Raw genomic sequence first — 229,413 nt, forward strand, 5'->3', positions numbered from 1 at the left:
ATCAGCCAGTGGGACGATCAGGTGGTCGGCTGGAAGGTGGGCTATATCGCCGCCGAGCGCCGCGACGCGTCAGGCGACGAGCGTCTGCTCGGCCCGATCTTCTCGCACAAGCTCTGGAATGCTACCGGTGGAACAACGCAGTTTCCGATCTATGAGGGCGGCTTCGGCGCGGTCGAGGCCGAGTACGTGTTGCGTCTGGGCGCAGACGCGCCGGCCGAGCAGACCCACTTCACCCCGGACGAGGCGGCGCAGTTGCCGGCCACGCTGTTCATTGGCGTGGAAATCGCCAGCAGCCCGTTGGCCACCATCAACACGCTGGGCCCGCGCGTGGTGATTTCCGACTTCGGCAACAACAATGGCTTGATTCTTGGGCCGGAAGTGACCGATTGGCTGCGGCGTGAGGCGTCCTCGCTGACCGCCCAGACGCTGATCGACGACCAGATCGTCGGCACTGGCGGCGCCAACACGTTGCCGGGCGGATTGCGAGCGGCCTACGCATTTGCGCTCAGTCGTTCGGCTCAGCGCGGACGTCCGCTCAAGCGCGGTGATCTCATCGCCACGGGCAATGCCACCGGTATCCATGACATCGAAGTGGGACAGCGTGCCCTGATTCGCTTTGCTGGCATCGGCGACATTTCCTGTACGGCTGTGTCTGCCAAATCATGGCGGACCCAGTGATTAGAAGCTTGGGAGGGCGCCAATGATCACACGCAGACATTTTCTCGGTGCCGGGCTCGGTGCCGCCGCGGTCGGCCCCTGGCTGGGCGCCGGTGCCACCACGCCGATCCCCGGCAGGCAGTTGTTGACCGCTACCGACGTGCACGTCAGCGACTACCCCACCGTGGAGGCGGTGCGGTGGTTCGGCAAGCAGCTCGAAGCGCGCACCAATGGTCGGCTCACACTGCGCCAATACCACTCCGGCCAGTTGGGTCGCGAGTCGGAGGCGATCGACATGGCGCGCTTCGGCGCCATCGACATCACCCGCGTGTATTCGGGTGCGTTGAACAACGCCTTTTCGCTCACCCAGGCGCTGTGCCTGCCGTACGTGTTCGACTCGGTATCGCATCTGCGCCGCGCCATCGACGGCCACGTCGGCGACAGTGTGTTGCGCAGCTTCGAGCAGCGCGATCTGGTGGGCCTGGCGATCTACGATTCGGGCGCGCGGTGTTTCTACAACACCAAGCATCCGCTGCACCGCCCGGAAGATCTCAATGGCCTGAAACTGCGCGTGGCCTCGTCGGACATCTTCCTCAAGCTGATGCGCATGCTGGGCGCCAACCCCACGCCGATGTCGCTGGGCGAGACGTTCTCGGCGATGGAAACGCACATGATCGACGGTGCGGAAAACAATATGCGCAGCTTTCAGTCGAGCCGGCATTTCGAAGCCGCGCATTACTGGTCGCAGAGCGAGCATTCCTACGCGCCGGACGTCCTGGTGATGTCGCGCAAGAGTTTCCAATACCTGCGCCCGGCCGATCGCGCGCTGGTGGTGGAACTGGCACGCGCCTCGGTGCCGGTGATGCGCGATTTATGGGATGACTCGGAGGTGATCGCGCGCAAGCAGGTGATCGACTACGGCGTAAAGCTCAACCAGGTCGACATGCCGGCATTCCGCGCCGCCGCCGCCCCACTGCTGGCCGAATACCGCAAGCAGCCGCAGATCGAAGCGCTGTACCGCGTTTCCGATATCGCCGTTGGCGTGGCGTCCATCGCGCTGCTGGGCCTGGTGGTCGTGCAGGGCTGGCAGGTAATGACCCGCTACGTGCTCAACGACTCGCCCAGCTGGACCGAGCCGGTGACGCTGCTGTTGCTGAGCACCGCATTGAGCCTGGGCGCCGCCGCCGGCGTGCACACCAACCGCCATTTCGGCTTTTATCTGCTGAGCGAACACGTACCGCCGCTGGTACGCACGGTGTTCGATCTGATCCGCCCGTTGATGATCATGGCCATCGGCGCGGTGCTGGCATGGTGGAGTGCGGCGCTGCTGCTGGATGGGCTGGACATCAAGATGGCTGGCGCGCAGATGCCGCAGAGCATCAACTACCTGCCGCTGTCAATCGGCGGTGCGCTGATGGTGGTGTTCGCCTTGCACAAGCTGTGGCGTGTGCTGCGCCCGATCCACACCGCAGGGGTGCGCTGATGGGCATCGCCATGTTGTTGGGAACCTTTGTGGTGCTGCTGCTGATCGGCGTGCCGGTGGCCTACGCGCTGGGTGCGGCCGCACTGGCCACGTTGCTGTATCTGGATCTGCCCACGGTGGTGCTGGTGCAGCAGATTTCCGCTGGCAGCGGCTCGGCCTCGTTGATCGCCATTCCACTGTTTATCTTCGCCGGCGAGCTGATGCTGTGTGGTGGTATTTCCGAACGCTTGATCGCCCTGGCTTCGTCGCTGGTCGGGCGCGTGCGTGGCGGTCTGGGCCAGGTCAGCGTGTTGTCGTCGCTGTTTTTCGGCGGCGTGTCCGGCTCGGCGATTGCCGACGTCTCGGCGGTCGGCGGCACCATGATTCCGCAGGTGATCAAGCGCGGCTACGACCGCGATTATGCGGTCAATGTGGGCATGACTGCCGCGCTGGTGGCGTTGCTGGTGCCGCCCTCGCATAACTTGATTTTGTTCTCTGCGGCGGCCGGTGGCGGCATCTCGATCGCCGATCTGTTTGCGGCAGGTATCTTCCCCGCGCTATTGATGACTGCGGCGATGATGGTCACCGGCTATGCGGTCGCACGTCATCACGGTTATGGCACCGAGCCGTTCCCGGGTTGGCGCGCGGTGGCGCTGCGTCTATTCGGCGCGTTGCCGGGTCTGGGCTTGGTCGCGTTGATCTTCATCGGTATTCGCGCCGGCATCTTTACTGCGGTGGAAAGCGCCGCGATTGCTGTGGTGTACGCGTTGATCGTCACCGCGGTGCTGTATCGACAACTGCGCTGGGCCGAGTTCTTTGCCGCAGTGACGCATGCCACGCGCACGACCGGTGTGATCCTGTTCGTGATCGCAACGGCGGCGGTGTTCGGCTGGTTGCTGGCTTACCTGCAGGTGCCTGCGGCGGCGGTGAAGTTCCTGCAGGCCATTGCCGACAGCAAGAACACTGTGCTGCTGATGATCGTGGTGATGCTGTTGCTGCTGGGTATGTTCATGGACTTGGCGCCGAAGATCCTGATCTGTACGCCGATCTTTCTGCCGGTGGTCAAAGCCTACGGCATCGACCCGATCCACTTCGGTCTGGTGATGGTGTTGGCCGGCGGTATCGGGTTGATCACCCCGCCGATCGCTCGGTGCTGTTTATCGGTACCTCGATCGGCCAGATCACGATCGCGCAAAGCATGCGCACCATCTGGCCATTCTGGCTGGCCGCGTTGTGCGTGTTGCTGATCGTGGCGTTTTTCCCCGAATTGTCGTTGTGGTTGCCCAGGGCGCTGCGCGCCTGAGCGCAGTTGTCGGCGGAAGTGTCCGCCTTCATTCAAATGGCCGACAGTCCAGGCGTCGGCCGCCGCATCGCGCCGTATTCGGTGGGCAAGGAGAGAGCATGCGCGTGCGTTGTCCTTTCACCCGTGTGCGTTGGCTGTTGGCCAGCGGATTGTTGCTGTGCGCTGGCCTGAGCGCTGCAGCCGATTGGAAGCGCGGCATCGAGCATCAGCGCATTGCCGATCAAGGCAATGGCACCTTTCTCAATCCCGTGCTGGCCGGCGATCACCCCGACCCGTCGGTGCTCAAGGATGGCGAGGACTACTACCTCACGCTGTCCTCGTTCGATGCGTACCCGGGTCTGCCGATCTGGCATTCGCGCGATCTGGTCAACTGGCAGCCGCTGGGTCATGCCATCAGCCAGAACGTCGGCGCAATCTGGGCGCCGGATCTGATCAAGCACGGCAAGCGCTATTACATCTATTCCCCGGCGCGACGCGGCGACCGGGGCGAGCGCAGCAACTTCGTGGTGTGGGCCGACGCCATCAACGGCCCGTGGAGTGCACCGATCGATATCGGCCTGGGCAAGTACATCGATCCCGGCCATGCGGTCGGCGAAGACGGTAAGCGCTAGCTGTTTCTCAGCGGCGGCGATTACGTGCAGCTTTCCGACGATGGCTTCAGGGTGGTCGGCACGCCCAAGCACGTCTACGACGGCTGGAAATACCCAGAACACTGGGACGTGGAAGGCTACTCCCAGGAAGGTCCCAAGATCACCCGCCATAACGGCTGGTACTACATGACCACCGCGGTTGGCGGCACCGCCGGCCCGCCGACCGGGCACACCGCGCCCAACAACCCGATCACCCGCACCAGGAGCGCCGACGAGCCGTGGTGGTCGCGCGGCCACGCCACCCTGGTGGAAGGCACCGACAAACGCTGGTGGATGCTCTATCACGGCTACGAACACGGCTTCTGGACGCTGGGCCGGCAGGCGCTGCTCGACCCGAGCGAGTGGATGCCCGACGGCTGGTTCGTCGCCAGGGGCGGCGACCTGGGAACCCCGTTGAAAAAGCCCAGTGGGCAGGCGTTGCCGCACGGCCTGAGGTTGTCGGACGACTTTCGCGCCAGCACGCTCGGCCCGCAGTGGGCGTTCTTCGACCCGGCCGCCGACGAAGCGAGGCGGCTCACCGTGGGCAATGGCGTGCTGCGCCTGCAGGGCAAGGGCAGCGCCCCGCGCGATGCCTCGCCGCTGACCGTGATTGCGCCCGACCAGGCCTATTGGTTCGAGGTACACATGACCGTCGCTCAGGCGGGCAGGGCGGCGCGCTGCTGTTCTACAGCGACAAGCTCTATGCCGGCGTGGGCAGCAATGGCGAGAACTTCGTCATGCACCGCTATGGCGAAGAACGCCCGGCCAAACTGGCACCCAGCAGCAAGGGCGGCGCGCTGTGGCTGCGCGTCACCAACAACCGCCACATCGTCACCGTTCACAGCAGCACCGACGGCACCATCTGGACCAAGTATCCGGTGCAGATGGAAGTGTCCGGCTACCACCACAACGTAGCCGGCAAGTTCCTGGCACTGAAGCCGGCGTTGTACGCCGCTGGCCCAGGCCAGGTGGAGTTCCGCAATTTCCGCTACCGCGCTCTGGACTGACCGCTCTGCATGGCCGGACATGCCGCGGCGCGGTTGGCTGCGGGGCCCGGCACTGCGGACGCGGGACGTCGGCAAGCCTGCTAGGGCTTGCTGGCCCGCTGGTCGGTAGAATCCACCCAATTTCAACGGTTGACCGCTATGCCCGCCCGCAAGATGCCCGAAGAGGGAATGCCCGGCCTGCCGAAGGGCAAGGTAGCAACGATCAACGACATTGCCCGGATGTCGGGCGTCTCCAAGAAGACCGTCTCGCGGATCATTAACAACTCCCCGTTGGTGCGGCAGGACACCCGCGAGAAGGTCGAAGCGCTGATGCGCGAGGTTGGCTACGCGCCCGACCCGCTCGCGCGCGGGCTGGCGTTCCGGCGCTCGTTCCTGATCGGCATGGTCTACGACAACCCCACCGCGCAGTACATCGTGGACATGCAGTACGGCGCGCTGGACGCGCTGCGTGGCTCCAGCTTCGAGCTGGTGGTGCATCCCTGCGACAGCCGCAGCCCCGGCTACATCGAAGGCGTGCGTCGGTTTGCCCAGGCGCAGAAGCTGCATGGAGTGATCCTGGTGCCGCGTGCCTCCGAGGACCAGGCGCTGGCCGACATGCTGGCCGAGATCGGCTGCCGCTACACCCGCATCGCCTCGGTCGCCCTGGACACCACCTCGCAGACGGTGATCACCCACGACCGCGACGGTGCCGCCGAGGCGGCTGATTATTTGCTCTCGCTGGGCCATCGCGACATCGCCCTGGTCACTGGCCCCAGCGCCTATCGTTCCTCGATCGAACGCACCTCGGGGTTTGCCGACGCACTGACAAGGCGCGGTATCGAACTGCCGCCCGAGCGCATCGTGGAAGCCGGCTACACCTTCGAATCCGGCGTGGCCGCCGCCGAAAAGCTATTGCTGGGCAAAAAGCGCCCCACCGCCATCTTTACCGGCAACGACGAGATGGCCGCCGGCATCTACAAGGTCGCCCTGCGTGCAGGCATCCACATCCCGCGCCAGCTTTCGGTGATCGGCTACGACGACAGCTCGCTGGCCTCGCGGCTGTGGCCACCGCTGACCTCGGTCCGCCGCCACACCCGCGACACCGGCCGCACCGCCGCCGCCATGCTGATCCAACCCGACAACGTGCTCCAACTGCCCACCGCCAGCGTGCGCCCGCATCTGATCGTCAGGGATTCCTGCCAACCGCCGGAGGATTGATCCGAGGGCGGATGCACGCCGCCCCGCCTGCGTGCCGGGCGCCGATTGCCGTTGGCGCATTGGCGAATCGGGCAAGGCCCGCTTTACGCTCCCGGTGGCAGGCTTCGCAAACGCGTGCATGCTGTTGGCGCCGTGGTAGCCGCTGCGTCTACGGTGGACGAGAATGATGGGCAGCAGTGGTCGTAAGGACCATGCAGCCGACCGAATCCCGGCTCTTGTCCGCGACAATAGAGGCACCCCAGCACCGATAGCTGACAGGTTGTGCAGCGGCTGTGCTTGTCAGCGCAGCGCATCCTCACATTGGAGTTCTGCATGTTCCCCAAACTTGATCGCGGCTCGCAGTCCGCTACCCCGACTACGGCGCCCCCCCCCCCCCCCGAGAGGCATCCACGCGGCGATGTCGATGCGCGGCGGCCCGCCGCCGATACCTCCGATTCGAGCCTGCTCGATGAATTGCGCCGGCCTCGTCCAAAACGCGCCAGTTCCGCGTCTGCATCGGTCGCGCCCAACGCGGCGTTATCCAGTAACGATCTTGCTCTTGCCGCGTACTTGCTGGCGCGCGACATCGATGGGCGCCGCGTTCCCCCAGCGGAGGTGGGCCGCCTGCGCAAGGCGAACGACAGCATCAGCAACACGCGGCAGTTGCTCCAGTTCGGGCGCGGAAATGTCGACACCGATCTGCGCAAAACCCGCAACAACAGCGGCTGGCGGACAAAAGCTGCGCGCCAGTTCAAGAATGAGCTGTACGCGCGCGGTGCCGGGCAGTTCATTGACTATGCCCAGCAAATGACCCATTTGGCTGCGGCCGCTGTCGTCTTTGGTTCGGGCAATTGCGGTGAACATGCGAGCGTCACGAGCATCTATCACAGCAGCCGGCTGGATGCTCAGGAAACGGTGCATCACGTCGCCAAACGCAACCATGCCTGGGTAGAGGCGCGCGTGCCGGCCGGCGATGACGCCGACTCAAGCACCATTGTGATGGATGGGTGGGCCAAGGGCCCCGCCATCCTGGCGCCCGATTCGCGGTTCGCAGCCAGGCGCGAGAAGTTGTGTAGCAATGTGCAACTGGATGCAGCCAGTGGACGCGATGCCCGCATCGCGACCAACGATCTTATTCTGGAGATGCGGGCCAAGGGGCCTGCCGAAGTGGAACGGCGGATTCACCAAGGCGTGACCTTGAGTGCACGCTTTGTCGCGTTCATCGATTCATTCCTGCCGTCCGGCATCGGCGATTGGTCCGAACAGCATGTGCTCGACGATGCCTTTGCCGGTCGCGTCCGCGCGCATCTCGACGCATCTGCGGCCAGTGCCGAGCTGCTCGCGCGAGCGGAACGGATCGCCGGGGAGTTCGGTGTCGTTGGCGTTGGCGGCACGGCCCAGGCGCAGCAGATCATTGCGGCAACCCGCGTGCTCGCGGCGCTTCGCTGAGAGCTATCGCTGGGGTCCGCCTGCCGCTTTAGGCTGCACCACGGATGGACAGGCGGACAGGCACGTCCCAGCGCTGCGATGGTGCCCTGCTCAGAACGGTGCGTCCGCGCATTCGTGCACTGCGCAATGACACCGGTTAACCATGGGCACTAGAATGACACGGCGGGGCATTCATTCCCCTCGCTTGCCTCCGGAGATGCACATGTCCCGGTGCTGCAAGACCCACTACGCCACCCATCCCGATGCCATCAAAGGCGCCAGCAACAACGACCTGCGCGAGCTCTATCTGCTCGACGGCCTGTTCGTCGACGAGGCGGTGACGCTCAAATACACCCATTACGAGCGGTTCGTGCTCGGTGGCGCGGCCCCGCTCGGCAAGACGCTGGCGCTGCCCAGGCAGACCGAACCGGCGTCTGCCGCCGGCCACCCATTCCTGGAGCGCCGCGAGCTCGGCATTGTCAACGTCGGCACCGGCAGCGTGACCGTGGATGGCACCGTCTACACCCTCGGGCCGAAGGACGGTCTGTACGTGGCGATGGGCAGTACCGAGGTCAGCTTCGCTTCCGACGACGCTACCAACCCGGCCAGGTTCTATCTTGCCTCCACCCCGGCGCACGCGCGTTTGAAGACCAAGCAGCTCTCGATCAAGGATGCAGTGGCACTGGAGCGCGGCGCGCTGGACACCAGCAACGAGCGCACCATCTACCAGTACATCGTGCCGGCCACCTGCCAGTCCTCGCAGCTGTTGCTCGGGCTGACCGTGCTCAAGCCCGGTAGCGTCTGGAACACCATGCCGCCGCACTTGCACGATCGCCGCAGCGAGGTCTATTTCTATTTCGACCTCGGCGCCAACGATCGCGTCTATCACTTCATGGGCGAGCCCCAGGCGCAGCGCCACATCGTGATCCAGAACAACGAAGCCGTTGTCTCGCCGCCGTGGTCGATCCACATTGGCGCTGGCACCAGCAACTACGCCTTCATCTGGGCGATGGGCGGCGAAAACCTCGATTACACCGACATGCACGTGCTGGACATCTGCCAGCTCAAGTGAGGCCGCTCCAACAAAGCGGTCTTTCTTCAAGCTCGCTCTAATAGCGCTAGCGCTATCCGAACTGGCGCTGGCCAAGCAGCGGCTCGAACGACGCAATCGGCCGTGCACGGCGCGGCTCACTCATCCAACGTGGTACCCCCGGCAGGAGCGATAAGGTAATGCGCAATCCGTTCAGTCTCGAAGGCAAGGTCGCACTGGTCACCGGTGCCAACAGGGGCTTGGGCCAGGGTATCGCGCTGGCGCTGGCGCTGGCTCAGGCCGGCGCCGACATCGCCGGCGCCGGCATCCAGGCGCCCACCGAGACCGAGGAAAAGGTCAAAGCGCTGGGCCGTCGCTTCGTCGCTATCCGAGCCGACCTGATCCGCATCGAGCCGGTGCAGCGCATCCTCGACGAAAGCCTGGCCGGCCTCGGGCGCCTGGATATCCTGGTCAACAACGCCGGCCTGATTCGCCGCACCGACGCGGTGGATTTCAGCAAGCAAGATTGGGACGACGTGCTCAACGTCAACCTGAAGTCGGCCTTCTTCATGGCGCAGGCCGCCGGCCGTCACTTCATTGCCCAGGGCAGCGGCAAGATCATCAACATCGCCTCGATGCTGTCGTTCCAGGGCGGCATTCGGGTGCCTTCATACACCGCCAGCAAGTCGGGCATTGCCCGCATCACCCGCCTGCTCGCCAACGAGTGGGGCAGCAAGGGCGTCACCACCAATGCGATCGCGCCGGGTTACATGGCCACCGACAACACCGCCCAACTGCGCGCCGACCAAGCGCGTAACCAGTCGATCCTGGACCGCATTCCGGCTGGGCGCTGGGGCGTGCCGGCCGATCTCGGCGGCACCGCGGTATTCCTGGCCAGCAGCGCCGCAGATTACGTCAATGGCGCCATCATCCCGGTCGACGGCGGCTGGCTGGCACGCTAAACCAACCAAGGCCGTGGACGTCGTCGTCGCCGGCAGCGGCCTGATCAGCACGCCCCCTCGGCCTTGGGGCGAGACGGCACGGCAGGCATGCCACTGGCGCGCGTGCCTTGGAGCGCCCACGCCGCAGGGCGTAGACCGGCTGCTCGTGCGCTTCGAAAAAACGCAAACGCAGTTTCCTCGCAATCAACCATCTCGCCGCGGCGATCATCGCCCCAGTGCACTCCTCACACGTCGCCGTCGCCACTCCAGCCATCGCCGTTGCCGCGCTGGATCACCTGATCGGTTTCCAGCATATCGCCTGCCGGCAGCTGCGCTTGTTGCGCGAGGTCGGCGTAGATCGGGGTAAAGTCCGGCGCGGTGGCGTTCATCAATTGCGCAAAACTGTCGATGACGAAATAGGTCTTCTGGAAGCTGTCGATGCGGTAGCGCGTGCGCATGATGCGGTGCAGGTCGAAGCCGATCCGGTTGGGCGCCGGCGATTCTAGCGAATGCAGCGATTCGCCCTTGGACGACACGATGCCGGCGCCATAGATACGCAGCCCCTGCGGGGTGTTGATGAGGCCGAATTCCACCGTGTACCAATACAGCCGGGTGAGGTTTTGCAGCGCATCCGGACCGATGCCATGCGCCTTGACCCCGCCACGGCCATAGGCCTGCATGAAGTCGGCAAACAGTGGATTCATCAGCAGCGGCACGTGCCCGAACAGATCATGGAACAGATCCGGTTCGGCGATGTAATCGATCTGATCGGGGCGACGGATCCACCACGTCACCGGGAAGCGTTTGTTGGCCAGATGTTCGAAAAAATCGAGCTCCGGCAGCAGGCCTTGCACACCGACCAGCGTCCAGCCGGTGGCCGCTTGCAGCACGGCGTTGAGCGTGTCGAAGCGCGGAAGTTGGGTGTCCCCCATCCCCATCGCGTCCTGCGCCTGCAGAAATGCATCGCAGGCGCGGCCGACCAGCAACGCGCGCTGGCGGCGATACAACGTGCCCCAAGTGGCGTGATCGTCGGCACTGTAGCCGTCCCAAGGTTGCTCGACCACGGCGGTTGTGTAGACCGGCACATAGCCCTTGTCGGTGAGCTGATTTTCGACGCGTAGCGGCGCAGTGTTCATGCAGCGGCACTTCCCGATGACCAGTGTTCACCTTAGCCGGATGGCTGCGCAACAGGATTGCGAATATTGCGTGGAACACGCTAATTAAGGCAAGATTCGTGCGTCATCCTATGCTGGGGTGCAACTTATGGACCAGCCAATCGCCTTGGACCGCACCGACTTGCGGTTGCTTGCCTTGCTGCAGACGCAGGGGCGCAGCAGCAACGCCGAGCTGGCCATGCAGGTCAATTTGTCGGCGTCCGCCTGCCTGCGTCGCACCCAGCGATTGGAAGCGGCCGGCATCATCGCCGGCTACGGCGCGCGCCTGGATGCACGTGCACTCGGGCTTGGCCTGCAGGCATTTGTGCGCGTGCAGCTGGAGCAGCATGGGCAGGCCGATATCGAACATTTCGCCGAGGGCGTGCGCGGCTGGGACGAGGTGGTCGCGTGCTGGGCACTCACCGGCGACATGGATTATCTGCTGCACGTGCAGGTGCGTGATCTCGAACATTTTTCGCGGTTTCTGCTCGATCGTCTGCTCAATGCAACCGGCGTGTCCGACGTCAATTCCAGCTTCGTCCTGCGCACGGTGAAAGCCGCGGAAGGCCTGCCGTTGTCGCATCTGGCATGACACTTGCGCCAATGTGTGGCGCTTGCTTGGGCGCCTCGCCCGAGTGAGGCATTGGGACCTGACGCGGCATCAACGGCACCGAGCGCGGCACACGCGCGCGGCCGACGATGCCATTTGCCACGACAACGCGATGTCGCGAATGGCAGTGCTGCAAGCCGATCTGACCGACAGCAGCACGCTCACGGTGGGTTCCCAGCGTCAGGACAACAGCCCGGTCGGCTCGACCTGGGGCACGGTGGCCTCTTCGCCGCCGCTGGGTCATTCGCCAACCTCACTGGCTCGACCGATATGGCACCTGCGTGTACACGCAGGCAGCGCGAAATCAGCACGGCGTTCGCCAACCTGGAACAGCCGTCAGCAAAAATCAGCGCAGCCTGATTGGGACACGGCCTCACGCCCCAACCGTGGCCCAGTACCGCTCGCCATCGCGCTGTACCCGCACCGGGACGTCGAACACGGCCGACAGGCTAGCGTCGGTCAGTAGCGCATCGCGCCGACCATCGGCCACCACACGACCGGCGCGCAGCAGAATCACCCGCGCGATTTCGGGCACGATTTCTTCGATGTGATGGGTCACCAGCACCAACGTGATGCCTTGCTGGGCGAGGTGACGCATGGTGTGGAGCAGGTGCTGGCGCGCGACCAGATCCAGCCCGGTGGATGGTTCGTCCAGCAACAGTGCCTGTGGGCGGTTGACCAACGCGCGCGCGATCAGCACCCGGCGCATCTCGCCGGCCGACAACTCGGCAAATTGCCGACCCAGCAGCGGCAATGCGCGTGCCAACGCGAGTGCCTCACGTGCCCTTGTGCGCATGTCGTCGCTGATCTTGCGATGCGGCGGCACCACGTAGCTGCGGAAGAAGCCCGATAGCACCGCACTCTCTACATCCAGCTCCGGCATGTTGGCCAGGTTGACACTCAAGTCGCCGGTGACGATGCCCAGCTGCGAGCACAACCGGCCCACCTGCCAGTGTGGTTGCCCGAGCACTTTCACCGCCGGCTGGCCGTCGGCGCGCACCAGCGGATATAGCTCGCGCGTAATCAATTTGATGAAGGAGGATTTGCCGCAACCATTAGGACCAAGGATGGCGGTGTGTTGCCCTAGCGCGATGCGCAAACTGAGTGCGTGCAACACCCGCACCTGGCCGCGCATTACGCTGGCCTGGTCGAGTTCGATCAACGGGATGGCGTTCGCAACAGCAGAATTGGCAGAAACATCGGCAGCAACAGTCATACGAGTGGCATCAAACGTAGTAGAGAAGTGGGTAAGTGAACCGCATTTAGAAATGTAGGCCTCACCCTACGCATCCGAAGGGTGAGGTTTGCCGCGATCGCTCACATTATGTCTGTATCGACCGAGCGATGGCGCTGCTGTGGAGATGCCGGTGTTGTCCGATCCGATCATCGACTTCCTGGCCTCGGGCATCGCCGGCCTGGGTGTATGGAGCATGCTGGTGGTGCTGCTAGTGGTCACCCACCGCACCTTCTTTGCCGTGATCTTGTACCTGCATCGCCGTCAGGCGCATCGGATCGCCGTGCCCAACGCCGATACGCTGAAAGCGCTGTTGTCGCATTGCTTTCAGGCGTTTGTGTGTGCGCGCAGGTCGAGTGACTTGATCCTGCGCGGCGTGTTGATCGTATGCAGCGCGTGCGTTGCTGTATTCGTCGCGCAGGCCCAGGTGCAGGATAGCCAAGCGTATCTGCAACGCATGGATACCGACGGCGATGGCCGCGTCAGTGGCGACGAATATCTGGTCTGGATGAGTTACGCCTTCGATCAGCGCGATCTGGATCACGACGGTGTGCTGCAGGGCGATGAACTACCAGCTCGCCGGGGCAAACCGATCACCCGTGCTGCGCATCGCGCCACCTTGATCGAGCGCTTCGTACTCCAGGACGCCAACGGCGACGGTTACTTGAGCGCGTGCGAATTGCTGGCGCCGCCGCGCTGATGCGCGCCTTCGCGCGCATCTGATGCCGGGTTGGGCAAGCTTGAGCGCATGTTCACTCTCGACCAGGTCAGCTGCCGCTACGGCCAGGCCATCGCCCTGGATGCGGTTTCGCTTAACTTTGCCAGCGGCATCACCACCGCGTTGATCGGCCCCAGCGGCGCCGGCAAGTCCACCGTGCTGCGCATGCTGGTGGGGCTGGAATGGCCGGATAGCGGCACGGTCGCCTTCGATGGCACGCCACTGCAACGCGCCTGTCTGCAGGCGCAACGCCAACGCATCGGTTACGTGATCCAGGAAGGCGGGCTGTTTCCACATCTGGATGCGCGCAGCAATGCGGCCTTGCTGGCGCAGACGCTGGGCTGGACGCGGCAACGCATCGATGCGCGTCTGGAGACATTGTGCGCGCTGTGCCAATTGCCGCCGGCGTTGCTGGCGCGCTACCCGGCCGAACTGTCTGGCGGCCAACGCCAGCGTGTCGGCCTGATCCGCGCCTTGATGCTGGATCCACCGGCGTTGTTGCTGGATGAACCGCTGGGCGCACTCGACCCCATCGTGCGCTACGACCTGCAGGCGCAAATGCGCGAAATGTTCGCTCAACTCGGCAAGACCGTGGTGCTGGTCACCCACGATGTTGCCGAAGCTGGGTATCTGGCCGATACCTTGGTACTGATGCGCGCCGGCCGCGTGGTGCAGCAGGGCAGTGCACGCAGCTTGCTGGAACAGCCGGCCGATGCGTTCGTGCAGCGCTTTCTCACCGCGCAGCGCAGCATTGGCGACGCCGCATGATCGCGCGCGTGCTGTTCGCAGGTGTTCTGTTGATCTGCAGCATCGGTGTGCAGGCCGCGCACGTGACGCTCGGCTCGAAGAACTTCACCGAAGCAGTGATCCTGGGCGAAATCGCCACTGCCGCCGGGCAGCGCGACGGGGTGGAGGTACAGCATCGCGCGCAGCTCGGAGGCACGCGCATCCTGTGGCGCGCGCTGGAGACCGGGCAGATCGATGCGTATGCCGAATACACTGGCACGCTGGCGCAGGAGTTGGTCCAACTGCCAAATGCCAGCCAGGCCGAACTGCGCGCCGCGTTGGATGCACGTGGACTTGCGATGACCGACTCGCTTGGTTTCCAGGACACCTATGCGTTGGGCATGCGGCGCGACCATGCGCGGGCATTGGGCATTGAATCGCTCTCTGATCTGGCGCGTCACCCAACGCTCAAGATCGGCCTGAGCAATGAGTTCATGCAGCGCGCCGATGGTTGGCCGGGCGTGCGTGCGGCATATGCGCTGCCGCAGACCGCAACCGGGCTGGATCACGATCTGGCGTATCGCGCACTGCAGAGCGGGGCGATCGAGGTCACCGATCTGTACAGCACCGATGCGGAAATTCCGTATTACCAGCTGCAGGTGCTGCGCGACGACCGTCAGTATTTCCCCGAGTACAAGGCCGTGTTTCTGTATCGCAAGGACCTGGCGCAACGCTCGCCGGCGATGTTGCGGGCCTTGCAGGGGCTGCAAGGACGTATCGATGAGGCGACCATGCAGCGGCTCAACGCACAGGTGAAGCTGGAGCGTCAGTCCGAAGCGGCAGTCGCAGCGCAGTGGTTGGGAGTGGCGCCCACATCCGAAGCCGACTCGCGTAGTACCCGTTTGCTGCGACACACGCGCCAACACCTTGCCTTGGTCGGCATCTCGTTGGGTTTTGCTTTGCTGATCGCGTTACCGCTGGGCGTGCTGGCGGCGCGGCGTCCACGCCTCGGGCAGGTGGTGCTGTCGTTGACCGGGGTGCTGCAGACGTTGCCGTCGCTGGCGGTATTCGTCTTCATGATTCCGTTGTTCGGCATTGGCGCCAAACCGGCGATTGCTGCGCTGTTTTTATACAGCCTGTTGCCGATAGTGCGTAACACGCATGCCGGGCTGACCTCGATCCCGCGCGAGTTGCATCAAACCGCTCAGGCGATCGGATTGCCGGCGTGGACGCGCTTGTGGCGCGTGGAATTACCGCTGGCCCGCCGCACGATTGTGGCCGGCATCCAGACCGCAGCGGTGATCAACGTGGGCACCGCCACGCTGGGCGCATTGATCGGCGCAGGTGGGTATGGCCAGCCAATTCTCACCGGTATCCGCCTGGATGACATTGGCTTGATTCTGGAAGGCGCAATTCCCGCGGCCGTTCTTGCACTGCTGGTGCAAGCGGTGTTCGAAGGGCTGGAGCATTGGGTCACGCCGCGCGGGTTGCGGCTCAGTCAGCGTGGTTGAGTTGCGATTGCAGGAGAGTGGCGGGCGCGCTTGGCATTCGACGATCGGCCCGCGCGGCATCACCCACCCGGCAGCGCCGCGATCAACCGCGACAGTACGTGCTCGGTGACGCTCAGATGCGGCGCGATACGTAAACGCCCGTGGCGCCGTGTGCAGATCACACCAAGCGCGCCGAGCGTTGTCGCCACCGCCTCCAACTGGTCTGCTGGCGGCCGCAGCGCGGTCAGATGCGGCGCATGACCAGGCGTGCACCAGCTGCCAAGGCCACGCGCATGCAACGCCGCGTCCCATTGCGTAGTGAGCGCACCAAGTGTCTCGGCGATACGCGCCGGTTCCCACGCAGCGACTTGCTGCAAGGCCATGGTCGCCATCGCGACACGCAAGGAATCGGCAACGCCGCCGGCATCGAATCGCCGCGCACCGCTGCGATACAGTGGCGCAGTGGCGACCGGGAATTCCCAACTGCTGCCGGCATCGCGCCCGATCCAGTGTTCTTCGATCGGCACGCCGTGCGCACGCCACTGCGGTGCTACCCATAGCCAGGCCAATCCCATCGGCCCGAGCAACCATTTGTGCCCGACGCTGACCACGAAATCCGGCCGCCAACACCGCAGGTCGGTCGGCAACACGCCCAGGCTCTGGCTCAAGTCCAGCACCAGCGCTGCCCCGCACGCGTGCACCTGCGCACTGATGCGGTCCAGGTCGAGTGCTCGCCCGTCCAGCCAGTACGCATGCGGCAGCGCCACGATGCGCAGCGCAGGCGTCTGGGCAATCGCTTGCAGCACTGCGTCGGTCAACGTGGCGCCGGCAGTGGTTGGCACAGGGACGATGTGCGCACCGACCTCGGCGCAGCGGCGTTGCCAGATCAACAAGTTGGATGGGAACTGACCTTCCAGGACCAGCACCGCCGCGCCGCGTTGCAGAGGCAAATTGCGCGCGGCAGTGGCCAGACCATGCGCAGCCGAAGGCACCATCGCCACGCCGTCGGCATCGTTGTCGAACAAGCCTGCGGCAAGCGCGCGCAAACGCTCGATCTCGTGCAGCCAGGCATCAAACGGCAGCTGCCACGGCGTGGCCATCGCATCGACCGCCTGATGCGCCACTGCCTGCACCGCACGCAGCAATGGCCCACGCGAAGCGGCATCCAGATAGGTGACCTTGCCAGGCAGCGCAAATGCGTGATGTCGCTCGGCCCACTCGAGGGGTGCGGGAAGCGTGCTGGACAGAGAGTGCGATGACATGCCAACAGCTTACCGCTGGCTGCTACGCCGCCGACACGGCGTGTTAACGGGCGCTCCCTAAGCATACGAAGATGTCTGCACTCTTACCTCTGCCGGGCCACCACCAGCAGCAGTTGACGTGGCTGGAACGCTACGCGCAGACCCGCGCGCTGAGCGATCGTCTCGCCGCACCCTTGAGCGCCGAAGACGCAATGGTACAAAGCATGCCCGATGCCAGCCCCGGTAAATGGCATCTGGCTCACACCACCTGGTTCTTCGAACGCTTCGTGTTACAGGCGGATCCGGCTTACCGCGTGTTCGATCCGGCCTGGGATTTTTTGTTCAACAGCTATTACCTGAGCGTAGGCCCCATGCATGCGCGGGCGCGCCGTGGGGTGTTGTCGCGTCCCTCGTTACAGCAGGTGCGTGATTACCGCGCTGCGGTCGATGTGCAGATGCAACAGCGTCTGCAAGCGGGGCGGCTGGATGCTGAGGCTTGCACAATCGTGCAACTCGGTATTCAGCATGAGCAGCAGCATCAGGAATTGCTGTTGACCGATATCAAGCACGCGTTATGGAGCAATCCGCTGCAGCCGGCGTATCGCAATGCAGCGGCACCGTCTGCGGCCCTCGCCAGCACATTGCGCTGGCATGCGCGCGACGAACAGATCGTTGAAATCGGTGCCGCAGCATGGCCGCAGTCGGACACGTTTGCCTACGACAACGAATCGCCGCGTCATCGCGTGCTGGTCGGCGCTCATGCCCTGGCCAACCGCGTGGTCACCAATGCAGAGTTCCAGGAGTTCATCGATGCCGGTGGTTACCGCGGCGCCGGTACCTGGCTCAGCGATGGTTGGGCGATGGTGCAAGCACAAGGTTGGCAGCATCCGTTGTATTGGGACGTGGATGGACGCGAGTTCACCCTCGACGGTTGGCGTGCGCGCGACCCGCATGCACCGGTCAGCCATTTGAGCATGTTCGAGGCCGATGCGTTTGCGCGCTGGGCCGGCGCACGTCTGCCCACTGAAGCCGAATGGGAACAGGCCGCCACCGGCGTGCCGGTGCAGGGCAATTTCGTGGACACCGACGCGCTGCAACCGCGTGGTGCCGAGGCTGTGGATACCGGCATCCAGCAGCTGTTCGGCGATGTCTGGGAATGGACCGGCAGTGCGTATCTGCCGTATCCGGGGTTCGCGCCGTGGCCCGGGTCGCTGGGCGAATACAACGGCAAATTCATGAATGCGCAATGGGTGCTGCGCGGTGGCAGTTGCGCCACGCCGGCCAGTCATCTACGTGCCAGTTACCGCAATTTTTTCCCGTCCGATGCGCGTTGGCAGTTTGCCGGCGTGCGCCTTGCCAAGGATCTGCCTTGAACGCCGCCGCCCATGCCACGCAACGCGCGCACGCCGCGCTGACCGACCTGCGCCCGCAGCCGGACGACATCACTGCCGACGCACTGGCGGGCTTGTCGCAAACACCCAAGACGTTGCCGTCGAAATATTTCTACGATGCGCACGGCTCGCAGCTGTTCGAAGCCATCACGCAGCAGCCGGAGTACTACCTCACCGGCACCGAACTGGGTTTGCTGGAAGCCAGCATGCCGTCGATTGCGCAGGCGATCGGCGCCGGCGTGCACGTGGTCGAATACGGCAGCGGCAGCGGTCGCAAGACCGAACTGCTGTTGCAGGGCTTGCGCCATGTGGTGGCCTACACGCCGCTGGAAATCTCGCGCACTGCCTTGCTCGACAGCACTGCACGGCTGGCGCAGAAGTTTCCGCAGATCCAGATGCTGCCGGTCTGCACCGACTTCACCAAGCCGCTGCGCCTGCCCGATGCAAAGCGCGTGGCGTGTCGGCATCTGATATTCTTCCCCGGCTCCACGCTGGGCAATTTCACCAACCCGGCTGCCATCGCGTTGATGGATGCGATGCGCCAGACCATGGGTAGCGATGGCTGCGCCTTGATCGGTATCGATCTGGACAAGGACGCCGGTGTGATCGAAGCCGCCTACAACGATGCCGCGGGCGTCACCGCCAAATTCACCTTGAATCTGCTGGCACGGCTCAACCGTGAGATCGGCAGCGATTTCGATCTGGATGGCTTCCGCCACCATGCGGTGTATGCGCGCGAGCGCGGCCGCATCGAAACTTTTTTGATCAGTCAACGCGCGCAGCGCGTGCACGTGGGCGGCAAGGACTTCGACTTTGCCGAAGGCGAAGCGATGCAGGTCGAATACAGCTATAAATACACCGACGCGCACTTCGCCGAACTTGCCGCCGCTGCCGGGTTGAAAGTGACGCACGGTTGGAACGATGCCAAGGATTGGTTCGGGCTGCGCTTGTTGCGCCCTTTTTGACGTCGCGGAGTTGGGCGTGCAACAGGTCGATGACACGCAGATCGCAGCGGTCATGCGCGCACTGCTTGCACACCGGTTGCCGGAGCGCTCGATCTGCCCTTCCGAAGTAGCTCGCGCAATCAACGATGACGCCACTACCTGGCGTGGGTTGATGCCGCAGGTACGCACCGTGGCCACCGACTTGGCACGCAAGGACATCGTGCGGATCACCCAGCAGGGCGACGTGGCCGACCTGGACACCGCGCGTGGTCCGATCCGTTTGATGCGCGGCTCGCATTTCGAATGATGCAGCTGTGATGGCGTGGCGCCGGGCATCCAAAGCCACGCTGCCGCTGAGCGACCGCGCCTGATCCCGTAACGAGCATCAACCACTACCGCCACGCAATCAGACGCGCAACCGCATCAACCGTGCGTAGCCAACAGCACCGTAACGCTGTTACGCCGCCTGCACCACATGCAATACCTTGGGATTACGCCACTGCGCCATCAACGCAGCCTCACGCGCCTTGGCGTCTTGCAGATGCGCATGCTTGATATGGCCGTAACCGCGGATGTGTTCGGGGATGCTGGCGATCTGTGCGGCCAGGCCGACGTTGTCGACATCCAGGCGCTCCAGCAGTGTTTCGACTGTCGCCACGTAATCGGCAATCAGCTGACGCTCGCCACGCCGTTCGGCGCTGTAGCCGAACACGTCGAGCTTGCCGCCGCGCAGGAATTTCAACCGCGCCAGCAGTTTGAAGACACTAAACATCCACGGCCCGTAGTCGCGTTTGATCAGATGGCCGTGCGCATCCTTCTTGGCTAGCAAGGGCGGCGCAAGATGGAAACGCAGCCTGTAGTGGCCCTCGAACTGTTGCTGCAACCGGCGTTGGAAATCGCCGCGCGTGTACAGCCGCGCCACTTCATATTCGTCCTTATAGGCCATCAGTTTGAAGGCATAGCGTGCGACGGCCTGCGTCAATGCGCTGCTGCCGGGCACGCGTCGCACCTCCTGCAACCGCACGCGCTCGACCAGGGCGAGATACCGCTGTGCATAGGCAGCATCTTGATATTCGGTCAGAAACGCGACGCGACGCACGATGGCTTCATCCAACGACTGCGCCAGCTGCTCGTCGTCGAGCGGATGCGCCGGCGCATTGACATCGCCATGCAGCGTGCTGCCATCGGTTTGCGCCAAGGCACGTGGCGCACCTTGGCCACTGAGATCATGCGCGTCCCAACTGCCGGGTGCATGCGCTCGCGGTGTGTGGCCATGCGCACGTGCAGACCCGCCAACGTTCGGCAGACCCGCAGCGCGCCGCACTGCAGGCAGATCGATTGCGGCCAGGCGGCCCCACGCAAATGCCTGCTGATTCATCGCCACGGCCGCGCCGTTGAGTTCGATAGCGCGCATCAGCGCCGCGTGCGACAACGGCACCAGCCCGTGCTGCCAGGCATAGCCGAGTACGAACAGATTGCTGGCGATCGCATCGCCCAGCAGCGCCGTCGCCAGTTGCGTGGCATCCAGTAACAAAGGCTCCCGGCCGCCCAATGCGGTGCGCACGCCGGCAATGATCTCGGCGGCGGGAAACTGCAGATCAGGCTGGGTGGTGAAGCTGCCCGGCATCGCTTCGTAGGTGTTGAGCACCACCTGGGTGCGGCCATCGCGCACCTTGGACAACGCCCAGTAATCGTTGACCACCACCATGTCGCAGCCCAGCACCAGATCCGCTTCGCCAGCGGCAATGCGCACCGCGTGGATATCGGCTGGTTGGCGTGCGATACGGATATGGGTGGTCACCGCGCCGCCTTTTTGCGCAAGGCCGGTCTGATCCAGCACCGTGGCGCCTTTGCCTTCCAGGTGTCCGGCCATGCCGAGCAGGGCGCCGATGGTCACCACGCCAGTGCCGCCGACGCCGGTGATCAGGATGTTCCAGGGCTGTGCCAGTGTGGTGCGCTGCGGCGGGAGGGGCAGGTTGTCCAACAACGCGCTCGCATCGCGTTGTTTACTTTTGCGCGGTGCACCGCCATGCACGGTGACAAAGCTCGGGCAAAAGCCCGACACGCAGGAATAATCCTTGTTGCAATTGGACTGATCGATCTCGCGCTTGCGCCCGAACTCGGTCTCTTTGGGCAGCACCGACACACAGAAACTCTTCCCGCCGCAATCGCCGCAGCCTTCGCACACCAGCGAATTGATCATGACGCGCTTGGGCGGGTCGATCAGTTTGCCGCGCTTGCGACGGCGGCGTTTTTCGGTGGCGCAGGTCTGATCGAAGATCAAGATCGATACGCCCTTGACTGTGCGCAGACGCTGCTGCACCGCATCCAGCTCGCTGCGATCGTAGAAGGTCACCTCGCTGGGAAAGCGCTCGCGCCTGCGCGTCCATTTTTCGATGTCGTCGCTGACGACCGCTATTTCGTGGATGCCTTCGGCACGTAGTTGATGCGCGATGTCCGGCACGGTAAGTGTGCCGTCCACTGGCTGCCCGCCGGTCATTGCCACCGCATCGTTGTAGAGAACCTTGTAGGTGATATTGACGCCGGTGGCGATCGACTGCCGAATCGCCAGCGAACCGCTATGAAAGTAGGTGCCATCGCCCAGGTTCTGGAATACGTGGGGCGTGTCGGTAAATGGCGCCTGCCCAGACCACGTCACGCCTTCGCCGCCCATGTGGGTGAAGGTGTCGGTGGCGCGATTCATCCAGGTCACCATGTAGTGGCAACCGATCCCGCCGAGTGCTCGCGAGCCTTCCGGTACCACCGTGGAGGTGTTGTGCGGGCAGCCGGAGCAGTAGTGCGGCACCCGCGGAAACAACACGCGCGGCAAGGCCATTTCCGCTTCTTTGGTGTCCATCCAACGCAGTCGCTGCTCGATCGAGTCAGTCGTGAAAAAGCGCTGGATGCGCTTGCCGATCACCGCCGCGATCGTGGCCGGGGTCAGTTCGCCGGTGGACGGCAGAATCCACGCGCCGTGCTCGTCGTACTTGCCGACGATGCTCGGTCGCGCCCCGGCGCTGGCCGGCCAGTTGTAGAACAGCTCCTTCATCTGGCGCTCGATGAAGGCTTTCTTTTCTTCCACCACCACGATGTCTTCGAGCCCCTGCGCGAAGGCGCTGATGCCCACCGGCTCCAGCGGCCAGGTCATGCCGACCTTGTACACGCGGATGCCGATGTCGCGGCACGCCTGCGCATCCAGGCCCAGATATTCCAGCGCCTGCAGTACGTCCAGATAGCTCTTGCCGGTGGTCACGATGCCCAGCCGCGCATGCGGCGACTCCAGCACCACCCGGTCGATCCGGTTGGCCCGCGCGAATGCTTGCGCGGCGGCGATCGCGTAGCGGTGCAGGCGCATCTCCTGGTCCACTGGCGGATCCGGCCAGCGGATGCTCAAGCCACCCGGCGGCAGCGCGAAGTCGTCCGGCAGCACGATGGTGCGGGCGAATGGATCCACGTCCACCGAGGCGGACGATTCGACCGTCTCGGCAATGGTCTTGAAGCCGATCCAGCGCCCTGTGTAGCGGCTCATTGCCCAACCGAGCAGGCCCATATCCAGGATGTCCTGCACCCCGGCCGGGTTGAGAATGGGCATCATCGCGCTGACGAATTCGTCTTCCGAGCCGTGCGGCAGGGTCGAGCTGCGGCAGGCATGGTCGTCGGCTGCCAGCGCCAGCACGCCGCCATGCGGCGAGGTGCCGGCGGCGTTGCCGTGTTTGAACACGTCGCCACTGCGGTCCACGCCCGGGCCTTTGCCATACCACATGCCGTACACGCCCTGTACCTTGGCGCCGGGGAACAGATTGGTCTGCTGGGTGCCCCAGACCATGGTCGCGGCCAAGTCCTCGTTGAGGCCGGGGGTAAAGGTCACCCTGGCCGCTTCCAGATGCTGGCGCGCACGCCATAGTTCCAGATCCAGCCCGCCCAGTGGGCTGCCACGGTAACCGCTGATGAAGCCGGCGGTGTCCAGGCCGGCGGCGTTGTCGCGCAGGCGTTGCATCAACGGCAGCCGCACCAGCGCCTGCACCCCGGATAAGTAGATGCGCCCATCGGCGCGCGTGTACTTGTGCTCCAGTGTGTAGTGCGCATCCACCTGGCCGAGCTCCGGCGTGTTGGCAGAGTCGGTAGAAGAGAGTGCAGCGGTACTGGTCATGGCATGCCCGGAAAGGGTGGCTGGAACAAGGGGCTCCAAAACGGCCTGACGATTGTAGCAGCCGCTATTTACATGCCCGGTGCAGCGCATGTGCGTCGCAGCGATACTGTGCTTAGGATGGAACCGGGTTAGGGTTTGCCGTGTGTCGCAGTGGGAGAAACCTCCTATAACGAAATTCGCATGGGCCACTGCGTTGGTCCTGCTCGGTTAGGTATGGCCGTTAGCGCAGCGCCTGCCCAGGCCCGAAGAGTCCAATTTCGACGAAGATCGCGGCACCACCAAGGGGGCGCCGTACAGGGCGATGGCGATGCCGTGGTCGACCGGCTCGCCGCAACGGTGCAGCGTGCCGCGCCGCCGCGCCGTGCACACAGCTGACCTCGCTGGCGTACGCCGGTATGCGCCGAGCTCTACCAGGGCGCTTTGGGGGCTGGTTTCCAACGGTAGCCGGCAATAGCGTTCCATCATCGGGAGCGACGGCTGGGGCCTGCTGCGTGCCGACCCGGCGGACAAAGCGTTGCAGCAGTGGGCCAAGCTGGCCAACGGCCGTCCGGCCGCGCCGGCATGGTTGCCGACCACGGCGGCGTTGGCGCTGTGGCGTGCCGGGCGCAAGCAGGAGGCGGTCGAGGTAGTACGCCGCCGCCGTGCGTACCTGGCCGGACTGCTGGAGCAGCCTCGCCCACTACGCCGGCCTGCGCCCGACTGGCGCGAGGCAGAGCGCGCCAGTCGGGCCGAGGTCTTTGCGGCTTGGCAGGCCAACCCACTGGCGTTTCCGTAAGTCGGCATCGCGCTGCCTGAAAACCGCCGCAGCGCGATGCCGTGCATCAGCCAATTCTGCGACGGCCATCTGCAGAGGTGGCTGCGTTTGCATGGACACGGCCTGCGCAAAGTGCGCGGGGCTTCATAAGCCAGCACTACAGGCGTTGTTCGTGGCCGATCGCTTCATATCGCGCGCGCGTCGCCACGCGCGCCGCGTTTCAACAAGGACCGCTGCGCGGCATGGCGTGCCGACGCCCTCGCCCGTGCACCAACACGGAACACGCCGCAAGCACGTTCCTGCAGGCTTTTTGGCAGCGTCCGTGCTGCCAAAGGTGTCGCGACGGTGGGCGGACAAGGATCTTGGAAATGGTCGGTGTGCAGGGGTGCGACATCGGCATGCGTCTATCCGGCTGCAGACGCACCATGCCGCGGCATGCGCTCAGGCACGCTCGTCAGGCCAGCGCGCCGGGGATACGGTATGCGATCCTGCGCATTGCTTTCCGACAGACATGACCACACCATGGCGGTGGATGCCTTTTCGTTGATTCTGGCGATGTTGGGATTGGGCCTGCTGTTCGCCCGCCTGCGGTTATTGCCGGACAACAGCGCCGACGTGCTTAACCGCGTCGTGTTGTACATCTGCTTACCGGCCTCGGTGCTGACCTATGTGCCGCGCCTGCACCTGGAAGCCTCGCTGGGTGGGGTCATCGCCACACCCTGGCTGCTCACCGCGATCATCGTGCCCTTGCTGTGGGGCTGCAGCCGCCTGTTCGGCTTCCGGCGCGAGGAATACGCCGCGTTATTGATGTGCGTGGTGTTTACCAACTCCAGCTTTATCGGTTTTCCGATGGTACGTGCGCTGATCGGCGACCAGGCCCTGCCGTATGCGGTGGTCTACGACCAGTTCGGCACCTTCGTGCTGTTGTCCACCTTCGGGTTGTATGTGCTGGCCCGTTACAGCGGCGACACCCCACCGACCGCCAGGCTGATCCTGCTGCGGGTGCTGCGTTTCCCGCCGCTCTGGGCGCTGCTGTTCGCACTGACCCTGATGCCGGAGCGGCCGCCGGTCTGGATCGGCTCCGGGCTCAAGAGCCTGGCCGATGCGATGCTGCCGCTGGTGATGCTGGCGGTAGGTTTCTCGCTGCAACTGCGCCTGCCTGCGGACGAGCTCAAGCCGCTGGCGGTGGGCTTGGTGTTCAAGCTGATGGTAATGCCGATCCTGGCATTGCCGCTGTCTTGGGCGCTCGGCCTGCACGGACAGATGCTGCAGACCAACGTGCTCGAATCGGCCATGCCCACCATGATCACCGCCGCGGCGCTGGCCATTTCGCATCGTCTGGCACCGCGCCTTGCTGCAGCCATGGTGGGCTACAGCATCCTGCTATCGTTGCTGACCTTGCCCGCGTGGACCTGGTTGCTTGCATGGCTGGTGGCGTAACGCGTTGTTGTTGACGCAGTTGTTGACGCACGCGCTGCGGTATCGACTTAGCGCATCGGCACCGCGATCGAGCCGCATCCTGATCTGCATGCAGAACGCCAGCCGATTGCAGTTGCAATGGTGCACTCCGATGACAACAACGGCGATGCAACACTTGGCAACCACACATACGCCGCACAAGGATCTTCGGGCATCGACCACACGCGCCCGATGCTCGCGCCAGCGCTCTGCCAGCGCTCTGCCATCGCGTTTAACGCGTTTCGACTACTTCCTCACCTGGTCGCGGTGTACGCTGCCGGCTTGCTCCCGGAAGCGAGGCGTGCATGAAGACAGTCCTGGTGGCCGCCTCCAAAGGCGGCGTCGGCAAGACCACGATCGCCACCAATCTGGCCGCACACGCGGCATTGCAAGGCCGGCGCACCGTGCTGGCAGATGCAGATCCGCAAGGCTCGTCCACGCGTTGGGCACAACGCCGCGCCAGCCTGGAAAGTGCGGTGCTAACGATCGACGCCACCCGTCGCCGCAACTGGCAAGCCGCTGTGCCCGATGGCACCGACCAACTGATCATCGACGCCCCGGCCGGGGCGATGGCCGACGACCTGAGCGGATTTCTGGACCATGTTGATGCCATCGTGGTGCCGGTGCTGTCCTCGGCGCTGGATATCGAAGCGGTGGTCGGCTTCCTCAATACGTTGGCCAAGGTGGCGCGCGTGCACCAGCGCAAATTGCCGGTGGGCCTGGTGCTCAACCGCACCCGTTCCTGGACCCAGACCTCGCAGCAGGCGGCCGAGATGATCGGCGCCTGGCCGTACCCGCTGGTGACCCAACTGCGCGACACCCAAGCCTATGTGGTCATGGCCGGGCTGGGGCGCAGTTTGTTCGACTACCGCTCGGCGCAGGTGCGCGACCATCAACAGGACTGGGAGCCGCTGTTCAAGTGGCTCAAGAAGGCCTAACCGGAACGTTTCTATGCGCGAATTGATCCTGTTGCGACACGCCCATGCCGAGCCGGCCGATACCGGTCAGGCCGATTTCGATCGCCCGCTGTCCCCGCATGGCATTGCCGAGGCCGAAGCGGCCGGGCGTTGGCTATGCGAGCAGCGTCTGGTGCCCGACCGCGTCCTGTGCTCGCCGGCCAGGCGCGCTCGCGAGACGCTGGAAGCGGTGCTCGAGCTCACCGGCTACATCGAACAAAAACTGGACGAACGCATTTACGAAGCCACTCCCGGCGCCCTGGCCAGCCTGGTGGACGAACACCGCGAGGCCGAGCGCCTGCTGCTGGTCGGCCACAACCCGGGCCTGGAGAGGCTGGCGGCATTGATGCACAGCGGCCAGACCGGCGATTACCGCGGCATGCCGACTGCGTCGATCGCCTTGCTGGCACTGCCGCTGGACGCGACCATCGAGCCGGGTATCGCCCGCCTGACCGCCTTCTGGTGGCCTTGATCCGTGTCAACGTCGCTGCGCTGGTACGCCTGGCTCGCGCTCTGGGTCGTATTCCCGTGCATGGCGCAGCAAAAGGTGCATTCCATCGACCCAGTGCAATCGTGCTTCGGGTTCGAGATCAGGACGCGCTTCGGCATGAAGATCGAGGGGTTCTTTCCGCGTTTTCGCGGTGACGTGTTGGAATTGCCCGACGGACGCCAGCAGGTGCGCTTCCGCCTGGATGCCACGCAGGTGGAAATCCCCGGCAAGGACCGCTACACGAGTTGGATGCGTGGCGAGGATTTTTTCGACGTTGCCCAGTACCCGGTGGTGGAATTCGACTCGCTTCCCTATACCGATGAGGTGGCCAAGCATGGCGGCGACATCACCGGCAACCTGACCATTCGCGGAATCACCCATGTCGAGACCTTGCATGTGGTGCCAGCTGAATGCGCGCGGCCGGGCTATGATTGCGATGTGATCAGCCGAGGTACGGTCCTGCGTGGACGTTACGGAATGAATGCGTGGGAGATGGCCCTGGGCGACAGGGTGACGTTCACTCTGCGCGGGCGGCTGCAGGAGGCGCGGCGCCCGTGAGGTTTCTGTTGAGGATTCTTGTGCTGGCAACGCTGTTGCTCGGCACCGGATGCGCCGGCCTGTCGCGAATCGAACGCAACCGCGCTGCCGGCGTTGCCGCTGCGGCGCGCAGCACCGCGGTCAGCTGCACCCAGGCCAATCGCTGCGCGCAGCCGTCACCATTGCGCGCGCTGGGCGGCGAAGCCATCACTGCCTCCACGCCGGCTGCGCCGCGGCACTACGCCACCATCGTCGACCACGGAGAGGAATCGCTGGTCGCCCGGCTCAATCTGATCCGCAGCGCCACCCGCAGCGTCGATCTGCAGACCTACATATTCGACAAGGACGACAGCGCGCGCATGGTGCTGGACGCGCTCATCAATGCAGCGCAGCGCGGGGTCAAGGTGCGCATCCTGATCGACCAGCTGTCGGCGATCGCCGATCTGCAGATTCTTGGTGCGCTCTCCAGCACCCACGAAAACCTGCAACTGCGTATCTATAACCCCACCTTCGGCAAGGTCAAACTCAATTACTTCGACTACGCCAGCAGCGTGGTGTGCTGTTTCCGTCGTTTCAACCAGCGCATGCACAACAAGCTGTTGGTGGTGGACGACGTGCTCGGCATGGTCGGTGGGCGCAATTACCAAGATGACTATTTCGACTGGGACAGCGAATACAACTTCCGCGACCGCGACGTGATTCTGGCCGGCCCGGAAGTGCGCGCGATGGCGGCCAATTTCGACGCGTTCTGGCGCGCCAAGCGCAGCGTACCGGCTGAGCGTCTGAACGATGTGGGGCGTCTGCTGTTGGAGCAGGGAGCACCGAAGATGCCGCCGGCCAACTTCCGCCGGCCCGACCGGGTGGCGCGGGTGGACCGCGAAGCACACGATCCGCAATTCGTGCGCGATGCCTTTGTGACCCCGGCCATGCCGGTGCAACGCGTACTGTATGCGGCCGATCTGCCGCAAAAACACCGCAAGGAACACGCGGCCAGGGCGGTGTCCACGGCGCCGGAACTGGATAGCCTGATCGCCGGCGCGCAGCAGGAAGTGCTGCTGCAAACACCCTACCTGGTGTTGTCCGATGAGGCGCAGGCAATCTTCCGCGATCTGCGCCGGCACCCGCAGCCGCCACGCATCGTGGTGTCGACCAATAGCCTGGCTGCCACCGATAACCCGATCGTGTATGCGCTGTCGTACAAGTTCAAACGCCGCAACATGCGCCAGTTGGGCTTCAACGTGTACGAGTTCAAGCCGTTCCCGCTGGATGCCCCGGTGGACTACGCCAACCTGGTGCCGGATCCGCTCAATCCGGAGCCAGAACCTGCCAGCGACGACAGTCGCGCCAATCGCGTGATCGGCGGCAGCGCGGCCGGCAATGCGATGCGTGGCAGCAGCGGTGGCGGCGATGGCGATGGAATAACCGGCAATGCGATTCGCGGCAGCGGCGCTGGCCGTGCGCCCGGCGGGAGCAGGGTCGAGCGACGTGTGCTGCGGACCGAAACGCGGCCCTCGTTCCTGGGCACGCGCGCAGTCAACAAACCGCTGCCGGTGACACGCGCCGGTGCACGTATGGGCTTGCACGCCAAATCGCTGGTGGTGGATCGCCGCATCGGCGTGATCGGTACGCACAACTTCGACCCGCGCAGCGAAAACTACAACACCGAGGCGGCGGTGGTGATCGACGATGCACGCTTTGCGCAGGCGCTGGCCGCCAGCATCGAGCGCGACATCTCCCCGGAAAACGCCTGGACGGTGGCCTCACGCGAAAAATCGCAGGTGCTGAGCGGATTGAACGACAGCGTCGGCAAAATGTCCGAAGCCTTGCCAGTGCTGGATGTCTGGCCCTGGCGCTACGCCACAAATTACCAGTTCCAGCCCGGCCCCAATTGCCCGTTCCCGCTCAAGCGTCAGGACCCGCAATTTCGGCAATGCTACGTGGCGGTGGGCGACTTCCCGGAGGTCAACGTCGGCCCGAAATGGTTGCTGGTAAGGATGCTGACCGCCTTCGGCGCCGGGTTGGTGCCAATTCTTTGATTGAAGTGGTCGTTCGGTAGTTGGACGGTTGGCCGAGCTGCGAGCGTGGTCTGGTGCACGTAGTGATAGCTGTACTGTCACACCTGCTGTGCAATGACATGCCCCACCAGCACACAGCCCATCAGCACTGGCTGTCGCAGTAAGTCGGATCAACCAAAAGCAGTTAGCAGCAGTTGAACCGGCCCCCCTCGGCCGCAGACGTTGTTGCGATTCCCAATCCCAATCCCAATCCCAATCCCAATCCCAATCCCAATCCCAATCCCAATCCCAATCCCAGCCTATGACCTTCCGCGAACCCGTCGATCTAGCAGCCCTCACCGCCTCCAGCCGCGACACCTTGATCGAACATCTGGGGATCGTGTTCACCGAGGCCGGTGACGATTGGCTGCGCGCCACCATGCCGGTGGATGCGCGCACCAGACAGCCGTATGGCCTGCTGCACGGCGGTGCCTCGGTGGTGCTGGCCGAAACCCTGGGCAGCAGCGCTGGCAACCTGTGCGTGGACATGACCACCCACATGTGCGTCGGGCTGGAGATCAACGCCAACCATTTGCGCGCCGCCTACCAGGACTTGGTCACCGGCACTGCGCGGGCGGTGCATGTGGGGCGCAGCACCCAGGTCTGGGACATCACCATCGAAAACCCGGCCGGCAAGCGTGTCTGCATCTCGCGGCTGACCCTGGCGGTGGTTCCGCGCACCAATGGCTGAGCCCGCCCGGCAACCGCATGCGTGGAACAGCGCCATCCGCTGCCGGCACTGCGCAGCGGCCGAGCTGCTGTCAAAATAGTTGCGCCTCTTTCCCCTGTTACCGGTCCCGTTCGTCGAATGAGCGAATCATCCCTTGACGCTACGCGTGACGCTGGCGGTGCGTGGCGTTGGTTCCGGTACCTGTATCGGGTGCCGTTGCTACTGTTGCACTTAAGTATCTGCCTGCCGATCACCATGCTGTGCGTGGCGGCGCCGGCGCTGGCGCGCATCCGCACCGGGCGCGACGACACCTTGGACGAGCGCATGACCCGCTGGTGGCAGGGTAACCTGATGCGCATCTTCGGATTCCGCCTACGTCGCCTCGGCACCCCACTGCCGGGCGCGGTTCTATTCGTGGCCAACCACGTCAGCTGGGTGGACATCTCGATGCTGCACAGCCAGCGCGTGATGGGCTTTGTAGCCAAGCGCGAAATCGCCGCTTGGCCGCTGATAGGCTGGCTGGCGACCAAGGGCCAGACCATCTTCCATCAGCGCGGCAATACCGAATCGCTAGGCGGTGTGCTGCACCAAATGCTGCAACGTCTGCAAAGCGGCAAGCCGGTAGGTGTGTTTCCGGAAGGGCGCACCTACGGCGGTACGGAAGTCGGCCCGTTCCATGCGCGCCTCTTCCAGGCCGCGGTCGAGTCCGGCGTACCGGTGCAGCCGGTGGCGCTGCGTTATGGCGTGCGTGGCAATGCGCAGGCGGTGGTCGCGTTCGGTGAATGCGAGAGTTTCTTCGCCAATATCGTGCGCGTGCTCGGCGAGCCGTCGCGGCTGGCCGAAGTGCATTTTCTGGAGCCTATCCGCGGGTTCGATATCGAAGGACGTCGCCGCCTGGCCGACACTTCGCGTCAGCGCATCATCGCTGCGATGGCGTCCTGAGCCGACGATGCAAACGTGCACCACTGCTGCGGCCAGCACCACCTTCTCTGGTCCGATGAGCGCATGAACGCCTCCGACTACCTGCCGCCGCGCTGGCTGCGCAACCCGCATGTGCAATCGATGCTGGGCAGCAGCGCGTTGCGCCGGATCCGCAGCCGCCAGTTGCTGGCTGCCAGCGGTGCGACCACCAGCGAACATATTCTCGATGGCGGCGACGGTGTGCGCCTGCAGGGCTGGATGAGCGTTCCACCTGGCGAGGCACCCCTGCGCGGCACCGTGTTGTTGCTGCACGGCTGGGAAGGCAGCGCCGATTCCAATTACATGCGCCTGACCGCCGCGTGCCTGCTCGGCCTGGGCTATCAGGTGTTCCGACTGAATTTTCGCGATCACGGCGGCACCCATCACCTCAACGTGGACCTGTTCCACTCCGATCGTATCGAAGAAGTGGTCAACGCCGCGGGCGATCTGTGGCGGCGTTTTCGCGCGCCGCAGTTGCTGGCCGCGGGCTACTCGCTAGGTGGCAATTTCGCGTTGCGGCTTGCGCTGCGCGCGCCGGCCGCCGGCTTGCCATTGGCGCGCGTGGCAGCGGTGTGCCCGCTGCTGGATCCGGCGGCGACGATGCTGCAACTGGAAAAGGGCCCGCAGTTTTACGACTGGTATTTCCGTCGTAAATGGCGCGAATCGTTGCTGCGCAAGCGCAAGCTGTTCCCCGATCAACATGGCTACGATGACGCTACCCTGGCGCTGGACCTGCGCGGGCTGATGGCCTGGCTGGCCGAACAGCACACCGGTCATGGCTCGCTGGAAGCGTATTTCGACAGCTATTCGATTACCGGCGAACGCCTGGCCAACTTGCAGGTACCGGTCGACATCCTGATGGCCGAAGACGACCCAGTGATTCCGTTCGCCGATTTCGCCGCCTGGCATTTGCCCGCGCACGCACAGCTGGAAATCGCGCGCTGGGGTGGTCATTGCGGCTTTCTGGAAAACGCCCGCGGCGACGGCTTCGCCGAGCGTTGGGTGGCTGAGCGACTGACGGCACACAGCTTGAGAGTGGCTGACAATACGTAGCGATCAGTCACCAGGTGCGCGCGGACGGCGCGGAGCAACCGCAGTGTACGAATGAGACATGCCGTTCCGGGCACCGGCCGCGCCCGCCAGGCGGAGCGCGCGGTCGTTTTGTCAGCCGTGCTAAGCCGGCGCCGCGCCTCGTTACAATAGGCGTTTGTCCTGGATACGCCGCCGTCATGCAAGACGCCATTCTTCAAGCCCTGCGCCGCAATGCGGCCGACGATGCGGTGGCGCTGGCACGCGAATGGGCGATGACTGCGCCGGACACCGCCGCCGCGCATCGCTGGCTCGGGCTTGCCCTGCAGCAGCAAGGTCAGCCGAGACTGGCGCTGGCCAGCCTCGACACCGCACTGACGCTGACGCCTGAAGATGCCGACCTGCATCTGCTGCGCGCCGGCGTGTTGCTGGACACGCGCGATCTGTCCGCCGCCGATGCCGCGCTGTTGCGCACCACCGCGCTGGACCCCAACCAGTTCAACGCCTACGTGATGCAGGCGCATCTGGCGGTGGCGCGCGGTGATCTGGACGAGGCCGAACGGCTGAGCCGCACCGCCGCGCGCCTGGCGCCGGAGCATCCGCAGTTGCTGGCCGTCGATGGCGTTGTGGAAATGCGCCGCGGGCAAAGCGACCGCGCGCTGTCGCTGCTCACGCGCGCCGCCGAGCAGTTGCCGGACGATGCGCAGGTGTTGTTTTCGCTGGGCTTTGCGTATCTGCAGAAAGAACACCTTGCATTTGCCGAGCGCGCTTTCGAGCGGGTGATCGAACTCACTCCGCCCGGTACCGCACTGCGCGCCTTCATTGCGCAGCTCGCCCAGCGCCAAGGGCGTCTGGACGATGCGCTGTCTGCGATGCATGGCGTGCTCGCTCAGCCCGACGGCGACATTCCAGCCATGCGCCGGCTCGCCGGCGAGATGGAATTGCAGGCCGGGCGTCCTGATCAGGCCGCCGCGCATTTGCGTCTGGCGCTGGCCCATTGGCCGGCCGACCGGCGCACGTTGCACGCCTTGCTCACCGCCTGGGAGCGTTTGGGCGCGCTGGACGACGCGCGCGACACCCTGGACGCGGCGCTGGCCACGTCGGCCAATGCACACGACCTATGGCTTGCGCGCCTGGCGGTGGAGCCGGTCGGCGGGCCGCAGGCACAGGTGGTGATCGAGCGCTGGCTGCTGGCCATGCCTGAGCATCTACCGGCGCTGGAAGCGCTGATGCGCGTGCACGATATGCAAGGTCACGCCGACGCAGCAGAGATGGTGGCGCGTCAGATCGTGGCGGTGGAACCGGGCCACATCAGCGGGGAGCAGCGCATCGTCGAAGCCTTGCTGGAACGCGACCCGGCGGCGGCGATCGCCTGCGTGCAATCCATGATCGACTCGCTGCCTGAGCCTCAGCAGACCGTGTTGCGGCCGTGGCTGGGCAATGTGCAGGATCGCGCCGACCAGCCCGATGCTGCATTGGCGACTTGGATGCAGTTCCAGCGCGAACAGGCCCAGCACCGTCTGCTGTTGCCGCCGCAGGCCGCCAAGCAACCGATGCAATGGCCGGCGTTGGGCACCATTCCCGACACCGTCACTGCCCGTCCGCTGTTCGTCTGGGGCACGCCCGGCTCGCATGTCGAACGCCTGATCGCAGTGATGGGCGCAGCCACCCCGCTGGTGCGCGGCGACCGCTACGGCACCACGCCGCCGTCCGACGCACTGCAGAGCTATCGCACCGTCGAGCAACTGGCGTCGGGCCAATTGGCACCGATGGCGTTGGTGGAAGGCTGGAAGGCGCAGCTGCCGCGGCGCGGCATCGACGACGGCAACGTCATCGACTGGCTGCTGTGGTGGGACAACACCTTGCTCACCGCGCTGCGCCCGCATCTGCCCGAAGGCCGGCTGGCGATTGCGCTGCGCGACCCGCGCGACATGCTGCTGGACTGGCTGTCGGCCGGCGCGCCCGCGCCGCTGGCCGTCCAGTCGCCGCAGCAGGCCACCGACTGGTTGCTGGCTGCGCTGGAACAACTTGCCGTGTTGCACGAACGCGATCTGTATTCCCACCGCATCATCCGGCTGGATGGCATCGAGAGCGACCCGCAGGGGATTTCCACCGCGCTGGAGCAGGCCTTCGGCCTGAGCTTTCCGTTGGTCGAACCGCGCGGCCCGGCGCGGTTGGCCCCGGGCCGGTGGCGCAACTACCGCGGTGTGCTGGGCGCGCAGTTCGATCTGCTCACCTCGATGGCGGTGCGCTTCGGTTACCCGCAGAAGTGAGCCGGCAGCAATAAACCCGGCCGCGCGTACCAGAGGGTTGCATTGCGATGGCGTCCTCGCCGCTAACGCAATGCACACAACGATCTGCACCACATCACACTTGCGATCGAAGTGCTATTTCCCAGACATGCTCGAACCACCAGCAGTCATGCTTTTGCATCATCCAGCAACGACCCAACTGCTATTCACTGATCATGCCGACGCCCACTTACAGAAGCTGATCACAGCACGCGAGGTGTTCGATCGCTAACCGTTGGCTTCAATCATCTGGTCAAGCACATACACCGGCGCGCCGTCTGCACCCGCAGTGAAACGTCGCGTTCGACCATGGCGGTGAATTGCAGCGCGTGGCCGGGCCGACCTTCGTGCGCGCGGAGCGTCCAGGCGGCCGAGTCGACGTTGAAGTCGTCGTATCGCTCCTTGTGGAGCGCCGCTTAGAGCGTCTAACAAAAACCCCTTGAATCTTGTCTCGCCGGTGGCAGAATTGCGGACATGACACGTCGCAAAGAGATCCCCATTGCGCTGTGGAAGCGCATCGAGCCGCTGATTCCGCAAGTGAAGCGTTCGCCCAAAGGTGGACGGCCGCGTATCAGTGATCAGCAAGCCCTCAACGGCATCGTCTATGTCCTGCGCACGGGCGTGCCGTGGGAAGACCTGCCTATGGAGCTGGGCTACGGCAGCGGCATGACCTGCTGGCGCCGGTTGCGTGATTGGCAGGCCGCCGGTGTGTGGCATCGTCTGCATCAGGTGTTGCTGGCCGAGCGACGTCGCGCTCAGACGCTGGACCTGAGCCGAGCTGGTCTGGACGCCGCTAGCGTAGCCTCCCCCCGGGGGGCCCATATACCGGGCCGAACCCGACCGATCGCGGCAAACTCGGCAGCAAACGGAATCTGATCGTCGATCGCAACGGCATCCCCTTGGCGGTGTGCGTCACCGGCGCCAATCGGCACGACTCGGTCGTGTTCGAGGAGTTGATCGACGCCTTGCCGCCAATTGGTGGCAAACCAGGGCGCCCGCGACGTTGGCCAGCCTCAAGCAGCGCGGCATCATTGCGCGGATCGCACGCAAGGGGATCGCGCGCAACGACCGGTTGGGCCGTCATCGCTGGGGCGTCGAGCGCACCCATGCCTGGTTCGCAGGCATGGGCAAACTGCGCATCCGCTTTGAACGCCGCATCGATCTCCACTTGGCGTTGCTCTCGCTTGCTTGCTCCATCATCTGCTTACGGCTTCTTCCTGGGTTTTGTTAGCCGCTCTTAATTGGTTCGGTTCAAGTGCCTACTTTGTTGCAGCCTGCGCGTTGTCGGTGGTGATCACACCGCACGCCAGACGGCCGCCGGCGTTGCCGGTGGGCTGGGTTTTGTAGTCGTCCGCATTGGCGTGCACGATTACTGCGTGGCCGGCGATATCGAACTGGTCTGCCTTGCCCAGATTGACGTTGCTCGACACCGGGCCATCGATGCGGGCATTGCCCTGCGCATCGGCTTTGATGTTCGGCATATCGCCGCCGTGGTGCGGGTCGGCGGTGACATTACCGTGATCGGATTGGGCCGGATTGAGGTGCCCTCCGGCGCTGCTGCCGTCCGGTGCGCTGCAATCGCCCTTTTCGTGGATATGGAAGCCGTGTTCGGTGTTGGGCTTGAGGCCGCTCAGCTGACCGGTCACGCGCAGTGCGCCGTCGACGGTCTTGAATCTCACCGTGCCCTTGACCTCATTGCCCTTGGTCGGCTGGAGCTCGGCGGTTGCGGTGGTGGTGGCCGCCGCCTCGGTGACCATGGAGGCGGCATGCTCGCCAACATGCGCCGCTTCGGCCGGCGTGCTGGCCTGCGGTGCAGGTGCAGGTGCAGGTGCAGGGTCGGCCGGTGCGGGCTCCTCGCGCTTGCACGAGGTCAGCACCAGCGCGGTGGCCAGGAATAAGGTCGTCGGGAGAATGCGCATGGAAAAACTCCTTTAGAGAGGCCGCAGCTGCGGCCATTGATGCCCAATTCAGGGCTGCGAAGGGGAAGTGCGCGATTTGGCGACGCGAATGACGCCGCAGGCCAGACGTGCGCCGGCATTGCCGCTGGGTTGGCTTCGATAGTCGTCTGAATCGGCGTGCACGATCAGCGACTTGCCGATCACATCGGTCGGTGCCGCATCGCCAAGACTGATGCCGGAAACGATCATGTCCAGATGTGCGACGCCTTCGGCGTCCGCGCGCAGATTGTCCATGTCGCCCAGGTGATGCGCGCCGTCGCCGCTCCGCCCGTGCGGCGCACCGGTCGGATTGAAATGCGCGCCGGCACTGCTGGCATCGGCGGCGCTGCAATCGCCACGTTCGTGCACGTGGAAGCCGGCCACGCCGCCCGGGCGCAGCCCACCGACGGTGCCGGTGATGCGGATGCCCCGTAACGCAGGCACCAGCACCACACGACCACTGACCAAGCTGCCCGAAGCCGATGCCAGCGCCGCTTCGGCCTGCTGCACCGGGCGGGTGGGCACGACCCGCATCGCTTGGGGCGGCGGCGGCGGAGTTGGTGGCGTGCTGCTGCAGGCAGCCAGCGCCAGAGCGGTGAAACCAATAATCGTGGACGACCGGTGGGGCATCGAGCTGTTCTCCTGATCAGGCTGGAAACCTATGCGGGCGCATGTTCACGTGTCATGAAATGCGCGTGCCGGCAGCTCGAGTGTTGACGGGGTTGGTGTGGTGGTCGGATTGTTTAGGGATGTGGGTTGATGGGGTGCGGTGCGAGGTACGAGATGGCGTCGACGCCTCTTCAAAAGGCAGCGCTTTTATCGGTGCAGGCACCTCACCCCAACCTCTTATTGTCTCGGCGATCTGCCACAAGAGGTGTCGAGAGCCGGCGTGGCCGACCGATGATCCACTGGTCCGAGCGCACCCCGCGAAAACGAGCTCACGGGGGGCGCGGGGCTTGCAACCGAGAGGCCGGGTTAGCGGCGTTTGCGGCCTGGGCCGAGTTTGCGGGTGACGGTGTTGCGGCCCAGGCCCAAGCGTGCGGCGGCTTCGGCGCGGCGGCCTTGGGTGAGTTGCAGGGCAGTTTCCAGTAAGGTCTTGTCCAGGCGTTCGCGGGCTTCTGCGTGCAGGCCTTGAGCGCCTTCGCTCAGGCGTTGTGCGGCCCAGCTGGAGAGCATTTGGTCCCACTGCCCGTCGCTGCGGCCGCCACGGTGACGACGGCCGCCACGCGCCAGTGCGGCTTCCACATCGATCACATCGATGATGTCGGCAGTAGCCAGCGCGGCCAAGCGCCAGCACACGTTTTCCAGCTCGCGCACGTTGCCGGGCCAGTCGTATTGTCGCAGGTCTTCCAACGCGGCCGAAGACAATCGCTTGGGCAACATATCGAGTTTGCGGCCGGCCATAGCGAGAAAGTTTTCCGCCAGTTGCGCGATGTCGCCGCGGCGTTCGCGCAGTGGTGGCAATTGCAGACGCACAACATCCAGACGATGCAGCAGGTCGGCACGGAAGCGGCCTTGTTCAACCAATGCTTCCAGATCCTGGTGAGTGGCAGCGATCACGCGCACATCGACGCGGATTAACTCGCGCCCGCCGACGCGGAAGAATTCGTTCTCCGCCAACACGCGCAGCAAGCGGGTCTGCAGCGGCAGCGGCATGTCGCCAATTTCGTCAAGAAACAACGTGCCGCCATCGGCTTGTTCGAAGCGGCCGATATGGCGTTTGGTGGCGCCGGTGAAGGCGCCGGTTTCGTGGCCGAACAACTCGCTTTCCAGCAATTCGGCAGGAATTGCGGCGGTATTGAGCGCGACGAAAGGTTTACGTGAGCGTGGCGATTCGTTGTGCAGCGCGCGTGCGACCAGTTCCTTGCCGGTGCCGGTTTCACCGTTGATCAACACCGATAGCGGTGCCTGCGCGAGCCGGCCGATGGCACGGAACAGCGCCTGCATGGCGGGCGTGTCGCCGATCAATGATGCAGAGCCTTCGGCCAGCCGCGTGCCGACGATTTCGTCGACACCGGCATCGGCATCCGGCAGCGCGCGCGCGGCTAGTGCTACTGCGTCATCCAGATCGAATGGCTTGGATAGAAACTCGTGCGCGCCGCCGCGGAACGCGCCGGCCGTGCTGGTGACATCGGTGTAGGCCGACATGACGATCACCGGCAATTGCGGGTGCTTGGATTTGAGCTTGTCGAGCAGGATCAGGCCGTCTTCGCCAGGCATGCGCACGTCGGTGAACAGCAGATCCGGAGTGGGCCGCATCGCCAGCGCCTGCAGCGCGGCGGCGGCGCTGTCGAAGCCGTCCACCGCGTAGCCGGCATCGCGCAAGGCGGTTGACAGCACGAAGCGGACCGAGCGGTCGTCATCGACCACCCAGATACGGTGAGATGCCGCGGCGGCCTCAGCCATGCAGATGCTCCTTGTGGTGATCGCCGGCCAGTTCGGGCAACAGCAGAGTGAAAACGGTATGGCCCGGACGCGAGCGATAGGTCAGAGTGCCGTGGTGTTCGCGCGAGACCTGCTGGGCCAGCGCCAGCCCCAACCCGCTGCCTTCGGCGCGTCCGCTGACCAGCGGCAGGAATAGATGCTCGGCCAGCTCGTCCGGCACGCCGCCGCCGTCGTCGATGATTTCCAGCCGCAGCGACATCGCGTGCACGCGGTCGCGGATGCGCTGGCCATGCTCGACGCGCGTGCGCAGCGTCACCCGCATGGCTCCGGCCTGGAACGCGTTGCGCACTAGATTCCACACCGCCTGGGTCAGGCGGTCGCCGTCGCCAAGGATGTCGGGAATGCTGGGGTCGTAATCGCGCCGCACCTGCACCGACCAGACGCCCTCGGCTTCAGCCAGACGTAGCACCCGCTCAAGCACGACGTGGATGTTGAGGCGGTCGTGCGGGCGCGCCGGTGTGGGCGAGAGCAGGCGGTCGAGCAGGGTGTTCAGGCGTTCGATTTCGGTGCCGATCAACTCGATCAGCTCGCGCTCGTCTTCGTCGCGCCCCGCCGAGCGACGTGCCAGCAGCTGGGCGGCGCCTTTGAGCCCGGCCAGCGGATTGCGCAGTTCATGCGCCAGGCCCTTGAGCGCGGCGCTCAAGGCGTTGGGCAGCGCGTGGGTGGGATCCAGCGCGGGAAATTCGTCGACCGGATGGGTTTCCAGCAGCCAACCGCCGTCGTCCAGCCGCGACAACCAGCCTTCGGCAAAGCGGGGCGCGTCGTTGGGCAGGCCCAGGGCAAGCCGATGTAGGCGCAGCACGTCGCGCTCGTCGTTGAGCAGAAATCGGGCCAACGCGTCGCCCTGTACTTCCAGTCTGGCCAGTGGTTGGTCCAACAAACGCCGCGCGCTGACCCCAAGCCAGCGCGCGAAAGCCGGGTTGACCCCTAGCACGCGGCCCTGGCGGTCGGCCCAGGCCACCGGGGTGCCCAGACTATCCAGCGACGGCATCGGAGCCGAAATCACCATTGCACCACTTTAGTGCGAACAGCATCGGCTTGCACGGATGTCGCGCAAAACGAAGCATGCATGGAAACAAGTCGGAGCCGGATGGCGGCGGATCGCACCTGTCCACTACGCATCCGCGCCGAAAGTCACAGGCGTGCGACTGTTCATGCAGGCACCTCGGCAGTTGATCCGCACTCATCAGGGCGGCGGGGAAAACGGACCCGGCAAGCAGCTCCGGCCGGGGTCGTTGCGTCACCCGCGGCAGCATGGCCGCGGGTGTGCATGCTCAGGACTCGTATGCGGCTTCGCCGTGCGAAGTGATGTCCAGGCCCTCGCGCTCGGCTTCTTCGGTGACGCGCAGGCCGAACACCAGCTTGGCGACTAGGAAACCCACGACCGACACGACGCCGATCCACACCAGGGTGATACCCACACCCAGTGTTTGGATGCCGACCTGATGCACGATGTCGTAATCGCCACCCTTCTGGCCGCCCAGCGAGGCTGCCGAGAACACGCCGGTCAGGATGGCGCCGATGATGCCGCCCAGACCATGCACACCGAACACGTCCAGGCTGTCGTCGGCACCGAGCATGCGCTTGAGACCGGTGACGCCCCACACGCACAGCACGCCGGCCGCAAGACCAATCACGATCGCACCGAACGGACCCACCGTGCCGCAGGCCGGAGTGATGCCGACCAGACCGGCGACCATGCCCGAGGCCACACCCAGGGCGGAGGACTTGCCCTTGATGATCTTCTCGGTCAGCGACCAGCCCAGGATGGCAGCGGCGGTGGCCAGCAGGGTGTTGAGGAAGGCCAACGCCGCACCGGCGTTGGCTTCCAGATTGGAGCCGGCGTTGAAGCCGAACCAACCAACCCACAACAGCGAGGCACCGACAAAGGTCAGGGTCACGTTATGCGGCTTGATCGCCTCACGCCCCAGCCCGGCACGCTTGCCGACGAAGTAGGCGCCGACCAGGCCGGCAATACCGGCGTTGATGTGCACCACGGTGCCGCCGGCAAAATCCAGTGCGCCCAGTCCGAACAGGTAACCGCCGGTGGCCCAGACCATGTGCGCCAGTGGCAGATAGCCGAAGGTGAACCAGATCACCGAGAACAGCAGCACCGCGGCGAACTTGGCGCGTTCGGCGAAGGCGCCGACGATCAGTGCGCCGGTGATGCCGGCGAAGGTCGCCTGGAACACCACGAACACGTATTCCGGCAGACTGACACCCTTGGTGAAGGTCGCCGCCAGCGTTTCGATGGTCACGCCCTTGAGCAGCGCCTTGTCCAGATTGCCGATCCACGGGCCTTCGCCGGAGAACGCCAGACTATAGCCATACACCACCCACAGGATGGTCAGCAGCGAGAACACCACGGCGACCTGGATCAGCACCGACAGCACGTTCTTGGCGCGCACCATGCCGCCGTAAAACAGCGCCAGGCCCGGCACCACCATCAGCAGCACCAGCAGCGTGGAGGTCAGCATCCAGGCGACGTCGCCCTTCTCCACCACCGGCGCGGCCTCGGCGGCAGCCACCGGTGCAGCTCCCGGTTGCGCGGTGGGCAGCGGTTCGGTGGTGACCGGCTCGGTCGGCAGCGGAGTGACCTGTGGCGTGGACTGCGCATATGCGTTGCCCATGCCGCCCACCACCAGCGCGCTGAACAGCATCAGCATGCAGACGCTGTAGAACCAGGCCTTCCACCCGGCAAAGAGAGATGTCTTCATAAGGACTCCGGGGGGGGTTGACTCAGAGCGCATCGGCACCGATCTCGCCGGTGCGGATACGCACGACCTGCTCGATGGCGGTCACGAAGATCTTGCCGTCGCCGATCTTGCCGGTGCCGGCCGCGTTCTGGATTGCCTCGACCACCGCGTCCAGCCGATCGTCGGTGACCACCGTTTCGATCTTGATCTTGGGCAGGAAGTCGACGACATACTCTGCGCCGCGATACAGCTCGGTGTGACCTTTCTGGCGCCCGAAGCCCTTGACCTCGGTGACGGTGATTCCCGACACGCCCGCTGCAGACAGGGCCTCGCGGACCTCGTCGAGCTTGAACGGCCGGATGATAGCGGTGATCAATTTCATGCGCATACCCCGAATGGTGGAAAGAACCGGCCGACATTGCGCCGCCCGGCGGTGTTATTCACCTGGATGCCAACCCCGACATCCGATCGTTCGCGATCGCGCAGACCCCAGCGGATGCCATGCATTCGCCTTATAGGGGAGTCAGCCCCGCACGCCGCAATCGAGTGCTTTCTCAAAAAGCCATTTAGTCCACGGCAGATGCCATGGACCGATCGATCATGTGCGGCGATGGCGGAGGTGGGAGGGGGGCCTCCGCCATCACCGCGGTGGAACTCAGTTGCCGTAGTACAGCTGGTACTCCAACGGGTGGGTAGCAGCACGGAACTTGGTGACCTCCTGCATCTTCAGCGCGATATAGCCGTCGATGAAGTCGTCGCTCATCACGCCGCCGGCCTTGAGGAACTCGCGGTCCTTGTCCAGCGCTTCCAGCGCCTGGTCAAGGCTGGAGCAGACCTGCGGGATCAGCTTCTCTTCTTCCGGCGGCAGGTCGTACAGATCCTTGTCGCTGGGCGCGCCCGGGTCGATCTGGTTCTTGATGCCGTCCAGGCCGGCCATCAGCAGCGCGGTGAAGGTCAGGTAGCCGGACTGCAACGGATCGGGGAAGCGCATTTCGATGCGGCGCGCCTTGGGGTTGGTGACCCACGGAATGCGGCACGAGGCCGAGCGGTTACGGGCCGAGTAAGCCAGCATCACCGGTGCTTCGAAGCCCGGAACCAGACGTTTGTAGCTGTTGGTGCCGGAGTTGGCGAACGCGTTGATCGCGCGGGCGTGCTTGAAGATGCCCCCGATGTACCACAGCGCCATCTGCGACAGGCCACCGTAACCGTCACCGGAGAACAGGTTGGCGCCACCCTTGGCAAGCGACTGGTGCACGTGCATGCCCGAGCCGTTGTCGCCGACGATCGGCTTGGGCATGAAGGTGACGGTCTTGCCATTACGGTAGGCCACGTTCTTGATGATGTACTTCATCGTCAGCAGTTCGTCGGCCTTCTGCACCAGCGAGCTGAACTTGGTGCCGATCTCGCACTGGCCGGCGGTGGCCACTTCATGGTGGTGCACTTCGGTCTCGATGCCGACCTGTTCCAGCGTCTTGATCATTTCCGCGCGCAGGTCGTGCAGCGTGTCGGTCGGCGGAACCGGGAAGTAGCCCCCCTTAACGCCCGGACGGTAGCCGCTGTTGCTGCCGTCGTACTTGGCACCGGTGTTCCAAGCGGCCTCTTCCGAACCGACCTGGAAGAAGGTATGCCCCATGTCGTTGGCGAAGCGGACCGAGTCGAAGATGAAAAATTCCGGCTCAGGGCCGAAGAAAGCCTGGTCGGCGGTGCCGGACGACTTCAGATAGGCCTCGGCACGCTTGGCGATCCCGCGCGGGTCGCGCTCATAGCTCTGCATGGTGGCCGGATCGAGAATGTCGCAGGTCAGCACGATGGTCGGATCGGCGAAGAACGGATCCAGATAAGCGGTGGCTGCGTCCGGGAGCAGGACCATGTCCGACTCGTTGATGCCCTTCCAACCCGCGATCGAGCTGCCGTCGAACATCTTGCCTTCTTCAAACAGCGCCGGCCCGATGATATTGGCCGGAAAGGTGATGTGCTGCTGTACACCACGCATATCGACGAAGCGCAGGTCGACAAACTCGACCTTGTTGTCCTTGATCAGCTTTTCAACATTTTCCACGGACATCGGAAGAAACCTCGGCAGAAGTTAGAGTGGCTCGTGAGCGGAATTACAGCAGGGACCATGCCAAGCTCTTGAACTTCACAAGCCTTTGATTTTGCATGCATCGCTCGAGACCGCTCACACATAGCTAGCACCGCATTGGTGCTATAGAAGTTCATTCTGCACCAGCATGAGGCATACCGCAATGCACTATCCTGACGCCTCCCCCATCCCCTCTCCAGTCCGATGTCCGATCTGATTTCCGCCCTGCTGTTGGGCATTCTCGAAGGCCTCACCGAATTCCTGCCGATCTCCAGCACCGGCCACCTGCTAATCGCCGAACAATGGCTCGGACACCGTTCTGACTTCTTCAATATCGTTATCCAGGCCGGCGCGATCCTGGCCATCTGCCTGGCGCTGCGGCAGAAGCTGTGGACCCTGGCCACCGGCCTGGGCGAGCGCGAAAATCGCGATTACGTGCTGAAGATCGGTGTGGCCTTTATGGTCACCGCGGTGGTTGGGCTGATCGTGCGCAAAGCCGGTTGGCAGCTGCCGGAAACCGTACACCCGGTGGCGTGGGCGTTGCTGATCGGCGGCCTGTGGATGCTGGTGGCCGAGCATTTCGCCGACAAGCTGCCCGAGCGCGATGTGGTGACCTGGAAAGTGGCCATCGCGGTCGGTCTGGCGCAGGTGGTGGCCGGCGTATTTCCAGGTACGTCGCGCTCGGCCTCAGCGATCTTCCTGGCCATGCTGCTGGGCCTGAGCAAGCGCTCGGCCGCAGCGGATTTCGTGTTCATGGTGGGCATTCCGACTATGTTCGCGGCCAGCGGTTACGCGCTGCTGGAAATGTACAAGGAAGGCGGCTTCGGCGCTGAGAATTGGGCCGACGTGGCGGTGGCCTTTGTGGCGGCAACCATCACCGGTTTTGTGGTGGTGAAGTGGCTGCTGGGTTATATCAAGAAGCACCGCTTCACGGTGTTTGCGATCTACCGCATCGTGCTCGGCGTCGCCTTGCTGTTGTGGTTGCCTGCTGTGGCGTGAGACCACAACCGCAGACGCGTGTCATATACATTGCGGCAAAGGCGTGCATGACATCCGCCCAGGCAGTGACGCCCGTCATTGCCCTGGGCGCATGGTGGCGGTATCACTGACGCATCAATCACCGGGAGCCACCCATGCGTGCCGTGTTCTTCGCCCCTGCACTGCTGGCGGCGGGCGTGACGGCCTGCGGGTCGAGCGCAGTGCCCGGCTCCCCCGCCGCCGAGTCGGCCTCGGTGCGCGCGCCTGCCGCCGACAACGCCCCGCTGCGGGCTGCCTTGCAGGCGCAGCACTGGCAGTTGCAGCAGGCCAGCGATGCGCATGGGACTGCCTTGCGCAGCCTGTTCGTCGATGGCACACCGCCCTTGCAGCTGGATTTCAGCGATCTACGTATACAGGTCAGCCAGACCTGCAATGCGCTGGGCGCCAATTAGTCGTCTCTGAAAAATCCCCTTCAAGCGCCAAGTGCCGTCGGTGACAGCGGCACGGTGCTCAAGGATGACCATCCCATCGCCCGCATCCAGGCACGTAAAAACGCGATCCAGCGCAGCAGCCAGCGCAGGTTGTAGCCGGCCGCGCAGCCGAGCACGTGCAGCGCATCGCCTTGGGCACCTTTCAGCCTGCAGCGACGCAACCGGCAGTCGTCTTTCAGATGTCCGATCACCGGCTCCACCGCCTGCCGTCGCTTGATCCAGCGCCATTGCCGTCGCGTCAGCGTCTTGGCCTTGCCGCGATGCAGGACCTGCACGCCATCGACTTCGCGCCCGCGATCGCCCAGGTCCACGATCGCCACCGTCGGTTCTACGCTCACATCCTGCAGCAACCCGCGTGTCTGCTCCAGCTGCTCGGCCAAGGTATCGCCGTCGTACGGGTTGCCCGGGAAGCTGCGCGCACCCACGACCAAAATCCCTTGCAGGCGGTGACTGCAATGCCGACCTTGACGCCGAATTCGTACGCTTGACGCGCCTTGCCCTTGCCGATGCATTCCACTTCCGGGGCATGCAATGCGTACAGTTTTTGTTTGTCCTTCGGACGCTGCGTGTACAGCCGTTGCGCACGTTCCAGCCAGACAGCGATGCGCTCGCGCACGCCGATGTTTACCTGATCGAGTTTGCGTTGGATGTCGCGCATGAGCCGTCCCAGCACTGTGCGTTGACGTCGCAGCACGCGCCGCATCCGCTTGAACTGGCGCGCATGCGCATACCGACCTGCCTTGCGGCTCAGGGCCGGGCCTTGCCGCGCGTAGCTCTGCCGCAATCCGATGCCGTGCCGCTTGGCCAGTAACACCAGCTTCTTGCGGGCCACTTCAAGCAAACGGCTGTCGGTCGGATAGGCGATCGCCTTTTCCTGCACCGTGGTGTCCACGATCACCTGCGACAACTCGCGTGCGTCCACCGCCTGCATCGCATGCGCGGCGTTGATGGTGTGCGCCAGCAGCTCTTCCATCCCGGCCTCACCCAGGCGCTGCCGTCAGCGCGTCAGCGAGCTGGCATCGCACGGCAAACGCGTCTGGAACACGACCTCGCCGGTCCGGCAATCAGCCGCACCGGCAATGCCGGCCGACCGCCACCGGCCTGGGTGGCCGGCAAGCGCGATGAAAGTGCTTGCTCCAACGCCGCCCACGGCATCTGTTGGCTCAGCCGCGCCAGCGGATGACGCAGATCGATCTGGTTCTCCAGCCGCGAACGAAACAACTCGTCGGCGGGTCTGTCTCGGCAGCAGGACGGCGTGTACGCATGACTGAAAATTGCAAGAAACCAGCCTTCAGCGTAGCGAACACCGGTAGTTTTGGCACGCCGGTGCAGACATCAAGGCCTTGCGGTCGTTGGGTGGTTGGGGTTTTTCAGGGGCGACCAATTACAGTGTCACCGAGACGCAGTTGCAGATCAGCCGAGTGGTGCCGAGCACGCGCCTGTGCGCGCAGTCACGACGGATGGCGCAGGAGCGCGCGGCGAGCGAGTTGCTGTGCGGCCGCTTCGCGGTGGTGCTAGACAACGCGCAGGCCATGTCTAGGCTGACCCTGACCCGCAGCGACGGCACCCACCTGGTCTTCGGCGGCGTCGCCACAGCAAACACACGCGATGGCGGGCCTGGACAGACGCTGCTCTGATCCAAATGGCCGCCGAAACCGTGCCGTGCGCCTCCGACCCGTTGCGCCAATACCTGCAACTGCGGGAGCAAATCCGGCTGCGCAGGCCGGGCACCGGTATCAACGGCTTGGCACACCTTCGACAGCCAGATCGAAGGCTTCGAGCACGACGCCGGCATTCGCACCTTGCTGCGGGTGACGCGGTACCCCGCGGCTGTGGCACGCAGCATGTTCGCGTTCAACTCGTTCAACCTCGAAGGCTGGGCACTGTATGCCGTAGCCGAAATGGTGCCGGTAGCGTATGGCCGAGGATGAACCCCATGTGCACGCCCTGTTGATCGGGACGACTCAGTGTTTGAAGGGAACCAGTTCGGGCTGTCTTGTGCCTTTCCACTTCCCTTCTTTCACTGCCCCTGGGCAGATGGTCTCGTATTGTGAGAGCGCGGTGATGGCTTTCATCGTCCATCCCGCGCAGTAGTTGGTCGACGTGGGGGTAGGAAAGGGGCAGTACGGCGAAACTGCTTCCCAGGTGCCCGAGATCGGGTCTACCGGTTTCCAGTTGTAATCTGACGTGTCGCAGCCTTTCGAGCAAAACAGGAACGGATCGTCCATGCGACAGACCAGCGTCGTGTGCGGCGTCGAGGCGGTGGCGGTGGTCTGTAGCCCAACAGCGGCGACCAATGTCCATATCCAGCGTTTCATAACGATTCCTTCTGTCAATGACGGTTTACACCGTGCGCTCAGGCTAACGACCTGTGATGAGTTTTGTGGGTCCAGGCACAAACCTGATGTCCGAAATATACGCCGATCAGAGAATACTATAATCCGGGCAATCGCTTACTAAGGGTGCCCTAACTGCGGTCGCCTGGCTTGGGCCGCTGCGCCCTGCTAGTGGACGCAGCAGCTGGATGCCGGAGTGGGACTGGTGTTGCCTGTGGGCAGCCGCTTTTAGAGTGGCTGACAAAACGGCTGCGCTCACCGCCAAGCGGGCGCGGCCGGTGCTCGGAATCGGCATGTACCACGCGTGCACTGCGGTTCCTCCGCGCCGTCCGCACTCACCTGGCGATTGCTCGTGGCGATTGCTCGCTACGTTTTATTAGTCGCCACTGAAACACCCCAACCACCCAACGACCGCAAGGCCTTGATGTCTGCACCGGCGTGCCAAAACTACCAGTGTTCGCTACGCTGAAGGCTGGTTTCTTGCAATTTCCGCCCATGCGTACACGCCGTCCTGCTGCCGAAGACATGCCTGCCGATGAGTTGTTTCGATCGCGGCTGGAGAACCAGATCGATCTGCGTCATCCGCTGGCGCGGCTGAGCCAACGGATGCCGTGGACGGCGTTGGAGCAAGCACTTTCATCGCGCTTGCCGGCCACCCAGGCCGGTGGCGGTCGGCCGGCATTGCCGGTGCGGCTGATTGCCGGTTTGCTCTACCTCAAACACGCCTACGACCTGTCCGATGAAGCGGTGTGCGAGCGTTGGCTGGAGAATCCGTACTGGCAGTTCTTCACCGGTGAGGTCGTGTTCCAGACGCGCTTGCCGAGCGATGCCAGCTCGCTGACGCGCTGGCGGCAGCGCCTGGGTGAGGCCGGGATGGAAGAGCTGCTGGCGCACACCATCAACGCCGCGCATGCGATGCAGGCGGTGGACGCACGCGAGTTGTCGCAGGTGATCGTGGACACCACGGTGCAGGAAAAGGCGATCGCCTATCCGACCGACAGCCGTTTGCTGGAGGTGGCACGCAAGAAGCTGGTGTTACTGGCCAAGCGGCACGGCATCGGATTGCGGCAGAGCTACGCGCGGCAAGGCCCGGCCCTGAGCCGCAAGGCAGGTCGGTATGCGCATGCGCGCCAGTTCAAGCGCATGCAGCGCGTGCTGCGACGTCAACGCACAGTGCTGGGACGGCTCGTGCGCGACATCCAACGCAAACTCGATCAGGTAAACACCGGCGTGCGCGAGCGCATCGCTGTCTGGCTGGAACGTGCGCAACGGCTGTACACGCAGCGTCCGAAGGACAAACAAAAACTGTACGCATTGCATGCCCCGGAAGTGGAATGCATCGGCAAGGGCAAGGCGCGTCAAGCGTACGAATTTGGCGTCAAGGTCGGCATTGCAGTCACCGCCTGCAAGGGATTGGTCGTGGGTGCGCGCAGCTTCCCGGGCAACCCGTACGACGGCGATACCTTGGCCGAGCAGCTGGAGCAGACACGCGGGTTGCTGCAGGATGTGAGCGTAGAACCGACGGTGGCGATCGTGGACCTGGGCGATCGCGGGCGCGAGGTCGATGGCGTGCAGGTCCCTGCATCGCGGCAAGGCCAAGACGCTGACGCGACGGCAATGGCGCTGGATCAAGCGACGGCAGGCGGTGGAGCCGGTGATCGGACATCTGAAAGACGACTGCAGGTTGCGTCGCTGCAGGCTAAAAGGTGCCCAAGGCGATGCGCTGCACGTGCTCGGCTGCGCCGCCGGCTACAACCTGCGCTGGCTGCTGCGCTGGATCGCGTTTTTGCGTGCCTGGATGCGGGCGATGAGATGGTCATCCTTGAGCACCGTGCCGCTGTCACCGACGGCACTTGGCGCTTGAAGGGGATTTTTCAGGGACGACTAATTAGCCACTCTTAAGTCTGACGATTGTCGGTGCGTAGGTCACTGCGGCAGCGGAAGCGGCTGGGCGCACGCCGCCCAGTGACGCTCAGCGTTCCTGCGGCGGTAACGGCTGTGTGGACTGCGGCGCCTGTGCCTGTGCCGGCACCCAGATCGCCAGACCCGCTGCGTGCTTTTGAGTCGTCGGGATGCCGATTCCCAACCCGCCGCCAACGTGGCCACCGTAGCTGCCACCTCCGACCGACAGGCCGCCGCCGGAGCGTTCCGAGCCGACGCCGACGATGACCACGCCGTTGGCGCCGAGTTTGGCGGCTTCGCGCTTGAGCCGTTGTACGGCCGCGTCGGTCTGACCTTGAGTGCCAAAGCCGGCCGCGCTGGTGGATTCGAGCTGGGCGATTTCCACCGAGCCCACCGGGGCGTTGGAATATACCTGGACCTGGGCCGGGTCGATCGGCGCACGCGCCCGACCCAGCATCACCTTGGAACTGCTGGCGCAGCTGGCCAGCAGCATGGTCAGTGCAGCTGCGATGACGACGTGCTTGTTCATGATGTGGCACCTGTGTAACGACAGTGACAGCGATGATTCGGCGCCTGGACTGAATCGCGCCGGAGGTTGCAGCACCCTAGCCATGCCCACGTGAGGCTGCCGCCAAGCCGCCATCGGTCATGATGACCGCCCGCCCACGGCATCTTGGCTGGCGCAACGCTTAAGCTCTGGTCTGAATTCTTGGAAAGGCGAGGTGGCACGTGGGATTGATCAGCCTGCTATGGGGCATCGTGGCGCTGGCGTGGATGATGCTGGCCTTCATCCCGTTCCTGGGCTGGGGCAACTGGTTCCTGATTCCGTTTGCGGCGGTGGGCGCAGTAATCGCCGCGATCGCGGTGCTGCTCACCTCGGCCGGCAACCGCGGCCGCGCCAAGACCGGCTTGCTGCTCAACGGCCTGGTGATCGTGGTCGGGGTGATCCGTCTGAGCCTGGGCGGTGGCGTGATCTAGAGCGTGTTATGCACGTTGGGATGAGATGCGTTGGTGGTCAGCGGTGCGGGGCGGGTGCTGGGTGGTGGCCGCCAAGGCAAGCGGCGCAGCGCGTCCTGCGCCAAGGTGGCGGGCGTAGACTTGTGGGCTGCTGACAGGAGCCCATGATGGCCCATCCTCACTATCGCCCCCGCCGCATGCGCCACGATGCGTTTTCGCGTCGGTTGATGCGCGAAAACACGCTGACCACCGATGACTTGATTTGGCCGGTGTTCGTGCATGAGTTGTCTGGCCGCGCACCGATCGCGTCGATGCCGGGCGTCGCGCGCTTGTCGCTGGATGAGCTGTTGCGCGAGGCCGAAGCGGCGTTGGAACTAGGCATCCCGGTGATCGACCTGTTCCCGGTGATCGACCCGTCCGGCAAGAGTCTGGATGCGAGCGAAGCCTGGAATCCGGACGGCCTGGCGCAGCGTGCGGTGCGTGCGCTCAAGGCGCGCTTCCCCGAGCTTGGTGTGATGACCGACGTGGCGCTGGATCCATATACCACCCACGGCCAGGACGGCATCATCGACGACAAAGGCTATGTGCTCAACGAGATCACCGTCGAGGCGCTGGTCAAGCAGTCGCTGTCGCATGCGCAGGCTGGCGTGGACATCATTTCGCCTTCGGACATGATGGATGGCCGCATCGGTGCGATCCGCCGCGCGCTGGATGCCGACGATCATCTCGATGTGCGCATCATGGCGTATTCGGCCAAGTACGCGTCGGCGTTCTACGGCCCGTTCCGCGATGCGGTGGGCAGCGCCGGCAACCTCGGCAAGGCCGACAAGACCACTTATCAGATGGACCCGGCCAACAGCGACGAGGCGATGCGCGAGATTGCGCTGGACCTGGAAGAGGGCGCGGACATGGTGATGGTCAAGCCGGGCATGCCGTATCTGGACGTGGTGCGTCGGGTGAAAGAAGAATTCCGCGTGCCGACGTTTGCATATCAGGTCAGCGGCGAGTACGCGATGCTCAAGGCGGCGGCCGCCAATGGCTGGCTGGACGAGCGCATGTGCGTGCTGGAAGCGCTGATGGCCTTCAAGCGCGCTGGTGCCGATGGCGTGCTCACCTACTTTGCACCGCAAGTGGCGCGTTGGATGCGCGAGGGCTGAGCGCGTCGATGTGGTTGATGAGTGGGAGGCGTTGGTCTCGTGTCTCCCAAGTACGCCGACCCCCACTACTCGCGTCTGTGCGGTGAAGTGAAGCAATGCCGGTCCTGCTGTGATCCTCACCGCAGGCTTTGGCCGGCGTCGGTTCGCGCGCTTAAGGCTTCTTGATCTGCCCATCTGACTCGGCCGATGACGCCATCGCGATGACTTGGCCACCAAGCTCCGATAACGATTCTCATCTACACTAGCAAGCCCATAGTTTCAGGCTGCTCGCCCGTGCTCAAGACGGTGCTATTCCAACTGCACTGGTTGCTCGGCATCACCGCCAGTCTGGTGCTATCGGTGATGGGGCTGACTGGCGCGTTGATGTCTTTCGAAAACGAGATCTTGCGGTTGGCCAATCCGGCCATCGCGCAGTTGGCCGATCGGCAGGCAGCAGGCGAGCGGGCATTGCCGGTGGATGTGCTGGTGCAGCGACTCGATCTGGGGCGGCAGCAGGCGATCACGCGCATGTTGATCGATCCCACCGGCGCACGTCCGTCCACCGCACGTTTGGCCGGCAAGGGCGGCGGTCGCGTATACTTCGATCCCTATACGGGTGAAAAGGTCGCGGCACCGCGGCTGAGCGACGCGTTTGCTTTTATCGAAGATCTGCATCGCCATCTGACCGCCGGCAAGCGCGGTCAGGCGGTGACCGGCGCGAGCACGTTGATCCTGTTGTTTTTGTGCGCGTCTGGTCTGTATCTGCGTTGGCCGCGACGTTGGTGGCGTCTGCGTACGTGGTGGGCGGTGGAATGGCGACGGCAAGGGCGCAGTTTTCTGTGGAGCTTGCACGCGGTGCTCGGTACTTGGTGTCTGTTGGTGTATTTGCTGGTCGCGCTGACCGGGCTTACCTGGTCCTACACCTGGTACCGCGACGGCATGATGGCCTTGCTCGGTAAGGAGCCGGCGATGCGCGGCGACGGGCGCGATCATCGCGCGGTCACGGTGGATTTCGCACGCGTGCAGCGCATCCTGGATGGTATTGCGGGCACTCGCAGCACAGCACTGGATGTGCGTCTTCCGACCCGAGCCGGGCAACCGCTGAGTGTGCGGTTTTTGCCGAATGATCCCGATCACGATCGGGCCTACGACACTGTGGAAATCGAGCCAGGCAGCGGTGCGTTGCTACGTCGTCAGGACTACGCGCTGCTGCCCCGCGGACAGCAATTGCTGGTCAGCATGTTTTCGCTGCATTCGGGCAGTTTCTTCGGCCTGCCGGGGCGCATCTTGGTGATGCTGGCCAGTGCCGGCATGTCGGTGTTCTTCGTCACCGGCTGGATGCTGTACCTGGATCGCCGCCGCAAAAAGTGCGCATTGCGTGCCGCACGCGAAGTACTGCAAAGCACGCCGCCGGCCTCGCAGGCCGAGCCGTGGTTGGTCGGGTTCGCCAGCCAGAGCGGATTTGCCGAACGGCTCGCTTGGCAGGCGGCCGGGCATCTGCAGGCGGCTGGCCTGCCGGTGCAGGTGCGCTCGCTGGCGCAACTTCAGGCGCAGGACCTGCAGGGCACCCGGCATGCGCTGTTTGTGGTCAGCACCTTCGGCGATGGCGAACCGCCGGATGCAGCACGCGGGTTCGAACGTGCGGTGTTGCGTCAGCGCTTGGCATTGCCGCAGTTGGCTTATGCGGTGCTGGCCTTGGGCGACCGTCAATACGCGCAGTTCTGCGGGTTTTCGCGGCGCATCGAGCAGTGGTTGAACGCGCAGGGTGCGCGGCCGTTGTTTCCCGCAGTGGAGATGGACAACACCGACCCGCAGGCGCTGGCGCAATGGCATGCGCAATTGGAGCAGATCGCCGGTGCGCCGGTGACGGCAGTGCCGTTGACGCGGCCGATCCTGACCGAATGGACACTGTCGTCGCGCACGCATCTCAACCCTGGCAGCGAAGGTGCACCGATCTGGCGGATCGACCTGCAGCCGCCGGCCGGCGCGCAGTGGCAGGCCGGCGATATTCTCGAAGTGCAGCCTGCCCATGCGTATGCGCACGTACGTGCGTGCCTGGTCGGCTGGGGGCTGCCGCCGGATGCATTGGTGCATGTCAATGCGCAGTTGCTGCCGCTGCAGCAGGCTGCCGCCGAGCGCGTGCTGCCGGAGCCGCCGACACGCCCGCCAACGCCGCAGCCCGATCCACAGGCGTGGCTGGATGCTTGCGCCTGGCTGCCAACGCGCGACTATTCGCTCGCCAGCGTACCGGCCGACGGCACGGCGATGGCGGTGGTGCGCCTGACGACGCGCGCCGATGGCAACCCCGGTCTGGGCTCGGGTTGGCTGATTTGCCATGCACCCACCGGTGCACCGGTGCGCGCGCGGTTGCGCCGCAATCCCGGCTTTCATCGCGTTGCATCGGCGCCGATGCTCTTGATCGGCAACGGCACCGGCATCGCAGGCTTGCGCGGCCTGCTGCGCGATGCCGAACTGGCCGGCGCACACGGGCACTGGCTGCTGTTCGGCGAACGTCACGCGGCGCACGATGCGCTGTTTGCCGATGAGCTGCAGGCGTGGCAGGCGAGCGGCCATCTGCAGCAGCTGGATTGGGTGTTCTCGCGCGATCAGGCACACAAGCGTTATGTGCAGCACCAGCTGCGCGATGCCGGCGATGCGCCGCGGCACTGGATCGATCGCGGCGCGGTGATCTACGTGTGCGGCAGTCTGAACAGCATGGCCCGCGAGGTCGATGCCACGTTGCGCGAACTCCTGGGCGGTGCACGATTGGAGGCGTTGACCGCAGCAGGCCGTTATCGGCGCGATGTGTATTGAGCGCGGTCATCGGCGACCGCGCCGCAGTTTTCGTCTGCTGTCGCGCATCTTCAAGTCCGGCATCGGCACGTCTTGGACGCTGCACTTTCAGCGTGCCGCGATGCCTGATCTCAAACGTTTCCTCATGTCTTGTCGGTCCGGCCCAAGCTTGGTTTTCTCAGCAACAGTTCCGGGCGCAGCGTGGCGCGCGCCTCATTGGCCGGCGTGGAGAACACGCCCATGCCTTCGCTGCCGAACTCGGCAAATCCCGAAGCAGACGGAACGCAGAGTAAACTTGCCGCCAGCGCGAGCAGCGTCCATCGAAGTTGCATGCGGTGTCCTGCCTCAAGTCCCGCACAGTCTATTCAACCAGAGAGCGTTTCATGCCCGTTTCCCGTTATGCCGTGTTCGGTCACCCCGTCGCTCATTCGCTGTCGCCAGCCATCCACGCCGACTTCGGGAAACAGACCGGCATTGCGCTGGATTACACCGCCATCGATGCGCCGCCAGAGGAATTCAGCGCCGCGCTGCAACGCTTCGCCGACGAAGGCGGCAAGGGCGCCAACGTGACCTTGCCGCTGAAAGAAGCCGCCTGTGCGTTGTCGAACAGCGTGAGCGATCGCGCGCGTCTGGCCGGCGCGGTCAACACGCTGGTGCGCAATGACGGCCAGTGGCAGGGCGACAACACCGATGGCGTTGGCCTGGTGCGCGATCTCACCGATCGCCACGGCCTGGACCTACGCGGGCGCCGTGTGCTGCTGCTGGGCGCCGGTGGCGCCGCGCGTGGCGTGGCACCAGCGTTGCTGGAAGCGGGCATCACCGAAATGGTGGCGGTGAACCGTTCGCCTGAGCGTGCCGATGCGTTGTGCGATGCGCTAGGCGAACCGGGGCGGGTGGTGTCGCGTTACATCGAAGATCTGCGCGATCTGGGCGACTTCGAGTTGATCGTCAATGCCACTGCCGCCGGTCGCGACCGCGATGCCGGTGCCTTCGCGCTGCCGCTGGGTCTGGTCAACAGCCTCACCGCTGCGGTCGATCTCAACTACGGGGCCACCGCCATTGCTTTTCTGGCCTGGGCACGTGCGGCGCAATGCCGTTACGCCATCGATGGCCTCGGCATGCTGGTGGAGCAGGCAGCCGTCAGCTTTTCGCTGTGGCACGGCGTGCGCCCGGATACCGACCCGGTTTATGCCGCGCTGCGCGCGCGCGAGGCCGTACTGATCAGTGCCGATTGAGTCGGGCAGCGTGACGACCACAGACATCCTGCTGACTCTGGTCACCAGCCTGCTGTCGCGGGTGCCGCTGCTGATCGCGTTGCTGCTCGGGCTGGTGCTGCTGTGGCGCGCTCCGCACGGGCCGCTGCGACGCGCCGGGCTGGCCGCGCTGTGGCTGCTGCTTGGCTGCCTGTTGGCCGAAGCGGCCCTCCAGGCGATTCCGATGTTGCTGCTGCAACAGGGCAATGTGCGCCAGATCAGCGTGGTGATGGGCGTCGGCCGCTTTGCGCTGACCGCCGTGCAAGGCGTTGGCATCGGTGTGCTGGTGTGGACACTGGCGCGCAGTCTGCAACGGCTGCCGCCCGCCAGGGACACTTGCGCATGATCCCGATCGTGGCCTCGGGGCCGGCCTTGACCGTCAGGTGGCCGCAGGCGCTATTTGGTGCGGCACTTATTACGCTGCAATGGCTTTCCACTACGCCATCGGTGCCCACATCATGCGTGCCCGCGCGTTGTTACTGATTGCGCCCCGCGCGACCGCATCGCAAATCCCGCCTCCAAGCCACGCCTCGCCCAGGCAACCCGTTCAGTTGTCCGGCATGCCGGTCGCAGGCGCCGCGCCGGTCCGTGCGAAAATAGCCGGATGAGTGAAGTCGCCCCACCGGCCGCGCCGTCGGCGCCAGTCCCTCCCGCCCCTACCCAGCGCAGCCTGACCGAGCCGGTCAAGGCCGGCATCCGCGAGGCTTACGCCAAGCTGCAGGCCAACACGCCCGGCTTTGCCACGCGGCGTGCACAGAGCCAGATGATCGGCCTGGTCTCGCGCGCGCTGGCCACCTCCGGCGGCATTGGCATCGCCGAGGCCCCCACCGGGGTGGGCAAGAGTCTGGGCTATCTCACCGCCGGCGTGCCGATCGCTTTGGCCACCAAAAAGAAGCTGGTGATCAGCACCGGCACCGTGGCGCTGCAGTCGCAGCTGGTGGAGCGCGATATTCCGGCCTTCCTGAAAGCGACCGGCCTGGAAGCAACCGTGGCACTTGCCAAGGGCCGCACCCGTTACCTGTGCACCCGCAACGCTGCCGAGCTGCAGGGCGAGACTAGCCAGGAAGGCATGTTCGACGACGAACAGGTGCTCTACGACCGCCCGCTTAGCCCGGCCGACGCCGATCTGGCCAAGCGCCTGGCCAATGCCTACGCCGAACGCAGCTGGAACGGCGATCTGGACGACGCGCCCGAACAGATTTCGGTGCCGCTGCGCCTGCGCATCACCACCCCTGCCTCTGGTTGTGCGGGGCGCCGTTGCAGCTATGCCGCGCAGTGCCCGGTGCTCAAGGCGCGCACCGAGGTGCGCGAAGCGCAGATCGTGGTCACCAATCACGCACTGTTGCTGTCCTCGCTGTCGCTGGGCGATGCCGAAAACGGTCAGCCCTTGATCGCCCCGCCGGCTGACATGCTGCTGGTGCTCGATGAAGGGCACCACATCGCCGGTGTGGCGATCGACCAGGGCGCAGCGAATCTGTCGCTGGACGAAATGGCCAAGCGCACCGGTCGCTTGCAGATCCTCATCGCTGCCGCGTACCGCGCGGTCGACAAGGACAAGATTGGCAACCTGCTACCCAACGAAGCGATCGAGGTGGCCGCACGCCTTTCCAAGTTGCTCAAGGCGTTCCATGCCGAAGTCGAGCGCCTGTGGAAGCCCGAGCTCGGCGAGCGCGATCCGTTATGGCGTGCGGCCAACGGCAAGCTGCCGCCGCAGTGGGGTCCGGTGATCGAGGAGCTCGGCGAAGAAACCCGCGCGCTGTTCAACTGGGTGCATGCCGCACACAGTGCGATCGCCAAGGGCAAGCAGGACGATTCCGCACGCGAACGCTTGCAACGTAGCCTTGGCCTGGCGTTGGAAATGGCCGAGCAGCAACACAATCTGTGGAGCGGCTGGCGGCGCGAAGACAAGCAAGGCCAGCCGCCGATGGCGCGTTGGATCACGCTCTCGCGCGATGGTGATCTGATATGTCATTGCTCGCCGGTATCGGCCGCGCAAGTGCTGCGCACGATGATCTGGAACGAAGTGGATTCGGTGGTGATGACCTCGGCCACCCTGACCGGCGGTGGCGACTTCCAATCCTTCGCCATCAACAACGGCTTGCCCGATCACGCCGAGATGGCCTCGTTGGCCTCGCCGTTCGATCTGCCCAATCAGGCCGAATTAATCGTGCCCGATTTCCCGGTCACGCCAGACGATCGCGAAGGCCATCCAAAAGAAGTCGCGCGTTATCTGGTGAGCGAACTGGATTGGACTTCCAAAGGCAGCATTGTGCTGTTCACCTCGCGCTGGAAGATGGAAAAGGTTGCCGACCTGATGCCGCTTGCGCAGCGCAACCGCGTGCTGGTGCAGGGCGAGGGCAACAAGTCGCAATTGATCACCGAGCATCTGCGCCGTATTGCGGCAGGCGAGGGCTCGGTGCTGTTCGGCCTCAACTCGTTCGGCGAAGGTCTGGATCTGCCCGGCGATGCCTGCACCACCGTGGTCATCACCCAGGTGCCGTTTGCGGTGCCGACCGATCCGCAGACCTCCACCTTGAGCGAATGGCTGGAAAGTCGCGGCCATAACGCCTTCAACCTGATCGCCATCCCGCATGCGCTGCGCACGTTGACGCAGTTTGCCGGCCGCTTGATCCGAAGTTCCAACGACCACGGTCGGGTGATCATTCTCGACTCGCGCCTGCTCACCCGTCGCTACGGCAAACGCATCATCGACGCGTTGCCGCCGTTTAAGCGGGTGATCGGGCGTTGATTGCCACATGACTGCAATCGGCGCATGTGTTGCGCCGATGCAGTCGTGCAACAAGCTGCAAGCGATCATTGGATCGTGTAGCAACCACGCCGCGTGGATCGACGCGCAGCATCGCTCACTCACGCGTGTGCAGAGCGCAACATCGCCGATGCCATCGATCACTGCAGCTGCATGCAGAAGACGATGCGCGTCCTGGCCAGCACCTCCTTTATTTCTCCAAGCTCACCGAATATCAAGCAGATCTTCAAAGCTACAACACGCCACTTCCAACCTTGCAGCGCAGCATTGGCTCAGAGCTGTCGGCACGTTTGTCATGCAAAGCGGACGCCGGCAACGCGTGCATTCGATCGATATGGCAACGGTCTACAACCCATTGCTTGTGGACTTGGCGATACATGTCACGTTACGCCGTCGTCATCATGTTGGCCTATCGCAGCGATCACAACTAACGACTTCTCACACTTCGGCCAGCTAGCCATGATTTGAGCTTCCTCAAACGAGCTGACGCCATGCGCCCTGGATTCCTCACGGTGCTAGTCCTGCTAGCACCGGCGTTGATCGCCCTGCCGGTCTTCGCCCAATCGGTTCTGACCCGCGACAATGGCGCAAAGGTCGGTGACAACCAGAATTCCCAGACCGCCGGTGCCACCGGCCCGACCCTGCTGCAGGACGTGCAGCTGATCCAGAAACTGCAGCGCTTCGATCGCGAGCGTATTCCCGAGCGCGTGGTGCATGCGCGCGGGACCGGCGTCAAGGGCGAATTCACCGCCACTGCCGATCTGTCCAACCTGACCAAGGCCAAGGTGTTCAGCTCCGGCGAAAAGATTCCGGTGTTCGTGCGCTTTTCCTCGGTTGTGCATGGCAACCACTCGCCGGAAACGCTGCGCGACCCGCACGGTTTCGCCACCAAGTTCTATACCAGCGAAGGCAACTGGGATCTGGTCGGCAACAACTTCCCGACCTTCTTCATCCGCGATGCGATCAAGTTTCCCGACATGGTCCACGCGTTCAAGCCGGACCCGCGCACCAACCTGGATGACGATGCGCGTCGCTTCGATTTCTTCTCGCACGTGCCCGAGTCCACCCGCACGCTGACCCTGCTCTATTCCAACGAAGGCACCCCCGCCGGTTATCGCTTCATGGATGGCAACGGCGTGCATGCCTACAAGCTGGTCAACGCGCAAGGCGAAGTGCATTACGTCAAGTTCCACTGGAAGACGCTGCAGGGCAGCAAGAACCTGGATCCCAAGCAGGTTGCCGCGGTTCAGGCCAAGGACTACAGCCACCTGACCAACGATCTGGTCGGCGCGATCAAGAAGGGCGATTACCCCAAATGGGATTTGTACCTGCAGGTGCTCAAGCCGGAAGACCTGGCCAAGTTCGATTTCGATCCGCTCGATGCCACCAAGATCTGGCCGGACGTGCCGGAGCAGAAGGTCGGCCAGATGGTGTTGAACAAAAACGTCGACAACTTCTTCCAGGAGACCGAGCAGGTGGCGATGGCGCCGGCCAACCTGGTGCCGGGCATCGAGCCTTCGGAAGATCGGCTGCTCCAGGGCCGTATTTTTTCCTATGCCGATGCCCAGCTGTATCGCATCGGCACCAACGGCCTGAGTCTGCCGGTAAACCGTCCGCGTGTGGCCGTCAACAACGGCAACCAGGATGGCCAAGCCAACACCGGCCACACCACCAGCGGCGTGAACTACGAGCCGAGCCGCCTGGAGCCGCGTCCGCAGGACACCGCTGCGCGCTACCGCGCGTTGCCGCTGTCGGGTACCACCCAGCAGGCCAAGATCACTCGCGAACAGAACTTCAAGCAGGCCGGTGAGCTGTATCGGTCCTACAACAAGAAGGACCGCGCCGATCTGGTGCAGAGCTTCGGCGAGTCGCTAGCCACCACCGATACCGAGAGCAAGCATCTGGTGCTGTCGTTCCTGTACAAGGCCGACCCTGAGTACGGCACCGGGGTGACGCGCGTTGCCAAGGGCGATCTGGCCCGCGTCAAGCAGCTGGCCTCTACCCTGCAGGACTGATCCATCCAACGGCATCGCGGCCTGTGCCGCGGTGCCTCCTTCGTTTTCGGGAGAGCACGATGCGCACCCTGTTGTTCCTGATGCTTGGCACCCTGTCTGCGGTTGCCGATGCTGCCTCACCCGCGCCTGTACCCACCAGTGCCGCCAGCGTGGCCGCGACACCCGAGCAGATCAAGCTGCAGTTGCGCGAGTACTTCTTTGACGCTGCACGCGAAGGCCGCCAGGACATGCTGGCCGAATTCATCCGCTCGCATTACGACCTCAACACCCGCGATGAGAAGGGCTACACCGCCTTGATCCTGGCTGCGTACCACGGCCAGCGCCCGGCGGTGGAACAGCTGCTCAGCGCCGGTGCCGACCCGTGCGCGCAGGACAAGCGTGGCAATACCGCGCTGATGGGCGCGATCTTCAAGGGCGAGCCGGGCATCGCCAGGCGCCTGATGCAGGCCCACTGCGCCCCGGACCAGCGCAACAATGCCGGCCAGACCGCGGCGATGTATGCGGCGCTGTTCCAGCGCACCGATGTGCTCAAGGATCTGGCCGCCAAGGGTGCAGACCTCAGCCTCAAGGACGGGCAGGGCAACGATGTGACCAAGCTGCAACGCGGCGACTTCGCCACCACGCCAGCGCGCTGAGCGCGTCCGTGAGGCCTGGGCACCGCACGTATGCGCCTTGCAATGCTGTCACCGTCTTAAGGCTCCCTTACCGCGCGTTGCCCCAGCGTCGCCGCTGCATGTGCCGTAGCGCGTCGTGCAGCGACCTTCAACGACCTCCACGCTAGCTGCACCAGACGCGTAGCGATGACCGCAGCGCCTTTTAGTAGATGAGCCATCGCCCAGCTCACACTCATCGATAGCACCGGATCCGCGATGGGTGGGCCCGACTCTGCCAGGTAGCTAATATGCACCGGCAACCACCAGCTTACTGACGACAACATGCTTTCGCCGGTTGTCAGTTATCGGCCACGCCATATATTCCGCATCCTCGGCCTTAAGATCGGTGGTCGCCCGCTACCCGTCGAATGGGCCTCTCGGTGACCCTAAAGACACATTTTTCACGCCGCCGGTATTCCGCCACAGGTGCGTTGGAACTCAGGCGGCAGCGCTAATTTTTCTGCCGCTACGTCAGGAGTTTTCTGACGCGCAAACCTTTGTGCGCCAAGGGTTTGACATAAAACTGAGCGCGCGCTGACTTATGTGGAATTCGTTGAAAAAAAGCGCAGAAAACAGTTCAAGAAAGCGCGGGGAACGCCGATGCTGAAGCTAACGTAGCCTAGAACCCCCGACCATGAAGCTAGATCCTTCCATTCTTTTTTTAATGTCTCTGCTGGCCATGGTGCTGTGCACCGCCACTGCCGTTGCGGCGTTGATGTTCGGTCAGATGCACGTGCTGGCCACATCGTGGAGCTTTTACACGGTGATGGGCACCGCCCTGATCACGCTGGCCGCCTCGTTCCACGCCCTCGGCAAGCCGCCGAGCGTCGAAGAGCGTGTGGGTCTGCGTAACGCGTAACTGCAGGTGTCGTCCAGCCGTAGCGCCTGCGCTTTTCAAGCACTGAATGAAAGAAGCTGCGCGCGCAACAACGGCAGCGGTGATGCGATTTGCTAAGAACCTGTTCACGATCTTTCCTGATTGGTGCAGACTCTGCGGATGCGCCAAAAAACCTATCCGAGCGACATGAGCCGGGAGCGTTTCGAACACATCCTCCCGATCCTGGAACAAGCGCGCAAGCGCACCAAGCCACGCCGAGTGGATATGTATGAGGTGTGGTGCGCAGTGTTGTACGTGCTGCGAACCGGTTGCCAATGGCGAGCGCTACCCAGCGACTTTCCGAAGTGGCGGACCGTGCACGCGTACTTTGCCAAGTGGAGCGAGTGCGACGATGAAGGAGTGAGCCTGCTGGAGCGGGCGCTCAAAAAATCAGGTTGGCGTGGCCCGCCAGAAACAGGAGCGCAACATCTTCAGCAGGTTCTTGATCGTGGACGCGCAGAGCGTCAAGAACACGGACACAGCCGGGCAAAAGGGATATGACGCGGGCAAAAAGGTGTCGGGCATCAAGCGGCATATCGCTGTTGATACCCAGGGGTTGCCCCATGCCATCGCGGTGACGACGGCGGAGGTGACCGACCGCAAAGGTGCGCTGCAGGCGCTGGAGCGCTGTCAGTCAAACTTGACGCATGTACAAAGCCTGCTGTGCGACAGTGGTTACACCGGAGTACCGTTTGCCGAAGGCGTACGAGAGATTCTAGGCGAGCAGCTCACGGTGCAGATTGCCAAGCGCAGCGAACTGCACACCTTCAAGGTCATGCCCAAGCGCTGGATCGTCGAGCGCAGTTTTGCCTGGCTGGAGAAAAACCGAAGGCTGTGGAAGAACTGCGAGCGCAAACTCAACACCAGCTTGCAGTTCATCCATCTGGCCTTCTTGGCGCTTCTACTCAAAAGATCGTGAACAGGCTCTAAGACGCGCCACCAGGGGAACTCACGAGCGCGCGTCCTGCTCGCATCTGGCCAGTTGGTACACGTCGATTACGTAGCGCATCGAGCAGGTGATCACGCAGCGGGACAGGTAGCTAAGAGACTCCGTGCCGGTCACACTGCCGCAGCGTCATCGGCGCCCGTGTAAGCTGTTGATCCTGCTTCGCATTCAATAGCCGCTTACTGCGGCCGCTCTGCCGATGACTGCTTCCGCCGATCGCTACGCCACCTCACTGCGCCTGTCTGTCGCCCCGATGATGGACTGGACCGACCGGCATTGCCGGGTGTTCCATCGCCTGTTGGCGCCGTCTGCGCGCCTTTATACCGAAATGGTGCACGCCAATGCGGTGATCCACGGCGATCGCACGCGGCTGATCGGCTTCGATCCGGTCGAGCACCCGCTCGCCCTGCAATTAGGTGGCAGCGAGCCTGCCCTTCTCGCGCAGGCCGCCGCGATCGCGCAGGAATGGGGCTACGACGAGATCAATCTCAATTGCGGCTGCCCGTCCGATCGCGTGCAGGCCGGGCGCTTCGGCGCCTGCCTGATGCGCGAGCCGGCGCTGGTGGCCGACTGTGTTGCCGCCATGTGCGCGGCCACCACGCTGCCGATCACGGTCAAATGCCGCCTTGGCGTGGACGGCGATGACGACTACGCAGCGTTTGCCAACTTTGCCGACCAAGTGGTCGCGGCCGGCGCGGCCTTGGTGGTGGTGCACGCCCGTAATGCCTGGTTGAAGGGCTTGTCGCCGAAGGAAAACCGCGAAGTTCCACCGCTGCGCTACGACTGGGCTTACCGCCTCAAGCTGGAGCTGCCAAGCCTGCCGGTGGTACTCAATGGCGGCATCGCCGCCGTTGCTACCGCGCTGGCGCATCTGCGGCACACCGACGGCGTCATGCTGGGCCGCGCTGCCTACCATGATCCCTACGTGCTGCACTGTCTGGATGCAGCGTTGAACCAGCGCCCGGAACAATCGCGCGCATCATTGCTGCGCGCACTGCAGCCGTACGTGCAATCCCAGCTGGAACAGGGCCTGGCCTTGAAGCACATCACCCGGCATGTGCTGGGGCTGTTCCATGGGCAGCCGGGCGGACGGGCGTTTCGGCAAATACTGAGCGAGGGCGCACATCGCCCGGACGCTGGCTGGGAACTGGTCGAGCAGGCCTTGCAGCGCACCGACTCCCATGCCTGGCGTGTCGTTGCCTGAGCATCGGCCCGCGGCTCGCATGACCTGAACAGGTGACCGGATTACTGCGTTTGCACTAGCTATTCGCGAGCAGGCGCGTCCGGAACAGTGAGCGTGCACGGGGCCTGCGGCCTCAATTGATATTTATTTCACTGAATGGCGTTAACACGAAGCCAAAAAGTTCAGATCGGATTCACCCCGAAAAATCAAGAATTTGGCGTAATCCTGGGCCCGATCACCGCAAAACGCGTGGGCGGTTTCACGAATTTTGAATGTTGCTGAACAACCCGCTAGGATTCGTTTGTGACTCTACCGCCCTGCCGCGCTCGCCATGTTGCTCTGGTCGCCCTCTGGGTTGCCATGGCCGCGCCGCTGGCGTGGAGCCAGGGATATCCAATGCCGCAGGGTGGCCGCGAGTCGTTGCCACCGTCTGCGCGTGGAAACAGCCGCACACTGTCGGATACCATTCGGCACGTGCAGCGGTCTACCGGTGGACAGATTCTCGGAGCCGAGCGGGTGCCTTTCGACGGCGGCAATCTAAACCGGGTCAAGTACATGAAGGACGGACGCGTGCACACCGTGTACGAGTCGGAGCAGATGCAGGCCCCGCCGCCGCGTAGTTCGGCGCCACCAGACGCGCCACCACGCGACGATAACCAGTGAACGTAGATAGTTCTGCGTTCAGTCTCATAAATCCCCAGGCCATCGGCCGACAACGTAATTAGGGAGCGTGCATGCGTATTCTTTTGGTCGAAGACGAAGCTCCGCTGCGCGAGACTCTCGCCGCGCGTCTGAAGCGTGAAGGCTTTGCAGTCGACGCTGCACAGGACGGCGAAGAGGGGCTGTACATGGGCCGCGAAGTGCCATTCGACGTCGGCATCATCGACCTCGGCCTGCCCAAGATGTCGGGCATGGAGCTGATCAAGGCGCTGCGCGACGAGGGCAAGAAATTTCCGGTGCTGATTTTGACGGCGCGTTCGAGCTGGCAGGACAAGGTCGAAGGCCTCAAGCAGGGTGCCGACGATTACCTAGTCAAGCCGTTCCACGTAGAAGAGCTGCTGGCGCGCGTTAACGCGCTGTTGCGGCGTGCGGCCGGCTGGAGCAAGCCGACGTTGGAGTGTGGCCCGGTGGCACTGGATCTGGCAGCGCAGACGGTTAGCGTCAATGGTGCCAACGTCGACCTGACCAGCTACGAGTATAAGGTGCTCGAATATCTGATGATGCATGCGGGCGAGTTAGTCTCCAAGGCTGACCTGACCGAGCACATCTATCAGCAGGATTTCGATCGCGATTCGAATGTGCTGGAAGTGTTCATCGGTCGCCTGCGCAAGAAGCTCGACCCCGATGGTGAGCTCAAGCCGATCGAGACCGTACGCGGTCGCGGCTACCGCTTCGCCATCCCGCGCACCGAAGGCTGACTCTGCGCGTCGGCAAACAGGAAGGCAGGGTGGCGGTGCGCTCCAAGTGGTATAAACGCTGGCGTCCGCGATCCCTGCAGGCCCGCCAGCTACTTGCCGCGAGCCTCAGTCTTGTGGCCTTCCTGGCGCTGGCAGGCTACGCGCTGGATGTGGCGTTTGCGGACACCGCAGAAAAGAACCTGCGCGAGCGGCTGAAGAACTACGCCTCGGCGTACGCCGCCAATATCGATTTCGTGCGCGACGGCTCGCTGTATATCGGTGGACAACCGCCCGATCCGCGTTTCGACGTCCCCGGTGGCGGGCTGTATGTCGAGGTGGTGCGCCCGGACGAAAGCTGGACCTCGATGTCGGCTGAAGGCCCGAACATTCCGCACGGGCGCATGCTTGAGCCGCGCCAGGAAGAGTTTATCGGTCCGTTGGAAATGACCCAGATCGACGGCAGCCTGGGCCAGCTCTATCGCTACGGCCTGGGCGTGAGCTATGTCGAACGCGAACACGGCGGCGAGATCCCGTACACCATCTATGTAATGGAAGACGCGCGTTCGATGGGCGCGCAGCTGCGCGTGTTCCGTGGCGCGGTGTGGTTTTATCTCGGCAGCGCCGGAGTGGTGCTGCTGGTGCTGCAGGCCTTCATTCTGCAGTGGAGCCTGCGTCCGTTGCGGCGGGTCATCAACGAGTTGACCAAGGTGCAACGCGGCGAAATCCAGCGCATGAGCGAGCAGCATCCGCGCGAACTGGAACCACTGACCGAGAGCATCAACGCCTTCATCGAAAGTGAGCGCGATAACCTGGATCGCCAGCGCAACACTCTGGCCGATCTGGCGCATAGCCTCAAGACGCCGATCGCGGTGCTGCGTACGCAACTGGATAGCGGTTCGTCCGAGCGCGATCTGCACGACGAAATGGACGTGCAACTGCGCCGCATGAACGATCTGGTGTCCTACCAACTCGCACGTGCCGCTTCGAGTGGTCACAAGCTGTTCGCCGCGCCGTTGCCGATCGAACCGACCGCCGAAGAAATCGTACGTGGGTTGGAAAAGGTGTATTCGGTCAAAGGCGTGCTGTGCGAATTCGATATCTCGCCCGATGCGCGTTTTCACGGTGAGCCGGGCGATCTGCAGGAGCTGCTCGGCAACCTGCTGGAAAACGGCTTCAAATGGGCGCGCAGCCGCGTACTGTTGACCGCGCAGCCGGGCCCGACCACCGGCAACCGTCGCGCTGGCCTGATCCTGTCGGTGGAAGACGACGGCCCTGGCATCGCGCCGGAAGATGTGGCAAAGATTCTGCAACGTGGCGTGCGCGGCGATGAGCGCGTGCAAGGCCACGGCATCGGCATGTCGATTGTGCAGGACCTGATCAAGGCTTACCGCGGCGAACTGCAGGTGGTGCGCTCGCAGGAACTGGGCGGCGCCCGCTTCAACGTCACCCTGCCGCCGGGACTGTGACCGTTATGCGTGGCCCGATGAACCAGTGGCCACTGTCGCCTCGGGTTCCGACAACCGTTTACCGCCTCACGTGTTGGCCTGATTGACGTTGCAGTCGAACAAGCGCAGCGGCTGAAGAATCGCGATTACCCGGTGCTCACCAATTACCGCGGCCTGTTCGGTGGGCTGCTGAGTCGATTATGGGGATTGTCGCCAGTGCAATTGGAGCGGGTATTTCCGGGGGACAAGCCGCGCGATCCTGGGTTGGTTTGAAGATGTGCAGTGAAGTGATGTAGATCGATAGCCAGTCGCCCCTGAAAAACCCCAACCACCCAACGACCGCAAGGCCTTGATGTCTGCACCGGCGTGCCAAAACTACCGGTGTTCGCTACGCTGAAGGCTGGTTTCTGGCAATTTTCAGTCATGCGTACACGCCGTCCTGCTGCCGAGCACATGCCTGCCGACGAGTTGTTTCGTTCGCGGCTGGAGAACCAGATCGATCTGCGTCATCCGCTGGCGCGGCTGAGCCAACGGATGCCGTGGACGGCGTTGGAGCAAGCACTTTCATCGCGCTTGCCGGCCACCCAGGCCGGTGGCGGTCGGCCGGCATTGCCGGTGCGGCTGATTGCCGGTTTGCTCTACCTCAAACACGCCTACGACCTGTCCGATGAAGCGGTGTGCGAGCGTTGGCTGGAGAATCCGTACTGGCAGTTCTTCACCGGTGAGGTCGTGTTCCAGACGCGCTTGCCGAGCGATGCCAGCTCGCTGACGCGCTGGCGGCAGCGCCTGGGTGAGGCCGGGATGGAAGAGCTGCTGGCGCACACCATCAACGCCGCGCATGCGATGCAGGCGGTGGACGCACGCGAGTTGTCGCGGGTGATCGTGGACACCACGGTGCAGGAAAAGGCGATCGCCTATCCGACCGACAGCCGTTTGCTGGAGGTGGCACGCAAGAAGCTGGTGTTACTGGCCAAGCGGCACGGCATCGGATTGCGGCAGAGCTACGCGCGGCAAGGCCCGGCCCTGAGCCGCAAGGCAGGTCGGTATGCGCATGCGCGCCAGTTCAAGCGCATGCAGCGCGTGCTGCGACGTCAACGCACAGTGCTGGGACGGCTCGTGCGCGACATCCAACGCAAACTCGATCAGGTAAACACCGGCGTGCGCGAGCGCATCGCTGTCTGGCTGGAACGTGCGCAACGGCTGTACACGCAGCGTCCGAAGGACAAACAAAAACTGTACGCATTGCATGCCCCGGAAGTGGAATGCATCGGCAAGGGCAAGGCGCGTCAAGCGTACGAATTTGGCGTCAAGGTCGGCATTGCAGTCACCGCCTGCAAGGGATTGGTCGTGGGTGCGCGCAGCTTCCCGGGCAACCCGTACGACGGCGATACCTTGGCCGAGCAGCTGGAGCAGACACGCGGGTTGCTGCAGGATGTGAGCGTAGAACCGACGGTGGCGATCGTGGACCTGGGCGATCGCGGGCGCGAGGTCGATGGCGTGCAGGTCCCTGCATCGCGGCAAGGCCAAGACGCTGACGCGACGGCAATGGCGCTGGATCAAGCGACGGCAGGCGGTGGAGCCGGTGATCGGACATCTGAAAGACGACTGCAGGTTGCGTCGCTGCAGGCTAAAAGGTGCCCAAGGCGATGCGCTGCACGTGCTCGGCTGCGCCGCCGGCTACAACCTGCGCTGGCTGCTGCGCTGGATCGCGTTTTTGCGTGCCTGGATGCGGGCGATGAGATGGTCATCCTTGAGCACCGTGCCGCTGTCACCGACGGCACTTGGCGCTTGAAGGGGATTTTTCAGGGACGACTAGATAAAAGCCAAAAATTCCGCAGACGTACGAAATACAAAACACAAACGCGTGATCGTTGAATTGAGTGCGCTAATTCTGCCGGTAATGGCGGGCTCATGTGGCGGTTTTCGCAATAACGCGCGCATGTTAATGGTGGGTGAGGCAGTGGTGTTGTCTGCTGCATGCTTTACCTTGTAGTCGCAGCATCTATGCAATCATTTGCGTGTTAATTCACTGGCTTTCCGTTCGCCTTTCCGCGCTCTATCGGATGCTTCACAGAATCTGCAATGACGCATGCCACAATAAGGCTAATTGAAATCACACTTCTGAGGTAAATTTTGCACGTGACGTGCAAATCGTGATTTCCGCACGGTTCACCATGGCTGCCGATCGTTAGTGTTCTATTTACTTGGCGGAACACAATTTGTTTCAAAAAAAACGCTGCACACCATTTGCATCTATTGTTGCGTGTCGCCTCGTTTTGCGTCTCCATTGTGCGTTACCACCGTGTATTGCCGGCATCCGCTGGCGGTCGACGGTGTTTATTGCCCGCGTTTCAAAGCTAGGTGCTGATCCGGCGTCTCAACTGACCGCATCGCGGTCAAGGCGCGACGACGGACTGCGCGCCACACAAGAAGGATGCACGCAATGCACACTGACGCCTCTCCCGTGTTTCCCCTGACCAAGGCCCAACGCGGCCTGTGGGTTGGTAGCAAGCTTTATACCGATAACACCTTGATGTTGTCGGAAGCGCTGGAATTATTCGGCCCGCTCGATCCGCACGTGTTGCTGCGTTCCAGCCTGCGGGTCACACGCGAGTTAGACACATTGCGCCTGTGCATCGCCGAGCAGGGCGGAATGCCTGTGCAGGTTGTCTTGCCTGAGTATCCTGGCACGATGCCCTACTTCAACGTGGCCGATGATCCGACGCCGCTTAACGCGGCCGAGCACTGGATAGACGAACAGATCCGCAAGCCTGAGGATTTGCTCAACGGCCCGCTTTGGCACTGCGCATTGTTCCGTCTTGGGGAGGACCATCATCTGTGGGTGCAATACATGAGCCACTTGGTGATGGATGGCTACACTACGGCTATGGTGGCGCAGCGCTTGGCGGTGCTTTACAGTGCCGACCTTGCCGGGACTGAGCCAGATGCTGCCGATTATGCCAGTGCGACTGAATTGGTTGCCTTGGAGCAGCAGTATCGCGACTCGGATCGCTATCAGCGCGATGGTGCGTATTGGATGCAGCAACTTGCCGATCTGCCACCGCCTGCAACCCTTGCACGGCTGAGCAATTATGAAATGGCCGGCTCGTTGCGCGGGACTGGGGAGTTCTCTGCGCGCCAGATGCTGGAATTGCGTGGGTTAGGCAAGCGCTACGCCGTCAGCTTGCCGCAGATGCTGATTGCGTTAGTGGCTGCGTACTACTACCGCAATACCGGAGCCGAAGACCTGGTATTTGCGATGCCGGTGAGCGCGCGTATCAATGCGCGTTATCGGAAAACACCAGGAATGGTGGCCAATGTGGTCTACATCCGCTTGAAGATGCAGCCAGAGCAGCCGATTTACGCACTGTTCACGCAGGTCTCTTCGGTGGTCAAGCATGCATTGCGCCATCAGCAATACCGTTTCGAGGATGTGCGTCGCGACATGGGAATTTTCGGTGGAGAGCAGAAGATTGCGCGTCTTGCAGTCAATATCGAGGCCTTCGACTACACCTTGCGCTTCGGCGATGCGTACGCGGTGCCGCATAACCTATCCAACGGCCCTGCCGATGACCTGACCATTTTCTGCTATGAGCGTGGCGATGGCGCTGCGCTGCGCTTCGATCTGGATGCCAATCCGGCGTTGTACGACAGCGACGAGCTGGCCGAACACTGCCGCCGTCTGACCCATCTGGCCGATGCGGTGCTGGCCGATCCAGAATGCGCACTAGGCGAGGTCGACGTACTGGGCGATGCGGAACGTCAGCGTCTGCTGTACACCTGGAACAACACCGCTGGGCCGTTGCCGGAACCGGCCACGCTGTTGCACGGCATGCTGGAGCGCGCCGAGCTGATGCCGGCTGCAGTGGTGGTGCAATACGACAACCGTACGCTGGATTACGACACCCTGTGCGAACTGGCCTCGCGCATCGCCGCGCAATGGGTGGCCGATGGCGTACGCCCCGGCGATGTGGTCGCGATCGCGTTGCCGCGCAGCGAGCAATTGCTGGTGGCGTTGCTGGCGGTGATGTGGAGCGGGGCGGCGTATCTGCCGCTGGACCCGGAGAGCCCGGCAGCACGCAACCGGCATATGCTCAGCGATTCCGGTGCCATTGCGCTGGTGTGCGAGCCGGCATTGTGCGAGCGCTATCTGCTCGGCGGCATGGTCTGGCTGGATCCGCGTCCGGCAGTGTTGCCGGCGGCGATCGCGCCGCTCGCCACCCCCGACGGCACCGCCTACGTGTTGTACACCTCCGGTTCGACCGGCGCGCCCAAGGGCGTGGAGATCAGCCATCGCAACCTGTTCAACTTTCTGCATGCGATGGCCCAAGAGCTGGCGCTGCGGCCGCGCGACCGCGTGTTGGCGGTCACCACCATCACCTTCGATATCGCCGGGCTGGAGTTGTATCTGCCGTTGCTGGTGGGCGCGCGCGTAGTCATCGCGCCAGCGGGCATCACCCATGATCCACCTAGCCTGTCGCGTTTGATCGCACATGAGAAGATAAGCGTGGTGCAGGCCACCCCGTCGCTGTGGCGCATCCTGCTCGCTAACCAGAATCTGGCGCTGGACAGCATCCACGCGTTGGTCGGCGGCGAAGTCCTGGTGCCGAAACTGGCGGCCCAGTTGCTGAGCCGGGCAGGGCGCCTGACCCAGTTGTACGGGCCGACCGAAACCACGATCTGGTCGACCATTATGCCGTTGCAGCTGACCGATGCGGCGGCACCGCCGATCGGCAGGCCGCTGCTCAACACGCGCGTCTACGTGCTCGATGCGCAGCTGCAACCGTTGCCGACAGGCGCGGTAGGCGAGTTGTACATCGGCGGCGCAGGCGTGGCCAAGGGCTATCGCGGCAAGCGCCAGCTCACCAGCGAACGCTTCCTGCGCGACCCGTTCGCGGGCGACGGCAGCAGCATGTACCGCACTGGCGACCGCGTGCGTCAGCGCAGCGACGGGCTGTTGGAATTCATCGGCCGCGCAGATGCGCAATTGAAGATCCGCGGCCACCGCGTGGAGCCGGCCGAAATCGAGAACGCCCTGTTGCAGCATTCGCAGGTGGCGCAGGCGGTGGTGGTCGGCCACAGCGATGGCGACAACAACGCGCTGCAGCTGGTGGCGTACGTGGTGGGCAAGCACGGCAACACGCCATCGACCGAGCTGCTGCGCGCGCATCTGCAGCAGCACCTGCCGGCGTCGACGATTCCCACTTTGTGGGTGCCGTTGCCGGCCTTGCCGTTGACATCCAATGGCAAATTGGATCGCCGCGCATTACCGGCACCGGGCGCCTTGCCGCGCCGTGCGCGCGTTGCCCCGCGCGATGCACTCGAACACCAACTGGCCGCGCTGTTGCAGGAGATGTTGGGCATCGAGGTGGTGGGCGTGGACGACAACTTCTTCGACCTCGGCGGCGACTCGCTGCATGCAGCGCAAATGATTGCGCGTTTCCCGCAGATTTTCGGTGTCGAACTGCCGCTGGGCACGCTGTTCAACGCCCCGACCATTGCTGGCCTGGCCGAGGCGATCAAGCACAGGACGCAGGTCACTAACGATCCATTGAGCGTGCTGCTGCAACTGCGTGCAGGCACTGCCGGCACCACGCCGCTGTTCTGCATCCATCCGGTGTTCGGCCTGGGCTGGTCGTATCTCACCTTGCTCGGCCAGCTGGACCCGCAGTGGCCGGTGTATGCGCTGCAGTCGCCCGCCTTGAGCGACTCGCAGCATCGCCCGGAGAGCATCGAGGCGATCGCCCGCGATTACCTGGCGCGCCTGCGCACGGTGCAGCCGCATGGGCCGTATCGGTTGATCGGCTGGTCGCTGGGCGGCCTGATCGCCCACGCCATCACTGCCGAACTGCATGCGCTTGGCGAAGAAGTCGAACTGCTGGCGATGCTCGACAGCTACCCGTATCTGGAACAGGCCGCGTCGCTGCCGGAGGCCGAAAGCGTGCGCGCCTCGGTGCATGCGCTGGGCCTGACCCTGGCCCACGACCAACCGATGCCGACCACGGTGGCCGAGCTGGCCAGCCTGCTGTGCGATCACTATGGGCTGACCGACGTGCCGGCGGTGCGCCAGCTGCTCGAGCAACGCCCCACGCTGCTGGAAGATATGGGTGAGGCCACCCAACATCACCTGCAGCTGGCACGGGGTCACCGGCCCAAACCGCTGGATCAGGATGTGTTGTTCGTCGAAGCGGGCGTGCGCATGACCTCCGGCGGAGACGAGGCGGTGTGGGTGGACTACCGGCCGCAGGCTTGGTCCCCATACGTGCGCAACCTGCACTTACACGCCCTGGACTGCGACCACCATTCGATGCTCTCGCCCGCGCACTCGGCCACGCTCAGTACGTTGCTGCATGCAGCTACCGCGCAAGCCCGGCAACAACGCAACGGCAGCATCGCCACAGCCAGCGACGGGGTGGCCGAATATGCCTGAGTCCATCTCCAGCCCGTCACCCAACCGCCCGGTGGTGATTGCCGTCCTGGGCACACAAGGCGATGTGCGGCCGATCGTCGCCTTGGGCCGCGGCCTGCAGGAGCGCGGGTATCCGGTGCGGGTACTGACCAGCAGCAATTTCGAAGCGCTGATCCGCGCCAACGGGCTGGAATTTTTTCCCCTCAGCGGCGATCACTGGAAACTGCTGCAGGGCAATCCGGAAGTGGCCAATATGCATGGTTCCCGGCGGGCAGTCTGGAATATCTGGCGCACGCACTTGCTGATGTGGGCGCGCGACTGGGCCGCGCAGGGCCGTGCAGCCTGCGCGGATGCAGGGTTGATTGTCGGCGTAGGCAGTGTGAGTTTCCTGGCGCATAGCCTGGGTCAGGCCTATGGCGTGCCGATGGTGTTCGCGCATTTGCAGCCGCTAACTGTCTCGCGCCATCTGCCATCGATGGTGGCACCCAACCTGCGCCTGCCCGGACTGGTAAGCGCGGCCTTGCAGCACATGGCCCGCTTTGCCTGCTGGTATCTGATACGTCCAGTGCTCAACGAGCTCGTGCGCCCGGCACTTGGCTTAACGGCATATCCGTGGAATGGCCCCGATCGCAGCGCGATGCGGGTGCTGTACGGCTACAGCGCGCACTTATGCCCGCGTCCGCCGGATTGGCCGAAGAGCGTACAGATCTGCGGCTTCTGGCAACTGCCGCAGCCGCAGTGGCAACCGCCGGCTGCGTTGCAGGCGTTCCTGAAGGCCGGGCCGCCGCCGCTGTATATCGGCTTCGGCAGCATGACCAGCAGCGATTCGGCGCAGCTCACTGCAACAGTCAAGGCAGCGGTGCGTTTGACCGGTCAACGTGCGTTGCTGGCCAGTGGCTGGGGCGGCCTGGCGGCCGGAGAGGCCGCTGCCGACGACGACGCGGAGCGTTTCTTCCACCTGGAACAGGCGCCGCATGACTGGTTGTTTCCGCGCGTGGCCGCGGCCGTGCATCACGGCGGTGCCGGCACCACCGGTGCGGCGCTGGTGGCGGGTGTTCCATCGGTGGTGCTGCCGTTTGGCTACGACCAACCGTTCTGGGCGCATTGCCTGGCCCAGCGCGGCGTCGCGCCCCCGGCGCTTGAAAGGGCGGGGCTGCAGCCGGAAACCTTGGCCGATGCCATGCGCCAGGCCAGCGCGCCGGCCATGCGTGCAGCGGCACGCGCGCTGGGCCAGCGCATCGCCGAGGAAGACGGGGTGAGCCGGGCGGTGGATCAACTGGAAGCCTGGCGCTTGCTGGAGCCGGCCGTGGCGGTGACGCCGGTCGCACGGATCGAGCAGCACGCCATCGCGATGGGATGAGCTGTGCTGGCGGCCCGCTGCGTCGATGCGCGAGTGGTCGCAGCACCTCAGTGGCGCATGCAGACCAACAGCGGGGTCTGCGCGGCGGGCTAACTGCCGCGCAGACCGCCTGTGAGCCATTAGTCATCAGCCATTAGCCAGCAATCGTTATTCGGGATCGCGCTGAGAGGCGCCTGCGGCGAGGCGACCGGCCTGCTGGGCGCTGCCGCTACGTCGATTCGGCGTAGGCCGCATGCGCCTCGTGCAGGCGCTGGCCGAGGATCTCCGCCAGCCGTGCCACCGCGGGTGCAGGAATGGCCTCGGCGCGATGCAGGCTCAGCCCCAGCGCGGGCAGCGTCGGCAAGCCGGCATGCCTGTGCGGCAGCAATATCAGCGCGTCGGGCAGACCGGCCGGGGTGCGCAGGGTCAGTCCCAGTCCTGCGCTCACCGTAGCCCAGATGCCGGCCAGGCTGGTGCTGGTGAAGGCGATGCGCCAGGGGATGCCGGCGCGGTCCAGCGCGGTGGTCGCAACAGTGCGCAGCAGACAGGGCGCGTCCAGCATCACCAGCGGCAAGGGGGTCTTGCCCGTCCATTCCAGCGGCTCCAGTGCAGGCGCAGCGGCAGCGGCGATCCAGTGGACCGGCCACGATGGCTGGGAGCGTGAGTGCGCCGATGCGATGCCGGCGTCCCATGCCAGCGCCAGATCCAGCTGGCCGGTGCCGACCCGTTCCAGCAGGTCCTGATGGCGTGCCAGGCGCACGTCGATCTGGGCCCTGGGGTGGGCCCTGGCGAAGCGCCCGAGGACATCGGGCAGCATGCGTTCGCCGAAATCCTCCTGCAGCCCCAGTCGCACCGTTCCCTCCAGCGCGCGGCCATGCAACGCGAGCGCCGCCTCGTCATTGAGCGCCAGCAGGCGACGGGCGTAAGCCAGCAGCGTCTCGCCGGCCTCGGTCAGGGCCAACCCGCGTCCTTGCCTGCGCAGCAGCACCTGGCCGGCCTGATCTTCGAGCTTCTTCAGTTGCGCACTGATGGCCGACGTGGAGCGGCCATGGCGCTCGGCTGCCTTGGCGAAGCTGCCCCAACTCCATGCCGGCCACAAAGCTGCGCAGCGCATCGAGGTCGTAGGTGACGCGGCGCATCGGATCATCCTGTTTTTGCGAATGGTCGGTTCGATTGTTTCCGATTTTAAGAACCATCATCGGTCGCTAGGCTTACACGGTCAATCCAGCGCAGTGAGCCCCCAGATGTCCGATTCCCCCGCACCTGGGCTGGCCCAGTTCGGCGACATCGCGCCGAAATTCGCCCAGCTCACCGATGAGGTGCTGTTCGCCGATCTCTGGCAGCGCGCCGGCCTGTCGCCGCGCGAGCGCAGCCTGGCCACGGTGGCGGCACTGGTCGCGCTGTCGCGGCTGGAATAACTGCCGTTCCATCTGCGCCGCGCCTTGGACAACGGGCTGAAGCGCGAGGAACTGGCCGAGACGATCACCCACCTGGCGTTCTACGCCGGCTGGCCGTGCGCCGCCTCGGCGTTGACGCTGTTGCGTGCAGCTGCGCCGTCGGCATGAGCGTTGACCGACGTTGCCCGAGCGCGTCGAACCGCACGACACGCCGCACGTCGTGGGCCCCTGTTCGGCCGCCGCGCAGTCGGTGTTTCTCAACGCCCCAAGCGCGGTCCACATGACGTCGCGCGCACGCGTCAGCCGGGTGCGCAAGACGCATCAACCGCGGTGTTTGAGCGGTCGCTGCCGCGCCGGGCACCGGTCGCCTGACGGTGAGCGCAGTCGTGCCTCGCTCTCAACCCAACCGATTTCCACCAGGAGAATTCCTATGCCGTATGCCCGCATCTCGCTGCACCTTGGTCGCCCGCCCGCGTATCTGCACGCGTTGTCCGACAGCCTCTATCAGGCCATGCACGCAGTGTTCGAAGTGCCGGCCGGCGACTGCTTTCAGGTCATCCACCAGCTCGATCCGGGTGAGCTGATCTTCGACCGTCATTACCTGGGGCGGGCCACGCTCCGATAAGTTCGTTCTGATCCACATCACTGCCGGACGGCCGCGCGATGCGGCTACCAAGCGCGCGTTCTATGCCGACCTGGTCGCACGGTTGGCGAACGCGCCCGGCATTGCGCCGGAAGACGTCATGGTGGTCATCACCACCACTGACGCGCAGGACTGGTCGTTCGGCGGCGGGCGCGCCGGCATTACCGCTGCGGCAGCCGATGCCTGATCGCCAGGGAGAGGGCCTGCGCTGGCCGGTGACTTCGGGATAGCCGGCCGCCATGACGTCAGCAACGGCGCGTTGCAGTCAGCGACTCGGGGCGTCGCTGCATCGATGGCATACGGCACAATCAGGCTCACCGGACTCGCCTCGCCCGTATGCGCTATCCCGCCCTCGATCTGCTGCGTGGCATCGCCATTGTCTGGGTGATGCTGTTCCATTCGTTCGTGGTCGGCGGCCTGGGGCCGGAGTGGGCGTAGCTGTCGCGCTGTGGCTGGATGGGCGTGGACCTGTTCTTCGTGCTCAGCGGCTTCTTGATCGGCACCCAGGTGCTGACGCAGCTGGTGCGCGGGCAACGCCTGGACTTCAAGGATTTTTATCTGCGCCGCGCATTTCGCATCCTGCCGGCATTTTTGGTGGTGCTGCTGGTTTACATGGTGTGGCCGGATGTTCGCGAAGCGCCCGGGCTGGCGCCGTGGTGGATGTTCGTCACCTTCAGCCTGAATCTGTTTGTCGACTACACCCGGCACGCCGCGTTCTCGCACGCCTGGTCGCTGTGCGTGGAAGAGCATTTCTATCTGGTGTTTCCGCTGCTGGCGACGCTGCTGTTGCGGCGTCCGTCGGCCGCGCGGTTTGTCGCGCTCTGTGTGTTGGTGGTGGTCGCAGGCATTGCGCTGCGTGCCGGCATCTGGCTGCACAACACCGCATTGGAGAGCGCTGGCGCCGGGCTGCAGCGCAACTGGTTTATCGAAGACATTTATTACCCGACCTGGAACCGTCTCGACGGTTTGCTGGCCGGTGTCGTGCTGGCAGTGCTCAAGGTCTTTCGCCCGCCCACGTGGCAACGGCTGCAGCAGCACGGCAATGCTTTCCTGCTTGCCGGCGCGGCGATGCTTGCGCTGGCCCTGTGGCTGTTTCGCGAACGCACCGGCCTGATGGGCACTGCAGTGGGCTGGCCGGTGCTGTCGCTGGGGCTCGCCCTGCTGGTGCTTGCAGGCACCGCGACCACCGGCATGCTTGTGCGGCTCAGGGTGCCAGGTGCCGCCTGGCTGGCGGCGATTTCCTACAGCTTGTATCTGACCCACAAGACGGTGTTCCATCTCACCCAGAGCTGGTTCGGCCCGGCGCTGGACGGCCGTGGCGTGCTGGCATTCGCGCTGTATGGCGTGCTGGCGGTACTGGGCGTGGCGCTATTGCATTACGCGGTGGAGCGGCCGTTTCTACAGCTGCGCGACAGGGTGCGACGCCGCCGCACGCCGTCTGTGGCTGCCACCGAATCGGCTTGAGCGGCGATCAAACTACTGCGCTCACAGCAGGCGGGCGCGGCCGCTGCTCGGTGCGGCATGTACCACTCGTGCACTGAGGTTCTTCCGCGTCGTTCGCACCGACCTGACGACTGCTCGCGACGTTTGTCAGCCGCTCTTGGAACCTGCGTCGTCCTGCGCCATCGCCCGCCAGGGCGATTGGGGAGTCTCGGTGCGTATCCGGGGCGCGTTCTTTTAGAGTCGCGTGGCGATAGGTCATGCATCGGTTCGATGCAGACGTGCGCCTTTACCGCATGCCGCTGTGCATTGGCGCTGTCACTCCTCTCGGGCACATGAAAAAAGCCGCGCAATGCGCGGCTTTGCTTCTCGAAGGACCCGGCGCTGTTCGACGCATCGGTCGTGCAGCCGAGTGCTGCCGCGTCACTGCGCGTCGCGGGCTACCTGAAAGCCGGCAAACGACTGCGTCACCGGCATGATTTCCAGCCGATTGATGTTCAGATGCGCCGGCAGGCTGGCGACGTAGAGGATCTGTTCGGCGATATCTTCGGCAGTCATCGGGGTGGCACCGCGGTACAGCGTGTCGGAAGCGGCCTGGTTGCCGCCGGTGCGCACCAGAGTGAATTCGGTTTCGGCCATGCCCGGCTCGATCGAGGTCACGCGCACGCCGGTGCCATGCAGGTCTGCGCGCAAGCCCAGCGAAAACTGTTGCACGAACGCCTTGGTGCCGCCGTAGACATTGCCGCCGGGGTACGGGTAAGTGGCCGCCACCGAGGCGATGTTGATGATCGCGCCACGGCGTTCGATCAGTGCGGGTAACAGGCGATGGGTAAGGGTGACCAGCGCGGTGACGTTGGTGTCGATCATCTGCTGCCACTGCGCCAGGTCGGCCTGCTGCGCGGGCGTGGTGCCCAGCGCCAGGCCGGCGTTATTGACCAGCACGTCGATGTCGGCGAAGTCAGCCGGCAAGGCGTCGATCGCTGCCGACAAAGCTTGCGCATCGCGCATGTCGAAGGCGGAGGTGTGCACCTGGCCTGCGGGCAGTTCGGCGGCCAGCGCATCCAGGCGCTCGGCGCGGCGACCGGTGGCGGTGACCTTCCAGCCGGCGGCGGCAAAACGGCGCACGGCGGCACTGCCGAATCCGGAGGTGGCACCGGTGATCAGAACAGTCTTGGACATGGGAACAACTCCTGCGAACGAGGGGGATCAGGCGAAGCGATCAGGGTGTGGTGATAACGCCGGGCGCGCGCTTGGGCGCGATCTGCGCGCAGCATGGCCTCACTAGTTGGCAGTGCAATTGCCTAGCGCCTGCCTAACCAAACGTTGCCAAGTTGCCTGGTCATCGCACCGACGATAACGGCTCGGCCGACAGCACCGTGTCTTGCCCGTCGATCTGGATGCGGTCGGGGATCTGTTCGGTGGCGTTCGCCGCGCCGGTCAGTCCCCACCACAGCAACAGGCCGGCGCCCCGATGCATCATTTTCGGTTATTGCGCCTTGATGGCGATGGCGGGCAGCCCGCTGCCGGTCAGTTTTTGCTTGGCCGCGGCCAGTTCGCCAGCGCTGCCATACGGCCCCATGCGCACGCGGTAAACCGTCCTGCCGCTGATTTCGGCCGATTCCACGCGCGCCGCCAGGCCCATCATCGCCAGCTTGGCCTTGGTCGACTCGGCATCGCCGGAAGCGCCGAACGCGCCGGCTTGCAGGATGTAGCGGGTGTTGTCTGCCACCGCTGGTGCGGCAGTCGCTGCAGTGGTCGCAGCCACAGCTGGCCTTGGTGTTGCGGCCGCTGGCATGGTGAGTGCGGCAGTGCTGGACGGTGCCGGTGTTGCGGTCGGGCGTGCTGGTGCGGTTTCCGTCAACGGCTTGGACGCGCTGGCTACGGTTTCGTTCAACGGCACCGGCACGCCGGCGGCAGGCGTGGCCGCAGCCCCGCTGGCACCGTGTGCGGGCGCGACCGGCTTGCCTTCCAATGCCGCACGCGCACGCGCTGCTTCCTCGGCACGCGCGCTGGCGGCCAGTTCGGCATCGGACATCTGCACTTCCTTACCGGGCAGCAAGGTGTAGAAGTCGTACTGGGTCTGCGCATTGCCGGGCTTGGCTTGCGGCTTGGACGGCTGCGCGGTGGGCTTGGGCAGTTCGGCTGGCGTATCCACATCGGCATCGGCCACCGGCTCGGGCTGCGCATCGGGGTTTGCGCGCGGGCCCATGCGCAGGAAGCCGTCGCCGTCCTTTTTGAACAGGTTGGGTGCGGCCAGGAAAATCACTGCCGCAATCGCAGCGCCCGCCACCAACCAGACCCAACCAGGGGTGCCACTGCTGGTGTTGCGTCGTGCCTGACTCTTACCACGTCGTGCTGCCATCTACCACTTCTCCGAAATCATGTCGTTGCGGGCCATGTGGCCCGACTTGGAGCGGCTGTCGAAAGGATTACGCAGCCACTCGGCGGCCGCGGCCGGTCGTCGGGCAGCGTGCATTGCGTACCGCTCGACGGGTGCAGTCCGAGCGCGCCATCTACGCTTGGCGGACGACTGCCGACGCTGTGCTGTTAATCACGCTTACATCTTTTCCGGGGCGCTGACGCCGAGCAATTTCAGGCCGTTGGCGAGCACCTGTTGCGTGGCCACGGCGAGAGTGAGCTTGGCGTCGCGCTCTGCGGCATCGTCCACCAGCAGTTTGGTGTTGTGATACCACGTGTGGAAGGCATGCGCCAATTCACGCAGGTACTGCGCGATCTGGTACGGCTCCAGCGCTTGACCTGCGATTTCGACCACCTCCTGGTAGCGCGACAGCTCCAGCATCACGTTGAGCGAATGCTCCTCGTCCAGGTGTGCGAGCTCGGCCAAGCCATTGGCCTGCTCGTACTTGTAGCCCTTTTCCTGCGCCTGACGCAGCACGCTGCACACGCGCGCATGCGCGTACTGCACGTAGAACACCGGGTTGTCGTTGCTCTGCGCACGGGCCAGGTCGATATCGAAGGTGAGCTGCGAATCGGGCTTGCGCGCGATCAGGAACCAGCGCACTGCATCGGCACTGGTTTCTTCGATGAGATCGCGCAAGGTGACGTAGCTACCGGCACGCTTGGACAGTTTCACTTCCTCGCCGCCGCGCATCACTGTGACCATCTGGTGCAGTACGTATTCCGGCCAGCCCTGCGGGATGCCCAGCTCCATCGCCTGCAGGCCGGCGCGCACGCGCGCCAGCGAACCGTGGTGGTCGGCACCCAGTTCGGTGATGGCGCGCTCATAGCCGCGCTGCCACTTGGTCAGGTGATAGGCCACGTCCGGCACGAAGTAGGTGTAGGTGCCGTCGGACTTGCGCATCACGCGGTCCTTGTCGTCGCCGAAGTCGGTAGACTTCAACCACAACGCGCCGCCTTCCTCGTAGGTGTGGCCGGAGGCGATGAGCTTTTGCACGGCCTCCTCGACCTTGCCGTCCTTGTACAACGAACTTTCGAGGAAATAGATATCGAAATCGACGCGGAACGCAGCCAGGTCTTGGTTTTGCTCGTTGCGCAGATAGGCCACGGCGAAGCGGCGGATCGATTCCAGGTCGGCCGGATCCCGGGTGCCGGCGACCAGATGGCCTTCCAGGTCGACGGTGGCGCCGTCCAGGTAAGCGTTGGCCACATCGGCGATGTAGTCGCCGCGGTAGCCATTCTCCGGCCAGCCGGCGCTGTCGGGGGTGAGCCCCTGTGCGCGGGCCTGCACCGACAACGCTAGGTTCTCGATCTGCACGCCGGCATCGTTGTAGTAGAACTCGCGCTTGACGTTCCAACCGTTGGCATCGAGCACGCGCGCCAAGCTGTCGCCGATCGCCGCTGCGCGGCCGTGGCCAACATGCAGCGGGCCGGTCGGATTGGCCGAGACGTATTCCACACCCACCGAGCGTCCGTTGCCGGCCAACCCGCGACCGTAGTTGCGACCCTGCTTGATCACATGCGCCACTTCGCGCTGATACGCGGTCGGGGCCAGATGGAAATTGATGAAGCCCGGGCCGGCGATTTCTACCTTGGCCACGTCGTCGCTGGCCGGCAATGCGGCTACCAGCGCCTGAGCAAGTGCGCGCGGGTTGCTGCGCGCCGGCTTGGCCAGCAGCATTGCCGCGTTGGTAGCGAAGTCGCCGTGCTCGCGCGTCTTTGGTCGCTCGACCACGAAATCCGGCGGCAGGGTGCCGGCAGGTAAAGTGCCGTTGGCGCGCAAGGCTTCAATGCCTTGGCCAATCAGTGCGCGGAGTTGGGCTTTCACGTGAGGTCTGCTTGGAACCAAACCATCGATTTTACCCGACCGCGCACGCCGGGGTCCGGCCGATGGTTCAGGTCAGCGCGAGGCCGTCATTCCAGCCAGCCGCGCTCGGCCAGCGACACCGGGCGGCCATCGCCGATCACGAAGTGGTCGAGCAGGCGAATATCCACCAAGTCCAGCCCCTGCAGCAGGCGGTGGGTGACCGCGCGGTCTGCCTCGGACGGCTCCGGATTGCCGGACGGATGGTTGTGCCCGACGATCACTGCTGCCGCGTTGTGCAGGAGCGCCCGCCGCACCACCTCGCGTGGATGGATGTCGGCGCCATCAATGGTGCCGGTGAACAGTTCTTCGAAGGCAATTGCGCGATGGCGGTTGTCCAGGAATAGCACCGCGAACACTTCGTAGGCACGTGCGCGCAGCTGCTGCGAGAAGTAGCGGCCCACGCTGGACGGGTCGCTGAGCACCTCGCCGCGTTCCAGATCGCTCATCAGATGTCGATTGGCCAGTTCCATCGCCGCGTTGAGCTTGCACGCCGAGGCCGGCCCCAGGCCCGGCAGGCGCACCAAGGCCGAGGCCGGGCGATCCAGCAGCAAGCGCAGCGGGCCGTGGCGATGCAGCAGATCGCGCGCGGTCTGCACGGCGTCCTGGCCGCGCAGGCCCGAGCCGACAAAGATCGCCAACAGCTCGGCATCGGACAAAGCAGCGGCCCCGCGCGCCAGGAGTTTCTCGCGCGGGCGTTCGTGGGTGGGCCAGTCGTGAATGTGCATATGGCGAGATTGCCGGTCCTCATCGCCGACGCCTATCAGGCCAAGCGGGGGCATCGGCTAATCTAGTTGTCCTTGCAATCGTAGGACGACTCCGACGTGATCGGCTCCACTCAGGCCCGCCCCCTGGACGGACAGCGCTTGCTGCTGTGCGTCGGCGGAGGCATCGCCGCTTACAAATCGCTCGAACTGGTCCGTCGCCTGCGCGACGCCGGTGCACAGGTGCAGGTCGCCATGACCAGCGGCGCACAGCAGTTCGTCACCCCGCTCAGTTTCCAGGCATTGTCCGGGCAACCCACCCGCACCACGCTGTGGGACAGCGCCGCCGAGCAGGCGATGGGGCATATCGAACTGGCCCGCTGGGCCGATCAGGTGATCGTCGCTCCGGCCACCGCCGACCTGCTGGCGCGTCTGGCGCATGGCCTGGCCGACGATCTGGTCACCACCCTGTGCTTGGCCACGACCGCACCACTGACCGTGGCCCCGGCAATGAACCACCGCATGTGGCTGCACCCGGCCACCCAGGCCAACGTTGCCACCTTGCGCGCGCGCAGCGTGAGCGTGGTCGGCCCGGACGATGGCCCGCTGGCCGAAGGCGAATCCGGTCCTGGCCGACTGGCCGAGCCGGCGGCGATCATTGCCGCCCTGGCCGGCAGTGCTGCTAGCGGCAGCGTTGCGCAGGTCGGCTCCAAGAGCGTAGCTGCGCGGGCCTTCGTGCCCAGCAGCGCGCAGTTGGATGGCTTGCGCATCGTGATCAGCGCCGGCCCCACCTTCGAGGACCTGGACCCGGTGCGCTACATGGGCAACCGCAGCAGCGGCAAGATGGGCTACGCGCTGGCCGCCGCCGCTGCGCGCCAGGGCGCCGATGTGGTGCTGGTCAGCGGGCCGGTGCATCAAATCACCCCGGCAGGCGTGCAGCGGATCGATGTGCGCTCGGCCGCGCAGATGCACGATGCGGTACTGGGCGCGTTCCCGGCCGACATCTACATCGGGGCCGCTGCAGTGGCCGACTACACTCCCAAGCGGGTGGTTGCGCAGAAGATCAAGAAGACCGGCGAGACACTGACCCTGGAATTGGTGCGCACCCCGGATATCCTCTCGGAGGTCGCCTCGCAGACCGGCGCGCTGAAACTGGTGGTCGGTTTTGCCGCCGAAACGCATGACGTGGAGCACTATGCACGTGGCAAGCTGGTGGCCAAGCGGCTGGATCTGATCATCGCCAACCAAGTGGGGATCGAAGGCGGCGGCTTCGAAAGCGACAACAACGCTGCGACTGCGTATTGGCAGGGTGGCCAGTGCGCGTTCCCCAGTAGCAGCAAGACCGCATTGGCCGACCAACTGCTGGCCCTCATCGCGGAGAGATTGCAGGCATGAGCACCTCAACCCAGTCCTTGCAGGTGAAGTTGCTCGACCCACGCTTCGGCGACCTGTGGCCGCTGCCGGCCTACGCCACCGAATGCAGCGCCGGCATGGACCTGCGCGCCGCGCTGGAAGCGCCGATGACGCTGGAGCCTGGCGATGCGGCCCTGATTCCCAGCGGTATCGCAATTCATTTGTCCGATCCACAGGTGTGCGCGGTGATCCTGCCGCGCTCCGGCCTGGGCCATCGCCACGGCATCGTGCTCGGCAACGGCACCGGCCTGATCGATGCCGATTACCAGGGCCCGCTGTTGATCAGCACCTGGAATCGCGGCCGCGAGGCCTTCACCATCGAGCCAGGTGATCGCATAGCACAGCTAGTGATCCTGCCGATCGTGCGCGTGGGCTTGCAAGTGGTGGATACTTTCGTCGACAGCGCGCGGGGAGCGGGTGGGTTCGGCCACACCGGCGTGCGCTGACTGGGGAGTCACATGAGCAAGGCGAACGGGCGCAGGCAGTCGATGTCCAGTGTCCATACGAGTGGTCCGGTGTTGGGGGGGCTGTTGTTGTTTGCCGCTTGGTTCGGCTGGAACAGCTTTGCGCAATGGCGCGAAGAAGCGGTTGCGCAAAATCTGGAGCAGGCGCGCGACCGCGCCGTGCAGTACATCAGCCAGGCGATGGCCAAACAGGCCAGGCAGCTCGACGCTGTGCTCAAGCAGCCGCCGGTCATCGCCGCATTGGCCAATGGCGACGCACTGGCTGCCGCCTCGGCCATCCGCGAGCGCTTCAAGGGCGCCGAGGACGTGCAGGTGCTGCCGGGCCATCTCACCGCCGCTTATGACAATCCCAAGGACTTCGGCTACGCGCGGCTGAGCCTGCTCGAGTCGGCAATGGTCGCCGAACGCGCGCAGGTACACGTGGTGCGCGACGCCAAGCAGGTACGTCTCGGTGTGGCGGCAGCGGTACGCCTGGGCGCGCAGCCGGCGGTGGCCTATGCGCGCCTGCCGTTGTTGCGCCTGACCGGCCCGCTGGATGCGATTGCGGTGCCCGGGAGCGCCTATCTGGCACTGCGCCAGGGCAGCTACAACGTGGCCCAGCAAGGCAATACCGCATTGGCTGATGCCGCCGAAACGCTGGCCAAACCATTGGGCACCAGTGGCCTGCGCGTCGCTGCTGCCGTACCGCCAAGCCACAACGGCCCGCTGGAGCTTGGCGCGCTCGGCTGCGCCATCGTGGCCGCTTTGCTGCTGAGCATCGCCGTCTTGCTGGTGCTGGTCAGCCGTGGCCGTGTTGCCCTGCCGCGCCGCCGCGTTGCCGGCGACTCGACTGCCGACGAGCCCACATTCAGTCAAAGCCTGCAGTACGATGCCAGCATCGCCAGCGAGGCGCGCGCGCTGGACGAGGAGCGCGCACTGCCTGCAGCACCGGGGCCGGTGCCGGCCGTGCAGATCGCCATCGAGATGTTTCGCGCCTACGACATCCGCGGCGTGGTCGGCAGAGACCTCAATGCTGGCATTGCTGCGTTGATCGGCCAATCCATCGGCAGCGTGATGCAGGCGCAGGGCTTGCGCGATGTGGTGGTCGGTCGCGACGGGCGTCTATCGGGTGCGGAGCTTGCCAATGGGTTGATCGAAGGCCTGCGCCGCGCCGGCTGCAAGGTGATCGACATCGGTCTGGCGCCCACCCCGGTGGTGTATTTCGGCGCCTACGAATTGCGCGCCGGCAGCTGCGTGGCGGTCACCGGCAGCCACAATCCGCCGGACTACAACGGCTTCAAGATCGTGATCGGCGGCGAGACCTTGTCGGGTACAGCAATTGCCGAGCTGCACCAGCGCATCAACCAAGGCCGCCTGCACACCGCCGCCACGCTTGGCGAGTTGGAACAGCGCGACATCAGCGATGCCTACATCCAGCGCATTGTTAGCGACGTATCGCTGGACCGCCCGATCAAGGTCGTGGTGGATGCCGGCAATGGCGCGGGCGGCGATATCGCGCCGCGTCTGCTGGAAGCGATCGGTGCCGAGGTCGTCCCACTGTACTGCGAGATCGACGGCACGTTCCCCAACCACCACCCCGACCCAAGCGAGCCGCACAACCTCGACGATCTGGTGAAGATGGTGAAGCGGTTCGATGCCGACATCGGCGTGGCCTTCGATGGCGATGCCGACCGTCTGGGCGTGGTCACCAAGGAAGGTTCCATCGTGTTTCCGGACCGCCTGCTGATGTTGTTCGCTGCCGATGTGCTGCAACGCAATCCCGGCGCGCTGGTGATCTACGACGTGAAGTGCACCGGCAAATTGTACGACTACGTGCTGCGCAACGGCGGCAGCCCGTTGATGTGGAAGACCGGGCATTCGTTGATCAAATCCAAGATGCGCGAGACCGATGCCGAACTGGCGGGCGAGATGAGCGGGCACTTCTTCTTCAAGGAACGCTGGTACGGCTTCGACGACGGTATTTACGCGGCCGCACGTTTGTTGGAAATCCTGGCGCAGTGCGAGCAAACCCCCTCCGAGGTACTTGACGCATTGCCAGAAAGTGTGTATACGCCGGAGATCAAGGTGCCGGTGGACGGCGACGCGCACGCGCTGGTGGCGCGCTTTGTCGAGCGGACACAGGCCGGCGAAGGATCATCGTTCGAGTCGGCGCGCTTGTCGATGATTGACGGGTTGCGCGCGGATTTCGCCGACGGTTGGGGCCTGGTACGCGCGTCCAACACCACGCCGATTCTGGTGCTGCGTTTCGAAGCCGACACCGAGGCTGCATTGCAGCGGATTCGCGCGTTGTTCCGCAGCCAATTGCAGGCATTGTTGCCGAAGCATCCGCTGACGTTTTGATTGCCGGATGGCGGATGACTGCGCTGCCTGGAGCGAGGCAGAACAGGCTGGGTGCAGTTGCCGATCCGGCGCTGTTCGAGCCTGCTGGGATGACGATGACCATCAGCTGCCGCCCAGACCTGCCATACATGACCGATCACCTGGCGCAGGTATCGCGGCCGCAGCTCCACCGTCATCGTGCAGCAACCAGACCGCGTCCCAATACGGATAGGCGCCGATCTGATCGGCCAATCCTGCACGCAATGGCAGTGCGACCAGCGAGCGCGCGAACTGCCTGTGATCGGCATGCAGCGCAAGCGCTGTTGCCTCCATCGCCGGCTGCCACACCGTTCCGCCACGTCCGCGTGCGCGATTGACCGCATCGCTAGCGGTCTGTCGTGCCGCCATCGCCATCTGCAGCAGCGCAGCCCTACCCGGCGCCTGCAGCAAGGCGCACCAACTGTCCGGCAACAACACCCAACACAGCAACTGAGCACCGCGCCAATGACTGGCCGCCGCCAGGCTGGATGCTGCCGCCCGCGCGCAACGCCAGTCTGCAAAAAGCGGTACCTGCTGATGCGTGTGCAGACGCAGATACCAGTGCGCTGCGATGGGCGCCGGCATGGACAAGGGACGATGGGGCAATGCGCTGGACATGGCCCCATCGTGCCGATGGCCAGGCAATTGCGGCATCGGCCACACGCGCTACATCAGGTCGGTCACCATCGCGTCACGATGTACGAAGAAACGTTTCGAATGTCAGACATCGAGCAGTCCGCCTGGTCCATCGCAGAGCGGAGCTAATGCATCGTGATGCATCAGCGTCACTCACACAGCCAGCCTCACGCCAAAGGCGGGAGAATTGGAACCCCGAACACGCCAATCCCCAATCCCCGCTCAATGCATCGCCCGATCCCGCATCCAACCGCGATGCTTCACATCCAGATACAGGCTGTAAAACGCGGTAAACGCCGGGAACAGGTTCTGCAGCACACCCACCGAATCCTGCTTTGCCGAGAACACGAAGTAGCTCAGCGTCATCAGACTGCCGACCACGCTCATGTACCAAAACATGCGCGGGATCACCGGTTTGCCGGCGCGCTTGGAGGCGACGAACTGCACCAGCCAGCGGCCGCCGAACATCAGCGCGCCCGCATAGCCGATCAGCTTCCATCCGGTGACGTGCAGCCCTGTCCAGAACAGCCAAGTCAGCGGTTGATCTAGCCAATGCAGTTCCATCAGCGTTCCTGCACGATGGTGCGCTTGCTGCGGGTGATCAACCACGCCACGCCGCGCAGGTCGCGGATGCCGACCAGGGCGCGATTGAGGTTGTTGTATTTGGACACGCCGGCGGTGCGGTGGCGGTGGTTCACCGGCACGCTCACGGTGCGCCAACCGGCGCGCTGCATCAGCGCGGGGAGGTAGCGGTGCATATGGTCGAAGTAGGGCAGGTCCAAAAACGCCTCGCGCTCGAACAGCTTGATGCCGCAGCCGGTGTCGGGGGTGTTGTCGTGCAGCATGCGCGAGCGGATGGCGTTGGCCCACTTGCTGGCCCAGCGCTTGGAGCCCGAGTCCTGGCGGTTGACCCGCCAGCCGGCGAACAGCTTGACCTGCGCATCGGCGCTGGCACGCGCGGTCAGCAGCGTGGGGATATCGGCTGGATCGTTCTGGCCGTCGCCATCGAGCGTGGTGATCCAGCTTGCGCGCGCGGCCTTGACCCCGCTGCGCACCGCCGTACTCTGCCCACTCTGGGTCACGTGATGTAGCACGCGCAGTTCCGGCGTGATGGTTTTCAGGCCTTGCAGCACCTTTAGCGTGTCGTCGCGCGAATGGTCGTCGACATAGACGATTTCAAAGGCCATCAACCCGCGCAATGTGGTAACGATTTCGCCGACCAGCGCAGCGACGTTGTCGCGCTCATTGAACACCGGGACGACGACGGAAAGCTGAGGTTGGCTCATGGATTCGTGGTGGCCGGATGAAGGCTGAGCGAAAAAGATCGCGCATTGTGCCCTGACTGTCTGAGTCAGGCATGAAGCGAAAGTGCGCTGTGTGCGTTGGAGCGAGTTGAAAGCGGCTTGTAGCATGTAAGAGCGCGTCAAATTACGCGCCGCGAGCAAGCCAGCCGAGACCTCGCGAGCCGCGGTCGGGCGGGTGCAAACGGTGCGCAGAAAACCTCAATGATCAAGCACCACCTGCTAATGCCAGACAGCGCCGCACGATCGCCTGACGGCTGCGCAGTCGTTTCGATGGTGCGTTAAGCGCGGTTGCCGAAATAGTTCCGACACCACGCCACCACCTGCGGCAACCCGCGCTCGACTGGGGTGGCCGGGTCGAAACCGAATGCTGCCTGCGCGCGCTGGGTATCGGCCATGGTGCGGATCATGTCGCCCGGCTGCATCGGCAGGTAGGCCTTCTCGGCAGGGCGGCCTGCGGCCTGCGCGATCACGTCGATGAAATGTTCCAACTCCACCGGGGTGTGGTTGCCCAGGTTGAACATGCGGTGCGGCACCGGCTCGCTGCTGGGCGTGTCCAGCGCACCGAGCACACCGGCCACGATGTCGTCGACAAAGGTGAAATCGCGCTGCATCTTGCCGTGGTTGAACACTTCGATCGGGCGCCCCGCCAGCACCGCGCGGCTGAAGATCAGCGGCGCCATGTCCGGCCGGCCCCATGGGCCATACACGGTGAAGAAGCGCAGCCCGGTCGCGCACAGGCCGTACAACTGCGCGTATGTATGGCCCATCAGCTCGTTGGCGGCCTTGGTCGCCGCATACAGCGAGCGCGGCTGATCCACGCGCTGGTCTTCGGAAAAGGGCGGGGTGGCCGAATCGCCATAGACCGAACTGCTCGACGCATACACCAGATGCTGCACGCCGCGATGCCGGCATAGCTCGAGCATGTTGACGAAGCCGACCAGGTTGCTGTCGACATAGACGGTCGGATTTTCCAGCGAATACCGTACTCCGGCCTGTGCGGCCAGATGCACCACGCGGGTGGGCTGGACCTCGCCGAACAACGCCGCTAGGCCGTCGCGATCGGTCAGGTCCAGCGTGCGGATATCGATGTCCGGGCACAACGCCGCGACGCGGTCGCGTTTGAGCTGCGGGTCGTAGTAGCTGTTGTAGTTGTCCAGACCCACCACCGATTCGCCACGTGCAGCCAGCGCGCGGCAGGTGTAGGCACCAATGAAACCGGCGGCGCCGGTGACGAGAATGGTCATTGCAGTAGTCCTGGATATTTCAAAAATCAATGGAGCAAGCAAGCGGCGCTTGGGGCAGCCCGAAGCGCTTTTTTTTGGCAACGTCGAGGCGATTAAGCGCAATGATGTCTCTAATCCCCTTGGCATCGAAGCGATCTGGCACGCGTCGCTGCCGTCCTTCAGCTTCAGCGCCGTCTCCTCCGGGTAGAGCGGCACCACGCTCATGCACAGGATCGCATCGAGATGCACGGCGTCGGAAATGATGTCATGCAACACGCTCGACATTGGCCTCAGATGCTGTTCGATATGCGCGCTGATCTGCTCAATGCAGGCTTTGCCATATGCCGGCTCGCAGTCCTTATTGCTGCGCGCGCGTCATTAGCGTGCTGCCGCCCAGGTTGATCTGGTCGTTTGCATTGCTCCTGGGTCGCTCCTGTTGATGGCAGCGCTTGGTCAGGGTACGCGCTCACCCCAAGCTGAGCGGTGCTTCGCTGGCGAGCAGTGCCTTGCGCTCCTTGCTGAACGCCCACCATGGCTGCGGGGCCTCGCCTTCCATGAATCGCACGATCGACAGGAACACGTCGATCACGCAGGGGTCGCACGCCGGTGCGCAGGCATAACTGTGCGTACATGTCTTAGGCATCGCGACCGCGCAATTGCGCGGCGACGCGGATGCCGATCCGCTGCAAATCCTTTTCGCAGGCCGGCCCAACGTTCGGCAGGTCGGTCAGATGCAGCAGGTGCTTGCGATCGACCTTGACTGGATTCATTGCCGGGGATGCTCCTGGTGCGTAGGCAGAGAACTCAACTGCGCTGCATGCGTAGACGTTCGAGCACGCCGTCCAGCGTGTCCAGGTCGGTATAGTGGATCACCAGTTTGCCACTGCTGCCGCGGCCGTGATTGAACACCACCTTGGTGCCCAGCGACTCGGACAGCTCGGTTTCCAGCGACACGATATCGGCCTGCGGCGCGACGGCGGCCGGCTTGAGTTTGCGCAACGAGCCGGGCACCTTGCCGGCGGCGAACTGCTGCGCGCGGTGTTCCACTTCACGCACCGACCAGCCTTGATCGGCCGCTTCTTGCGCCAGCTTGCTGGCCAGTTCCGGCGCCAGGGTGAGCAGCGCACGCGCATGGCCCATTTCCAGACGGCGGGTTTCCAGCAGTACCCGGATCGCCACCGGCAATTCCAGCAGCCGCAGCAGGTTGGACACCGACGCACGCGAACGGCCCACCGCGCCAGCGGCTTCGGCGTGGGTCAGCGAAAATTCGTCGATCAAGCGCTGCAGCGCCTGCGCTTCTTCCAGTGGATTGAGGTCTTCGCGCTGGATGTTCTCGATCAGCGCCATCGCGATGACGGTGCGGTCGTCCAGCTCGCGCACCACCACCGGCACCTCGGTCAGACCTGCCAGCTGCGAGGCGCGCCAGCGGCGTTCGCCTGCCACGATCTCGAACTGCCCCGGCGCCAGCTCGCGCGCCACGATCGGCTGGATCACACCCTGCGCCTTGATCGATTCGGCAAGCTCGGCCAGCTTGACCTCGTCCATCTCTCGACGCGGCTGGTACCTGCCCGGCTGCAGCTGGGCCACTGGCAACTGGCGTAAGCTATCGCCCGGCTGCAACGCATCTTCGCTGGCTGCGCTCGGTGCCGCTGCAGCGGCCGCGCCCTTCGGTCCCAACAGCGCTTCCAGGCCACGGCCCAGACCGCGCTTCTTTGCGGGGATCGGCTTGCTCATCAAACGGTCTCCACGGGCCGGACGGCCTTGTTGCAGTCGTTGTGGCGGCGCACGATCTCGCCGGCCAGCCCCAGGTACGCTACGCCACCACGCGAGGTGCGGTCGTAACCGACGATGCTCTGGCCATGGCTGGGCGCCTCGGCCAGACGCACATTGCGCGGCACGATGGTGCGGAAAACTTTGTCGCCGAAATGCTCGGTCAGCTCCGCCGATACCGCATTGGCCAGGTTGTTGCGGATGTCGAACATCGTGCGCAGCACGCCTTCGATTTCCAGCGCCGGATTAAGGTCGGCGCGCAACGCCTCGATCGTTTCCAGCAGCGCGGTCAGCCCTTCCAGTGCGTAGTACTCGCACTGCATCGGCACGATGATCGAATCGGCCGCGGTCAATGCATTGAGCGTCAGCAGCGACAACGCCGGCGGGCAGTCGATCAGGATGAAGTCGTATTCTTCGCGGATTGGCGCCAGTGCGCGCTTGAGCCGCTGTTCGCGCCCGCCCTGGTCCATCAGCTGGATCTCAGCGGCAGTCAGGTCGATGTTGCCCGGCAGCAGGTCGAAGCCTTCCGGCGCGGTCACCCGGATCTGTGCAGCGGTGTTTTCGCCTAACAGCAGATCGCAGGTGGAGGCGGCAACGTCGCGTTTGTCGATGCCGCTGCCCATGGTGGCGTTGCCCTGCGAGTCCAGATCCACCAGCAACACACGCTTGGGCGCGCGCGCCAGGCCGGCCGCCAGATTGACTGCGGTCGTGGTCTTGCCGACGCCGCCCTTCTGGTTGGCAATGGCGATGATCCGGGCCATGCGGGAGAGCCTCGTGGGCAAGGAGTAAGACAGGCCATTATGCGGGCAGGGCGTCGGATCGGGAAATGCCGCCCGCAGCAGTGCGCTGCACAGCCGGGAATGACGGCCGAGTCACTCAGCCGGTAGGCGAGGCGCCGCTCTGCGGCTCCTTCATGGCCCGATAGCGCTGCAGGACGTCGGCGATCTCGCCGTCCAGCGCCACCCGTTGCTGCTCAAAGCTGGTTTGCAGACGCAACTGCGTCATCAGCTCGCGATGGCGTTGCTGGATGTCCGCGGCCAGCTTGTCGGCGACGGCCTGGCCGGCCAGTTCGCGATCGCCGGCGCTGCGTAGCATGCTGGCCAAGCCTTCGCGCAGGCTGGTCACGTTGAATCGCGCGGTGTGGATGTTGTTGTCGACGATGGCGATGCGCTCTGTGAACACCCGGCGCAGGCCCTCTTCGCTCTGATACGACATCAACATCGCTTGGTCGGTGCGCTGGCGCATCTGCTCGGCGGCCAGGTCTGCCTGGCGTTGTTGCGCGCTGGCAGCAGCGGCAGCACGCTCGTCGCTGCTCATCGCGCGTTGCACCTCGGCACTGCGCATACCGCTGTTGACGTTGAACTCGTCGCGCGCCTGATTGACCGCCTCCGATGGAAGCGTATCGCTGCATACGCGGGCACCGTTCTGGTTCCAGCAGTACAGCTTTTTTGCCGCCGGCTTGTCCTGCGCAATGGCGGGCGCGGCGACAACGGCCGCCGCAACGGCGGCCAGTAACGTCAAACGTGTGTGTATCGGCATCATCGCAGCCCCCTGTCGCCTGCCGTCAGTCTGTGGTGTCGGTCCCGTAGCGACCACGATAAGCCAGCAGCGGCTCCCGGAAGCCCACAAGGTCGGCGTTTCCTGCAGCAAAAGCAAGCAAGTCGGCCAGGTTGGCCACTGCGATCACCGGGATGCCGGCCTCGGCCGCCACTGCCTGCGCTGCCGAGCGGCGATCTTGTTCGGACGCGATCTCTTGCCGGTCCAGCGCCACGACGATCCCGGACGGAATCCCGCCCGCGCCGCGGATGGTGCCCAGCGCCTCGCGGATCGCGGTACCGGCGGTGATCACGTCATCGACGATCAGTACCCTGCGGCCGGCCAGCGGCGCACCGATCAGGGTGCCGCCTTCGCCATGGTCCTTGGCTTCCTTGCGATTGAAGGCCAGCGGCAGGTCGCGCGCGCGCCCGGCATAGGCGCAGGCCAGTGCAGTCGCCAACGGAATGCCCTTGTAGGCCGGCCCGAACAGCAGATCGAACTCCACCCCGGCCGCATCGATCGCATCGGCATAGCACTGCGCCAGCTGCGCGGTCTTGGCGCCCGAATCGAAACGCCCAGCATTGAAAAAGTACGGACTGACGCGCCCGGACTTGAGCGTGAATTCGCCAAAGCGCAAGGCATCGGCGCCCAGGGCCAGCTGCAGGAAACGGGTGCGGTGATCGGTCATCGGACGGGATTGGGGAGTGGAGAACCGGGAATGGTAAACGCATCGGTCGCAAGCAGCCTTCCCGGCGGCGCTGGGGTAGGCTTTACGATTGTCCATTCCCAATTCCCTATTCCAGGCCCCTATGCGCATCATCAGTTTCAACGCCAACGGCCTGCGATCGGCCGCCACCAAGGGTTTCTTCGAGTGGTTCGCCGCTCAGGACGCCGATGTGCTGTGCGTCCAGGAGACCAAGGCCCAGGAGCATCAGCTGGCCGGGCCGAAATTCCTGCCCACCGGCTACAAGGCATGGTTCCGCGACGCCAGCACCAAGAAGGGCTACAGTGGCGTGGCGATCTACAGCAGGCACGAGCCCGATGAGGTGCGCACCGCGCTGGGCTGGCCCGAGTTCGACGAAGAGGGGCGCTACATCGAAGCGCGCTTCGGCAATCTCAGCGTGGTGTCGTTCTATATTCCGTCCGGGTCTTCGGGCCAATTGCGCCAGGACTACAAGTTCCAGGTGATGGAATGGCTGCGGCCGATCCTGGACGCGTGGTTGGCCAGTGGCCGGCAGTACGTGCTGTGCGGCGACTGGAACATTGTGCGCTCGGTGCTGGACATCAAAAACTGGAAATCCAATCAGAAGAACTCCGGCTGCCTGCCGCCCGAGCGCGACTGGCTCAACGGCCTGTGCGCCGACGCGCTGGACGACGCAAATGCCGCCGATGGCCGCGGCTGGGTCGACAGCTATCGGGTGCTGCACCCGCAGGGCGAGGACTACACTTGGTGGAGCAACCGCGGCGCCGCGCGCGCCAACAACGTCGGTTGGCGCATCGACTACCAACTGATCACCCCCGGCCTGCGCGACACCTTGAAAGCCTGCTCGATCTACCGCGAACAGCGCTTCTCCGACCACGCGCCGTACATCGTGGATTACGCGCAGTGAGTCAAGCACTGGCATTGGCTTCTGAAAAACAACGCCAGCTTTTTGCCGCTACCGAACTGGGCCTGGCTGACGACGTTGCCGCCACACAGCGCGACTTGCAGGGTAGGGCGATTGGCAGTCAGGGTCGGTTGCCCTCGAGCGGCCTGACGACACAGATGAAGACGTTGGTCGTGGAAGCTGTACTACCTCACTTCGATACGACGCACGCTGATGCCATGGATAGTCTTCGAAGCGCGCTGTCTGCCTCCGAAAGCTCGACCCACGCCACGGCGCGACGCATTCAATCGGCCGCGCCGATCGCCTTCCGCTCCCACCGGCCACACGCATGACCAAGCCCGCTCCTCTCTACAAAAGCTGGCGAGGCATCCAGCACGCCTTCGCCACGCCATCGGCGGCGACCATGGCGCTGCTCGGTTTCGGGAGCGGCTTGCCGTTCCTGCTGATCGCCTCGCAAACCTTGTCCACCCGATTGCGCGATGTGGGCCTAGACCTGCGCAGCATCGGCCTGATCAGCCTGGCCAGCTTTTTCTATCTGCTCAAATTCCTGTGGGCGCCGCTGATCGATCGCTACGCGTTTCCGCTCACTGCATTGCTGGGGCGCCGTCGTTCCTGGCTGCTGGTCGCGCAGATCGGCGTCACCATCGGACTGTTTGCATTGGCGTTCTCGCGACCGGACCTGAGCGTCACCGGTTTGGTCGGTTGGGTCCTGTTTGCTTCGTTTTGGGGCGCTACCCAGGACTCGGTCGTGGATGCGTATCGCATCGAAATCGCCCCGGATGCGGCGCAGGCCGCGCTGGCCGCGACCTACACGCTTGGCTATCGCATCGGTCTGATCCTGGGCGGTGCGGGCGCGCTGTACATGGCCGAATACCTCGGGTGGACGTGGGCGTATGTGGGCATTGCGGCGCTGATGCTGTTGCCGATCGCCACCACCTTGTTGTGCCGCGAACCCGACCGGACCGAGGCGACGGTGATGCGCCGCGTCGATGTCGTCGGTGCGTTCTGGCAGCCGATTTCCAGCTTCTTTTCCAGCAATGGCCTAGCGCTGGGCATCGTGCTGCTGCTGTTCGTGGGCTTGTACAAGTTCCCCGACCAGGTGATCGGCGTCATGGCTGGCCCGTTCTATCTGGATTCGGGCTTCACCAAAGCCGACATCGCCACCGTCTCCAAACTGTTCGGCGTCTGGATGGGGATCGTCGGTGCCTTCGCCGGCGGTGCAGCGGTGGCGGCGTTCGGGTTCCGTCGCATGCTGCTGGTCGCCGCATTAGGCGTGGCGCTGTCCAACCTCGCCTTCCTGCTGATGGCACACAACCCCGGCAAGTTGTGGGCGTTCTATGCCGCGCTCAGCGCAGACAACTTGTTCCAGGGCTTTGCCGCCACCGTGCTGGTGGCCTTCATGTCCTCGCTGACCGACCGCAACTTCACCGCGACCCAATACGCCTTGTTGGTCTCGCTGGCCAATCTGCCAGGCAAGTTCGCTGGCGGCGTCTCCGGCTTCGTGGTCGAGGCAACCTCCTACAGCACTTTCTTCATCCTCAGCGCCCTGACCGTGGTCCCGACGCTGCTGCTGCTGGCCTGGCTGTGGCCGCGGCTGTTGGCGCATGACAGGCGGCAGGATTGAAACGCCGGCCAAGGTTGCCGGTGATGCCAGCGGGGCAGCGCATTGCACGAGGCAGGGCATGACCGATCTGGTATTGCGTGACATCGATCCAGTGCTGGTGGACAGGGTCCGCCGCATTTCCGTGGCACGTGGCTGGACCCAGCACCAGACCGTCATGCATCTGCTCAAACAGGGCCTGTTTGCGAGCGAATACGAAGTCACCGGCGGCGTGCAGCACCCGGAAGTCGATGCCCTGGCTGAAGCGATCGCCGCGCTCGAGGCGCTGCCGGCGGGGAATGATCCGTAGCTGCGTGTCGGCCATCCAAATGATGCCTGGCCCGTGAGCGCATCCGCGCGCGATCAAGCCTTGCAAGTATCAGGAGCTGCCAACCAGGGGATGCGCCTTTCCGATAACACCTCAACGCCGAAGGTCCCAATGCCGCACGACGATGTGGACCAGGCAACGCGGACCAGGCAACGCCCGTCATCCAGGCCATGCAGTCCGGCTCACGCCGGATATATCGCTCCCAGCCGCCGCAGCCCGGCCGCCCCGGTCACGGATGGCAGATTGGCTGCACGTCCTGCCAGCAGTTCGGCTGCCAGCCATGCAAAGCCCATCGCTTCCAGGTAGTCCGGATCCAGCCCATGTTGCGCGCTGGATTCAACCACCACGCCTGGCAGCCGTGCCACCAATCGTGCCATCAACACCGGATTGCGCACTCCGCCGCCGCACACCAGTACTCGGCGGGTGTCGGGTTGCAGCCGCAGCAACGCATCGGCCACGGTGGTCGCGGTGAGTTCCAGCAAGGTCGCCTGCACATCGGCCGGATGGGGCGTCGCGCTGCCTATCGTCTGCATTGCCTGCAGCGCCCAGGCCAGATGAAACTGTTCGCGCCCGGTGCTCTTGGGCGGCGGCAACGCAAACCACGGGTCGGCCAACAGCGCCTGCAGTAATGCCGCATCGACTCGCCCACTTGCGGCAAACGCACCCTCGGCATCGAACGACCTGCCATGGTGTTGCTGGCACCAGCTATCCAGCAACGCATTGGCCGGCCCGGTATCCAAGCCCCGCACCGGGCCATCGCGCGGGATCAACGTCAGATTGCCGATGCCCCCCAGATTGAGCACGGCACGGTCTTCGTCGCCCGCGCCCAGCATCGCCAGATGGAAGGCCGGCATCAGCGGCGCACCCTGCCCACCGGCAGCGACATCGCGGCGGCGGAAATCGGCCACCGTGGTGATCCCGGTGTGCTCGGCAATCCGGCTGGCGTCGCCAATCTGCCAGGTGAAAGACGGATTCGCTTTCGGTCGGTGGCGGATGGTCTGCCCATGCGAACCGATTGCGCGAATGCGCTGCCGGTCCACGCCGCTTTCGCCGATCAGCTGATTGGCAGCAGCGGCAAACGCCAGTCCCACCTGCGCGTCGAGCTGGCCGAGCGCATCGATGGCGATCGCCTCAGCACCTTGACCCAGCGCCACCAACGTCTCCCGCAGTTGCGGTTCCCAGGCCACCGTGGTGCCTGCGACGAGTTCGCAGCGGCGGTGTGTGCCGTCGGCAAAGCGCACCAGCGCGGCATCGATGCCGTCGGCGCTGGTGCCCGACATCAGGCCCACATAGAGCGGGAATTCCACGTGTTTCAGAGCAGACATGCCGGAGCCAGATATGCACAATCACCCAGCTTGTGCAGCTGGGGCAGGGACGTCAACCAGCTTTTCATTCATAGTAACGGCTTAGCAAGGCTGCGCATTCGGCATGAACAGGTGCCATGCACGCATCCTCGATGCCGGTCGTGAGGCGGCAACTATCTGCTGCCTGCAGTAACAATCAAAGTGTTTGACCAGGGAACTGCTTGCAAAGGCTTGTCAGACGCTCCACTTAACCGCGCGGCTTGCTCTTGCCAGGCTTGGCGGCATCGGCATAGATCAGCTTCTCGATGCTTTCGATACGTGCCAATGCAGGCGCAGTCTGCGCGCGGAACGCCGCCAGCTCGGCGCCTTGCAGCGGCTCCGGCGGCGGCATGGTCACCGACATCGGGTTGCGCTGTTGGCCGGCGACGCGGAATTCGTAATGCAGATGCGGGCCGGTCGCCAGACCGGTCATGCCCACATAACCGATTACCGTGCCCTGATTGATCCGCTGGCCGGCCTTGATCTTGCCGAAGCGCGACATGTGCCCGTACAGCGTGCTGAAGTTCCTGCCGTGGTCCAGGATCACCACATTGCCGTAGCCATGCTGGGTGCCCACAAACACCACGCGCGCATCGCCAGCAGCCATGATCGGCGTGCCCGAGGCGGCTGCGTAATCCACACCCTTGTGCATGCGCATGGTGCCCAGCACCGGATGCTTACGCGCGCCAAAGGTGGAGCTGATGCGGCTGTAGGCAACCGGCATACGGATGAAACTTTTCTTCAGCGGCCGGCCGTTGATGTCGAAATACTCGGCCGGCTTGCCCTCGCGCTTAAAGCGGAATCCGGTATAGGTCTTGCCGCCAGTGGTGAAGGTCGCCGCCAGGATCTCGTCGGTGCCGATCCGCTCGCCTTCGCGCCAGGTCTCATCCATCACCACACTGAAACGGTCGCCCGGCTGCAGGTCCTTATCGAAGTCGATGTCGTACTTGAAAATCTCGTCGGTCATGATCTCAACCGCCGCCGGTGACAGGCCCGACTTGCTGGCCGATGCATACAACGAACTGCTGATTTCCCCGCTTGCCACCACCGTACGCATGGTTGTCGCGCGCTCGATGACGTTCTCGCGCACGCTGTCGCCCAACAGGCGCAGCTCCACACGATGGCTGTCGTCGCGATCGAAGCGCAGTGCGCGCAGCTGCCCTGGCGCTGGCATATCGAAGGCGATCTCGGCGCCTGCATGCAACTTGGTCAGCGCGTCCTTGGTGCCCGGATGCGCAAGCACCTGATACATCACCGCGGTCGGAATTCCCAACTCGCTAAACAAGGTGCTCAGCGTCTGACCGGGTTTGACCTGCACCGTTTCCCAATCGGTGCCGGGCGCGCGCTGCTTGCGGCTAGGTAACAAGGGCGGCAGCGGCAATGCCAGCGTGGAATGGCTGGAGAGTGGCGTATCGATGGCGTTGGAAAAGCCCGGCACGATCGTCGCGACCAGCGCGCCGATGGTCGCGAACAGACTGACATGGATCCAATGGCGGCGTGTCCAGCTTTCATTGAATGCTGCCGACAGGTGTGCCTTGAGCTTGCGATGCAGTGCAGTGTCGTGGAGGACGTGGAGACGTTCTTGAAAGCGCCGCTTACGTGCACGGCCCTGCTCTGAGTTCTGCATCGTTCAAATTCCTAAGCGGCTCGGAATGCGAGCGCAAACATCGGTAACATAGGCACCATGTAACAGCGCGTCAAAGTATTGAGCCTGTTCATTATTTCACTCGGCGCGGAATTAACTCGCGTTTAACATCATTCATGTTTTTTGACGGCGCACGCCGCTGGAGTCTGTGGTTGGCCACTATCGAAGAATCCCTTGCGCTCATTGGCCGCGGTGTCGACGAGATCCTCAAGCTCGATCAGCTCGAAGCGCGCCTCAAATCAGGTGTCCCGCTACGGGTAAAGGCCGGCTTCGATCCTACCGCACCGGATCTGCATTTGGGCCACACCGTGCTGCTCAACAAGATGCGGCATTTTCAGCAGCTCGGCCATCAGGTGATCTTCCTGATCGGCGACTTCACCGGCATGATTGGTGACCCTAGCGGCAAGAACGTCACCCGCAAGCCGCTCACTCGCGAAGAGGTGCTGGCCAACGCGCGTACCTATGAGGAGCAGGTCGTTAAAATCCTCGACCGCGAGCGTACCGAGGTGCGCTTCAACTCCGAATGGTTCGGCCAGATGAGTGCCGCGGACATGATCAAGTTGTCGGCGCAGCACACGGTCGCGCGCATGCTCGAGCGCGACGACTTCGCCAAGCGCTTCAGCGGCCACCAGCCGATCGCCATCCACGAGTTCCTGTATCCGCTGGTGCAGGGCTACGACTCGGTTGCCTTGAAGGCAGACGTCGAACTGGGTGGCACCGATCAGAAGTTCAACCTTCTGGTGGGCCGCGGCTTGCAGGAACATTATGGACAGGCGCCGCAGATCGTGCTGACCATGCCGTTATTGGAAGGTCTGGATGGCATTGCCAAGATGTCCAAGTCGCTGGGCAACTACATCGGTATCAATGAGCCCGCCATCGACATTGTCACCAAGACGATGAAGATCGGTGACGAGTTGACCTGGCGCTGGATCGATCTGCTGTCCTTCGACATTGGCGTTGCCGAGGCCGCGCGCCTGAAAGAACAGGTCGTTTCGGGTGAGCTGCATCCGCGCGAAGTCAAATTGCGTCTGGCTCGCGAACTGACCGCACGTTTTCACGATGCCGCAGCGGCCGAGCAGGCCATTGCCGGCTGGCACGCCGTGGTGACGGGGCAGGGCGACACCAGCCTGCTGCCACTGCACGAAGTCGCCGTGCCGGCTGAAGGGCTGCGGATCGCAAGCCTGCTCACTGCCGCCGGCCTGACGCCCAGCAATTCCGAAGCCACGCGCAAACTCAAGGAGCGGGCAGTCAAGATCGACGGCGAAGTGGTCGAGGATCCTTCGCGCCAGTTTGGCCAAGGCTTTGAGGGTGTCATCCAGGTTGGCAAGCGCAATTTCGCGCGGGTCGTGCTTGTCACCGGTTGAGCTGCCAGAAGTTGCTGCGTGGCGGCAACCCAGATTTCTGACACATGCAGGTATTGCATCGTGGCAAGGCCAAGACGCTGACGCGACGGCAATTAGTCGTCGTCTCAGTCGCCCATTGTCAGTAGTGAGGCGTTGCCACCTGCTGCTGTGGTGTTAACAGTGACGACCTTTTCGGTTGCAAAACGCAGCAGGTAATGCGGACCGCCGGCTTTGGGCCCAGTGCCGGATAGGCCCTGGCCGCCGAAGGGCTGTACGCCGACGACGGCGCCGATCTGGTTGCGGTTGACGTAGACATTGCCGACCGTGACGCGTGAAGTAATGCGCTCGATGGTCTCGTCGATGCGCGAGTGCACTCCCAGGGTCAAGCCATATCCGGTGGCGTTGATTTGATCGATAACAGTGTCGAGCTGATCGGCTTTCCAGCGGATCACGTGCAGGACGGGACCGAAAACCTCGCGATGTAACTGCGCAAGCGACGTCAGTTCGTACGCACGCGGAGCGAAAAAGCTGCCGTTTGCGGTCACTGCATCCAATGTGGTGCAGCCGATCAGGCGAGCTTCGCTATCCATGCGCGCTGCGTGATCGCCGAGAATTTTGAGCGCATCGGCATCGATAACGGGACCAACGTCGGTGGACAACTGGCCGGGGTCGCCGATTTTCAACTCACCCATGGCGCCGGCGAGCATGGTCATGACCTTGTCGGCGATGTCGTCCTGGACGAACAGCACGCGTGCGGCCGAGCAACGTTGGCCGGCAGACATGAAGGCGCTAGAGATCGCGTCCTTGACAACGGCCTCCGGTAGCGACGACGAGTCGGCGATGAAGGCGTTCTGGCCGCCAGTCTCGGCAATCAAGACGCCGATCGCGGCATCACGCGAGGCCAGCGTGCGATTGATGATGCGTGCGGTATCGGTGGAGCCGGTAAAGGCGACGCCGGCGACCCGCGGATCGTTGGTCAGTGCGGCGCCGACGGTGGCGCCATCGCCTGGCAAGAACTGCACGACTGCTTCGGGGATGCCAGCTTCATGAAGTAGTTTTACCGCAGCATATCCGATGAGGTTGGTCTGCTCGGCCGGTTTGGCTATGACGCTATTTCCTGCAGCGAGGGCGGCTGCGACTTGGCCGAGGAAAATGGCGAGCGGGAAGTTCCAGGGGCTGATGCAAACGAATACGCCGCGGCCGTGCAGCTGCAGCTCGTTGGATTCGCCGGTTGGTCCGGGCAGGCGTTCGGGCGCGCTGAACTGCGCCCGTGCCTGGCTGGCGTAATAGCGCAGGAAATCCACCGCCTCGCGCACCTCGGCCACTGCGTCGGGCAAGGTCTTGCCGGCTTCCTTGACGCAGATCGCCATGAATCCGGGCATGCGCGCTTCGAGCAGTTCGGCGGCATGTTCCAGGATGGTGGCGCGACTTGCTGCAGGTGTGCGGTTCCAGGCGGGCTGCGCGGCGGCAGCGGTCGCCAGGGACCTCTGCACGGTGGCCGGGTCGGCTGGCTGCCACTGCCCGACCGTTTCGCGACGATCTGCCGGGTTGAGCACCGCCTCGCTGGGCGTGCTGATCACCGCACCGGGCACCAGCGGGGCGGCCTTCCACGGTTTAATCGCGGCATTGAGTTGCTCGGCCAACTGCCGCAGATCGTTGTCGTTGGCGAGATTGGCGCCCATGGAGTTTTTCCTGTGCTGGTTCTGGCTGCGCAACAGTTCGGTTGGCAGCGGAATCTTGGGATGCGGAATGGAGGCAAATGACAACACCGCTTCGACCGGATCGCGAATCAGCTCTTCGATAGCGACGGTTTCATCGGTAATACGATTGACGAAGCTGGAATTGGCGCCGTTTTCGAGCAGGCGGCGCACCAGATACGGCAGCAAATCCTCGTGCGAGCCGACCGGTGCATACACGCGGCACGGCAGCCCCAGACGATCGAGCGGAATCACTTCGGCATATAGGTCATCGCCCATGCCGTGCAGCTTCTGATACTCGTAAGTCTTGCCTGCAGCAATCGCACGTACCGCCGCGATGGTCTGCGCGTTATGGGTGGCGAACATCGGATACAGCGCATCGCTGTGCGTGAACATGCAACGTGCGCAGGCAAGGTAAGACACATCGGTGTTCTGCTTGCGCGTAAACACCGGGTAGCCGGGATGGCCCTCGATCTGTGCACGCTTGATTTCGGCATCCCAATACGCGCCTTTGACCAGACGCACAGGAATGCGCCGACCGAGGCGACGTGCAAGATCGGCAAGGAAATCGATCGTATACGGCGTGCGTTTTTGATACGCCTGCACGGCAAGACCATAGCCTTCCCATCCGTCCAGCGACCGGTCGGAGAACGTGGCCTCGATGATGTCCAGCGACAGTTCCAGGCGGTCTGCTTCTTCGGCGTCGACGGTGTAGCCGATGCCGTAGGCCTTGGCCAACTGCGCCAGCTCCAATACGCCGGGAACTAGCTCGGCCAACACGCGTGCGCGCTTGGCATGCTCGTAGCGCGGGTATAAGGCTGACAGCTTGATCGAAATGCTGGGAGCTGCGAACACGTCGGTGCCAACGAAGCTGCCGCTGCGGCCGATTGCATGAATCGCATCGCGATATGCCTGCAGATAGCGCTGCGCATCCTCCATGGTGAGTGCGCCTTCGCCGAGCATGTCGAACGAATAGCGGTAATCGGCGTTGTCGCCTTTGCGCGAGCGCGACAATGCCTCACCGATGGTGCGTCCCATGACGAATTGATGGCCCATGATCTTCATTGCCTGACGCACAGCCAGACGAATCACCTGTTCGCCGACGCGGCCGATCAGTCGCTTGAATGCACCTGGCACATCGGCGCGGGTGAGCTCGTTGAGCTGCACCAGCTTGCCGGTGAGCATCAGCCCCCAGGTCGATGCGTTGACCAGCACCGAGTCGCTGCCGCCCATGTGCTTGTTCCAGTCGGCATCGCCGAGCTTGTCGCGGATCAGTTTGTCTGCAGTGTTCTGATCGGGAATACGCAGCAGCGCTTCGGCCACGCACATCAGCAGGACGCCTTCTTCGCTGCCCAGGTCGTATTGGCGCATGAAGGCTTCGATCGCGCTCTGGTCGTGTGCGCGTGCACGCACGCGGGTGACCAAATCGGCCGCGACCGCTTGCACCTTTGTTTGTTCGGCGGCCGGGAAGCGTGCATGGGCTAGCAATTCGCGCACGTGCTCGGCTTCGTCTTTGAGCCAGGCGGCGGTGACGGCGGCACGCAAAGCGCCTGGCGCGGCGGGCAGTTCGGGCGCCAACAGCGGGCGCGCAACCGGGTTGGAGGCAAGCGGGTCGAGCTGAGCGTTCATGCGAAACAGGGCTGGGAATCCTCGCTCATTCTAGTGAGCCGACCCGCCCGCGCACTTGTGTGGAAGCGGCAGCTTTCCTGCCGTTTTGTGCATGTCGGTCGCCAGTACGTGCTTTGGCGGGCCCGCTTCGAAGCAGGTGTCGCCACGGAAGCAGGTGTCGCCACGCAGCTCGGAAGTGGTTGATTTACGCGCATTTTTTAGCTGCACTGCAGCAAATCCTAGATCTTCGGAAACGCTTGCCGCATGCATTCGCGCGGGTCTACCATCAGGGCATTCCCGCAGTGCGCTGCGTCTACCAATGATCGAATTGCTGCCGTTGATGGCCGAAAGGGTTGGGACGCAAGTGCGGTTGCGGCCTCCGCGGGCACTGTCGGGCAAGCAATTCGTGCTGCTGTTCGCAGTGTTGGCGGGAACGATGTGGTTGTTTGCAGGCTTGGGTTGGTGGACCGGTAATGCGTTCGCGCCGATGTTCGCCCTATTGCACAGTGGTGTGGTGGCGCTGGCGCTACGGCAGTTGTGGCGAAGTGGCGAGCGCGAAGAAGCGATCCGGGTGGGTGAAACCGTTGTCGAGGTGTTTCCGTTCGGACACGCGCCACCAGCGTTTCAGGCACATCCGCATTGGGTTCGGTTATGCATGGAGCGCGACGACAGAGTGTTGCTGGTAAGCAGCGGCAAGCAAATCGAGATCGGAAGTTTTCTCGGGCCGGCCGAACGTGTGGAACTGGCAACTACGCTAAAACGCTTGCTCGCGGCCGCCAATGGCCGTCACCGATGACGTAAGGGTCTAGGCAATGACGCAACGCAGCAGCTGGAAGTCGATGCACGCACGCTTGGGCTTGGCGATGACGGCGCTGCTGAGCGCGCCGGCCGCATGGGCGCAATCGGCCGACCTCAAGCAATGGCAGCTCAACATGGGCCGAGGAGTGACCCAGACCGCACGCATGGCCTATGAGGCGCACATGGTTGCGCTGTGGGTGTGCGTGGTGATCGGGGCGCTGGTGTTCGCGGCGATGGGCTATGCGATCTTCAAGTTCCGCAAGTCTAAAGGCGCGGTGGCTGCGCAATTCAGTCACAACGCCACGGCCGAAATCTTGTGGACGGTGATTCCGGTGTTGGTGCTGATCGCGATGGCGTGGCCGGCGACAGCCAAGTTGATTGCGATGTACGACACCCGCGAATCGGAAATGACGGTCAAGGTGACCGGCTATCAGTGGATGTGGAAATACGAGTATCTGGGCCAGGGTGTGGAATTCACCAGTCGCTTGGCGCGCGAATCCGACCGCATCCGGCAGAGCGGTGAGCGCCCGACCGCTGCGTCGCAGCCGCATTATCTGCGGGACGTCGACAACCGCCTGGTGCTGCCGGTCAATACCAAAATCCGCTTCGTGATCACTGCCGACGACGTGATCCACGCTTGGTGGGTGCCTGCGCTGGGCTGGAAGCAGGACGCAATTCCCGGCATCGTCAACGAGGCATGGACCAATATCGAGCAGCCGGGCGTGTATCGCGGGCAATGCGCTGAGTTGTGCGGCAAGGATCATGGATTCATGCCGATCGTGGTCGAAGCATTGCCCAAAGCCGAGTTCCAGCGCTGGCTGGCAGCGCGCCGCAGTGTTGCGGGTGCATCTCCGGCGGCCGCTGCACCTGTGACGCCGCCTGACGAAACAGCGCCAGCCGCGGCGCCGACCGCCGTTCTTTAATCGCTCACAACCGCTCGCTTCGCAGAGGTCGTTCCGTCATGGCGCATACCGCAGTCGATCACCACGGACACCACCAGCCCGGTTTTGTCGAACGCTGGTTTTTTTCGACCAATCACAAGGACATCGGCACGCTATATCTGCTGTTTTCCTTTGTGATGTTTATCGTTGGCGCGGCGATGAGCGTGGTCATTCGAGCCGAATTGATGCAGCCCGGATTGCAGTTCGTCAAACCGGAATTCTTCAATCAGATGACCACCGTGCATGCACTGGTGATGATCTTCGGTGGCGTGATGCCAGCGTTCGTCGGTTTGGCCAACTGGATGATTCCGCTGCAGATCGGCGCCCCGGATATGGCGTTGCCGCGCATGAATAACTGGTCGTTCTGGTTGCTGCCGGTCGCGTTCACCTTGTTGCTGCTGACGCTATTTTTGCCGGGTGGCGCGCCGGCGGGTGGTTGGACGTTGTATCCGCCGCTGTCGTTGCAAGGCGGCTACAACGTGGCTTTCAGCGTGTTTGCAATCCACGTTGCCGGCGTCAGTTCGATCATGGGTGCGATCAACATCATCGCAACCGTGCTCAACATGCGCGCGCCGGGCATCGATCTGTTGAAGATGCCGATCTTCTGCTGGGCCTGGCTGATTACCGCATTCCTGCTGATCGCCGTGATGCCAGTGCTGGCCGGTGCGGTGACCATGTTGTTGACTGACAAGTTCTTCGGTACCAGCTTTTTCAACGCGGCCGGCGGCGGTGACCCGGTAATGTACCAGCATATCTTCTGGTTCTTCGGGCACCCCGAGGTCTACATCATGATCCTGCCGGCGTTCGGCGTGGTCAGCGAAATCATTCCCACCTTCAGCCGTAAGCCGCTGTTCGGTTACCAGGCGATGGTCTATGCCATTGCCGCAATCGCCTTCCTGAGTTTCATCGTGTGGGCACACCATATGTTCACCGTGGGTATGCCGCTCGGTGGCGAAATCTACTTCATGTTCGCCACGATGCTGATCTCCATCCCGACCGGGGTGAAAGTGTTCAATTGGGTGAGCACAATGTGGAAAGGCTCGCTGACGTTCGAGTCGCCGATGTTGTGGGCAGTGGCATTCGTCATTCTCTTCAGCATCGGTGGTTTCTCGGGCCTGATGCTGGCGATCGTACCGGCGGATTTCCAGTATCACGACACCTATTTTGTTGTCGCGCATTTCCATTATGTGCTGGTTACCGGTGCGGTATTCGCATTGATTGCGGCGGTGTATTACTGGTGGCCGAAGTGGACCGGACGCATGTACAACGAGACCTGGGCCAAGTTCCACTTCTGGTGGACGATGGTGTTCGTTAATCTATTGTTCTTCCCGCAACACTTCCTCGGTTTGGCCGGTATGCCGCGGCGTATTCCCGATTACAACGTGGTGTTCGCCGACTGGAATCTGATCAGTTCGGTCGGTGCGTTCGGCATGTTCGCCACACCGTTCCTGATGGCCGGGATTCTGCTCGCGTCGTTGCGCAGTGGCGCAAAGGCCGATGCGCGCGCATGGGAAGGGGCGAAGGGTTTGGAGTGGACAGTGCCCTCACCTGCGCCGGCGCATACCTTCACCGTGCCGCCGATGATCAAGCCTGGAGATCTTGCGCATGAAGACATCGGTTACTGAGCCCGCGCCGGCATCGGCCGTGATACGTTTGCTCTCCGCTGCCGAACGGCAGGCGCAACAGCGTCGTGCCGTGCGCCGCACTGCGGTCACTGTCAGCATCATCGCAGCGCTGATCTACGCAGGCTTCATCGCCTCTGGAGTCATCGCACGATGAATGCCCGCGTGCCCGCGCCTGCACCGACTGCCGGCCTGTTCAAGCTGCTGGGCGTGGTATTGGGCGTGTTCGTGCTAACCTTTTCGCTGGTGCCGCTCTACCGCATCGCCTGCGAGAAAGTGTTCGGAATCCGCATGGAGCGTGCCCCGGGCAGCTCACGTGCAAGCGAGGGTGCGCCTGCTGCATCCGGCAAGCGCACCGTGCGGGTGGAATTCGATGCCGGGGTGAATTCCAAACTGCCGTGGACCTTCCATCCCGAGCAGATGACGATGGACGTGGTGCCTGGCGAACTCAACGAAGCGCTGTATTTCGCGCGCAACGACAGCCCGCGTGCAGTGGTGGGTAGCGCGGTGCCGTCGGTCGCGCCAGCGCGTGCATCGGGATATTTCAACAAGACCGAATGTTTCTGTTTTACCGCGCAGACCTTGCAGGCCGGGGAAACGCGCGACATGCCGCTGCGCTTTATCGTCGACCCTGCCTTGCCGCCGGAAGTCACCACCATCACTTTGTCTTACACGTTCTATCGCAACGACGCACTGACCTCGGAATTACGGGGCGCTGGCGCATCCAGCGCGCCGCGCGCAGCACCGTAACTCGTCATCCACTCGCACCACGACACGGAAGCAACGCCATGGCCGACCACAGTACCAACGCCGATGCGTATTTCGTCCCGAGCCAGAGTAAGTGGCCGTTTGTGGGGTCGATTGCGATGTTCGTGATGATGATCGGCGTGGCAAGTTGGCTCAACGACGCTGCATGGGGGCGCTGGACGTTCTTCGCTGGCGTGGCGATGTTGCTGGCGACCTTGTTTATGTGGTTTGGCGATGTCATTCGCGAATCCAACGCCGGGCATTACAACCGCCAGGTAGATGGCTCGTTCCGCATGGGGATGGTGTGGTTCATTTTTTCCGAAGTGATGTTTTTCGGCGCCTTCTTCGGTGCGTTGTTCTACACCCGCGTGCTGACGCTGCCCTGGTTGGGCGGCGAAGGCGATGGCGTGATGACCAACGAGTTGCTGTGGAACGGCTATTCCGCTGCGTGGCCGACCAATGGCCCTGGCACGATCGGTGGGCAATTTCAGACTATCCCGGCCTGGGGCTTGCCGCTGATCAATACCCTGATCCTGCTCAGTTCCGGCGTGACCTTGACCATCGCCCATCACGCGCTCAAAGGCGGACGTCGCGGTTCGTTGTCGCTGTGGCTGGGCCTGACTGTGCTGCTGGGTTGCGTGTTTTTGTTCCTGCAGGCCGAGGAATATATCCACGCCTATACCGAACTCAATCTCACGCTTGGATCTGGCATCTACGGTTCGACCTTCTTCATGCTCACCGGCTTCCACGGCATGCATGTGCTGCTGGGCACGATCATGCTGGCAGTGATGTGGCTACGCGCCGCGAAGGGGCACTTTACCCGCGACCACCATTTCGCTTTCGAAGCAGCAGCGTGGTATTGGCACTTCGTGGACGTGGTGTGGCTGGCGTTGTTCCTATTCGTGTATGTACTTTGAGGGCTGGGATTGGGGAGTGGGGATTCGTAAAAGCGCAGTGACAAGTCGCTCTTGCGCATCTCCAATGCCGCATCCCGGCGCGTCAGCGCCCAATCCCATGCGGCTTGATCCAGCCGGTGTAGATACCGATGATCACGACCGCGATCAACGCGACCGATAGACCGATGCGCCAGGTGAGTGCGTTGACTGTGCGCTTGGTCTCGCCACGGTCGGTGAGCAGGTAGTAGAGGCCGGCGCCCAGGTTCCATAGGATCACGATCAGGAAGGCGACAATCAGCAGCGTCTTGAGCGAATCGTTCACAACAGCCCCGGTAGTCGTTGGCGTGGTAACGGCATTGCACGCCTTTTTGCGTCGCTTGTCATGATGCGCAAGCACACGATGGTGCTGGGTTGGTGTCTGGCATTATTGGTCAGCGCTGGTTTTGCGGCGCTTGGGCAATGGCAGCTGCAGCGCATGCATAGCAAGCAAGCCTTACTGGAACGCGCTGCGCATGTTCGAGAGACGCCGTTGACCTTGATGCAGGCATTCGCCATGCCGCATGAACTGGCCTGGGTGAGCGGGCGCGTGCGCTTTCTGCCGCAGCAGGTCTTGCTGGACAACCAATTACACGAAGGGCGCGCGGGTGTGCGCGTCTATCAACTTGCAGCACCGGAAGGCATGTCAGGCACGTTGCTGGTCGAGCTGGGCTGGCTGCCGCTGCCGGCGAATCGGCAGTTACCAACGATCACTCCGATGCAAGGTACCCAGACAATACAGGGCTTGTTGGGCGCACCGACTTCGGCTGGACTCGCCATTGGGCCGGCATTGGCAGCGGTCGATGCACCGCAGATCTGGCTAGCCACGCGCCTGGATACAACGGCCTTGCGCAGCACGCTGGGCAGGCGCGACATTTCGTCGCAGGTATTGCGCTTGGATCCGGCCCTACCGGTCGGGTATGTGCGCGATCTGGAGATGCTGCCGAACACGCTACCACCCGCGCGGCACTTGGGTTATGCGGTGCAATGGTTCGGGCTGGCTACGGCAGTGCTGGTCACTGCAACGCTGCTGACGTGGCGTGCGCGCCGCCGCCGTCGACGCGGGCACTGACGCCTGCGGCATGAGAAAATCGCCGGCATGACCTCATCCACATCGGCCACGCCGCACTCGGTCAAACGCGGCCGCAGGATGCTGATTGCCCTGGCGGTGCTGTTCTTCGGCTCGATGTTGCTGGCCGGCGTGCTGCGCTTCTCCGGCTGGCAGCCGGCGTCGATGCGCAATCATGGCGAACTGCTGAAACCGCCTGCCGACCTGCGTGCATTGGTTCCGCTACGCGCGAACGGGCAGCCATATGCGTGGGCGCCGATCGAGCGGGTCTGGCGGATTGCGCTTGCACCGCCGGCAAATTGCACACAGCAGTGCGTGGCGCTGGCAGCGGAACTGGACAAGGTGTGGCAGTTGCTCGGGCATCGCGCCGACAAGGTGGAGGTGTTGTGGATCGGCTCGCCGCCGGCCGGCCTGCCGCCGATGCCGGCGTTACGCGTACTGCGCGGCGATGCACGGCTGCGGCAGGCATTGCCGCGCGCCACCGACGCTGCCGGCGTGCCGGTGTATGTGATCGACCCCAATGGCTTCGTGATCCTGCGTTACGCCCCGGACTTCGACCCGGCCGGCTTGCGTGCCGATCTGGTCAAGCTGCTGAAACTGATGTGAGCCTGTTTCGATGAATCTGTTTGCGCCACCGGCATTGTTTCGCCACTTCCACCGCATGGCCTGGCTGGCTGCGTTGTTCACTGCGAGCACGATCCTGTTCGGGTCGTTCGTGCGCCTGTCCGATGCCGGCATGAGTTGCCCGGACTGGCCGACCTGCTACGGCCGCGTCACCTGGCCGCAGACCACCGACCAAGCCAACACGCATGTGGCCAGTCAGATCCGTCCGCTGGAATCGCACAAGGCTTGGCGCGAACAGGTGCACCGTTTCCTGGCCGGCGCACTCGGTGTAGAAGTGCTGGTGTTGTCGTTGCTGGCAGCACGTCGGCGTCGCATGGGCATTGCGCAAGTGGTATCGGCCGCAGTGTTGGTGGCGCTGTCGATTCCTCTCTACATATCCGGCTGGCACGGCGTCGCGTTTGGCATGGCGGTCGCGGGCGAGGCCGTCCTGCTGCTGGCGGCGCTGCGCTGGAGCAATATTGATCTGGCCCGCGCTGCGGTGCTGACGCTGGCGGTGGTGATCTTCCAGGCGCTGCTGGGCATGTGGACGGTGACGCTGCTGCTCAAGCCCATCGTGGTAATGGGGCATCTGCTTGGCGGCATGCTGATGTTCTCGCTGCTGGTGTGGATGGCTTGGCGCGCGACCCATGTGCCGATCACCTTGGCAGACGCCTCGCGGCTGAAGTGGCTGCTGCGCCTGGGCGTGGCGGTGCTGGGCCTGCAGATCGCGCTCGGTGGCTGGGTCAGTGCCAATTACGCGGCGTTGGCGTGTGGCGGCGGCAGTTGGTCGGCCGACAACTTCCCGCGTTGCGTCAGCCAGTGGTGGCCGCCGCATGACTTCCGCGAAGGGTTCACGCTGTGGCGTGGGATCGGCGTGGATTACGAAGCCGGCGTGCTCGATGGCGCGGCGCGTATCGCCATCCAGATGGCACACCGGCTGTGGGCCATTGCGACGTCGCTGTACCTATGGTGGCTGGCGTGGCGTTTGTCGCGCTCGCCGGGCATGCGCGGCTGGGCGGTCGCTCTGACAGTGCTGGTGGCGGTGCAGGTGACGCTGGGCATGCTCAACGTCAAGTTGGCGCTGCCGCTGGAAGTGTCGGTCATGCACAACGGTGGCGCGGTGGCGTTGCTGTTCGTGCTGGTCTCGCTGCTGGCGCGGTTGCGCGCCCCGGAGTGAGGATGGCTGTCAGCGCACGCGATTACTGGGATCTGACCAAACCCAAGGTGGTGGCATTGATCGTGTTCACCGCGTTGGTCGGCATGTTCCTGGCTGTCCCCGATATGCCGACTTGGCCGCAGGTACGCACCGGTGCGCTGGGCTTTCTGGGCATCTGGATGGCGGCCTCGGCGGCGGCGGCGATCAATCAGTTGCTCGATGCCAAGATCGATGCGCAGATGGCGCGGACCTCATGGCGGCCGCTGGTGGTGGGCAAGGTGCGCCCGTGGCATGTGCTGGTATTTGCCAGCGTGCTGATCGTGATCTCCATGACCATCCTGGTGGTGTGGGTGAACGTCATAACCGCGGTGCTGACCTTCGCTTCGCTGATCGGCTATGCGGTGATCTACACGGTGTACCTGAAACGTGCGACCTCGCAGAACATCGTAATCGGCGGGCTGGCCGGTGCTACGCCGCCGATGCTGGGCTGGGCCGCAGTGACCGGCTTGCCGACCAGTGCCGACTGGATAAACGCCTCGCTGCTGGTGCTGATCATCTTTATCTGGACGCCGCCGCATTTCTGGGCGCTGGCGATCTTTCGTCGCGCCGATTACGCCAAGGCGGCGATCCCGATGTTGCCGGTGACCCACGGCGTGCCGCATACGCGCAGGCAGATCCTGATCTACACGGTGCTGTTGGCGATCGTGACCGTACTACCGGTGGCAGTGGGCATGAGCGGCGTGTTTTACCTCGGCGGCGCAGTGGTGCTCAACGTGGTGTTCCTCTGGTACGCGTGGCGCATGCTTGACCCGCCAGACGAGCTGTTCTCGATGAAGATGTTCGGCTACTCCATCGTCTACCTGATGGCGTTGTTCGCGTTTCTGATGGTCGATCATCTGCTGCTGCCTTGGGTGCGTTAGCCGCAACGACAGGCAGTTGCCACCAAGAGCGACTGACAAAACCGCCGCGCTCACCGCCAGGCAGGCGCGGCCGCTGCTCGGAATGGCATGTACCCGATTGCACAAGTCGGTTCTGAGCGCGCCGTGCAGCACCACCGCACGCGCACTCGCTAGGTTTTGCTCGCCGCGCTAAATCACTGCGCAGCTGCCCGCCCCGTCGCTCAGGCTCAACTCAGCCAGCTGGCGCACTCTCTGGTGTTCTTGCTGCCGCAACTTGTCAGCATCTTTTGCTGCAGGCGCGTCAGCACTGCGCTGCCTTTCTGGCGATGTTGTTTGCTCCAGCTCTTCAGTACGGTGACGAGGATGGCCAAGCGCTGACGGGTGCGCTGACGGTAGCCATCGGGTCGCCCGGCCAGCTCGCCGATCACCTGCGTTTGGGCAGCCTCGACGCCGGTAGTGTCGTCGGGGCGGAACCGGATCAACCCATCCACACAGAGCACGTCCCACACTGCACGCGGGCGGTAGGGCCTTGCGCACTTTCGTAAGCCTTCTTGAGCTAGGGCAACGCAATCTTTTTATCGCTGCATTGTTCGGCCAGATCGGGCATGAGTAGTACGGCGTCTTGCTGCGTGCCAACTCGGCCAGCAGCAATTGCTCGGCGCCGCTGCTGTCGCCCACTTCGCTCAGCAACGCCGCGGCAGTGCTGATGGTGGATTGACGCCGCTTGCCGCTCGGCCAAGGCATCTTCGACATCGCCCTCGCGCCAGGCGGGGGCCGGCGTGGCCGCAGCCTTGGTCGGTGCGGAATTGTTGCAGGCAGTGAGCGTTGCCAGCACCGCCAGCAGCGCGATCAATGACGGGAAAGAGCGTCGAAACGACAGCGTCATGGCAATTACCGGTGGGGCGGCAAAAGGCCGATCGAACACTCTGGCGAACGCTGGCGCGCCAGCGTCGGGGGCGCGTCACACTCTTGCATATCTGCTTACACCCCAAATCAGCAGGCACTGCGAACTGCTGTCACGTGGAGCGCAGTGGTCTGTACACCGGCGCTATTTCCACTCAATGCCGCCCGGCATCCGTTTGCGGATCGCTCGATGCGGTACGTGCATAACGCGCGGCCACGAATGCGCACACGATCAGCTGCAGCTGGTGGTACAGCATGATCGGCAACACGATCGCGCCAAGACCGCCACCAGCGAACATCACCTTGGCCATCGGCACGCCCGTGGCCAAGCTCTTTTTCGAGCCGCAAAAAACAATCGCGATTTCGTCGGCGCGGCTGAAGTGCAGACCTCGCGCGATGAAGGTGATCAACAGCATGGCCGCTGCCAGCAACAACGCCGCGGCACCGAGCACGGCGAGCAAGGCGGGCAGCGGCGTTTTCTGCCACAGCCCTTCGTTGACCGATGCACTGAAGGCGGTATAGACCACCAACAAAATGGTGCCCTGGTCGGTGTAACGCAGTACCGGGCGATGACGTTCGACCCAGCCGCCGATCCACGGACGCAGGAAATGACCAGCCAGGAACGGCACCAGCAACTGCAGCAGGATCTTGCCGATCGCCTCGGCTGGATGCGCCATCGCGCCCTGCCTGCCAACCAGCGCGCCCATCAGCAATGGTGTGAAAAACACGCCTAACAAGCTGGAAAGCGAGGCGGCGCACACCGCGGCCGGCACGTTGCCGCGCGCCATCGAGGTAAACGCGATCGACGATTGCACCGTGGACGGCAGCGCGCACAGGAACAACATGCCGACATACAGCTCCGGGGTCAGCGCGAGATGCGCGAGTGGTGTGAACAGCAGCCCGAGCAGCGGAAACAGCAAGAATGTGCAAGCCAGGATCACCAGATGCAGGCGCCAATGCAGCGCACCGGCCTTGACCGCTTCGCGCGACAACCGCGCGCCATGCAGGAAAAACAGCGCAGCGATCGCCACGCCGGTGACATCGTCCATGATCGCTGCGGCGACGCCCGAGACTGGTAGCAGCGAGGCGAACGTGACCGTGCACAGCAGCGCGAGCGTGAATGGATCAATGCGCAACCGCGCCAGCAGATTTTTCATCGAGGTCCCGGAGCGCGCACGATCAGGCGGTTGGTGCGGGCCATTCTACGACGTGCGGCTTAGAGCGCTGCGAGCGCCTTGAGCAACTCGCGCATTTCATATTTGTCGGTGTTGTCCAGCCCTTGCGAGCGCTGTTTGGCCTGCAGTTCTTCCACGCGCTGACGCAGTAATTGCTTATCAAGTTGGGTAACCACGTCGTGCAACTCCATTGCCCAGCTGTGTTCGTCGCCGGGAAGCGCTTGCGCGGCCAGTTTCTGCAAGGCGGCCTGTTCTGCGCGGTCGGCAAAATGTTCCAGCAGCGCACCGGTGCTGATTTCGGGACGTTGCTGCACAAGATCCAGCAACTCGATCAGCAGTTCCACACCAGGCAGGCGCAGGCCGGCTAGGTCGTGGTGACGGTCTAGGCTAAGCGCCAGCGATGGCTGTTGCAGCAGGATCGCAATGGCGGCGCGCACCAAGCTGCGCTTGGGAACTGCCTCTCGGCCGTTGGTATTGGATGGAAGGCTGCTCTGCCTCTTAGATGCTCCAAAGATATCCTGGCCGGTAAGTTCTTTGATCCGGGTAACCATGATGTCTCTGAAACCACTATCCGGCATCGCCACGATATCGGGTTTGCATTTGTCGAAAAAAGCAGCCTGTCCGGTTCTGCTGGCGAGTTGTGCTCCTTGCAGACGCTGATTGAAATAAAACTCTGAAATAGGGGTTGCCTTTTCAAGGCGTGCATTGAATGCGTCGGGCCCCTGACTTCTGACGATGCTGTCCGGATCCTCGCCATCGGGAAGGAAGAGAAAGAAAGCCTGCTTTTCTTCTCTCATTTTCGGCAGTACCGATTCCAACGCTTTCCACGCTGCAGACCTACCCGCTCTATCGCCGTCAAAGCAAAAATAGACTTTGTGTGCGTTGCGGAACAGCAGTTCGGCATGTTCGGGCGTGGTTGCCGTGCCCAGCGTGGCCACCGCCTGGGTGACGCCGAACTGGAACAGCGAGACCACATCCATGTAGCCCTCAACCACGATCAGCCGCTCGATCTTCTGGTTGGTCTGGCGCACCTGCCACAGGCCATACAACTCGCGGCCCTTGTGGAATAGCGCGGTTTCCGGCGAATTGAGGTACTTAGGCCCCGGGTCGCGGCCGTCGGCCGGCGCGCCCATGATGCGTCCGCCGAAGGCGATCACGCGGCCACGCCGGTCGAAGATCGGGAACATCACCCGGTCGCGGAACTTGTCGTAGACGTGGCCGCGATCGTTCTTGGAAAACAGCCCGGCGCGCTCGAGCACACTCATACGGCGCGCATCGGTGCCGAGCGCGTCCTTCAAGGCGCTGTAGCTATCGGGCGCGTAGCCGATCTGGAAGCGCATGCGGTTGTCGGCATCCACGCCGCGTCCATCCAGGTAGTCGCGGGCGCGTTCGCTGCCCTCGAGCTGGCGCTGGAAGAACTTGGTGGCGGCCTCCAGTGCCGAATACAGCTCGCGGCTGTCGTCCTGCTGTTGGGGCGTGCGTTGCTGGGTCTGTTGCGGAATTTCCATGCCGGCACGCTTGGCCAGCTCGTCGACCGCGTCGAGAAATTCGAGGCGGTCGTAATTCATCAGAAAACTGATCGCGGTGCCATGCGCGCCGCAGCCGAAGCAGTGATAGAACTGCTTGGTCGGCGACACCGTGAACGAGGCCGAGCGCTCGTCGTGGAACGGGCAGCGCGCTGAATATTCCCTGCCCTGGCGCTTAAGCGGCACGCGACCGCCCACCACCTCGACGATGTCGGTGCGTGCGAGCAGTTCGTCGATAAACGCGTCGGGGATGCGGGGCATCCCGCTAGGATATCCCAGCAGCTGGCGCTCGCCTGATTCAGCGCGCTGCTGCGTGTGCGCGGGTCATGCGCCGCAGACTTTGCCAGGCGTAAATCAGCTACGCGTGGGCGTGTCCTGCGTGGCCGACGCGGTAACGACCGGTGCGACCGACCCTTCCAGCACATGCTCCGGATCTACCCCGGCCTCGCGCAGCTTGCGGTGCGAACGCACGCGTTCGTCGATTACCGCGGTCAGCAAGGCGCCGACGAAGAACACCACCGAGGCGTAGTACATCCACACCAGCAAGATAACCAGCGTGCCCATCGAACCATACGCGCTGCCGGGTGCGGCTTCGGCGATATACAGTCCGATGCCGTAACGCCCCAGCGCGAACAACAGTGCAGTGATGAGGCCGCCAATGAAGGCTTGCCGCCAGTTCACGGTGCGATCGGGCAGATAGCGATACAGGAATGCGAACGCGAGCGTATACAGCGCCAGTGTGGTGACGTAGCCCAACGCCGGCAGCACCGATGGCAGCCGTGCGAACACCACTTGCAGCGCGGTGGTGGCGATCATCGACACAATCAGCAAAAAGCCCAGCGCCAGGATCACGCCGAAGGAGAACACGCGCTTCTTCAGCCACGCCATGACGCCTTCCAGGCGCTGCTTGTCGGTGCGGAAGATCAGATTCAGCGCGTTCTGCAACTGCGCGAACACCGCGGTGGCACCAATGAATAGCAGCAACGTGCTCCACAGTCCGGCCAGCGAGCCGACGCCAGGTTGATCGGTGGCATTGCGGATCACGGTATCGGCCACTTCCGCAGCGCTACCACCGGCCAGTTGCGCAATTTGCTGCACCAGTGCTTCCTGCGCAGGCGGATACAGCGAGGCGGTCAGCCACAGCAGCAGCACCAGCAATGGTGCCAATGACAGCAATGCGTAGAACGACAGCGATGCGGCTTGCGTCATCACATCGATCTCGAGAAAACGATTCAGTAGTGCTATCGGCAGGCTGCGCTGCAGGCGGCCGAGATGCTTGTGCAGGTGTTCGGTTGAGAGCTTCGTCACCGGCGATGGAATCCTTGGGCATACCGTCGAGCGCGCAGGTGTCGTTAGGCAAAACCGGTATGCGGAGTGCTTCGCCCGCGCCTGCGCTGGCGGATCCGTTCTAACAGGGCGGGATCGAAGGTCTGGTGAAAGCGTAGCGGTTTGGTGCAATGGTGCGTGGAACGCGTTGCTGCTAATGTAGGTGTGACTGGGTACATCGCTTCGTCCAGCGCTAGTGAGTCGCGGTCGCTGGGTAACGCGATTCATGCGGTGTGGACGATGCCGGATGTCGTGCACGTGTGCCGATCGCACTGGTGTTCAGGGCGGCGAAGCGAAGTGCTTTGTCGAGATTGCTGACTCAACCATTGGCTGACATCGATCGTGAGATCGACAGTTGCTGCAGCACTGCGACATCTTCATACGTTCGCTATTGGCAATGTCGCCCCGCGTCTACTGGACGCGACAACCAAGCAGGATCAAGCAGGCTGCTTCGTTGAAGGACTCACAGCTGGTAAACCACCCCACCGGCGCCACTCAGCCATCGAAGCGCAAGCCTCGCTCTGCCCTGGCCAACTGACGCAGGGCAGTGCGGATGGAGATTTCAGCCCGCCAAGTGCTGCTTGACCAGCGTCGAGACCAAACCCATGTCGGCCTGACCGGCTAGCTTGGGCTTGAGCGCACCCATCAACTTGCCGATGTCAGCCGGGTTGCTTGCTCCGGTTTCGGTGATTGCAGCCTGGATGGCGGCAACGATCTCGGCTTCGCCCATCTTGGCCGGCAGATAGCGCTCGATCACCACGATTTCCTCGCGCTCGATCTGCGCCAGGTCGTCGCGCGCGGCGGCTTCGAACTGGGTCACCGAGTCCTTGCGCTGCTTGACCATCTTGTCGAGCACGGCGATCACGGCGGCATCGTCCATCTCGATGCGCTCGTCCACTTCCTTCTGCTTGATTGCGGCATTGATCAGCCGGATCACGCCCAGGCTGTGCTTGTCGCCGGATTTCATGGCGGCCTTCATGTCGTCGGTGAGCTGCTGCTTTAGGGGCATGCGGTGACTCCTAAGATTTGCATGTTGAATGTATGCCGATACGCTATGGCTGGCAGAGCGCAGCGGCAGGAGATAGAGGGGCGAGCGAGGCGCATGCGGTTGCGACCAAGCTCGGCAGCCACGCAGCTGCGTAGATCGCAAGGACTGGCCTGACCCAGGACCAATACAAAAAGCCGGCAACGCTCGCGCGTGCCGGCTCTTGGGTTCGATCCCGGTGGGCCGCGCCTACAGCGCCTACCCACCGGTAAGGAACCGCATTCGATCAGTACAAGCGCTGGCGCTTGGTGACGTCGCGCGAGGAACGACGCAACTGACGCTTCACTGCAGCGGCAGCCTTACGCTTACGCTCTTGGGTCGGCTTTTCGTAGAACTCGCGCTTGCGGGTCTCGGCCAGCACGCCGGCCTTTTCGCAGGTGCGCTTGAAACGGCGGAGCGCAAATTCGAAGGGCTCGTTCTCGCGGACTTTAACGCTGGGCATGGGTTCTCCAGATAATGGGATTTCCGTCCGGGAGCCCCGGGCGGGTGCGAGCGGACTCGCGTGACGGAGTTTCCGGGTTGCCCCGGCGAGCCGCGCATTATAACGACTTGCCAACGACCTGCAAGCCCCCGGCAAGGTCTACCTCTGCAGGCCTGTAAAAGCGTACGTTTGGGCCCGATTCGACAGCGATCACACGGCGGTGCAGCATATCGCCGCCAGCCGATCGGCGCAGCACAAAAGCTGCGAAAATAGAAGCATGTATCTGACTGCCGAGCTGCCGTGAAAGTCCTTGGGATCGAATCATCGTGCGATGAGACCGGCGTGGCGGTCTACGACACCGCACTGTCAGGCGTGCCGGCGCTGCGCGCCCACGCGGTCTACAGCCAGATCGCGTTGCATGCCGAATACGGTGGGGTGGTGCCGGAACTGGCCAGCCGCGACCATGTGCGCAAGCTACTGCCGCTGATCCGCCAGACCCTGGGCGAGGCCGGGCTGCGCATCGACGAACTCGATGGCGTGGCCTACACCGCCGGTCCGGGCCTGGTTGGCGCACTGCTTGTTGGTGCTGGCGTGGCGCGCTCGCTGGCCTGGGCGCTGGACGTGCCGGCGATCGGCGTGCATCACATGGAAGGCCATCTGCTGGCGCCGTTGATGGAAGACGACCCGCCGCAGCTGCCGTTCGTGGCGCTGCTGGTCTCCGGCGGGCATACCCAATTGGTGTCGGTGAAGGCGCTGGGCCGCTATGAAGTGTTGGGCGAGACCCTGGACGACGCGGCTGGCGAGGCCTTCGACAAGACTGCCAAGATGATGGGCTTGCCGTACCCGGGTGGGCCGCAGCTGGCAGCGTTGGCTGAAACCGGCACGCCGGAACGCTATAAATTCGCGCGACCGATGACCGACCGGCCAGGGCTGGATTTCAGTTTCAGCGGGCTCAAGACGCAGGTGCTGCTGGCTTGGCGCGCCAGCGACCAAACCGACACCGTACGGGCGGACATCGCGCGAGGTTTCGAGGACGCGGTGGTAGAGACGCTGGCGATCAAATGCCTGCGCGCTCTGGATGCGGCCGACTGCAACACCCTGGTGGTGGCCGGCGGCGTGGGCGCCAACAAGCGCCTGCGCGCGCGCCTGCAGGAAGCCGCGCAGCGACGCGGCGGCCGGGTCTGCTTCCCGCGCCCGGCCTTGTGCACTGACAACGGCGCAATGATCGCCTTCGCCGGTGCGCTACGGCTGGAGGCCGGCGAGCGTGCCGATGCCGCGGTGCATGTGACGCCGCGCTGGGATATGGCTAGCTTGCCGCTGCTGGCGAAGGGGCGGGTATCGGGAGCGGGGAATCGCCAATCGTAAGAGCGTCACTCCGATCCCGTCCGCGCTGCTGTGCTGTTTCTTGTGTTTCTCACCATTTCCTATTCCCCATTGCCGATTTTCCCCATGGACAAAGTCTTCATTGAAGGTCTCGAAATTGATGCGCTGATCGGCATCTACGACTGGGAGCGGCGTATCCGCCAGACCCTGCGGTTCGACCTGGAGATGGGTTTCGACAACCGAATTGCGGCGGCTAGTGACGACATCGCCGATACGCTGAACTACAAGGCGGTGAGCAAGCGGCTGATCGAATTCGTGCAGGCCTCGGACTTCGGGCTGGTCGAGACCCTGGCCGAGCGCTGCGCGGCGATCGTGCTGGACGAGTTCCAGGTGCACTGGCTGCGGTTGAAGCTGAGCAAGCCGGGCGCGGTGCGCGGCGCGCAGGCGGTGGGCGTAATCATCGAGCGCGAGCGTGGATCAATATAGACGTCAGGTGTACGCCTGCAACAGGACGTAGGTGTTGTGTTGGACCTTGGTGATCCGTGAGGCGAGGCCAAAACATAGTCAGACCCGGCTCTACGACTCCCCCCCAGTCCCGCGTCCCGACTCCCGAAACTTGTATCCTCGCGGTCGCGTCAAGCTAGAATTGTTGGGTATGTAAACGTTTTCTCAAGGATCTCATGGCTGCTGATCGCATCGAAACCCTGATTGCCCGGATGACCGTCGAAGAGAAGGTCGGACAGTTGGGTGTATTCGCCGACATGGTGCGGCCGTTCGCGCCGGACGTGAATCCCGAAGCAAACGTGCTCAACGCCGACGAGGTATTGCAGCAGGTGCGGCAGGGCCGTGTCGGCTCGCTGTTCAATGGCGTCGGCGCCGCGCTGGGCATGCAGATCCAGAAAGTGGCGGTGGAAGAAAGCCGCTTGGGCATCCCGGTGATCCTGGCGGCCGACGTGATCCACGGCATGCGCACGGTGTTCCCGATTCCGCTGGGCGAGGCGGCCAGCTTCGAGCCTGAACTGGCCGAGCGCACTGCACGCGCCACCGCGATCGAGGCCACCGCCGCCGGCTTGCATTGGACTTACGCACCAGCGGTGGATATCGCCCGAGATCAGCGCTGGGGCCGTGGGGCGGAAGGCGCTGGCGAGGACGTATTGCTGGGTGCAGCGTTTGCTGCTGCCCGCGTGCGTGGCTTCCAGGGCGCCGACCTGAAGGCATACGATTCGCTGCTGGCCACTCCGAAGCATTTCGCCGCGTATGGCGCAGTCGCGGCGGGAATGGAATACAACACCGTCGACATTGCGCCGCAGACCTTGCGTGATGTGCATCTGCCGCCGTTCAAGGCCGCCTTCGATGCCGGCGCGTTAACCGTGATGTCCTCGTTCAACGATATCAATGGCGTGCCGGCCAGCGCCAACCATGAGCTGCTCACCGAGATTCTGCGCGGCGAATGGCAGTTCCCCGGTGTGGTGATTTCCGACTACACCGCCGACATGGAATTGATCGCGCACGGCTACGCGGCCGACGAGCGCGACGCGACCAAAAAGGCGTTTCTGGCCGGGCTGGATCTGAGCATGCAGAGCGGTTTCTATGCCGCGCATCTGCCATCGCTGGTGGAAAGCGGCGAGGTGCCGATGGCCACGCTGGATGCCAGCGTGCGCCGCATGTTGCAGCTGAAAGAGGCGATTGGGTTGTTCGACAATCCGTATCGCTCGCTGGATCCGGCCCGCGAAGCCGATGCCACGCATCTGCCGGCGCACGATGCGTTGTCGCGCGACGCAGCGCGGCGTTCGATCGTGTTGTTGAAGAATGAAGGCGCGATATTGCCGTTGAAGAAGAGCGGGCAACAGATCGCATTGATCGGCCCGTTCGTGCAGGACCGCGAGAACATCGAGGGGTGCTGGACGCTATTCGGCGATAAGAAGCGTTACGTAACCCTGGAGCAGGGTGTGCGTGCGGTGGTCGGTACCGAGAATCTGAGCGTGGTGCCGGGCTGTGGCGTGGAAGAAGCGCTGCGGGGTGGCATTTCCGCTGCCGTCGATGCCGCGCAGGCTGCCGACGTAGTGGTATTGGCGCTCGGCGAGCCGCAGCGTTTCAGTGGCGAGGCGCAGTCGCGCACCGAGATCACCTTGCCGCTGGCGCAGCAGGCGCTGGCCGAAGCCGTTGCAGCGACCGGCACCCCGATCGTGGTGTTGCTGCGCAACGGGCGGGCGCTGGCATTGAACGGTGCGGTGCGCGATGCCGATGCGATTGCGGTGACCTGGTATCTGGGCACGCAGACCGGCACCGGCGTGGCCGATGTGTTGTTCGGCGACTACAACCCGTCTGCGCGTTTGCCGATCAGCTTCCCGCAGGTGACCGGGCAGCAGCCATATTTCTACAACCATTTGCGCACCGGTCGCCCGGAATTGCCGACACTGGCCGAATACAAGGCGCGCTGGCGCGAAATGCCCAACGAGCCGCTTTACCCATTCGGCTATGGTTTGAGCTACACAACGTTTGCCTACGCGCAGCCGCAACTGAGCACTGCCCAACTCGGCTGGGACGACACGCTGGCGATCACCACCCGCGTGACCAATACCGGCAGCGTTGCAGGTGAAGAAGTGGTGCAGCTGTACGTGCACGATCGCGTGGCCAGCCGTGTGCGTCCAGTGCGCGAACTCAAGGGCTTCCGTAAGGTGTTGTTGCAGCCGGGCGAGAGTATGGATGTCGTGTTTACCTTGGCGCGCGATGCACTAGCCTTTACCAACCACAAGGGTGTGTTCGGCGCCGAGCCGGGTCTGTTTGACGTATGGGTCTGTGCTTCGGCCAAGAGCGGCGACGCGGTGGCGTTCGAGTTATTGGAAGGCTGAGCGTTGGTGGGCGTCTGCTCACCAGTTCGAAGCGCACGACGCGATCGACTGATCAACAGGCGCTGCGTAGTGCGCAGAGGTTGATCGGTGGTTCTGAGGGCCCGGGACTACAGCTGCGAACGCTGTGCAAACACATGGGCCCGGAGTACTGCAGCCGCCTGCAAGCGATAGATTTTTATCGCAACCATCGCCAGCGAGCGTGTAGCGATGATTCCAATCAGTGACTCGGTGCTGCTACTCAGTGCAGCACCGGTTGGTGCGGTGATCCGAGACGGCGAACAACAGGTAGTTGTGTTGTCGTCGCATTCGGGTGATGCATCGACTCAAGCGTCGTTCTCGGCCGCCTTGTTCCTGGGCGTCAACTTGAGCAGGCGCCCGGTACTGCCGCTGGCCTCGTCTTCCAGCAGCCACAGCGCGCCGTCCGGGCCTTGCTCCACTTCACGGATGCGCGCACCCATGTCGTAGCGGGCCACTTCGCGTGGCTGATCGCCGAGCGAAACCTGCACCAGCGCCATCGACGACAGACCACCGATGAAGCCATTGCCGCGCCACGCCGGGAACTGCGTGCCGTTGTAGATCACAAAGCCGGCAGGCGAAATTACCGGCGTCCAGCTGATCTTGGGCGCAGCGAATTCCGGGCGGGTGGTGTGGTCGGGGATCGGCGTGCCGTCGTAATGATCGCCGTTGGACACGATCGGATAGCCGTAGTTGGCGCCACGCTGGATCAGATTAAGCTCATCGCCACCGGCGGGGCCCATCTCGTGTTCCCACAAGCGGCCCTTGTTGTCGAACGCAATGCCCAGAATATTGCGATGACCCAGCGACCACACCTGCGCGGCGACGCCGCCTTGCGCGGTAAACGGGTTGTCAGCTGGCACGCTGCCGTCGTCGTTGAGACGGATCAGCTTGCCGAGGTTTGCCTTCATGTCCTGGGCGGGATCGAACTTCTGCCGTTCGCTAGAGCTGATCCACAGCTTGCCTGCCTGATCGAAGGCGAGCCGATGCCCGAAGTGGCCATTGCCGGTGACCTTGGGCTCCTGGCGCCAGATCACCTTGAGATCCGACAAGGTGCCGCCGCCGGTCGCATCCAGGGTGAGCTTGGCGCGTGCCACGGCGGCTCCGCTGGTATCGCCCTGGCCCGGCTCGGCGTAGCTCACATAAACCAGGCGGTTCTGGGCAAAGCGCGGGTGCGTGAGCACATCGCCAAAACCGCCCTGGCCGCCGTAGGCCACGGCCGGCACGCTGGTGATGGCACTCTGGCGCTTGGTCTTGGGGTCCAGGCGCATCAATGCGCCCCGTTTTTCGCTGACCAGCAGCGTGCCATCGGGCAAAAAAGTCATTGCCCAGGGTTCTTCGAAATCGGCAATGGTGGTGGCCTGAAACGGCCACTGCGCCTTGGGAATGGAGGCCGCTGGGGCCCCAGCAGACGCGGCGATTGCAGCGCTTGCGGTGAGCAGGGCGGCCGAGCACGCCAGTGCACGCAGACGTCGGATAGACATGAGGTTCTCCAGAGGATAGGGCGTGGTTGCGCTGCAGCCTTTCGGCAACGTGTCCCGCGTCGGGTTCAAGTGCCTTGCACGACGCCGTGCAGGTCGCCCTGGTTGCGGATCACTCTCTGCAAGACGCCCGCGTCTCACTGCAAAAGAGCGTGCGTGACCGCGTGGACGGTATTCCGGTGACCGGGTTGTATTACGCCATTTTCTGGTTCTCGCTGATCATTGCGCTGGTGCTATTGGCCATCGGGTTGATCAACGCGACCTTGTTGCTGCAAAAGTTTCTACGCAATGGCATATGCACTGAGCCTGTTGGATGGCGTTGCGGTGCAGAAGAACATTCGCGCTGTGATGGATGTGGATGCGTCCGCGCGTTCGCGCTCGGCGCCGCCTGCATTGGATTGACGCGCCAAGCATACGCCGATGCGACAACGGCACCTTGACGGTGGCGTTGTGGTTTTCAGGGTCTGGACTTCTCATCGCCAGTGACGAAATCGGGCGCATTTTCCCACGCACGACGCACGGCATGGCGTGCCTTGCTCCAACTCAATGACGAAGAGCCGCGGTTGGTTTCCCAGTCCTTGTGCAAATCCGCTTCTATCTGGTCGTAGGCGAGTGCGACTTCGCGCATGCGTGCTTCGTGTCCCGCGAGATAAGCAGGCTCGTAATCTTCGTAGCGATCGCCGTCGGTGTAATACGGCTCTTCGGTAAAGCGTTCGCGCCAGTAGTTCGACACGTTCTGATTTCTGCTTTCATCCGGGGCGCGGCCAGGAATCTGATACGGCACGCTCATGCTCGTCTCCGTGGTGTATGTGCAATCTACCGTAGGCGGGCCGGTGTTAAATTCATTGCCAAGACGGGTGAGGACAGCATCAACGCGGCTGGTCGAAATGGCGCGTGGTCTGCAGCAATTGCGGGCCAACGATATCGATGCTGCGTTCCACAGAGCGCCTTGCATCGGTGCGTTATTAACGTATCAGGTAGCCGCAGACGCCGCGTCGTAGGGCAGCTGTGTTGCACCTGCAGCAACCACTGTGGATTGCGCAGTCTGCAACGATGCTTGATCCGCATCGATGATCACCAAGACGCGCCCGGCCTGGATTTCGTCTTCGAATAGACGTCGCACCGGATCAGGCACGGTTGCGCCAATCAGCGCCGAGGACCAGGCGCCGACCAACGCACCGGCCAGTGCCATGACGCCGGCGCCAGCCAACGTCAGCCCAATCGACGGCACTGCGATCGCCACCAGGCCTGCGATCAGGCCGGCGGCACCACCTGTGGCAGCACCGCGTGCGGCAGCGGGGAAAAAGTCGGTCTTGGCGTTTTTGCGTTCGTCGGGCATATCTTGCAACTCGATATCCGAGCGAGCGATCAGCGACAGCGCATCGTTGTCGATGCCTGAACTGCGCGCGGCTTGCAGCACACGTTGCGCGCTCTCGAGATCGGATGTGCTGTAGACATGGCGCAGTTTCATCGCAAGCTCCCATGGAGGTGAGAGCCGCAGCGTTGGGCGTGCGCGGTTAGGCGTGCGTGAGCGCTGCGCGAGGGTGTTGCGAAACCACTACGCGACCTTACGCGGGAACAGATAGAAAGCCCCGCCGACCAGTAACGCCACGCCTGCAGCGGCCAGATTCTGCCAGCTGGCACTGGCCAGCAAGCCGAGCGAGAGCAGCAGCGCAGCGATGGGGATGGCGGGGCCTCCGGGCAGGCGCAAGGTCTCGGCGCGTTGCCGATACCGGCGCGCTAGCACGATCACCGCAGCTGCCGTGCCGATGTAGGCAAACAGGCGCGTGACCATCGACAGCAGCGCCAGTTGCGTAAACGAGCCCGACAACGCCAATGCAAGCGACAGCACGCCTTGGGTGAGGACCGCCGCTGCAGGCGTGTGGAAGCGCGGATGCACGCGTGCCAGAAACGCCGGGCCATAGCCATCCTGAGCCAGCGCGAACAAAAGACGTGGGCCGAGCATCACGGTATTGCTGGTGGTGCCAAGAATGGAAATGGTGGCGCCAACAGTGAGGATCAGCGCCAGCGCTTCGCCACCAAAGCGGCTAGCGGCATCGGCCAATGGCGTGGGCGAGGCGGCAAGATTCGGCAGCGTGCCTTGCGCAACGATCTGCACCGCGGCGTAGATCATAGTCACGGTGATGATCATGGTGATCAGCGCGAACGGCACATCGCGACGCGGGTTGCGGTATTCGCCTGCGGCCGCGGGAATGTTTTCGAAACCGGCGTAGGCGAACAGCAACAACAAGGCGGCTTCGCCGAGATTGCCAAGGTTGCGCAGGTCTGGCGTGGTGCCGGCAAAGGCCCATGACCAATCGACATAAAACGCACCGATCGCCACGAACAACAGCAACGGCACCAGCTTGCCGATCACCAGCGCAATGCCGGTACGCGCGGCCGACTTCATCCCGATCACGTTGATGGCGGTCAGCAACCCCAACGCGCCGACCACCACTAGCAGACTTGCCCATTGATCGGTGGCTGCGGTCGGCCAGAACCGCGCCACCGCATCGGCCAGCCCGTTGCTTAATGCAGCTGCCGAACTGATGCGCGTAAGCCAGATCATCCAGCCGGTCTGAAAACCCACAAACGGGCCGAATGCTTCGCGCGTATAGAGGTAGCTGCCGCCGGGCGTGTCGAAATAGCTCGCCGCCTGTGCGTAGCACAGCACTAACAGAGCCACCGCCAGGCCAGCCAGCATCACCGCCCACAAACTCATCGGCCCCAACAGTGCGGCGGTGGCGGCCGGAAGCAGATAGATGCCGCTGCCGATCACATCGTTGATCGATAACCCGACGATCTGCCAACGGCTGACGACGCGGACCGGCCCGGACGCATCGCGCGGAGCAGTTGGCGTACTCATGGTGCAGCCTCCGCCAATACCGGCAATTGCCACTCTGTTTGCAGGCGCGCATATTCGGCGCGCGGCAACAGCACCAACAGCGGGTTGTCATCGGGCTTCAACCACGCAATCAGGCGCCGCATGTCGGCCGGTGCCATTGCGGTGCAACCAGAGGTCGACTGCCCTGGCGTAAGCCACAGGTGCGCGAAGATGCAGCTGCCGCGGCCGGGAATGGCCTTGGGGTTGTGCGCGATGACAAAACCTTCGCTGTAGCGCGCACCGCTGCGATGGTGCAGATCCGGGCGCATCGGTTCGGTCGAACCAGCCACTGCGGCCTCGCCGACCTGCGCGGCATCGACAATGCGGTTGTACAGCGGCGAGCTGGGCACGTCCATGCAGTAGTTGGTGGCGCTCATCGCCTGATACGGCATCGCGCTCTCGATCCTCGGCGCATCGCCGAAGGCCGTGCCGATGGCGAACACGCCGGCCGGGCTGCGGCCGTCGCCCTCGCGCTTCTGCGGGCCTTGCGTTTGCGCCGGATGCAGGCCCTCGCCCCAGGCGCTGCCATGGCGACCAAGTGCGACTGCAAACCCCGGTACGGCGGCCGGTTGCCACTGGCCGTCCACATGCGTGAACGTCTGCAGGCGGGCCTGGGTGCTGTTCCAATCCGGTGTGGTCACCACGATCAGGGCGCGTGCTTGATGCAATGCATCGATTGGCGCGGCCGCGCATGCGAGGCTGATAAAGCTCGCCAGCGTCAGCAGCGCGACGGATCGAAACGGGATGGCAAGGCGCATGCAGGCTCCGGAGGAAGGGGCGAGCTGGGATAAGCCCGCGTCTGATCAGTAGATGATGCGCAACGATGAGGCCGTGCGCCTACAACGTGTCATGCGCAAACACTCGGCCCCTACTGTACCCAGCAATGCGCGCGCATGCCGCATGCGCTCTGTGCTGTTTGTACGCATGCCTGCAGCAGCGGTACTCAGCCCGGCAGCAACTCGAGCCCGCGGATGCGGCCGATACCCAGCCCCGGCGAATCGTCGATGTGGATCTGCGCCGCATTGAAGTGCACGCCGCCGTCGGTGGGATCGAACTGCCCGAGCGCCGGCGCATCCAGATCCGCCAGGGTGATGCTGTCGGCCTTGGCCACCGCCAGATGCACCGCCGCGGCCACACTGACGCTGGATTCGATCATGCAGCCGATCATGCACGGCACCCCGTACAACGCCGCGACATCTGCAACACGGATCGCGTTGGACAGCCCGCCGGTCTTCATCAATTTGATGTTGACGATATCGGCGGCGCGGCGCTGGATGAGGTCGATCACCTGTGTTGGCGAGAACACGCTTTCGTCGGCCATCACCGGGGTGTCGATGCGTGCGGTGACGAAGGCGAGCCCGTCGATGTCGGCGGCCCTGACCGGTTGCTCCAGCAGTTCCAATACGATGCCGGCGTCTTCGAGCGTGCGCATAGTGCGTATCGCCTGCTTGGGCGTCCAGCCCTGGTTGGCATCCAGTCGCAGCGATGCGCTTCCGTCGACCGCTGCATGGATTGCCTTGACGCGTTCGACATCCGAGCCGGGGTCCTTGCCGACTTTGATCTTCAGCGATCGATAGCCGCGTGCAAGCGCCGACTGCGCCTGTGCGACCATGGTGTCGATGGCATCGACGCTGATAGTGATATCGGTGGTGATGTGTGGCGTGCCGCCACCGAGCAGCTGATACAGCGGCGCACCGAAGGCCTGGGCCCACAGGTCGTACAGCGCGATTTCCACTGCGGCCTTGGCGCTGGTATTGCGTTCCAGCGCGTGTTGCACGAGCCCGCATAGCCGATTGAGATCGGCCACGTCCTGGCCGATCAACTGTGGGCCGATGCAGTGTTGGATCGCGGCAATGATGCTGCCATGCGTATCGCCGGTGATCGGTGCAGTGGCCGGTGCCGCGCCATAACCGATGTGGCTGCCGTCGGTCTGCAACAGCACCACCACATCTTCGATCGCGTGCACGCTGCGCACTGCAGTGTTGAACGGGGTCTTCAATGGCACGCGCAGCATGCCGAGTCGGAAGCTGGTGATCTTCATGGGGATCCAATCGGTACGATGCGATGGATGCCGGTGATGTTGTCGATGAACGGTGTGCCGTCGCTGGCGAGCAATGGCAGCAGCGGCGTGACCGATACGCCATTCAAACGCGCGCGCTGCACACTACCGTCGGCGGCGCGGTAATTGGCGCCGGCCACATCATGGATCACCCACGGCGCGCCGCGCTCGTGACCGATGACCAGCATCACGTGACCGGGGAGATAGATCAGGTCGCCGATCTGCACCTGTGCGAGCTGTTGCAAGCGCTGTGGCATCGGTGCGCGTACGTCGAACGGCACCCTGCGCAGCACCGGGCTGCGCGCCTGATCGCCGGTATTGCGTGGCAATACGATGCCCAGGCTACGGTAGACATCCAGCACGAAGCCGCTGCAGTCGCGCGCGTCGTAATCGTTGCCCCAGCCATAGCGCTCGCCAAGGAATTTAAAGGCTTGTCGTAGGAGTGCAGCATCGCTGGCCGGCAATGGGCCAATGCGCACATCGGCGGCGCGCGGAATCAATGCCGGTACCAGCTGTAAGCGCCCATCGGCGATGCGCAGCGGCAGTTGCACTACATAGGCAGCAAGCGGCAACTGTCCGTGGACCGGCTGCTGCGGTGGCCAGTCGCTGAGCAACGGCAGGTTGGTGCCCATGTCCAGCGTGAGAGCGGAACCGGCAGGCAGTTCAGGCGTGTAGGCAGTCTGCACGTGGGCACCGGTGACGATCATGCGTGAGCCGCGTTGCGCGTAGTCCAGCACCTCGGCGCGGCTGCCTTCGGCAATCTGATCGGTAGCGACCCATGCCGCGTAATTGGCGGCGAGTACGAACTGCCATGCGCCATCGGCACTGCCGTGCAACACGGCAACAGGTGTGCCGGGATAGAGCGCCGATTCCTGAAAGCGGTCAATATCGTGGTCATCGGTGCTGGTGAATACCCGCTGCGAGGTTGGGAAGGTGCGTAACGCGGCGCGCTTCACCACCAATGCAAAGCGCGGTGTTACCTGATCGGGAAGCGCATCCAGCGCCAACGCGTTGCGCAGTGCTTCCAAACGCGTCGCAGCGATGGCGTTTCCATTCGCGTCGTACAGCGCCCGCATCGGCGTGGCCGATAGCGCCTGGATGCGTGCGCGCACATCGGCAGCTGGCAGTGTCTCAGGCAACTGCCACAGATCGTGCATGGAGGCATCGTCGCGCATCAAATGCGTATTGAAGCCGGCAATCTGCATGGCGTTCATGCGCGGCGTTTGTGCTGTGCGACTGCGTTGGATCCAGTAATCGGGTGTTAGCTGCGCGTCACCGATCACAAACGGAGCCATTTGCTGCACTGGGGTGTAGCGGGTTGCCGCAGCGGCAATGCAGGGCGCGGCGACGACCAGCAGCAACGTCAGCAAATGGCGCGACAGTGGCATGAACAAGGCTCTTGAAGGATGCAACGACCGACAACCGATGAAGCACTGCGCGATGTGCGAATGCCCAGCATCGACACCTGCCAACAGCGCGCACGGCTGGCAGTATATCGTGGACATGCCGATGCCGATGCCGATGCCGATGCCGTGGCGCGCGCCGTCGGGCGATGGCGCAGTGGCGCGATTCCACACGTCGCGCTCGCGTCGCCATGCCTGCTCTTGGCCGGGAACCGACTGCAGGGTTTATTGCAGGCGTTGGCACTACATTCGTACGCGCTTTGCCTGAGGGAATCTATGACATGTCACGAAAACCATGCGACGTGCAGGATGCTCGGTAAAGATGGCATCGTCAGCAACCCAGCTGCATGCCCCTGGACCCCGCTGCGCCTGATGGCGCCTACTGTGGCCTACTTAGCAGATAATAGGTGCTTGTCATCCGGTGTCCATTCGGGACCGAAGCACGGTGCATGCCATTGTCATTTGACCAGGAGAAATCGATGTTATCCACTTCCAACCTGATGTCACCGGTCTGGCTGCGGCCCGCCTTGTGCATGGTCTTGCTGTCACTGGGTGCCTGCGCACATGCACCACAGCGCAATCCGCTCGCTCAATGGGTGCCGTCGCCCAATTACGATGCGCGACGGCCGATCCTGATCGTGCTGCACTTCACCGGCCAACACTCGGTGCAGCAGAGCCTGAACACATTGCGCGGGCGCAATAGCGGTGGTCCGGTCAGTGCGCACTATTTGATTGGCGAAGATGGGAAGCGCTACCAATTGGTCAGCGATGAGCAACGCGCCTGGCATGGCGGCGCCGGCCGCTGGGGCACTATCACCGACGTCAACTCCGCCTCGATCGGCATCGAGCTGGACAACGACGGCAGAGAGGCATTTGCGCCGGCGCAGATCGACAGCCTGCTGCTATTGTTGGAAGACCTGTGCACGCGTCTGCGCATCCCGCGCACGCAGATCGTCGGCCATGAAGACTTCGCGCCGACACGCAAGGACGACCCTGGCCCGTTATTCCCCTGGAAGCGTCTGGCTGACGCCGGATTCGGCCGCTGGCCTGCCGCCGACACCCCAGCCGCTCCGGCAGATTTCGACCCCTGGCAGGCGCTGGCCCTGGTCGGCTACAGCCTTGACGATCCCGCCGCCACGCTGCGGGCTTTTTATCATCACTATCGTGGGAACGATACACGCACCTTCGATGCGGAAGATTTGCGCATCCTCTACGCGCTGACCGGACGGCTGCGGCCACCGAGTTTGCCCGATGCCGTCGAGCCGCTTGAGGGCGACAGCCGATAAGTGCATCGTGATCGGATAAAAGCCGCGTATTGCTGACACTAGGGTGTGGAGCTCGTTGCGTAGCGCGCAGAGCTCATGCTCCTGTAGAGGAACAGCTAGAGGAACAGCGATGAAAAAAACCACGCTGTTACAGACTTCGCGCTGTTGGCGGCATCTCGTTGCCTGGGGCATCGTGCTGCTGATAACCACCGCGCCATTTGCCATGATTGCGGCCGATGTGCACGTGTCTTCAGCAAAAACAACCGCCGAGGCTGGCCTGGTCGACGTACACCGTCTTGCGCCCGAGATTGCGGTGGACATGCGCTATGCGGGCAGCAATAACTTCACCGGGCGTGTAGTGCCAGGCTATGTGGCGCCGACGTGCTATCTGCTGCGGCCGGCTGCCGAGGCATTGACGCGGGCGGCGCGCACGCTAAGGGCCGAAGGGTATCGGTTGCAGGTGTTCGATTGCTATCGACCGGTGCGGGCAGTACAGGCATTCGTGACCTGGGCTGCGGATTTGCAGGATCAATCGACCAAGGCGCAGTACTACCCACGTGTAGACAAGCGTGCGCTGCTCGGTGATTACATTGCGCAGACGTCCGGACACAGCCGTGGTGCGACGCTGGACCTGGGGTTGCTGGTTTGCCGGTGGGGTCCGTGCCGCGCTGTGGACATGGGTACCCACTTCGATTTTTTCGATACGCGTGCGCATACCGATTCGCCCGGTATCAGCGTGGCGCAGCGTGCGCACCGTCAGCGACTGCTGCGCGCACTGGCGGCCGAAGGGTTTGCCAACTACCCGACGGAATGGTGGCATTTCACCTTCCGTCCCGAACCCACCCCCGACACCGCCTACGATGTGCCGGTCGACTGACAGCGACGCGTCGAGCCGCTGCGCACTCGCCGAGCGGGCGCGGTTGCCGGAATCGGCATGGACCCTCGTACACTCCAGGTTTGCGCGCGGACTGCTCGATCCGACAGTTACTCGCGAGGGTTTATCTGCTTCAAGGAACTGCCATGTCCGAACCGGAACGCTTTGTCGATATCGCCTGCCCGTACTGCGGGGAGTGGATCACCCTGGCGCTGGATCTAACCGGCGGCGACCAGCACTACATCGAAGACTGCCAAGTGTGCTGCAAGCCGATTTCGGTCGGCGTGCAATGGGATGAACAGGGCGAGGCGCAAGTGCGCGCACGTGGGCAGAACGACGCCTGAGCCCAGAACCACAGGAACGCATTGCCCGGACCGCGCATCCAGCCTCGCCAGCGTACACGGCAAGGATCCATCGCCCACAGCCGCTAGAAGGATGCGCTTGCTGCCTGGATCGTCACAATGAATTTGCCGCTGCACTTCGGCTTGCTCGGTTCGCTGGAGGCCGGCTCGATCGCACTCATCCTCGGTGTGCTGGTGTTTGCGGCGGTAGAGCACATCGGTCGGCGACTGCACTTCACCTACGGGCACACGCTGGGGGTACTCACGGTCGCCTTCGGCGCCGGTTACGACATCTGGAATCTCCTCTACACCAGCATCGTGCGGCTGGAGTCGCCGCTGTATGCGCGTGTGGCGCTGATCAAGATCCAAGATCCCAACGCATTGGGTTCGCGCATGGTGCTGGAAGTGGTCGGTGCGATTGCCGGAGTCGTGGTGGGTTGGAAACCGTTCAGTTCCGGACGTTGGGACGACGCTGCCTCAAGGTCTGAAATCAGTGCATAAAACGCGCTGTGTTTCGCAAAATTTTATATATTGAATGAGGCACTTCTATTTGGCTCACCGACGCCTAACAGACGGCTAACCGCAATCGTTTGTTGTGTGGTTAAAAGGTCGTTTTGCGCGAAATTACGGCGGGTTGAATGTTCATTTGCGTTGGGTAGGGTAGCGGAATGCGCGGCGACACCGCGCATTCCCAAGCCAAGGAGACCACCCAATATGAAGAACCGCACCTCGCTGCTCGCCGCCACCGCCGCTCTGGCCGCCGCTCTGGCGCTGCCGGCCATGGCCCAAAGTCCCGCTCAGGATGCCGCCGCGCAGTCGGGTAGTTCGGCCGCTTCGGCCACTTCGGCCCAATCCAGTGGTGCGAGTTCGGGCGGCGGTCAGACGTGGGCCAGCGTGGATACCGATAGCGACGGCACCATCAACAAGCAGGAGGCGCAGGTCAATGCAGGGCTCGTACAGATTTACGATCAAGCCGACGGCAATACCGACGGCAAGCTGACCACGGATGAGTACAAGGCTTTCGTTGCCAAGCAACAGAGCGGCGGTGCAGCAACCGGTTCGCAGGGCAACTGATTACATACTCGCGCACGTCTTCTGCCACTCTCCCGCACGCTATCGAGCGGATGGCAACGACAACCCAATTTTCCGTGGCGCCGTTGTGAGGCCACCGGCAAGTGAGTTACACCAAGCAACAGGCAAGTGAGTTAGACAAAGCAACAGGATGGACGCGCGGGAGCGATCTGCCAGGATCGCTCCCATCTGCCGCGCTACGGTGATGTATTCCGCGTCAGGTCGTCCCCCATGCCGCAGCTGCGCATCGCTTTGTTGGTCGGGTTGTCGGGTCCAATGCTGGCGCTCGCCGCGCCACCGAAATTGCCGCAGGCCAACCCGGCGCCGGTAGTGCCGGCCACTCGTGGTGCGTCGTCGATGTTGCCGTTGCCGATCGATCCGACAACCCCGGCCACAACGCCCTTGCTGCCTGTCGATGCTTCCGGGCCATCCAGCACCAAGAGCGGAGCCGATGCATCGGTCGCACCGGCCGGTACGCTGGCGCCGCGCAGCTTTCGCAGCCTGGACACCGACGCCGATGGGCTGCTGATCGTGGCCGAAGCGGGCGCCGACCCGATCCTGCGCGAGAATTTCGCCGGTTTCGACAGTAATGGCGACGGGCGTCTGTCGCGCGACGAATTCGCAAGCTATCAGCCCGGCCCGGGCGATGCCGCAGGGGACTGAGCGTAGCACCGCCATACCGCGCTGCTAGACTTGCGCGATGACCTCTTTTGCACAGCGCGAAGGCCAGGCCATCCAGCTGGTCGGCTTCGATGGCGACGACACCCTCTGGAAGAGCGAGGATTACTACCGCAGCGCCGAAGCGGAGTTCGAAGCGATCCTGGCCGGTTATCTGGACCTGGGCTACAGCCGCATGCAGCAGCATCTGCTGGCGGTTGAGCGGCGTAACCTCAAGGTGTTCGGCTACGGTGCCAAGGGCATGACGTTGTCGATGATCGAAACCGCAATCGAGTTGACGCAGGCCCGCATCGACGCGCGCGACATCCAACGCGTCATCGAGATCGGCCGCGCCACGCTGCAACACCCGGTGGAGGTGATTGCTGGCGTGCGCGAGGCGGTCGGTGCGATCGCTGCCGACTACGCGGTGGTGCTGATCACCAAGGGCGACCTGTTTCATCAGGAGCAGAAGATTGAGCAGTCCGGTCTGGCCGATCTGTTTCCGCGGGTGGAAGTGGTTTCCGAAAAAGATCCCAAGACTTATGCGCGCGTACTGCGCGAATTCGACCTGCCGGCGCATCGTTTTGTGATGATCGGCAATTCGCTGCGCTCGGACGTGGAGCCAGTGCTGGCGATCGGTGGCTGGGGCATCTACACCCCGTACGCGGTGACCTGGACGCACGAGCAGGAGCATGGTGTAGCCGCCGACGAGCCGCACATGCGCGAAGTGTCCGCGGCCGCCGGCTGGCCGGCCGCGGTGCATGCGCTGGATGCAGTGGCCCGGCAGCACGCGCCAGGCTGAAACATGTCGCGGCTGCCACCGTGACGCCGGTTTACTATGTCAACGAGTCAACAGGCGGGCGCGTTGCAGTGCCCAACGACAGGACGTTTCCAGTCGGGCGTACGCGCCCGGCCGACCTTGGAGGGATCTCCGACGACCATGTTGTCCGTCGCCCATTCGACCGAACGAGCGCGATTTGATCGCCTGGAACCGGATTCACCCCGATGCACGCCGTCATGCCGAACTAAGGAAGGTCTGAACAACGCACCAGACCTCTAAAATTCGAGCCTGCTGCGTGCCAATAGCGCACAGAGTTGATGCGTACGATACGATTTCTACGGTTTCTTGCGGCGTTGGCTGGCGCCAGGCAGCATTATCCCCTGGCCGGCAGCAACTGCCGGCGCACCATCCACAGATTGGATAGTGCGAACAGGGTCAGCACATGCGCGGTGTTCTTGGCCAAGCCGCGATAGCGGACCTTGGTGTAGCCAAACTGGCGTTTGATCACGCGGAATGGATGCTCCACCTTCGCACGCACACTTGCTTTGAAGTATTCCCAACGTTCTTCCTGGCGGCGCTCGCGTTTGTTGCCAATGGCTTGAATCGTCGAACGCTTGGCGGCAATGAAAAAACCAGCCTTGCAGGTCTGCAGTTCTTCGCGTTTGTCCGCACCGGTGTAGCCGCTGTCGCCGAACACACTGTCTTCTTTGCCGTGCAGCAATGCGTGGGTCACCGTGACATCGGCCACATTGGCAGCCGTACAACGGACGTGGTGCACCAGCCCGGAAAACTCATCCACGCCGATGGGTGCCTTCATCCCGAAATACCACTGATTGCCTTTCTTGGTCTGATGCATTTCAGGGTCGCGCGCGCGGTCGGTGTTCTTGGTCGAACTGGGCGCAGCGATCAGGGTTGCATCGACGATCGTGCCGGACCGCAGGCTCTGACCCTTGCGCACCAGATCCGCGTTGACGGCCTCCAGCATCCGCGCTGCAAGGCCATGGGTTTCCAGCAAGCGGCGAAAGTTGAGAATCGTGGTCTCGTCGGGAACATTGTCCAAACCGCCGAGCCGGGCAAAACGGCGCAAGGTCGGGATCTGGTGCAACGCTTCTTCCATCGCCGGATCGCTCAACGCATACCACTGCTGCAGCAAATGAATCCGCAACATCGTCGCCAGTGCGTACGGCTGTCGACCAGGCCGCCCCGACACCGGATAGTGCGGCGCGATCAGTCCGAGCAAATGCCTCCACGGAACCACCTGCTCCATCTCGGCCAGGAAGATCTCGCGGCGAGTCTGCTTGCGCTTGCCCAAACCTTCAGCGTCACCGAACGTCAGTTGCATGGATGACTCCTCAACGTAGGTGTGTAGTGTCGCGCATTTGAAGTGCGTTGTTCAGAGGTTCCCTAATCTCAAACCTGCAATCAGTGGCGTGCCTGAGGCCATCGCGCAAGGCAAACACGCAAGAGATTCTCTGGCCCAAGTCTCCTATCGTTTCGATCGCAGATTCTGCTTGCGCGCGATGCTGCCGCGACTTGCCATGGCCATGCTGCAATCCAAACCATGTACTGAGCCAGGTCTACGCGCAGCGAGTAATTTCTATAGCTGAGAGTCAGGGCTAATCAGGAAGAATTTTGCTCAAACGCGCCGATTGTCCATGCATGAAAATCATGTGCTTACGCATCGCGGCGATCGCCTCGGTTGTTGATCGAAGGCTCATGGGAGAGTTGTTAAGAGCTTGCTTGATGCTGCTCCGATTGCGGCCCAGGATGCTGCTTCTCGCTCTGTCCGTCCTCGCCTGCATCGCCTTGCAGCTGCGGTACTGCTTCCCTGTGCATCTGGCCATGATTCGGCACTTCCGGGCGGTTTTCCATCATCAGCGACAGCGCGGCCTTGGCCATCAAATGCGCGCTGATCGGTGCAGTGATGAACAAAAATACGGTAATCAGCAATTCGCGCGGCTGCGGGTCCACGCCCAGGAACAGGTGATAGCCCACCGAGGCCAGCAGCACGCAGCCCACCCCTAATGTGCTGGCGTTGGTCGGTGCATGCAGGCGTTTAAAAAAGTCAGACAACTTCACCAGCCCGAACGCGCCGATCAGGATGAAGAACGTGCCGACCAGCAGCAATGCGCTGAGCAGATATTCGGTCAAGGCGATCATTCGACAATGCTCCTGCGCAGCACATATTTGCTCAGCACCACAGTGCTGCCGAAGCCCAGCATCGCAATCACCAATGCGGCCTCGAAGTAGATCGGTGAATCCAGATACATGCCCCACAGCATCAGCTCGGCGATGGCGGTGATGGACAGCGTGTCCAGCGCCAGGATGCGGTCGGGCACGGTCGGCCCGCGCAGCAGCCGCCACAGCGCCATCAGCATGGCCAGGCCCACCGCGTGCGTGCAGATGACGATGGTCGATTCGATGAACATGTGGCCGGTCATGGAAAGATCTCCATCAGGGGCTTTTCGTAGCGATTCTTGATCTGGGCGATCAACGCGTCCGGATCGTCCAGGTGCAGCACGTGCACCAGCAGATAGTGACGGTCTTCCGAGAGCGCCGCCGACACTGTGCCGGGGGTCAGCGTGATCATGCTGGTGAGCGCGGCGATCCCGTGGATGTTGGCGATATCCAGCGGCACCCAGATGAAGCCCGGATGGATGTGCGACTCCGGGCCGAGCACCTGGCCGGCGACCTGGATGTTGGAGCGCACGATGTCGCCCGCGGCCACCAGCAGCATGCGCGGCACCGAGCGCAGCGAGCCGATTTGTGCGAACTCGCGGTCCAATCGCGCAGCGAACATCGGCACCACCCAGCCTAGCAATGCGCCCAGCACCCATTGCTGCGGGCCGAAGCTGTCGCTGAGCAGCAGCCAGAACACGAAGACCGTCACGCTCAATGGTGGTGATGGAAACATGCGGCGCTTCAACGGCACCTGCCTGGTCATGGCTGTCTCCGCTGCGGCGTAGTGGCGCGGACCTGCTGCACATACGCGCCCGGGTCGCGCAACTGTGCACCGGCGGCATTGGTGTAGCGCATCAACGGCCCTGCCGCCACGGTCATCGCTACCAGCCCGGTGAGCAACACCACGGTGGCGGCAGTTTCCACCGGTCGCATGCGACCGCGCCGTTGCGGCTGCAACTCGGGCGCGCCTTCCACGGCGGCTGGCACGCGCCAGAACAGACGCACACCCGCACGGGTCAGGCCGATCACCACCAACAGACTGCTGCCGAGGATCGCGGCCCACACCGGCCCGACCAGACCTGCGGGCACGTGCTGCAACAAGGCTACCTTGGCAAGAAATCCCGACAGTGGCGGCAGGCCCGCCACAGCGATCGCGGCGATCATGAACATGGTGCCGGGCTTTCCACGTCGCGGCAGCGGCGCGACCACCTCCTTGCGATCGCTGGCACTGCCGCAGCGGCGCCGAATCAGATCCGACACCATGAACAACGCGGCCGCTACGAAGCTGCTGTGCGGCAAGTAGTACAGGCCTGCACCCACTGCGCCGGCATCATCCAACGAGAACGCGATGAACAACGTCGCTGCCGAAAACACCACCAGGTACGACACCATCACCCGCAGCCGCGATGCAGCCATCACGCCGAACGCGGCCATCAGCAGGGTTGCAATGCCCAGCCACAGCAGTGCATGCCGACCGAAGCCATGCAGTGCGCCGGCACTAACGCCAAACCATAGCGACGACACCCGCAGCGTGGCGTATAGCCCAACCTTGGTCATGATCGCGAACAACGCGGCCACCGCTGCTGGCGCACGCGAATAGGTTTCCGGTAGCCACAAATACAATGGCAACAATGCGGCCTTGCTGCAGAACACCAACAGCAACAAGCCAAGCGTGGCCTTGGCCAACGGCACATGCTGCGCCGGAAGATCGGCGATGCGGTGCGATAGCTCGGCCATGTTGAGCGTGCCGAACACACCGAACAACAAGCCCAGCGCGATCAAAAACAACGTCGACGCACACACGTTGAACACCACGTAATGCAGGCCGACACGCATCTGCAGGCCGCGTCCGCCGCTCAGCAGCAGGCCGTAGGAAGCGATCAACATCACTTCGAAGAACACGAACAGGTTGAAAATGTCGCCGGTCAGAAACGCGCCGTTCAAGCCCATCAATTGGAACTGAAACAAGGCATGGAAATGCGGCGCGCGCCGGTCCCAACCAGCGCAGGCGTGCAGCAGGCAGGCCGCGCCCAGGATCAAGGTGGTCAACAACATCCACGCCGACAAGCGGTCGCCCATCAGCACGATGCCGATACGCGCCGGCCAATCGCCGAGCAGATACACCAGTACCTTGCCGTCGGCGGCACGCGCGAACAAGGCGATGACTGCCGCTGCCAGCAAGGCCATGCTCACCCATGCCACCGTGCGCTGTACGCGTGGCCCATAGCGGCGATGCTCGACAAACAGCGACGCCGACGCGCCCAGCATCGGGATCAGGATCGGCAGGATCGGCAGATGATTCATCGCCGCGCCTGGCGTGTATCCACACCGGTGGCGGCATCTTCGTGTGCATCCACATGATCGCTCCGGTTGTCGCTGCGGCTGCGGATTGCCAGCACCAGACTCACCGCCGTCATCGCAAATGCAATCACGATCGCGGTCAACACCAGTGCTTGCGGTAGCGGATCGGTGGAATGCATCAGGTCGGCAGGTACACCGTCGCGCAACACCGGAGCCTGGCCGCTACGCAGCCGCCCACCGGCGAAGATCAGCAGGTTGGTCGCGTACGACAGGAACGTCATTCCCAGAATCACATCGAAGCTGCGCGCGCGTAGCAACAAATAGATTGCCAACGCGGCGAGAACGCCGATTGCGCTTGCCACTGCCAATTCCATCAATGCTGCTCCGCAGTGCGTGTCGAACGTTGGGTAGGGTCGATCTCGCCACGCTGCGAACTGCGCGTACGCGAAGGTTTGATCGTGCCCATCATCGACAGCATCAACATCGCTGCACCGAACACCACCAGATACACGCCGATATCCAAGCCCAACGCGCTGGCGAGTTCCAGCTTGCCCAAGAGCGGTAATGGAATCTCCAGATGCCCGCTGCTCAGAAACGGCATGCCAAACACCAGCGAACCCGCGCCGCTTACCAGCGCGCACAGCAGGCCGATACCGATCAGGCGGATGTAGTCGAAGCCGAAGCGCAATTCCACCGATGCGTTGCCTTGGATCACGTACTGCATCAGCAGCGACACCGCCAGCACCAGGCCGGCGATAAAGCCACCGCCAGGCGCGTTGTGGCCACGCAGGAACAGGAACAACGACACCGTGAGCGTCAGCGGAAACATGATTTGCGCAAGATCGGCCGGCACCGGCAACTTGATCGGCGGCCCGGGCATGGTGCGCTCAGGTGCCATGCGCGAGCGCCGCAGCAAGGCGTGCACCACCAGCCCGGCAATCGCGAATACAGTGATCTCTCCGAACGTATCGAAGCTGCGGAAATCCACCAGGATCACATTGACCACATTGCGCCCGTAAGCTTCCGGCAGCGCGCGTTGCAGCAGTTCGCCAGCAACGGTGCGGCTGGGCTGTGTCATCAACGTATAGGCCAACGCTGCCAAGCCTGCACCGCAGACGATGGCAATTGACGCATCACGGATCTTGCGTAACCGTGCACGCTCGGGCAACGACCGCTCGGGCAGGTAATTCATCGCCAGCAACATCAGCACCAGCGTCACCATCTCCACCAGCAACTGCGTCAGCGCCAGATCCGGCGCCGACAAAAACACGAAGGTCAAACTGACCGCCAGGCCGGTGCCGCCGAGCACCAGTACCGCAAGCAGGCGCTGCTGGTACAAGAACAGGCTGCCCAGCGCACATGCCATCATCAGCAGCCACACCATCCAACCCAGTAACGGCATCGGCGTGGGCGCAGGCCAGTCCGCCAACGTGCCGCCTTGCAGGAACGGCACCAGCGCAACCACCACTGCGCTCAGCACCAGCAACATCAACATGCGCTGCAGATTGCCGTTGGTGACCGCATCGGTCATGCGTGCGGCGCCGGCAAACAGCGCGCGCTGGTTCCATTGGAACAATGCCTTGCCCGGCGAGCGGTTCTGGATCGCGTACAGATCCAACGTGCGGCGCAGCGCCATGTACAACAGCATGCCGCCGATCATACCGGCGACGCTCATCGCCAGCGGCCAGTTGAAGCCATGCCACAACGCCAGGCTATAGTCGGGCAGCTTGCCGCCAAGAATTGCACTTGCACCGGCGCGCAAGACCGGCGCCACAGTCCACGCCGGCACGATGCCGACGGCCACACACGTGAGCACCAGCACGTCTACCGGAATCCGCATCCAGCCCGGTCGCTCATGCGGCGTGGTGTCCAGATCGCGCGGGCCTTCGCCAAAGAAAGTGTCGTGCACAAAGCGCAAGCTGTAGGCCACGCCGAGCAGACCGGCCAGAAGCGCAGCAATGCTCGCCAGAATGCGCATCAGCTGCGGCGCTTCGGTCTCCAACGCAACAGCGAAGAACATTTCCTTCGACAAGAAACCGTTGAGCAGCGGAACCCCCGCCATCGCCAGCGATGCGGTAATCGCCAGCGCGCTGGTGACCGGCATCAAGCGACGCAGATTGCCCAGCTTGCGCATGTCGCGCGTGCCGGTTTCGTGGTCGATGATGCCGGCAGCCATGAACAACGAGGCCTTGAACAACGCATGGTTGAGGATATGGAACACGCCGGCCACCATCGCCATCGGCGTGGACAAACCAAACAGCATCGTGATCAAGCCCAGATGCGAGATGGTCGAGTACGCCAGCACACCTTTGAGATCATGCTGAAAAATCGCGTGCCAGGCGCCCAGCAACAGCGTGATCGCGCCGATGCTGGTGACCGTGTAGAGAAACAGATCGGTGCCGGCCAGCGCAGGGTGCAGGCGCGCCAGCAGGAACACGCCGGCCTTCACCATGGTGGCCGAATGCAGATATGCCGACACCGGCGTGGGCGCGGCCATCGCGTGCGGCAGCCAGAAATGGAACGGGAACTGCGCGCTCTTGGTGAAAATCCCCAGCAGCACCAGCCCCAACGCATATGGGTACAGCGGGCTGGCGCGAATCACATCGCCGGCAGCCAGTACTGCATCCAGCTGAAAACTGCCGACGATGCGGCCGATCATCAACACGCCGCCCAACAACGCCAATCCACCGCCAGCGGTCAATACGAAGGCCATGCGCGCACCTTCGCGTGCATCCTTGCGATGCGACCAAAACCCGATCAACAAGAACGAACTGATGCTGGTAAGTTCCCAGAACACCATCAGCAGCAACAGATTGCCCGACAACACCATGCCGAGCATCGCACCCATGAACAGCATGAGATAGGCGAAAAAGCGTGAGGCGCTATCGCGTGCGCTCAGGTAGTAATGCGCATACATCACCACCAATGCGCCGATGCCCAGCACCAGCAGCGCAAACATCCAGGCCAGGCCATCGAGCCGTAGCGAGAACATCAGGCCGATCTGCGGCAACCATGCATGTTCGCTGCCAATCACCTCACCGCGCAGCACCGCTGGCGTCAACAGGGCCAGCACCAGCAGCCCGGCCAACGGTGCAGCCGCAGCCAACCACGCAGTGATCGAACGGGATGTGCGCCAGAGCAGCGCGGTGGCGGCCGCCATGATGAAAGGCAGCGCAAGCAGGATTTCCAACGAAAAAGGCATGCAGGGAACACGAGATTCGCGAGCAGGCCAGGGAGCTTAACAAAACGTTGACTGACGTCCGCGTCAACGTCGTCGCTGCGCGTGGGATTAAATTCGCGCTGGATTGGCTTCGCACCACTGCGCTGCACTCAGTATGCTGCAGTCATTGATCACCGTGTAGCTGCCACGTGACCGCCGCCAATCCCCATCCGTCCACCGCTGCATCTGCGCCACGCGCCCTGGTTTTCGGCGGCAGCGGGCAGATCGGCGAGCGTCTGCTGATGCGGCTGCTGAGCCGCGGTTGGCAAGTGACGGCATGGTCGCGTCAACCGCGTGCCGCGCGCTCCGGGCTGATCTGGCGACAGGGCGATCTAGCCGTGCCGGCGGCAGCCGGTGCAGCCTTCGAGGTGATCTTCAGCTGCGGTCCGCTGGATCATTTCGCACGTTGGTATGCCGAAAACCCGGTGCTGGCGCCGCGCATCGTGGCGTTCGGCTCGACCAGCGTGGAGGTCAAGCAACATTCGATCGACGCGGCCGAGCGCGATCTGGCTCAGCGCCTTGCCAACGCCGAACAAGCCCTGTTTTCCGCAGCCCAGGCGCGCGGCGCGACCGCAACCGTGCTGCGCCCGACGCTGGTCTACGGTGCCGGACGCGACCTTACGCTTAGCCGGATCGCCGGGCTGGCGCAGCGCACCGGCGCCTTCGTGCTGCCCGCCAATGCCACCGGCCTGCGTCAGCCGGTGCATGTGGACGATCTGGCCAGCGCCGCATTGGCAGTGGTTACCCAGCCGGCCACCCAGCAGCGCAGTTATGCGGTGGGCGGTGGTGAGGTGTTGGCTTACACCCAAATGGTGCAGCGCGTGCTCGAAGCGCTGCCACGGCCTGCACGGCTGTATCGGGTGCAGCCGCGCCTGTTTGGATTTGCGCTTACCGTTGCGCAACGCCTGGGGTGGCTGCCTGGCATGAATGCCGCCGCGCTGCAGCGCATGCGCGATGACTTGGTGTTCGATCTGGAACCGGCACGCCGCGATTTCGGCTATGCACCGCGTGCGTTTCGGCCATTGCCGGAAGAGCTCGGTATTGGTGAGTGACGCCTGCTTGGACGTCTACCGGCTTTGAAGACCTGCGTAGTGCGCCGCCCCAACTTCGATTGATCGCACGGACCGAGCGCACGCGTTCATCCGTGGCCGGTAACCCTGGCAAGCAGTGGTTGGTAGATGCGGGTGATGCGCAGGGATCGCACTGGTCGAGCAGTCCCTGCCGCCAGGGAGCACGATCGCGCAATTGGCGCTCGTGCGTGGAGTGGCTATCAAAATGACTGCGCTCACCGCCACGCGGGCGCCGCTCGGAATCGGCATGTACCACCTAAGAACCTGTTCACGATCTTTCCTGATTGGTGCAGACTCTGCGGATGCGCCAAAAAACCTATCCGAGCGACATGAGCCGGGAGCGTTTCGAACACATCCTCCCGATCCTGGAACAAGCGCGCAAGCGCACCAAGCCACGCCGAGTGGATATGTATGAGGTGTGGTGCGCAGTGTTGTACGTGCTGCGAACCGGTTGCCAATGGCGAGCGCTACCCAGCGACTTTCCGAAGTGGCGGACCGTGCACGCGTACTTTGCCAAGTGGAGCGAGTGCGACGATGAAGGAGTGAGCCTGCTGGAGCGGGCGCTCAAAAAATCAGGTTGGCGTGGCCCGCCAGAAACAGGAGCGCAACATCTTCAGCAGGTTCTTGATCGTGGACGCGCAGAGCGTCAAGAACACGGACACAGCCGGGCAAAAGGGATATGACGCGGGCAAAAAGGTGTCGGGCATCAAGCGGCATATCGCTGTTGATACCCAGGGGTTGCCCCATGCCATCGCGGTGACGACGGCGGAGGTGACCGACCGCAAAGGTGCGCTGCAGGCGCTGGAGCGCTGTCAGTCAAACTTGACGCATGTACAAAGCCTGCTGTGCGACAGTGGTTACACCGGAGTACCGTTTGCCGAAGGCGTACGAGAGATTCTAGGCGAGCAGCTCACGGTGCAGATTGCCAAGCGCAGCGAACTGCACACCTTCAAGGTCATGCCCAAGCGCTGGATCGTCGAGCGCAGTTTTGCCTGGCTGGAGAAAAACCGAAGGCTGTGGAAGAACTGCGAGCGCAAACTCAACACCAGCTTGCAGTTCATCCATCTGGCCTTCTTGGCGCTTCTACTCAAAAGATCGTGAACAGGCTCTTAGTCGTCCCTGAAAAATCCCCTTCAAGCGCCAAGTGCCGTCGGTGACAGCGGCACGGCGCTCAAGGATGACCATCCCATCGCCCGCATCCAGGCACGCAAAAACGCGATCCAGCGCAGCAGCCAGCGCAGGTTGTAGCAGGCGGCGCAGCCGAACACGTGCAGCGCATCGCCTTGGGCACCTTTCAGCCTGCAGCGACGCAACCGGCAGTCGTCTTTCAGATGGCTCCACCGCCTGCCGTCGCTTGATCCAGCGCCATTGCCGTCGCGTCAGCGTCTTAGCCTTGCCGCGATGCAGGACCTGCACGCCATCGACCTCGCGCCTGCGATCGCCCAGGTCCACGATCGCCACCGTCGGTTCTACGCTCACATCCTGCAGCAACCCGCGTGTCTGCTCCAGCTGCTCGGCCAAGGTATCGCCGTCGTACGGGTTGCCCGGGAAGCTGCGTGCACCCACGACCAATCCCTTGCAGGCAGTGACTGCAATGCCGACCTTGACGCCGAATTCGTACGCTTGACGCGCCTTGCCCTTGCCGATGCATTCCACTTCTGGGGCATGCAATGCGTACAGTTTTTGTTTGTCCTTCGGACGCTGCGTGTACAGCCGTTGCGCACGTTCCAGCCAGACAGCGATGCGCTCGCGCACGCCGGTGTTTACCTGATCGAGTTTGCGTTGGATGTCGCGCACGAGCCGTCCCAGCACTGTGCGTTGACGTCGCAGGACGCGCCGCATGCGCTTGAACTGGCGCGCATGCGCATACCGACCTGCCTTGCGGCTCAGGGCCGGGCCTTGCCGCGCGTAGCTCTGCCGCAATCCGATGCCGTGCCGCTTGGCCAGTAACACCAGCTTCTTGCGTGCCACCTCCAGCAAACGGCTGTCGGTCGGATAGGCGATCGCCTTCTCTTGCACCGTGGTGTCCACGATCACCCGCGACAACTCGCGTGCGTCCACCGCCTGCATCGCATGCGCGGCGTTGATGGTGTGCGCCAACAGCTCTTCCATCCCGGCCTCACCCAGGCGCTACCGCCAGCGCGTCAGCGAGCTGGCATCGCACGGCAAACGCGTCTGGAACACGACCTCGCCAGTGAAGAACTGCCAGTACGGATTCTCCAGCCAACGCTCGCACACCGCTTCATCGGACAGGTCGTAGGCGTGTTTGAGGTAGAGCAAACCGGCAATCAGCCGCACCGGCAATGCCGGCCGACCGCCACCGGCCTGGGTGGCCGGCAAGCGCGATGAAAGTGCTTGCTCCAACGCCGCCCACGGCATCCGTTGGCTCAGCCGCGCCAGCGGATGACGCAGATCGATCTGGTTCTCCAGCCGCGAACGAAACAACTCGTCGGCAGGCATGTGCTCGGCAGCAGGACGGCGTGTACGCATAGGCGCAAATTGCCAGAAACCAGCCTTCAGCGTAGCGAACACTGGTAGTTTTGGCACGCCGGTGCAGACATCAAGGCCTTGCGGTCGTTGGGTGGTTGGGGTTTTTCAGGGGCGACTTTTTAGCCACTCTTCGGCCTGTCAGTGGATCCTAATATCGCCAGCGCAGCTGACGATACAACTTGGCCAATAACCAGATCGGCCCGATCAGCAGATACGTTAGATCGGTCAAAAAGCTTGGCTTACGGCCTTCGATCGTGTGACCGACGAACTGCGCAATCCATGCCACTACGAAGACCGTCAGCGCCGCGGTGAACAATCCGGTCAGCCCGATACTGCCCTCGATCAGTCGGCACAGGCAGCCGAAGAAAAAAAAGACCCCCAGCATCCCCAGCCCGAGCTGGCGCGACAGCCGGTTGTAATACGACCATGCCGCGAACATCGACAGCGCCGCCCAAATGCCACTGGTGAACAAGGTGCCGCCGACCGGAATGCACCACAGCAATGCTACGACCGACCACAGAACCGCCGGCACCGCCAGCACATGAATCTGCTGATTGGTCGCGTTTTGATGATCGTCGGAATAACTGGCGAAATAGCGATCGATCGGTCGTGCGGTCGTGCTGCGTTCGGTCATGTTCCCTCCCAGGAATGACCCAAGCATACGCGCGCCGATAGTGCTGTGGCAGCCGTGCCCCTCGCCACCCGTCGATCGCGTGGCGAGGGGCGCGGGCACATCAGTTCACCGACACCGCGCTCCACGCGGCGCGCAACCGCGCGGTACTGCGTGGAGGCGCTGCCATACAGATCGGTGGCCGCGCTCAACGTTGCCCGGCGTGCGGCCGCGTAATTGTTCGAGCAGGTCATACAGACCGCCAATGCGCGCTACCAGATGCGGCTGGCCGCGGCGCGTCCGATCGCCGTCAACGCGGTATTGCCGTTGCAGACCAAACCGGCCTGCGTCACGTTCTAACTCGTGCCCGAACCGAAGCCACTCGGCACCACTGCGCCTTCGGCCGATAGATAATAGAAGTCATTGGCCACGCCCGAGTTGTAGTGCGCGTCGAGCGAGCCCCGGGCGCTGCCTTAGAACCTGTTCACGATCTTTCCTGATTGGTGCAGACTCTGCGGATGCGCCAAAAAACCTATCCGAGCGACATGAGCCGGGAGCGTTTCGAACACATCCTCCCGATCCTAGAACAAGCGCGCAAGCGCACCAAGCCACGCCGAGTGGATATGTATGAGGTGTGGTGCGCAGTGTTGTACGTGCTGCGAACCGGTTGCCAATGGCGAGCGCTACCCAGCGACTTTCCGAAGTGGCGGACCGTGCACGCGTACTTTGCCAAGTGGAGCGAGTGCGACGATGAAGGAGTGAGCCTGCTGGAGCGGGCGCTCAAAAAATCAGGTTGGCGTGGCCCGCCAGAAACAGGAGCGCAACATCTTCAGCAGGTTCTTGATCGTGGACGCGCAGAGCGTCAAGAACACGGACACAGCCGGGCAAAAGGGATATGACGCGGGCAAAAAGGTGTCGGGCATCAAGCGGCATATCGCTGTTGATACCCAGGGGTTGCCCCATGCCATCGCGGTGACGACGGCGGAGGTGACCGACCGCAAAGGTGCGCTGCAGGCGCTGGAGCGCTGTCAGTCAAACTTGACGCATGTACAAAGCCTGCTGTGCGACAGTGGTTACACCGGAGTACCGTTTGCCGAAGGCGTACGAGAGATTCTAGGCGAGCAGCTCACGGTGCAGATTGCCAAGCGCAGCGAACTGCACACCTTCAAGGTCATGCCCAAGCGCTGGATCGTCGAGCGCAGTTTTGCCTGGCTGGAGAAAAACCGAAGGCTGTGGAAGAACTGCGAGCGCAAACTCAACACCAGCTTGCAGTTCATCCATCTGGCCTTCTTGGCGCTTCTACTCAAAAGATCGTGAACAGGCTCTTAGCAGTCCGGCGAATCGCCATCCAGGCTGGGCTTGAACATGTAGCGCAATGCCAGCGTGCTGTTGCTGTTCCCGGGCACGATTTTCTCGCCGATCAGGTAATTACCCGGCTGCGCGCTGTTGTTGGCGTAGTACTCCACCATCGTGCCCCGGCTGTCGGAAGTAGCTTCGTTCAAACCGCCCGATTGGCCCGAATACACCAATTGCGCACGCCGGCTGGTCACGCCGTGGGTCATCATCGTGGCCGGCCACATCCACCGACACCAGCGGCGTGAATGTGCTGCCGTCGCCATCGCCGAAGATCATGCACAAACAGCTGTCCGACCACAACGCGTTGTTGTAGCGGCTACCGTAATGCACGCGGCTACGCGCACCGGCGCCATCGTTGGCGATGCCGCTGCGCGCATGCGTGGTGCGGAAATAGTCCCAGGTCAACGCAACGCCGTAATGCGCATTACCCGGTACGATCGCCGGACGCAGGTTGGTCTCCATGGTCTGACTCAATTGACGCATCACTCCGCGCCGTGAATGCACCACCACATCGCCGCCGAGTGGAGCGCATCGCAGTGATCGTTCCATGGCCCAGCATCATCTCGTCGCTATCGATGACGTATGGTTAATGCTGCGCAGCAGGCGGTGCATTAGGTGCGTGGCATCTGCACACGCACCATGGTCTTCAGCCTGCACAATCAGCGCGCAGGCTCCAACAATCAACCAACCGAAATATTTGCCAGCCGTTGCAGTGCCTCAGCATATTTCGCCCGCGTGCGTTCGATCACCTCGGCCGGCAAGCTCGGGCCAGGTGCGGTTTTTCCCCAGTCCAGGGTTTCCAGATAATCGCGGACGAACTGCTTGTCGTAGCTCGGCGGGCTGGTACCCAGTTCGTACTGGTCGGCCGGCCAGTAACGTGAGGAGTCCGGGGTCAGCATCTCGTCCATGATGTAGAGGCGGCCATCGGCGTCTGTGCCGAATTCGAACTTGGTATCGGCCAGCAGAATGCCGCATTCGGCCGCGTAATCGGCGGCAAAACGGTAGATACGCAACGTGGCATCGCGCACGCGCTCGGCCAGTTCGGCTCCGACGGTCTTGACCATCGCATCGAAGTCGATGTTTTCATCATGGTCGCCGACGGCGGCCTTGGTCGAAGGGGTAAAGATCGGCTCGGGAAGTTTCTGGGCCTGACGCAGGCCGTCGGGCAATTCGATGCCGCTGATCTTGCCGGTGCGCTGATAATCCTTCCAGCCACTGCCGATCAAATACCCACGTGCGATCGCCTCCACCGGGACCGGCTTGAGCTTGCGCGTAACCACTGCGCGTTTGGCGTACAACGCCGGGTCCACGCCCTCGGGCAGCACCTGATCCACCGTGATGTCGACCAAGTGGTTGGGCATCAGGTGTTCGGTCTTGTGGAACCAGAAGTTGGACACTTGGCAGAGCATCTCGCCCTTGCCGGGAATCGGGTCGGGCAGCACCACGTCGAACGCAGATAGACGGTCGGTCGCCACCATCAACAGATAGTCGCCCGGGGGCGCGTTGGCGGGCAGGCGGTCGCGAGGGATGGCGAAGACATCGCGGACCTTGCCACGGTGACGCAACGGCAGGCCGGGCAGATCGGATTGCAACAGCGTGGTCGACACAGGCACTCCTAAGGACGTCGCAATGACGCTGTCCCCGGGACCCGGCGGGCCCGCGGGTGGGCAGCGGGCCGCGTAGTGTACGGCGCTTCGGCGCGTTCCGCTGGATTGACTGGAGTCAGCCGGGCGGTCGCTGTGCGCGCCCTGGCAGCCAAGCCGAGTGTGCGTTCGGGTAAGATCGCCAACCAGCCTCCCCGCCCCGATTGCCTATGTCCTGGTACGGAAAACTGCTCGGTGCACTCGCCGGTGCCTTGCTGTTCCGCGGGGCACCGGTAGTGGGGCTGATGATCGGCCTGGCGATTGGGCACGCGGTGGACGCCGGCTGGTTCAAGCGTCGTGCGGAAAACCCGTATGAACCGCTGGGGCTGGAGCCGGACGCCACCACTGCCGAGATCGATTTGGCCTATCGCCGGTTGATGTCGCGCTACCACCCCGACAAGGTGACCAATGCCGACCCGGAAGCACGCCGTCAGGCCGAGAAAAAAGCCAGCCAGATCAACGCCGCTTACGACCGCATCCAGCGATTGCGCAAACGCTAATTGCAGGTCGCGTATCTGGTATCGGCACGAGCCCGTGCGGCGACCTGCTCCTGGATCGAAGCTGGCATCAATGCACTAATGCACTAAAACGCCCGACCAGTGATTGGTCAGGCGTCGTGGTCACGCAGACACCAAAACTCAGAAACGGTACGTCGCCGTCAGCCGCACCGCATTCGACGAAAAATCGGTATCGCTTCGACGCAGATCGGTGCCGGCCGGATTGACGCGCAGGAACGGGTTGGTCGCCGGCGCAGTGCCCGGTCCAACGCGCACGCGGGTGTCTTCGTCCTGCAGACGGGTGAACAGGTATTCCACGCCTACCGCGACGTTGTCGCTCAAGCGGCGCTGCAGGCCCAGGCCGGCCTGATAGCCGTCGGCGCTGTCGCCACCACTGCTAGTGAAGCTGTTGGCGGTGTTACTGCTGGAGAAGCTGTGGTCGAACTCGCCACGTGCCACGCCGGCGGTGAAATAGGCGAGGTAATCGCCTTGTTCGCCGAACGCATGGCCGATGCGGCCGCGCAGTGCGGCGGTGCGGTTGAGCTGGCGGGTGAAGGTGTAGAACGCCGGGGTGGTGCTGAAGGCGCTGACGCTGTCGCGTAGATCGTTGCGAGTGTATTCGGCCACCACGCCGTAGACCCAGTTGCCGGCCTGCCAGTCGTAACCCAGCCGTGCACCGTATTCGACACCGCCCTTGTCGTTGCTGCAGCCGCTGGCCGGTGTGCGTCCGGCTGCGGCGCCACCGCAGAACCCGGGCGAGAACGCATCTGCACCGGTGGCGGTACTGACCTGGTCGCCTTCGCGGCCGTCCAGATTGGTGTCGAAGCCTAAGCGGCCACCGGAGACGCCGCTGAGATCGGCGCCGCCGACATTGGCTCCGATCGAGAAACCGGACCAGTCGGCCGGGCCGGATTGCGCCCAGGCAGACGGAGTGAGGGCCAACAGAGCGAACGCGGCAGAGGCGAGCGGGGTGGTCTCCATACGGTGTCCTTGCAAAAGGCGCGGTGCGCCGGTCGAGTGCATACGCCGCTTCGACCGTTGCGGATGCACCGGCTTTGCCCGCCTGCGACAATGCGGCTTCCGTTCTTTGACGAGCTGCCCATATGCAACCGACGGCGATCGCCCCGTCCATCCTGTCCGCCGATTTTGCCCGTCTGGGCGAAGAGGTGAACAACGTTCTGAAGGCCGGCGCCGACTGGGTGCACTTCGACGTGATGGACAACCACTACGTGCCCAACCTCACCATCGGTCCGATGGTGTGCCAGGCGCTGCGCAAGCACGGCATCACCGCGCCGATCGACGTGCACCTGATGGTCGAGCCGGTGGACCGCATCGTGCCGGACTTCGCCGACGCCGGCGCCACCACGATCAGCTTCCATCCCGAAGCCAGCCGCCACGTGCACCGCACCATCCAGCTGATCAAGTCGCATGGCTGTCAGGCCGGGCTGGTGCTCAACCCGGCCACGCCGGTGGATATCCTGGAGTGGGTGCTGCCAGAGCTGGATCTGGTGCTGGTGATGTCGGTCAACCCCGGCTTCGGTGGGCAAGCCTTCATTCTCTCGGCGCTGGACAAGCTGCGTGCCATCCGCACGCAGATCGACGCGCTGGGCAAGCCGATCCGGCTGGAGATCGATGGCGGAGTCAAGGCCAACAATATTGGCGCAATTGCTGCAGCCGGTGCCGATACCTTTGTCGCCGGCTCGGCGATTTTCAATGCGCCCGACTATGCCGACGTGATCGCGCAGATGCGCGCAGCGGTGGATGCCGTGCGATGAGCCCCACCACGCTGCAGATCCGCGCTGCCACGCCCGACGATGCGCCGCTGCTGCACGCGTTAATCACCGCGCTGGCGGTGTACGAGCGCGAGCCCGATGCGGTCAAGGCCAGCCCGGAGGATCTGCGCGCCAGTTTGTTCGGCGACGGCGCCACTGCGCACGCGCTGATCTGCGAGCACCACGGCCAGGCATTGGGATTTGCGGTGTATTTCTTCAACTACTCGACCTGGCTCGGCCGCAACGGGTTGTATCTGGAAGACCTGTTTGTGCGTCCGCAAGCGCGCGGGCGGGGCGCCGGCCTGGCGTTATTGCGCCATCTCGCGCAGTTGGCCGTGCAGCGTGGCTGCGGCCGCTTCGAATGGTCGGTGCTGGACTGGAATCAACCCGCCATCGACTTCTACCAGGCCGTCGGTGCGCGCCCGATGAATGGCTGGACCATGTACCGGCTCGACGGCGAGCGGCTGGTGGCGTTTGCGGCTGGCGCTTGAGCGCAAGTGCACCGCACAACAATGCGCTACGCAAAAAGAAGGCCGCCCCAACAGGAGCGGCCTTCGAGAAAATTGGAGGCTGATCCTGCCTCCGCCCATCGTCCCTGCTATGGCCTTCCATCCTCCGTGTGATCGATGACGTGCCAATGACAGCCCGGTGGCGCTGCCCCATTCACGATCCACGCATCGGCCCGCTGCTAGCCTGCGCCCATCACCCTTACAGCATCGGCAGCGCGCATGGCCCCGCTCCACTGGCGTCTGATCCTCAACGGCAAGTCCACCGACAATCCGGACCTGCGTGAGGCGGTGGGAACGCTGCGCAAGCGCGGCATCCAGCTGGACGTGCGGGTCACCTGGGAAGACGGCGACGCCGAGCGCTATGTCGGCGAAGCGGTTGCCGATGGTGTGCACACGGTGGTCGCCGCCGGTGGCGACGGCACCCTGAGCGAAGTGGCTGCCGCGCTCGCGCATCACGATGCCGACGCTGCCACGCTGCCGTCGCTGGGCCTGGTGCCGCTGGGCACCGCCAACGACTTCGCCACTGCCGCTACTCTGCCGATCGAGCCGTTCAATGCGCTGAATCTGATCGCCGAGCGTGCCGCCCAACCGATCGATCTGCTGCGCATCGATGCCGAACACGGCCCGCACTGGTGCGCCAACGTCGCCAGCGGCGGCTTCGGCACCCAGGTCACCGTCGAAACCGATGAAGGCTTGAAGAAGATGCTCGGCGGCTTGGCTTACCTGATCACCGGCATGTCGCGTCTGGGCCGGATCGACCCGATCAGCGCCCGCTTCAGCGGCCCGGATTTCGACTGGGAAGGCGAGTTCATCGCGTTGGGCCTGGGCAACGGGCGTCAGGCCGGCGGCGGTCAGGCGCTGTGCCCGGAAGCGCTGATCGACGATGGCCTGCTCGACGTCACCATCGTGCCCGCGCTCAACGGCGAAGTCGCCGCCACGCTTGGCGCGCTGGTCACCGGCGGCAAACAGGCCGCGCTGGAACGTGTGGCCGTGCGCGCGCGCCTGCCGTGGCTGGAAATCAGCTCTCATCAGCCGCTGACCTTGAACCTGGACGGCGAACCGGAGACTTCGCTGCATTTCCGCATCGAATGCGCACCGGCGCGGTTGCGGATGCATTTGCCTGTCGATTGCCCGTTGCTTGGAGTTTGAGAATCGGGAGTTGGAAGGGCGGCGCGCAGATGTGATTGCGGTCGGTGCAACCGGCCATGCCGAGCAGCACCGTTGCCGCCTGCAGCTTCGCAATTCGAACGGCTCCGCTAGCTGCCTGCTGCCCTGGGCCAGCAGTTGCGCTACAGTAGCCCCGTGTCCCGCCTGACGACTCCACGCTCCTTCTCTTCCGCTCGCCGCTGGTGGCGATGGTGGCCCGTTGCCGTCGTCCGCCCCGCCACAGAGTCCCAGAAGGAAAGTCGTTTTGATCACTGCAGAGCAGTTCCAGCGCCAGGCCGCTGAAGGTCACACCCGTATCCCCGTTGTCCGCGAAGTGCTGTCCGATCTGGACACGCCGCTGTCGGTCTATCTGAAGCTCGCCGACGGCGCCTACACCTATCTGTTCGAATCGGTCGAAGGCGGTGAACGCTTCGGGCGCTATTCCATCATCGGCCTGCCGGCGCGGCGCGTATACAGCTTCCGCGGCCACACGCTGGACATCAGCGAGCACGGCGAAGTGCTCGAAACCCGCGAGGTCGCCGACCCGCTGGCCGAGGTCGACGCCCTGCGCGCCGAGCACTCGGTGCCGCAGCTCGATGGCTTGCCCGGCTTCACCGGCGGCCTGGTTGGCTGGTTCGGCTTCGAGTGCATCCAGTACATCGAACCGCGGCTGGGCAGCGGCGACAAACCCGACGAACTCGGCACCCCCGACATCCTGCTGATGCTCTCCGAAGAGCTGGCGGTGTTCGACAATCTCAAGGGGCGTTTGTACCTGATCGTGCATGCCGACCCGCGCCAACCGCAGGCCTACGTGCGCGCCAACCGGCGTCTGGACGAGCTGGCGCATCGCTTGCGTCAGGGTGGCGCAGGTTATCCGCAGGCGCAGATTTCCGACGCGATCGACGAAGCGGATTTCCACTCCTCATTCACCCGCGAGGAATATCACGCGGTGGTGCGCAAGGCGCAGGAATACGTGCGCGCTGGCGACATCTTCCAGGTGGTACCGTCGCAGCGGTTACGCGTACCTTTCCGTGCGCGCTCGGTGGACGTGTATCGCGCCTTGCGGGCGCTCAATCCATCGCCGTACATGTATTTTCTCGATGTCGGTGGCACGCAGGTCGTCGGCTCATCGCCGGAAATTCTGGCGCGTTTGCGCGATGGCGTGGTGACCGTGCGGCCGATTGCCGGCACCCGTCCGCGCGGTGCCACGGCCGAGCAGGACAAGGCGCTGGAAGCCGAGCTTCTGGCTGATCCGAAGGAACGCGCCGAGCACGTGATGCTGATCGATCTGGGTCGCAACGATGTCGGCCGCGTCGCCGAACCTAGCACAGTGACAGTCGGCGAGCAATTCGTGATCGAACGCTATAGCCATGTCATGCACATCGTCAGCGAAGTCACCGGCACGCTCAAAGCGGGCCTGAATTACAGCGATGTGCTACGCGCCACCTTTCCGGCCGGCACCGTCAGCGGCGCGCCGAAGATTCGCGCGCTGGAGATCATCCGCGAGCTGGAGCCGGTCAAGCGCAACGTGTATTCGGGCGCGGTTGGCTACATCGGCTGGCACGGCGATGCCGATACGGCGATTGCCATCCGCACCGCGGTCATCCAGGACGGCTATCTCTACGTGCAGGCCGGCGGCGGTGTGGTCTACGACTCCGACCCCGACCTGGAGTGGCAGGAGACGATGAACAAAGGCCGCGCGCTGTTCCGCGCGGTTGCCCAGGCAGCCAAGGGGCTGTGATGGACGGGCAGGGCGGCGCGCTGCTGGCCAAGGGCGTTATGCCGGGGCGCGCAGTTCGCAGGCATCTGCGCACCCCAGCTAGAAAACGTCGCTGGATCGCACGCATTTCCACATCTCCCAGCAAACCGCAACTCAACCTCTTTCGAATCCTCTGAGCAATTCCCAATCCGTAACGCGCCTATCGTATTCGGCTTGTTCCCATTGCGCGGCGTGTATGTAGTGGTTGACGACCTCATCGCCTAGCACCTCGTGCAGCCATTTCGATTGCGAACTGATGTCGATGGCAGCTCTCAGCGTTTTCGGAATCTCCGGTAATCCTTTACCGTGATAAGCGTCGCCCGCAAATGGTTCTGGCAACGACAGTTTCTCGTCGATGCCTGCCAGACCTGCCGCAATCAGGCCCGCGAAGGCGAGGTAAGGATTCATATCCGCACCGCCTATACGGCACTCTACGCGGACAGCGTCTGAACCTTGGCCACAAACGCGGAAGCCAGTCGTCCGATTTTCATGCCCCCAAGCGACCTTGGTCGGCGCGAATGTACCGATCTGGAATCTCTTGTAGGAGTTAATGTATGGCGCGAGTAGAAGAGTAATATCTCCTGCGTATTTGAGCATTCCGCTTAAATAGCGCTGCATTACATCGGACATGCCGTGGGAAGCCGCCTGATCGTAAAAAAGGGATCGGCCTTCCAGCGACCAGAGCGACGAATGAACATGGCTGGACGACCCAGCAAGCTCATCATCCCATTTCGCCATGTAAGTGATCGCTTTGCCGTGCTGAGCAGCGATTTCCTTACTTCCATGTTTGATAATCGTATGATGATCTGCCATCAGCAAAGGATCCGCATAGCGAACATTAATTTCTGCTTGACCAGGGCCTCCTTCGCCCTTGGTGCATTCAATTGCGATCCCCGCACCGTAAAGTCCGTTTCTGATCGGGCGCATCACATGCTCCTGACGCGTCGTCGACAGGATATGGTAATCCTGATTGTAATTCCCCAGTGTCTCCATTCCATGGTATTTTTTTTTCCATATCGCATCATAAGAATCGTCGAACAAATAGAACTCGAGCTCTGAGGCGAAGCTGGCGCGCATACCTCGATCGGATAACCGCTGCAACTGCTTTTTCAGAATCTGCCTTGGAGAATGACCCACCGGCATGCCGTTATCGTCGTAGACATCGCAAATCACCAGCGCGGTTGCGTTCAGCCATGGAAGCAGCCTCAAGGTGGAGAGGTCAGGCTTGAGTACGAAGTCACCATAACCCCCGGTCCAGCTGGCGCTCGCGTAGCCTGGTACAGGTACCATGTCCATGTCGTCAGCCAACAGATAATTACAAGCATGATTTTTTTCATAGCCATGACGGATAAAAAAATCGGCATGACAGCGCTTTCCCATGAGGCGGCCCTGCATATCCACCATGCACACCATTACGGTGTCGATTACACCGGAAGCAACCGCTACTTCAAGTTCATCTTGTTTCATAGATTAGATTTCTCACCATTTAGATTGACGATAGTCATCCGCTTAAATTTATTCGTGGAAATCGAAATATCTAGTGCTGATGAATTAGAGAAATTCACGCTTTGCGCTAGATGAGCGGAATTTTCATTCATGGAAAAATTTTAGGCCCAACGTGGCTTTTAAACATCTGCGTGAGCCAGTTTCCGAACAGCAGATGAGCGTGACTGTGCCATTGATTTTTTGGCTGGATATCTTCACGATCATCGGGGAAATAATTTTTTGGAAAATTAATTTCTCTTCCCATTTTTAGGTCGCGAAAGTATTCGTCTGCCAGAGTGTGCGATTCGTATTCAATATGATTAAAGAAATGAAGCGCGTGATGTTTGGGGTCGCTAAGTAAACACAGGCCAGTGTCCGGCGAGTCAATCAGAACGGAGACGCCGCTATCGACCGGGATATCGGCCTGCCGCATTTCTGTCCAGCGCGACACTGGGATATAGAAATCGTCGGATAATCCACTCAAATATGGAGATTCTCCCTTTAGAATATAATGCCGAAAAACACCAAAAGCTTTCTCATCTAAAGTGTACTTTGGCATCCCGTGAAAATAATACATAGCCGCTTGTGCCCCCCAGCAGATGTTTAAGCAGCTTCGGACATTGGTCTGTGTCCAACGTAAAATTTTTGTCAGTTCTTCCCAATAGTCAACGCGTTCAAACGGAATCTTTTCGACAGGGGCGCCGGTAATAATGAATCCGTCGAACATCTGTTCCTTTATATCTACCCAGCTCTCATAAAACGACACCAAGTGTGCGATTGGAGTATTTTTTGGTGCATGGCTCGAAGTTCTTATAAGTATCAATTCGACATGGAAAGGTGTAGCACCCAGTAGACGTGCTATTTGAGTTTCAGTACTTGTCTTGTTAGGCATGAGATTTAATAAGCCTACCCGGAGCGCACGCTGATGCGGATCGACAAGTATTTCTTCGTCTATTAGTGTGAGTCCTTCTGTCTCCAATATATGACGAGAAGGCAAACCCTTTGGCATTTTTATAGGCATGCACTTTTAGCCTCAGCTAAGTATCCTTCGATTTCTTATGAAGAGACTGCAAGTCCGTTTGGTTAAAAATCAAAGAATTTCAAGAAAATTAAATGATTGCCAGGAAAGCTGCGACAATCGCATAAATAAAACCCGTAAAAAGATTTATTTTATATTCATTATCGAAAATGGAACGTGCCTTTTGTGCGAGTAGCATATATCCACCGTAGATAAAAAAAGAGATGACCATTCCTGCCAGACTCAATGTAATCGCCTGCTGGACGTAAGAGAATCGAGGACTGATAAAGCTGGGATAGGTGAGTAGGGTCGCGAGCCATCCCTTTGGGTTAGTCAGTGCAACAAGTAATGTATCGGCAAAGATTTTCCAAGGGCCGGAATCCATTACTTGTACGCCGCGCTGCCCCGGCTTGTAGAAAAACGCTACGAGCGCAAGGTACGTGAGATAGATCGCACCGATCCAGCGCAGGTAGTTAAGGATTAAAGGACATTCTTGAATTACTAAACCGATACCCGAAAACGCAACGGCTGCGTGAATCGCGGTAGCCAACCCAAAGCCGAACGAGCAAGGCGCTATTATCTTGATTCCATGCTTGAGCGCTTGAGCTATGGCAAACGCTACGTTCGGCCCTGGCACGGCAACTGCACACGTAAACGCAATAGCGAACAATACCGTTAACTTTATATCCATAAATTTGAAAATATGTGACTGGGTATTCGCTTGAATTAATAAAAAAATCTCTTGGACATCTGCGCTGCAGCTATCTTGGCGATGACATCGCGGCCAAATATACTTGGCAGGCATTGCCGAATAACCGGAATATCCTCTGGCTGGTAACGTCGTTTGCCGCATGCCATTCTGGGTGCCACTGCAAACCGAGCTGAAAAACCGATGTCTGGTAGGAAATGGCTTCGATTACGCCATCCTCAGCGACAGCCTCGACTTGAACTCCGGGTACCGTCTGAGTTACACCTTGATTGTGAAGTGAATTTACCCGGAGTTGATCCTGCTCGACAATGGACGCCAATAGTCCATCTGGCACGATCCGAATCGCATGTGCCGGAAGATATTGCTGATCGCGAGGTAGATTGGCGGGTTCTCTATGCACCAAGCTTGACCCCGCTACTGACAGATCGGTATTCAGAACTCCACCCCTGTGAACAGTCATTTCCTGCAGACCTCGACAAATGCCGAGGATCGGCATGGCCAGCTCTATTGCCACCGACAGCGCGACACACGATAGACGATCTCTCGGCCGGTCTCGCTCATTTTGAATGACGTCGTCTTCGGCCTGGTCCCAACCGCGTTGATGTTCGTCAAAGATGTTCGGGTCGAGATTTGACTCGTCGCCAGTCAAAACCAGACCGTCAAGACGTCGTACTAGGCCACGGACCTTTTTAATGGTGGCATCCCGAGACAGATTTCCGTCGATTGTCGGAAGAATGACACATTCGACGGCTGCATAGGTGTCGAGCGCTTCGATATAGCGTCGTCGCAGCCAATCCCGATGAACCCCATCGTCAAGATGGCGATTTGATGTGACGCCTACAACGGGACGAATGAAATAATTGGGATCAGGCGTCATTATCAATGTACCCCGGTTCGGTAAGGTGCATGTTGCGTTCATATAGTCGACGGTTTCGGTCGAGCAACTGGGAAATCACGCTGGGCTGCCCCGCGGAACCACGTACAAAAAGACCTCCCCAGGAATCTGCGATCTCAGCATAGCCAGGGTCTCGCATTCGAATCTTTTGCGCGCGTTTCAACATCCAGAACGGAACGCCCGGCGATAGATGATGCTCCAGATGGTACTCATCGGAATTAACACCGAACAACACACGTTCAATTAGGTTGCCTTTTCGATTGCGCGTTAGGTAAACATTTTTTTCTTGGACTTCACACATCGGCGAGTGTTCAGCGAGCTCAGTGAACCACCCCAATATTTGGAACGTAGTAAGGTAAGGAATCAACCAGAACAAGACCAGAAGATGTAGTGAATCGGCAATAACGAATCCTGCAATAACTAATATCCAGAACGATATAAAACCATAGGAATCAATAATGTAGCCCCATTTATCGACGCTTTTCTCATTTTTTTCTAAAACAAGGAAACGGTTGTGCCATAGGTAGTCTAAATAGCGAAGCGTCGCACCGCCAAAAATCGCCTTCCAGACGATCAGGAACTTGTACTCTTGCGGTTCGCGGACTGTATAAACTCCAGACTTTATGAAGAACTTCAGGTCGGGATCTCTATCCGGATCACCTAGATGAGGATGATGCAGATGTACATGAGAAACACGATAAGCCCAGTGCCGTTGGAAGATAGGATAAGCGGCAAATGTGGTACCGAGGAAATTGTTCCACCATTTATTTTTTGCAAGTATTCGATGAGCCGCATCATGCGAGATGGTCGTTAGCCCACGCTGGTGCGCGCCAATGATAAGCACTGCTATCGGGTAAAGCCACCAGTCGAGCTGAATCGTTACAGCCGTACAGAAAAAAATGACTATATAATCTTTTAGGACATACAAAGCTCCAGTTATGTTGTCCGGACGCAATCCAGCCAGCTCGCGCATGATATCGCGAGAAAATTGGAATGTAGCGAATCGCTTGTTTCTAAGCTTCCACGTCTGAGACGTTTCCATAAAAAGATTTCCTGTCAGATTGATCATTAAATGGTGTCAAGACCCCGTTTGATGTCGTTAACAAGATCATTAACGTCTTCTATGCCGATGCATATGCGAATCGATCCGTCGAATATTCCGGCGTCTTCGCGCTGAGATTTTGGCACAGTTGTATGGGTGGTCGAGACCGGGTGTGTTACTAGCGTTCGCGCGTCGCCCACGTTCGACACGTGATACATAAGTCGAACGTTCTGTATGAATGCCCGGCCAGCAGCCTCGTCATCCAATTCGAACATGATCATGGCGCCGTAACCGAAGCGCGCATCGACCAGTTCGTCAACGATGTCGCGCTCACGTCCGGTGGCAAGCCCTGGATACGAAACTCTTTTGACCTTGGGGTGACTCTGCAGGAAGCAGGCGACTACTGCTGCGTTTTCGCAGTGGCGTTGCATGCGTAGATGCAACGTTTCTAACCCCTGAATCAATTGAAAACTCGACAATGGACTAATTGCAGCTCCAGTATCGCGAAGCCAGGTCATGCGTGCTTTCAGCAAATAGGCGCTTGCCCCAAGGTCTTCCAGTTCACGCACAGCATCGTGCCAACGTATTCCGCCATGGGCATCGTCAGGGTTGTTGAGTAGCGGCAGGCGCGGAGACCTGTCAAAAGCGAAATTACCGTTGTCGACCACCAGCCCCCCTAGCGTGGTGCCGTGACCGCAGATGTATTTTGTGGCGGAATAGGTACTGATGGCCGCACCGAGTGAGGCGGGTTTACATACCAATGGCGTCGTTGTATTGTCCACAACCAGCGGAATGCTATGGGATCTTGCGATTTCAGCTAGCTTTGTGACCGGTAATGGAATAACGCAAGGGTTGGAAAAGACTTCGCCGAAAAACGCGATGGTTCTATCGTCGACTTGTCGATTGAACGACTCCAGCTCCCGAGGATCGGCTGATCGCGCCTCGATGCCCAACCGTTTGAAAGTGTTGAAAAATAGATTCCAAGTATTTCCATACAGATACTTCGAAACCACCACGTTGTCGCCCGGTCGCCCGCTGCACAGGTTGATCAGTGCGAGGAAAGTAGCGGCCTGTCCGGACGCTACCGCAAGTGCATCTGCAGCACCGTCCACTTTCGCGTATCGACGTTCCAAAATTCGCGTTGTAGGATTGATGATGCGGGTGTAGGTAAATCCGTCTTTTTTAACGTTGTAGATGTCAGCAGTCTTGGCCAAGTTACCGTCGAGCTCGTAGGCGGTAGTCTGGTATATAGGGACCGCGATAGCTTTGGTGAGAGGGTCGTGGCGATAGCCCGCATGCAGAAGAGCCGTCTCCACTGAAATTTCGCTATCTTTAACAATATCTGACATGCCTAAAAACTCCCGCTCGCAACTAATGACTTGGTATGCGTAAGCGCCTGTCGGCAACTTTCGCGGTTGTCGAAAAAGTCCCGAAACGCTGCTGACAGCAGAAGGATCCAAGCGGGTTTGATGGCGCCCATGCATCCGATCCTGAAGCTGCGCGTCTGAATGTGGAATTTTGAATAGATACAGAGATTGTAGTTAAAAAGATGCATATAAAATGAATTGAAGTCATTCTCTGTGTCGATGACTCCTTTTGCCGTGAGCGCTAAACATACAGGGGATCTCGCTTTTGCACTCAGAAGGGGTGCTGTGTATCGATCTGTTGCTCTGATGATCTCATCACGCACCGATCCGTAACGGCTACTGCGATGACATACGCCTTCACGAGTCAGCAGTTCAAGCGCCCTCGTGCTGGCTTGGACCACGTGCGTGGGAGGCGTCGATCGCCATTCCCCTGTCTCTTCGAGAGTTTTCCATTGGTCGCGCACATCGAGGACGAAGGAATTGACTGGATGTCCCTTCTTTTTTAATAGATCTATTGTAGCAATCACAAAGGCAAGCCCTGGCGGGCCTTCAATACATTTATTGCTTGACGTTACAAGAACATCAAAGGGTGTGCGCTTCGCACTGATATCGATGGCTCCGAAAGAACTAATTGCATCCACGATCGTTACGAGGCCGTGTTGTTTAGTTAGCTTGGCTATCTCATCTAGTGGATTGATAACACCGGTAGTGGTCTCGCAATGAACGAAACAGACGTGGGTGATTGATTTATCTTTTTCCAGATACCCAGCTATGTCAGTCGCCGAAAGCGGCTCGTTACTAGGCGCTCTCATGCTGACGGCATGGATGCCCCTTATTTGGAGTATTTTCAGTATGCGCTCTCCATAAATTCCATTTATGCAGACAAGCGGCTTATCACCTGGAGATACAAAGCTTGCCAATGCAGCCTCCATCCCGTAGGTACCGCTACCTTGGATGGGGATAGCTGAGTGCGACCTCTGCCCTTCGATCAAATTTATCGTCAGCTCGCGCATTAAACCGGTGATTTTTTTGAAGCTCCCTTCCCGTGAGCCCATATCAAACTGCATCTGTGACTTTACTTCTCCGCTCAAAGCCAAAGGGCCAGGCGTCATTAGGAAATAATGCTGTCCATACATGTGAAGGTCCCTCGTGCGTGCAGATAAGGCGGGGCAAATTTTTCATGCGGAATTATGTGGGTCCAATAATCAAAATATTAAGAAGCATGAAGAAATAAATTAATTTATTCTTAGTGTTTTAATATTGAATACATAATTAAGTTAATCTAGGTCGTGTTATGAAATTGGGAAGAGCGCGGGAGCGTTGCCGAGCATAAGCATGAGGGTGGCAAAACGATGCAATGCAGTCCGGCCCGTTTTTTGGCAAGCGCTCATCGTCGCGTGCGAGGCGTCGGAAACGATTTGCCCACCTGACGCTGCGCTCAGGCACTCAGCTTCATGGAAGCAATCAACGCCTTTCTTTGCCGCCTGCAGCGTGGTCGTATGTCGCTCGATGCCCTCTCCCCTGGCTGTTTGCGCAGGGTCTTGCCCGGTGCCGCTCTGTTTGGCGAACGCGACCTTCACAGTTTCGTCTGAGACAGGTTGGACCTCTTGCACAAGCGATCGCATCTGCATGCTCTCCCGTTCGTTTGCAAAGGCGATCTGCACAGTGAGCAGATGCTAGAGCGTATCGACCGCCATGTTCGCCTTGCTGCTTTTCTTGCGCTGATAGCCGTCATCGCCATGGGGTGGCCCACCCTGGTAAACGGACTGCAACGTGTAATCATCGATGATCACTGTGCTGGTTTTGAGCTTTCTTTACGCCGCAGCAAGTTGCAGGGCAGTCATCTCTAATATGTTTCAGCACGAGCGATCGACCGCAACGCGTTGAATATCGGGCCCAGCTCACACGTGCGTTGCGACGCCTATGTCTTCATCATCGTTAAATAGGGTGCTGCAAGAGCCCGTTATTCGTCGAAAACATCGGTTGGATAAGGGTTAAGATTTTTAATAATTATACATTAGATTGATACTTTTAAATTTAATAATCAATTCGGAGTTAATAGTTCGCAGGAGTAATTTATAGTAGCTTGGGATGAGATAATTACAAGATAATTGCGTCAGAAAACGCGCATGAACTCCGTCATAAAATTCACGTTAATTTTTCTTCGTGAAATTGTTACGCGGTCGTGATTCGACAAGATCTTTACTCTTCCGTTGCAGGGACTGCATCAGGGTAATGGAGACTTGGTTAATCTGAAGTGGTTGGTGGGCTTCGATGCGCTCTCTTATCTTCGGTGGATCCAACGATGAGATTTTTTGTAGCGGGCAGGAGGGCTGCAGTTTTGGTTGCATCCATCGGGGTTCCGGCAGCGCATTCGGACAGTCGGCACGCCAGTGCACATGGATCATGAGTGTCGCATCGACAGTGCCTCAAGCTGGGATTACGATCGCGTTCAGTCCCGGCATTAGATGTATCGGATCCACCTTGAACCGCTCGGGTTCGGATGTGCACTGCTTGCAGATGAATTCGTACGGTGTCAGGGCTTTGAGCCTGCGAGCGAAGTTGTAGGCGTCGATGAAGTCGGCCAGATCTGATGCAGTTGTGCGTGGTCGTCGTAGTGGAAGCGTTTGACAGTGGCTTCCTTGATGGTCCGATTCATCCGCTCGACCTACCCGTTGGTCCAGGGATGCTTGACCTTGGTCAAGCGGTGTCGGATGCCGTGTTCTTTGCAGACACGACTGAAGAGATGCACGAAGGCATAGCGGTCGGAACTGCGGTTGGTGAACTGGATGCCGTTATCCGTCAGAACCGTATGCAGGGTGTAGGGCACCGCCTGGATCACATTGCGCAGGAACTGCGCTGCAACCAGCTTGGTGGCCGAGGGATGGAGTTCGGTGAGCGCAAACTTGGACGTCCTGTCGATGGCCACGAACAGATAGAGCTTGCCCTCGGCCGTCTGCACCTCTGCGATGTCGATGTGGAAGTAGCCAATCGGATAGTGCTTGAACTGCTTTTTGGCAGGTTTGTCGCCCTTGATGTCTGGCAGTCGCCAGATGCCATGGCGTTGCAGGCAGCGGTGCAGCGATGAGCGCGTCAGATGCGGGATGCTTGGCTGCAGTGCATAGAGACAGTCGTCCAGCGGAAGCAATGTGTGCCTGCGGAAGGCGACGATCGCCGCCTCATCCTCAATGGACAACACCGTGGAACACGGCTGCCTCGGCCCGGTCGGCACATCGGCAACCGAGGTGCGCTTCTGCCACTTGTCCACCGTCTTCTGGTTGATGCCGTAGCGCTTGGACAGCGCTCTCAGGCTCTCTTGACTCTGTTGTATCGCTCGACGGATCGCCTCTGTCGTAGTGGCGCTCTAGCCCATCGTGCTTGCTTCCATTCGAGGGAAAAGAGTGCACCATCAAAGCCTGGGATCAAACGTCTAAGAGTGGCTAACAAAACTACTGTTCAGCCGTCAGGCGGGCGCGGCCGGTGCTCGGAATCGGCGTGTACCACTTGTACACTGCGGGTCCTTCGCGCCGTGCGCACCCACTTGGCGACTGCTCACTACGTTTTGTTAGCTACTCTTATCAAAATAAGATCAATAGGTTAAGCAGATGAATGTTTTGATGCTCGACAACTACGACAGCTTTACCTACAACCTCGTGCAGTACCTGCAGGCATTAGGCGCCGAGGTCACCGTGGTGCGCAACGATGCGATGAGCGTCGATCAGATCGCTGCGCTCAAGCCGGAGCGCATCGTGATCTCGCCCGGCCCATGCACGCCAAACGAGGCCGGCATCTCGCTGCAGCTGATCGAACAACTGGGCCAGACCACACCGATCCTGGGCGTTTGTCTCGGGCATCAAAGTATCGGGCAGGTCTATGGCGGTGATGTGATCCGTGCCGACAATATCATGCATGGCAAGACCTCGCCGATCCGCCACCAAGGCAAGGGCGTGTTTGCCGGGTTGCCAGACAGCTACGAGGCTACTCGCTACCACTCGCTGGTGGTGGACAAGACCACCTTGCCGGACGTGCTGGAAGTCACCGCTTGGACCGAGAATCCGGATGGCTCGATCGAAGAGATCATGGGCCTGCGGCATCGCCAGTTTCCGGTCGAAGGCGTGCAGTTCCATCCCGAATCGATCCTGACCCAGCACGGGCATGCCTTGTTGAAGAACTTTCTGCAGCGCTGACCGAAATGGGCAGCGCGCACGCCGTCGATGTCGATGCAGTCTTCATCAGTGTCGATGCATCTTTCAGCGGCGTCGTACATCCGCTGCGCAGCAGTGCGATGCCTGCGATCATTTGCGCTGCAAGGCGCAGAGCAGATGATTTGCCCTGCGCTTCTTCTACGCCTGCAACCGGATCACGATGAGCACCACCAGCGACAGCGTCCACTTCTACGAGCCCGCCCACGGCCACGGGTGCCGCACGATCCGTTCAATGCCATCGTTGGTCCACGACCGATCGGCTGGATCGGCTCGCGCAGCGCCGATGGCATTGCCAATCTGGCGCCTTACAGCTTCTTCAATGCCTTCAATTACGTGCCGCCAATCGTGGGCTTCGCCAGGATCGGTCGCAAGGACAGCCTGCGCAATATCGAAGCCACCGGCGAGTTCACCTGGAATCTGTCCACGCGCCCCCTGGCCGAGGCGATGAATGCCAGTGCGGCGATGGTGCCGGCGGAGGTGGACGAGTTCGTATTAGCCGGCTTGCAGATGGCGCCGTCGCGCTTGATCGGCGCCCCGCGCGTTGCGGCAAGCCCGGTCAGTTTCGAGTGCCGGCTCAGCCAGCTGTTGCCGTTGCAGACTGCAAGCGGGCAGGCCATCGAAACCTAGCTGGTATTGGGCGAAGTGGTCGGCGTACATCTCGCGCGCGCGGCGCTGCACTACGGCATCTACGACCCGGCAGCGGTGCAGACGGTCCTGCGCGCCGGTGGTCCGGCGGATTATTTCGAAGTGCAGCCGCAGGCGCGTTTTCCCATGAAGCGTCCAGATCAATAATCGCCGCAGGCACGGCCGTTTCGCCTCGGGGCTACGGCTAGTACCTGCAGTTGGCCACACTGATCGAGCTGGTCGCAAGGCGGCTCGGTATATCTTTCCCACATATCGCCACGATTGTCTCATGCCCATCACCATCACTCCGCAAGAAGCCCTGCAGCGCGTCATTGAACACCGCGAAATCTTCCATGACGAAATGGTCGAGTTGATGCGGCAGATCATGCGCGGCGAGGTGTCCGACATGATGGTCGCCGCCATCCTCACCGGGCTGCGGGTCAAGAAGGAAACCATCGGTGAAATTGCCGGTGCGGCCAAGGTGATGCGCGAGTTCTCGCGCCGCGTGGACGTCACTGACCGTCAGCACATGGTCGACATCGTCGGCACCGGCGGCGATGGCTCGCACACCTTCAACATCTCGACCTGCGCGATGTTCGTGGCCGCGGCCGGCGGTGCCAAGGTCGCCAAGCACGGCAACCGCAGCGTTTCGTCCAAATCCGGCAGCGCCGACGCGCTGGAAGCGTTGGGCGCGGTGATCGAGCTGCAGCCTGAGCAAGTCGCCGCCTCGTTGGCGCAGACCGGAATCGGCTTCATGTACGCGCCCGTGCATCACCCGGCCATGAAAGTCGTAGCGCCTGTGCGTCGCGAAATGGGCGTGCGCACCATCTTCAACATCCTCGGCCCACTGACCAACCCGGCTGGCTCGCCGAACATTTTGATGGGCGTGTTCCATCCGGATCTGGTCGGCATCCAGGCGCGCGTGCTGCAGCAACTGGGCGCCGAGCGCGCGCTGGTGGTGTGGGGCCGCGATGGCATGGACGAACTCTCACTCGGTGCGGGCACCCTGGTCGGCGAACTGCGCGATGGCAAGGTCCACGAATATGAAGTGCATCCAGAAGATTTCGGCATCGCCATGTCGGCCAGCCGCAACCTCAAGGTGGCCGATGCCGCGCAATCGCGCACGATGCTGCTGCAGGTGCTGGACAACGTGCCCGGCCCGGCGCTGGACATCGTGGCACTCAACGCCGGTGCGGCTTTGTACGTGGCCGGTGTAGCCGACAGCATTGCCAACGGCGTCGCGCGCGCGCGCGTAGTGCTTGCCGATGGCTCGGCACGCGCCAAAGTGGACGCCTATGTCGCATTGACCCGCCAGGTTGCCATGCAGTCCTGACCCATGCCGAGAGCCGCAACGCAGTGGCAATCGCGGGTCGGCATCCGCACGGCCTCGCTGGCATGCTATGCGCTGGCGTGTAGCCGCGGTCCGTTGCGGCCGTCTTGACCGATAATGCCCGCCCGCCAGGACCCGATACGATGAGCGACATCCTCAACACTATTCTTGCCCGCAAGGCCGATGAAGTCGCCGAGCGCAAGGCGCGCGTGCCGTTGGCCGAGCTGATCGCGCGCAGCGCTGATCTGCCGCAGACGCGCGGGTTTGCGGCCGCCATGCAGGCGAGCATTGCCGCCGGCGACCCGGCCGTGATCGCCGAAGTCAAGAAGGCCAGCCCGTCCAAAGGCGTGATCCGGCCCAACTTCCACCCGGCCGATATCGCAGTCAGCTACGAATTTGGCGGTGCGACCTGCCTGTCGGTGCTCACCGATGTGGATTTCTTCCAGGGGGCCGATGACTATCTGCGCCAGGCGCGCGAAGCCTGCACGCTGCCGGTGCTGCGTAAGGACTTCACCGTCGACCCTTACCAGGTCTACGAAGCCAGCGTGCTTGGTGCCGACTGCGTCCTGCTGATCGTCTCGGCGCTGGAAGACGCGCAGCTGGCCGATCTTTCCGGCCTGGCCATGCAACTCGGCCTGGACGTGCTGGTGGAAGTGCATGACATCGACGAGCTCGAGCGCGCCGTGCAGGTACCGGCGCCGCTGATCGGCATCAACAACCGCAATCTGCGCACCTTCGAAGTCTCGCTGCAGACCACCTTGGATATGCGCGCCGCGGTGCCGCGCGACCGCATTCTGGTCACTGAAAGCGGCATTGTCACGCCGGACGATGTGCAGTTGATGCGCGGCCACGGCGTGAACGCGTTTCTGGTTGGCGAGACCTTCATGCGCGCGCCCGAACCCGGCGAGTCGCTGCGTCAGCTATTCTTTGCGCATGACTGAGTCGTATCCCGCGCCGCGCAAAGACGCACCGCTGGTGGTCTTCGACTTCGACCACACCCTGTATGACGGCGATTCCGGCAGCCATCTGTTCGCCTGGCTGATCAAGCGCAACCCGTTGCGCTTGCTGGTCGCGTTGTTGGCCTCGCCGATCCTCGGCCCGATGGTGGCAATACTGCCGACCCGTCGCCGCGGCGTGTCCGGATATGTGTGGATCGCTACCTTCGGCCTGCACCGTGCGCGCGAGTTCAATCGCTTCATCGATGCGTACGTGCTCAAGCATGAGGCGCAGATCCGTCAGCGCCTGTTACCGCATGCCCTGAAGGTGTTCACCGAACATCGTGCTGCGGGCGACCGCGTGGTGGTCGCTACCGGCGCGCCGCCGGAGCTGGCCCGCGCGATTCTTGGATTTGTCGCGCATCAGGATGTACCGGTCATCGGCAGTTTGGTCGGCCCACGCTTGGGTGCGGTCACTGCGCGGCGTCACTGCCACAACGAAGAAAAGATGCGCATGCTGCGCGAGCGCGGTTACGCCGATATCGCCATCGCCTATTCGGACAGCACTGCAGATTTGCCGCTGTTGAAAGCCGCGCGTGCGCCGGTAGTGGTCAATCCCAAAGCCAATCGCGAAGACCTGTTCCGCCAGGTGCTGCCCGCAGGCACGCCGATCCTCAACTGGGGTTGTCGCGACCGCGGCGGCAAGGCGCTTTAACGCGCTCAAGCGTGTGAGGGTTGGAAGCGAACACTGGCAGCGATCGCGCTCCGGCTTGCGAAGGGCGGGCGCGGCAAGCGTCAACTAGAGAACGGATCGCCGCGTGCAGTGAGGCGCGACCAACGGTCTCGATCACGCTTGGGTCTTTCGATAAGCGTGGCAACGCAAGCCAGCTGAAGCATACGCAGGCAGGGCTCGCAATCAAACATGCTTGAGCAACAACTACAACGCAGCGCCATCAGCGGGCGCTTATTCGCCTGAGATCGGTCAATGTCGATCCGAGGTCAACGCTGCAATCGCTACGGAACTAGATCAGGTCGCTCGCTCTTCAAGATTGCGGCCCGCTTCGTTGGGAGAAGCGGTGGTGAGATGATTGCGAAAGGATCGCCACACCACCACCGCATGCCGTCGCCGCACGCGGACCACTCGGCGGTCAGTGCGAATCTGCACCGACCGCCGAGTGCCGCTCAGCGCGTGCCGTACAGCACAACGGTCTTCCCGCGTGCATGCAGCAAGCCATCGACTTGCAGCTTCTTGAGCACCCGCCCGGCCATTTCACGCGAGCAACCGACCAGGCGTGCCAGTTCTTGGCGCGATACGCGCAACTGTGTGCCCTGCGGATGGCTCATCGCCTCTGGCTCCTTGGACAGGTCGTGCAACGTGCGCACGATGCGGTCGGTCACGTCCAGGAACGCCAAGCGGCTGGCCTTTCTTGTGGTATCGAGCAGCCGTTTTGAAAGCTGAACGCCGATCGCGTACAGGATCCGCGGTGCATCCGGCGACAGGCTGGTCTGGAACAGCTGCTGCAGCCGCTCGTAGCTGATCTCGGCCAATTCGCATTGGGTGCGGGTGCGCAAGATCACCTCGCGGGTATCGGATTCGATGAACAACCCCATCTCGCCGACAAACTCGCCGCTGCCGAAGTAGCCCAGCACCAATTCACGATCATCATCTTCCTCGGCAATGATGCTCACCGAGCCGCTGATCACGTAGTAGAGGGTGCCGGCCGGGTCTCCTGGCCGGAACACATCGGTCCGGGTCGGATAGCGCCTGCGGTGGCTGTGCGCCAGAAAACGCTCGATGGTGCCCGCGTCTAGCGCCAGGGAAGGGGTAGCGTTACGTACCGTCGTAGTGACAACCGTCGTGTTTCCTGGGCTCATGGTAGTTCCGCGTGTAATTCCCGAAGCTTAACGGCATGAGTCGTGCAAGGTAAACCATTCTTAACATCGGCATTTCGTTGCTGGGATCTTTGGCTCATAATTGACTTCTTTTCCTCCGCTTTCCATAAGGACAGACTGACGTGGTCAAGCCGTTGCCTCGCCTGAGGCTACAGGGGTTCAACAACCTCACCAAGGCGTTGAGCTTCAACATCTACGACGTCTGTTATGCGCGTACCGAAGAGGAGCGTCAGCGCTACATCGAATATATCGATGAGCAGTACGATGCCGACCGCCTGACCCAGATCCTGACCGATGTGGCCGAGATCATTGGCGCCAATATCCTCAATATCGCACGTCAGGACTACGACCCGCAGGGAGCATCGGTCACGATCCTGATCTCGGAAGAGCCCGTCATCGACAAGAAGCAGGCCGGCAAAGAGTTGATCTCCGATGCTGTGGTTGCTCATATGGACAAGAGTCATATTACTGTACACACATACCCCGAAACGCATCCGCAGGAAGGTATCGCCACTTTCCGCGCCGACATCGACGTCGCCACCTGCGGCGTGATCTCGCCGTTGAAGGCGCTTAACTACCTGATCGAGAGTCTTGAATCGGACATCGTGATCATGGATTACCGGGTTCGTGGCTTCACTCGCGATGTGAAGGGCAAGAAGCACTACATCGACCACAAGATCAACTCGATCCAGCACTTCCTCGCCAAGAACGTGAAGTCGCGCTACGAGATGTTCGACGTCAACGTCTATCAGGAAAATATCTTCCACACGAAGATGCACTTGAAGGATTTCGATCTGGATCAGTACCTGTTCGAAGAGCGCGCCAAGAATCTCTCTTTCAAGGAGCGCATGAAGATCGAAACGCTACTCAAGCGAGAAATCGAAGAGTTGTTCCACGGGCGCAATCTGAGCGAATGAGCGCAGGCAATTGGCTGTTGCGCGCCTGCTTGCACGTGCGGGAAAGACACAAGGCGGGACGGCCCGCCACGCGATGAGCTCGCGTTCCACAGCCGACGGCGGCCCAGTGCGCGACCACTGGGTCGCTTTTTTTTATCCGTTTTCTGTAGATGAGTCCGGTATCGGCGCGCTGGGCGTGACCACCGCCGGCATCGCGCTGTTCGGCGATTGCGACTCGTGGTCGCGCTTGGCATGCGTTGGTTTGATCGTTGCAGGCGTGATCGGGTTGAAGCTGGTGTCGTAGTCAGCTCCAGCTTCGCGGTGCTGACCACCCAAGGCTTGCTGTGCAAACCGTTTGACTCCAACGCGTCAGCTACCCATCCCTGCCGCGCTTTCGGCGCGCGCCCTCAACGTAGTGGGCTTTGCTTTCGCAGGGAGTGCCGAGCATCTGCGTGGTGCCTTGCCTGTTGTCTACAAGCGGTAGGCGATGGTCATCATTAACTTGGAGGCTAGGGCCATGGCGCTGGGGATCGGGGGCGGGAGGATGCGGGCGCCGGCTTGTTCGGCCTGGTCGGCATGGCGTGCTTCGTCGATTTTCATCACGCGCAAAATCGCGCGGCTGCGTTGGTCGATTTCCGGCAAGGTTTCCAGGTGTTCGTCCAGATGGGCCTCCACTTGGCGCTCGGTTTCGACCACAAAGCCCAGACTCCAGTGGTCGCCACGTAATCCTGCCAATGCGCCAAGTGCGTAGCTGCCGGCGTACCAGAGCGGGTTGAACAGGCTGGGGCGGCTATCCAGTTCGTGCAGGCGGTCGGCGCACCAGGCCAAGTGGTCGGTTTCTTCCTGCGCGGCTTCCAGCAGATGGTGCTGGGTGTGTGCATCGCGGGCCACCGCGGCTTGGCCGAAATACAGGCCTTGCGCGCACACCTCGCCAACATGATTGATGCGCATCAATCCGGCTGCATGCCGGCGTTGGTCCGGTTTCAGCACCACATCGGGTGTGTTCGTGGCCGGATTGGGCCGCTCGGCGGGCGGGTTGCCGAAGACGGTATCCAGCGCGCGCTGGGCTTCGACCAGCAGCCGGTCGAGCCGGCTATGCAGTCGGGAAGGAGTCGTTTGGGCCATGCGTCGATTCTGGCCCCCTACCGACCCGTTGCCAACCGCGCAGCTCGCGTCTGTCGCAACTTGCGCTGCGGCGGAGTGTTCCGTATGATTCTCGATCTTGTGTTTCGCCATCACAACGCGTGGCAAAATTCCAGTGGTCATCGGCCGCTGCAATCAGCCCGACCACTCAAGAGTTTTATCATGACTACGTTCACCGCAAAGTCCGAGACCGTCCAGCGCGACTGGTATCTCGTTGACGCCGCCGGCAAGACGCTCGGCCGTCTGTCCACCGAACTGGCTCGCCGTTTGCGCGGCAAGCACAAACCGGTTTATACCACCCACGTCGATACTGGCGATTACCTTGTGGTGATCAATGCCGAGAAGATCGTGGTCACGGGCAACAAGCTGAAAGACAAAAAGTATCACCGTTTCACCGGCTACATCGGTAACTTGAAGACCGAGAGCCTGGAGCAGGCGCTGCAGCGCCACCCGGAGCGCGTGATCGAAATCGCTGTCAAGGGCATGCTGCCGAAGGGTCCTCTGGGCCGCACCATGTACCGCAAGCTCAAGGTCTATTCGGGTGCCGAGCATCCGCACGCCGCCCAGCAGCCGCAAGTTCTGGATATCTAAATCATGGCTATCACGCAAAACTACGGCACTGGTCGCCGTAAGTCCTCCACCGCTCGCGTGTTCCTGCGCAAGGGTAATGGCAACATCACCGTCAACGACCGTCCACTGGACGAGTTCTTTGGTCGTGAGACTGCACGTATGATCGTGCGCCAGCCGCTGGAGCTCACCAAAAACACCGAGAGCTTCGACATCCTGGTCACCGCTTCAGGCGGTGGCACCACCGGTCAGGCCGGTGCGATCCGTCTGGGCATTGCCCGTGCGTTGGTCGAATACGACGAAACCTTGAAGTCCGAGCTACGCAAGGCTGGCTTCATGACTCGTGACGCTCGCGAAGTCGAGCGTAAGAAGGTCGGTCTGCATAAGGCCCGTCGCGCTACCCAGTTCTCCAAGCGCTGATCCATCGCGCTCGGTGCGTCCCGGTTCGCCGGGGCGCTTGCTTCAAAAGCCCGGCCATGCCGGGCTTTCGTCGTTTTGGGGTTTGCGAATCCGCAGCTTGCGACGCGTTGCCTCGTGGGGGGGGGGCTTTCGCCGGACCTGGCGGCTTAGCAGGTGGCCAATAGCCATCTTGTGCGGATCGCGTACGGGCGGCGGCGACAGCTGCGTGCGCAAGTGACGTCATGGGCGATGGCGGGTTATTGGGCCACACTACCTCGTGTGTTCCGGACCCATCGTTGGCGCGTCGATTATGTTGATAGGGTTAACGGGCCGGTGACTGTAGCGATTTTCGCCGGTCTCGGCGCAGGGATATTTTGCGTCCCCCGGTGGCCGAGTGGTTTCAGGGCAAGAGTGGTTGGGCAACAAAAAGGTCCGATCTTTCGATCGAACCTTTTGTGTTTGGCTGCCCCGGATGGATTCGAACCACCGATGCCTGAGTCAGAGTCAGGTGCCTTACCGCTTGGCTACGGGGCAATAAAACGCGTCGATTCAAGATTATTGCATGCCTGCGAAGGCGTGAATACCTTGGTGGCTATGGGTGGACTCGAACCACCGACCCCAGCATTATGAGTGCTGTGCTCTAACCGGCTGAGCTACATAGCCTAGGTAGCCGGTAATTCTCACAATGCGTAACGGTGTTGTCAAGTATTTCGTTTACAGCTTGTGAGCCGGGCGTCGCCGTGGCAGAGTCGGTGACAGTAGATTTTCAGGAGTCCGCATCGTGATCGATCCGGACGGTTTCCGGCCAAACGTGGGCATCGTGCTGATGCGGCAGGACGGTCAGGTGTTCTGGGCACGACGTGTGCGTAGAGACGGCTGGCAGTTCCCGCAAGGTGGCATGAATACCGATGAGACGCCCGTCGAAGCCATGTACCGCGAGCTGCGCGAAGAAACCGGGTTGTTGCCCGAGCATGTCGAATTGCTCGGTGCCACGCCTGGCTGGCTACGCTATCGCTTACCCAGCCGGGCTGTGCGCCGGAACGAGCGACAGGTCTGCATCGGTCAGAAACAGGTCTGGTTCCTACTACGGTTCACTGGCGAGGAATCTCACCTCAAGCTCGACCATACCGATACACCTGAGTTTGACCACTGGCGCTGGGTAGATTTCTGGTATCCGGTCGAACATGTGGTGATGTTCAAGCGCGGTGTGTATGCACGGGCGTTGCGCCATCTGGCGCCGCTTGCGCAGAATCTGGCCGGACCCGGGGCGGTCGGTGCGATGCCTGAGCGTGCGCTAGAAGCATGGTTGCCGGGCAGCAGCGCTGCGGGGCACGACAGCCCGCGCAAGCGCCCACTCAAGCGCAGCGGGGTGCGGCCGGTCCGGATTAATAATGATTAACCTTTGGAATTGACACCTATTCTCGTTTGCGGTGCAATTAGTCCCGGTCCTTTCCGGATCGCCAACACCCCACCGATACCGTGTACGTCTGCATATGTAATGGGGTCACCGACCACCAGATCCGCGAAGCGGCTGAGAACGGCTGCGCCAGTTTGGCCGAGCTGACCGTGCGCACCGGCTGCGGGTCCAATTGTGGCTCGTGCCTTGAAATGGCTGGCGACTTGTTGAGCCAGGTACATGCAACGCGCGCGCTGCCGCTGCCCCTGTTGGGTTTGGCCAGCGCTGCGTGAAGGTTGCCTTGTGCGTTTTGCTGACTCGTTTTGATGGTCGGTGTGCAGATGCCGGCTTCGCCGCGTCGATGAAGCACGCGTTGCGACGCACGAGGTTCTGAAACCTTTTGGTTGCAGCCTGTTGCGCTGCTGGTCGGCGAAGGATTGTAGCGTTGGCTCCACTAGATCGATGATCGCTCTCGCTCTCGCTCTCGCTCTCGCCTGGCTGCCGGCCGGGTAGCTCTTGCGGCTGTCGCGCTGTTTGTGGAGGAATGGATTGCAGCTGTAGCTTCATCGGACCTAAGAGCATCTTGTCCTTGCTGCTGACCGTATGGCGGCTTGTCTCGTGGTCGGCCATGCGTCCCGCAACTGATCACGATTCGCGTTCCTTCATGTGCCGCGTCATCGCGTTAGAGTGCGGTCGGCTCACTGTCTCGGAGACATCGCATGAAGGGCGATACCAAAGTCATCGAGCACCTCAACAAGGTGCTCTACAACGAACTTACCGCGATTAACCAGTACTTCCTGCACGCCAAGATGCTCAAGAACTGGGGCCTGAAGGAATTGGCCGAGCATGAGTACAAGGAATCCATCGACGAGATGAAGCATGCGGACAAGTTGTCCGACCGCATCCTGTTCCTCGAGGGACTTCCCAATTTTCAGGTGCTGGGCAAGCTGCGCATCGGTGAGAGCCCGACCGAGATGTTCCGCTGCGATCTGACCCTGGAGCGCGAGGCGGTGGCGGTGCTGCGCGAGGCGGTGGCCTATGCGGAGTCGGTCAAGGACTACGTGAGCCGGCAGTTGCTGGTGGACATTCTGGAATCGGAAGAAGAGCACATCGACTGGCTGGAAACCCAGCTGGATCTGGTGGCGCGGATTGGCGAGCCGAATTATTTGCTGACGAAGTTGGATGATTGAGTGCGGCTGACGCACTGTTGCGTTGCTTTGCTGCGTCAGGTGTGGTCTTTGCTGGTGTCGCGGCCCAGCACAAACGTAGTCGAGCGCCGAACTGCCGATTGTTTGTCATGCGTGGCGTGCTGGGGTGTATGGGGCTTCGCCCGTACCCTCGCCCCAACCCCTCTCCCGCAAAAGCGGGGCTTTTTTTGTAGCCCTCCTTTTTTTGGGGGGGGGGGGCGGTGTCGAATGAGCTTGCGGGAGCAAGCACGACGCACCCTCTCAGCGCTCAGCTGGGTTCGTCGTCGTGCTGATCATTCGGTCAATACACAGCTAGCTGTCGCCGCTCTGATCGTGTTGTCAGTCCGCAGCTAGTTCCCGCTGTCCTGTGTACTTAGCTAGCGGCGCGGGTTGCGGACTGCAGGCGAGCAATCTTGTCTAGCAGTGCCAAGCGAGCGCGGGCGTATTCAGCGACGACCAGTGCGACCATGACCGAGGGGCGTTCGATGGTACCGGTGCGGGCGGCCAGTTCAATGCGTCGTGCCGCGTTGGACACCGCCTGGGCGCCGACGTTGGCGCTGGACGACGTGAGGGTGTGGGCCAGATCGCGTAGCTGGATGCTGTCGCGATTGGCGGCGGCGACTTCCAGTCGCTCGATGATGAGCGGTGCGTCTTCCAGGAACAGCTGGAGGATGGTGAAAGTATCTGCGCCCGCCACTTCGTACAGCTCATCGATGACGCTGTTGTCCAGGATCGGCAGTACCCGTGCCTGCGCGGCAGCACTTGCGCTCTCTGGATTCATCGCGGCTGGGCCGCAGCTGGCCAGTTCGGGCAGCGCTTGCTGACGCGGCAGCCAGCGCTGCAGGCAGGCATCGAGTTGTTCGCGTGCGACCGGCTTGGACAAATAGTCGTCCATGCCGGCAGCCAGGCAGCGTTCGCGGTCGCCAGCCATGGCATTGGCGGTCATCGCCACGATCGGGACCGGGCCGCGGCCACTTTCGGTTTCCATCGCGCGCCAGCGTCGGGTGGCGGCATAGCCGTCCAGCACCGGCATCTGGCAATCCATGAACACCATGTCGTAGCGGGTGGATTCCATGCTGCTCAGCGCGGCTTCGCCGTCAGTGGCGGTGTCGGCTTCGAAGCCGAGGAAGGCCAGTAACTTTTGCGCGACCAGCAGGTTTACCGGGTTGTCTTCCGCCAGCAGGATGCGCACGTCGCGTGGATTGGCCATCGGTGGCGGCAACGGGTCTGGGATCGCTTCCGAATCCAGCGCGGCTGCATGGGCCGGCTTGGGATCGGGCGGCAGCACCAACGCGCGCAGCGTCTCGTCCGGGCTCTGGCGCGGCACCAAGGTGGCGTTGTCCTGCAGTTCTGCAGGGACCGGCTCTTCGCCGTACAGCCAGATCAGCCGCGAGCCTCTGAGGTCTTCCGGGCGGGCTAACGCGCGATGCACGGCGCGCGCGCTGTAGCGCAGCTTGTCGTGGTCGGCGATGACGCAGCGGAAGCCTTCGGTGTCGCTGTGGCGACGTACGCGTTCGAGCGCTTCCTGAGTGGTTTCCATCAGCACATGCGACACGCCCCAGCTATCGAGTAAGCGCTTGAGGCGTTGCGACAGGCGAGCATCCGAACTGATCACCATGACCCGTGCCGCATCGGTGCCGGTGTTCTGCTGCAGGTCGCCGATGACTTTGAGCAGCGGGATTTCGAACCAGAAGGTGGCGCCGCGCCCAGGTTCGGATTCCACGCCGATGCGGCCGCCCATCAGGTCGACGATGCGCTTGCAGATCGCCAGCCCCAGCCCAGTGCCGCCGTACAGACGCGTGGTCGATGCATCGGCTTGCGCAAAGGAGCGGAACAGGCGAGCCTGCTGATCCGGGGCGATGCCGATGCCGGTGTCGCGCACCTGGAAGCGCAGCAGATGCTGGGCGCGTGTTTCGCCCAGGCGGCGCAGTAGGATATCCACGCTGCCACGCTCGGTGAACTTGATTGCGTTGCCGATCAGGTTGCCCAGCACTTGGCGCAGGCGGATCGGATCGCCGCGCACCAGCAGGCGCACCGACGGCTCGATGTCCAGACTCAGGCGCAGCTGGCGACCTTCGGCGGTGCGTTGCAGCAGCTGCACGACGCCGTCGAGCAGTTCGCGCAGGTTGAAGGTAGTGGTCTCCAGTTCCAGCTTGTTGGCTTCGAGCTTGGAGTAGTCGAGGATGTCGTCGACGATGCGCAGCAACTGCAACGAGCTGCCAGTGGCGGTCTGTAGCATTTCGCGCTGGTCCACACTGAGCTGGCCACTGGAGATCAGCTCCAGCATCGGAACGATGCCGTTGAGCGGTGTGCGGATCTCATGACTCATGGTGGCCAGGAACTCGCCTTTGGCCAGCGTGGCGGCTTCGGCGGCCTGCTTGGCGCGCAGTAATTCTTGCTCGAGTTCACCGTGGCGTTGCAATTCCTGCTGCAGTCGCTCGCGGGAGAGGTCGGCTTCTTCCAGGCGCTGCGAGAGCGCCTGCTGTGTGCGCAGGGCACGATTGGCGGCGATGGCGGCGCACAGGCCGAACACCATTGCGAGCGTCGCCGAAACTGCGGTCACCGCCAGCCATGGGCCCTGCAGTGCGGACCATTGCAAGCCTGCGCCCAGCGCTGCCACCAGGGCGGCCAGGGTGGCTAAAGTGCTCCAGGCGCGAAGGCCTCCTGCACGCGCTGTCACTCAGAGCACCGCGTTCGTGAAGTCGAAGTCCAGTTCCTTGCCGACCGTCTGCACCAGGTTGCCCTGGATGAAATCCACACCGCTGATCCACATTGCGGCAGCTGCCTGCGGATCTTCGATGCGTTGGCCGATGATCAGCAGACCGCGCTGGTGGGCGATGTCGATCACGCTGCGCAATTGATCGCGCACCGCGGTATTGCCGTGGGAATCGGCGAAGCGGTTGGCCATGCGTACGAAGCTGAGCGGCAATTGGCTCAGCAGCGCGTTGGCTTCGTCGCCGGGTTCGAACTGGCTGAGGCAGAACTGCACGCCGGCCGGCATCAACTTGGCGCAGAACTGCTGCACGGTGACGGTGTGGATCAGTGCATCGTCCAAGCGCAGGTCGACGATCAGCGATTGCCCGGCCACGCCGCGTTCGACCAGTTCCTTGAGCAGCCAATCAGCGAAAGCGTCGCGTGCCAGCGTGCGCGGCGATTGCGAGACGAACAGGCGCAGCGGCGGGCTGGCGTGCTGGTACAGATGCAGCAAGCCGACCGCGTGGTCCATGACCTGTTGGTCCAGATCGGCGATGCGCCCGGCCGCTTCGGCAGCGGGAATGACTTGGCCGGCCGACAGTAGTGTGCCGTCGGCCTGGCGCAGCCGCAGCAGCACTTGGTACTGCGCGGTGTCGCCGCCGGCCACGGCCACGATCGGTTGGTAGGCCAATTCGAGCTGGCCTTCGACCAGGCGCAGTTGTTCCTGTTGTTCGGCCTGGCTGGGTGCCAGATAGGCCTGTACGCCATCGCTGCGTAGGCGTGCCTGCAAGGCGGTGCGTTCGACCGCTTCCAGCGCGCTGCCGGTGTCGTCGAAGCCAAAACCTAACGGCGCCACACCGATCGCGCAGCGCACGTGCACGGATTCATCTTCGCGTACCGGGAAGGCGTTGGCCGATAGTCGCTGCCTGATCTCCAGCGCGTGCTGTTCCAGGCCGGCTTCGGGCATGCCCACCGCCAGCAACAGGAAGCTGTTGTCGTTTAAACGCGCCAACGGATACGGATGCGCGGCACTGGCCAAGCGATGGCCGGCCTGGGTCATCAGGCGCTCGTAGTCGGCGTAGCCGTAGCGCTCACGCAGGCCGAGCGCGCTGGCGATCTCGATAAAAAATAGGCCGCCGGACTGCTTGCGCTCCAGCGCATCGGCGAGCAACTCCATCACGTGGCCGCGCGTGGGTAGCCCGGTTTCCGGATTGCTGCGCACGCTGATCTGTTGGCCGGCCTGCTGCAGCGCCTGCTTGCGCGCGCGACGGATGCGGTTGGACACCGCGGCGATTAAGTGGCGTGGGCGGACCGGTTTGGTCAGGAAATCGTCGGCGCCGCTGTCGAGAACTTCGAACTGGCGCTCCGGGTCCGGGTCGCCGGTCAGGAACACGATCGGCAGCAACTGCTGGCTTGGTTGCTGACGGATCAGGGTGGTCAGGCGTATGCCGTCCAGTTCGGGCATATGCAAGTCCATAAGGATCAGATCCGGATGATAGTCCTGGATCGCGTGCGGCACGTTGACAGCGGTCATTTCGATCTGTGCATGCATGCCGGCGCCATGCAGCACGCTCTGTGCGAACAACGCCTGCGAGCGGTCGTCCTCGACGATCAATACGCGATACGGCGCATCGGCCGGCACGTTGCCGTCGCGCGCCACTGCGAGCGCCACTGACGCCGGCGCGGTACGCGCGCTGCTGATATTTGCCACGGCTCGCGGCGACGCGATTTGTGCTGCCGGTCCGGACACAGCCGCAACCGCAACCGCAGATGCGGGAATGATTGCTGCGCTCACCGGCGCGACGCTGTCGGCCGCCGCAGCCTCGTCGGCCCAGCGGCGCCAGTGGTCTGCCGGCGGGGTCTCGGCGCGCAGTGGGCGATTACGCGTGGCGGTATTGTCACGGGTGGTGAAAGAAACCGGATCTCGGGCGGCCATCGATACTCCCTACAGTCGCGGTGATTATGCGATGAACCATCACGATAGCGGGGAGCGGCGTGTAGCCGGTGTGGTGGCAGCACGCGTTGGCGCGACCAGCCGATGCACGCCCCGCCACAGCAATCGCCAGACCCACCACACCACCAGCGCGGCCAGCACACTCGATCCTACCGCCAAGCTTAGCGCCAGCCATGGGTGCGCCAGTGCCAGTGCCAATGCGGTGGTGGCGATAGTGTCCTCGGCCAGCGAGGCGATCCAGTTGCTGGCCGGTTCCGGCGAGGTATTGAGCAGCGCGCGGGTGCCGGCCTTGAGCGTGTGGCTGGTTAGTGCCAAGCCTGCGCCTGCGGCCAGCGCGCCGGTGCCCAGATTGCCATCGGGCGACAGCGTGGCCGCGGCCAGGAATGCGCCTGCCGGCACGCGGGCCAGCGTCTGCACCAAGTCCCAGCCCGAATCCACGCCGGGGATCTTGTCGGCGAAGAATTCGGCAACCGCCAGCGCGCCCGAGGTGCCAAGCACCCACCACGATTGCGCCGGATGCAGGGCGGGCGGCAGCTCGATCCAGCCGAGCAGGCCGGCCAGGCCGACGCCGAACACAGTGAGGTAGACACGGATTCCGGCGAGCCAGGCCAGCAGGATGCCGATCACGAACAGATGGGCTTCGCTCATAGCGTCGTTCTCTGCAAACAATTGTGGAACTATCGGATAACCGCCGGTTCAGCGCCAGCGCGGCCGCCGCCGAGGCTCTGGCACACTACGCCGCCCATGACTGCGCCGGCCCGTCCGGACCCGATGCCCATGCGACCAGCCGCACGCATTCAGATCGTTCGCCGTGAGTCGGGCGGTGGCCGCTCCAGCCGCCGCTGGGTGTGGGTGGGGGTGATCGCCATCTTGTGGCTGGCATCGCTGGGTGGGGCGTGGTGGATGGCTACGCGTACCGCCGCGCCGCGTTTGGTCGAGGCCGAATCGGCGCTGCAGCAGGCGCAGCGTCGCCAGGCCCGGCAGCGGCGGCAGATCGAGCAGTTGCAGCAGCGGCAGGTCAATCTGGCGATGTCCGACAAGATCAGCCGCGCCGCCAACACCGAGGTGCAGGCCTCGCTGGCCGAGCGCGACGAACAGATCGCCGCGCTGCGCGCCGATGTGGCCTTTTACGAGCGGCTGGTGGGCTCCACTGCGCAGCGCAAAGGGCTCAACGCGCACTCGGTGCAGTTCACCGCCGAAGCTGGCGGCACCTGGAATTACAGCGTGGTGCTGACCCAGAACCTCAATCGCGGCGCGATCAGCCAGGGCCAGCTGCGCTTTGCGGTGGAAGGCGTACGCGCCGGCAAGCTGGTCACGGTGAGCTGGAACGAGCTGCATCAGAAACCGGACGCCGCTGGGCAGCCGTACTCGTTTCGCTATTTCCAGCAATTGGACGGCAGCGTGATCTTGCCGAAAGATTTCACCCCGCAACGTGTCAAAATCTCCCTCAGCGGCGATGGGGCGCCGGTCAATCAGACATTCGATTGGAACATCGCCGGCATTGGCGCGGGGGGAGTAGCTCATGTTCGGAAATAAGTCCAACCGTGGTGCGCAGACCATGGTCGATACCTTAATCGGGCCGCAGGTGGTCATTTGCGGCGACCTGATGTTCAGTGGCGGGCTGTATGTGGAAGGCCGCATCCTGGGCAAGGTCATTGCCGAAGACGGCGCCAGCGCCACCTTGACGGTGGCCGAGCAGGGCAGCATCGAGGGTGAGGTGCGCGCGCCGGTGGTGATCATCAATGGCCAGCTGACCGGCGACGTACACGCTGCCGAGCGGGTCGAACTGGCCGCCAACGCGCGTGTGCAGGGCAATGTGCATTACCAAGTGGTGGAGATGAGCGCCGGTGCGCAGCTCACCGGACACCTGATCCACGCCGCCATCGCAGACGCGACCGCTGCGTTGCCGGCGCCGGACGCTAGTGGCGCAGAGCCGGTCAAGGCCTTGCAGGCCAAAATTGCCGACGCCTGAGCGTGCGGGTGCGGCTGAAGCTGGCTCCGGCATTGCTCGAATCGGCTTGAAGTGGGGTCGCCCGGCCCCCATGCTAACGTCATGAGTACGCTCGTTTCGCTTCCCACCGCCGCCCCGGCGCCGGACTACCAGTCCATCGACCGGCCGCTGAACTTTTCCGTGGCCGCCGCCGCCAAGGTGCGCGAGCTGATCCAGGAAGAGGGCAATGCCGATCTGGCGTTGCGTGTGTATATCCAGGGGGGCGGCTGTTCCGGCTTCCAGTACGGCTTCGAGTTCGACGAGAACCGCGCCGAGGATGACCTGGCTGTGGCCACCGATGGCGTGACGCTGCTGGTCGATCCGCTGAGCCTGCAATACCTGATGGGCGCCGAGGTGGATTACACCGAAAGCCTGACCGGTGCGCAGTTCGTTATCCGCAATCCCAATGCGAAGACCACGTGCGGGTGCGGTAGCAGCTTCAGCGTCTGATCACGCGGTGCTGGCGCCACGTCATCTGTGTGCGACTGGGCCTGACCGATCTGGTACTCGACGATAGCCTGCCAGGCATCGATCAGCTCAAGGCGTATTTCCAGCTCGGGTTCTATCGTGACTTTGCCAGCAACCCGGGTGATCCGTTCCGCAAAGATCTGGTGCGTAACGATCTGCTGGACTGGGCGCCGCAGACTCCGACGCTGCTTTTCGCTTCGTCCAACCGTGCCATCACCCGCTCAAGAATGCGGTGACGGCGGTTGCCGGTTTCAAGCGTCGCGGCAGCGCGCAGGTGTCGCTGGTGGAGGTGGGCGGAGCCTAAAGACGCCCTTACGCAAGCCATTGACTCTAAAGCATTTCGGGTCTTCCAGCTGAGCCTGCTTTGATACCTCGAATGATACCTAAAGTCCTGAGCTGAGGAAGTGGGGAATGGCGCTATCGATCAAATGCAGCAAGCCAGCCGGCTGCACCGCTTGATCGGTAGCCCCTCTCTGAGATGGCTGCTCAGCAGTCCAGCTTGCTGTCGCGTCTTGGCTTGCCGCACTCCAAGACTGCCTAAGGGGCTAGGGATAGACCAAGTCCATGGCTGCTGACAGCGGCTCGCGCAAAGCGAAGCCGCAACCTTGACCACCAGTTGCCTCCGGCGATGGTGCTGCCCCCGCACTCGGTTTGAGAGGTTGATCGGTCCGCGCTGTCGTCTTTTTCGGAGCTCAATCGAAGCTCCAAGAGAGACAAAGCAGCGCGCAGCCGGTTCGTTGTTGATGCGTATCCCTCACTATTTGCCGCGTTCGTTGCCCTCCGGTCGATGGTCCTTTCGGCAGCGGGTTCCCACTGATCTACAACCGCTGCTCGGCTTGCAGGCGATCAAGCGCACCTTGCATACGACCGTTTTGGAAGAGGCGCAACTGCGCGCTGCCACCTTGGCATCGCACTACGAGCGGCTGTTCGCGCGGTTGCGGGACGACGGGTTAGATCGACGCAGCAGGCAGACGCTTCCGCATTGTTGGCATCCGCCTCTGCTGCAATACCCTTCCGCAACCTGACCTTGCATCGAACCAGGACGCCAGACGGGACCGTGCATGAGCGCTGGCAAATCGACAGCACCAAAGGCGTGAGGCTGTTTCGAGAACTCCACGAAGGCCTCGGCTCGGAAGGCGAACGACCCGTCGCGCTGCCGGCGTCGCCACTGGCCATCGCAGCGTATGCCACCAAGCTCGGCTCGACCCTTGAGCCAATGACGCTTGGGAGGGCGTGACATGCGTGGTTGGCGACCTTGAACGGCCGCACCTTGCCCAAGACCTATGTCATCAAGAAGTCGGCCATCCAAGGATTCGTGGACTACCTGGGTGAGAAGACGAAGATCCATACGATCACGCGGTCAGACCTAGCTCGCTGGTTTCAGCAGATGCGGAAGGAAGGCGCGTCTACGCCAACGCTGACGAACAAGCAGAGCTACATGGTCGGGAAGGGAGGATTCTTCGATTGGGCGATGGTCTCTGGTCATTACCCCCAAGGCGACAACCCGGCCAAGGGTCATGTGAGCTATTCGGCCGGGGAACGGCGGGCTCGACGGAAGCTTGGGTTTAAGGCTTTTGATCGTGAGCAAATCCAGGCAATCTTCTCGCCGGTCAACTTCCCCAGGCTTTCTCCAAATGCCCGCTGGGCGGCGCTCATTTGATACGCCCAGGGTTTCCTAGACATCTCAAGGCCATGGAAAATGGTCAATTCGGAGGTGTCCATGAGCAGCAAGCGGTATACGGATGAATTCAAGATCGAGGCGGTCCGGCAAGTGACCAATCGTGGTTTCAAGTACGCCTTCATGCAAGCCCACTGCGGGGAATTCAGGGTGTGTGCGATGTGCCGGGTATTGCGGGTCAACCGGTCGGGCCATTACGCCTGGTTGTGCTCGCCCAACAGTGAGCGCGCCAAGGAAGATGAGCGCTTGCTTGGACTGATCAAGCACCACTGGCTGGCCAGCGGCAGTGTCTATGGGCATCGCAAGATCACCAGGGATCTGCGCGATCTGGATGAGCGTTGCAGTCGCCATCGGGTGCATCGGCTGATGCGCACCGAGGGACTGCGTGCCCAGGTGGGCTATGGTCGCAAACCGCGCCTCCATGGAGGAATGCAGTGCAAGGCGGCGGCCAACCTGCTTGACCGACAGTTCGACGTGACTGAGCCGGACACTGCCTGGGCGAGCGATTTCACCTTCATCCGCACGCATGAAGGCTGGATGTACCTGGCTGTTGTGATCGATCTGTTTTCCCGGCAGGTCGTCGGCTGGGCGATGCGCGATCGGGCCGACACCGAGTTGGTCGTGCAGGCCTTGTTGTCTGCGGTGTGGCGGCGCAAACCCAACGCTGGTTGCTTGGTTCATTCGGACCAAGGGTCTGTCTACACCAGCGATGACTGGCGCAGTTTCCTGGCGTCCCATGGCGTGGTGTGCAGCATGAGTCGGCGTGGCAACTGCCACGACAACGCACCCGTGGAGAGCTTCTTCGGACTGCTCAAACGCGAGCGGATCAGGCGGCGGACCTATTCCACCAAGGACGCCGCTCGCGCCGAGGTATTCGACTACATCGAGATGTTCTACAACCCCAACCGCCGCCACGGTTCAACTGGCGACCTGTCCCCTGTAGAGTTTGAACGGCGCTACGCGCAACGAGGGTCTTGAGTGTCTACGGAACCCTGGGCGTATCAGCGTGACCCGGCAGACCGCTGCGCGCCATCTCAAGGAACTGGTGAATATCGGCGTTCTGCAAGAGCAGCGCCTGGGCAAGGAAAAACTGTTCCTACACACAGTATTTTTGCAACTTCTGTCCAGTGATGGTCATCAACTACCGCCTTATCGGACGTATTTGCGGGAAGCGGAATGACGCTTAGGATCTATCCAGATATCTGCCTCGGGCGCCGCGCTTTGAGCCTGTCGCAATGTGGTGACCAACGTGATGTTTTATCTCTGTGCGCTGCAGGCCAACGCCTGCGCCATGCGGACTCCCTCGGACTGAATCGGATGCGATTTACATGACTTACCCCGGCTATCCCTTCACTCCCAAGCGCCTTGAGGTGCGGCCCGGCGTTGCAATGTCGTATCTGGACGAAGGTCCGCCCGATGGCGAGGTGGCGGCTGCAGAAGTGATTGTCATGCTGCATGGCAACCCATCGTGGAGTTATCTGTGGCGACATCTGGTGGGTGGTCTGTCCGATCGCTATCGCTGCATCGTGCCCGACCATATCGGCATGGGGCTGTCCGACAAGCCGGACGATGTGCCTGACGCGCAGCCGCGTTACGAGTACACGCTGCAATCGCGCGTGGACGATCTGGATACGCTGCTGCGGCATCTCGGCGTCAGTGGGCCGATCACGCTGGCCGTGCACGATTGGGGCGGCATGATCGGGTTCGGCTGGGCGTTGTCGCATCACGCGCAGGTCAAGCGGCTGGTGATCACCAACACCGCCGCGTTCCCGTTGCCGCTGGAAAAGCCGATGCCATGGCAAATCGCCATGGGCCGGCATTGGCGGCCCGGCGAGTGGTTCATCCGCACATTCAACGCGTTTTCTGCCGGCGCTTCGTGGCTGGGTGTGTCGCGGCGGATGCCGGCGGATGTGCGTCGCGCGTATGTTGCGCCTTACAACAACTGGCGCAACCGCATCTCCACTATCCGCTTCATGCAGGATATTCCGCTGTCGCCCGCCGACAAGGCCTGGTCGTTATTGGAGCGCTCGGCGCAGGCGTTGCCGTCGTTCGCCGATCGCCCGGCCTTCATCGCGTGGGGGCTGGGCGATATCTGCTTCGATAAACATTTCCTGGCCGGCTTCCGCAAAGCCCTGCCGAATGCCGAAGTGACTGCGTTCGACGATGCCAATCACTACGTGCTGGAAGACAAGCACGAGGTGCTGGTGCCGGCGATTCGGGCGTTTCTGGAGCGTCATCCGCTGTAAACGCAACGCCGCCGTCGGCGTTGCGTTACAACGCCGGCAGAGGATTGTGCCGTGCCTCGTCTACGCCGAGCCAATCGGCTTCGGTGAGCGTGTGCAGGCCATGCGCCAATCGAGACTTGTCGCATTGCGCGCTGCGCTGCCCAAACTCCAGCGAGGCCGGCACAGCGGCGCAGGAGGAAGGGCGACGGTCGTAGATGCTGCAGCGGCTGTAGCGGCCGATATCCGCATCCAGCGCGATACAGCGCGGCTGCGATTGCGAAGTGCCGCGCATGATGCGCTCGTGCGTGCGCAGTGCATCGGTCAGCGCGATGGGGACCCTGCCGCCCAATGCAGGGTCGGCTTCGCTCCAGTGAAAACTGACGCGGAAATAGGCGCAGCAGGCGCCACAGGTAAGGCAGGGATGCGCCATGGGGTGCCGGGCCTTGCGCGGCAAAAAAATGTGGATAGCACGGAATTCTGACCGAACCACGGTGCGATACAAGTGGCGCAGACACGTGCAGGTCAGCGATTTATCTGCGCGGGTGGGGGGAAGCATGTGCGCAATGAACAGCGAGTCGCAGGTTAGAGCGTGTAGCGCGCACCGCGAAGGATTTTTCCAGCCAGACAGTGCGCACTCAGCAGCGACACGGCCGTTGCGATGACGGCACCTGCGATGTACGCACGTGGCTTTTGAGAATAATGCAAGCGGCCGGCGCCGCTGACGCATGGGTGATAATGCGGCAATGACGACTCTCTGCAATATCGCCGCCACCCTGCCGCAGCTGGCGCGCGAGCGCCCCGATCAGATCGCCATCCGCTGCCCGGGCCGTCGTGCCGCCAACGGATTCGCTGCCTACGATGTGACCTTGAGCTATGCCGAGCTGGATGCCCGCAGCAATGCGATCGCCGCCGGATTGGCAGCGCACGGCATCGGACGTGGTGCGCGCGCAGTGGTGATGGTGCGGCCGTCGCCGGAGTTCTTCCTGCTGATGTTTGCGTTGTTTAAAGCCGGTGCGGTGCCAGTGCTGGTGGATCCGGGCATCGACAGGCGCGCGCTCAAGCAATGCCTGGACGAAGCGCAGCCGCAGGCATTTATCGGCATTCCACTCGCGCAGCTGGCGCGTCGCTTGTTGCGCTGGGCGCGCTCTGCCAGGCAGATCGTCACCGTCGGTGGCCACTATGGGTGGGGCGGGGTGACCCTGGCACGCATGGAGCGCGATGGCGCAGGCGCCGGCAGCCAGCTGGCCGACACTGCGCCCGACGACATGGCCGCGATGCTGTTCACCAGTGGCTCGACCGGTGTGCCCAAGGGCGTGGTGTATCGGCACCGGCATTTCGCCGGGCAGATCGAATTGCTGCGCAATGCCTTCGACATGCAGCCCGGCGGTGTGGATCTGCCGACGTTTCCGCCGTTCGCTTTGTTCGATCCGGCATTGGGGCTGACCTCGGTGATTCCGGACATGGATCCAACCCGTCCGGCTACCGCCGATCCCCGCAAATTGCACGATGCGATTGATCGCTTCGGTGTGACGCAGTTGTTCGGCTCGCCGGCGTTGATGCGGGTACTAGCTGACTATGGCCAGCCGCTGCCCAATGTGCGCCTGGCCACCTCGGCCGGTGCGCCGGTGCCGCCGGACGTGGTGGCCAGGATCCGCGCGCTGCTGCCGGCAGATGCGCAATTCTGGACACCGTACGGCGCCACCGAGTGTTTGCCGGTGGCAGCGATCGAAGGACGCACGCTGGACGCCACCCGCGCTGCCACCGAGTCAGGTGCCGGCACCTGCGTGGGGCAGGTGGTGCCGCCGAACGAGGTACGCATCATTGCCATCGACGATGCGCCGATTGCCGACTGGAGCGGCACGCGCGTGTTGGCGGTGGGCGAGGTCGGGGAGATCACCGTCGCCGGCCCTACCACCACCGATACCTATTTCAACCGCGATGCGGCCACGCGCATCGCCAAGATCCGCGAACGCAGCGCCGATGGCAGCGAACGCATCGTGCACCGCATGGGCGATGTCGGCTATTTCGATGCCGATGGGCGGCTATGGTTCTGCGGGCGCAAAACGCACCGCGTGGAAACCGCCACCGGCCCGCTGTACACCGAGCAGGTGGAGCCAGTGTTCAACATGCATCCGCAAGTGCGGCGCACCGCGTTAGTTGGAGTGGGCGCGCCCGGACAACAGCAGCCGGTGCTATGCGTGGAGCTGCAACCGGGCGTGTCCGCATCGGTATTTGCGGAAGTAGAAACTGCGTTGCGCGCACTGGGCGCAGCGCATCCGCACACGGCTGGTATCAGGCGTTTTTTGCGTCACACCGGCTTTCCTGTGGATATCCGTCACAACGCCAAGATTGGCCGCGAAACGCTGGCGGTCTGGGCGGCGCAGCAGCGTGATTGATCTGCTGCAGCACGCTGCGCATGCATGCGGTCGCGTCGCCAATCCCGGTCGCGCCCGTTATCGTGTGCGTCCTTGCGATGGAGGTGGTGTGTGCGAATCCTGGTAACCGGCGGTGGCGGCTTTCTCGGCCAGGCGTTGTGCCGCGGACTGCGCGCGCGCGGGCATGCGGTGGTGAGCTTCCAGCGCGGCGATTACCCGATCCTGCTAAGCCTGGGCGTGGCCCAGATTCGTGGCGACCTGGCCGACCCGCAGGCGGTGCGGCATGCCTTCGCCGGTGTCGATGCGGTGTTCCACAATGCCGCCAAGGCCGGTGCGTGGGGCAGTTACAACAGCTATCACCAAGCCAATGTGGTGGGTACGCACAACGTGCTCGATGCGTGCCGTGCGAACGGCGTGCAGCGGCTGATCTACACCTCTACGCCCAGCGTCACCCACCGCGCCACCCATCCGGTGGAAGGTCTTGGTGCCGACGAAGTGCCATATGGCCAAGACCTGCGCGCGGCGTATGCGGCAACCAAGGCGATCGCCGAGCGTGCGGTGCTGGCGGCCAACGATGCGCAGTTGGCGACGGTGGCGTTGCGTCCGCGTTTGATCTGGGGGCCGGGCGACAATCATCTGTTGCCGCGTCTTGCCGCGCGCGCGCGCGCCGGGCGGCTACGCATGGTCGGCGACGGCAGCAACCTGGTCGACAGCACCTACATCGACAACGCTGCGCAAGCGCATTTCGATGCGTTCGAGCATCTGGCACCGGGCGCTGCATGCGCAGGCAAGGCGTACTTCATTTCCAATGGCGAACCGTTGCCGATGCGCGAGTTGCTCAATCGCTTGCTCGCTGCGGTAGACACGCCGGCAGTGACGCGCTCGTTGTCGTTTAAGACGGCATATCGCATCGGTGCGGTGTGCGAAACATTGTGGCCACTGTTGCGTCTGCCAGGAGAAGTGCCGTTGACGCGTTTTCTGGTGGAACAGCTGTGTACGCCGCATTGGTACAGCATGGAGCCGGCACGCCGTGACTTCGGTTATGTGCCGCAGATCAGCATCGAAGAGGGGCTGCAACGGCTGCGATCCTCATCTTCCAACGACATCGCCATCACCCGGTAAAGACCGCCGCCTCTTCAAGATACGTCTGCGCCGATTCGGCCACCACACTTTCTGGATACCTTGCCATGCTGCATTACGCCATCATATTTTTCGTCATCGCTATCATCGCCGCTGTGCTGGGCTTCAGTGGTATCGCTGGTGCGGCGACCAACATCGCCTGGATCCTGTTCGTGGTGTTCCTGATCCTGGCAGTGATCTCGATGTTCCGTCGCGGCAAGGCTTAACGCCCAAGCTGCGATACGTTACGGTAGCGGCGCTGCCGGTCGGCGCTCACATCGCCCGCTTCCGCAAGGAGGGGGGCCATGTGCGTTGTGGCGGGTTGCATCGGATTTTTCACGGGTGACAGTAGATTCTCCGGCACAACGTGCGCAAAGCGCTCGGTCAGCCATGCGACGTTCGGATTGGCGCATGCCGCGCTTTGACCTAATGCGACCAACGGGCCATCGGCGGATGAAAACACGTCCACACGCGCCATGCCGGCGCAGTCAAGTGCACGGCGATCTGCTGGATGCGCTACTGCATCTGCGCGTCGATGTCAGCCGGGATCACGATATTGGCGCCGTGCTCGCTGATGTACCTGGTCTGGTACGAATAGAACGCGTCGTGCACGACCACTTCACAGCACATGCTCGCCTGTGGCATGGCATTACCCAGCCACCGCGCATTCGATCTCGCGCACCACAACCGCCGCTTCCACCAGCATCTTGTAGTCGTGGGCCAAGGCCAATGCGAGCACGGCGGCAAACGCGTCGGTCGTACGCACCTAGCTGACGCCTGACGACGAGCCCTGGTTGGCCGGTTTGACGAACAGAAGCAAACTCAACTGCGCGATCAGTACATGCACGTCCGTCAAACAGTTGCGACATGCAGGGGCGGTAGAATGCGCGCATGCCCGGATCACTCTTCAACTCACTCAAGCCGCTCGCCGGCCAAGCCTTGCAGGCGGCGCTCAACCGCGTGCTGGCGTTGGATCCGGATACCCGCGATGCCCTGCTGCCGCTGGAAGGGCAACGCATTGCACTGACGTTGGAGGCGCCGGCACTGGCCCTGCAGATCCGCGTGCACGAGCGCCGGTTGCTGGTCGGTCCGGTGGACCAGGCGCACGAGCCGGACCTGGCTGTACGCAGCAGCCTGGACGGCTTGCTCGGGCAGCTGCCGTTTCTGGTCAACGCGCGCCGCCCCGGCGCGCCGGCCGGCCGGCTCAAGGTCTCCGGCGATGCCGAGCTGGCGCGCCAGCTGCAACAACTGGCCGGCCGCTTCGATCCGGATTGGCAGCTGCCGTTCGTGGCGGTGTTCGGCGAGATGCTCGGCGTGCAGGTCGCCAGTGCGGTGCGTGCAGCGTTGCAGCAGGCGCGTCGCAGCGCGGTGGATCTGGCGCAGACCGCGGCCGAATTCGTCACCGAAGAATCGCGCGATGTGGTACCACGCGCCGAACTCGAGGCCTTCTATGACGATGTCGACGAGCTGCGCGACGACGTCGAACGGCTGGCCGCACGTGTCACCCGGCTGCGCGCTGCCGGAGGTGCTCCATGAAGGCGCTTCTGCGCGCCAGCCGCATCGGCCGGGTGATCCTGCGCTATCGCCTGGACGACCTGCTGCAAGGCACCTCGGTCGAGCGCTGGCTGCGCTTGGCCAAGCCGTTCGTGCCGCGTGCCAGCGCCGAAATCGCTGCGCAATCGCGTGGTGCGCGCTTGCGGCTGGCGTTGGAGGAGCTGGGCCCGATCTTCGTCAAGTTCGGCCAGATCCTGTCGACCCGGCGCGATCTGATTCCCGCCGATGTCGCCGAAGAACTCACCTTGCTGCAGGACCGGGTCAAACCGTTCGATGGCGAGGCGGCGCGGCTGATCGTGGAGCGCGCGCTGGGTCTGCCGGTCAGCGTGGCATTTGCCGCGTTCGATACGGTGCCACTGGCGTCGGCCTCGATCGCACAGGTGCATGCCGCTACCCTGCCACCGGACATCAACGGCATGCGCCGCGAAGTGGTGGTCAAGGTATTGCGCCCAGACATCGAGCGCCAGATCGACGCCGATATCACGCTGCTGCATTCGCTGGCCGCTCTGGTCGAGCGCACCCACCCGCATGCGGACAAGATCCGTCCGCGCGAAGTGGTGGCCGAGATCGAAGGCACCTTGTCGGCCGAACTCGATCTGCAGCGCGAAGGCGCCAACGCCAGCGTGCTGCGCCGTTTCTGGGAAGGTTCGGACGATCTGTACGTGCCGGAAGTGATCTGGTCACACACCGCCGAGCGTGCGCTGACGTTGGAGCGCGTATACGGCATTCCGTCCGACGACATTGCCAAGCTCGATGCTGCCGGTATCGATCGCAAAGCGCTCGCGGCCAAGGGCGTGCGCGTGTTCTACACGCAGGTGTTCCGCGACAACTTCTTCCATGCTGATGCGCACGCCGGCAACATCTGGGTCGATTCGGACCCGGAGCGCCGCCTCAATCCGCGCTTTATCGCGCTGGATTTCGGCATCATGGGCCAGCTCTCGCAGGAAGATCAGTACTACCTAGCCGAGAACTTCATGGCGATCTTCCACAAGGATTACCGCCGCATGGCCGAGCTGCACGTGGAAGCGGGCTGGATGCCGAACAACGTGCGTATCGACGAACTGGAAGCGGCCGCGCGCTCGGTGTGCGAGCCGTACTTCACCCGGCCGCTGTCGGAGATTTCGCTGGCACAGGTGCTGATCAAATTGTTCCGCGTGGCGCAGCGCTATGAGCTGACGTTGCAGCCGCAATTGATCCTGTTGCAGAAAACGCTGTTGAATATCGAAGGCGTCGGTCGCCAGCTCGATCCCAGGCTGGATATCTGGGCGGTGGCGCGGCCGGTGCTCGAACGCATCCTGCGCGAGCGCTACAGCCCGCGGCGCGTACTTGGCGAACTGCGCAAGCGGCTGCCGGAAATCATGACCCACGCGCCGGACATGCCGCGTCTGGTACACAGTTGGTTGAAGCAGCAGGTGGAAGGCCGCCATCAGGTGGACATCCGCTCGGCCGAACTGCATGCGCTGGACCTGAGCTTGCGCAAGTTGCAGACGCGCGTGGTTACTGCCATCACCGGCAGCGGCCTGCTGGTGGTTGCCGCGGTGCTGTACGGGCTGCATCCGGATGGCTGGTATCTGGGCACGGTGCCGGTGTGGAGCTGGGTCAGTGGCGCGGCCGGCTCGGTGGCCTTGCTGGTTGCCTGGCTGCGTCGTTAGTCGTCCCTGAAAAATCCCCTTCAAGCGCCAAGTGCCGTCGGTGACAGCGGCACGGTACTCAAGGATGACCATCTCATCGCCCGCATCCAGGCACGCAAAAACGCTATCCAGCGCAGCAGCCAGCGCAGGTTGTAGCCAGCGGCGCAGCCGAGCACGTGCAGCGCATCGCCTTGGGCACCTTTCAGCCTGCAGCGACGCAACCGGCAGTCGTCTTTCAGATGTCCGATCACCGGCTCCACCGCCTGCCGTCGCTTGATCCAGCGCCATTGCCGTCGCGTCAGCGTCTTGGCCTTGCCGCGATGCAGGACCTGCACGCCATCGACCTCGCGCCCGCGATAGCCCAGGTGCACGATCGCCACCGTCGGTTCTACGCTCACATCCTGCAGCAACCCGCGTGTCTGCTCCAGCTGCTCGGCCAAGGTATCGCCGTCGTACGGGTTGCCCGGGAAGCTGCGCGCACCCACGACCAATCCCTTGCAGGCGGTGACCGCAATGCCGACCTTGACGCCGAATTCGTACGCTTGACGCGCCTTGCCCTTGCCGATGCATTCCACTTCTGGGGCATGCAATGCGTAGAGTTTTTGTTTGTCCTTCGGACGCTGCGTGTACAGCCGTTGCGCACGTTCCAGCCAGACAGCGATGCGCTCGCGCACGCCGGTGTTTACCTGATCGAGTTTGCGTTGGATGTCGCGCACGAGCCGTCCCAGCACTGTGCGTTGACGTCGCAGCACGCGCCGCATCCGCTTGAACTGGCGCGCATGCGCATACCGACCTGCCTTGCGGCTCAGGGCCGGGCCTTGCCGCGCGTAGCTCTGCCGCAATCCGATGCCGTGCCGCTTGGCCAGTAACACCAGCTTCTTGCGTGCCACCTCCAGCAAACGGCTGTCGGTCGGATAGGCGATCGCCTTTTCCTGCACCGTGGTGTCCACGATCACCCGCGACAACCGCGTGCGTCCATCGCCTGCATCGCATGCGCGGCGTTGATGGTGTGCGCCAGCAGCTCTTCCATCCCGGCCTCACCCAGGCGCTGCCGCCAGCGCGTCAGCGAGCTGGCATCGCACGGCAAACGCGTCTGGAACACGACCTCACCAGTGAAGAACTGCCAGTACGGATTCTCCAGCCAGCGCTCGCACACCGCTTCATCGGACAGGTCGTAGGCGTGTTTGAGGTAGAGCAAACCGGCAATCAGCCGCACCGGCAATGCCGGCCGACCGCCACCGGCCTGGGTGGCCGGCAAGCGCGATGAAAGTGCTTGCTCCAACGCCGTCCACGGCATCCGTTGGCTCAGCCGCGCCAGCGGATGACGCAGATCGATCTGGTTCTCCAGCCGCGAACGAAACAACTCGTCGGCAGGCATGTGCTCGGCAGCAGGACGGCGTGTACGCATGACTGAAAATTGCCAGAAACCAGCCTTCAGCGTAGCGAACACTGGTAGTTCTGGCACGCCGGTGCAGACATCAAGGCCTTGCGGTCGTTGGGTGGTTGGGGTTTTTCAGGTGCGACTCGTTAGGCACTGCCATGCGCAGTGGAGCCGACGCAGCCAGGGGCCGGCCAAGCGAGCAAAACGAATTGGCCGGTTTCGGCAACGACAATGATGCGCAACAGCACGCGCGTGATCAGCGCATGCTCAACATCACCCCCGATACCGGTGCGTTGCTGGCGGTTCGCGGCGCCGCCTGGGCGCACGCCACAGACCATGCACACGACCTGCGTCAGCGTGCTTGGTTGGCGTGCGCCACGTGGTCGAAGAATTGGTAAATGCCGTCGTCGCTCATCTTGCGTGCGTTGGCCAGCTCGCCGGCACGTGTGGTGTACAGCAGCTTGCCCGCGGGCGAGACCACCACCGCGGCGGGAATGCCTTTCTGGATCGGGTCGCCATAGCGCTGGCTGATGTCCAGGTTGTGGTCGAAATTACCCACGTCCACCTTCACTACCACGAACGACTTGCTGATCAGCGGCGCATTTTTCGCGGTGTGCAGCGAGGTGTCCAGCGCCCGGCAGTCGTGGCACCAGTTGGCGCCGAAAATTACCAGGGTGGGCTTGTGCGCTTTCTTGGCGGCCGCCAGCGCATGGCGCAGTTGCGCGCTCGCATCGGCGTGTTCGTCGTAGGGCAGATCCACGGCGTGGGCCAGCGGAACAACCGCCAGCAGGCAGAGCAGGAGCCAGGTGCGCATAGAGGCACTTCCTTGATGGGAAACCGGCATGCTCTGCCAGCCGTCTGGCGCGGTCAACGGGCAGGTGAGCGCAGCGACGCGGTGGCATGCGGTGTCAGCGACACAGATAATCCGCCGGTGGAGCACATCCCCAAAGCATTTGCTGATTCTCTACCAGGACGACGTCCTGGCCGTCGTCGACAAACCCACAGGCCTGATGGTCCACGACAGCAAGCTGGCACGAGGGGAAGACGACGTTCTTGCCCACCGTATGCGCAAGCAACTGGGCCGGTGGATCTTTCTGGTGCACCGGCTCGATCGCGCTACCAGTGGCGGTGCGTCGCGGCTGGCCGGCCAAGGAGCGCTTTATCGTTGACCACGATCTGGATGGCGGTCCAGGCAAGCCGGTCAAGAAGCCGGCAGCAACGTACTTCCAGCCGCTGGCCACCGGTGACCTGGAGATTCCTTGGCACCGGTTTTGCCACCTCTCGCTACGCGCTGGAGAGGAGCTAATCCGCATTCGATCTACTTACCCCGATCCCGAATTCCCGAATTCCAGCTCTTCAGGGCTTCTGCGCCGCCGCAGGCTCATTGACGATCTTCTCCAAATCCTTCTGCAGATCCGCAAACATCGGCAGCATCTTTTGCTGGATTGCGCCCATCAGGTTCTGGGTCAGCGCCGGGGTCTTGTCGAGCAGGCGCTGGCCGGCCGAGCTCTCGTAGAACTCGGCCATGGCCAGCACGTCCTCACGCGAGAACGAGCGCTTGTAGATGTCCACATACATCGGGCGCAGCTCCGACCACGATAGTGCTTTGCGCACGGTCTGGCGGGTACGCTCCTGGATACGCTGCAATTGCGCCTGTTGCGCGCTATTGAGCTGGCGTTGCGCGGTGAGCTGAGCGAATTGTTGCTGCTGCATCGCTTCGACCTGCGGCAGCATAGTGTCCAGCATGGTCTGCGCGCGTGAGGCGGCCAGCAGACGGTTGATCTCGGCATCGCTGGGCGCCTGTGCGAATGCGGCGGGCGTGGCAATCGCCAGCGCGGCCAGCAAGAACAGACGGCGCGCGACAGCGTGGGCGGCGGCAACGAAACGAGGGAGTGGCATCGGAGCATCTGCGCAGTTTGGGAACCGGCAGCAGCATACGGGAAGCCGGCGTTTTCGCGCGCGTCCACGCCGCTGCCGATACAATTGCAGCGCATGGCCAGCGACCCGATCCAGATCACCCCCAGCCTGACGATTCCGCCCAGCGAGATCGTCGAACGCTTCGTGCGCGCTAGCGGCGCGGGCGGGCAGAACGTCAACAAGGTCTCCACTGCGGTGGAGCTGCGTTTCGACGTGGCCGGATCGCCGACGCTGCCCGAACCCTTGCGCACGCGCCTGCTGTCGCGGCGCGACCGCCGCATGACCGCCGACGGCGTGCTGGTGATCGATGCGCAGCGCTTCCGTACCCAGGACCGCAACCGCGACGATGCGCGCGAACGGTTGTTCGAGATCATCAGTGCGTGCCTGTCGGTGCCCAAGCGCCGGGTCGCCACCAAACCGAGTCATGGTGCCAAGCTGCGGCGGCTGGATGCCAAGCGTGAGCGCAGCCATATCAAGCGTGGACGCTCTGCGTCCCACTGGGAGTAAGCGTGAGTCATACCGACCCGTCGTTGCCACCGGTAACACAGGCCAACATCCTGCTACAGCCATCCCCGCCCAGCATGCCGCGAGCCCACGGTCGCTTCGGCCGTTGGTTTGGCCGCACCGGACTCCGCCTGACTGGCTGGCGCCTGGTCGGGCGGCTGCCCGACGAACCCAAGCTGGTGATGATCGTCGCCCCGCATTCGTCCAACTGGGACGGATTTGTCGGCTTTGCGGCCAAGTTCGCGCTCGGCTTCGAGGTGCGTGTGCTGGGCAAGTCGCAATTGTTCTGGTGGCCGCTTGGCCCGCTGCTGCGCAAGCTCGGCGCCATCCCCCTAGACCGCAGCTCGCCGCAGGGCACCATCGGCCAGGCGGTGCGGCTGATCCGCAATTCCGAACAGATGTGGTACGTGATCACTCCCGAAGGCACGCGCAAGCGCGTGGAGCAGTGGAAGGCTGGCTTCTGGAAGATCGCTTCCGATTCCAAGGTACCGATCCTGCCGGTGTATTTCGACTATCCCAGCAAGACCGTGGGCATCGGCGAGCCGTTCTGGACCGGTAGCGACATGGCCGCCGATATCGCCGCCATTCGCACCTGGTACCGGCCCTGGCGCGGCAAGCATCGCGATACGCTTTGAAGGCGGTGTCGAGCGGCCGAAAGGTCGCTCGACAACTGCGCGAACAGGTATCGGGCGATTGGCTGGCCGAGCGCAGTAAAGCGGTGCCGCGCACGCAGCTGATGCGCAGCGCCAGCTGTGCCGCCAGAGCGAGTTATGCACTTTGGAAAAGCGCGGAGGCGTTAGGGAACCTCTGAACAACTCCTCCTGGCTGCGCAACACTACACATCTCCGTTGAGGAGTGATCCATGCAACTGACGTTTAGTGATGCCGAGAGTCTTGGCAAGTGCAAGCAGCTCTGCCGTGAGATCTTCCTGGCCGAGACGGAACAGGTGGTGCCGTGGAAGCAACTGCGCGCACCCAGGTGAAGGCACCGCTTGCGCATGGGAGAGAGGGACAACTCAGATTGCGGTATGCCTTCCCGACTCGAAAGGGAGAAGGTGCCCGAAGGGCGGATGAGGGCGCAACGGCCGCGACGCTCAATCACCCCTTTCCAGCACACGCCGACGCAGGACCCAATTCAACGGCACATGCCAGCGGGCGGCAAACCCGCTAGTGTGATTGGCTGCTCTACCCACTCAGGACTCACACGCCATGTCGCGTACCGTCGTTCTGGCCGTTGCCATCACCCTGGCACTGGCTGCTTGTTCTGGAAAAAAACCGTCCGGTAAGGAGTCCACCGCCGTGCCCGAAAAGACCGCCACCACCCCGGCTGCGGATGCTGCGCCGAATCCGCTGCTGACCGCCAGCACGCTGCCGTTCCAGGCGCCGCCGTTCGACAAGATCAAGGACGCCGATTATCTGCCCGCCTTCGATGAAGGCATGCGCCTGCATCTGGCCGATATCCGCAAGATCGCCGACAACCCCGAGCCCCTCACCTTCGACAACACCATCGAGGCGATGGAACGCAGCGGCGAAACGCTCGCGCGTGTCTCGCGCATTTTCTTCGGGCTGGTGCAAGCCGATACCAGCGATGCACGCCAGAAGATCCAGGAAGAGATCGCGCCCAAGTTGGCCGCGCACCAGGACGAGATCTATCTCGATCCGAAATTGTTCGCCCGCGTCAAAACCCTTTACGACCAGCGCGACACACTGAGCCTGGATCCGGAGCAGAAGCGTCTGGTCGAGCGCGATTACGAAGAGCTCGTGCGTGCCGGTGCGCAGCTGTCCGAGACCGACAAGGCCAGCCTGCGCAAGCTCAATATTGAAGAGACCAAGCTTTCCACGCAGTTCCACACCCGCCTGATGGCCGCCTCGGCTGCCGGCGCGGTGGTAGTTGACGACAAGGCCAAGCTCGATGGCTTGAGTGAGGGCGACATCGCCGCCGCTGCCGATGCCGCCAAGGCGCGCAAGCTCGCTGGCAACTATCTGCTCACCTTGCAAAACACCACCCAGCAGCCGGTACTGGCCTCGTTGAAGGACCGCCAGCTGCGCGCCGACGTGCTCAAGGCTTCGGAAACGCGTGCAGAGAGAGGCGATGCCAACGATACCCGCCAGACCATCCAGCGCCTGGCACAGTTGCGCGCTCAAAAAGCCAAGCTGCTCGGCTTCGGCAACTACGCCGCCTACAGTCTGGGCGACCAGATGGCCAAGACCCCGGACGCTGCGCTCAAGCTGCTGACCGACACCGTGCCGGCAGCTACCGCCAAGGCACGCCGCGAAGTGGCCGAGATGCAGAAGGTCATCGATACGCAGAAGGGCGACTTCAAGCTCGCCGCCTCCGATTGGGACTTCTACGCCGAGCAGGTGCGCAAGGCCAAGTACGACCTGGACGAAGCGCAGATAAAGCCGTATTTCGAACTGGACAACGTGCTGCAAAACGGCGTTTTCTACGCGGCCACCCAGCTGTACGGCATCACCTTCAAGCAGCGCACCGACATCCCGACCTATCACCCGGACATGAAGGTGTATGAGGTGTTCGATCACGACGGCACGTCGATGGCGCTGTTCTATACCGACTACTTCAAGCGCGACAGCAAGTCCGGTGGCGCCTGGATGGACGAGTTCGTCAAGCAGGACGGCCTCACCGGCGCCAAGCCGGTGGTCTACAACGTCTGCAACTTCACCAAGCCGGCTGCCGGCCAGCCGGCGTTGCTGAGTTTCGACGATGTCACCACCTTGTTCCATGAGTTCGGCCACGCGCTGCACGGCATGTTCTCCAAGGTGAAGTACCCCTCGATCGCCGGCACCAGCACCTCGCGCGACTTCGTCGAGTTCCCCTCGCAGTTCAACGAGCATTGGGCCTCCGATCCCAAGGTGTTCGCGCACTACGCCAAGCACTATCAGACCGGTGCAGCGATGCCGCCCGAGCTGGTGGAGAAGATCAAGAAAGCCAGGACCTTCAACAGCGGCTACGCCACTACCGAATACCTGTCGGCCGCGCTGCTCGATCTGGCTTGGCACACCCAGCCGGCCGACGCGCCGTTGCATGACGTGAGCAAGTTCGAAGCCGATGCCTTGAAGCGCTTCAAGGTGGACCTGGCCGAAGTACCACCGCGTTACCGCAGCAGCTATTTCGACCACATCTGGGGCGGCGGTTATTCGGCCGGTTACTACGCCTATTTCTGGTCGAAAGTGCTCGACGAAGATGCGTTCGAATGGTTCAAGGAAAACGGCGGGTTGAATCGCAAGAATGGCGACGCCTTCCGCGCCAAGATTCTCTCGCGCGGCAATACCGTTGATCTGGCCACGCTGTATCGCGATTTCCGCGGCAACGACCCCAGCGTCAAGGCGCTGCTAAAAGATCGTGGTTTGACCGAGTAAACAAGCCGCGTGCACGACGCGCGCGGGTGCCGGCGATGATCGACACGGGATGGCCTTGCGGCCATCCCGTTTTTGTTGCGTCGCATTTGATGCATTGCAGTGGTCAACGCCGCATCACGCCGGTCGCGGCGGCGCCTCATCGTCCGCGATCTGCACGATCACCTCGTGCGACTGCGGCGCAGACGCCCCTGCTGGGCGCAGTTGTTTCACCGCTTGCGGCAGGGTCAGCGACGGCGCGGTCTGCACTCTGGATGACGTGGCCCGGGACTGTTGGATGAGCTCCCTGGCCTGCTGCAACAAATTTTCCACATCGTTGCCCTGCAGAAGCTCACTGATCTTTAGGCTCGCCTTGGTGGCCCGACGCTGGGACAGCGCTTCGCTGGCGCCCCCCATCACACCGCGGAGGACTTGCTGCTTCAATCCGATGTCGGTGTCGCCCTCGCGGCGATTGTTCTTGACGGTGATGGCGGTGTGCTGATTTAGGGCGCCAACCGCAGCCATGGCTCCCGACAGTGCGGAGATCGCCAGGGTCTGCTTCGTCGGCACCTTGCGCGCTCCGCCATGCGCCGCTGAGCTGGCCTTGCCGATCACCGAGGACGCCGCGCTGCCCAGCACGCCGAGGTGGAACATCTGGCCAATGCGTTGAGCGGTCTGTGCGGAGAATTCGCGCAAGGTGTACTTCTTGGCGATATCGCTGATCAGTTGATCCGACACCACCGACTTCTCGGCGTTGAGCAGCACCTCCGCAGCCACACCGTCTGGGTCAAGTTCGTCCAACTTGCCTTCGCGCAAGGCTTGCAGGTCCTGGCTCAGCAGTTTCAAGGCCTTCGCCGGGCCGGCGCCGTGACCCGATTCCAGATCCAGGTCGTCGGCGTCTGCCGCCCCCTGTGGCGAGGGCGATGCCGCCACCTCCGCCTTGAGCGCTTTCTCCATCGATGCCAGTGCGTTGGTGACGCGTTTGACCAAAGCTTGCGTGGGCGACTGAATCAATTTGCGGAGTCTGCTTTGATCGATATCGTCTGCCGCGACCGGCTCGCCACGCGCAAATTTTGACTTGCCCGTCTCGGTCAGTACATCGGCGTACAGCAGATTGAGCTTGTTGTTGTAATCCTGTTTTGCCTGTTCGTCGAAGCCGGCAGCCACATGCTGCGCAGCTGTCATCAGCAGGGCACCGACGGTCTGGGCGGTTGGCGACAGCGCCCGCATTGCGCCGGTCTTGCTGAGCAGGCCCAGCGTGCCGGCCAATGGTGAGCGCAGGATGCGCGGGACGGCCTGCCAGCGATTGCCCATCCATTGCCGGTCGTGCGCGCCCTGGGTCATGACAAAGTCGTGCTGGCCCTGATGCAGGCGTGCTTCGGCTTCCAGCAATTTGTGGGCAGCGGCCATGAGGTTGCCAGTTGCTGTCGTCGAGTGGGTGCTGTCCGCGACGTTCTTGAGTTCGCGGAACTGATCGCAACAACCGCCGAATTCTGCGACATGGATTTCCAACGCCTTCGCAAGGTCCGGTAGCCAATGCTTGTCGTTGATCTGATTCTTGTCCGGCACGATGACGTGACCGCCATGCTCGCGAATCGACTCGCACAGGCTGACCACCGCCGACTGCTGGGCCGCATTCATCGGCGCGGCGATGGCCGCTGTCGCAACGCCGAACCCTGCGCCCGCCCAAGGCTGACGGGTTGCATAGTTGATCCAGGGCGAGACGATGTACTGCATCGCATTGTTTAGAAAACTGCCGGTGGGATTGGGCATGCCGGACAGCAGCGCGGTACGTCGCAACTTGGAAACCTCGCCTTCGCTCAACCCCTGCGCCTTGTACCAATCCATCGCATCTGTTTCGCGGACGCGGCTCAAAAGATCCGCGTGCGTTGCTGCACGTTCCTCCACGGTGGTGCCGTCCAGCAATTTTACCCGCCCATTCATCGGCCTGACCGCGTTGATGAGTGTCGCCGCCAGTTGGGGCTGGACCTGGCGGCGGTTGTCGGCAGCCAGTTTGTCTTTGAGTCGCGTCAGCCGTGACCCACGAAGGTTCGACGAAACTGCAGGCGGCACACTGTGCATGCCGACGGCGCCCGATTGCACAGCCGCCTGCGTCGCCGCAGGCGTCGCATGCGAAGTGGCGCCTGCGACCTCCTTGCCGCGCCTGCTCGGACGGCGCGGCAGTATGGTCAGTGGGGTATCGGGCTGGATGTCCGAATGGCTGGGTAAAACGCTGGAGGAGGCTTCTTTTCCGATGTCCTGGATGTTCGGGTTCGACGCCGACGCGTTACGATTGACTGAATTGGCGAATGTAGTAATCTTCATCAGATATGTCCTGGCTCTAAATGCAGTGACGGCATCGATTGATAGCCGGTGCCGAGGAATGCGACCGCCACGCAGCCTTGAAGCTGAGTGCATCGTCGACGGACGGCGTAGTTTCCATATCTCGAAGAGAGCACCGAGCTCAGGTACGCGACGCAGCCATTGCTGAGATGAAAGATCCAAACTGCGGACCGCATTGAGCGAGGATTGAATCACTCTGCAAGCAACATTTAGGCCAGACAGCGAACTGATGTCGCTGCGCCCGAATCTCTCCGTACGTTGCCGATATCGGAGGTTTGGCGCATTGCTGGCCGATAGCAGAGCTGGCGAAGCCTTACGCGGCAGCTGGCGTCGCACGAGCATCTGCCCCGCCCACGCCGGAGCGCGCGCAGCTGTCGCCGTTGGGCAGCAAGGAGGAAGGAACCACCACCTGGCGACGCGTTGCGTTGGCCGACGGGCGGCTCGCAAGCGTGGAGCCGCACTTCGCCGCGCAGCAGCTGCAGGCGTTGGTGCAGGGCTTCGCGTTCTGGCCGCAGCTCGCCACGGGCCAGCCGCCGCTGTCGCCGGAGCAACAGACGCAGATGGCCGAATCGGCGGTGGCGATGTTCCTGGGGTTTTACTGGCGCAAGTGAGTGCACGCGCGGGTGATGCGCGCGGCGTGGCTTTATCGCAGTGCATCTTCCGCCGGTTTTCCCCTGCGTTGCACGTCTGTTGAAGGCGTCGACGACGTCACGCGTCGTACACTGCTACGCCTGCGCAAACATGCCTTTCCAATGCGCGCGCGGTTAACGTCACCTGTTCAACAGCACATGCCGATGCATGGAGCACTGCAGGTCGCCTGTCCATGAGACGCGACAGTCGTGGCAAATACAGCGCGAGAGTGGACGGGCCGGTCGCATTTATGCGCTGCCTAGACGGCAGTGAATGCACCGGTCTGCTATGCGTGGCGCGACGATATTTCTGAGCTGCCTGCGCGGCAGTGAACGAGAGGCTTGTTGAGTCCATTAAAATCAAATGTTTCTGAGCTGCCTACGCGGCAGTGAACACGCGGGCAGTTCTGGTGCACCTGCTTGGTAATTTCTGAGCTGCGTACGCGGCAGTGAACCTAACTACTACACATGATACGCCCAGGGTTTCCTAGACATCTCAAGGCCATGGAAAATGGTCAATTCGGAGGTGTCCATGAGCAGCAAGCGGTATACGGATGAATTCAAGATCGAGGCGGTCCGGCAAGTGACCAATCGTGGTTTCAAGGTGGCAGAAGTCGCGGAGCGACTGGGTGTCACCACGCACAGCCTCTACGCCTGGCTGCGCAAGTTCGGCAAGCCTGGCGTGGTGCAGCGCGCCGAGGTGGACCAGAGCGCCGAGGTTCGGCGGCTGAAGGCAGAGTTGCGTCGAGTGACCGAGGAGCGCGACATCCTAAAAAAGGCCGCCGCGTACTTTGCCAAGGGGTAAGGGCAAAGTACGCCTTCATGCAAGCCCACTGTGGGGAATTCAGGGTGTGTGCGATGTGCCGGGTATTGCGGGTCAACCGGTCGGGCTATTACGCCTGGTTGTGCTCGCCCAACAGTGAGCGCGCCAAGGAAGATGGGCGCTTGCTTGGACTGATCAAGCACCACTGGCTGGCCAGCGGCAGTGTCTATGGGCATCGCAAGATCACCAGGGATCTGCGCGATCTGGGTGAGCGTTTCTGGGTGAGCGTTGCAGTCGCCATCGGGTGCATCGGCTGATGCGCACCGAGGGACTGCGTGCCCAGGTGGGCTATGGTCGCAAACCGCGCTTCCATGGAGGAATGCAGTGCAAGGCGGCGGCCAACCTGCTTGACCGACAGTTCGACGTGACTGAGCCGGACACAGCCTGGGCGAGCGATTTCACCTTCATCCGCACGCATGAAGGCTGGATGTACCTGGCTGTTGTGATCGATCTGTTTTCCCGGCAGGTCGTCGGCTGGGCGATGCGCGATCGGGCCGACACCGAGTTGGTCGTGCAGGCCTTGTTGTCTGCGGTGTGGCGGCGCAAACCCAACGCTGGTTGCTTGGTTCATTCGGACCAAGGGTCTGTCTACACCAGCGATGACTGGCGCAGTTTCCTGGCGTCCCATGGCGTGGTGTGCAGCATGAGTCGGCGTGGCAACTGCCACGACAACGCACCCGTGGAGAGCTTCTTCGGCCTGCTCAAACGCGAGCGGATCAGGCGGCGGACCTATTCCACCAAGGACGCCGCTCGCGCCGAGGTATTCGACTACATCGAGATGTTCTACAACCCCAACCGCCGCCACGGTTCAACTGGCGACCTGTCCCCTGTAGAGTTTAAACGGCGCTACGCGCAACGAGGGTCTTGAGTGTCTACGGAACCCTGGGCGTATCAGTTCGCGATGAGCAGATGGTTCGTATCCGCGGCATTGAGTACCGCGTCTTCACCAAACAGGTCGAGGTGGATGGGGTGAACCAGGCCAAACTTTGGCTTAAACCAGAGCAATTTTGAGGTGGCTGAGCGATTCGCCCTAAGCGTGTGGACACGTTGCATGGCGCATCGTCGATGCAGTGCGCTGACATCCCGCCAGAAGCGGCTACCAAAACGCAGAAAGTCGCCGTCAGCAGATATGAGGTGAGCGAGCGCAATGCCAGATTAATAGCGGTGCGGCGTCCCAAGTGGATGCGCAGATTGCCCCTCCCTGCAAACCAGGCGTGGGGATGTTTGACGCTCCGGGGATGCGGCACAACCGGTCTTTGCGCGCAATCCCCTTGCGGGCGAGACGCGCAATGATGCCACGCCGCTTGAGGTGATCGCGGCAGCGGTGGATGTCGATCGCATTGCGACATGCCATGACCGCAATTTTCGCTATTATCGATACAGCAGAAAAAGGTTGTGTTAGCTGCTATTACAGTGAACGAAAGAATAGATGTGCTACTGAACGTGGTCGTCAGGTTGCATGCACTACACGGAGGTACCGCAGTAGCCGCGTAACGAATGCCGCTTCGCGCACCTACACGCGCCTGACAGCTGCGCAATAGCTTTCATCGGCTCTCTCAACTGATACGGAAGCCCATCGTCGCTTCCACCGCCTGCTGCCAACCGGCATAAAGCTGTTTGCGCTTGTCCTCGGCCATATCCGGCGTGAAGCGGCGATCCACCGCCCACTGCTTGGCGATCTCTTCGCGGCTGCTCCAAAACCCGGTCGCAAGTCCTGCAAGATACGCCGCACCGAGTGCGGTGGTTTCGGCCACTTCCGGGCGTAGCACCGGTACATTGAGAGTGTCGCTCTGGAACTGGGCCAAGAAATCGTTGGCGATTGCGCCACCGTCGGCGCGTAGCTCCTTCAATTCGATGCCCGAATCCAGTTGCGTCGCGGTGAGCACGTCGCGGGTCTGATACGCCATGGATTCGACCGCCGCCCGGATGAAGTGTTCCTTGCTGGTGCCACGCGTCAGCCCGAACACCGCGCCACGAATATCGCTACGCCAGTACGGCGCGCCCAAGCCGACGAAGGCCGGCACGATATACGCGCCGTCGTTGTCGCCGGCGCGTTCGGCATACGCTTGTGAGTCGCTGGCCTTGCCCAGCATGCGCAAGCCATCGCGCAACCACTGCACCACCGAGCCGGCCACGAAGATTGCGCCTTCCAATGCGTATTCGACCTTGCCGTCGATGCCCCACGCGATGGTGGTCAACAAACCGGCCGTGGAGGCCACCGCTTTGTTGCCGGTGTTCATCAGCATGAAACAGCCGGTGCCATAAGTGTTCTTGGCCATGCCCGGTTCGAAGCAGGCCTGGCCGAACAGCGCAGCCTGCTGGTCGCCAGCGATGCCTGCAATCGATACCTGTTCGCCGTAGAAATACTGGGTCTGGGTCATGCCATAGACCTCGCTGGACGAGCGCACTTCGGGCAGCATCTGCGGGGGCACGTCGAGCATCTCCAGCAGGTCCGCGTCCCATTCCAGTGTGTGGATGTTGTACATCATGGTGCGCGAGGCGTTGGTGTAATCGGTGACGTGCACCTTGCCGCCGGTGAGGTTCCAGATCAGCCAACTGTCGATGGTGCCGAACGCCAGCTCGCCCCTGCGTGCACGCTCGCGCGCGCCTTCCACACGATCGAGGATCCACTTGACCTTGGTGCCGGAGAAATACGCATCGATCAGCAGACCGGTCTTGTCGCGCACCATCTGCTCATGACCGGCCGCTTTCAGCTGGGTACAGATGTCATTGGTCTGCCGCGATTGCCACACGATGGCGTTGTAGATCGGCTGGCCTGTCGCCTTGTCCCATACCACTGCGGTTTCACGCTGATTGGTGATGCCGATACCGGCAATCGAACGCGCATCGATCTGCGCGTTGTTGAGCAGCTCGGTGATCGTGGTGTAGACGCTGGTCATTATCTCGCGCGGGTTGTGTTCCACCCAACTCGGCTGCGGAAAGATCTGGCTGAACTCACGCTGCGCCACACCGGCCACCTTGCCCTGGCGATCGAACAACATCGCGCGCGAACTGGTGGTGCCTTGATCGATCGCAAGGACGTACTGCTTTTCCATCGGAGAGTCCTCAAGCAATGCCGGCGCTGGCGCGCGGCGAAAGTGGTCGGTGCAGCATGGTGACGACGTGTGAGCGGCAACAGGTCGGTGACTATTTGCAGATGCGTCGTCGGTTTTGATGCTCGCTTCAAGGCAGTGCAATCACGGCGGATCGAGCGGCCGCGTACCGCCCTGCAGATGGCGCACGCACGCCGGCAAAAACGGCAGAATCAGCCACTGGTAAGCCAGCGCACCGATAGGGCCGCCGATCAGCGGGCCGACGATTGGAACCCACCAGTAATTGTCCTTTGCCGGCAAGGCGGCTTCGCCCCAACCAGCGACGTAGGCGAACAACCGTGGGCCGAAGTCGCGCGCCGGGTTCATCGCCCAGGCTTCGAGATACCCCATCGACGCGCCCAACGTTGCCACCAGCAAGCCGATCATCAGCGCGCCGGAATTGGCGGTCGGCGCTGCCTCGTTGAACTCTTCGGTGATGGCAAAGACGCCGAAGATCAGGAACGCCGTGATGATGATCTGGTCGACCAGTGCATGCATCGGCGTGACTGCAAGGCCAGGTGCGGTAAAGAACACCCCAGCTGCGCCACCGGCTTGGCGGGTGAGCTGCTGTACTTGGTTGTAGTGGTCGATCACCGGCCCGTACAGCTGATAGACGATCGCCGCGCCAAGGAAGGCGCCGACGACTTGGGCGACCCAGTAGGGCAGCACTTTCTTCCAGGAAAAATCGCGGAACAACGCCAGCGCCAGCGTCACCGCGGGATTGGCATGTGTGCCGGAGACCGAGCCGGTGACATAGATCGCCAGCGTCACCGACAAACCCCAGGCAATGCATACGCCCCAATAAGCATTTTGGTACGGGCTGGGGTCGTAGAGGATGTACATCGCGGCGACCGAATCGCCGAACGCGATGATGATGAACATCGCCACTGCTTCTGAGATCAACTCACCCACCAATTGGCGGCTCATGCGCGCGAGCCCGCGGAGGCGTCGGCGATGCAAGCGGGATGGTGCGACGCGCGTTTCAGCGCGCAGTGGTGCTCGGTGATGCGCATCTGGGTTGCCCTCCACGTGACTCAGGATGATGCCGGAGTGTGCGCCAGGATACGTTGCCGGACGCCCCGTCCTGGCCGGCAACGCGGTATGTTCAAGTAGATACCACGTCGGTCTGCTGGACTGATTGAGTCTGCAAATAATCTTCCAACCGCTGCCGGCCGGCCGCATCGATACGCAAACCGAGTTTGCTGCGGCGCCACAGGATATCGTCGGCGGTCAATGCCCACTCGTGTTGCCGCAGATACTCCACCTCTGCCTGATACAGGTCCGCACCGAAGTGCGTGCCGAGGCCGGCCAGATCTTGTGCATCGCCCAGCAGTCGTTCTGCACAGGTGCCGTAGTTGCGCACCAATCGCTGTGCGGTGGCCGCCGGCAACCAGGGATGCGCATTGCGCACGCGTTCCAGAAGGCTGGCGATATCGCGTTGTTCGCCGCCCGGCAGGGCATCGCCGCGCGCGGTCCAGGCCGGCTTGCGCGCACCCAGCGCATGCGTCAGCCGGTCGACTGCCTCTTCGGCGAGCTTGCGGTAAGTGGTCAGCTTGCCGCCGAACACGTTGAGCAACGACGCGCCGTCGGTGACCACCTCCAGTTGGTAATCGCGGGTGACTTCGGCGGCGTTGTCTTCGGCGTCGTCGAGCAACGGACGCACGCCGCTGTAGTTCCACACCACATCCTGCGGGCTGATCTGCTGTTGGAAATACAGGTTCACCGCATCGCACAGGTACTGCGCTTCGGCCGCATCGATCTTGGGTGACGCGGGGTCGGCCGCGTAGTCCACGTCGGTGGTGCCGATCAAGGTGAAGTCGTGCTCGTACGGAATGGCGAACACGATGCGTCGGTCCGGTTGCTGAAAGATGTAGGCGTGGTCGTGGTCGAACAGTTTGGGCACCACGATATGGCTGCCCTTGACCAACCGCAGCGCATGTCGATGCGGCACCGCGGCCACGTTGTCCAGGAACGATACCGCCCACGGCCCGGCCGCGTTGGCCAGCGCGCGCGCCTGCACGGTGCGGCGGCCGTCGCGGTCTTCGAGTTCGGCGTACCAGAACCCGGCATCGCGCCAGGCACCAACGCAGCGCGTGCGCGTCAGGATGTTTGCGCCGCGCCTGGCTGCGTCCATTGCGTTGAGCACCACTAATCGCGCGTCCTGCACCCAGGCATCGGAATACACGAAACCGGTGCGCAGCGATTCCTGCAGCGGCTGGCCGACCGGATGCGTGCGCAGCGACAGCTGGCGTGAGCGCGGCAGGCTGCGCTTGCTGCCACCCAAATGGTCGTACAGGAACAGGCCGGCGCGAATCATCCACGCCGGGCGCAGATGCGGCTGGTGCGGTAGCAAAAAGCGCAGCGGCCAGATGATGTGCGGCGCCAGCCGCAGCAGCACTTCGCGCTCGGCCAGCGCCTTGCCGACCAGCGCGAATTCGTACTGCTCCAGATAGCGCAGGCCGCCGTGGATGAGTTTGGTGCTGGCGCTGCTGGTATGCGCGGCCAGATCGTCCTGCTCGCACAGGCACACCGACAGGCCGCGGCCGGCCGCATCGCGGGCGATGCCGACCCCATTGATGCCGCCGCCTATCACCAGAAGATCGTACCTCTCGCCCATCGGTGTCTCCATCCGGGCGCGCACGTGAGCGAACCCAAGTTGTCGTTTTCAAACATATTCGAACATGGAGCCTTGTTGGCGCGTGAATCTACGGATTGGCTATAGTCGTAGCGCCAAAAGCGAATGGCATGAGCTATCAAGGCGCGAGGTTCGATCCGAACTTCGAATGCAGTTGCGCCCTTGTCGGCTGCCGCACATCAAAAACACACAAAACCGAACACTGACCGTTAGCCGGCGCCGCCAGCGTCTGCCAGATGCACGCGGGTGCCGGCCTCGGCCAGTATCGCGGCCAGTTCCTGCGGCGGCGGTCGGTCGGTGAACCAGTCGTGTATCTGGGCGATCGCCCCCAGCCGCACCATGGCGTTGCGGCCGAATTTACTGTGGTCTGCGGCCAGCAGTACCTGCCGCGAGTGCTCGATGATGGCCTGGGCCACGCGCACTTCTTGGTAGTCGAAGTCCAGCAAGGTGCCATCCAGATCGATGCCGGAAATGCCGATCACCCCGAAATCCACTTTGAACTGGCGGATCAGCTCCACCGTCGTCGCCCCGGTCACGCCCTGGTCGCGCCCGCGCACCACACCGCCGGCCACAATCACCTCGAAGCTCGGGTTGGCGCTGAGCATCACCGCCACGTTGAGGTTGTTGGTGATCACGCGCAGGCCGCGGTGCTGCAGCAATGCACGCGCCACCTCTTCGTTGGTGGTGCCGAGGTTGATGAACAGCGAGGCATCGTCGGGAATGAAGCGCGCGAGGTGTGCAGCGATGAGTTGCTTTTCGCGCGCTTGTATCGCCTTGCGTGCGGTATAGGCCAAGTTTTCCACGCTCGAGGGCATGCTGACGCCGCCGTGGTAACGGCGCAGCACACCGGCATCGCACAGCAAGGTCAGATCGCGACGGATGGTCTGCGGGGTGACCTCAAAGCGCGTCGCCAGGCCCTCCACGTCGGCGAAGCCCTGCTGTCGTACCAATGCCACCAATTGCTCCTGGCGCGGGTTTAACGCCAGCGCCGGGACAGTCTTGTAGTGAGTCGACTCCATGCGCAGATGATCGCGCATGGACTTGATGATGCAAGCGCGACTGCGACTGCGACTGCGACTGCGCGGTGTCGGATGACATAGTGGACGGCTGACGCGGCATCTCATCGGTCTGGATCAATCTCGTATGCTGGCCGGCTCTTCGGCGGGCTGGATGCGCTAGAAGTGCCTCTGGTGGAAGTGGCTGGCGACGACGATCGGGTCTGCCGCCTGCCGACCTGCGCGATGATGCGGCTGCCACCGGCCACCGGTGGGTGCCGATCACCCCTTCAATAAGAGGTTGCGTATGACCTTCCGAATCACCTGTCTGCTGTTGCTGCTATTGGTCACCGCTGCGCTGCAGGCACAACCGCATCCCGGACCCGGCACCCAGCTGTCGCAGGTCCACGCCGACGACGGTCGGACACTGGCGGTGTGGTCGCGCGTGCCCGCCCAGCCGCGTGGCACGGTCCTGCTGGTGCATGGCCGTACCTGGAGTTCGCTGCCTAATTTCGACCTGCAGGTACTTGGTGAACCGCCCGACTCGCGCTCGGTGCTCGCGGCGTTGGCGCAGGCCGGTTATGCCGCCTACGCGGTGGATCTGCGCGGCTACGGCGGCACTGTGCGCGATCCCAGCGGCTGGAACACACCCGAGCGTGCGGTCGCTGATGTGTGTGACGTACTGGTCTGGATTGCGCACACCCATCCCGGCTTGGCGCCGTCGGCGCTGCTCGGCTATTCCAATGGCGCCCGGGTTGCGCTGCTGATGCGCCCAGCCTGGGCGCCGATGTTGAGCGCGGCGACCACCTCGCTGCGTAGAGCAGGTCGCGCCTTAAAGCACACCCAGCGAGCAGGATGCATGTGCGGCGTCTGGATGCGGGCTCAAGCATTGGATCGCGTGTGGGATCAAGTCCCCTGCATGGTAAGCGCTCACGCCAATGCATGCTCCGCATGTAAGCGCTTCACCCTGCTTGCCGCATAATCGCCGCTGGTTTGTTTCGGATCGGTCCTCTTAGTCCATGAAAACCCCCAAGGGCCTGCAGCCGCTGATCGACGACGGCATTATCGACGAGGTGTTGCGACCACTGAAGAGCGGTAAAGAAGCCTCCGTCTATGTGGTCAGCACAGGCGCTGACATCCTGTGCGCCAAGGTCTACAAGGACATGGCGCAGCGCAGCTTCCAGGCGCGCGTGCAGTACCAGGAAGGCCGCAAGGTGCGTGGTAGCCGTCAGGCGCGCGCGATGGGCAAGGCCACCAAGTTCGGCCGGCGCGAAGCCGAAACCGCGTGGAAGAACACCGAAGCCGAGGTGCTCTATCAATTGATGGACGCCAGCGTGCACGTGCCCAAGCCGCGCGGCTATTTCCACGGCGTGCTGCTGATGGATCTGGTTACTGATGAAGCCGGCCACAGCGCACCGCGGCTGGGTGAAGTGGACCTGGAACCGGAGCAGGCGCGCGTCTTCCACACCAGCCTGATCGGTGACGTGGTCAAGATGCTGTCGCTTGGCCTGGTGCATGGCGATCTGTCCGAATACAACGTGCTGGTCTCGCCCGATGGCCCGGTGTTGATCGACTTTCCGCAGGTAGTCAGCGCTGCCGGCAACAACGCCGCGCGCGACATGCTGCTGCGCGACGTGCACAACCTGCGCGACTGCCTCGGCCGCTTCGTCCCCGAGTTGCTGGAAACCTATTACGGCGAAGAGATGTGGGCGCTGTTCGAAAAGGGCGAACTGCGCCCGGACAGCGTGCTGACCGGGCGTTTCAAGTTCGACACCCGCCGCGTCGATGTGCGGGTCATCCGTGCTTCGATCGAAGATGCACGCCAGGAAAATCTTATCCGTCAGCAAGGCCGCGCGGCGGCCGCAGAGGACGAAGACTAGGCCGGTGTGCTGCGCGCTCTACGGTGCGACAGCAGCAGTGCAGTGGCACTTCGTACGCGGGGCTGCACATCGCGGTCGGTTTTTCGTGGCAGCATGCGTTGGCCCAACGGACGCGATGCAGCGCAGCAAGACCCAGAGTAACGCTGATTCTTGTGCGTGCTCGCGCCAACGATCAGCAGCGCAGCCACAAAGCCTGACAACACGGGTGTTTGCAGCGCTGCGAAAAAGGTTTGCCAACGCCAGTGGAACTATTCAAGAATTTAAACAGTGGGCGCCTTTCAAAACCTCGACTCCATAAATTGCGCGCCATGCGCATCAATGACCTGCGAGCGCGTTGATCGAGTCTTTTTGGGTTGTTACAGGTGCCCTAGTGATGGACCATAACTATCTGGCAAGCTCGACCTTCGTCTCTTTGAGATCTCGTCATGTCGTTTGATCCTGATGTCGTGCGCCTGTTTGCCCGGCTTCAACAGTCCGGTCAACCAGCCATGGAAACCCTTCCGATCGAAGGCGCACGCGCCATGATGCGTGCACTCGGCGCGCAGTTCGGCTTCCCACGCGTGGAGATGGCCCAGGTACGCGATCTGCATGCCGACACAGCTGCCGGTCCTGTGCCGCTGCGTCTGTATCGACCGTCTGGCCTTGCCGCCGGCCCTGCTCCGACCTGCCTATTTGTGCACGGTGGGGGCGGTGTGGTGGGTGACCTCGACTCGCATGACGATGTGTGCCGGCACTGGCGGCGCGGGCCGGCTGTCAGCTGCTGGCGGTCGACTATCGACTGGCGCCGGAACATCCTGCGCCGGCCGGTGTGGAAGATGTGATTGCCGCTCTGCAGTGGCTGGTCGCCCAGCCCGATGCGGTCGGCGCCGATGTGCAGCGCCTGGCCGTTGCGGGCGACAGTATTGGCGGCGCGATGGCCGCGGTCGCAGCGCTTTCTGCGCGCGACGCCGGTATCGCGCTGCGCTGCCAAGTGCTGGTGTATCCGCTCACCGATGCACGCCAGGACAGTGCTCTATACCCCTCGCGCTCGTGCGACGCCGGCTTGCCGCCATTGACCGTGAATGCGGTGCGCTTCTTCAATCGTCATCTGTTGCCAGACCCCGCCATCGCACAGGACTGGCGTGTGTCGCCGATGCTGGTGCCGGACGTCGCTCGCATTGCGCCTGCACTGGTCATCGTGAGCGACCGCGACATTCTTTACGACGAAGGGCGAGCCTATGCCGAGCGTCTTCGCGCCAGCGGTGTGGAGGTCACGCTGCACAGCTTCCCCGGCATGATTCACGGCTTCCTCAACATGGGCGGCGTTTTGCGCGCTGCCGATGAAACGCTGGAGCTGGCTGCCCTTGTGCTGCGCCAGCGCCTGCTGCCGGCCGTCGAGCGAAGGGCGGCATAGGGGCTCGCGGCAGACGTGCCGATGCACGGGCTGCCGCAGCGTTTAGAAGCGACTAATAAATTGGCATGCTGGTTAATCGATCACGCGTGATTACGCATCGCCGATCGCCAACTACAAACCACTTACGCCACCTGACTGCGCCGTGCGCGCTCCAGATGCACCAGCAGCAGCGACATCGCCGCTGGCGTCATGCCCGGAATGCGCTGCGCCTGGCCGATGCTTTGTGGGCACACGCGTTCAAGTTTCTGTTGCACTTCGATCGACAGGCCGCGCACGCCGGAATAATCGAAACCATCGGGAATCGGTGTGGTTTCATGCCGTTGCTGACGTGCGATATCGTCGCGCTGACGAGCCAGATAACCGGCGTATTTGACCCCGATTTCGACCTGCTCTGCCACCTGTGCGTCCTCCACGCCCGGCCCCAGCGTCGGAACCTGCATCAATGTCGCGTAGTTCAGCTCCGGGCGTTTGATGAGATCCAGCACGTTGGTTTCGCGGCTGACCTCCACGCCCAGCGTCTCGGCCACTTCGCGCCCCAAGGCATTGCCCGGTGTCGCCCATAGCGCCGACAAACGCGCGCTTTCGCGCTGTACGGCTTCCTGCTTGGCCGAAAACCGCGCCCAGCGTGCATCGTCGACCAGACCCATCGCGCGCGCCACGCCGGTCAGACGTGCATCGGCATTGTCCTCGCGCAGTTGCAACCGGTACTCGGCGCGGCTGGTGAACATGCGATATGGCTCGGTGGTGCCGTGGGTGATTAGATCGTCCACCAACACGCCCAGATAGGCTTGGTCGCGACGCGGCGACCATGCCGGCAACGCCTGCACACGACGGGCCGCGTTGAGGCCGGCCAGCAATCCCTGTGCGGCGGCTTCCTCGTAACCGGTAGTGCCGTTGATCTGCCCGGCGAAGAACAGCCCGCCCACCGCCTTGGTTTCCAGTGAGGCTTTGAGCCCGCGCGGATCGAAGAAATCGTATTCGATCGCGTAGCCGGGGCGGGTGATATGCGCCTGCGCAAATCCGTGGATCGAGCGGACCAATGCCAGTTGCACATCGAACGGCAGCGAGGTGGAGATGCCGTTGGGATAGATCTCGGTCACCTCCAGGCCTTCGGGCTCGACGAAGATCTGGTGGCTGGTCTTGTCGGCGAAGCGCACCACCTTGTCTTCGATCGACGGGCAATAGCGCGGGCCGATGCCTTCGATCTGCCCCGAGTACAGCGGCGAGCGGTGCAGTGCGCTGCGGATGATGGCGTGGGTCTGCTCGGTGGTGTGGGTGATCCAGCAGCTGACCTGACGCGGGTGGTCGCTACGCCGGCCCATGAACGACATCACCGGCAACGGGTCGTCGCCCGGTTGTTCCTGCATGACGCTGTAGTGGAGCGTGCGCCCGTCGATACGCGGCGGCGTGCCGGTCTTGAGCCGGTCGATCGCAAATGCCCGCTCGCGCAGGCGCGCGGCCAACGTGGTGGCTGGCGGGTCACCCATGCGTCCGGCTGCGTACTGGGTCTGGCCGACATGGATCTTGCCGGCCAGAAAGGTACCCGCGGTCAGCACTACCGAGGTCGCTTCGAAGCGCAGCCCCGTCTGGGTCATCACGCCACGAACGCTGTCGCCCTCGGCGGCGCCGTTGTGGATGATCAGGTCGTCCACCGCCGCCTGGAAAACGGTCAGGTTGGGCTGCGCCTCGACAACGCAGCGGATCGCATTTCGGTACCGATTGCGGTCGGCCTGGCAGCGCGTGGCCCGCACCGCCGGACCCTTGGAGGCATTGAGCGTGCGCCATTGAATGCCGGCCAGATCAGCCGCGCGTGCCATCGCTCCGCCCAGCGCGTCGATTTCCTTGACCAGATGCCCCTTGCCGATCCCGCCGATGGCTGGGTTGCAGCTCATCGCGCCCACCGTCTCGATGTTGTGGGTCAGCAGCAAGGTAAGGGCGCCAGTGCGCGCGGAAGCCAGCGCGGCCTCGGTGCCGGCATGGCCGCCGCCGATCACGATGACGTCGTAGCGATAAAAAGACTCGGACATGGGCGTGGGAGGCTGTGAGGAAGAAAACGGCCGCGAAAGTATCGACTGTAAGGCGCTTGCGGGCCACCAATTGGATAAAAACGCGATGGAAATCGCACTCTAGAGTACTCGCACTCAAGTTGGCGTGTTTCGTGCGGATACCCCTACTGCACCCAATCGTGGCATTGCGACATGGGAGCAAAGGCTGGAATTGGAACAGGGGCCAGCCGCGCGTGCGATGGGGTAGCTTAAGGATCGGTAGTCGGGGGACTACCGATCCTTATTTTTATGCGATTCGGCGCCGCCGCCGGTGTTTTCTCACCGAGTTAATGCTTGCAGAGGTTGCACCGCGACATCACGACAAAAACATAAAGCCCCGGCATGCCGGGGCTTTATGCATTGAGGGCGCCGATATCCGACAGGGCCGGAACAGGGGGGATCCAGATTTCCCTGTCGGACATCGACATAAGTCGGTCAGTAAGGCGAGCTTGGTCAGAATAATGACCTAGCGGATACAACAGAGCACTTAGCTTGCGCCTAGGTGCTGGCTGAACGCAAGCCCCCAATTCCTTCATTTGTGGGCTGCATCGCAGTCAGTTACTCAGGGAATCTGCTCGCCAGTGTTGCGTGGTGCCGTTTGCCGTTGGATCTCCCGGATCACCCGCGGTGGAGCTCCAATGCGTGGCGATGGCCGCGACGGCGGAGCCTCGGCCGCCGGTAGGCGATCTGGCTGTTTCGGGCGCGGACCATCGGGACGAGGACGATTGTTGAACGAACCGTTTGGCCGTGACGGCCGGTACTGCGGACGGCGGTCGTTCGGCGGGTAGTAGTAGCCACCACCATCGCGGTAGACCGGATACACCGGGTAGTCGTACAAGCCGATCGAGCCCGCGCCGTATTCATACGGAACCTCGTACGGGCTGCCGTAGGAATAAGGCGAGTCATCGGGCCGATAGCGATACTGCACAGCAGGCGCACCACGGTAATAGCCGCCCGACCCACCGCCAGCGTAGTCATAGGTTGCACAGCCGCTCAGGGCCATAAGCCCGGCGGCGAAGATCAGATGTAATTTCATGGATAGGGAACTCCTGCAACCATGCTCTCACTTTCGAACCGATGTATTGAATCGGTCCTTAACTGTGCGGCGATGTGGCGCTTTTTCGTCGATCACGCATGCGCGGGCACTGTGCGTGCGACCCGTGGAGAGGTAAGGGATACGTTAATCTTGCAGGCATGATCGACCCGCTCCCTCTAACACATTCCGATATCCTGCAAGCCGCTGCGCGCATTGCGCCGCATTGCGCGCCGACACCGTTGCTGACCTCGCACAGCCTGGATGCGCTCAGCGGTGCGCAGTTGATCTTCAAGGCAGAGCATCTGCAGCGCAGCGGTGCCTTCAAGTTCCGCGGCGCCTGCAACGCGGTTTGGTCGTTGCCAATCGAGCTGGCTGCACGCGGCGTGGTCACGCATTCATCGGGCAACCACGGCGCCGCGCTGGCGCTCGCCGCGCGCAGCCGTGGCATCGGTTGCCATGTGGTGGTACCCGAGGGTGCGGTGGCGGCCAAATTGGCCAATATCTCCCGGCACGGCGCCACGCTGTGGTGGTGCGCACCGACCATCGCCGCGCGCGAGCAGCTGTGCGCCGAGGTTCAGGCCAGCAGCAGCGCGGCGATAGTGCATCCATACACCGACCCTGCGGTCATCGCAGGGCAGGGTACTGCCACATTGGAGCTGCTGCATCAGAGCGGCGGACTTGACGTCCTGGTGACGCCGGTCGGCGGCGGCGGGCTGGCGGCCGGTGCGGCGCTGGCGCTGCAGTGCATGCCCGATTGCGAACTGGTGCTGGCCGAGCCTAGCGGTGCGGCCGATACCGCGCGGTCGTTGGCGGCCGGTGAGCGGTTGGTCGACTTCGTGCCGGACACCGTCTGCGATGGTCTGCGCGGCACTTTGGGTGCGCCGAACTTCGCGCTGCTGCAGGCTGCCGGTGCACAGGTCATTACGGTGGACGATGCCGCGGTGGTGCGGGCCATGCGGCTGATCTGGCAGATTCTCAAACAGGTGGTGGAGCCGTCGTCGGCGATTACCCTGGCTGCGGTGCTGGCTGACCCGGCGCGTTTCGCCGGGCGCCGGGTCGGACTGATCCTGTCCGGCGGCAATGTCGATCTGGACGCGCTGCCGTGGGCCGCGGCGTGAGCAGGCGGTCGCGCGGAATTGGCCTGTGGGGCTGGTGTTGGCGGTTGTGCATGCTGGCCCTGATCTGGCTGGTGGGCGTGGCGGGCTGGATCGTCTTCATCGGCGACCGCGACCAGGCCGCGCCGGCCGACGTGATTATCGTGCTGGGCGCGGCGGCCTACGACGCGCGCCCGTCGCCGGTGTTCGAGGAGCGCATCCGGCATGCGCTGGATCTGTACGCGCAGGGCTACGCGCCACGGATGTTGTTCACCGGTGGCTTCGGCCATGGCGCGCGCTTTGCTGAGTCGCAGGTGGCCCGCCGCTATGCGCTGCGCCATGGCATCCCGCCAGAAGCAATCGTGATCGAAACGGTCTCACGCACCACCCGGCAAAACCTGGAGCAGGCCCGCACGCTGATGGCGCGCCACGGCATGCACCGGGCGATCATCGTCAGCGACCCGCTGCACATGGCGCGCGCGCTGCGGCTGAGCCAGGAGTTGGGCGTGGATGCGCTGGCCTCGTCCACTCCCAGCACGCGCTTTCGCAGCTTCCATACCAGCTGGCGTTTCCTGTTGCAGGAGGTCTATTTTTTCCACCGCGATCTGTTGGTGCAAGGATCCTGATAGCGGACCTATGATGGAGCTTTCACAGCGGCAGGTTCGAGCACGCGCGAGAGCAATCGACAACGCGCCAATGGCCTTGTGCAGGCCTACTACAAGGCATTCAACCGTGGCGATTAGGGCGGCATTGCTTCAGCGAAGCCTCCTACCTACCTGTGGCGCAGCAAGTTCGGCGGGATGAGCGTGCCCGAGATCAAGCGGCTCAAAGACTTTGAGTCCGAGAACGCCCGGCTGAAGAAGTTGCTGGCCGAGCAGCTGTTCGAGAACGACCTGATCAAGGATGCGCTTCGAAAAAAGTGGTGCGCTGGTGGACTGGAAGCGGCGCCAGCGAGCGTGGCGCCTTGGCGGCAATCGGCCTGAGCGCCGGCGCGCTGCGCTCAGGCCCACGCGAAGATCGCAACGTCGCCCTGCGCGAGCGTGGCGCATCGCCACCGGTGCTATTGATCAGTCGGAAGACCCCCGCTGTCGCGGGCCAAGACCAGCTTTGCAGGAGCGCGCTGGCGCGCGATGTGGCGTTACCGGCAACGCTTCATCGCGCTTCTGCAAAGCTGGTCTTGGCGTTACAGCAACACGATCCCGACCACCACCAAGATGAAGATGCTCCATTTGAGCACCTGGTAGAGCGGGTTGTTGCGCTCCTTCAGCGTCTTGGCCTTCAGACGTCCGACGTAGAAATAACGGAATACGCGATTGATGCCGCCGGTTTTGTCGCCTTCCTGGTTGGGCGAGGCACCGGCCGAGAGCAGGCTACGGCCGACGAAGCGGTTCACCGCGGCGGCCCAGTGCCAGCGCATTGGGCGCTCGATGTCGCAGAACAGGATGATGCGGTCCTGGTCGGTGTCGTTGCGCGCGTAGTGGATGTAGGTTTCGTCGAACATGGTCCATTCGCCGTCGCGCCAGCTGTGGCGTTGACCGTCAACATCGATGAAGCAACGGTCGTCGTTGGGTGTAACCAGGCCCAGGTGCAGACGCATGGAACCGGCGAACGGGTCGCGGTGCGGGCGTAACTCGCTGCCTGGCGGCAATTGGGCGAACACTGCTGCCTTCACTGTCGGGATGGCGTGCAGCAGCGCGGTAGTCTGCGGGCACAACTCTGCCGCCGACGGGTGCGCGGTGCCGTACCACTTCAGATAGAAGCGCTTCCAACCACGGCGGAAAAAGGAATTGAAGCCGATGTCGGTATAGCCGTCGGCGGCGCGGATCTTCTCCATCTGCCGCAGCCGCAAGGCCTCATCGCGGATCAGCGACCAGTTGGCGCGCAACGGCGCCAGTTCCGGAAATTCTTTGCCAGGATCGATAAACGGCGTAGTCGGCACCCGTGAGCACAGATACATCAACGTGTTGATCGGCGCCATGAAGGTGGAATGGTCCATTAGCTGCCGGCTAAGCCGGTGCCGCACGCGACCGCGGTAATGGATGTACAGCGCCGATGCGATGAACAGCGCGATGATGAGCCACTTCAACATGGGGAGGGGGAGGCCGATTGGGGGGCGGGGGACGCAAATGTAAGGGCGGCGACCGAAAACCGCTTCGCTCACCGTCGCGACGTGTCGGTGCCACTCCAGTCGGGGGGTTGAGCAAGGCAAGCCGTCACACGGGGGGCGGCTGTCAATTATTGAATTCTAGCAAATGTCGCTGTCGAGTCTGTCCGATCAGCATTAGCGTTGGCCCAACACTGTGTGTCTCACCGGTACCAGCTGCGTTGCGATCGGCGATCTGCACCACCGCTCAGTCGATGCGGCGGCGGATCGGGATCGAGGCCAAGGGTACGCTGGCGATGTCGTGTCCATGTTCGCGGATGGGCGCACCCGGCGCCGGCGCCCAGGCGTGGGCGTAGATCACTTCCCATGAACTGGGCAGGGCGCCATCCGGGCGCCGTAATGGTTCGTAGGCCGCGCTGGCCGCGGCAAAGCGGCCACGTCCGGTCAGAGTGGCGCGGCGATTGCTGAGCGCGTTGGTCGCGCCCATCGCACGCAGTTCGCGCATCAGGGTGGACAGGTCGTTGTAGGTCAGGGTGAACAGGTCGCGGTCCAGCACCGGGTCGCGGAAGCCGGACATCAGCAAGGCGTCACCGAACTGGGCGATCGGCGGAAAGCGGCTGACGTGCGGTGCGGTGTCGGCCTGCGCGAAGGCGTCGCGCAGTTCGCTCAACGTCTCCGGGCCGAAGGTGGAGCAAAGCAACAGCCCGCCCGGTCGCAGCGCGCGGCGGAAACCTGCAAATACTGCCGGCAGGTCTTCCACCCACTGCAGGCATAGATTGCTGAAGATCACATCTACGCTGCCATCGGCGATGGGCAGTGCGCGTGCATCGGCGCACACCTGCACGAACGGCTTCCACCAACCGGCCGCCTTGCGCGCCTGGCGCAGCATCGGCATGGCCTGATCCAGCGCGATGACCTGGGCCTTGGGCCAGCGCTTCTTGATTGCGCTGCTGGCATGGCCCGGGCCGGCGCCCACATCCAGCACCACCTTGGGTATCTGGTCGCCCAGGTAGTCGAGCGATTCGAGCAGGCGCGTTTCCGCTTCGCGCTGTAGCGCGGCGGCGGCGACATAGCTGCTGGCGGCACGCGCAAAGGCGCGCCGGACGTGGCGGGGGTCGAAAGTACTGTTCATTAGCGGCGCTATTGTCGCCGCTGCGCGCGGTGGAGGGAATCGATGTTTTGCGCAGGCCCACCACCATGCATCCGGTGGGTCTGGGGTAGTTGCTGTGGCGCGCCACAGGTCACTTCTTGGACGGGTTGGTCTTGGACGGGTTGGTGGTCAGCGGCACGGAGCGTGCGCAGCGCCGCTTGCCTTGGCGGCCGTCCAGCCGGCGCCGCGCAGCACCCGCTGCGCACCGCTGACCACCAACGCATCTCATCCCAAAGTGCATAACACGCTCCAATGGCGCTAATCGCGGAACGATCCCCAGCTGAAGGTGCCGATGCTGACCATGACCATGACCAACACCAACACCAACACCAACACCAACACCAACACCAACACCAACACCAACACCAACACCAACACCAACACCAACACTGGCTGCAGGCGACAGCGCCGGTGGCGTGGAATGCAACTGCGTGCGCACACGCAATTTCTATAAGGTACCTGGATAGCTGCCGCCATCGATCAGCGGGTTCTACCCGGTGATATAGGCGGCCTGAGCGCTGCACAGAAACACGCAGGCTGCGCCGAACTCGTCCGGCTCGCCGAAGCGCCTGGCCGGAATGCCTGCACGCTTGCGCTCGGCGACGTCTTGGGCGGTGCTGCTTTGCTGTTGCGCGATGGCGGCGAAATTGCCGCGCAGCCGGTCGGTGGCGAACTGGCCGGGCTGATCGTGACATTGTCGGCGACTGCGCTGCGTGCCAGCCCGGCAACGAAGCCGGTGAGGCCGGCGCGCGCGCCATTGGACAGGCCGAGGATGTCGATCGGCGCCTTCACCGCACCGAGAGGTGATGTTAACGATGCAGCCGAAGCGCTGCGCGCGCATCGCATCGAGGCTGACGCGGATCAGTTCGATCGGCGCCAGCATGTTGGCGTCCAATGCGCGCAGCCAATTCTCGCGCTCCCACTGGCGGAAATCGCCAGGCGGCGGACCACCGGTGTTGTTGATCGGGATGTCCACCTGCGGGCAGGCGGCGAGTGCGTCGGTGCGCCCTTGCGGTGTGACGATGTCGGCCACCGCGCTGCGCACTTCGCCTGCACCCGGAAGCGCATGCAGCGCGTCGTCAGCCTGTTCCAATACATCGCGGCCACGCGCCACAATTACCACCTTGACGCCTTCGCTGGCCACTGCGCGTGTACAGCCCAATCCCCAACCTTTGCTGGCGGCGCACGCCAATGCCCAACGTCCGGCGATTACTAAATTCAGGCGTTTCTCCCTCGATCATCGATGCCGCATGATCGGCGCTCTGCTCAAGGCAGGGACGCAACGAAGTGTTGCAGTGCCTCGGCGACCTGCTCGGCGTGGCCGAGAAACGGTGCGTGACCGCCGCCGGTAATGGTGAGTGCCTGCGCCTGCGGAGCCAGCGCAGCAGCAGCATGCACGCCGGCGGCCGGGACCAGGCGATCGCGTTGGCCGGCAATCCACAGACTCGGGCGTGCAAGCTGTTGGAGTGCGCGGCGCAGGTCGGTGCGTTCCAGCAGGCTCAGGCCTTGTTGCAGTGCCTCGGCAGCCGGTTCGCCGCGCGCAGTGAGCGTTTCGCGCAGGCTGCGCAACTCGGCGCGTGCATGTGCCGAGCCCAGCGTGTCCAGCGCAAGAAAACGCTCCAGCGTGCCGCGATAATCACGCGACAAGTCCTGGCCGAATTGCAAGAATATTTCGCGTTCGACTGCATCGGGCCAATCGTTGCCTTTTACGAAGCGTGGGGTGGCCGCGATCATCGCCAGCCCACGCACCTGCGGTTGGGTGGCCGCGGCATGCAGCGCGAACAATCCGCCCAGCGACCAGCCGATCCACACCGCTGGCGGTATCGCCGCAGCGATTTCCGCGACCACGTACGGCAGTGCCAGCAGCGTGCTGTCCTCGCGGCTGAAACCGTGCCCAGGCAGATCCACCAGATGCACTTGATAGTGCGGTGCCAGGCGCTCCACCAGCGGTGCGAATACGCCGCCATGCAGTGCCCAACCGTGCAAAAAAACCAGCGCAGGCCCTTGGCCGATGACATCGATATGCATGCGAGGATTGTCGCTGATTGTCGCTGACCGGCGCATGGGTCAGTGCGTACGGGTCGATGTGTCTTGCGTCAGCGCGCTGATCTTCGGTGCGTGCCAGTCCCATTGCGTATGCGCATGATCACGCCAACATCAACGGTCCGGCCAGCGCCAGCGGCGTGCATGCCGCGCGGCGATCGCGGCGGCCACCCCTGCCGGATCGAATCCATCCCACACGCTGGCCATGCTGCGCAGATCGCCGATCAACACCGGATGCACCTCGTACAACACCATCGTGCGCAGTTGCGCCAGCGGGAATGGAGAGGCGGCCAAGATCTGTGTAATGCTGTCGTGCTGGTTGTCGCATCCGCTGTCCAGATACAGCGGCACCAAGGCTTCTCGCACGCGGCGTTGTGCTGGTGTGGTTGTCGTCATGATTGGAGTGGCTAACGACACGTAAGCGATCAGCTTTCAGGTGAGTGCATGTGGTGCGCAGGGAGTGCATGGAGTGACCATGTCGCCTCGAATACCGTTGCGCCGCGCTCGCCCGCTGCGCTGTCGTTCTGACAGTCGTGCTCAGGCAGACACACGCAACTGCTGCCGGCTGATCACATCGCGCGCCTGCACGATCGCCTCGATCAGCGCCTGCACTTGTTGCGGCGTATGCAATGCAGACAGAGTCACGCGCAGGCGCGCCTTGCCTTCTGGCACGGTAGGCGGACGAATTGCGCCAACCAAGAAACCGGACTGTTCCAGCGCAGCGGACATTGCCATCACGGTCGCTTCTTCGCCGCACAGCAAGGGCTGTATCGGCGTATCGGACGCCATCAGTTCGAAACCATGCCGACGCGCGCCATTGCGGAAAGTGCTGATCAGCTCGACAAGTCGTGCACGCCGCCAATCGTCGCGACGCGCCAAGCGCACCGCCGCCAAGGTTGCAGCGACCTGCGCCGGCGGCAACGCGGTGGTGTAGATGTATGGGCGCGCGGTTTCGGTCAGATGACGCACCAGCGCTTGCTCGCCGACCACCACCGCGCCATACCCGCCCAGTGCCTTGCCCAGCGTCACTAATTGTAGGGGCACTTCGGCCAAACCAAGTCCGGCATCGGCCACGCAGCCGCGCCCTTGCGGACCGAGCACGCCCACGCCGTGTGCATCGTCGACATAGAACAACGCTTCCTGCGTGCGTGCGACCAAGCTCAACGCACGCAGCGGCGCGACATCGCCATCCATGCTGAAAACCCCATCGCTGGCCAGCATCGCCACACCGTCGGGCGACCCCTTGAGCTGACGCATCGCCCCTTCCACATCCAGATGCGGGTAGCGCCGCAACCGGCAGCCGGCCAGGCGTGTGGCATCGAGCAGGCTGGCGTGATTGAGCCGGTCCTGCACGCAGACATCGTCTTCTTCGCTGAGCAAGGCTTGCTGCACGGCCAGATTGGCGATGAAGCCGCTGCCGAACAACAAGGCCGACGGATAACCTAACCATTCGGCAATCTCGCGCTCCAGCATTTCGTGCGCGGTGTGGTGGCCGCAGATCAGATGCGATGCAGTCGCGCCGGCGCCATCGCGCGCCGCGGCGTCTTGCAGCGCGGCGATCACTTCGAATTGCTGCGACAGACCCAGATAGTCGTTGGAACAGAAACCGGTCAGCCAGCGGCCATCGATTTCCAACCGCACGCCATCGCGGCGGCTCACTTGACGCCGCACCCGCACCCGTTCCTGAGCCACACGCAATGTGCGCAGCGACGCAATCCGTTCGTGCAGATCGGGGCGAGCCATGGGGTCGGCCAACAACGAAGAAGGGCCGCTAGCGTAGCCTGCCGGGCTCAGCGCGCCCAGCCGGCGCCGACGACCGGTGCCGGAATCACGATCAGGCGGCGTGCTCGCAAGCCGCACTACAGGTGATGTCGGCATGCACGGTGCCGTGGTGGTCGTGCTCGGCAGCGTCAACGGTCACTTGCATCGGGCGCAGGCCCAGGCGCTGGAACAGAGCCAGGTCGCGTTCGGTGTCCGGGTTGCCGGTGGTGAGCAGTTTTTCGCCGTAGAAGATCGAGTTTGCGCCGGCCAGGAAGCATAGCGCCTGCAGTTCGTCGCTCATCGCTTCGCGGCCCGCCGACAGGCGCACCATCGACTTGGGCATGCTGATGCGGGCGACGGCGATCATGCGGACGAACTCGAACGGGTCCAGTTGCTGGGTGCCATGCAACGGGGTGCCGGCGACTTGCACCAACTGGTTGATCGGCACCGAGTCCGGATGCGCCGGCAGCGTCGACAGTGCCAGCAGCAGGCCGATGCGGTGTTCACGCGTTTCGCCCATGCCGACGATGCCGCCGCAGCAGGTTTTCAAGCCGACATCGCGCACATGCTCCAGCGTGTTGAGGCGATCCTGGTACTGGCGGGTGTGGATGATCGAGTCGTAGTAATCGGGCGCGGTGTCCAGATTGTGGTTGTAGTAGTCCAGCCCGGCATCCTTGAGCGCGCGCGCCTGGCCGGCGTCGAGCATGCCGAGCGTGGCGCAGGTCTCCAGGCCCATCGCCTTGACGTCGCGAATCATCGCGGCCACCTTCGGGATGTCGCGCTCCTTGGGGGAGCGCCAGGCTGCGCCCATGCAAAAGCGCGACGCGCCAGCGGCCTTGGCCTGTCGCGCCTTGGCGACGACTT

General features: G+C 62.9%; 187 protein-coding genes, 2 tRNA genes, 4 other RNA genes and 41 pseudogenes (2 of these 234 cut by a window edge). 136 read left to right on the forward strand and 98 right to left on the reverse strand.

Features of this window, described 5'->3' with window-relative positions:
- The 9 genes and pseudogenes from PD885_RS00720 to kduD all read left to right on the forward strand — a co-directional run.
- A protein-coding gene (locus PD885_RS00720; RefSeq protein WP_002808527.1) for a 2-keto-4-pentenoate hydratase crosses the window boundary here: on the forward strand, positions 1–678 show its 3' portion. The gene continues 159 nt to the left of window position 1, outside the view; only the last 678 of its 837 coding nucleotides appear in the window; its start codon lies off the left edge, out of view; its stop codon occupies positions 676–678.
- Between the two features lie 22 nt (positions 679–700).
- A pseudogene (locus PD885_RS00725) lies at positions 701–1,693 on the forward strand (TRAP transporter substrate-binding protein); the annotation flags it as partial.
- Entirely contained in the window at positions 1,670–2,140 is a 471-nt protein-coding gene (locus PD885_RS21830; RefSeq protein ID WP_267896038.1) for a TRAP transporter small permease, read from the forward strand. The pseudogene PD885_RS00725 and the gene PD885_RS21830, both read left to right, overlap by 24 nt.
- A pseudogene (locus PD885_RS00730) lies at positions 2,140–3,422 on the forward strand (TRAP transporter large permease). Before PD885_RS21830 ends, PD885_RS00730 begins: the two are co-directional and overlap by 1 nt.
- 98 nt (positions 3,423–3,520) lie before the next feature.
- Positions 3,521–5,058, forward strand: a pseudogene (locus PD885_RS00735) (family 43 glycosylhydrolase).
- Positions 5,059–5,196: 138 nt separating this feature from the next.
- On the forward strand, positions 5,197–6,255 hold the full coding sequence (locus PD885_RS00740) for a LacI family DNA-binding transcriptional regulator (RefSeq protein ID WP_040762639.1): 1,059 nt from the start codon (positions 5,197–5,199) through the stop codon (positions 6,253–6,255).
- A gap of 312 nt (positions 6,256–6,567) precedes the next feature.
- Positions 6,568–7,683 carry a type III effector HopX1 gene (locus tag PD885_RS00745; protein WP_145954087.1) on the forward strand — a complete coding sequence of 372 codons (1,116 nt, stop codon included), beginning with the start codon at positions 6,568–6,570 and terminating at the stop codon, positions 7,681–7,683.
- Between the two features lie 202 nt (positions 7,684–7,885).
- A complete protein-coding gene (kduI, locus tag PD885_RS00750) occupies positions 7,886–8,734 on the forward strand; it encodes a 5-dehydro-4-deoxy-D-glucuronate isomerase (RefSeq protein WP_002808518.1) in 849 nt (282 codons plus the stop codon).
- Positions 8,735–8,892: 158 nt separating this feature from the next.
- Positions 8,893–9,654 (forward strand): 2-dehydro-3-deoxy-D-gluconate 5-dehydrogenase KduD, encoded by a 762-nt coding sequence (gene kduD / locus PD885_RS00755; protein ID WP_002808515.1) that lies wholly within the window; start codon positions 8,893–8,895, stop codon positions 9,652–9,654.
- A 224-nt stretch (positions 9,655–9,878) separates the two neighbouring features.
- On the opposite strand, the gene phhA is transcribed toward kduD, so the two are convergent.
- Positions 9,879–10,769: a phenylalanine 4-monooxygenase gene (gene phhA / locus PD885_RS00760; protein ID WP_002808514.1), complete on the reverse strand. Its 891-nt coding sequence runs from the start codon at positions 10,767–10,769 to the stop codon at positions 9,879–9,881.
- Between the two features lie 127 nt (positions 10,770–10,896).
- Between phhA and PD885_RS00765 the strand changes: the two genes are divergently transcribed.
- Together PD885_RS00765 and PD885_RS00770 are read left to right on the forward strand one after the other, a co-directional pair.
- Complete coding sequence (locus PD885_RS00765) at positions 10,897–11,379, forward strand: Lrp/AsnC family transcriptional regulator (RefSeq protein WP_002808513.1); 483 nt, start codon at positions 10,897–10,899, stop codon at positions 11,377–11,379.
- A 118-nt stretch (positions 11,380–11,497) separates the two neighbouring features.
- Positions 11,498–11,730: pseudogene (locus PD885_RS00770) on the forward strand (TonB-dependent siderophore receptor); the annotation flags it as partial.
- Between the two features lie 40 nt (positions 11,731–11,770).
- Here PD885_RS00770 and PD885_RS00775 read toward each other — a convergent pair.
- Positions 11,771–12,613 carry an ABC transporter ATP-binding protein gene (locus tag PD885_RS00775; protein ID WP_002808512.1) on the reverse strand — a complete coding sequence of 281 codons (843 nt, stop codon included), beginning with the start codon at positions 12,611–12,613 and terminating at the stop codon, positions 11,771–11,773.
- A gap of 151 nt (positions 12,614–12,764) precedes the next feature.
- On the opposite strand from PD885_RS00775, the pseudogene PD885_RS20275 reads away from it, so the two are divergent.
- From PD885_RS20275 to PD885_RS00790, 4 genes and pseudogenes are all read left to right on the forward strand, one after another.
- Positions 12,765–12,908, forward strand: a pseudogene (locus tag PD885_RS20275) (DesA family fatty acid desaturase); the annotation flags it as partial.
- A gap of 84 nt (positions 12,909–12,992) precedes the next feature.
- Positions 12,993–13,331 (forward strand): EF-hand domain-containing protein, encoded by a 339-nt coding sequence (locus PD885_RS00780; RefSeq protein WP_052032139.1) that lies wholly within the window; start codon positions 12,993–12,995, stop codon positions 13,329–13,331.
- Positions 13,332–13,379: 48 nt separating this feature from the next.
- The gene (locus PD885_RS00785) at positions 13,380–14,117 is read left to right on the forward strand and encodes an ATP-binding cassette domain-containing protein (RefSeq protein WP_002808510.1); all 738 of its coding nucleotides are present in this window, start codon (positions 13,380–13,382) and stop codon (positions 14,115–14,117) included.
- Positions 14,114–15,586 carry an ABC transporter permease/substrate-binding protein gene (locus PD885_RS00790; RefSeq protein ID WP_002808509.1) on the forward strand — a complete coding sequence of 491 codons (1,473 nt, stop codon included), beginning with the start codon at positions 14,114–14,116 and terminating at the stop codon, positions 15,584–15,586. Before PD885_RS00785 ends, PD885_RS00790 begins: the two co-directional genes overlap by 4 nt.
- Before the next feature lie 59 nt (positions 15,587–15,645).
- Here the strand turns inward: PD885_RS00790 and PD885_RS00795 are convergent, their stop codons facing one another.
- Positions 15,646–16,827: an aminotransferase class V-fold PLP-dependent enzyme gene (locus PD885_RS00795; RefSeq protein WP_002808507.1), complete on the reverse strand. Its 1,182-nt coding sequence runs from the start codon at positions 16,825–16,827 to the stop codon at positions 15,646–15,648.
- A 71-nt stretch (positions 16,828–16,898) separates the two neighbouring features.
- Here PD885_RS00795 and egtB point away from each other — a divergent pair, with 71 nt between their 5' ends.
- From egtB to PD885_RS00810, 3 genes are read left to right on the forward strand one after another with little or no spacing between them, the layout of a single operon-like run.
- A complete protein-coding gene (gene egtB, locus PD885_RS00800) occupies positions 16,899–18,179 on the forward strand; it encodes an ergothioneine biosynthesis protein EgtB (RefSeq protein WP_002808506.1) in 1,281 nt (426 codons plus the stop codon).
- Positions 18,176–19,162, forward strand: coding sequence for an L-histidine N(alpha)-methyltransferase (egtD, locus tag PD885_RS00805; RefSeq protein ID WP_002808505.1), 987 nt, complete (start codon positions 18,176–18,178; stop codon positions 19,160–19,162). The genes egtB and egtD overlap by 4 nt, the downstream gene beginning before the upstream one ends.
- A 16-nt stretch (positions 19,163–19,178) precedes the next feature.
- Positions 19,179–19,448 (forward strand): DUF3253 domain-containing protein, encoded by a 270-nt coding sequence (locus PD885_RS00810; protein ID WP_088057090.1) that lies wholly within the window; start codon positions 19,179–19,181, stop codon positions 19,446–19,448.
- 150 nt (positions 19,449–19,598) lie between these two features.
- Here the strand turns inward: PD885_RS00810 and PD885_RS00815 are convergent, their stop codons facing one another.
- On the reverse strand, positions 19,599–23,291 hold the full coding sequence (locus PD885_RS00815) for an indolepyruvate ferredoxin oxidoreductase family protein (RefSeq protein ID WP_002808503.1): 3,693 nt from the start codon (positions 23,289–23,291) through the stop codon (positions 19,599–19,601).
- Positions 23,292–23,523: 232 nt separating this feature from the next.
- Here PD885_RS00815 and PD885_RS00820 point away from each other — a divergent pair.
- The 9 genes and pseudogenes from PD885_RS00820 to PD885_RS00865 all read left to right on the forward strand — a co-directional run.
- A pseudogene (locus tag PD885_RS00820) lies at positions 23,524–24,066 on the forward strand (tetratricopeptide repeat protein).
- Positions 24,067–24,567: 501 nt separating this feature from the next.
- A complete protein-coding gene (locus PD885_RS00825) occupies positions 24,568–25,485 on the forward strand; it encodes an AEC family transporter (RefSeq protein ID WP_002808501.1) in 918 nt (305 codons plus the stop codon).
- Positions 25,486–25,808: 323 nt separating this feature from the next.
- On the forward strand, positions 25,809–26,441 hold the full coding sequence (locus PD885_RS00835) for a ParA family protein (RefSeq protein WP_002808500.1): 633 nt from the start codon (positions 25,809–25,811) through the stop codon (positions 26,439–26,441).
- A gap of 13 nt (positions 26,442–26,454) precedes the next feature.
- Positions 26,455–26,931 (forward strand): SixA phosphatase family protein, encoded by a 477-nt coding sequence (locus PD885_RS00840; protein ID WP_002808499.1) that lies wholly within the window; start codon positions 26,455–26,457, stop codon positions 26,929–26,931.
- Positions 26,932–26,934: 3 nt separating this feature from the next.
- Positions 26,935–27,507 (forward strand): YceI family protein, encoded by a 573-nt coding sequence (locus PD885_RS00845; RefSeq protein WP_002808498.1) that lies wholly within the window; start codon positions 26,935–26,937, stop codon positions 27,505–27,507.
- Complete coding sequence (locus PD885_RS00850) at positions 27,504–29,522, forward strand: phospholipase D family protein (RefSeq protein WP_002808497.1); 2,019 nt, start codon at positions 27,504–27,506, stop codon at positions 29,520–29,522. Before PD885_RS00845 ends, PD885_RS00850 begins: the two co-directional genes overlap by 4 nt.
- Before the next feature lie 280 nt (positions 29,523–29,802).
- Positions 29,803–30,231, forward strand: a complete 429-nt coding sequence (locus tag PD885_RS00855; protein ID WP_002808495.1) for a hotdog fold thioesterase — start codon at positions 29,803–29,805, stop codon at positions 30,229–30,231.
- 21 nt (positions 30,232–30,252) lie between these two features.
- The gene (locus PD885_RS00860; RefSeq protein WP_172402105.1) at positions 30,253–31,152 is read left to right on the forward strand and encodes a lysophospholipid acyltransferase family protein; all 900 of its coding nucleotides are present in this window, start codon (positions 30,253–30,255) and stop codon (positions 31,150–31,152) included.
- A 63-nt stretch (positions 31,153–31,215) separates the two neighbouring features.
- Positions 31,216–32,193, forward strand: a pseudogene (locus PD885_RS00865) (YheT family hydrolase); the annotation flags it as partial.
- A 14-nt stretch (positions 32,194–32,207) separates the two neighbouring features.
- Here PD885_RS00865 and PD885_RS00870 read toward each other — a convergent pair.
- A non-coding RNA gene (locus PD885_RS00870) (sX9 sRNA) lies at positions 32,208–32,283 on the reverse strand.
- Between the two features lie 116 nt (positions 32,284–32,399).
- Between PD885_RS00870 and PD885_RS00875 the strand changes: the two genes are divergently transcribed.
- Both PD885_RS00875 and PD885_RS00880 read left to right on the forward strand, forming a co-directional pair.
- Entirely contained in the window at positions 32,400–34,472 is a 2,073-nt protein-coding gene (locus tag PD885_RS00875) for a tetratricopeptide repeat protein (protein WP_002808490.1), read from the forward strand.
- A 492-nt stretch (positions 34,473–34,964) separates the two neighbouring features.
- Positions 34,965–35,721 (forward strand): annotated as a pseudogene (locus PD885_RS00880) (IS5 family transposase).
- A gap of 28 nt (positions 35,722–35,749) precedes the next feature.
- Here the strand turns inward: PD885_RS00880 and PD885_RS00885 are convergent.
- The 7 genes from PD885_RS00885 to glnA form a co-directional block, all read right to left on the reverse strand.
- Positions 35,750–36,409, reverse strand: coding sequence for a superoxide dismutase family protein (locus tag PD885_RS00885; protein WP_088056610.1), 660 nt, complete (start codon positions 36,407–36,409; stop codon positions 35,750–35,752).
- 48 nt (positions 36,410–36,457) lie between these two features.
- Positions 36,458–37,057, reverse strand: a complete 600-nt coding sequence (locus tag PD885_RS00890) for a superoxide dismutase family protein (protein ID WP_002808487.1) — start codon at positions 37,055–37,057, stop codon at positions 36,458–36,460.
- Between the two features lie 345 nt (positions 37,058–37,402).
- Entirely contained in the window at positions 37,403–38,833 is a 1,431-nt protein-coding gene (gene ntrC / locus PD885_RS00895; protein ID WP_002808483.1) for a nitrogen regulation protein NR(I), read from the reverse strand.
- The gene (locus tag PD885_RS00900) at positions 38,826–39,881 is read right to left on the reverse strand and encodes a two-component system sensor histidine kinase NtrB (protein ID WP_002808482.1); all 1,056 of its coding nucleotides are present in this window, start codon (positions 39,879–39,881) and stop codon (positions 38,826–38,828) included. The genes ntrC and PD885_RS00900 overlap by 8 nt, the downstream gene beginning before the upstream one ends.
- Before the next feature lie 265 nt (positions 39,882–40,146).
- On the reverse strand, positions 40,147–41,589 hold the full coding sequence (locus PD885_RS00905; protein ID WP_040762636.1) for an ammonium transporter: 1,443 nt from the start codon (positions 41,587–41,589) through the stop codon (positions 40,147–40,149).
- Positions 41,590–41,611: 22 nt separating this feature from the next.
- Complete coding sequence (locus PD885_RS00910) at positions 41,612–41,950, reverse strand: P-II family nitrogen regulator (protein ID WP_002808480.1); 339 nt, start codon at positions 41,948–41,950, stop codon at positions 41,612–41,614.
- A gap of 273 nt (positions 41,951–42,223) precedes the next feature.
- Entirely contained in the window at positions 42,224–43,633 is a 1,410-nt protein-coding gene (gene glnA, locus PD885_RS00915) for a type I glutamate--ammonia ligase (RefSeq protein ID WP_002808479.1), read from the reverse strand.
- A 222-nt stretch (positions 43,634–43,855) separates the two neighbouring features.
- Between glnA and PD885_RS00920 the strand changes: the two genes are divergently transcribed.
- Both PD885_RS00920 and PD885_RS00925 read left to right on the forward strand, forming a co-directional pair.
- Complete coding sequence (locus tag PD885_RS00920) at positions 43,856–44,650, forward strand: undecaprenyl-diphosphate phosphatase (protein WP_002808478.1); 795 nt, start codon at positions 43,856–43,858, stop codon at positions 44,648–44,650.
- 134 nt (positions 44,651–44,784) lie between these two features.
- Positions 44,785–45,078: pseudogene (locus PD885_RS00925) on the forward strand (META domain-containing protein); the annotation flags it as partial.
- A 23-nt stretch (positions 45,079–45,101) separates the two neighbouring features.
- Here PD885_RS00925 and PD885_RS00930 read toward each other — a convergent pair.
- Positions 45,102–46,385, reverse strand: a pseudogene (locus tag PD885_RS00930) (IS5 family transposase).
- 117 nt (positions 46,386–46,502) lie between these two features.
- Here PD885_RS00930 and PD885_RS00935 point away from each other — a divergent pair.
- A pseudogene (locus PD885_RS00935) lies at positions 46,503–46,949 on the forward strand (DUF4377 domain-containing protein); the annotation flags it as partial.
- 135 nt (positions 46,950–47,084) lie between these two features.
- Here the strand turns inward: PD885_RS00935 and PD885_RS00940 are convergent.
- On the reverse strand, positions 47,085–47,438 hold the full coding sequence (locus tag PD885_RS00940; RefSeq protein ID WP_002808474.1) for a hypothetical protein: 354 nt from the start codon (positions 47,436–47,438) through the stop codon (positions 47,085–47,087).
- A gap of 311 nt (positions 47,439–47,749) precedes the next feature.
- On the opposite strand from PD885_RS00940, the gene PD885_RS00945 reads away from it, so the two are divergent.
- Both PD885_RS00945 and PD885_RS00950 read left to right on the forward strand, forming a co-directional pair.
- Positions 47,750–47,824: non-coding RNA, sX9 sRNA (locus tag PD885_RS00945), on the forward strand.
- 127 nt (positions 47,825–47,951) lie between these two features.
- Positions 47,952–49,320: pseudogene (locus tag PD885_RS00950) on the forward strand (IS5 family transposase).
- 108 nt (positions 49,321–49,428) lie between these two features.
- Here PD885_RS00950 and PD885_RS00955 read toward each other — a convergent pair.
- Positions 49,429–49,887, reverse strand: a complete 459-nt coding sequence (locus PD885_RS00955; protein ID WP_002808472.1) for a hypothetical protein — start codon at positions 49,885–49,887, stop codon at positions 49,429–49,431.
- A gap of 206 nt (positions 49,888–50,093) precedes the next feature.
- Here PD885_RS00955 and PD885_RS00960 point away from each other — a divergent pair, with 206 nt between their 5' ends.
- The 3 genes from PD885_RS00960 (at position 50,094) to PD885_RS00970 (ending at position 54,265) form a co-directional block, all read left to right on the forward strand.
- Entirely contained in the window at positions 50,094–50,336 is a 243-nt protein-coding gene (locus PD885_RS00960; protein WP_172402139.1) for a hypothetical protein, read from the forward strand.
- A gap of 146 nt (positions 50,337–50,482) precedes the next feature.
- The gene (gene hemB / locus PD885_RS00965; protein ID WP_002808469.1) at positions 50,483–51,472 is read left to right on the forward strand and encodes a porphobilinogen synthase; all 990 of its coding nucleotides are present in this window, start codon (positions 50,483–50,485) and stop codon (positions 51,470–51,472) included.
- A 273-nt stretch (positions 51,473–51,745) separates the two neighbouring features.
- Positions 51,746–54,265, forward strand: coding sequence for a PepSY domain-containing protein (locus PD885_RS00970; RefSeq protein WP_002808468.1), 2,520 nt, complete (start codon positions 51,746–51,748; stop codon positions 54,263–54,265).
- Between the two features lie 167 nt (positions 54,266–54,432).
- On the opposite strand, the pseudogene PD885_RS00975 reads toward PD885_RS00970, so the two are convergent.
- Positions 54,433–54,576 (reverse strand): annotated as a pseudogene (locus tag PD885_RS00975) (TolB-like protein); the annotation flags it as partial.
- 51 nt (positions 54,577–54,627) lie between these two features.
- Between PD885_RS00975 and aroE the strand changes: the two are divergent.
- From aroE to PD885_RS01045, 15 genes and pseudogenes are all read left to right on the forward strand, one after another.
- The gene (gene aroE, locus PD885_RS00980; RefSeq protein ID WP_002808466.1) at positions 54,628–55,479 is read left to right on the forward strand and encodes a shikimate dehydrogenase; all 852 of its coding nucleotides are present in this window, start codon (positions 54,628–54,630) and stop codon (positions 55,477–55,479) included.
- Positions 55,469–55,843 carry a hypothetical protein gene (locus tag PD885_RS00985; protein ID WP_040762635.1) on the forward strand — a complete coding sequence of 125 codons (375 nt, stop codon included), beginning with the start codon at positions 55,469–55,471 and terminating at the stop codon, positions 55,841–55,843. The genes aroE and PD885_RS00985 overlap by 11 nt, the downstream gene beginning before the upstream one ends.
- A 258-nt stretch (positions 55,844–56,101) precedes the next feature.
- Positions 56,102–58,246 carry an ATP-dependent DNA helicase DinG gene (gene dinG / locus PD885_RS00990; RefSeq protein WP_002808464.1) on the forward strand — a complete coding sequence of 715 codons (2,145 nt, stop codon included), beginning with the start codon at positions 56,102–56,104 and terminating at the stop codon, positions 58,244–58,246.
- A gap of 509 nt (positions 58,247–58,755) precedes the next feature.
- Entirely contained in the window at positions 58,756–60,279 is a 1,524-nt protein-coding gene (katB, locus tag PD885_RS00995) for a catalase KatB (RefSeq protein WP_002808463.1), read from the forward strand.
- Between the two features lie 59 nt (positions 60,280–60,338).
- A complete protein-coding gene (locus PD885_RS01000) occupies positions 60,339–60,914 on the forward strand; it encodes an ankyrin repeat domain-containing protein (RefSeq protein WP_002808462.1) in 576 nt (191 codons plus the stop codon).
- A gap of 652 nt (positions 60,915–61,566) precedes the next feature.
- The gene (locus PD885_RS01005) at positions 61,567–61,791 is read left to right on the forward strand and encodes a hypothetical protein (RefSeq protein WP_040762634.1); all 225 of its coding nucleotides are present in this window, start codon (positions 61,567–61,569) and stop codon (positions 61,789–61,791) included.
- Positions 61,792–61,929: 138 nt separating this feature from the next.
- Positions 61,930–62,728, forward strand: a protein-coding gene (locus PD885_RS01010; RefSeq protein ID WP_088056611.1) for an IS5 family transposase whose coding sequence is annotated in 2 segments (ribosomal slippage) — positions 61,930–62,201 and positions 62,200–62,728 — 801 coding nt in all. Because the reading frame shifts where the segments join, the coding sequence is not laid out codon by codon here.
- A 226-nt stretch (positions 62,729–62,954) separates the two neighbouring features.
- Positions 62,955–63,959, forward strand: a complete 1,005-nt coding sequence (gene dusA / locus PD885_RS01015; protein WP_002808460.1) for a tRNA dihydrouridine(20/20a) synthase DusA — start codon at positions 62,955–62,957, stop codon at positions 63,957–63,959.
- A gap of 339 nt (positions 63,960–64,298) precedes the next feature.
- Positions 64,299–64,601: a hypothetical protein gene (locus PD885_RS01020; protein ID WP_040762633.1), complete on the forward strand. Its 303-nt coding sequence runs from the start codon at positions 64,299–64,301 to the stop codon at positions 64,599–64,601.
- Positions 64,602–64,672: 71 nt separating this feature from the next.
- Positions 64,673–65,356 (forward strand): response regulator transcription factor, encoded by a 684-nt coding sequence (locus PD885_RS01025; protein WP_002808458.1) that lies wholly within the window; start codon positions 64,673–64,675, stop codon positions 65,354–65,356.
- A gap of 74 nt (positions 65,357–65,430) precedes the next feature.
- A complete protein-coding gene (locus PD885_RS01030) occupies positions 65,431–66,801 on the forward strand; it encodes an ATP-binding protein (protein ID WP_108780134.1) in 1,371 nt (456 codons plus the stop codon).
- Between the two features lie 84 nt (positions 66,802–66,885).
- A pseudogene (locus PD885_RS20285) lies at positions 66,886–67,053 on the forward strand (DUF1501 domain-containing protein); the annotation flags it as partial.
- A gap of 150 nt (positions 67,054–67,203) precedes the next feature.
- Positions 67,204–68,572: pseudogene (locus tag PD885_RS01035) on the forward strand (IS5 family transposase).
- Between the two features lie 651 nt (positions 68,573–69,223).
- On the forward strand, positions 69,224–73,210 hold the full coding sequence (locus tag PD885_RS01040) for a non-ribosomal peptide synthetase (RefSeq protein WP_002808448.1): 3,987 nt from the start codon (positions 69,224–69,226) through the stop codon (positions 73,208–73,210).
- Positions 73,203–74,549, forward strand: coding sequence for a glycosyltransferase (locus PD885_RS01045; RefSeq protein WP_040762630.1), 1,347 nt, complete (start codon positions 73,203–73,205; stop codon positions 74,547–74,549). The genes PD885_RS01040 and PD885_RS01045 overlap by 8 nt, the downstream gene beginning before the upstream one ends.
- A 208-nt stretch (positions 74,550–74,757) precedes the next feature.
- Here PD885_RS01045 and PD885_RS01050 read toward each other — a convergent pair whose 3' ends face one another.
- Positions 74,758–75,675 carry a LysR substrate-binding domain-containing protein gene (locus PD885_RS01050; RefSeq protein WP_425477659.1) on the reverse strand — a complete coding sequence of 306 codons (918 nt, stop codon included), beginning with the start codon at positions 75,673–75,675 and terminating at the stop codon, positions 74,758–74,760.
- Positions 75,676–75,772: 97 nt separating this feature from the next.
- Between PD885_RS01050 and PD885_RS01055 the strand changes: the two are divergent.
- From PD885_RS01055 to PD885_RS01070, 5 genes and pseudogenes are all read left to right on the forward strand, one after another.
- Positions 75,773–76,093, forward strand: a pseudogene (locus PD885_RS01055) (carboxymuconolactone decarboxylase family protein).
- A gap of 262 nt (positions 76,094–76,355) precedes the next feature.
- The gene (locus PD885_RS21840; protein ID WP_002808445.1) at positions 76,356–76,550 is read left to right on the forward strand and encodes a tautomerase family protein; all 195 of its coding nucleotides are present in this window, start codon (positions 76,356–76,358) and stop codon (positions 76,548–76,550) included.
- A gap of 16 nt (positions 76,551–76,566) precedes the next feature.
- Positions 76,567–76,755, forward strand: a complete 189-nt coding sequence (locus tag PD885_RS21845) for a tautomerase family protein (RefSeq protein WP_231892764.1) — start codon at positions 76,567–76,569, stop codon at positions 76,753–76,755.
- A 149-nt stretch (positions 76,756–76,904) separates the two neighbouring features.
- A pseudogene (locus PD885_RS01065) lies at positions 76,905–78,032 on the forward strand (acyltransferase family protein).
- A 57-nt stretch (positions 78,033–78,089) separates the two neighbouring features.
- A non-coding RNA gene (locus tag PD885_RS01070) (sX9 sRNA) lies at positions 78,090–78,164 on the forward strand.
- A 267-nt stretch (positions 78,165–78,431) separates the two neighbouring features.
- On the opposite strand, the gene PD885_RS01075 is transcribed toward PD885_RS01070, so the two are convergent.
- The 5 genes from PD885_RS01075 to radC form a co-directional block, all read right to left on the reverse strand.
- Positions 78,432–79,187: an SDR family NAD(P)-dependent oxidoreductase gene (locus PD885_RS01075; protein WP_002808443.1), complete on the reverse strand. Its 756-nt coding sequence runs from the start codon at positions 79,185–79,187 to the stop codon at positions 78,432–78,434.
- Between the two features lie 160 nt (positions 79,188–79,347).
- Complete coding sequence (locus PD885_RS01080) at positions 79,348–79,488, reverse strand: hypothetical protein (RefSeq protein WP_002808442.1); 141 nt, start codon at positions 79,486–79,488, stop codon at positions 79,348–79,350.
- A gap of 6 nt (positions 79,489–79,494) precedes the next feature.
- Entirely contained in the window at positions 79,495–80,370 is an 876-nt protein-coding gene (locus PD885_RS01085) for an SPOR domain-containing protein (RefSeq protein WP_002808441.1), read from the reverse strand.
- 195 nt (positions 80,371–80,565) lie between these two features.
- Positions 80,566–82,254 carry an arginine--tRNA ligase gene (argS, locus tag PD885_RS01090; protein WP_002808440.1) on the reverse strand — a complete coding sequence of 563 codons (1,689 nt, stop codon included), beginning with the start codon at positions 82,252–82,254 and terminating at the stop codon, positions 80,566–80,568.
- A gap of 86 nt (positions 82,255–82,340) precedes the next feature.
- Complete coding sequence (radC, locus tag PD885_RS01095) at positions 82,341–83,018, reverse strand: RadC family protein (protein ID WP_002808439.1); 678 nt, start codon at positions 83,016–83,018, stop codon at positions 82,341–82,343.
- 96 nt (positions 83,019–83,114) lie between these two features.
- Here radC and coaBC point away from each other — a divergent pair, with 96 nt between their 5' ends.
- Genes coaBC through PD885_RS01110 form a run of 3 tightly spaced genes read left to right on the forward strand, consistent with a single transcriptional unit; the run spans position 83,115 to position 87,211 of the window.
- Positions 83,115–84,389: a bifunctional phosphopantothenoylcysteine decarboxylase/phosphopantothenate--cysteine ligase CoaBC gene (gene coaBC / locus PD885_RS01100; protein WP_002808438.1), complete on the forward strand. Its 1,275-nt coding sequence runs from the start codon at positions 83,115–83,117 to the stop codon at positions 84,387–84,389.
- Positions 84,386–84,853 (forward strand): dUTP diphosphatase, encoded by a 468-nt coding sequence (gene dut / locus PD885_RS01105; protein ID WP_002808437.1) that lies wholly within the window; start codon positions 84,386–84,388, stop codon positions 84,851–84,853. Before coaBC ends, dut begins: the two co-directional genes overlap by 4 nt.
- A 12-nt stretch (positions 84,854–84,865) precedes the next feature.
- The gene (locus tag PD885_RS01110) at positions 84,866–87,211 is read left to right on the forward strand and encodes a phosphomannomutase/phosphoglucomutase (RefSeq protein ID WP_040762627.1); all 2,346 of its coding nucleotides are present in this window, start codon (positions 84,866–84,868) and stop codon (positions 87,209–87,211) included.
- Between the two features lie 102 nt (positions 87,212–87,313).
- On the opposite strand, the gene PD885_RS01115 is transcribed toward PD885_RS01110, so the two are convergent.
- The 4 genes from PD885_RS01115 to PD885_RS01130 form a co-directional block, all read right to left on the reverse strand.
- Positions 87,314–87,883: a hypothetical protein gene (locus PD885_RS01115; RefSeq protein WP_386270473.1), complete on the reverse strand. Its 570-nt coding sequence runs from the start codon at positions 87,881–87,883 to the stop codon at positions 87,314–87,316.
- A gap of 204 nt (positions 87,884–88,087) precedes the next feature.
- Positions 88,088–88,429: a lipid-A-disaccharide synthase N-terminal domain-containing protein gene (locus PD885_RS01120; protein ID WP_002808434.1), complete on the reverse strand. Its 342-nt coding sequence runs from the start codon at positions 88,427–88,429 to the stop codon at positions 88,088–88,090.
- Positions 88,429–89,151 (reverse strand): glycosyltransferase family 2 protein, encoded by a 723-nt coding sequence (locus PD885_RS01125; protein ID WP_002808433.1) that lies wholly within the window; start codon positions 89,149–89,151, stop codon positions 88,429–88,431. Before PD885_RS01125 ends, PD885_RS01120 begins: the two co-directional genes overlap by 1 nt.
- A gap of 296 nt (positions 89,152–89,447) precedes the next feature.
- A complete protein-coding gene (locus PD885_RS01130) occupies positions 89,448–90,413 on the reverse strand; it encodes an NAD-dependent epimerase/dehydratase family protein (RefSeq protein WP_002808431.1) in 966 nt (321 codons plus the stop codon).
- Between PD885_RS01130 and PD885_RS01135 the strand changes: the two genes are divergently transcribed.
- Entirely contained in the window at positions 90,406–90,600 is a 195-nt protein-coding gene (locus tag PD885_RS01135) for a hypothetical protein (RefSeq protein WP_002808430.1), read from the forward strand. The two genes, PD885_RS01130 and PD885_RS01135, sit on opposite strands and share 8 nt — an antisense overlap.
- A gap of 258 nt (positions 90,601–90,858) precedes the next feature.
- On the opposite strand, the pseudogene PD885_RS01140 reads toward PD885_RS01135, so the two are convergent.
- The 5 genes and pseudogenes from PD885_RS01140 to pyrE all read right to left on the reverse strand — a co-directional run bounded on the left by PD885_RS01140 (position 90,859) and on the right by pyrE (position 94,386).
- A pseudogene (locus PD885_RS01140) lies at positions 90,859–91,162 on the reverse strand (helix-hairpin-helix domain-containing protein).
- A 34-nt stretch (positions 91,163–91,196) separates the two neighbouring features.
- Entirely contained in the window at positions 91,197–92,126 is a 930-nt protein-coding gene (locus tag PD885_RS01145; protein ID WP_002808429.1) for a ParB/RepB/Spo0J family partition protein, read from the reverse strand.
- Positions 92,126–92,923 carry a ParA family protein gene (locus PD885_RS01150; protein WP_002808428.1) on the reverse strand — a complete coding sequence of 266 codons (798 nt, stop codon included), beginning with the start codon at positions 92,921–92,923 and terminating at the stop codon, positions 92,126–92,128. The genes PD885_RS01145 and PD885_RS01150 overlap by 1 nt, the downstream gene beginning before the upstream one ends.
- A 115-nt stretch (positions 92,924–93,038) precedes the next feature.
- Complete coding sequence (locus tag PD885_RS01155) at positions 93,039–93,683, reverse strand: hypothetical protein (RefSeq protein ID WP_040762678.1); 645 nt, start codon at positions 93,681–93,683, stop codon at positions 93,039–93,041.
- Between the two features lie 43 nt (positions 93,684–93,726).
- The gene (gene pyrE / locus PD885_RS01160) at positions 93,727–94,386 is read right to left on the reverse strand and encodes an orotate phosphoribosyltransferase (protein ID WP_002808426.1); all 660 of its coding nucleotides are present in this window, start codon (positions 94,384–94,386) and stop codon (positions 93,727–93,729) included.
- A gap of 121 nt (positions 94,387–94,507) precedes the next feature.
- Between pyrE and PD885_RS01165 the strand changes: the two genes are divergently transcribed.
- Genes PD885_RS01165 through PD885_RS01180 form a run of 4 tightly spaced genes read left to right on the forward strand, consistent with a single transcriptional unit; the run spans position 94,508 to position 97,215 of the window.
- Entirely contained in the window at positions 94,508–95,308 is an 801-nt protein-coding gene (locus PD885_RS01165; RefSeq protein ID WP_002808425.1) for an exodeoxyribonuclease III, read from the forward strand.
- On the forward strand, positions 95,305–95,637 hold the full coding sequence (locus PD885_RS01170) for a hypothetical protein (protein ID WP_002808424.1): 333 nt from the start codon (positions 95,305–95,307) through the stop codon (positions 95,635–95,637). The genes PD885_RS01165 and PD885_RS01170 overlap by 4 nt, the downstream gene beginning before the upstream one ends.
- Positions 95,634–96,929, forward strand: a complete 1,296-nt coding sequence (locus PD885_RS01175; RefSeq protein ID WP_002808423.1) for an AmpG family muropeptide MFS transporter — start codon at positions 95,634–95,636, stop codon at positions 96,927–96,929. The genes PD885_RS01170 and PD885_RS01175 overlap by 4 nt, the downstream gene beginning before the upstream one ends.
- A gap of 58 nt (positions 96,930–96,987) precedes the next feature.
- Positions 96,988–97,215, forward strand: coding sequence for a hypothetical protein (locus tag PD885_RS01180; RefSeq protein ID WP_002808422.1), 228 nt, complete (start codon positions 96,988–96,990; stop codon positions 97,213–97,215).
- 200 nt (positions 97,216–97,415) lie between these two features.
- Here PD885_RS01180 and PD885_RS01185 read toward each other — a convergent pair whose 3' ends face one another.
- Positions 97,416–98,558: an anhydro-N-acetylmuramic acid kinase gene (locus PD885_RS01185; RefSeq protein ID WP_002808419.1), complete on the reverse strand. Its 1,143-nt coding sequence runs from the start codon at positions 98,556–98,558 to the stop codon at positions 97,416–97,418.
- 226 nt (positions 98,559–98,784) lie between these two features.
- Positions 98,785–100,203, reverse strand: coding sequence for a M23 family metallopeptidase (locus PD885_RS01190; protein WP_002808412.1), 1,419 nt, complete (start codon positions 100,201–100,203; stop codon positions 98,785–98,787).
- Between the two features lie 170 nt (positions 100,204–100,373).
- On the opposite strand from PD885_RS01190, the gene tyrS reads away from it, so the two are divergent.
- Complete coding sequence (gene tyrS, locus PD885_RS01195) at positions 100,374–101,585, forward strand: tyrosine--tRNA ligase (RefSeq protein ID WP_002808408.1); 1,212 nt, start codon at positions 100,374–100,376, stop codon at positions 101,583–101,585.
- 104 nt (positions 101,586–101,689) lie between these two features.
- On the opposite strand, the gene putA is transcribed toward tyrS, so the two are convergent.
- A complete protein-coding gene (putA, locus tag PD885_RS01200) occupies positions 101,690–104,890 on the reverse strand; it encodes a bifunctional proline dehydrogenase/L-glutamate gamma-semialdehyde dehydrogenase PutA (RefSeq protein WP_002808406.1) in 3,201 nt (1,066 codons plus the stop codon).
- 298 nt (positions 104,891–105,188) lie between these two features.
- Between putA and PD885_RS01205 the strand changes: the two genes are divergently transcribed.
- From PD885_RS01205 to PD885_RS01230, 6 genes are read left to right on the forward strand one after another with little or no spacing between them, the layout of a single operon-like run.
- A complete protein-coding gene (locus PD885_RS01205) occupies positions 105,189–105,665 on the forward strand; it encodes a DUF2244 domain-containing protein (RefSeq protein ID WP_002808405.1) in 477 nt (158 codons plus the stop codon).
- A 16-nt stretch (positions 105,666–105,681) separates the two neighbouring features.
- A complete protein-coding gene (gene coxB, locus PD885_RS01210) occupies positions 105,682–106,590 on the forward strand; it encodes a cytochrome c oxidase subunit II (protein WP_002808403.1) in 909 nt (302 codons plus the stop codon).
- A 38-nt stretch (positions 106,591–106,628) separates the two neighbouring features.
- A complete protein-coding gene (gene ctaD, locus PD885_RS01215) occupies positions 106,629–108,233 on the forward strand; it encodes a cytochrome c oxidase subunit I (protein ID WP_002808401.1) in 1,605 nt (534 codons plus the stop codon).
- Positions 108,214–108,387 carry a hypothetical protein gene (locus PD885_RS01220; protein ID WP_002808399.1) on the forward strand — a complete coding sequence of 58 codons (174 nt, stop codon included), beginning with the start codon at positions 108,214–108,216 and terminating at the stop codon, positions 108,385–108,387. The genes ctaD and PD885_RS01220 overlap by 20 nt, the downstream gene beginning before the upstream one ends.
- Positions 108,384–108,980 (forward strand): cytochrome c oxidase assembly protein, encoded by a 597-nt coding sequence (locus PD885_RS01225; protein WP_002808397.1) that lies wholly within the window; start codon positions 108,384–108,386, stop codon positions 108,978–108,980. The genes PD885_RS01220 and PD885_RS01225 overlap by 4 nt, the downstream gene beginning before the upstream one ends.
- A gap of 38 nt (positions 108,981–109,018) precedes the next feature.
- On the forward strand, positions 109,019–109,894 hold the full coding sequence (locus PD885_RS01230; protein WP_002808395.1) for a cytochrome c oxidase subunit 3: 876 nt from the start codon (positions 109,019–109,021) through the stop codon (positions 109,892–109,894).
- A gap of 82 nt (positions 109,895–109,976) precedes the next feature.
- On the opposite strand, the gene PD885_RS01235 is transcribed toward PD885_RS01230, so the two are convergent.
- Positions 109,977–110,195, reverse strand: coding sequence for a twin transmembrane helix small protein (locus PD885_RS01235; RefSeq protein ID WP_002808393.1), 219 nt, complete (start codon positions 110,193–110,195; stop codon positions 109,977–109,979).
- Positions 110,196–110,255: 60 nt separating this feature from the next.
- Here PD885_RS01235 and PD885_RS01240 point away from each other — a divergent pair, with 60 nt between their 5' ends.
- The 4 genes from PD885_RS01240 to cyoE are packed head-to-tail and all read left to right on the forward strand — an operon-like array spanning position 110,256 to position 113,657.
- Entirely contained in the window at positions 110,256–110,981 is a 726-nt protein-coding gene (locus tag PD885_RS01240; RefSeq protein ID WP_002808391.1) for an SURF1 family protein, read from the forward strand.
- A gap of 27 nt (positions 110,982–111,008) precedes the next feature.
- Positions 111,009–111,584: a hypothetical protein gene (locus PD885_RS01245; protein ID WP_002808390.1), complete on the forward strand. Its 576-nt coding sequence runs from the start codon at positions 111,009–111,011 to the stop codon at positions 111,582–111,584.
- A 10-nt stretch (positions 111,585–111,594) separates the two neighbouring features.
- Positions 111,595–112,758 (forward strand): COX15/CtaA family protein, encoded by a 1,164-nt coding sequence (locus PD885_RS01250; RefSeq protein ID WP_002808388.1) that lies wholly within the window; start codon positions 111,595–111,597, stop codon positions 112,756–112,758.
- A 2-nt stretch (positions 112,759–112,760) separates the two neighbouring features.
- Positions 112,761–113,657 carry a heme o synthase gene (gene cyoE / locus PD885_RS01255; RefSeq protein ID WP_002808386.1) on the forward strand — a complete coding sequence of 299 codons (897 nt, stop codon included), beginning with the start codon at positions 112,761–112,763 and terminating at the stop codon, positions 113,655–113,657.
- 206 nt (positions 113,658–113,863) lie between these two features.
- Here the strand turns inward: cyoE and PD885_RS01260 are convergent.
- From PD885_RS01260 to rpsU, 6 genes and pseudogenes are all read right to left on the reverse strand, one after another.
- Positions 113,864–114,362, reverse strand: a pseudogene (locus PD885_RS01260) (thioredoxin family protein); the annotation flags it as partial.
- Between the two features lie 332 nt (positions 114,363–114,694).
- The gene (locus tag PD885_RS01265; protein WP_002808383.1) at positions 114,695–115,696 is read right to left on the reverse strand and encodes a bile acid:sodium symporter family protein; all 1,002 of its coding nucleotides are present in this window, start codon (positions 115,694–115,696) and stop codon (positions 114,695–114,697) included.
- A 59-nt stretch (positions 115,697–115,755) separates the two neighbouring features.
- Positions 115,756–117,501, reverse strand: a complete 1,746-nt coding sequence (gene dnaG / locus PD885_RS01270; RefSeq protein ID WP_002808381.1) for a DNA primase — start codon at positions 117,499–117,501, stop codon at positions 115,756–115,758.
- A gap of 93 nt (positions 117,502–117,594) precedes the next feature.
- Positions 117,595–118,548, reverse strand: coding sequence for a YihY/virulence factor BrkB family protein (locus tag PD885_RS01275; protein ID WP_002808379.1), 954 nt, complete (start codon positions 118,546–118,548; stop codon positions 117,595–117,597).
- 580 nt (positions 118,549–119,128) lie between these two features.
- A complete protein-coding gene (locus PD885_RS01280) occupies positions 119,129–119,575 on the reverse strand; it encodes a GatB/YqeY domain-containing protein (RefSeq protein ID WP_002808377.1) in 447 nt (148 codons plus the stop codon).
- 262 nt (positions 119,576–119,837) lie between these two features.
- Positions 119,838–120,053: a 30S ribosomal protein S21 gene (gene rpsU / locus PD885_RS01285; protein ID WP_002808376.1), complete on the reverse strand. Its 216-nt coding sequence runs from the start codon at positions 120,051–120,053 to the stop codon at positions 119,838–119,840.
- Positions 120,054–120,332: 279 nt separating this feature from the next.
- Between rpsU and tsaD the strand changes: the two genes are divergently transcribed.
- From tsaD to PD885_RS01300, 3 genes are all read left to right on the forward strand, one after another.
- Entirely contained in the window at positions 120,333–121,397 is a 1,065-nt protein-coding gene (gene tsaD, locus PD885_RS01290; RefSeq protein ID WP_002808340.1) for a tRNA (adenosine(37)-N6)-threonylcarbamoyltransferase complex transferase subunit TsaD, read from the forward strand.
- Positions 121,398–121,481: 84 nt separating this feature from the next.
- Entirely contained in the window at positions 121,482–121,841 is a 360-nt protein-coding gene (folB, locus tag PD885_RS01295; protein WP_002808339.1) for a dihydroneopterin aldolase, read from the forward strand.
- A gap of 194 nt (positions 121,842–122,035) precedes the next feature.
- On the forward strand, positions 122,036–124,207 hold the full coding sequence (locus PD885_RS01300; RefSeq protein WP_002808337.1) for a glycoside hydrolase family 3 N-terminal domain-containing protein: 2,172 nt from the start codon (positions 122,036–122,038) through the stop codon (positions 124,205–124,207).
- 323 nt (positions 124,208–124,530) lie between these two features.
- Here PD885_RS01300 and PD885_RS01305 read toward each other — a convergent pair whose 3' ends face one another.
- Positions 124,531–125,706: a PQQ-dependent sugar dehydrogenase gene (locus tag PD885_RS01305; RefSeq protein ID WP_002808335.1), complete on the reverse strand. Its 1,176-nt coding sequence runs from the start codon at positions 125,704–125,706 to the stop codon at positions 124,531–124,533.
- Between the two features lie 125 nt (positions 125,707–125,831).
- Between PD885_RS01305 and PD885_RS01310 the strand changes: the two are divergent.
- A pseudogene (locus PD885_RS01310) lies at positions 125,832–126,105 on the forward strand (YiaA/YiaB family inner membrane protein); the annotation flags it as partial.
- Between the two features lie 55 nt (positions 126,106–126,160).
- Here the strand turns inward: PD885_RS01310 and PD885_RS01315 are convergent.
- The 6 genes from PD885_RS01315 to PD885_RS01340 form a co-directional block, all read right to left on the reverse strand.
- Positions 126,161–126,493, reverse strand: a complete 333-nt coding sequence (locus tag PD885_RS01315; protein WP_002808332.1) for a hypothetical protein — start codon at positions 126,491–126,493, stop codon at positions 126,161–126,163.
- 183 nt (positions 126,494–126,676) lie between these two features.
- Positions 126,677–127,174: a hypothetical protein gene (locus PD885_RS01320; RefSeq protein ID WP_002808330.1), complete on the reverse strand. Its 498-nt coding sequence runs from the start codon at positions 127,172–127,174 to the stop codon at positions 126,677–126,679.
- Between the two features lie 87 nt (positions 127,175–127,261).
- On the reverse strand, positions 127,262–128,569 hold the full coding sequence (locus PD885_RS01325) for an APC family permease (protein WP_002808329.1): 1,308 nt from the start codon (positions 128,567–128,569) through the stop codon (positions 127,262–127,264).
- A complete protein-coding gene (locus PD885_RS01330; RefSeq protein WP_002808327.1) occupies positions 128,566–129,345 on the reverse strand; it encodes a L,D-transpeptidase family protein in 780 nt (259 codons plus the stop codon). Before PD885_RS01330 ends, PD885_RS01325 begins: the two co-directional genes overlap by 4 nt.
- 185 nt (positions 129,346–129,530) lie before the next feature.
- On the reverse strand, positions 129,531–130,628 hold the full coding sequence (locus PD885_RS01335) for a dipeptide epimerase (protein WP_002808326.1): 1,098 nt from the start codon (positions 130,626–130,628) through the stop codon (positions 129,531–129,533).
- Positions 130,625–132,034 carry a C40 family peptidase gene (locus tag PD885_RS01340; protein WP_040762625.1) on the reverse strand — a complete coding sequence of 470 codons (1,410 nt, stop codon included), beginning with the start codon at positions 132,032–132,034 and terminating at the stop codon, positions 130,625–130,627. The genes PD885_RS01335 and PD885_RS01340 overlap by 4 nt, the downstream gene beginning before the upstream one ends.
- 494 nt (positions 132,035–132,528) lie before the next feature.
- On the opposite strand from PD885_RS01340, the gene PD885_RS01345 reads away from it, so the two are divergent.
- The 7 genes from PD885_RS01345 (at position 132,529) to PD885_RS01375 (ending at position 137,059) form a co-directional block, all read left to right on the forward strand.
- Positions 132,529–133,335, forward strand: a complete 807-nt coding sequence (locus PD885_RS01345) for an N-acetylmuramoyl-L-alanine amidase (protein WP_002808324.1) — start codon at positions 132,529–132,531, stop codon at positions 133,333–133,335.
- Between the two features lie 109 nt (positions 133,336–133,444).
- Positions 133,445–134,191 carry a M15 family metallopeptidase gene (locus PD885_RS01350; RefSeq protein WP_002808323.1) on the forward strand — a complete coding sequence of 249 codons (747 nt, stop codon included), beginning with the start codon at positions 133,445–133,447 and terminating at the stop codon, positions 134,189–134,191.
- 143 nt (positions 134,192–134,334) lie between these two features.
- On the forward strand, positions 134,335–134,532 hold the full coding sequence (locus PD885_RS01355; RefSeq protein ID WP_002808322.1) for a CPXCG motif-containing cysteine-rich protein: 198 nt from the start codon (positions 134,335–134,337) through the stop codon (positions 134,530–134,532).
- Positions 134,533–134,649: 117 nt separating this feature from the next.
- Positions 134,650–135,030, forward strand: a complete 381-nt coding sequence (locus PD885_RS01360) for a hypothetical protein (RefSeq protein WP_002808321.1) — start codon at positions 134,650–134,652, stop codon at positions 135,028–135,030.
- A 213-nt stretch (positions 135,031–135,243) separates the two neighbouring features.
- Positions 135,244–135,603 carry a hypothetical protein gene (locus tag PD885_RS01365; protein ID WP_002808320.1) on the forward strand — a complete coding sequence of 120 codons (360 nt, stop codon included), beginning with the start codon at positions 135,244–135,246 and terminating at the stop codon, positions 135,601–135,603.
- A 228-nt stretch (positions 135,604–135,831) separates the two neighbouring features.
- On the forward strand, positions 135,832–136,263 hold the full coding sequence (locus tag PD885_RS01370; protein ID WP_002808319.1) for an EF-hand domain-containing protein: 432 nt from the start codon (positions 135,832–135,834) through the stop codon (positions 136,261–136,263).
- Between the two features lie 37 nt (positions 136,264–136,300).
- Complete coding sequence (locus tag PD885_RS01375; RefSeq protein ID WP_002808318.1) at positions 136,301–137,059, forward strand: HAD family hydrolase; 759 nt, start codon at positions 136,301–136,303, stop codon at positions 137,057–137,059.
- A 352-nt stretch (positions 137,060–137,411) separates the two neighbouring features.
- Here the strand turns inward: PD885_RS01375 and PD885_RS01380 are convergent, their stop codons facing one another.
- Positions 137,412–138,380 (reverse strand): IS5 family transposase, encoded by a 969-nt coding sequence (locus tag PD885_RS01380; RefSeq protein ID WP_002801490.1) that lies wholly within the window; start codon positions 138,378–138,380, stop codon positions 137,412–137,414.
- A gap of 64 nt (positions 138,381–138,444) precedes the next feature.
- Between PD885_RS01380 and PD885_RS20290 the strand changes: the two are divergent.
- Positions 138,445–138,645: pseudogene (locus PD885_RS20290) on the forward strand (IS1595 family transposase); the annotation flags it as partial.
- 121 nt (positions 138,646–138,766) lie between these two features.
- Here PD885_RS20290 and PD885_RS01385 read toward each other — a convergent pair.
- From PD885_RS01385 to PD885_RS01410, 6 genes are read right to left on the reverse strand one after another with little or no spacing between them, the layout of a single operon-like run.
- Entirely contained in the window at positions 138,767–139,198 is a 432-nt protein-coding gene (locus PD885_RS01385; RefSeq protein WP_002808317.1) for a Na+/H+ antiporter subunit G, read from the reverse strand.
- Positions 139,195–139,479 (reverse strand): K+/H+ antiporter subunit F, encoded by a 285-nt coding sequence (locus PD885_RS01390; RefSeq protein WP_002808316.1) that lies wholly within the window; start codon positions 139,477–139,479, stop codon positions 139,195–139,197. Before PD885_RS01390 ends, PD885_RS01385 begins: the two co-directional genes overlap by 4 nt.
- Complete coding sequence (locus PD885_RS01395; RefSeq protein WP_002808313.1) at positions 139,476–139,982, reverse strand: Na+/H+ antiporter subunit E; 507 nt, start codon at positions 139,980–139,982, stop codon at positions 139,476–139,478. Before PD885_RS01395 ends, PD885_RS01390 begins: the two co-directional genes overlap by 4 nt.
- Positions 139,979–141,523 (reverse strand): monovalent cation/H+ antiporter subunit D, encoded by a 1,545-nt coding sequence (locus PD885_RS01400; RefSeq protein ID WP_002808311.1) that lies wholly within the window; start codon positions 141,521–141,523, stop codon positions 139,979–139,981. The genes PD885_RS01395 and PD885_RS01400 overlap by 4 nt, the downstream gene beginning before the upstream one ends.
- Positions 141,520–141,894, reverse strand: coding sequence for a Na+/H+ antiporter subunit C (locus tag PD885_RS01405; RefSeq protein WP_002808294.1), 375 nt, complete (start codon positions 141,892–141,894; stop codon positions 141,520–141,522). The genes PD885_RS01400 and PD885_RS01405 overlap by 4 nt, the downstream gene beginning before the upstream one ends.
- Positions 141,894–144,722, reverse strand: coding sequence for a monovalent cation/H+ antiporter subunit A (locus PD885_RS01410; RefSeq protein ID WP_088056612.1), 2,829 nt, complete (start codon positions 144,720–144,722; stop codon positions 141,894–141,896). Before PD885_RS01410 ends, PD885_RS01405 begins: the two co-directional genes overlap by 1 nt.
- A 167-nt stretch (positions 144,723–144,889) precedes the next feature.
- On the opposite strand from PD885_RS01410, the gene PD885_RS01415 reads away from it, so the two are divergent.
- Both PD885_RS01415 and PD885_RS01420 read left to right on the forward strand, forming a co-directional pair.
- On the forward strand, positions 144,890–145,792 hold the full coding sequence (locus PD885_RS01415) for an NAD-dependent epimerase/dehydratase family protein (protein ID WP_002808289.1): 903 nt from the start codon (positions 144,890–144,892) through the stop codon (positions 145,790–145,792).
- 320 nt (positions 145,793–146,112) lie between these two features.
- Positions 146,113–146,911 (forward strand): IS5 family transposase gene (locus PD885_RS01420; protein WP_088056611.1). Its coding sequence is split into 2 segments (ribosomal slippage): positions 146,113–146,384 and positions 146,383–146,911, totalling 801 coding nucleotides; the frame shifts between segments, so codons are not numbered across the junction.
- A 32-nt stretch (positions 146,912–146,943) separates the two neighbouring features.
- Here PD885_RS01420 and PD885_RS01425 read toward each other — a convergent pair.
- The 3 genes and pseudogenes from PD885_RS01425 to PD885_RS01435 form a co-directional block, all read right to left on the reverse strand.
- Positions 146,944–148,300 (reverse strand): annotated as a pseudogene (locus tag PD885_RS01425) (IS5 family transposase).
- Between the two features lie 148 nt (positions 148,301–148,448).
- Complete coding sequence (locus PD885_RS01430; protein ID WP_002808284.1) at positions 148,449–148,934, reverse strand: Mpo1 family 2-hydroxy fatty acid dioxygenase; 486 nt, start codon at positions 148,932–148,934, stop codon at positions 148,449–148,451.
- A 100-nt stretch (positions 148,935–149,034) separates the two neighbouring features.
- A pseudogene (locus tag PD885_RS01435) lies at positions 149,035–149,380 on the reverse strand (M4 family metallopeptidase); the annotation flags it as partial.
- Positions 149,381–149,428: 48 nt separating this feature from the next.
- Between PD885_RS01435 and PD885_RS01440 the strand changes: the two are divergent.
- Positions 149,429–150,227 (forward strand): IS5 family transposase gene (locus PD885_RS01440; protein WP_088056611.1). Its coding sequence is split into 2 segments (ribosomal slippage): positions 149,429–149,700 and positions 149,699–150,227, totalling 801 coding nucleotides; the frame shifts between segments, so codons are not numbered across the junction.
- Between the two features lie 11 nt (positions 150,228–150,238).
- On the opposite strand, the pseudogene PD885_RS01445 reads toward PD885_RS01440, so the two are convergent.
- Positions 150,239–150,692, reverse strand: a pseudogene (locus PD885_RS01445) (M4 family metallopeptidase); the annotation flags it as partial.
- Positions 150,693–150,946: 254 nt separating this feature from the next.
- Complete coding sequence (locus tag PD885_RS01450) at positions 150,947–151,873, reverse strand: phosphoribosylaminoimidazolesuccinocarboxamide synthase (protein WP_040762623.1); 927 nt, start codon at positions 151,871–151,873, stop codon at positions 150,947–150,949.
- 206 nt (positions 151,874–152,079) lie between these two features.
- Between PD885_RS01450 and PD885_RS01455 the strand changes: the two genes are divergently transcribed.
- Positions 152,080–152,409, forward strand: a complete 330-nt coding sequence (locus PD885_RS01455; RefSeq protein WP_002808280.1) for a J domain-containing protein — start codon at positions 152,080–152,082, stop codon at positions 152,407–152,409.
- A gap of 138 nt (positions 152,410–152,547) precedes the next feature.
- Here the strand turns inward: PD885_RS01455 and PD885_RS01460 are convergent, their stop codons facing one another.
- Entirely contained in the window at positions 152,548–153,387 is an 840-nt protein-coding gene (locus PD885_RS01460) for an outer membrane protein (RefSeq protein WP_088056613.1), read from the reverse strand.
- 122 nt (positions 153,388–153,509) lie between these two features.
- Between PD885_RS01460 and rpe the strand changes: the two genes are divergently transcribed.
- The 4 genes from rpe (at position 153,510) to trpE (ending at position 157,574) form a co-directional block, all read left to right on the forward strand.
- On the forward strand, positions 153,510–154,181 hold the full coding sequence (gene rpe / locus PD885_RS01465) for a ribulose-phosphate 3-epimerase (RefSeq protein WP_002808276.1): 672 nt from the start codon (positions 153,510–153,512) through the stop codon (positions 154,179–154,181).
- The gene (locus PD885_RS01470) at positions 154,178–154,669 is read left to right on the forward strand and encodes a GNAT family N-acetyltransferase (RefSeq protein WP_002808274.1); all 492 of its coding nucleotides are present in this window, start codon (positions 154,178–154,180) and stop codon (positions 154,667–154,669) included. The genes rpe and PD885_RS01470 overlap by 4 nt, the downstream gene beginning before the upstream one ends.
- Before the next feature lie 237 nt (positions 154,670–154,906).
- The gene (gene yegS, locus PD885_RS01475; RefSeq protein WP_002808273.1) at positions 154,907–155,836 is read left to right on the forward strand and encodes a lipid kinase YegS; all 930 of its coding nucleotides are present in this window, start codon (positions 154,907–154,909) and stop codon (positions 155,834–155,836) included.
- Between the two features lie 262 nt (positions 155,837–156,098).
- Positions 156,099–157,574, forward strand: a complete 1,476-nt coding sequence (trpE, locus tag PD885_RS01480; RefSeq protein ID WP_002808272.1) for an anthranilate synthase component I — start codon at positions 156,099–156,101, stop codon at positions 157,572–157,574.
- A 132-nt stretch (positions 157,575–157,706) separates the two neighbouring features.
- Here the strand turns inward: trpE and PD885_RS01485 are convergent, their stop codons facing one another.
- The 8 genes from PD885_RS01485 to PD885_RS21670 all read right to left on the reverse strand — a co-directional run bounded on the left by PD885_RS01485 (position 157,707) and on the right by PD885_RS21670 (position 165,772).
- Positions 157,707–159,059: a glutamine synthetase family protein gene (locus PD885_RS01485; RefSeq protein WP_002808270.1), complete on the reverse strand. Its 1,353-nt coding sequence runs from the start codon at positions 159,057–159,059 to the stop codon at positions 157,707–157,709.
- A gap of 127 nt (positions 159,060–159,186) precedes the next feature.
- Entirely contained in the window at positions 159,187–160,098 is a 912-nt protein-coding gene (locus PD885_RS01490) for a homoserine O-succinyltransferase (RefSeq protein WP_040762622.1), read from the reverse strand.
- A gap of 88 nt (positions 160,099–160,186) precedes the next feature.
- Positions 160,187–160,900, reverse strand: a complete 714-nt coding sequence (locus tag PD885_RS01495) for a LysE family translocator (RefSeq protein ID WP_002808268.1) — start codon at positions 160,898–160,900, stop codon at positions 160,187–160,189.
- The gene (locus PD885_RS01500) at positions 160,857–161,681 is read right to left on the reverse strand and encodes a gamma-glutamyl-gamma-aminobutyrate hydrolase family protein (protein WP_002808266.1); all 825 of its coding nucleotides are present in this window, start codon (positions 161,679–161,681) and stop codon (positions 160,857–160,859) included. The genes PD885_RS01495 and PD885_RS01500 overlap by 44 nt, the downstream gene beginning before the upstream one ends.
- Complete coding sequence (locus PD885_RS01505) at positions 161,671–162,741, reverse strand: fatty acid desaturase family protein (protein WP_002808264.1); 1,071 nt, start codon at positions 162,739–162,741, stop codon at positions 161,671–161,673. The genes PD885_RS01500 and PD885_RS01505 overlap by 11 nt, the downstream gene beginning before the upstream one ends.
- Before the next feature lie 26 nt (positions 162,742–162,767).
- Positions 162,768–164,090 (reverse strand): O-acetylhomoserine aminocarboxypropyltransferase/cysteine synthase family protein, encoded by a 1,323-nt coding sequence (locus PD885_RS01510; protein ID WP_002808261.1) that lies wholly within the window; start codon positions 164,088–164,090, stop codon positions 162,768–162,770.
- Positions 164,091–164,092: 2 nt separating this feature from the next.
- Positions 164,093–165,220, reverse strand: coding sequence for a 2-aminoethylphosphonate--pyruvate transaminase (locus PD885_RS01515; protein WP_231892687.1), 1,128 nt, complete (start codon positions 165,218–165,220; stop codon positions 164,093–164,095).
- Positions 165,221–165,400: 180 nt separating this feature from the next.
- Entirely contained in the window at positions 165,401–165,772 is a 372-nt protein-coding gene (locus tag PD885_RS21670; protein WP_002808258.1) for a hypothetical protein, read from the reverse strand.
- 9 nt (positions 165,773–165,781) lie between these two features.
- Between PD885_RS21670 and PD885_RS21675 the strand changes: the two genes are divergently transcribed.
- Positions 165,782–165,958, forward strand: a complete 177-nt coding sequence (locus PD885_RS21675; protein WP_197493701.1) for a hypothetical protein — start codon at positions 165,782–165,784, stop codon at positions 165,956–165,958.
- A gap of 579 nt (positions 165,959–166,537) precedes the next feature.
- Here the strand turns inward: PD885_RS21675 and PD885_RS01525 are convergent.
- Positions 166,538–167,451, reverse strand: a pseudogene (locus PD885_RS01525) (IS481 family transposase).
- Between the two features lie 152 nt (positions 167,452–167,603).
- Between PD885_RS01525 and PD885_RS01530 the strand changes: the two are divergent.
- The 6 genes and pseudogenes from PD885_RS01530 to PD885_RS01555 all read left to right on the forward strand — a co-directional run bounded on the left by PD885_RS01530 (position 167,604) and on the right by PD885_RS01555 (position 171,917).
- Positions 167,604–167,679, forward strand: a non-coding RNA gene (locus PD885_RS01530) — sX9 sRNA.
- A gap of 34 nt (positions 167,680–167,713) precedes the next feature.
- Positions 167,714–168,295, forward strand: a complete 582-nt coding sequence (locus PD885_RS01535; protein WP_002802968.1) for an anthranilate synthase component II — start codon at positions 167,714–167,716, stop codon at positions 168,293–168,295.
- Between the two features lie 178 nt (positions 168,296–168,473).
- A pseudogene (locus tag PD885_RS01540) lies at positions 168,474–169,105 on the forward strand (flavin reductase family protein).
- A gap of 127 nt (positions 169,106–169,232) precedes the next feature.
- Positions 169,233–170,270: an anthranilate phosphoribosyltransferase gene (gene trpD / locus PD885_RS01545; protein WP_040762674.1), complete on the forward strand. Its 1,038-nt coding sequence runs from the start codon at positions 169,233–169,235 to the stop codon at positions 170,268–170,270.
- 140 nt (positions 170,271–170,410) lie between these two features.
- Positions 170,411–171,208 carry an indole-3-glycerol phosphate synthase TrpC gene (trpC, locus tag PD885_RS01550; protein ID WP_002808251.1) on the forward strand — a complete coding sequence of 266 codons (798 nt, stop codon included), beginning with the start codon at positions 170,411–170,413 and terminating at the stop codon, positions 171,206–171,208.
- Complete coding sequence (locus PD885_RS01555) at positions 171,201–171,917, forward strand: haloacid dehalogenase-like hydrolase (RefSeq protein ID WP_002808250.1); 717 nt, start codon at positions 171,201–171,203, stop codon at positions 171,915–171,917. The genes trpC and PD885_RS01555 overlap by 8 nt, the downstream gene beginning before the upstream one ends.
- Positions 171,918–172,384: 467 nt before the next feature.
- Here the strand turns inward: PD885_RS01555 and crp are convergent, their stop codons facing one another.
- Entirely contained in the window at positions 172,385–173,077 is a 693-nt protein-coding gene (gene crp / locus PD885_RS01560) for a cAMP-activated global transcriptional regulator CRP (RefSeq protein WP_002808249.1), read from the reverse strand.
- 140 nt (positions 173,078–173,217) lie between these two features.
- Between crp and speD the strand changes: the two genes are divergently transcribed.
- The gene (gene speD, locus PD885_RS01565) at positions 173,218–174,012 is read left to right on the forward strand and encodes an adenosylmethionine decarboxylase (protein WP_005990692.1); all 795 of its coding nucleotides are present in this window, start codon (positions 173,218–173,220) and stop codon (positions 174,010–174,012) included.
- 154 nt (positions 174,013–174,166) lie between these two features.
- Positions 174,167–174,295 (forward strand): annotated as a pseudogene (locus tag PD885_RS21850) (DMT family transporter); the annotation flags it as partial.
- A gap of 167 nt (positions 174,296–174,462) precedes the next feature.
- Here the strand turns inward: PD885_RS21850 and coq7 are convergent.
- Positions 174,463–175,116, reverse strand: a complete 654-nt coding sequence (gene coq7 / locus PD885_RS01575; protein ID WP_002808246.1) for a 2-polyprenyl-3-methyl-6-methoxy-1,4-benzoquinone monooxygenase — start codon at positions 175,114–175,116, stop codon at positions 174,463–174,465.
- A gap of 180 nt (positions 175,117–175,296) precedes the next feature.
- Here coq7 and rplM point away from each other — a divergent pair, with 180 nt between their 5' ends.
- Both rplM and rpsI read left to right on the forward strand, forming a co-directional pair.
- Positions 175,297–175,725, forward strand: coding sequence for a 50S ribosomal protein L13 (rplM, locus tag PD885_RS01580; RefSeq protein WP_002808239.1), 429 nt, complete (start codon positions 175,297–175,299; stop codon positions 175,723–175,725).
- A gap of 3 nt (positions 175,726–175,728) precedes the next feature.
- Positions 175,729–176,121, forward strand: a complete 393-nt coding sequence (rpsI, locus tag PD885_RS01585; RefSeq protein WP_002808236.1) for a 30S ribosomal protein S9 — start codon at positions 175,729–175,731, stop codon at positions 176,119–176,121.
- Positions 176,122–176,560: 439 nt separating this feature from the next.
- Here rpsI and PD885_RS01590 read toward each other — a convergent pair.
- Positions 176,561–176,634: transfer RNA gene (locus PD885_RS01590), tRNA-Gln, on the reverse strand.
- Between the two features lie 52 nt (positions 176,635–176,686).
- Positions 176,687–176,763 (reverse strand) — tRNA-Met (locus PD885_RS01595).
- Positions 176,764–176,881: 118 nt separating this feature from the next.
- On the opposite strand from PD885_RS01595, the gene PD885_RS01600 reads away from it, so the two are divergent.
- The 3 genes from PD885_RS01600 (at position 176,882) to bfr (ending at position 178,686) form a co-directional block, all read left to right on the forward strand.
- Complete coding sequence (locus tag PD885_RS01600; RefSeq protein ID WP_002808235.1) at positions 176,882–177,499, forward strand: RNA pyrophosphohydrolase; 618 nt, start codon at positions 176,882–176,884, stop codon at positions 177,497–177,499.
- An 80-nt stretch (positions 177,500–177,579) separates the two neighbouring features.
- Positions 177,580–177,789 carry a (2Fe-2S)-binding protein gene (locus tag PD885_RS01605; RefSeq protein ID WP_002808233.1) on the forward strand — a complete coding sequence of 70 codons (210 nt, stop codon included), beginning with the start codon at positions 177,580–177,582 and terminating at the stop codon, positions 177,787–177,789.
- Between the two features lie 426 nt (positions 177,790–178,215).
- Positions 178,216–178,686 (forward strand): bacterioferritin, encoded by a 471-nt coding sequence (bfr, locus tag PD885_RS01610; protein ID WP_002808230.1) that lies wholly within the window; start codon positions 178,216–178,218, stop codon positions 178,684–178,686.
- A gap of 370 nt (positions 178,687–179,056) precedes the next feature.
- On the opposite strand, the gene PD885_RS01615 is transcribed toward bfr, so the two are convergent.
- Genes PD885_RS01615 through PD885_RS01625 form a run of 3 tightly spaced genes read right to left on the reverse strand, consistent with a single transcriptional unit; the run spans position 179,057 to position 183,979 of the window.
- Positions 179,057–181,363: an ATP-binding protein gene (locus PD885_RS01615; RefSeq protein ID WP_088056614.1), complete on the reverse strand. Its 2,307-nt coding sequence runs from the start codon at positions 181,361–181,363 to the stop codon at positions 179,057–179,059.
- Positions 181,364–183,313 carry an EAL domain-containing protein gene (locus tag PD885_RS01620; RefSeq protein ID WP_002808225.1) on the reverse strand — a complete coding sequence of 650 codons (1,950 nt, stop codon included), beginning with the start codon at positions 183,311–183,313 and terminating at the stop codon, positions 181,364–181,366.
- Positions 183,314–183,352: 39 nt separating this feature from the next.
- Entirely contained in the window at positions 183,353–183,979 is a 627-nt protein-coding gene (locus PD885_RS01625; RefSeq protein ID WP_002808223.1) for a DUF4126 domain-containing protein, read from the reverse strand.
- 129 nt (positions 183,980–184,108) lie between these two features.
- Between PD885_RS01625 and PD885_RS01630 the strand changes: the two genes are divergently transcribed.
- The 8 genes and pseudogenes from PD885_RS01630 (at position 184,109) to PD885_RS01660 (ending at position 189,713) form a co-directional block, all read left to right on the forward strand.
- Positions 184,109–184,867 (forward strand): DUF6776 family protein, encoded by a 759-nt coding sequence (locus PD885_RS01630; RefSeq protein ID WP_040762620.1) that lies wholly within the window; start codon positions 184,109–184,111, stop codon positions 184,865–184,867.
- Complete coding sequence (locus PD885_RS01635; protein WP_002808220.1) at positions 184,854–185,303, forward strand: bactofilin family protein; 450 nt, start codon at positions 184,854–184,856, stop codon at positions 185,301–185,303. The genes PD885_RS01630 and PD885_RS01635 overlap by 14 nt, the downstream gene beginning before the upstream one ends.
- An 81-nt stretch (positions 185,304–185,384) precedes the next feature.
- The gene (gene erpA, locus PD885_RS01640) at positions 185,385–185,771 is read left to right on the forward strand and encodes an iron-sulfur cluster insertion protein ErpA (protein WP_002808218.1); all 387 of its coding nucleotides are present in this window, start codon (positions 185,385–185,387) and stop codon (positions 185,769–185,771) included.
- A 41-nt stretch (positions 185,772–185,812) separates the two neighbouring features.
- A pseudogene (locus PD885_RS01645) lies at positions 185,813–186,093 on the forward strand (alpha/beta hydrolase); the annotation flags it as partial.
- A 439-nt stretch (positions 186,094–186,532) separates the two neighbouring features.
- Positions 186,533–187,446 (forward strand): annotated as a pseudogene (locus tag PD885_RS21680) (DUF6538 domain-containing protein); the annotation flags it as partial.
- Between the two features lie 63 nt (positions 187,447–187,509).
- Positions 187,510–188,445, forward strand: a complete 936-nt coding sequence (locus PD885_RS20295; protein ID WP_145954116.1) for an IS3 family transposase — start codon at positions 187,510–187,512, stop codon at positions 188,443–188,445.
- A 22-nt stretch (positions 188,446–188,467) separates the two neighbouring features.
- Positions 188,468–188,647: pseudogene (locus tag PD885_RS01655) on the forward strand (Fic family protein); the annotation flags it as partial.
- Between the two features lie 148 nt (positions 188,648–188,795).
- Positions 188,796–189,713: an alpha/beta fold hydrolase gene (locus tag PD885_RS01660; protein WP_002808210.1), complete on the forward strand. Its 918-nt coding sequence runs from the start codon at positions 188,796–188,798 to the stop codon at positions 189,711–189,713.
- Between the two features lie 25 nt (positions 189,714–189,738).
- Here PD885_RS01660 and PD885_RS01665 read toward each other — a convergent pair whose 3' ends face one another.
- The gene (locus PD885_RS01665) at positions 189,739–190,122 is read right to left on the reverse strand and encodes a YkgJ family cysteine cluster protein (RefSeq protein WP_002808209.1); all 384 of its coding nucleotides are present in this window, start codon (positions 190,120–190,122) and stop codon (positions 189,739–189,741) included.
- 313 nt (positions 190,123–190,435) lie between these two features.
- On the opposite strand from PD885_RS01665, the gene oleC reads away from it, so the two are divergent.
- The 3 genes from oleC (at position 190,436) to PD885_RS01680 (ending at position 193,413) form a co-directional block, all read left to right on the forward strand.
- Positions 190,436–192,088, forward strand: coding sequence for an olefin beta-lactone synthetase (gene oleC / locus PD885_RS01670; protein ID WP_002808208.1), 1,653 nt, complete (start codon positions 190,436–190,438; stop codon positions 192,086–192,088).
- Positions 192,089–192,178: 90 nt separating this feature from the next.
- Positions 192,179–193,189, forward strand: coding sequence for a 2-alkyl-3-oxoalkanoate reductase (oleD, locus tag PD885_RS01675; protein ID WP_002808207.1), 1,011 nt, complete (start codon positions 192,179–192,181; stop codon positions 193,187–193,189).
- Positions 193,190–193,254: 65 nt separating this feature from the next.
- Entirely contained in the window at positions 193,255–193,413 is a 159-nt protein-coding gene (locus PD885_RS01680) for a DUF1328 domain-containing protein (protein WP_002808206.1), read from the forward strand.
- A gap of 206 nt (positions 193,414–193,619) precedes the next feature.
- Here the strand turns inward: PD885_RS01680 and PD885_RS20300 are convergent.
- Positions 193,620–194,093, reverse strand: a pseudogene (locus tag PD885_RS20300) (D-alanine--D-alanine ligase); the annotation flags it as partial.
- Here PD885_RS20300 and PD885_RS01690 point away from each other — a divergent pair.
- Positions 194,078–194,722, forward strand: coding sequence for a ubiquinone biosynthesis accessory factor UbiJ (locus PD885_RS01690; protein WP_002808196.1), 645 nt, complete (start codon positions 194,078–194,080; stop codon positions 194,720–194,722). The pseudogene PD885_RS20300 and the gene PD885_RS01690 sit on opposite strands and share 16 nt — an antisense overlap.
- Positions 194,719–196,392, forward strand: coding sequence for a ubiquinone biosynthesis regulatory protein kinase UbiB (gene ubiB, locus PD885_RS01695; RefSeq protein WP_002808195.1), 1,674 nt, complete (start codon positions 194,719–194,721; stop codon positions 196,390–196,392). The genes PD885_RS01690 and ubiB overlap by 4 nt, the downstream gene beginning before the upstream one ends.
- Before the next feature lie 20 nt (positions 196,393–196,412).
- Here the strand turns inward: ubiB and PD885_RS01700 are convergent.
- Positions 196,413–197,779 (reverse strand): annotated as a pseudogene (locus PD885_RS01700) (IS5 family transposase).
- A gap of 325 nt (positions 197,780–198,104) precedes the next feature.
- Positions 198,105–198,566 carry a thioredoxin family protein gene (locus tag PD885_RS01710; RefSeq protein WP_002808192.1) on the reverse strand — a complete coding sequence of 154 codons (462 nt, stop codon included), beginning with the start codon at positions 198,564–198,566 and terminating at the stop codon, positions 198,105–198,107.
- Positions 198,567–198,581: 15 nt separating this feature from the next.
- Between PD885_RS01710 and PD885_RS01715 the strand changes: the two are divergent.
- Positions 198,582–199,052, forward strand: a pseudogene (locus PD885_RS01715) (pseudouridine synthase); the annotation flags it as partial.
- A gap of 56 nt (positions 199,053–199,108) precedes the next feature.
- On the opposite strand, the gene PD885_RS01720 reads toward PD885_RS01715, so the two are convergent.
- Positions 199,109–199,651, reverse strand: a complete 543-nt coding sequence (locus PD885_RS01720; RefSeq protein WP_002808187.1) for a DUF2059 domain-containing protein — start codon at positions 199,649–199,651, stop codon at positions 199,109–199,111.
- A gap of 93 nt (positions 199,652–199,744) precedes the next feature.
- Here PD885_RS01720 and arfB point away from each other — a divergent pair, with 93 nt between their 5' ends.
- The 3 genes from arfB (at position 199,745) to dcp (ending at position 203,550) form a co-directional block, all read left to right on the forward strand.
- Positions 199,745–200,176 (forward strand): alternative ribosome rescue aminoacyl-tRNA hydrolase ArfB, encoded by a 432-nt coding sequence (gene arfB / locus PD885_RS01725; RefSeq protein ID WP_002808185.1) that lies wholly within the window; start codon positions 199,745–199,747, stop codon positions 200,174–200,176.
- A gap of 2 nt (positions 200,177–200,178) precedes the next feature.
- A complete protein-coding gene (locus PD885_RS01730; RefSeq protein WP_002808183.1) occupies positions 200,179–200,808 on the forward strand; it encodes a lysophosphatidylcholine acyltransferase in 630 nt (209 codons plus the stop codon).
- 573 nt (positions 200,809–201,381) lie between these two features.
- Positions 201,382–203,550 (forward strand): peptidyl-dipeptidase Dcp, encoded by a 2,169-nt coding sequence (dcp, locus tag PD885_RS01735; protein ID WP_002808181.1) that lies wholly within the window; start codon positions 201,382–201,384, stop codon positions 203,548–203,550.
- 114 nt (positions 203,551–203,664) lie between these two features.
- On the opposite strand, the gene xopN is transcribed toward dcp, so the two are convergent.
- Positions 203,665–205,851 carry a type III secretion system effector XopN gene (gene xopN, locus PD885_RS01740; RefSeq protein ID WP_002808180.1) on the reverse strand — a complete coding sequence of 729 codons (2,187 nt, stop codon included), beginning with the start codon at positions 205,849–205,851 and terminating at the stop codon, positions 203,665–203,667.
- 380 nt (positions 205,852–206,231) lie between these two features.
- Between xopN and PD885_RS01745 the strand changes: the two are divergent.
- The 3 genes and pseudogenes from PD885_RS01745 to PD885_RS21250 form a co-directional block, all read left to right on the forward strand.
- A pseudogene (locus tag PD885_RS01745) lies at positions 206,232–206,480 on the forward strand (TetR/AcrR family transcriptional regulator C-terminal domain-containing protein); the annotation flags it as partial.
- A 550-nt stretch (positions 206,481–207,030) separates the two neighbouring features.
- Positions 207,031–208,189, forward strand: a pseudogene (locus PD885_RS01750) (IS3 family transposase).
- The gene (locus PD885_RS21250) at positions 208,186–208,332 is read left to right on the forward strand and encodes a hypothetical protein (protein ID WP_156775373.1); all 147 of its coding nucleotides are present in this window, start codon (positions 208,186–208,188) and stop codon (positions 208,330–208,332) included. The pseudogene PD885_RS01750 and the gene PD885_RS21250 overlap by 4 nt, the downstream one beginning before the upstream one ends.
- A gap of 155 nt (positions 208,333–208,487) precedes the next feature.
- Here PD885_RS21250 and PD885_RS21855 read toward each other — a convergent pair.
- The 5 genes and pseudogenes from PD885_RS21855 to PD885_RS01770 form a co-directional block, all read right to left on the reverse strand.
- Positions 208,488–208,660: pseudogene (locus tag PD885_RS21855) on the reverse strand (IS5/IS1182 family transposase); the annotation flags it as partial.
- 217 nt (positions 208,661–208,877) lie between these two features.
- Positions 208,878–210,377, reverse strand: a complete 1,500-nt coding sequence (gene glpK, locus PD885_RS01755; RefSeq protein WP_088056615.1) for a glycerol kinase GlpK — start codon at positions 210,375–210,377, stop codon at positions 208,878–208,880.
- 141 nt (positions 210,378–210,518) lie between these two features.
- Positions 210,519–211,340: an MIP/aquaporin family protein gene (locus tag PD885_RS01760; protein ID WP_088056616.1), complete on the reverse strand. Its 822-nt coding sequence runs from the start codon at positions 211,338–211,340 to the stop codon at positions 210,519–210,521.
- A gap of 178 nt (positions 211,341–211,518) precedes the next feature.
- Positions 211,519–213,030: a glycerol-3-phosphate dehydrogenase gene (gene glpD, locus PD885_RS01765; protein ID WP_002808174.1), complete on the reverse strand. Its 1,512-nt coding sequence runs from the start codon at positions 213,028–213,030 to the stop codon at positions 211,519–211,521.
- 227 nt (positions 213,031–213,257) lie between these two features.
- The gene (locus tag PD885_RS01770) at positions 213,258–214,085 is read right to left on the reverse strand and encodes a DeoR/GlpR family DNA-binding transcription regulator (RefSeq protein ID WP_002808173.1); all 828 of its coding nucleotides are present in this window, start codon (positions 214,083–214,085) and stop codon (positions 213,258–213,260) included.
- Between the two features lie 265 nt (positions 214,086–214,350).
- On the opposite strand from PD885_RS01770, the pseudogene PD885_RS01775 reads away from it, so the two are divergent.
- The 3 genes and pseudogenes from PD885_RS01775 to PD885_RS01790 form a co-directional block, all read left to right on the forward strand.
- Positions 214,351–214,842 (forward strand): annotated as a pseudogene (locus tag PD885_RS01775) (alpha/beta hydrolase); the annotation flags it as partial.
- Between the two features lie 220 nt (positions 214,843–215,062).
- Positions 215,063–215,923 (forward strand): PA4780 family RIO1-like protein kinase, encoded by an 861-nt coding sequence (locus PD885_RS01780; RefSeq protein WP_002808171.1) that lies wholly within the window; start codon positions 215,063–215,065, stop codon positions 215,921–215,923.
- 425 nt (positions 215,924–216,348) lie between these two features.
- Positions 216,349–217,316 (forward strand): annotated as a pseudogene (locus tag PD885_RS01790) (alpha/beta hydrolase).
- Between the two features lie 122 nt (positions 217,317–217,438).
- Here the strand turns inward: PD885_RS01790 and mnmG are convergent.
- Together mnmG and PD885_RS01805 are read right to left on the reverse strand one after the other, a co-directional pair.
- A complete protein-coding gene (gene mnmG / locus PD885_RS01795) occupies positions 217,439–219,343 on the reverse strand; it encodes a tRNA uridine-5-carboxymethylaminomethyl(34) synthesis enzyme MnmG (RefSeq protein WP_002808169.1) in 1,905 nt (634 codons plus the stop codon).
- A 580-nt stretch (positions 219,344–219,923) separates the two neighbouring features.
- Positions 219,924–220,397: a hypothetical protein gene (locus PD885_RS01805; RefSeq protein ID WP_002808168.1), complete on the reverse strand. Its 474-nt coding sequence runs from the start codon at positions 220,395–220,397 to the stop codon at positions 219,924–219,926.
- A gap of 158 nt (positions 220,398–220,555) precedes the next feature.
- Between PD885_RS01805 and PD885_RS01810 the strand changes: the two genes are divergently transcribed.
- The 3 genes and pseudogenes from PD885_RS01810 to PD885_RS20315 all read left to right on the forward strand — a co-directional run.
- Entirely contained in the window at positions 220,556–221,515 is a 960-nt protein-coding gene (locus tag PD885_RS01810) for a pyridoxal-phosphate dependent enzyme (RefSeq protein WP_002808167.1), read from the forward strand.
- Complete coding sequence (locus PD885_RS01815) at positions 221,500–222,117, forward strand: YdcF family protein (protein WP_002808165.1); 618 nt, start codon at positions 221,500–221,502, stop codon at positions 222,115–222,117. The genes PD885_RS01810 and PD885_RS01815 overlap by 16 nt, the downstream gene beginning before the upstream one ends.
- Before the next feature lie 119 nt (positions 222,118–222,236).
- Positions 222,237–222,533, forward strand: a pseudogene (locus tag PD885_RS20315) (transposase); the annotation flags it as partial.
- Positions 222,534–222,674: 141 nt separating this feature from the next.
- On the opposite strand, the gene lpxO reads toward PD885_RS20315, so the two are convergent.
- The 8 genes and pseudogenes from lpxO to bioB all read right to left on the reverse strand — a co-directional run.
- Positions 222,675–223,580, reverse strand: a complete 906-nt coding sequence (gene lpxO / locus PD885_RS01825; RefSeq protein ID WP_002804534.1) for a lipid A hydroxylase LpxO — start codon at positions 223,578–223,580, stop codon at positions 222,675–222,677.
- 262 nt (positions 223,581–223,842) lie between these two features.
- Positions 223,843–224,727, reverse strand: coding sequence for a malonyl-ACP O-methyltransferase BioC (bioC, locus tag PD885_RS01830; RefSeq protein WP_002804535.1), 885 nt, complete (start codon positions 224,725–224,727; stop codon positions 223,843–223,845).
- A 276-nt stretch (positions 224,728–225,003) separates the two neighbouring features.
- Entirely contained in the window at positions 225,004–225,186 is a 183-nt protein-coding gene (locus PD885_RS21685; protein ID WP_197685829.1) for a hypothetical protein, read from the reverse strand.
- A gap of 49 nt (positions 225,187–225,235) precedes the next feature.
- A pseudogene (locus PD885_RS01840) lies at positions 225,236–225,967 on the reverse strand (SDR family oxidoreductase).
- A 44-nt stretch (positions 225,968–226,011) separates the two neighbouring features.
- Positions 226,012–226,773 carry a pimeloyl-ACP methyl ester esterase BioH gene (gene bioH / locus PD885_RS01845; protein WP_002804536.1) on the reverse strand — a complete coding sequence of 254 codons (762 nt, stop codon included), beginning with the start codon at positions 226,771–226,773 and terminating at the stop codon, positions 226,012–226,014.
- 39 nt (positions 226,774–226,812) lie between these two features.
- Positions 226,813–227,184: pseudogene (locus PD885_RS01850) on the reverse strand (DUF7079 family protein).
- A 141-nt stretch (positions 227,185–227,325) separates the two neighbouring features.
- A complete protein-coding gene (bioF, locus tag PD885_RS01855) occupies positions 227,326–228,531 on the reverse strand; it encodes an 8-amino-7-oxononanoate synthase (protein WP_002804540.1) in 1,206 nt (401 codons plus the stop codon).
- 91 nt (positions 228,532–228,622) lie between these two features.
- Positions 228,623–229,413: the 3' portion of a biotin synthase BioB gene (bioB, locus tag PD885_RS01860; RefSeq protein ID WP_002804542.1), read on the reverse strand. It continues 244 nt past the right edge of the window; the window shows 791 of its 1,035 coding nt (coding positions 245–1,035); its start codon lies off the right edge, out of view — the gene reads right to left on this strand; the stop codon is at positions 228,623–228,625.

This window comes from Xanthomonas fragariae, assembly GCF_900183975.1.
GTDB classification, from domain to species: domain Bacteria; phylum Pseudomonadota; class Gammaproteobacteria; order Xanthomonadales; family Xanthomonadaceae; genus Xanthomonas; species Xanthomonas fragariae.

Bases quoted from the DNA above. Each gene is read 5' to 3' on its own strand.
- PD885_RS01760 (WP_088056616.1), bottom strand. From the start codon at position 211,340: ATGAGCCGCCAATTGGTGGGTGAGTTGATCTCAGAAGCAGTGGCGATG.
- PD885_RS01225 (WP_002808397.1), top strand. From the start codon at position 108,384: ATGAATGCCCGCGTGCCCGCGCCTGCACCGACTGCCGGCCTGTTCAAG.
- PD885_RS21675 (WP_197493701.1), top strand. From the start codon at position 165,782: ATGCTAGAGCGTATCGACCGCCATGTTCGCCTTGCTGCTTTTCTTGCG.
- PD885_RS01080 (WP_002808442.1), bottom strand. From the start codon at position 79,488: ATGATGCATCGGGGCGCCGGCCTGTTGCTGTGGTGGGGACTGACCGGC.
- PD885_RS01460 (WP_088056613.1), bottom strand. From the start codon at position 153,387: ATGGAGACCACCCCGCTCGCCTCTGCCGCGTTCGCTCTGTTGGCCCTC.
- PD885_RS01770 (WP_002808173.1), bottom strand. From the start codon at position 214,085: ATGCGCGATCATCTGCGCATGGAGTCGACTCACTACAAGACTGTCCCG.
- PD885_RS00875 (WP_002808490.1), top strand. From the start codon at position 32,400: ATGCAAGACGCCATTCTTCAAGCCCTGCGCCGCAATGCGGCCGACGAT.
- bfr (WP_002808230.1), top strand. From the start codon at position 178,216: ATGAAGGGCGATACCAAAGTCATCGAGCACCTCAACAAGGTGCTCTAC.
- PD885_RS01120 (WP_002808434.1), bottom strand. From the start codon at position 88,429: ATGGAACTGCATTGGCTAGATCAACCGCTGACTTGGCTGTTCTGGACA.
- pyrE (WP_002808426.1), bottom strand. From the start codon at position 94,386: ATGACCGATCACCGCACCCGTTTCCTGCAGCTGGCCCTGGGCGCCGAT.
- PD885_RS01430 (WP_002808284.1), bottom strand. From the start codon at position 148,934: ATGACCGAACGCAGCACGACCGCACGACCGATCGATCGCTATTTCGCC.
- PD885_RS01635 (WP_002808220.1), top strand. From the start codon at position 184,854: ATGTTCGGAAATAAGTCCAACCGTGGTGCGCAGACCATGGTCGATACC.
- PD885_RS01395 (WP_002808313.1), bottom strand. From the start codon at position 139,982: ATGACCAGGCAGGTGCCGTTGAAGCGCCGCATGTTTCCATCACCACCA.
- oleC (WP_002808208.1), top strand. From the start codon at position 190,436: ATGACGACTCTCTGCAATATCGCCGCCACCCTGCCGCAGCTGGCGCGC.
- PD885_RS01665 (WP_002808209.1), bottom strand. From the start codon at position 190,122: ATGGCGCATCCCTGCCTTACCTGTGGCGCCTGCTGCGCCTATTTCCGC.
- PD885_RS01510 (WP_002808261.1), bottom strand. From the start codon at position 164,090: ATGTCAGATATTGTTAAAGATAGCGAAATTTCAGTGGAGACGGCTCTT.
- PD885_RS00790 (WP_002808509.1), top strand. From the start codon at position 14,114: ATGATCGCGCGCGTGCTGTTCGCAGGTGTTCTGTTGATCTGCAGCATC.
- PD885_RS01390 (WP_002808316.1), bottom strand. From the start codon at position 139,479: ATGACCGGCCACATGTTCATCGAATCGACCATCGTCATCTGCACGCAC.
- PD885_RS00955 (WP_002808472.1), bottom strand. From the start codon at position 49,887: ATGAACAAGCACGTCGTCATCGCAGCTGCACTGACCATGCTGCTGGCC.
- PD885_RS01330 (WP_002808327.1), bottom strand. From the start codon at position 129,345: ATGCGCCTTGCCATCCCGTTTCGATCCGTCGCGCTGCTGACGCTGGCG.
- PD885_RS01355 (WP_002808322.1), top strand. From the start codon at position 134,335: ATGTCCGAACCGGAACGCTTTGTCGATATCGCCTGCCCGTACTGCGGG.
- PD885_RS01810 (WP_002808167.1), top strand. From the start codon at position 220,556: ATGATCGACCCGCTCCCTCTAACACATTCCGATATCCTGCAAGCCGCT.
- PD885_RS01365 (WP_002808320.1), top strand. From the start codon at position 135,244: ATGAAGAACCGCACCTCGCTGCTCGCCGCCACCGCCGCTCTGGCCGCC.
- PD885_RS01005 (WP_040762634.1), top strand. From the start codon at position 61,567: ATGAAGCTAGATCCTTCCATTCTTTTTTTAATGTCTCTGCTGGCCATG.
- ubiB (WP_002808195.1), top strand. From the start codon at position 194,719: ATGAAGGCGCTTCTGCGCGCCAGCCGCATCGGCCGGGTGATCCTGCGC.
- egtB (WP_002808506.1), top strand. From the start codon at position 16,899: ATGTCTGCACTCTTACCTCTGCCGGGCCACCACCAGCAGCAGTTGACG.
- PD885_RS01515 (WP_231892687.1), bottom strand. From the start codon at position 165,220: ATGACGCCTGGCCCTTTGGCTTTGAGCGGAGAAGTAAAGTCACAGATG.
- PD885_RS01025 (WP_002808458.1), top strand. From the start codon at position 64,673: ATGCGTATTCTTTTGGTCGAAGACGAAGCTCCGCTGCGCGAGACTCTC.
- PD885_RS01190 (WP_002808412.1), bottom strand. From the start codon at position 100,203: ATGCAGAACTCAGAGCAGGGCCGTGCACGTAAGCGGCGCTTTCAAGAA.
- PD885_RS01220 (WP_002808399.1), top strand. From the start codon at position 108,214: ATGAAGACATCGGTTACTGAGCCCGCGCCGGCATCGGCCGTGATACGT.
- lpxO (WP_002804534.1), bottom strand. From the start codon at position 223,580: ATGTTGAAGTGGCTCATCATCGCGCTGTTCATCGCATCGGCGCTGTAC.
- PD885_RS01405 (WP_002808294.1), bottom strand. From the start codon at position 141,894: ATGGAATTGGCAGTGGCAAGCGCAATCGGCGTTCTCGCCGCGTTGGCA.
- coxB (WP_002808403.1), top strand. From the start codon at position 105,682: ATGACGCAACGCAGCAGCTGGAAGTCGATGCACGCACGCTTGGGCTTG.
- katB (WP_002808463.1), top strand. From the start codon at position 58,756: ATGCGCCCTGGATTCCTCACGGTGCTAGTCCTGCTAGCACCGGCGTTG.
- rpe (WP_002808276.1), top strand. From the start codon at position 153,510: ATGCAACCGACGGCGATCGCCCCGTCCATCCTGTCCGCCGATTTTGCC.
- PD885_RS01780 (WP_002808171.1), top strand. From the start codon at position 215,063: ATGAAAACCCCCAAGGGCCTGCAGCCGCTGATCGACGACGGCATTATC.
- PD885_RS01625 (WP_002808223.1), bottom strand. From the start codon at position 183,979: ATGAGCGAAGCCCATCTGTTCGTGATCGGCATCCTGCTGGCCTGGCTC.
- PD885_RS01185 (WP_002808419.1), bottom strand. From the start codon at position 98,558: ATGTCTGCTCTGAAACACGTGGAATTCCCGCTCTATGTGGGCCTGATG.
- PD885_RS01250 (WP_002808388.1), top strand. From the start codon at position 111,595: ATGAATCTGTTTGCGCCACCGGCATTGTTTCGCCACTTCCACCGCATG.
- rpsU (WP_002808376.1), bottom strand. From the start codon at position 120,053: ATGCCCAGCGTTAAAGTCCGCGAGAACGAGCCCTTCGAATTTGCGCTC.
- PD885_RS00900 (WP_002808482.1), bottom strand. From the start codon at position 39,881: ATGGTGATTTCGGCTCCGATGCCGTCGCTGGATAGTCTGGGCACCCCG.
- xopN (WP_002808180.1), bottom strand. From the start codon at position 205,851: ATGAAGATTACTACATTCGCCAATTCAGTCAATCGTAACGCGTCGGCG.
- PD885_RS01535 (WP_002802968.1), top strand. From the start codon at position 167,714: ATGAATGTTTTGATGCTCGACAACTACGACAGCTTTACCTACAACCTC.
- kduI (WP_002808518.1), top strand. From the start codon at position 7,886: ATGTCCCGGTGCTGCAAGACCCACTACGCCACCCATCCCGATGCCATC.
- PD885_RS01505 (WP_002808264.1), bottom strand. From the start codon at position 162,741: ATGGAAACGTCTCAGACGTGGAAGCTTAGAAACAAGCGATTCGCTACA.
- PD885_RS01300 (WP_002808337.1), top strand. From the start codon at position 122,036: ATGGCTGCTGATCGCATCGAAACCCTGATTGCCCGGATGACCGTCGAA.
- PD885_RS01115 (WP_386270473.1), bottom strand. From the start codon at position 87,883: ATGCCGCAATTGCCTGGCCATCGGCACGATGGGGCCATGTCCAGCGCA.
- PD885_RS01710 (WP_002808192.1), bottom strand. From the start codon at position 198,566: ATGCGCACCTGGCTCCTGCTCTGCCTGCTGGCGGTTGTTCCGCTGGCC.
- PD885_RS01305 (WP_002808335.1), bottom strand. From the start codon at position 125,706: ATGTCTATCCGACGTCTGCGTGCACTGGCGTGCTCGGCCGCCCTGCTC.
- PD885_RS00825 (WP_002808501.1), top strand. From the start codon at position 24,568: ATGGCGGTGGATGCCTTTTCGTTGATTCTGGCGATGTTGGGATTGGGC.
- aroE (WP_002808466.1), top strand. From the start codon at position 54,628: ATGCCCGTTTCCCGTTATGCCGTGTTCGGTCACCCCGTCGCTCATTCG.
- PD885_RS01320 (WP_002808330.1), bottom strand. From the start codon at position 127,174: ATGAAACTGCGCCATGTCTACAGCACATCCGATCTCGAGAGCGCGCAA.
- PD885_RS00840 (WP_002808499.1), top strand. From the start codon at position 26,455: ATGCGCGAATTGATCCTGTTGCGACACGCCCATGCCGAGCCGGCCGAT.
- PD885_RS01380 (WP_002801490.1), bottom strand. From the start codon at position 138,380: ATGCAACTGACGTTCGGTGACGCTGAAGGTTTGGGCAAGCGCAAGCAG.
- bioC (WP_002804535.1), bottom strand. From the start codon at position 224,727: ATGAACAGTACTTTCGACCCCCGCCACGTCCGGCGCGCCTTTGCGCGT.
- PD885_RS00785 (WP_002808510.1), top strand. From the start codon at position 13,380: ATGTTCACTCTCGACCAGGTCAGCTGCCGCTACGGCCAGGCCATCGCC.
- PD885_RS01280 (WP_002808377.1), bottom strand. From the start codon at position 119,575: ATGCCCCTAAAGCAGCAGCTCACCGACGACATGAAGGCCGCCATGAAA.
- dnaG (WP_002808381.1), bottom strand. From the start codon at position 117,501: ATGCCCCGCATCCCCGACGCGTTTATCGACGAACTGCTCGCACGCACC.
- cyoE (WP_002808386.1), top strand. From the start codon at position 112,761: ATGGCTGTCAGCGCACGCGATTACTGGGATCTGACCAAACCCAAGGTG.
- PD885_RS01495 (WP_002808268.1), bottom strand. From the start codon at position 160,900: ATGCCTGCCAAGTATATTTGGCCGCGATGTCATCGCCAAGATAGCTGC.
- PD885_RS01485 (WP_002808270.1), bottom strand. From the start codon at position 159,059: ATGAAACAAGATGAACTTGAAGTAGCGGTTGCTTCCGGTGTAATCGAC.
- PD885_RS01455 (WP_002808280.1), top strand. From the start codon at position 152,080: ATGTCCTGGTACGGAAAACTGCTCGGTGCACTCGCCGGTGCCTTGCTG.
- PD885_RS00745 (WP_145954087.1), top strand. From the start codon at position 6,568: ATGTTCCCCAAACTTGATCGCGGCTCGCAGTCCGCTACCCCGACTACG.
- yegS (WP_002808273.1), top strand. From the start codon at position 154,907: ATGGCCCCGCTCCACTGGCGTCTGATCCTCAACGGCAAGTCCACCGAC.
- PD885_RS01470 (WP_002808274.1), top strand. From the start codon at position 154,178: ATGAGCCCCACCACGCTGCAGATCCGCGCTGCCACGCCCGACGATGCG.
- coq7 (WP_002808246.1), bottom strand. From the start codon at position 175,116: ATGGCCCAAACGACTCCTTCCCGACTGCATAGCCGGCTCGACCGGCTG.
- glpK (WP_088056615.1), bottom strand. From the start codon at position 210,377: ATGGAAAAGCAGTACGTCCTTGCGATCGATCAAGGCACCACCAGTTCG.
- PD885_RS00940 (WP_002808474.1), bottom strand. From the start codon at position 47,438: ATGAAACGCTGGATATGGACATTGGTCGCCGCTGTTGGGCTACAGACC.
- PD885_RS01360 (WP_002808321.1), top strand. From the start codon at position 134,650: ATGAATTTGCCGCTGCACTTCGGCTTGCTCGGTTCGCTGGAGGCCGGC.
- PD885_RS00910 (WP_002808480.1), bottom strand. From the start codon at position 41,950: ATGAAATTGATCACCGCTATCATCCGGCCGTTCAAGCTCGACGAGGTC.
- PD885_RS00795 (WP_002808507.1), bottom strand. From the start codon at position 16,827: ATGTCATCGCACTCTCTGTCCAGCACGCTTCCCGCACCCCTCGAGTGG.
- ntrC (WP_002808483.1), bottom strand. From the start codon at position 38,833: ATGGCTGAGGCCGCCGCGGCATCTCACCGTATCTGGGTGGTCGATGAC.
- PD885_RS01265 (WP_002808383.1), bottom strand. From the start codon at position 115,696: ATGAAAAATCTGCTGGCGCGGTTGCGCATTGATCCATTCACGCTCGCG.
- PD885_RS00890 (WP_002808487.1), bottom strand. From the start codon at position 37,057: ATGCCCCACCGGTCGTCCACGATTATTGGTTTCACCGCTCTGGCGCTG.
- PD885_RS01315 (WP_002808332.1), bottom strand. From the start codon at position 126,493: ATGAGCGTGCCGTATCAGATTCCTGGCCGCGCCCCGGATGAAAGCAGA.
- bioF (WP_002804540.1), bottom strand. From the start codon at position 228,531: ATGGCTCGCCCCGATCTGCACGAACGGATTGCGTCGCTGCGCACATTG.
- PD885_RS01045 (WP_040762630.1), top strand. From the start codon at position 73,203: ATGCCTGAGTCCATCTCCAGCCCGTCACCCAACCGCCCGGTGGTGATT.
- PD885_RS01620 (WP_002808225.1), bottom strand. From the start codon at position 183,313: ATGGCCGCCCGAGATCCGGTTTCTTTCACCACCCGTGACAATACCGCC.
- PD885_RS01350 (WP_002808323.1), top strand. From the start codon at position 133,445: ATGAAAAAAACCACGCTGTTACAGACTTCGCGCTGTTGGCGGCATCTC.
- PD885_RS01680 (WP_002808206.1), top strand. From the start codon at position 193,255: ATGCTGCATTACGCCATCATATTTTTCGTCATCGCTATCATCGCCGCT.
- PD885_RS01720 (WP_002808187.1), bottom strand. From the start codon at position 199,651: ATGCCACTCCCTCGTTTCGTTGCCGCCGCCCACGCTGTCGCGCGCCGT.
- PD885_RS01110 (WP_040762627.1), top strand. From the start codon at position 84,866: ATGAGCAAGGCGAACGGGCGCAGGCAGTCGATGTCCAGTGTCCATACG.
- PD885_RS01165 (WP_002808425.1), top strand. From the start codon at position 94,508: ATGCGCATCATCAGTTTCAACGCCAACGGCCTGCGATCGGCCGCCACC.
- PD885_RS01690 (WP_002808196.1), top strand. From the start codon at position 194,078: ATGCCCGGATCACTCTTCAACTCACTCAAGCCGCTCGCCGGCCAAGCC.
- trpC (WP_002808251.1), top strand. From the start codon at position 170,411: ATGAGCGACATCCTCAACACTATTCTTGCCCGCAAGGCCGATGAAGTC.
- crp (WP_002808249.1), bottom strand. From the start codon at position 173,077: ATGAGCCCAGGAAACACGACGGTTGTCACTACGACGGTACGTAACGCT.
- bioH (WP_002804536.1), bottom strand. From the start codon at position 226,773: ATGCATATCGATGTCATCGGCCAAGGGCCTGCGCTGGTTTTTTTGCAC.
- PD885_RS01130 (WP_002808431.1), bottom strand. From the start codon at position 90,413: ATGACCATTCTCGTCACCGGCGCCGCCGGTTTCATTGGTGCCTACACC.
- arfB (WP_002808185.1), top strand. From the start codon at position 199,745: ATGGCCAGCGACCCGATCCAGATCACCCCCAGCCTGACGATTCCGCCC.
- PD885_RS01555 (WP_002808250.1), top strand. From the start codon at position 171,201: ATGACTGAGTCGTATCCCGCGCCGCGCAAAGACGCACCGCTGGTGGTC.
- PD885_RS01125 (WP_002808433.1), bottom strand. From the start codon at position 89,151: ATGAGCCAACCTCAGCTTTCCGTCGTCGTCCCGGTGTTCAATGAGCGC.
- ctaD (WP_002808401.1), top strand. From the start codon at position 106,629: ATGGCGCATACCGCAGTCGATCACCACGGACACCACCAGCCCGGTTTT.
- PD885_RS01240 (WP_002808391.1), top strand. From the start codon at position 110,256: ATGATGCGCAAGCACACGATGGTGCTGGGTTGGTGTCTGGCATTATTG.
- kduD (WP_002808515.1), top strand. From the start codon at position 8,893: ATGCGCAATCCGTTCAGTCTCGAAGGCAAGGTCGCACTGGTCACCGGT.
- PD885_RS01135 (WP_002808430.1), top strand. From the start codon at position 90,406: ATGGTCATTGCAGTAGTCCTGGATATTTCAAAAATCAATGGAGCAAGC.
- dinG (WP_002808464.1), top strand. From the start codon at position 56,102: ATGAGTGAAGTCGCCCCACCGGCCGCGCCGTCGGCGCCAGTCCCTCCC.
- PD885_RS21840 (WP_002808445.1), top strand. From the start codon at position 76,356: ATGCCGTATGCCCGCATCTCGCTGCACCTTGGTCGCCCGCCCGCGTAT.
- putA (WP_002808406.1), bottom strand. From the start codon at position 104,890: ATGAACGCTCAGCTCGACCCGCTTGCCTCCAACCCGGTTGCGCGCCCG.
- PD885_RS01180 (WP_002808422.1), top strand. From the start codon at position 96,988: ATGACCGATCTGGTATTGCGTGACATCGATCCAGTGCTGGTGGACAGG.
- mnmG (WP_002808169.1), bottom strand. From the start codon at position 219,343: ATGTCCGAGTCTTTTTATCGCTACGACGTCATCGTGATCGGCGGCGGC.
- PD885_RS01630 (WP_040762620.1), top strand. From the start codon at position 184,109: ATGCGACCAGCCGCACGCATTCAGATCGTTCGCCGTGAGTCGGGCGGT.
- glnA (WP_002808479.1), bottom strand. From the start codon at position 43,633: ATGTCCGTGGAAAATGTTGAAAAGCTGATCAAGGACAACAAGGTCGAG.
- PD885_RS01040 (WP_002808448.1), top strand. From the start codon at position 69,224: ATGCACACTGACGCCTCTCCCGTGTTTCCCCTGACCAAGGCCCAACGC.
- PD885_RS00855 (WP_002808495.1), top strand. From the start codon at position 29,803: ATGACCTTCCGCGAACCCGTCGATCTAGCAGCCCTCACCGCCTCCAGC.
- PD885_RS00740 (WP_040762639.1), top strand. From the start codon at position 5,197: ATGCCCGCCCGCAAGATGCCCGAAGAGGGAATGCCCGGCCTGCCGAAG.
- PD885_RS01205 (WP_002808405.1), top strand. From the start codon at position 105,189: ATGATCGAATTGCTGCCGTTGATGGCCGAAAGGGTTGGGACGCAAGTG.
- hemB (WP_002808469.1), top strand. From the start codon at position 50,483: ATGGCCCATCCTCACTATCGCCCCCGCCGCATGCGCCACGATGCGTTT.
- PD885_RS01050 (WP_425477659.1), bottom strand. From the start codon at position 75,675: ATGATCCGATGCGCCGCGTCACCTACGACCTCGATGCGCTGCGCAGCT.
- erpA (WP_002808218.1), top strand. From the start codon at position 185,385: ATGAGTACGCTCGTTTCGCTTCCCACCGCCGCCCCGGCGCCGGACTAC.
- rpsI (WP_002808236.1), top strand. From the start codon at position 175,729: ATGGCTATCACGCAAAACTACGGCACTGGTCGCCGTAAGTCCTCCACC.
- glpD (WP_002808174.1), bottom strand. From the start codon at position 213,030: ATGGGCGAGAGGTACGATCTTCTGGTGATAGGCGGCGGCATCAATGGG.
- PD885_RS01410 (WP_088056612.1), bottom strand. From the start codon at position 144,722: ATGCCTTTTTCGTTGGAAATCCTGCTTGCGCTGCCTTTCATCATGGCG.
- PD885_RS01085 (WP_002808441.1), bottom strand. From the start codon at position 80,370: ATGGCAGCACGACGTGGTAAGAGTCAGGCACGACGCAACACCAGCAGT.
- dcp (WP_002808181.1), top strand. From the start codon at position 201,382: ATGTCGCGTACCGTCGTTCTGGCCGTTGCCATCACCCTGGCACTGGCT.
- PD885_RS01075 (WP_002808443.1), bottom strand. From the start codon at position 79,187: ATGTCCAAGACTGTTCTGATCACCGGTGCCACCTCCGGATTCGGCAGT.
- PD885_RS01385 (WP_002808317.1), bottom strand. From the start codon at position 139,198: ATGATCGCCTTGACCGAATATCTGCTCAGCGCATTGCTGCTGGTCGGC.
- PD885_RS01500 (WP_002808266.1), bottom strand. From the start codon at position 161,681: ATGACGCCTGATCCCAATTATTTCATTCGTCCCGTTGTAGGCGTCACA.
- PD885_RS00835 (WP_002808500.1), top strand. From the start codon at position 25,809: ATGAAGACAGTCCTGGTGGCCGCCTCCAAAGGCGGCGTCGGCAAGACC.
- PD885_RS20295 (WP_145954116.1), top strand. From the start codon at position 187,510: ATGAGCAGCAAGCGGTATACGGATGAATTCAAGATCGAGGCGGTCCGG.
- PD885_RS01340 (WP_040762625.1), bottom strand. From the start codon at position 132,034: ATGCCACTGTCGCGCCATTTGCTGACGTTGCTGCTGGTCGTCGCCGCG.
- folB (WP_002808339.1), top strand. From the start codon at position 121,482: ATGGACAAAGTCTTCATTGAAGGTCTCGAAATTGATGCGCTGATCGGC.
- PD885_RS01145 (WP_002808429.1), bottom strand. From the start codon at position 92,126: ATGAGCAAGCCGATCCCCGCAAAGAAGCGCGGTCTGGGCCGTGGCCTG.
- PD885_RS01230 (WP_002808395.1), top strand. From the start codon at position 109,019: ATGGCCGACCACAGTACCAACGCCGATGCGTATTTCGTCCCGAGCCAG.
- PD885_RS00885 (WP_088056610.1), bottom strand. From the start codon at position 36,409: ATGCGCATTCTCCCGACGACCTTATTCCTGGCCACCGCGCTGGTGCTG.
- PD885_RS01805 (WP_002808168.1), bottom strand. From the start codon at position 220,397: ATGAAATTACATCTGATCTTCGCCGCCGGGCTTATGGCCCTGAGCGGC.
- PD885_RS01020 (WP_040762633.1), top strand. From the start codon at position 64,299: ATGGCCGCGCCGCTGGCGTGGAGCCAGGGATATCCAATGCCGCAGGGT.
- PD885_RS01175 (WP_002808423.1), top strand. From the start codon at position 95,634: ATGACCAAGCCCGCTCCTCTCTACAAAAGCTGGCGAGGCATCCAGCAC.
- PD885_RS01370 (WP_002808319.1), top strand. From the start codon at position 135,832: ATGCCGCAGCTGCGCATCGCTTTGTTGGTCGGGTTGTCGGGTCCAATG.
- PD885_RS01000 (WP_002808462.1), top strand. From the start codon at position 60,339: ATGCGCACCCTGTTGTTCCTGATGCTTGGCACCCTGTCTGCGGTTGCC.
- PD885_RS01490 (WP_040762622.1), bottom strand. From the start codon at position 160,098: ATGCCTATAAAAATGCCAAAGGGTTTGCCTTCTCGTCATATATTGGAG.
- dusA (WP_002808460.1), top strand. From the start codon at position 62,955: ATGACTGCTTCCGCCGATCGCTACGCCACCTCACTGCGCCTGTCTGTC.
- dut (WP_002808437.1), top strand. From the start codon at position 84,386: ATGAGCACCTCAACCCAGTCCTTGCAGGTGAAGTTGCTCGACCCACGC.
- PD885_RS01400 (WP_002808311.1), bottom strand. From the start codon at position 141,523: ATGAATCATCTGCCGATCCTGCCGATCCTGATCCCGATGCTGGGCGCG.
- PD885_RS00775 (WP_002808512.1), bottom strand. From the start codon at position 12,613: ATGACTGTTGCTGCCGATGTTTCTGCCAATTCTGCTGTTGCGAACGCC.
- PD885_RS00920 (WP_002808478.1), top strand. From the start codon at position 43,856: ATGTCCGATCTGATTTCCGCCCTGCTGTTGGGCATTCTCGAAGGCCTC.
- PD885_RS00905 (WP_040762636.1), bottom strand. From the start codon at position 41,589: ATGAAGACATCTCTCTTTGCCGGGTGGAAGGCCTGGTTCTACAGCGTC.
- PD885_RS01150 (WP_002808428.1), bottom strand. From the start codon at position 92,923: ATGGCCCGGATCATCGCCATTGCCAACCAGAAGGGCGGCGTCGGCAAG.
- PD885_RS01375 (WP_002808318.1), top strand. From the start codon at position 136,301: ATGACCTCTTTTGCACAGCGCGAAGGCCAGGCCATCCAGCTGGTCGGC.
- PD885_RS01660 (WP_002808210.1), top strand. From the start codon at position 188,796: ATGACTTACCCCGGCTATCCCTTCACTCCCAAGCGCCTTGAGGTGCGG.
- PD885_RS01335 (WP_002808326.1), bottom strand. From the start codon at position 130,628: ATGAAGATCACCAGCTTCCGACTCGGCATGCTGCGCGTGCCATTGAAG.
- PD885_RS01325 (WP_002808329.1), bottom strand. From the start codon at position 128,569: ATGAGTACGCCAACTGCTCCGCGCGATGCGTCCGGGCCGGTCCGCGTC.
- PD885_RS00765 (WP_002808513.1), top strand. From the start codon at position 10,897: ATGGACCAGCCAATCGCCTTGGACCGCACCGACTTGCGGTTGCTTGCC.
- phhA (WP_002808514.1), bottom strand. From the start codon at position 10,769: ATGAACACTGCGCCGCTACGCGTCGAAAATCAGCTCACCGACAAGGGC.
- PD885_RS01345 (WP_002808324.1), top strand. From the start codon at position 132,529: ATGTTATCCACTTCCAACCTGATGTCACCGGTCTGGCTGCGGCCCGCC.
- radC (WP_002808439.1), bottom strand. From the start codon at position 83,018: ATGCACATTCACGACTGGCCCACCCACGAACGCCCGCGCGAGAAACTC.
- rplM (WP_002808239.1), top strand. From the start codon at position 175,297: ATGACTACGTTCACCGCAAAGTCCGAGACCGTCCAGCGCGACTGGTAT.
- PD885_RS01245 (WP_002808390.1), top strand. From the start codon at position 111,009: ATGACCTCATCCACATCGGCCACGCCGCACTCGGTCAAACGCGGCCGC.
- PD885_RS00815 (WP_002808503.1), bottom strand. From the start codon at position 23,291: ATGACCAGTACCGCTGCACTCTCTTCTACCGACTCTGCCAACACGCCG.